This window comes from Streptomyces sp. NPDC087859, from assembly GCF_044742595.1.
Classification (GTDB): Bacteria; Actinomycetota; Actinomycetes; order Streptomycetales; family Streptomycetaceae; genus Streptomyces; species Streptomyces canus_F.
In genome coordinates this window covers 230,687-459,138 of the sequence record NZ_JBIUUU010000005.1, presented here as the reverse complement: position 1 = coordinate 459,138, position 228,452 = coordinate 230,687, and the positions used below count along the sequence as shown (strand labels likewise).

Genomic DNA, 228,452 nt, shown 5'->3' with positions numbered 1-228,452 from the left:
CCGAACGTAACAGACCTCAACGCGGTGAACGCGTCCCCGTTCAGCTCCGGGCATCTCCTCGGGGCGGACTCCACGGGGCGGGACATCCTGTCCCGGCTGATGTGGGGCACCCGCCAGACGCTGCTCGCCTGTGTGGTGGTGCTCGTCGTCTCCATGGTGCTCGGAGTGACCAGCGGCCTCGCCGCCGGCTTCTACCGTGGCAGGGGTGACGCGGTGCTGAACTGGGTCTCCGACGTGGTCATGTCGACGCCCGGCGTCATCCTGCTCATCGCCCTGTACGCACGGACCGGGTCGAACGTCGTCGCCGCCATGGCCGTGTTCGGGCTCATCGTCGCACCGTCGTACTTCCGCCTGGTCAGGTCCGTCGTCATCGGGGTCCGCGGCGAGCTCTACGTGGACGCGGCCAAGGTGGTCGGGCTCTCCGACCTGCGGATCGTCGGCCGTCACGTGCTGTGGGCCGTCCGCGCGCCGGTCGTCATCCAGAGTTCGTTCGTCCTCGCCGCGGGTATCGCCATGGAAGCCGGCCTGGGCTTCCTCGGTCTGAGCAACCCCGCCAAGGCATCCTGGGGCGGCGTCCTGCAAGAAGCCTTCGGCAACATCTACAACAACAAGGCCGGGGTCCTGTGGCCGGCCCTCCTCATCAGTCTGACCGTCCTCGCGCTCGTCCTGCTCGGCAACGCCCTGCGCGATGTCCTCCAGTCGTCGGCCCACAGCAGGACACTGTCCCCGCGCCGACGCCGCGAACTGACCCGGCAGGCGCAGGAGCAACGCCCGTCGACCACCGCGGACCCCGCTGCCACACCGGCCGACACGGTCCTGTCGATCCGCGGCCTGCGCATCGGCTACCCGGACGGCGAGAACACCGTCCGCGAGGTCGTGCACGGCGTCGACCTGGACGTACGGCGCGGCGAAATCCACGGCCTGGTGGGCGAGTCAGGCTCCGGCAAGTCCCAGATCGCCTTCTCCACCCTGGGCATCCTGCCCCGCGAGGCGGTCGTCCTCGGCGGCAGCATCGTGCTGGACGGCAAGGACCTGCTGGCCGACGACCAGCAGCTGCGCGCGGCACGCGGCCGGCGCATCGCCTACGTGCCGCAGGAACCCATGTCGAACCTCGACCCCTGCTTCACGGTCGGCGCGCAACTCACCCACGGCCTGCGCGCGGTGAAGAGGATGTCCAAGCAGGAAGCGGAAAGGGAGCTGCTGAGACTGCTCGCACGGGTCGGCATCAAGGATCCCGAACGGGTCTTCCGCCAGTATCCGCACGAGATCTCCGGCGGCATGGCACAGCGCGTGCTCATCTGCGGCGCGGTGGCCTCGAACCCCGACCTGATCGTGGCCGACGAGCCCACCACGGCCCTGGATGTGACCGTGCAAGCCGAGGTACTGGAGCTGCTGCGCGAACTGCGCGACGAACGCGGACTCGCCGTGATCCTCGTGACCCACAACCTCGGCGTCGTCGCGGACATCTGCGACACGGTCAGCGTCATGCGCGACGGCCGCATCGTGGAACGCAGCGACGTGGACGCGCTCTTCGAGTCCCCCGCCGAGGACTACACCCGGGAACTGCTCTCGTCGGCACGCCGTGTCGAGATCGCGGAGGTATGAGGTGCCAGAGCCGGTACTGAAGGTCCACAACCTCGTCGTCCGCTACGGCGGCCGGAAGGGCGCCGGGACCACAGTGATCGACGACATCTCCTTCGACCTGCACGCCGGGGAGACACTGAGCCTGGTCGGCGAGTCCGGTTCGGGCAAGACCACCATCGGCCGCGCCGTCCTCGGGCTCGCACCGGTCACAGCAGGCTCGATCACCTTCCGCGGCGAGACCATCAGCAACATCTCCCGAGCCCGCCGACGCAAGGTCGCCCGCGACATCCAGGTCATCTTCCAGGACCCCTACTCATCGCTCAACCCGTCGATGCAAGTCGAAGACATCCTCGTCGAACCACTCGTCGCCACCGGATCCGGGAGCGGCCGGACACGGGTACGGGAGCTGCTGGACGCCGTCGGTCTCCCGGCCGACTCCGGCGGGAGGTACCCACGGGAGTTCTCCGGCGGTCAGCGGCAACGGATCGCGATCGCTCGCGCCCTCGCCCTCGATCCCTCGGTCATCATCTGCGACGAACCCACCAGCGCTCTGGACGTGACCACCCAAGCCCGCGTCCTCACACTCCTGCAGGACATCCAGCGCCAGACGGGCGTGGCCTACCTGTTCATCAGCCACGACCTGGGCGTCGTGAACGAGGTGAGCGACCGGATCGCCGTCCTCCACCAGGGTCGCATCGCGGAGATCGGCAAGGCACACGACGTCGCGACGAACCCGCAGCACCCTTACACCCGCAGGTTGCAGATGGCGGCTCCCGTCGCGGATCCCAAGAAGCAACGCATCCGGCGCGCCAAGCGGCTGCAACTCGACACCGCGGAGCTTTCCGACGTGAAGGGGAACCCATGAAGACACACGGAACGGCCGGTGACGATGTGTCGCACGGCTCCCCGACGGGGACATGGACAAGACGTCACTTCGTCCGCAACGCGACAGTCGGCGCCGTGGTGGTGCTGGGCACGTCGTCGATTCACGTGCCCCGCGCCGCGGCCGCATCCCGGCCGCAGTGCGCGGCGCGCGTGAGCGGCGGGCCGGTATGGGTCACACCCGACTGCGACGACCCCCTGTACAACCAACCTGTGATCGACAGCGAAACGGACCTCACCACACCGGTACCGCACCGCAAGGTAGTGGGCCACTTCGCGGGCACCGACAAGAAGTTCACCCTCTGCCTCCCCTTGAAGCGACAGTGGCAGGGCCGCTTCTTCCACAAGGTGTATCCGCTGCAGGACGAGAACCCAGCCGCCGAGGACATCGCCTTCGGAGTGGACAGCGGCGCCTACGTCGTGCAGACGAACGGCGGCACCGGCTACCGCGGGGACGCGGCCACGGCCACGTTCTCCCGGACGTACGCGGCGCGGTACTACGGCTCGAAGCGACGTATCTACGGCTACGTCTACGGCGGCAGCGGCGGCTCCTACCAGACCATCGGCGCCATCGAGAACACCTCGGGCGTCTGGGACGGCGCGGTGCCCTTCATCCCCGGCACGCCGGCCGCCGTCCCCAACAGTTTCACCGTCCGCGCCCTGGCCCGGCTCGTCCTGCGCGACAAGGCACCCCTGATCGCCGCCGCGGTGGCACCCGGAGGCAGCGGCGACCCGTACGCACACCTCAATCAGGTTGAGCGGGCCATGCTGCGAGAAGCCACGCGGATGGGGGTTCCGCTCCGGGCCTGGGAGGACTATCGATACGTGCTGGGGCTGACCGCCCCCGACGGCCTCCTCGGGTTCACGGCCCTCGTGCGCAGTATGGACCCCACCTACGCGGACGATTTCTGGGGCAAGCCGGGCTACCTCGGCACCGAGCAGTCGCCCCTCGGCGATCTGATCCGTGCCGCGCGGATCGACCATCAGGCCACGGTCGAGCAGATCAACCTGGACAGCCAGAACGAACCCAAGAGCCTTGTCCTCGACACCGCGCCGTCCCAGCCGGACACGACGGGGCTGGATTTCACCGCCTACGAAAGCGACGGCACGACGGTCATCGGAACGCTGTCGGGCTCGCTCGACCCGACCACACGGGTCCTCACCCTCGACAGCGGAAACAACGCCGGGGTGCTGGCCGCCCTCGGTAAAGGCGACAAACTGCGCATGGGCAACCGGTGGTCCCTCGCTTTCCGCGCCTACCACCGCTACCAGGTGCCGACCCGTCCCGGCTTCTACGCCTGGGACCAGTACCGGGTCCCCGACGGGCAGCCTCTGTACCCGCAGCGCAAGGTCCAGGTGGGCCCCGCCATCTCCGCGTCCACCAGCGGCGGCGGCACGCACACGGGCAGGATCAACGGCAAGGTCATCGTGGTCGCCAACCTCCTCGACACCGACGCCTACGTCTGGCCCGCCGACTGGTACCGCGCGCGGGTCAAGGAAGCCCTCGGCGAGGGATACGACGACAGCTTCCGCCTCTGGTTCAACGACAACGCCGACCACCTCGAAGGCCCCGTCACCGGTGCTCGCGCGGCGCGGCTCGTCGAGTTCACCGGCATCCTGCAGCAAGCGCTGCGCGACCTGAGTGCCTGGGTGGAGAAGGGTGTGGCACCAGCGCGCTCGACTCCCTACAGCGTGGACGACAGCCAGGTCGAGGTGCCGGAGAGCGCCACGGCCCGCCGGGGAATCCAGCCCGTCGTCGATCTGACCGTCGACGGCACCGACAGGATCGATGTGGCCGTCGGCCGGTCCGTCACCTTCAAGGCCAGGATCGAGGTCCCGCCCGCCGCCGGCCGCATTGTGACGACGGAATGGGACTTCGCCGGCACCGGCACCTTCACACCCAAGTCCTTCGGGCCACCTCGCCGAACCGTCGAGCTGAGCCAGACGTTCACCTACACCAAGCCAGGCACGTACTTCCCGGTGCTGAGAGTGACGGCGCAACGGCAAAGCGACACCGCAACCCCCTTCGCCCAGGTGGCGAACCTCGGCCGGGTGCGCGTCGTCGTCCACTAGACATCCCCTTGCGCCTCCACCCGGTCCCGCGCACAAGAAGCGTCCGGTTGCGGCACGTCAGTCTGAGGCCAGCTGGGACACCGCCGCGCAGTGCAGGCCAACGCCGGCGCGGGACGTCCTCTACTCCGCGCCGGGAACCGTTGAGGGGGCGGCTCCCGACAGGCCTTCCTGCCCGAGCCTACGAGGGTGCTGACGAGCGACTCTCGGGGGCGCACCGTGTAGGCCGGCACCGCCGCACGATCAACGCGGTCACCGCCGGCAACGCTCTCGGGACCGAGCTCAGCAGTTTCCTGATCACCGAGTTCGGCGCGCGTGCCTCGCTGGCGAGGGCATGTGCGGCCGCTCTTCTCGCCGCTCGTCTGCGAGCCGTGGCCCGCTTGTACCCGAATGTCCGATCGATCAATGGAGTCTGTCATGCCTTACGGCCCCTCGTCCGTTCTAGGTGAGGTACTGCGCAACAAGCAGGCCCAGGCGGTGGTCCGCAAGTACGCGCCGCATCTCGACAAGGAGATCGAGAGTGCCCAAATGTGGTACGGCACGCTCGCGCAGGTGACCACGATGCTGGAGGGGATCAGGATCGACCCCGCGGCCCGCGACGCCCTCTACGCCGAACTGGCCACTCTCGAAGAACCGGACGATGAGGCGGCTTCGCCCCGCGACGAGGAGATCATCCCGGTCGCGGACTACGAGTCTGAAGACGTACCTTCCGGCAGCGCCCAACTGGTTGCCGCGCCGCACGGCACCCTGTGGCAGACCTTCGAGCTGGAACTGCACGGCCCGGCGCACGGCAACCCCTTCACCGACGTCACGCTGCGGGCCGAATTCCGCAACGGCGACCGCTCGGTGACGGCGCACGGCTTCTACGACGGCGAAGGCGTGTACCGCGTCCGGTTCCTCCCGGACGCGGAGGGTGAGTGGTCGTTCCGGACGACCAGCAACGCCCGTTCCCTGGACTCGGTCACCGGCACCTTCCACTGCGGCCCGGCCGGCCCCGGCGACCACGGCCCGGTCCGCGTCCATGCGGGCGCCCACTTCCAGCACGCCGACGGCACGCGCTTCCTCCCGCTGGGCACCACCCTGTACGCCTGGACCCACCAGGGTGCGGAGCTGGAGAAGCAGACCCTCGCCACGCTCGCGGGCAGCCCGTTCAACAAGGTCAGGATGTGCGTCTTCCCGAAGTGGTTCGTCCACAACGAGACCGAGCCGCCCCTCTACCCCTTCGCAGGTTCCGTCGAGGAGGGCTGGGACTTCCAGCGGCCCAACCCCGCGTACTTCCAGCACCTGGAGCAGCAGATCGCCCGGCTCGGCGCCCTCGGTATCCAGGCCGACCTCATCCTCTTCCATCCGTACGACCGCTGGGGCTTCTCCACCATGTCCCCGGCCGCGGACGACCGCTACCTGCGCTACGTGGTCGCCCGGCTCGCCGCCTACCCCAACGTGTGGTGGTCCCTGGCCAATGAATACGACCTGGTGTGGTCCAAGTCGACCGACGACTGGCACCGGATCGCCGCGGTGATCAGCGGCCACGACCCGCACGGCCACCTGATGAGCGTGCACAACTGGGTGGAGCTGTGGGACAACGACGTCGACTGGGTCACGCACGCCAGCATCCAGCGCACGCCCGAGGGCACCCGCGAATGGCGCGAGCGCTGGGGCAAACCCGTCGCCGTCGACGAGCTGGGCTACGAGGGGGACATCGAGTGGGGCTGGGGCAACCTCGCCCCTCAGGAGATGGTGCGCCGCTGCTGGGAGGGCGCCGTCCGCGGCGGATATGTCACCCACGGCGAGTGCTTCCTGGCGGACGACGACGTGCTGTGGTGGGCGAAGGGCGGAGTCCTCAAGGGCGAGAGCACGCCCCGGCTGGAGTTCCTGCGGACCATCATGGAGGACATCCCGTCGGACGCGGCGGGCATCGATCCGCTGCCGTCCGACTTCGACGTCCCGGTGGGTGGCGTAGAGGGGCGCTACTACCTGGCCTACTGCGGCATCATGCAGCCGCGCCTGCGCACCTTCCATCTTCCCCAGGGAAGCCGCTTCCGGGCCGACATCATCGACACCTGGAACATGACCATCACCGAACTCCCCGACCTCTACGAGGGCACCTGCACCGTGCCCCTGCCCGGTCGGCCGTACCTCGCTGTCCGCCTGCGTGCAGTGGAGGGCCGATGACACCCGGGCCGGGAATCGCGTCGGCACGCGTGCTGTTCGGCGCGGCCTACTACCCCGAATACCACCCCGCCGAGCTGAGGAAGACGGATCTCGACCTGATGGCCGAGGCACGCTTCTCCGTCATCCGGGTCCTGGCTGCAGCCGACGCTCGACGGTGCCCACGAGCGCGGAATCGGCGTCATCCTCGGCACCCCCACGTACGCGGCACCGCCGTGGCTCGTCCGCCTCTATCCGGAGATCGCCGGTACCGAGCACTCCATCGGCACCATGGCGGAGCTGCACGCCGAGCTGGCACGCATCCGCGAGCAGGGGTACGCCACCGACGACCAGGAGAACGAACCCGGCGTCAACTGTGTCGCCGTCCCCGCCTACCTGAACTCCCCCACCGCGCCGAGTGGAGCGATCAACATCAGCGGCCTGACTTACCGCACGCCTCTGGCAAGGCTCGTCGCCGACCTGCCGGCCATTCGCTCCATCGTTCTGGTAACACAGCCGTGTAATCCGCCAGTCCACTGGCCCGACTGCTCTACAACCGCCCACCCCACAGCACAGCCGGCGCATCCCACGTTGCTTCCGCGCGCGCGATCGCGCCCGTTCAGGACCGACCGCGTCGGCGACCGGGCGGCCCTCGGCATGCCTCCGACCAGGCGCACGTCCCCGATCCCCCGCAACCACACCGCGAACCCTCAGCAGCCACAAGGGATTGACGAGCTCGAACCTCGCTCATACGTTGGCTGCATGTCGAATCAGCAACGCATAGACATTCAAGCACCGGGAGAGCCGGTCTACGGCGCCGGTGTCTGGCACTTCGCCACCTACGTCGACCGCTACGCCACGGACGGATACGGCGAACCGCGCACCATCCTCGATGCGATCAAGCTCGCCGGAGCCGTCGGTGACCTGTCCGTCCTCGACCTCAACTGGCCGTTCCCGCCCGGCGACATCAGCACCGCCGAGGTCCGCGCCGCCCTCGCCGAGCAGAACCTGCGGGCCATTGCCGTGACGCCGGAGTTCTACACCGGGAAGTTCGCCAAGGGCGGCTTCACCAACCCCGACCCGGCCGTGCGCCGCCAGGCCGTCGACCTGGTCGCCGCCTCCGCGGAGGTCGGGCGCGAGCTCGGCGTGGACTATGTCAAGGTGTGGCCCGGGCAGGACGGCTACGACTATCCGTTCCAGGCCGACTACACCGACCTGTGGGCCAAGTCGGTCGATGCTCTGCGCGAACTCGCCCAAGACTTCCCCGATCTGAAGTTCGCGATCGAGTACAAGCCGCGCGAGCCGCGCAACCGGATGGTCTTCTCCTCGGTCGCCCGCACCCTGCTGGCGATCCAGGACATGGGGGTGGACAACGTCGGCGTGCTGCTGGACTTCGGGCACTCCCTGTACGGCGGTGAGACCCCGGCCGAGGCGGCGCGGATGGCGATCTCCCGCGACAAGCTGTTCGCGATCGACGTCAACGACAACTTCCGTGGCTGGGACGACGACATGGTCGTCGGCTCGGTGCATCTGCTGGAGACCTTCGAGTTCTTCTTCGCACTCGACGACGCCGGCTGGCAGGGCGTCTGGCAACTGGACCAGTTCCCCTTCCGCGAGGACCCGGTCGAGGCCGCCCGCACCGGGATCAGGACCATGCGCGCCTTCCATCAGGCGCTCGGCTACCTCGACCGGAGTGAGCTGCGCGCCGCCCAGACGGCGCAGGACGCCCTGGGGGCGCAGCGCATCGCCAAGCGGGCACTGTTCCGTGCCCTCGCAGAGAGTGAGTCCGCGTGACCACCGCCCTCGTGGAGACTCCCGCTCCCCTGCAAGCCGACGAGGCCACCGTCCGGGAGTACGAACAGCGCAGCGCCCGCCTGCGCAGCGCCTCACCGGCCGAGGCCGCCGCGGAACTCGCCGAGCTCTCCACCGCCGTCCGACGCGACATCCTCACCACCATCCAGTCAGCCGGCATGGGTCACGTGGGCGGTGACCTGTCGGTCACCGACCTGATGGTCACCGCGCTGTGGGGCGCCTTGCGGCTGCATCCGGACGAGCCGGACCATCCGCAGCGCGACCGCTTCGTGCTCAGCAAAGGGCACTGCGCCGCGGCCCTGTACTCGACGCTGGCCTCCTGCGGCTTCTTCCCGCGCCAGCGGCTTCGCGAGTTCATGGCGCCGCTGTCCCCGCTCAACGGCCACCCCGCCCGGCTGAAGGTGCCCGGCGTGGAGACCAACACGGGCCCGCTCGGGCATGGCTTCCCCGTCGCCACCGGCTGCGCACTCGGGGCGAAACTGCGTGATGAGCCGTGGCGCACCATCGTCGTGCTGGGCGACGGGGAGATGCAGGAGGGCAGCAACTGGGAAGCCGCCATGACCGCAGCCCACTACGAGCTGGCCAACATCACGGCTGTGGTCGACCGCAACCGGCTGCAGCAGGGCGCCCGTACCGAGGACACCACGGCCGTTGAGCCGCTGGACGCCAAGTGGGCGAGCTTCGGGTGGGAGGTCCGCGTGATCGACGGCCACGACCATCGGGCGATCAAGGAGGCGTACGCGCCATCGACCACGGGACGCCCGGTCGCGGTGATCGCCGACACCGTCAAGGGCAGGGGCGTGTCGTTCATGGAAGACCGCGTCGAATGGCACCACAAGGTGCCCACCGACGAACAGGTCCGTCTCGCGCTCGAGGAGCTGAACCGATGAGCACCCTGGCCACCCAGGCCCCCACCTTCGACTGCCGGGCAGACTTCGCCGACGAACTCATCGCGCTGGCCCGCGCCGACGAGCGGATCGTCGCGGTGTGCAACGACTCGGTGGGCTCCAGCAATCTGGTGAAGTTCCGCGAGGAGTTCCCCGACCGGCTCATCAACGTCGGCATCGCCGAGCAGGACATGGTCGGCGTGTCGGCCGGCCTGGCCAACGCCGGGTTCATCCCGTTCGTCTCCGCCGCGGCGCCCTTCCTGACCGGCCGTGCCCTGGAGCAGATCAAGGCCGACATCGCCTACACCCACCGCCACGTCGTGCTGTGCGGCCAGAGCCCCGGCATGGCGTACGGAGAACTCGGGCCCACCCACCACTCCATCGAGGATCTGTCCTGGATGCGCGCGGTGCCCGGCCTGAAGATCATCGTGCCCGCGGACCCGGCCCAGACCCGCGCCGCCGTACGCTGGGCCGCGGCCTCGGCCGAACCAACCTATCTGCGTGTGCCACGGTTCAAGGTGCCCGCCGTCACCCCCGACGACGCGCCCTTCGAGATGGGCCGTGCCGTCCGTCTGGCCGATGGCACCGACGTCACCCTCATCGCGGTGGGCACGCTGGTCTCCCGCGCCCTGAACGCCGCCGACCTCCTCGCGCAGGACGGCATCTCCGCCCGCGTGCTGAACATGATGTTCGTCGAACCGCTTGACGTGTCCGCAGTTGTGTCCGCCGCCCGGCAGACCCGCGCCATCGTCACCGCCGAGGAGGGACTGGTGTCGGGCGGACTGGGCGCCGCCGTGGCCAAGGTGGTGGCCGAGCATCATCCCGTCCCCGTGCGCATGCTGGGCGTACCCTCCTTCGCCCCGACCGGCAGCACGTCCTTCCTGCTGGACCACTTCGGTCTGAACGCCCAGGGTGTCGCCGCCGCCGCCCGCAAAGCCCTGGGCCGGCCGTGAAGAAGCCGCACGTGCTCGCGATCGACCAGGGCACCAGCTCCACCAAGGCCCTGCTGATGGACACCTCCGGTGAGGTGGTCGCCCGGGCTCAGGTTCCCCTGGCCCAATCCCATCCCGGCCCCGGCCTGGTGGAACAGGACGCCGAGGCGCTGCTGGACAGCGTGCGCACGGCGGCCGCTCACTGCGTCCAGGACACCGACCCGCGCACAGTGGCCGGCGTGGCCCTGAGCACCCAACGTGAGTCTGTTGTGCTGTGGGACGCGGCGACCGGTCGGCCCGTCGCGCCCCTGGTCAGCTGGCAGGACCAGCGCGGATCGGAGCGGGCCGCGCTCCTGGTCCGCGCGGGGAAGAGCAAGGAGATCCGCCGCCGTACGGGGCTCCCGCTCGACCCGATGTTCTCCGCCCTGAAGATGGCCGCCCTCCTCGACGAGCACGACCCCTCCCGTACCCGCAGCCGCTCGGGAGCCCTGCGCCTGGGCACCGTGGACGCCTACCTGCTGCAAGCGTTGACGGGCGAGCCGGTCACCGAGATCGGCAACGCGTCGCGCACCCAGCTGGTCAACCTCACGGCCGGCGACTGGGACGACGACCTGCTCCGGCTGTTCGACGTCCCGCGGCCCGCCCTGAGCCGGATCGTCCCGTCCACCGGGCCCTTCGGGACGCTGTGCGGACCGGCACCCCTGCTCAACGGCACCCCGGTGTCGGCGGTGATGGGTGACTCGCACGCCGCACTGTTCGCCCACGCCGGATGGCGACCGGGCACGGTGAAGGTCACCTACGGCACCGGGTCCTCCGTCATGGTGGTGACACAGGACCCGGAACCGACGGAGCAGGTGTGCAGCACCATCGCCTGGTCTATGGGCCTGCCGGCGTACGCACGCGAAGCGAACATCCGCTCCACCGGGCGTTCGCTGACCTGGCTGGCCGACCTGCTCGGCACCACGCCGGTCGAGCTCATCCGCCTCGCGGCCGACGCCGACGCCGGTGACGTCACCCTCGTACCGGCCTTCGGCGGTATCGGAGCGCCCTGGTGGGACGCGAACGCCGTCCCCGTACTCGCCGGATTCGACCTGGGCACGGGCCGCGCCCAACTCGCCCGCGCGGCACTGGAATCGGTCGCGCTCCAAGTGGCCGACGTTCTCGCCGCACTACCCGGCCTGCGCCACATCGTCGCCGACGGCGGCCTCAGCCGCAGCGACGCACTCATGCAGCTGCAGGCCGACGTCTCCGGCATCACCGTCACCCGCAGCGGGCATCACGAGCTGTCCGCCGCGGGAGCCGCACACCTCGCGGGCCTCCGCCTCGGCCTGTGGACCACCTATGAGCTGGAGGAACGTGCCGACAGCGACCTCCGGACCTTCACGCCCGCCTGGGACAGCACACGCCGCGGCAGCGCTGTAGCACGTTGGCACCGGCGTCTCGCAGCCGCCCGCGAGCTAGGGACAGGTGGCGTGCCACGGACGTCGTGACCACATGGGCGGTGGCCGCAGGCCCGACCGATAGGGTGATGCGCAACCCCTGGCGATCGGCCTGAGGACCGGTGCGGACGAGGACGGAGGATCGGATCGGTGACGGCAGCGTCGTCCACTCCCAGCCCGGACCACATGCGGCTGCTGGTGAAGGTGGCCCGGATGTACCACGAGCGCGGAGTCAGACAGCCCGAGATCGCGGCGCACCTCCACATGTCCCAGCCGCGCGTCTCCCGGCTCCTGAAGGAAGCGGCCGATCGTGGTGTGGTCCGCACCGTCGTCGTATCCCCCGAGGGAGTGCACGCCGAACTCGAAGAAGCCCTCGTCGAGCGGTACAGCCTGCGCGACGCCGTGGTGGTCGAGGTGGAAGGAGCAGGGATCGACGTCATCCCAGCGCTCGCGGCAGCGACGGCCACCTATCTCGACGCCACACTCAAGGGCGGCGACGTCATCGGCGTCTCCTCCTGGAGCGCCACCCTGCTGGAAGCGGTCAAGGTGATGCGGGCGAAGACCCCGTCCGTAGCGCACGAAGTCGTGCAGCTCGTCGGCGGTTCCGGCAGCCCCGAGGTCCAGCTCCACGCCACCCGCCTGACCAGCCGGCTGGCCGAGCTCACCGGGGCGCGGCCGGTCTTCGCACCCTCCGCCGCACTGGTGGGCAGCCGTGAACTCCGGGACCTGCTCGCGCGGGAGCCGGAGATGGCCGAGGCCATGCGGGCGTGGTCAAGGCTCACGCTCGCTCTCCTCGGCATCGGGAGCCTGGAGCCCTCACCCCTCCTGCGCCGCTCGGGCAACGCCGTCACCCCCGAGGACCAGCGGCAGCTCAAGGAACTCGGAGCGGTGGGCGACGTGTGCGCCCGCTACTTCGACATCGAAGGGAACCCCGTCGACGCATCGTTCAACGACCGGCTCATCGGCATCGACCCGGACCAACTGCGGGCCGTGGAACGACGCATCGGCGTGGCGGGCGGCATAGACAAAGTGGCCGCGATCCGCGGCGCGGCACGCGGCGCCTGGATCAACGTCCTGATCACGGATGCCGACGTGGCACGACAACTGCTCAACAACTGATCGTCACCGAACGCTCGTCGGCCTGGGCCCGATGACCGCCTGACGCTGGGTGCCGAGGCCCTGGATGCCGAGCTCCATCACGTCACCCGGCTGAAGCCACACCGGCGGGACGAGGCCCATCCCAACGCCCGGAGGCGTCCCGGTGTTGATCAGATCGCCCGATTCGAGCACGAGGAACTGGCTGAGGTCGGCTGTGATGAGCCAGGACCCCGCCGGGTTGAAGGTCTCTGCGGACTTCCCTTGGCCCATCGCCCGCCCCGTTCCAACTGGCAGGCACGCTCGCTCACATCATGGAGGGGACGCGGGGGAAACTGAAACGGCTGGTGGAACGGGGCTGGCTGATCGAGGACCAGCCCGGCCGGTTCGCCCCCGCTCAGGCGGGGAATCGGCGAACTCGCGGAACGATGAAGGCTCTTCTCTCCAACTTCGGAGGTACCACACCAAACCGAAGCCGCAGAAAGAAGAGCCGGTGGAACCCTACGACGCCTGCGATGCCATCGATCCGTTCACTGCCGCGACAAGGGCCCTCGACCGCCTGAAAGGCGCGTTGGCCGGCCCGGAGTCGGCCGCGTTGTCCCATCACGAACTCGAAGACCTTGTCGGGCTTCAAGGCCGTGAACTGCTGCGGCTGCTCTTCCAGGGCCATCTCGATCTGCGGGAGAAGCGGGAGCGGGAACAGATTCGGCAGGCAGAAGACCTGCCCGTCCGTGGTGCGGACGGGCAGGTCCGCCCGTATCGCGAGGTGGGTCACTCCCGTCTGCTGGCCTGTGTGTTCGGCACGGTCACCGTGACGCGGTGCGTCTGGCGGGGCAAGGGACTGACCAGTGTGCACCCGGCCGACGGGGAACTCTCGCTGCCCGCGCACCTGCACTCCCACGGCCTGCGCCGCCTCGCCGTCCTCGAAGGCGTCCGCGGCTCCTACGACCAGGCCAAAGAGGCGGTCGACCGCAACTGCGGGAAGATCCTGGGCAAATGACAGGCCGAGCAGCTCGTCGTCGACGGAGCCCGCCACCAGTTCGAGTTGATCCAGGCCGGAGCCGGCCGGCGCCACCTCAAGGTGCACGTCCTGCTCGACTTCGTCCACGTGCTCGAGTACCTCTGGGGCGCGGCACACTGCTTCCGCAAGGCGGGCACGCCCGAAGCCGAAGCCTGGGTCGCCGGCCACCTCACCACGATCCTCCACGGCCAGGCCGTCCGCGCCGCGACTGAGATCACCGCTCAGGCCGATCGGACAGGGCTGCGTGGAACCCGGCGTGAGGGAGTCGACGTCTGCGCCGCTACTCACCGGCCACCTCCACCACCTCGGCTACGACACCGCGCTCACCGCGGGCTGGGCCCATCGCCACCGGCCCGATCGAAGGAGCCTGCCGCCACTTGATCGGCGACCGCCTCGACATCACCGGCAGCCACTGAGGCCTGACCGGCGCCGAAGCCGTACTCAGGCTCCGCGCCCTCATCGACAACCGCGACTTCGACGCCTACGGGGTGTTGCACTTCGCCCGAGAGCACACTCTGTCCCGCCGCACGATGACGTTGGTGCCCCGCCCCTGACCGGACCGTGGCTGGCCTTCGACTACGCCGGTCCAGGCGAACCGATAGCGGCACACCGCCACACCGGTGGTGAGCACGGGCCACTCCAGGTCCCGGACCTCATACACCTCGTCGAGGATGGTCGAGAATGTCTTCTCGATCGCGGACCGGATCTCCTCGATACCTCGATACGAGCCGTCTGAGAACCAGTAGTTGGCGTCCTCGGCAATGAACGGCACGACACGCTCGATGTCGTGGCTGTTGTTCGCCGACTCGTACTCGCGCATGAACGACACAAGTTCAGATTCCAGAGGCATCCGATCCATCACGGCGCCCATCATCTCGACACACACGCGCGAGCGTCACCACTTTTCCCCATCTCGACCAGGCAGGTGGCAGCCCCGAGCCATCCTCCCTCAAGACGACGAGCTACACCCATCTGCGATTCTTCGGTCGGCCAAACGTGCTCAACGGCCGGCGATGGTTCCCGGCGTGTCGGGTGTTGCCTGCGAGCGCTTCTCGACCTATTGTATTATGGTCGTAAGATAAATGGTGGGGAACGAGCGGTGGCTCGCCATCGGCTCGGACGAACGGAGCCCACACCATGCCGCTCAGGTGCAGGCGGGCCAGCCCAGCCGATGCAGCCCGAGTGACACGTCGGCGACACCCGCGCCCCACCAGGCGCAACAGCCCTGTGGTCGCCGGACGCGATCACGGCCACGCAAGCCCAACGCCTCAGGAAATGGAAACCACGCCATGAGCCAGCCCAGCACGATCCGCCTCGAGCGGACGACTCCGCGGACCGCCAGGATCACGTTCTCGAATCCTCCCGTGAACCTGGTGGTTCCCGAGTCGATCGTGACGTTGCACAAGATCGTCTCGGAGCTGGAGAACGACCCGGACATCCAGGTCGTCGTCTTCGCCAGCGAACTTCCCGACTTCTTCATCAACCACTTCGACGCCGCCGCGGCCGCCGACCTTCCTTTGCCCGAGCACGAGGACGACAACCCGCTCTGGACCGACATGGTCCTGCGACTGAGCAAGGCTCCGTTCGTCAGCATCGCGGCCATCCGGGGCCGTACCCGGGGCGCCGGCAACGAACTGGCCCTCGCCTGCGACCTGCGCTACGCCAGCCGCGAGAAGGCGTTCTTCGGCCAGCCCGAGGTCGGCCTCGGCCTCGTCCCCGGCGGAGGCGGCGGCGAGCGGCTTCCGCGCTCCATCGGCCGCGACCGCGCGCTGGAGGCGATCCTGACCAGTGCCGACTACGACGCCGACCTGGCCGAGCGCTGGGGATGGGTCACCCGGACCCTGCCCGACGCGGAACTCGACGCCTTCGTCGACGCGACCGTCGCCCGTCTCGCCTCCTTCGACCGGCAGGCACTGGCGACCGCGAAGTCCCAGGTCAACCGGGCGACACTGCCGCCGGACGCCCACCTGGTCGCCGCCTTCGGCGAGTTCGCGAGCACCCTGACGCAGCCAGGATTCGCCGCGCGGGCGGTCGGGCTCGGCGCCCTGGCCGCCGAAAAGGGCCTCGACGTCGAGTACCAGCTGGGCGAGTACATCGGCCGGGTCAGCGAAGCCCTCTGATCGCCCACGATCGCGCCCACGACTGACCGCAGCGCCCGACAGGGCGCCCGTAGGCGCCGCGATCCCCCAGAGGGGGTTCCATCCCCCACCCACCAGGGTTCCCATAGCGGCCGGGCACGCTTCAACGGCAGCCCGGCCGCCGGCTCCCGACCGGAGGGCCCCGCCGCACCCGCCGTGGTCCGAACACGAAAAACGCGATGGACGATGCCCCACCGCACACGGTCGTGACGTGCGAGTCGACCGTTCTCGCGTCCGGTGCCGTGACTTCGTCGACGGCACATGAACAGCTCTCGGCAGCGGTGCCAGACCCTCCTTTGAGCGGGATTCTGCTGTAATGCCGCTCCAGCGGCTTAAAATCGCAGGCTTTTGCGTCAGCGTCTGGCCCTCGGGTGGTCGGCCCTGCGCCGGTCGGCTGCGGTCAGGCTTCCGGGCTGCGTGCCGCCGGCTGGCCGCTGTTGTCGTGCGCCAGCGAGGCGAGAATCTCCTTGCGGCAGACATCGAGGGTTTCGTCCGCCAGCGGAGAACCGTCCGGGCATGCCCGCGACGGCATGACCGCGCCGACCGAATGAGCGAGCATGTCGCTCAGCGTGGTGCGGGCCGCCCGCTGGTCCGCATCCCCCGGCTTGTCGCCTGGGGCCTGAAGGGCCGTCAGCAACTGCTCGATCCCGGCCGCGAACTCCGTCTTGATGCCTGTCGGCTGACGTGCGGCATCGCCGCTGAGGGCCGCGATGGTGCAGCCGTCGCCGCGCCCGTCGCGATGCTCCCAAAAGACGTAGCTCTCGACGAACTCGGCGAGGCCCAGGCGCCCTAATCCGCTGCCGACCATAATATTACGTACGTCAGACCATAGATGAGGATGGGACACGAGGCAATGGTCCGGCAAAGTTAGGGAGGAACCCTGTGGCGCGCTACACCAAGGAGCACAAGCAGGTGACGCGGCAGCGGATCATCGAGTCGGCTGGGCGTCGGTTCAAGAGCGACGGGATCGACGGTTCGGGGATCGCCGCGCTGCTGGCCTGATGCCGGTCGCTCTTGTGGGGGCTGGACACGATTCGCCCCGCCCCCGGCGGCTGTCAGAACATCGTGTTGTCGTTGGCGGCGGTCTCGGGCACGGCCTGTTCGGAGTTCCAGTGCTCGACGATCCTGGCATCGCGGACCCGGAAGAGGTCGATGACCGACCGGCCACGCTCGCCCGGCGTGTCGACGTAGTGGCTGTGCACGGCGACCAGGTCGCCTTCGGCGATGACGCGTTTCGGTGTGACACTCGACTGCGGGAACTTGTCGAAGTAGCTGCCCAGGTCGGCCTTGAGGCCGGCCGCGCCGTCGGAGATGCTCGGGCTGTGTTCGTGGTAGTCGGCGCCGACGTAGGCGTCGATGGCGGTCAGGTCCTTGCGGACCAGCAGTTGGTCGACGAACGCGGTGACCAGTTCCTTGTGGTAGGCGGTGAACCAGCGCTGCCCGACCGCGTCGGTCCGCGGCTCGCTGAGCGTGGCGAACATGTCGTTGCCGTTGGCAGTGCTGGCCGGCACTTCCTGAATGACGTCCCAGTGCTCGGCGATCTTGCCGTCCTGGAAGCGGAACAGGTCGAACACGGCCAGACCCTCGGTGCCCGGCACCATGACGTAGCGGGAGTGCAGCAGCACCAGATCACCTTCGGTGATGATCCGTCGTGGCTCGAAGGCGGCCTGCGGGAACTGCTGTCGCATGGCGCCGCTGAAGTACTTGAGGGCGTCGGCTCCGTCGGGCGCCAGGGGGTTGTGCTGGATGTAAAAATCGGGCCGCACGACCCGATCGACGATGGCCGTGTCGCCGAGGACGAACACGTCATGCAGCAGTTGCTTGGCAAGTTGTGCCTTGCTGTCTCGGACAGTCAGCACGATCTTGCCGGTGGTGCGGCCGGTCTCGCCGAGCGTGTGCGCCTTCGCGGCCTCGGCGAGCGGGAAGGTGGCGTCGACGTGGGCGCGCAGTGCGCCGGTCTCGACGAGGGCGGCGATGGCCTGCATGCCGGCGTGGTCGGCCTCGACCAGCAGCGACTCGTAGCGGATCCCCCGCTCGGCGATCGCCGCCAGTTCGCCGGCGTCGACGGGTACCGGAAGGATCGAGACGAGGGTGCCGCCCGGGCGCAGCACGGCCACGGATCGGGCGCGGGCGGCGGAGTCACGGGAGATCGGGTCGAGGACCACGTCGATGTCGCTGAGCACCTCGGTGAAGTCGACGCTGTGGTAGTCGATGACCTCGTCGGCACCGAGGGATCGCAGGAAGTCGTGTTTGGCGGCGCTGGCGGTTCCGATCACGTACGCGCCGCGGTCCTTGGCGATCTGGACGGCGAGGTGACCGACGCCGCCGGCCGCCGCGTGGATCAGGACTCGCTGCCCGGCCCGGACGCCGGCGGTGTCGACCAGTGCCTGGTAGGCGGTCAGCGCGGCCAGCGGCAGCGCACCCGCCTGGACGTGGTCGATGCCGGCGGGCTTGTGCGTGAAGACGCGGGCCGGCCCGGTCACGTACTCGGCGTGCGAGCCGACTCCGCCCGGGTAGGGCAGCATGCCGAAGACCTCGTCGCCGGGCTTGAACAGCGTGACGCCCACGCCGACGGCCTCGACGACGCCGGAGACGTCCCAGCCGAGCACCAGCGGCATCCGGGCGATGGTCGCGGACTGGGCACGGTTCCCCCAGTCGGTCGGGTTGACCCCGGCCGCGTGGACGGCGACCAGGATCTCGCTTACCCCTGGCGCCGGTTTGGGCAGCAGGGATTCCTGCAGCACGTCGGGGGCGCCGTAGGTGTCCTGGCTGATGGCTCGCATGGTTTCGGTGTCCGTCATGGGCCCAGCCTGGCCGCCGTCACAGGCCCCTACAATGGCGTGATCGCCAATTTTCGACGGGATCCTGCCGTGATCAAGGTGCACCGCGTCGTTGTCCTCGCCTCGCACGGGGTGTACCCGTTCGACCTGGGCATTCCCCACCGCGTCTTCGGCGCCGCGGACGGCCGCTACGAGGTCGTGACCTGCACCATCGACGGTCACCCGGTGCGCACCAACGCGGACTTCTCCATCAGCGTCGATCATGGCCCGGAGGCGTTGCGCACCGCCGACACCGTCATCATCGCGCCGTTCCACACCGGCAACCCCCGCCGTCAGACGTCGGTCGACCTGGCGCAAGTCCTCGCGTACGTGGCCCCCGGCACCCGGATCGTGTCGACCTGCACCGGCGCCTTCGTGCTGGCCGCGGCGGGGCTCCTCGACGGGCACCGGGCCACCACGCACTGGCACGCCACGGGCCTCTTCCGGGAGTGGTACCCGCAGGTGGAACTCGACCCGAACGTCCTGTTCGTCGACGAAGGCGACGTGCTGACCTCGGCCGGTGCCGCTGCCGGCATCGATGTCTGCCTGCACCTTGTCCGCAAGGACCACGGCAGCGAGATCGCCAACCGTGTGGCCCGCACCTGCGTCGTCCCCCCGTGGCGCGACGGAGGCCAGGCGCAGTACATCGAACACCCGGTCCCCGACGCAACGGCGAACGACACGTCCGCCGCCCGGCAGTGGGCGCTGCAGAACCTGCACAAGCCGCTGACGCTGAGCGACCTTGCAGAGCAGTCGAACATGAGCCAGCGCACCTTCGCCCGCCGCTTCAAAGAAGAAGTCGGCTTGAGCCCCGGACGCTGGCTCATCCAGCAACGCGTCGACCGGGCCCGGCAGTTGCTGGAATCCACCGACCTGCCGGTCGACGAGATCGCCGGCCAGGTCGGCTTCGCCGGCGGCACCTCGCTGCGCGAACACCTGCACGCCGCTATCGGCGTCACACCACTGGCCTATCGGCGCACCTTCCGAGGCCCACTGGCAACGAGCCATGCCGCCGCGGCGGATGCTCGGCGGGACGAGCAAGCATGTCGCCCTGGAACATAAAATTATGCACGTCATACCATCGGCTGTGTTGGGGACCGGTATCGGTCGCGGGTATGACAGCAAACGCACCCGCGAGTTGCTCGACGAGATCGGCTTCGACGCCCAGATCGCCTGCAAGGACATGCCCGCCCCGATCCAGATCGGCAAGAGGTGGGTGGTGGAGCGGACCAACTCGTGGATGAACGGCTTCGCAAAATCCGCCGGTGCACCCGACCGTAACGCCCAGGTCATCGACTTCTACGGGTGGGCTCGATGGCACTCGCCAACCCCGACCTGGTCGAGCACATACGCGCGGGCGCACCCCTGAACACCCCCGACCCCGCGACCTTCTGCGGCGGCGGCGCGGCCGGCTACCCCGACTACCCCACCCACACCGCCTGACCGACACCCAGCGCCCGGGGGAGTCGCCTCCCTCGGGCGCTTCGGCGTACACACGGCACCGCCAGGCAGCCGTGAGCAGGCGCTCGCGACGCCGGCCGTGTGCCGGTGATGACGATGAGGTCCCGCCCCACGGCCCGGAATCCGGACTCGCCGCACCGGACGTGGACTCGGCCCACTCCCCATGACGACTCTGCGACGAGGGCCCCTCACAAGATCATCTATCGACCGTAATATTACGCACGTCAGACCATAGATTAGGATGAGAGGCAATGGTCCGGCAAAGATGAGGGAGGAACCCTGTGGCGCGCTACACCAAGGAGCACAAGCAGGTGACGCGGCAGCGGATCATCGAGACCGCCGGCCACCGGTTCAAGCAGGACGGCATCGACGGCTCCGGCATCTCCACGCTGATGTCGGATGCCGGGCTCACCAACGGAGCCTTCTACGCCCACTTCGAGTCCAAGGACGACCTCGTCGCCCACGTCGTCGCCGATCAGCTGCGCGCGCAGGTGGAGCAGTACGGCACGCTGCGGCCCGGCCGCGAGGGACTCGAGGATTTCCTTCGCTGGTATCTGTCGCCCGAACACCGGGACAACCCCGGCGACGGCTGCCCGTCCGCAGCCCTGCTCGACGAGATCGGCCGCTGCGGGGAGGCGACCAAGGGCGCCTACACGGACGGCGCCAAAGCCATCGTGGACGAGCTCGCCGCCCGCCTGAATCCGCAGGATCCGCAGTCCGCCCGCGGTCAGGCCATCGGGCTCTACGCCATGGCGGTGGGGACTTTGCAGCTGTCCCGGGCGCTGTCCGACCGGAAGTTCTCCGACGAGGTCCTCGAGCAGGGAGTCGAGAACGTCCTCGCCTTGGCGCGTTGCCGGCCGGTACCGGCTGGGTGACCACCCGGCAAGGGCCAGGATGCTGGTGCCGTGCACCCGCGTCTCCGTCGTCAGCGTGAAGGGGTGGCCCCGGGGGCACCTGCGATCTCGGATGCGACACCGACGCGGCGCTCCTGCGCCCGTACGCGGATGGCGCTCCGCACATTCGACACGCCGGGGCGGCAGCTCAGGTCCCGGACCTGGTCCTGGCGCCCGGACGGGGCGTCGACCACACCGTTCTCCGCATCGCCGTCCGCGCGACAACCGCCTCGGGACCGTATAGCCGGGAAATGAGCAGGCCGGTTACGTCGAACAGGTGACGAGAGCCGTGACGCCCGCCGGGCGTCACGGCTCTAAGTCAGCGTCCTCGGCCCGAGCACCGATCACCCCGCGCCCCTACGGCCGGCCGAAGAACTCGAGAGCCGTCGGCACGAACTGCTCGTGGTACTGGAAGATGCCGCCGTGGCCGCCGTCGGGGTAGATCACCAGCTCGGCGTTGGGCAGTCGCCGGGCCAGGTCGTGCGAGTTCGGCGTCGGCACCATGCGGTCGTCGTCACCGTTGGCGACGAGTACGGGCTGCTTGATGACGGACAGATCCTGCGGCTGTGCCAGCCCCCAGCGGTGGATGGCCTTGAGCTGGGAGAAGTAGGACTTGAGGCGGATCGCCTTGTCCCGGTCCGCGGTGCGCTCCTTCAGGCGGGCCAGGAACTCCTTGCCGGCCCGGATCCCGTTCGGGGTGCGGGTGAAGAAGAGGAACTGCTTCACGTCCTGAAAGGTGAGCAGCGCCCGGAGGGTGTCGTAGTGCGAGATCCGGGTCACGTTCTTGATGCCCTCGCCTCCGGCCGGGCCGGTGCCCGCGAGGATCAGCCTGCGGATGAGCTGCGGGTCGGTCTGTGCGATCACCTGGGCGATCATGGCGCCCATCGAGAAGCTGAGGACGTCCACCTTCTCGAACCCCAGCGCCCGGATGAAAGTGACGGAGTCCCTGGCCATCTCCTCGATGGTCTTCGGTGTCTCGCCGCTGGACGCGCCCACGCCCCTGAGGTCGAACGTGATCACCCGGTGCTTGGCGGCGATGCCGTCGACGACCCGGGGGTCCCAGTTGTCCAGGACCGCCGCGAGGTGGGTGATGAAGATGACCGGCATGCCGGTCCGGGGGCCGAGGTCGCGGTAGGCGAAGGTCACTCCGTCAGCGGTGACGGTGCGGGTCTGCGCGTTCTTGTACGACGTCACCACGTCGCCGTCGTTGCGTGTTTCGCGTGCGTTCACGGTCGTGCCCTTCGATGTGTGGGTTACCGCCACGGTGCGCCCATTTCTGCTTCCTCGCAGGTGGGCGCAGAGCGGTTCCCGGTCTCCCGGCTGCGACTGCAGTCCGGAGTCGGCGGTCAGAGGAGGCCCGGAAGTGGGAAGCCCCTTGGATCAGGTCCCTGAACAACCCGTCGACTATTGAAGTATGACCGTACTTTCATCAGGGTGCAAGTGGTGGGCCAAACGAGATACGTAACGGTGGAATCACGGGTTCCGCCGAGCGTCGCTGCGCACAGCACAGCGCACCCCCAGGGCAGGAGCGGCTCACGTGCGCCGACGGCCACGAGCTGCTGCTCGTGACCGACAAGTCATGGACGCACGACCCCGGACCGGTGACAGCCGACGATCTCTACAGCAGTCAGGACATCGATGCCGACATGAGGACGACGCCTGGCTGCGCCCCGGATTCCAGGACGAGGGCCGCGTCCACACCATCCACCTACGACAACGCCCGCCTCACCCCCGATCCCGCGCCGCCGGTACAGCGCATCGCCCACCTGTACCCGCAGTGGCCTTGACGTGGCGCTTACGGCGCCCCTCTCCTCGACTTCGGACAGAACATCGTGGACTGGCTCACGCTCCGTGCGCGCGGGAGCGGCCGGGACGGCATCACGGCGCGGCACCCGTGGTCCTTGAGGACAGCGAGCTGTGTGTGCGGCCGCTGCGTTCGGCCCTGGCGACCGACCACTTCACCTCGAGCGGCGGCGACGACACCTTCGTACCAGCCGTGACCATCCACGGCTTCCGCTGTGCCGAGCTCACGGGCCGGCCCAGAGGCTTCCCGGCCGGTGACGCGGTGAGCGCCGTCGTCATCGACGTCCGGTCCGCCCTGTCCTCGAACTGAGGTGGTGTTCACTCGTGCTTCTGCGCAGCACCGTCATGGTGCGCAGATCGGCCGTCTGATCCCCGATCCGGTCGACCCTGCCCGCCAAGGTCGGCGAGGCCGAACTGGCTGAGGCGGTGGCGGTCGCGTCCCAGGCGGACTACGTCGTCGCGGTCGTCGGCGACACCGTCGGTCTGACCGGGGAAGGCCGCTCCACGGTGACGCTGGAGCTCATCGGGAGTCAGATCGCGCTCCTCGACGCCCTCCAGAAGCCCGACCGGCCCCTCGTCGTCGTCCTGATCCAGGGCAATCCCTCGACACTGCCCGCCTCGGCACTCGGCGCGGACGCCATCATCCAGACCTCCAACCCGGGGATGCGGGGCGGTCGGGCGATCGCCGAGTTCCTGCTCAGGCGCATCGAGCCGAGCGGGCGGCTGCCGCTCAGCATTCCCCGCCCTGCCGGACAGCCGCCGGTCTACTGCGGCCAAGTCCGGGGGCATCACAGCCGCTTCGGCAAGGGCCGCAGCTACACGACGGTGCACTACTCGGAACCGACAATCCAGAATCCCGTCATGTCACCGGTACGCACCGAGTGCCCAGACTCGATGGTGATGACAGCCGGCAGTCGTGCCAGTGCCGCCTCACAACTGTGAGGCGGCACTGGCACGATGGTTGACCGGTCGCCGCCCGGGGTTCGGGAGCGGCGGCGCGGTCGGCGTGGTCAGGCGGCGAGGAAGTCGGCCACCTGCTTGGTGAAGGCCCTGGCGTGCTGGAAGAGGAAGGCGTGGCCGGCGTCGCCGTAGAGGAGGAGGGTGGCGTCGGCCAGGTGCTGGACGGCGACGTAGGACGCATGGGCGGGGACCATCACGTCGTGCAGGCCGTTGGCATACAGGACGGGGTGCTTGATGGACTCCAGTTCCGCCTTGACCTCGTCGAAGGGAGCTGCCAGGAGCTGGCCGATCGCGGCGAGCATGCCCTGCGCCGTCGCCTCGGTGACCGCGGAGCCGCCGGCGGCGAGCCGGGTCGCGACGTGGGCGAAGTGCTCGTGACCTGAGGCGCGGGCCGCGTCCGTCTCCGGGTAGAACAGGAACAGCATGTCGTCCTGGTCGGCGTCGGGCTTGGCCATGATGCCCAGGACCTTTTCGCTCGCCTCCGGCGCACCGGGCACCCAGCCCGTCGGGCCGCTGCCCGCCACGATGATCTTCCGCACCAGCTCCGGGCGACGCGTGGCCAGGCGCTGGGCCACGAAACCGCCCAGGGACCAGCCGAGCACGTCGGCCTGCGCGAGGCCGAGGGCCTCGATGAACTCGGCGGCGCCGTCGGCGAATCCATCGAGGGAGTCGCGCGGCTCGCCGGTGGTGTAGCCGACACCGACGTTGTCGAACACGATCACGTCATGGTCGGCGGCCAGGTAATCCAGGAACTCCGGGTCCCACCAGTCGATGGTCGCGCGGAAACGCTGCAGCAGGACCAGCGGGACGCCGCCCTGCGGTCCCATGCGCCGGTAGGTGAAGGTAGCGGAGGGCCCCTCCACGGTGAGGTTCTCGGCTGTGTCGGCCAGATATGTGCTCATGACGTCCTTCTCTTGTTGGCGGGTGCCCGTCAGTTCTGGCGGGTCTGCTCACGCAGCACACGGGGAGACGTGCTGGACCCGTGGGGCCGCTGCCCTTGGCCGGCGCGCGACGAGGCGAGCCGGGGGATCGTGGATCAGGCCGACGATCCGCTCGGATCGCTCGACACCTCCTCGACCCCTGAGGTGGCCCAGACGGCTTCCGGCACGCTCCGATCGCCTCGGAATCCACCGCGCCGAGCCGCCGAACCAATTGCATTATGGCCATAATACTAAGCATGCGCGACCCCCGCTCGCAAGGAGGTCCCCGTGGCGGGCGGAGTCCGCGGCCGACCATGGGACCGCAAGTGGACCGAAGTACAGGCAGTCCAGCGCGGCGGGGACGGAAGGGGTGGCAACCGGGCCCGGCCGTGAAGGTGCGGGAATCCAGGGCTATTAAATTACGTTCACAATACAATACATTGGAGGAGCCGACGGAGGGCGAGTAGCCCTCCCGGCGCGCAGAGGAGTGTGCGGTGCGATACAGGAGAGAGCACAAGCAGGCCACCAGGCAGAGGATCATTGAGACGGCGGGCCGCCGCTTCAAGGAGGACGGCATCGACGGCTCGGGCATCACGGCGCTCATGAAGGACGCCGGGCTGACCAACGGCGCCTTCTACACCCACTTCACGTCCAAGGACGACCTGGTGGCCACCACGATCGCCGACCAGCTGCAGGCCCAGAACGCGACGATCGTCGCGCACGCGGAACCGGGCCGCGCCGGCCTCGAACAGATCGTGCGCTGGTACCTGTCCCCCTGGCACCGTGACAGCCGTGACGTCGGCTGCCCCTCCGCCGCCCTGCTCGACGAGATAGGGCGCTGCACACACCCGACCAAACAGGCCTACACCGAGGGCGTACTGGTGGTCGCCGACGGCATCGCCGCCCGCCTGGCGCCCCATGACCCGCTCTCGGTCCGCCCCATAGCACTCAGCTCCTACGCCATGATGGCCGGCACACTCCAGCTCGCACGAGCCCTCGCCGACCCGCAGCTCGCCGACCAAGTCCTCGAACAGGGCATCCACAACGCCCTCGCCCTCCTAGGCATCGAGCCCGAAGGGGACACCAGGACGGCGAACTGACCGGCGTGCAAGCGGACACTGCGGAGCGGGCGCCGCGCCCTCGACACCGCGCCAACACCTCACCTGCGGCGCGACACCCGTACGGGAAGAGGTACCCCCTCGACACCCGGAGCCTGCACGCAACCTTGTCCACCCCCTACGTACGGACGCGACGTCCCGGGCCTCGCCTGCCGCGTCGGACCCGCGGTGCACGGGTTCAAGGCGGGCGACCAGGTCCACGCCGACCTCGCCCTACAACACCACCCTGCTCGTGGCGGGCACACCAACCCCGAACTCGCTGAGGAGCTCATCGAGGTCTTGACTTCCTCCCCCGCCTAAAGGCGGGGATTCCAGCGGTCGCCCGCTGGGGTTCCTGCTTCACCGACGACCGCCCCGTCCGGGAGGACTCCCGTTGAGGTCTTACACCGTCTCCACAGGCAGACGCCGCCAGCCCGGCGGCCAGGATGTTGCATGCCGCATTGATGTCGCGGTCATGTACCGCGCCACAGGCGCACGTCCACGTACGGAAGTTCAGCGGCGGCTGTGGCACGCTGCGGATTCAGCGTTACGGGCGCGGCCGAACAGCAGCCGATCGGCGGCGAGCGGGCATGGAGTTATTCACGCTGCATCACTCCACGGCGTCAGGCGCTTCGACCGTAAACGTCACAAATTCGATTTCGGCATCAGAGGGCAGGCCGGGATAGTGGCCCTGGAGGCCCTTCTTGAGCTGGTCGATGCTCGTGAAGCCATCGAGCCGAGCCTGTTCGACGGTGAGGCGATCGAGCCGGTGGCGTTCGACGCCGGTGACGGTGCCCTCCAACGTGCGGGGGGCTTCGTCGTCCTCGAAGAGGAAGATTGCCGGACCCGGCGCGATCGGATCTTCATAGCGGATGGTGGAGGTCTTCCGTGCGGTAGCAATGTCTTCGTAGTAGCGCTTGTTGAACCGAACAATTCGACGCGCATCCGCGTCGGGGTAGAAGTAGGTATCCGGCAGAAGCCTCCGGATCGGGCGCAGTGCCGGTCCCTCGTCGGTCGGTACGGCGACGAAGACGTCGGGATGGAGGTCGAGGAGCGCTTGGCGGCAGCGGCCGCATGGCGGGATCAGGCCGCGACCCCGATCTCCCGCGGCAGCGATGGTGACGAGCGGGCCGGCTCCCGCTGCTGCGGCGGCGCCGAGCACGACGAGCTCGGCGCACGGTCCGCCGGTGAAGTGGTAGACGTTGACCGCCTCATGGATCCTGCCGGCCGTGTCCATCGCCGCTGCGGCCACGGTGTGGTTCGGATCGCTTCCGAGGGAAGCTGCGAGCCGTTCCGCGGCCTCGATGACGCGGCGCTCGGAGTCGAAGAGGTTGATGGGGACCATGGCGCCGACCCTAGATCGACCCAGCCGGACTCCTCGACACAATTGTTCTCATGCCCTCAGTGTGGTCGGCGGCTTGACATCCCGCAGTCTGGACATGCCGCATCGGCAGCCCGGCCTCTCGCCACCACATCGGCGGTGCTGGAAGCCGCGGTCACTGCCTCGACGTCCACGTCGCCAATCCCTTCGAACACCAGCGAGTCCCACAACGATACGTCGGCCTGCATGACCAGCGTCATGAGGAACTGGTGGACTCGCTGCTCGACACACATCCACCACGGGGCCGCAGACGAGTGGAACCTCTCAAAGGACCCGCTCAGAGCGTGGTGTGCCATATCCCGCAGGCGAGTCGGGTGCGACCGTCGGGCATGATCCGCACGCGGGCGTCGCGCACCGGCAGTTCGCCGTGCTGGAGCCAGTAAGCGCAGATCTCTCTCGTCCAGCACGTCGCACATCGGCCCTGATCGCCATGTCGATGTCTGGGCCCGTAGTTGAGCGTTCGGTCCTGTGTGGGGACGTCGCCGTCTCCACGGTCCTATGAAATGGTCACGGCATGCTGCAGTTCACACCTGTCGTGCTGGAGGTGCAACCGACGGAGGTCTTGCAGTGCAGCAATGGGAAAGGCGTGCTGAACCCACCTCGCCAGATAGCCGTCCTCGCCGTGGACCTCCAGTACTGACTGAGTGGCCTCCAGGACGACGTGTCCGAGCAGGCCTCGCGGCTGCGTGGAGCCCCAGACGAGTGTGCCTTCCTGGTCGGGCGCATCGAAGCTCGCGGACATGTCAGGGAAGCGGTAGATGGACAGATCAACTTCCGAACCCCTGCCTCGCAGAACCCACCTCACTTCAGCCGGTTCCAGGTCAAAGGAGAAGCGCTGGACAGGTGTAGGGCCGTACAGACCCGCCACCCCGTGAAGCAAGTCGGCAAGAGCATCCGTGCAGTAGCTGACGATGTCCTCCCGCTCCGAAGCGCCGTCCTTGATGCGGCACGTCGCCCAGCCGCTGCCGCTCAGTTCCCAACTGAACCGGAGCCCATTGGTCATCCCGCCCCTCCCGGTGATCGCCTCCGAAGACGGTACAGCGCACAGGCAGGCGGATCCCCTCGCGTCCAACACAACCAACGACGACGGCGCACGACAACGCCCCCGATCGAAGGACCGGGAGCGCCCCGCCCCTGCCCTGCCTCATCCGCCTGGCAGCAGGAATTGGGGAGGGCCGTCTCGGGTGTGTCCGCGTCCGACGGACTGTCAATGGATCCGGTTTCGACCATCTCGTCTTCTGCGTAGAGCCCTGCAGACGCCTGGCCTGATGCCCCGCGGAGCGTCACCACACTCACATAGGTAAACGCTAGTGAGGTAGTGGACAAACTTCATCATTTTAGAAAACTCCGATGTCAAGCGGCTAGCTACTGCCTTGTGCATGCTTAAGTCAGCCTCTACGCTGCGTTCAGTCGACCCCCTCACCGACCGGGTTGATCATTCGAATGGAGCAGGAATGGCCAAGACACGAGCGGGCGGCCCCGGTGGCCTGGTGTGCCCAGTGATCACACCGGTGACGCCGCACAACGGGTTGAACGGCGACGCGCTGTCCCGCCACATCGACGCGCTGGTTGCGCACGTCGACGGCGTCTTCGTACTGGGCTCCTCCGGTGAGCACCCGTGGCTTCCCGCGGATGTCGAGCGCGAGGTGGTCGCGGTCGCAGGGAAGCAGTTGGACGGGCGAGCCGCGCTCTACGTCGGCGCCGGGCAGTCAAGCGTCGATGCGACTCTGCGTACGTTCGATCAGTACGCCGACTCGGCGGCCGACTACCTGGTGGTCACTCCGCCGACCTTCTTCCCGCTCTCCGACGCCGAGACCATCGGCGCGTTCGTGACCCTCGCCGATCATGCACCCCGCCCTGTAGTCCTCTACAACATTCCCCAGTTCGCCGGGAACGGCATCTCCGCCGGAGTCCTGCGTGAGGTCGCGCAGCACCCGAGGATCGTGGGCGTGAAGGACAGCAGCGGGGACCTGTCCTTGGTGGCGGCCTTCCTCAAAGCCCGTCCGTCCGACTTCGCCGTGCTGCAGGGCCGCGACCATCTGATCGCGGCCACCCTCCGGCTCGGCGGGGACGGCGCCGTTGCCGCACTGTCCAACATCGCCGCACCGCTCCTGGCCGAGCTGGTCAACGCCGGGCAGGACACCGCCGGACACCACCGCCTCGACAATCTGCAGGACGAGGTGGACCACCTCGGCGAGCTACTCGCTTACGGCCTCGTGGGCGCGCTCAAGGCGAGCCTCGAACTGCTCGGGTTCCCAGTCGGCGCACCCCAGCGCCCCGCGCGCACGGTGTCCGCCGCCGAGCGGGACCAGATCGCGAAGATCCTCCACACCTTCGACGGACGCCTGCTCACAGCGTTCTGACCCACCCACCAGCGGACCCCACCGAGAGGAATTCCGGATGAGCGCCCACACCGAACTCGACGCCACCATTGATCACGAGGAGGTGGTCATCCGCCGCGGCGAGCGCACCGGCCAGCCCGTCATCGTCGCCGTCCACAACACCAAGCTCGGACCGGCGCTGGGCGGCGTCCGACTGACGAAGTACGACTCCCCCGTCTCCGCGGTCGTCGACGCCCTGCGGCTGAGCCGCGCCATGACGTTCAAGGCCGCCGCCTCGAACAACGGCACCGGCGGCGGGAAGTCGGTCGTCCCGCTGCTGCCCGGCGGCCCGCACCGCGTCGACGGCCAGTTCCGCACCAGCCTGCTGCTCGACGTCGCCGACGTCGTCCACTCGCTGGGTGGCCGCTACATCGTCGCCCCTGATGTGGGCACCGGACCGACCGAGATGCGCACCATGCGCATGCGGACGCCCTACGTCGGCGGCTACACCATCACCCCCGAGGGCATCCCCGCCACCACCCACGGCACCGCCGGCGGCGTGGAGCGGGCCCTCCTGGCCACCGCCCGGTGCCTGTGGGGCACCACCAACCTCGACGGACGCACCGTCGCCGTGATCGGGTTCGGTGCCGTCGGCCGCTCCCTCACGGAGAAGCTCATCAAGCGGGGTGCCGCGGTCTCGACCACCGACATCGACGAATCCCTGCGTGAGCAGGCCGAGGCAGTCGGCGCCACCTGGATCCCCCTCGACACCGCCCATGAAGCCGAGGTCGACATCCTCGCCCCCTGTGCGCTCGGCGGCACCCTCACCCCCGCGCTCGTCCCGCGACTGCGCTGCAAGGCCATCGTGGGCTCCGCCAACAACCAGCTCAGCACCGACTCCGTCGCCGAATCACTGCGCGAGCGCAACATCATCTGGACCCCGGACTTCATCGCCAACGCCGGCGGCATCCTCTACGCCAGCGGCATCGAGCTCCAGCACCTTACCCCCGAGCAGGCCGACCACCGCCTCGACGAGATCGCGGAGACAACCACCCGGGCCCTGGAGCGCAGCCACCGGGACGGCGTCACCACTCTGGCCGCCGCCTACGACCTCGCGCGCGAGCGGCTCGCCGCCGCCGAGCCCAACAGGCCGTAATAGGCGGGTCCCGCTGACGGGACCCCTGCCTGCCGACGCCAACGGGACCGGCTGGTGCTCCCATGCACGACTATGGACGCCACGCCGGTCCCCCGACGCACTGACTACCGATGCGGTTGCCAGCCTATGGACCACCATCAGAGAGCACCACGATTGCCGACCGGCACCCTCGCCGCCGCCAATAGGGGTTGGCTCTCAAGAACGCCAGAAGCCCCCCTGCACGTCTGGTCGTTGGGGGCTCAGTCAAAACGCATGATGCCCGTCGAACGTCGATATCGCGTTGGGCCAGGGCGCGACGATCCGAGGACGCCACGGCGCAGCCGACGTCAGGCCTCAGACAGACAGCGATCGCCTGCTCACCGGCCGCGCACTCCTTGCGTGGAATCGGTTGCCCGCCCGCAGTCGGCAGGGAGGATGCCCCCGCTCGGTTCTTCATCCGTCCATCAGGATCTGTCCCTCGGACGCATGGCATCACGGTGGCCTCTCAGTATCCGGGCAAGCCAGATACATCCAGGCGCTCAGACGGCTCCAGGCTCTTGGAGCGGTTCGGTGCTGACGATGGCTGGGCCAGGCACCAACTCGAGGTCGTCCGGCGTGACGGTGTGTCCGACATTGCAGTGCAGTTCCGCCCGCACGCCCGCGCCGCAATCCGTGTGGCGCAGGCGTACGGCGCCCCCGTCCGGGGCCAGGTGCCGGTCGCCCCACTGCATCAGGGCGAAGAACACCGTCATGAGCTGGTTGCCGCGGTCGGTGAGTACATAGCGTTCACGGGAGCGCTGGCCGCGCTCTTGGTAGGACACCTTGTTGAGAAGACCGGCGTCGACCATTTCCGCCAGACGCGCGGATGCCGTGGGCTGACTTACCTTCGCCTGACGTGCAAGATCCATGAAATGCGTCGTGCCGTAGTAGACCTCTCGCAGGAGAATCCACGTGGACTGGTTGGAGACGAGTTCCAGGGCGAGGCGCCCTGAACAGGGAACGTCGTACCAGCTGTCGCGGTCGGTGAGGGAGTCGCGAAGTGGAGTCGGCATGATCTCACTATACGCTTGTGCACCTCGATCGAGAATCCGGTGCGTTTCTGACTTAAGGCAGAGCACTACAGGTCGCAGCGTCGATCACGCCGAGCGTATCGACGGCCAGAGTGAGAACTCTGACGAACTCATCCTCGGCGAATGCTGCGGGCCGAGGAGCCGTCCTCCTCCCTGCCGAAAGAGAACGCGACGAGGCGGCCGCCCAGATCGGCACGAAGGTCGCCAAGGGCGAAATGAAATGGGGCTCACCTTGCTCTCCCGCGGCCGGTGCCAACATGCGCCGACAGCCCGGCACCGGCCGCCCACCACCCCCGGCAGCCTGCAGTCCCGCAGTGCCCTGAGCACCCTCGGAAAGGCCGACAACCCATGAGTGAAACAACCGACTTCCGCACCTCCACGGCCCCCGCCGATGTGGTCCGGCGTCAGTATCTGGCCTCCGCGGCAGCGGGCCTGGAGGCTCTGCGGGCCACACTGGCCCCGGATGTGGAGTGGACGGAGATGGCCGGTTTCCCGCTGGCCGGCACCTACCGCACCCCCGAGGGCGTGACATCGAGCGTGATGGAGCGACTGGGCAAGGAGTGGGAGGGCTGGACCGCCCACGACGACGCCTACGTCGTAGACGGCGAGAATGTCGTTGTCCTCGCCCGCTACACCGCCGTCAACAAGGCCACGGGCAAGCCGATCGATGTCCGCGTCGCGCACCACTTCGTCGTACGCGGCGGGCTGATCGTGCGTTTCGAGCAGTTCGTCGACACCGCCCTCGTCCGCGACGCCATGAACGTCTGAACCGCCCCACCCGGCACCACCGCCCGTACCTGAAGGATGCTCCTGATGAATCCGACCGTCGTACTCGTGCACGGCGCGATGCACACACCGTGGATCTTCGAGCCGCTGCGTGAGCGTCTCACCGCCCGCGGTATCGCCTCCCGTGCCGTGCAACTGCCCAGCAGCAACTCCGACAGCGCCGCCGCCGAGGGCCTGACCGAGGACGTCGCCGTCGTCCGCACCGCGATCCAGGCCGTCGACGGCCCCGTCGTGCTCGCCGCGCACTCCTACGGCGGGGTCCCCGCCACCTGGGCCGCCGCCGACGAGGACCGGGTCGCCGAACTCGTCTACATCGCCGCCTTCGCGCTGGAGCCCGGCACCTCAATGATGGAGTGGATGGGCGGGGACTTCCCACCCACGTGGATCCACTCCCCCGACCGTCTCGCCGTCAAGGCCGGAGACGCGGAGCAGTCCATCTTCAGCGGGGTCGACCCCGCCCTGACCGCCGAGGCCGTCAAGCGCCTCAACTGGCAGGGCCTGCGCGCCTTCACCGAGAAACTCGGCGCCGCGCCCACCCGAGTCCCCCTGACCTATGTCGTGGCCACCGAGGACCCGGCACTGCCGCCCGCCGTCCAGGAGCAGTGGGCCGCGCACGCCGCCCACAACCTGCGCATCCCCTCCGGACACTCCCCACACCTCTCCCACACCGACGAGATCGCCACCCTCCTCGCCCAAGCGGTCGCACGCGCTCAGCAATGAAGCACGGCCGGGCGCAGCGGCCGGCTCCCGGCACCCACGCGGCGCCGGGAGCCGGCGTGCGTGTCAGAACATGGAGCCGGTCACCGGCAGCTTCACCGTGGCTCGCTGCTCTCCGGCGGCAGCCGTCCCGACTGAGTGAGGGTCGCCACCCCGTGCAGGGACGCCCAGACACCTCGGAAAACGTCGTCACTCCGACAGCTGTCGTGCTGCTGGACGTACGGGCGGTCGCGCTGCACGTGGGTTGACGGCGAGCTGTGACGGAAGTAGCCAGCGACACCCTGCTGTCACTGATGGAGTCCGGAGCCCTCTCACGACTTTTGACTTTTACTCCCGGGGTCGCTCTTGCTGTTGCCCCTGGTGAGTTTGCCTAAAAGCACCAGGAGTTTCGCCGGCGAGGCGGGTGAAGAACTTGCCGAAGTTGGTGGGTTCGGGAAAGCCCAGGCGGCGGGCGATGGTCGCCACCGGTTCGTCGGTGTGGGCGAGCAGCCGCTGCCCTTCCAGGGCGACGCGGCCGTCGATGACGTGTTTGACGGGCTGCCCGGTGGCGGCCATGCAGGCCCGGGTGAGGGTCTTGACGGTGTAGCCGAGGCGGTGGGCGTAGTCGGCGGCGCGGCGGGTGGTGGCGTAGGAGCGTTCCAGTTCGGCGCGGAAGCGGGCGTACACCTCGCCGCCCGCGTGCGGGTCTCCCCCGCTGTCGGGGTGGGGCAGTCGGTCGATCTGCAACAGCACGGTGGCCAGCAGGAGTTGGAGGATCTCCGCCGAGACGGTGGGTTCCGGGCGGTCGTACTCGGCCCGCAGTTGGCCCAGCAGGGTCGACAGTCCCGCGTACGCGGGGCTCGCGCCGAGCTGCCAGCACGCTGAGCCGTACCACTCGTTCACCAGCCGGTCGGCGCTGCTGGAGTGCGGGGGAAAGGCCGGCGTGAACAGCAGATGTGTGCCGTTCGCGGTGCCGGGCCGGACGAAGCGCTGGACCTGGCCCGGCCGGACCCACAACAGGGTGCCGGGACGGACGGGGTAGGTCACGAAGTCGATCGCATGCTCCCCGGTGCCCTCCGTGATCAGGGTGAGGGTGTGGAAGTCCACCCGGTGCACCAGGTCGGGCCGCCTGCCCCGCCGCCGCCGTCGCTCGTGCAGGGTGGCGAGATCGATGATCTCGAAACCCGGGACCCGTTCCTCGGGCGGGTTGAAGTCGAGGCGAAGGATGGCCCCGTCCGGAGCAGGGTCTGCGCCGCCAGGATCCCCGTAAAGCACCACGATCTCCAGATGTCCTCGATTTACCATGCCGCGTCTTCAGCGTATCTCGCCTGCCTGCGCTTTCGCGACGAAAGTAGAGGTCGTCAAGGCGGCGCAGGGCCGCCTCCACCTCCAGGAGTCCCTCATGAACGGCACGGTCACGGTCCTCGACAAGGGCGCGGTGCGCATCCACAGCTACATGTCCCCGGCAGACACCTTCCACACCACCACCCAGCTGATCGAGACCACGGCCCGCGTCATCGCGATCGACGCCCAGCTGCTCCCCGCCTACGCCGACGAGGCCGTCGCCTACGCCAAGGGCCTCGGCAAGCCGATCGACCGGCTCATCGTCACCCACGCCCACCCGGACCACTACAACGGCGCCGCCCGCTTCGGTGTCCCCATCCACGCGCTGGCCGAAGTGCGCGAGCAGATCATCGCCCGCGGCGACAGCAACCTGCCCACCGGGCAGGTCATTCCACTGAGCGACTTCACCCCGAGCGTGGCCATCGTCCCGGGCACCGAGTTCATCGACGGCGTCCCGTTCGACTTCGAGGCCGTCTCGGGTGGCGAGGCCGCCGACGAGCTACTCATCAAGCTGCCCGAGCAGGGCGTCCTGATCGCCCAGGACCTCGTCTACAACGACGTCCACCTCTACCTCGGCAACAACGACATCACCGGCTGGCAGCAGGCCGTCGACGCCCTCGCCTCCGAGGTCGGCTACGACACGATCCTCGCCGGCCACGGCGCCCCCACCGGCCCGGAGGTCTATCAGGACATCCGCCGCTACCTCGACGACGCGCGCGAACTGCTCGGCGACGACGGCGACGCGTACAAGAAGGCGATCGTCGACAAGTACCCGGCCCACGTCGGCCCGTTCATCATCGACATCGCCAACCGCTCTCTCTTCCCGGCCGGCAACTGAGCGCCGCCGGCGTGTACCGCCCACGCCGCGCGGATCCGGGGCACTCCGCGCGGACCGCGTCCTCTGCGCTCATTGCCCCACATTGTTGATCACCCCCTTGGTCTGCTCACTTACTCACGCCCGGAGATCCGTCATGCCCCACAACCGCCTCTTCCGTCCCCGCGCCGCCGCCGTAGCCGTGGCCTCCCTCCTCGTCCTGGGTGGTACCGCCCCGGCTCTGGCCGCCTCCGGCGGCGATGCGCCCCACGCCGCCGCCTGGCATCACCGGGAACCCCTGCCCGCCAGCTACTCCATCCCCGGCGACAAGACCTACCCCGAGGGCATCGCACGCCAGCAGGGCACGCCCTTCTTCTACGTCGGCAGCACCAGCGACGGCACCATCTACCGCGGTGACGTCCACCAGAGCGCGACCAAGGTGTTCCTGCCGGGCGGAAAGGACGGACGGACCTCCGTTGCGGGCATGAAGACCGACCGCGCGGGACGGCTCATCGTCGCCGGCGGCGCCACCGGCAAGGTCTTCGTCTACGACACCCGCACCCGCGCCCTGTTGCACGTGTTCGACACCGGCCGTACCGACACCTTCCTCAACGACGTGGCCCTCGCTCCCAACGGCGACGCCTACATCTCCGACTCGATCCACCCCGCGCTGTGGCACATCACCGCCGCCGAGCTGAAGAGCAAGCAGGTCCAGCAACCACTGCACGTGGGCGTGGACCTCACCAACTCCCCGATGGTCTACGACGTCGGTTTCAACGGCAACGGCCTGGTGGTCACCGGCGACGGCCGCTACGTCCTGCTCGCCGACTACAACGACTACGCCTTCTACCGCGTCGACGTCCGCACCCGCCAGGTCGTCCCGATCGACCTCGGCGGCGCCAAGGGCGTCTCCGGCGACGGTCTGCTGCTGAGGGGCGACACCCTGACCGCCGTCACCGAACTCGATCACCCCGAGGGTCAGATCAGCGTCCTGAAGCTGAGTCACGACTATGCCAAGGCCGAACTCGTGCGCACGGTCCACGGCCACGGCATGCACAGCCCCTCCACGGCCGCCGTCGACGGCCACGACCTGCTGATCGTCAACTTCCAGTTCCAGATCGCCGACCCCAAGCTCCCGTTCAACGTGGTGCGGGTCCACGTCTGACAGCAACCAGGCACAGGACAGGACACGAGTGCAGCGCAGTACAGGAGGAAGGACACCACTCTCATGAAGATCACCATCGTCGGTGCCGGCAACATGGCCCGCGGCATCGCCACCCGGGCTCTGGCGGGCGGACACACGGTCACCGTCACCGCCAAGGACCCCGGCAAGGCCGTACGACTCGTCGACGAACTGCGCGGGCAGGCAACCGGCGAAGGCGGGATCGCCGCCGCCGACGCATCTGCCGTGGATAGCGCGGACATCGTGGTCCTCGCCGTCCCCTTCGACGCCGCCAAGCAGCTCGCCGCCGCATATGGAGAGCGGCTGAGCGGCAAGGTGCTGGTCGACATCAGCAACCCCGTCGACGCCTCCCTCGACGCACTCGTCGTCGCCCTGGGCACTTCGGCCGCCGAAGAGATCGCCGAGGTCGTCGCACCGGGCACCCGTGTCGTGAAGGCGTTCAACACCACGTTCGCCACGACCCTGATCGCCGGGGAGGTGAACGGCACTGTGCTCGACGTCTTCATCGCCGGTGACGACGAGGCCGCCCGTAAGCAGGTCGCCGACCTGGTCACCTCCGGCGGGCTGAACCCGGTCGACGTCGGCGCGCTCAGGCACGCCCGCGAGCTGGAGGGCTTCCAGCTGCTGCACATGGCCCTGCAGATCCGCGAGGCGGGCCACGGCTGGGCGAGCACGATCAAGATCGTCGCCCCCTGAGGCGTAGCAGTACCACCCCATCGAGCCCCGCTGCCGGCCTGCAACCCCCACGGGCCCGGCAGTGGACCGTCAGCAGAACCCCACCAGGAGAACCACCCCATGCGCGTCCGTACCTCCCTGACCACCCTCGCCGCGACCGCGGTCCTGCTGGCCTCCGCGGCCACCGCAACCGCGGCGACCCAGCCCCTCTCGGCGCCGCACATCACCAACCACTTCCAGCTGGCGGCCTCGCAGCAGCCCGAGAACATCACCGTCGACCGCACCGGGGCTGCGTACCTGACCTTCTCCTTCGCCCGGCAGATCGTCCGCGTCACTCCGGGCAGCCGGCCGCACGTCCTGGCCACGCTGCCCGCCCCGGCCAAGGCGAACACCCCCAACCTGGGCAAGGCGTTCGTCGGCGGCATCGCCCGCGCCGACGACGGCACCCTGTACGTCACCTACGCCACCGGTACCGCGGACCTCACCGGCGTCTGGGTCGTACGTCCCGGTGGCCGCCCGCACCGTATCGCCGCCCTGCCCGCCGACGGGTTGCCCAACGGCCTCGCCCTCGACCAGCACACCAACAAGCTCTACGTCACGGACTCCGTGCACGGCGTCATCTACCGCCTCCCCGCGTGCGGCGGACAGGCCACCGTCTGGGCCAAGGGCACGCAGCTGGAGCCCACCACGTTCGCCGGCGCCAACGGCCTGAAGCTGCACAACGGTTCCGTCTGGGCCACCAACCTCGACCGAGGCACCGTCCTGCGTATCCCGGTCACCGCCAAGGGCACCGCCGGAAAGATCCAGATCCGGGCCACCGGCATGCCGTCCATCGACGACTTCGCGTTCACCGGCCACGGCGACACCCTGCTCGCCGCCCGGGACGACAACCAGGTCGACCTCGTCCGCCCCGACGGCACCCACACCACCGTCCTCACCCCGGCCGACGGTCTTCAGACCCCCACATCCATCGCGGTCCACGACAGCAAGGTGTATGTCCCCAGCGCCGCCTACATGACCGGCAAGGACCCCAACCTGCTCATCGCCCGCCTCGGCCGCTGACACGGCCGGCAGGACGCATCCCACCGGCGCCGGTGCCACGCCGACCGCGTGACACCGGCCCGTGCAGAACCGGCAGCACCGTGGTCCGCACGACCCGCTCTCCCGACAGCCCTGGAACCGACATGTCCAAACCCTCCCCGACCAGCAGCGCCGGGACAGCAGACACCCTCCACGCGCCGTCCCCGGACCGCCATCCGCGCCGTCTGCCCCTCGTCCTGATCCTGGGCTCCCTGACCGCGCTCGGCCCGCTCACCATCGACCTGTATCTCCCTGCCCTCCCTCAGGTCAGCGGAGATCTCCACGTCTCACAGGCCGTCACCCAGCTCACCCTCACTGCCTTCATGACCGGGATCGCCCTGGGCCAGCTGGTCATCGGGCCCCTCAGCGACACCCTCGGCAGGCGCCGCCCTCTCCTGACCGGCCTGACCGTGTACGTCGCGGCGAGCCTCCTGTGCGCCGTCGCCCCCAATCCCACGGTCCTCATCGCCATGCGCCTGGTCCAGGGCCTGGCCGGCGCCGCCGGGATCGTCATCGCCCGGGCCGTCGTCCGTGACCTGTACGACGGACTCGGCGCCGCCCGCCTGCTGTCCTCGCTGATGCTCGTCTCCGGCACCGCGCCGATCCTCGCCCCCGTGCTCGGCGCCCAACTGCTGCGCCTGACGTCCTGGCGCGGCGTGTTCGTCACCCTCACCGTGCTGGGCCTGGTCATCCTCGCCGCCACCGCGACCTTGCTGACCGAGACCCTGCCGGCCCATCAGCGCCGGCGCGGCGGGCTCCCCGACACCCTGCGCACCATGCGCGACCTCCTCAAAGACGGCCGCTTCTCGGGCTATCTGCTCACCGGCAGCCTCGGCTTCGCCGCCCTGTTCGCCTACATCGCCGGCTCCTCCTTCACCCTGCAAGAGGTCTACGGCGCCTCCCCGCAGACCTACAGCCTGCTCTTCGCCCTCAACTCGGTCGGCATGGTGGCCACCGGGCAACTCAACGGCAAACTGCTCCTGGGCCGATTCCCCTCGCATCGCATCCTGGGTGCGGGCCTGGCCGTACTCGCCACCGCGGGCGCCGCCCTGGTCGTCCTGGCCACCCTCACGCACGTGGGCCTGCCCTGGATCGCCGGCGCGCTGTTCTTCACGGCCTGCCCGGTCGGCATGATCCTGCCCACCACCACTGCCCTTTCCCTTCAGCGTGCCCCGCACGCGGCGGGCAGCGCCTCAGCGCTCCTGGGCACCACACAGTTCCTCATGGGAGCCCTCGCGCCCGCCCTCGCCGGTCTCGGCGACCAGGGCACCGCCCTGCCCATGGCCCTGTCGGTGCTCGGCCTCGCGCTGGCCGCGACGGTCTGCTTCCTGGCCCTGTGCCGCCCATGGCGTCGCACTTCGGACCCGCTAGCCCAGTAGGCGCGCGAACCAGGCCAATGCGGTGCTCGGATGTCCGTCGCGGTGGGGATTTCTTGCATGGGGGCAGGCTCGTTTCCTCAAGGTGTCCGTATGCGCGAACGCGTGCGACTCGACGCCCTCACCCGACACGTCCGATCCTTCGCTCACTCAGCGCCAAGGCGAACATCTGCCAGCCTGGCTCGACGCTGTCCGGCAGGACGACCTGCCCAGCCTCCACACCCTCGCCGCCGGCATCGACCGCGATCTGAACGCCGCCACCGCTGGACTCACCCTGCCCTGGAGCTCGGGCGCGGTCGAAGGGCATGCCAACCGGATCAAGATGCTCAAGCGCCAGATGTTCGCGCGTGCTGGCTTCGCCCTTCTACGGAAGCGCGTGCTGCTCGCGCATTGATCGCAGTGTCAGCGGCGGATGCGAAGATCCCGGCGGAACTAGACGAGGAGATCAATATGGGCACCTGGGACACTGGCCCCTTCGACAACGACACGGCCGCCGACTTCGCCGGTGATCTCGACGACGCCAAACCCGAGGAACGCGAGGCACTGATCCGTGGCGTCCTCACGCGCACCGTCGACGCCACCGGCTGGCTCATCGAAGGAGAAGAAGCGGTGGCCGCAGCCGCACTGATTGCGGCGCAATGCCCTGGTGGCGGCCCAATCGACACACCTTACGGTCCTGAAGAACCCATGCCCGCCTTCCCTGACGATCTCCGGACGCTCGCGGACAAGGCCCTCGCTCGCATCATCAGTGACGAGGCCGGACCATCCTCGAACTGGGTCGATCCGGAAGACTGGAAGCAGTGGCAAGCCGACCTCAACCGCCTTCGCGCAGTGCTTGCTCCGCCACCACCAACCATCCAGCTGTTCGATGTCGAGCATTGACAGAGCGTCACCCGCCACAAAACCGATGCTGTTGATCAAAGATCCACGTCCGGTTGAAAACTACGAGATGCTCGATGGCACCGACATCGGCGAAGGTCGCGGCACCGTCGATCGCAGCGACGACGACCCGGCGAACCTCCAGGGGCAGCCGGTCCAGGTCGGCGGTGACGGCCTGCTCCGTCGGACCGTCCACGGTGAGCCTCACTGTGCCATCGGGGTGCTCGGGCGCGCCGTAGAAGACCAAGTCCTCGTCTCCTGCCACCTGTTCCCGCGCGTCGACCGCGAAAGCGACGACATCCTGGAGTTGATGGATCGACGCCCTGCCCGGATCCCTGTCGGATGGGAGCACCTCGGCACACACCGGACTTGCTTCAAGTGTCTCCTTGAGCTCCGGCCAGGCCGGATCCTCGACGTCGATCAGCCGGCTCAACTCACGCAGCCGGCATCGTCGGCCTGCGCTGTGCCTCCCGGTCGGCGGTGCGCTTTCTGCAGGGCGACAGAGACCGGATGCCTGGGAGATGCGGTCACTGCTTTTCGCGGCGGCTGCGGATGGTCAGGGCGACGGCGGAGACGAGGAACCAGAAGGCACCGAAGGCCGAGTATCCGGCGACGGAGGAGAGGCTGCTTGTCGCCGAGGCGGACATCGCGGCGAAGGAGATGCCGGCGAGGACGGACAGTCCGCCGCTGATGACCATGGGCCACTGGGCGCCGACGGTGTGTCGGCGCCGGATCGCCACGAGGAGCTGGATCGCTCCGGAAAGCAGGGCCCAGATGCCGAACACGAGCAGTGTCGTCCCGATGGTGGAGAACACAGCGATGATCATCCCGGCGGTGGCGGCGAGGCCGAGAGCCATGTTGGCAGTGCGGGCACGATCCTCGGAGGCAGTGCCGGCCAGGCGACGCTCGAGGAACGTGGCGATGACGTCCCACAGGGGGTAGGCGACGAGCAGCACGGCCGCGATCGCAGTGGGCTTGTCCGTGGACACGAGGGAGGCGGAAGTCGTGACGACGAGTGCCACCCAGATCAGGGAGAAGGCGACTCGGATCAGGTAGAGCGATCGAAGCCCGGAGGACGTCGTCGTGGTCGTGGTCGTACGCGAAGGCACGGTGGTCTGAGTCATCGGGTGTCCCGTTGGTGATCGTGATGGTGTGAGACGGTCGTCTCGATGAGGAGTCTCAGGGGCCTCGGGAGCGGGTGCGTACTTCGAACGAAGTAGGTCTGCCCTCCACGTCGAATGGAAGGGGTTCCAGCGCTCCCCCGTCGCCCTGATCGGGCTCGCCGGCTACATCGTTCGAAGTACATGGCCGCAGCACATCTGCACGAGAATCAGGCCATGGGCAAGGCACAGAACAATCACGACGGTCCCGCGGCACCCCTGTGGGTGCGACGGCCCGAGGCCCTGCACCTCGTGGCCTATGCGGTGGCCGCGCTGGTGTTCACCGGCCAGATCGTTGCGGTGATCCTACGAGGATCGGACTGGCCGACAGCCCTCTCCGTGCTCCTCGCCGGTGGCGGGGTCGCCCTGTCCTGGTGGCGTCCATGGGCAGGAGTGACCGTGGCGAGCGCCGCGTCCTTCGCCGTCACGGCAGTGGGCCACGACCCGCTGTCGGTGTGGATGATGGCAGTGCTCGTACTGTTCTCGATCACTCTCAGGGGAAAGCAGCCGCTGGCCGGAACCGCCATCGTGGCGGCGTTCTTCCTGGGGGCGTTCATGACGGTGGGAGGATTCCGTGGCGGCGCGATCGTGGGAGCCGCCGCCCTCTTCTCGGCCGTGGCCGGAGGTGCGACGGGGGCCGCGCTGCGCATCCATCGAGCGCACTGGCGGACGCTGGAGGAGCGGGCCGAGAGCGCCATCGCCACCCGCGAGATCGAAGCCACCCGGCGGGTGACCGAGGAACGGCTGCGTATCGCCCGGGACCTCCACGACGTCATCGGCCACCAGGTCGCGATGCTGAGCATGCATCTCGGTGCCGCGGAGATCGCGCTGCCGCAAGACGCCGAGCCCGCCCGGCAGGCCCTCGTATCGGCCAGGTCGAGCGCCCGCACCGTGGTCGTGGAGACGCAGCGGATCCTCGCGCTCCTCCGCATCGGAGACGACGTCCCGCCGAACGAGGCGCTCCGGCCGACCCCGGCACTCAGCGGCCTGGAGGGCCTCGTCGCCTCTTTCAAGAGCATCGGCCTCGACGTCCGGTCCTCCCTCGTCATCCCCGCCGGTTTCGTGGAGCCCAGCGTCGGCGTGACGGTCTACCGGGTCGTTCAGGAAGCACTCACGAATGCCTACCGACATGGTGAGGGGCCGGCCACGGTGGAGGTACGCGAGCGCGACGGCAGGATCTGCGTCACCGTCGAGAACCGAGTCAGTGATGCGCCGGACGGTTCCGGTTCAGGTGGCGGACTCGGTCTCGTGGGGATGCGCGAACGCGTCGAGTCCTCCAGTGGGAGACTGACGATCGACAGTGACGACGGCCGATTCCGGGTCCATGCGGAGTTCAGCCCCCTGGGAGCCGCCGTATGACGACGCGGATTCTGATCGTCGACGACCAGGACGAGATCAGGGCCGGGATCCGGGCGATGCTCCGACTCGACCCCCGCCGGCCTCGTGGTCGTGGGTGACCTCTCCGACGGGCTGCAGGTCGCCCCCTACCTCCGGGACCACCCCGTCGACCTGGTCCTGATGGACATCCGGATGCCCGGCATCGACGGTGTCGAAGCCACTCGCCGGATCCGCAAGGAGCATCCACCCGAAGAGCTGTGGGTGATCGTGCTGACCACCTTCGACCAGGACGACATCGTTCTCGCCGCGCTTCGCGCGGGCGCCAACGGATTCCTGAGCAAGACCGTGAGCCCCGCCGAACTCGTCGCCGGAATCACCGAGGTCGTCGGCGGTGGCGGTGCGCTGTCCGCCGCCGCGACGGCCGCGCTCATCGGCCACATGACCGACAACCCGCCCCCGGTGATCGACAAGGAACTGCTGCGGCGCTTCGACGCTCTCACACCGCGGGAGCGAGACGTGGTCCTTCTCGTCGCCAGCGGTCTCGGGAACGATGAGATCGCGGCCCAGATGTCTGTGTCGCCGTTCACCGTGAAGACTCATGCGGTACGGGCCATGACGAAGGTCGGTGCACGCGATCGAGCACAACTCGTGTCGTTCACCTTCCGGGCCGGTCTCTGTCCCTGAGGCTGCAGAGCCGAACGCCGAGGACACGGGCCGCCGAGAACAGGGCGCCGCAGGTGGCGGACGGGGGCGAAGTAGACCGGGTTTCCGCTGGTGAGCGACTCTGTCGGGGATCTTGGGTGAGGGATTACTTTCCTTGGCGCCACCACAAGGAGTGGGGGAAGCCGTGCGACACAAGGCATTGCTGAAACGCTGTCAGTCGGCGAGGAAGCGGTGGGTGGCGTTCTGGGAATCTTGTTCGGTGAGGCATTCGATGTTCACGGAGCGCACGGCGTAGAGCCGGCGCCAGGCGGGGTCCTGCTGGTCGGCGCGGTTACGCGCCTGGAGTTCATCACCATCTTCCGTCAAAGGCCCGTCCTCGAAGGAAGTTGGACCGTTCGGCACTTGTGCGGACGCTGAACGACGCAGGTCACCATCGGCACATTGAGCATCTGCACGGGTCTCTCTGAGTACGTGGGCTCAGGAGGCGGCGGCCCCTACGCGGCGAGAGTGGAGGCACATCGAACGACAGGAGAGACACGATGATCACGCCCCGCGACAACCGCCGCGCCGCATCCGGTTCGTGGCCCGGCAAGGCCCGCATCGCCGCCGTGTTGGCGAGCGCGGTCGCAGCTCTGGCGCTCACTGGATGCGCGGGCTGGGAGTACCAGGAGAACATCTGCAGCAGCGGCGAGTACCCCGTCCTGTCCGTGGGCTCGACCGGCTCCGCCTGCGTCTCGGACGAGGAGCAACCCTCTGCGGGATACGCCAGATATCCCGAGGGGAAGGTGCCGCAGGAGGTCGGCGACAAGTGGGACGTGTACTGGGAGACCCACACCCTCGACGAGGACGGCAAGATAGTTGACGTCCCGTAGGCACGCTGCTTTAGCCGGCCCGAGCTTCGGTACGGCACGCCCCCCGCGGTGATGCCGCGGACGTGCTCACTCCGGTTTGGCCGTGATCACCGTTGTCGGTTCCGGCGCCATGACGCCTGCGGACCACAGTCCCGTCTGAGCGCCGGCCGGGGCGAGTCACGCGGATGGTGGTCCCGGCGGCCGCCGAGCCCAGGAAGGTCAGGCCGTTCACCACCAGCGCCGCCTGCAGAGAACCGAGGACGAGCAGCGGCGCGAGCTCGAGCGGGACGACGAAGAAGGCGGCCCGGAAAGCGACTTGCAGCAGTCCGTTGGCCTGCTGGAGGCGGTCGTCCGGCACGATCTGCGGGACGATGGCGTTGCGGGCCGGGGCGAACGTGGCGCCGATCAGCGCCAGCAGTGCCGTGGTCGCCACGAGCAGGGGCAGGTTCAGCAGGTCGAGGGCGAGCAGGACCGAAGCGGCGGCCACCACGGTGACCCGCGCCAGGTCGGTGGCGATCATCAGCTTCCGGCGGTCACTGTGGTCTGCGTACGACGCGACGCCGAAGGTGGCCACGAACGCGGGCGCGATCGCGGAGACGCTCACCACCGTGACCGCCGTGGGGTCCTTCGTCGGCGACCACGCCGGCCAGGCGGTCGCGGCGGTGTACAGGCCGTCGCCGAAGCGTGAGATGCCCTGGCCGGCGAAGAGAAGCAAGAAGTCACGGTCCTTCAGCAGTGACATGCGGCCACTGTCGGGTCCTGTCGGGCGCCCACTGATGAGGCAGATGGCCGATCAGTCGTTCTCCGTCGCCGTGTGCAGGACACTCTCCAAGCTGGGGGTCAGGCCCGCCACCTGTCCCCGCGCGAGCAGGTACAGGACGTAATGGCCCTCGCGGCGGCGCTCCTGGAGCGTTGTATTCCCTAAGCTCACGGCCTGCGCCCTGGCGGCCAGGGGTAGCCAAGCTGACGGGCGAACTCCTTTGAACCACCGCAGACATCTGCAGCCGCGCGTGGGTCGAACGCCGTGAGCTCCGCCATCAACTCATCAGCCTGGGTCGCCGGGTCGTCACCGGAAACGCCCAAGATCATCTGGAACTGGAGCCAAGGACGGCCATTCTTGATGGCATCTCGGCCCGGGTGGAATAGGAAGAGATTGATCTGATCCGGCTCCCAGAGCCAGGCAGACACGCTGCCAAGTTCACACTCCCAGCGCGCGAGCCAGGCGGTGCACTGCCGAAGCCTTTCTTCAAGGAGACGGGCAACGGTCCTGGCTGGCCATTCCCAGGAGCGGTCCAGCGTTGCGCGCTCAACTTCTGCTTGGTATTGCTGAGCGTCGAATCTGAACTCTGGCAGGCCAACCTCGTCTTCATCGGGGTTGCGCCATGCATCCCAAACTACCTGGTCGCCATCACGACGGATCGTGACATACAGAGCACCACAGCACCCTTCAGTGCATGCTGCCTCCGCCAAGCGAACCTCGCGCGGGGAGACGTGAGCATGAAGTGGCCCATCGGGGAAGAGGAGGTAGCTAGGGTCTTCGCCCGGTCCCTCGTCGAATACCTCAGCTACTACGTCTCGCCCACCAATCTGGGCGCGTACTTCCACAGCGCTTCCACTGGACACCTGGTCGGGGACAACAACACTGAGGGCGAAGCTCTGCAGGTCAGGGGTCACGGAACAATGGTCGGCCAGGGCCCGGGCGTTGTCATCTGCTTTCCCGCGAGCCATCCAGCCTGGATGCCCTAGCCTCGATGAAGGCAGCCCAATCACGCTTCACGAACCGGACCGAGTCGACTGCCGTGTTGATGTGCACGCCAAGGATCTCGCTGAGGATGGAAGAGGACCGGTCCGAAGCGAGAGCCAGTACCGCACTGTTCCTTGCCCTCCGGACAGCAATTCCGTAGGAGATGAGTCGATTTGCCAGCGGCGTCGCGCTCGTCGGGCGATCAGCCAGGTTGCCTGGAAATAGCCAACTGTTCGTTGGGTGCGGTCTCTCGACCAAGGGTCGAGGTTCCCTGCCGGCGTGCGCGACGACCAGTTGGGCGACAGCGGGCGGCATGAGTACCGGATGCGTACCTAGGGCGATATACGTGCCGCGGGGCCACTCTTCGACGTGCTCCCGGGTCAGTTGGACAATCCGGCTGACAGGATCTTCGTAGGGGAGAACGAGCGCTTCGCCAGCACGAACGTCCGGAAAAAGTTCTGCGTCTTGGACGCAACGCCCGGCGTCACGGCATGCCCGCACCGTGACGCCCCGACTGCACACTGCGGACGGGCTACGTCATCAACTCGATGTGCGGATGCTCGGGCTCCGCCGGGCAGACGAACAGGTGCTGCCGGTAGCCGCTGCCTATCTGGACACCGGTCGCGTTGTAACCGCGGTGGCCGGGGTACGGTCCAGCACCTGGGTGGGGGTGCGGAGACCAGCTGTTGCCGCCGTCATCCCCTTCCTCGAACGTGGCAATGGTCATCAGGACCTCCATGCGTATGCCGCACTCGGAGCAGGCCTGCGAGCTGGGGTCGGTGGAGTTCCAAGCGGGCCAGCCGCCGACCTTCCAGCCGGGTGCGTTGGACAGCACACAGTCGTAGTACGTGTCCGGGTCCATGTCTTCCTCTGCTGCCTGCGGCACACTCCACTGCTTGAGCTGCTCCCGCAGTTCTTCGCTCAGCTCCAGATGGTCGGGGTACTCGCTGATCTGCTCCGGTTCGAGCCCGCACGGTTCCGGCAGATAGCCGTCGAACTGCACTGCGGGCGGCCCGGGGGGCATGTCGAGAATGTCGGTGACGGCGGCTGCCGAACGCCAGAAGAGCAGGGTCCTGGGCATGATCGGATGATCGAAGGGGCACCACAGCACCTGCAGCAGGTCCTTGCCCTCCGGCGGGCTCAGATCGGGCACATCCCTTACGTACAGCTGCGCGACGGGCAGCATCGCTATGGAGCCGTCGTACGCCTGGACCGCCAGCCTCACCGGATAGGCCTGAGGGGGTCGGATCCGCTCGATGTGGTCGGCATCTTCCCCGACCGCACCGCCCTGATCCGCCTGGTCGGCTCGGTGCTGGCCGAGCAGAACGACGAATGGACCGAAGCCCGCCGATACATGGGACTCGACCTGCTGGCCAAGGCCCGCCTCCACCCGATCGAGCCAGAAACCGACGAGACAGCCCTGCCCACCGAACTGACCGCATAGCCTCAAAACGTGATCACCGAGTGGCCGTCAATACACCACTTCGGCGGACGTGACCTCGGTCAGGTCGCCCGAGTAGGCCGCTTGAGCAGGTCACCTGAGCGGTGCGCTCGAGTAGGTCAGCAACTGCCCTATAGGGCCTCTAGTCTGCGGTTTATGCAGAAATACGAGGACGGCGTCGAGATCCTTGTCCCCGCGAGCCCGGCCGAACTTGAGGCCTGGCTCGACGCGCATCACAGGCAACGGACCGCGCTCTGGGTGAAGATCGCCAAGAAGCACACCGGCATCCCGTCGCTCACCTGGGAAGAGATGGTCGACACGGTGCTCTGCTTCGGCTGGATCGACGGCCTGCGGCGCGGCTTTGACGACACGCACTTCCTGCAGCGCACGACACCCCGCCGCCCCCGCTCCGCCTGGTCGCAGGTGAACGTCGACAAGGCCGAGGCCCTGATAGCGGCAGGCCGGATGCGCCCCCGCGGCCTCGCCGAGATCGAGGCGGCGCGGGCGGACGGCCGCTGGGAGATGGCTTACGCCTCGCAGAAGAATGCCACCGCACCGCCGGATCTCGTCGAGGCGCTTGACGCGAACCCGACCGCACGGGCGTTCTACGAGACGCTCAGCAAGTCCGACCAGTTCGCCCTGTATCTCCGCCTGGTCACCGCCCGCACCGAGAAGACCCGGCTGGCCCGCCTGGAGCGGATGGTGGCGACGATGGCGAGGTCCGAGCGGCCATCATGATCAAACGCCCGACAAACGCGCAGATCAAGGACATCAAGGCCCGCGGAGGCTTTACGCGCGGTCGTCACGAGGGAACCCCGGCGGCGGCGAGATGACTTCCGGGGCGGCGAGTGTGGTTCCGCCCCGGAGGCTGGTGCGGCAGCGTCACTTCCGGCCGGTTGAATGATCAGAGCCGGCCGTACCGCTCACACTTGATGGGGTACGCGTTGTGATCGTCAATACAGACGATGACATACGTGGCGCCCCCGGGCACATCCGCAGGGATTCCGGTCTTGAGCGGATACGTAGTGCTGCACTTTGAACCGTTCCGGGTTCTGGTATGCCCCGGTTCTGATGGAGTCGGGTTGCTGGACAATGGCCCGTCCAGCAGCCTTCGGAGGCTCTGATGCCCCGCAGCTATCCGCCCGAGTTCCGCCGCAAGGTCCTCGATCTCGTCGCATCCGGAAGGAAGGTCGCCGAGGTCGCAAGGCTCTTCGGCATCAGCGACCAGACGATCTGCCTGGAGCCGCCAACACCTCATTGATACGGGGCAGTTGCCCGGAACGAACAGCAGCGACCTGTCCGAGCTCGCTGCGGCCCGCAAGCGCATCGCCGAGCCGAGGCCGAGTTGGCCATCCACCGCCGCGCAGCCGAGCTGCTGGGTGAGGTGACGTCCCCCCAAAGGCGGTTCGAAGCCATCCGCGTGATGGCTGGTGAGCAGCTGCCGGTGCAGCTGGCCTGCCGGGTGGTGCACGTCGCTGAATCCGGTACTACGCCTGGCACAACCGTCCGCCCTCGAACCGCCTGGTCAAGCACGCCTGACCTCGATCGCGGAAAGCGCGTTCGCCTTGCTGCCTCGCCCGCGCCACCGCTGAGATGGGCGCGCCCGGCCTCATTGCACAGGCATCTGCTGCGGTCGGCCCACTTCGACGCCGCGGAGACATGGCCCGTCGGCTTACGCGCCGCCGTGACCTCGCGTGTCGGCGCGTGCTGTGGTGTTCCGGGGGTATGCGGGGTGGGCACTGCTCGGCGCTTCGGACATGAGGTGGTTCCATGGATGCTGCTGCCCAAAATGAGCCGGCCGGTCAGCTTCTGGAGGGTGTGCGAGTGAAGAGGGCTTTGAGCAGGCCCGGCGGCTGGCGGGCGAGGTGGGTGCGGCAGTCGGGACAGCGCCGGCCGTCCTCGGGCGGGGCGTACGGGTAGCTCAGGGCGGGTGAGCCGGTGATGGGCCGGCCGCATCGCTCGCAGGGGGCGGGCGGCGGCTCGGGAGGAGTGGCCGCGGCGGTCGCGTCCCACTTCTCGCATTCCTGCACCGGCCATGGCACCTGCTGCCGGCGCTCTCGTTCCCCTTCCTCGTCACGCCGGCGGCGCTGTTCCTGGTCGCGCAAGTGCCAGGCGTCCTGATCGTCGGGGTTGGCCAGGGCGGTGGTGAGGGTTTCCCACTGGCGGCGTCCGCAGCGCCATCACACCGCCTCCAACGGCCCCTACTCCTGCAGGCGCGACAGGGTGGTGAGCAGGGCGTGGGGAAGCCCCCGGCGGGACAGGGGGGTGTTGCCCTCGCCGGGGGCCGCTGTGGGAGCCGGGTGGGTTAGCTCCAGGCGTTGAAGCTGATGCCGGACGGCTTGGACTTGTTCAGGGTGTTGCGGAAGTGGTCGTCCTTGTCCTGGAGCGGGAAGTTGGCCTTGTCCCAGCCGGAGCCCTCCAGAGCGTTCCAGGCCTTGCGGTTCTGGTTCCACAGGGCGTCGTAGGGGACCAGCGCCGGACGGTCCCAGCCTCCGTCGCTGTGCGCCTCGGCCCGCTCGCCCACCTTGGCGAAGCGGAAGGAGTGCGTACCGAGGTACGTGGCTATGGTGCTGTTGTCCTTGTGGTAGACGACCTTGAAGCGCTTGCCCACCCGCTCCACGTCGTTGAACCGCTTGGTGGAGTAGTTGCCGTGGGCAGAGACGGACACGTAGCTGGGCCACTGGTCCCCGCCGTGGTACCAGACCACGGCGGCCTCGAAGTCGTGCCGGTGCCCGGTGATTGCGGAGCCCCCGGAGCCCTGGTCCTTCTCGAAGTACAGGGTGTAGACGACGCCGCACCAGCCGCTGCCCTTGTCGCACTTGGCCCGGGAGTAGGTGTTGGCGTGGGTGAGGTGGTTGCTCTTGCAGCCGCCGCCGACGGATCCGGAGGGGTTGAGACCGCCGTTGAGTCTGCCGCTCGCGTCGACGGCGGGCGCGGGGTAGCAGCCGTCCGCGTCGTAGTCGAAGAGCGGCTGGAACATCTCCTGCATCGTGGAACCCGCGCCCATGTAGGGGAGGGGCGTCAGATTGGCGGCGTTCGCGCTGCCGGTCAGGCCGGCGGACAGCGCGGCGACGCTGCCCGCGACGACCGCTGCCTTGCCCAGGCGGGACGTCCTCTTGGTCTTGCCCGTGGTCTTGAACTTGGTCCTGAGTGCCAGGGACATGAGGGTCTCCTCCAGTAGCTCGGTGTGCCGGGAATCCGGCGTGGCGAGATCGAGACTGGAGAGTGGAGAAGTTGTACGGCAGTGCTTCTGATCAGGGAAAACAATTCCTCGCGTTGATTTGCGGGGCTGTTCGCCCGGGCGTCACGCCCTGCCCCGGACGCGTTGCCTGCCGTTCACCTCGCGTTTTTACGGTCGTGGGGCGGCGGTCGACCTGCGCAACCTATTCCTGGAACCGGAACGTTGATTGCCGCATCTCCTTTGTCAGGACAATCAAAATTTCATGATCAGTGGTGATTTGGTTCGTCAGCTGTACGGAGGTACGTGCGCATGGGTCGTCCCGAAAGACCCCTGGACCCCGCGTCCGGTCCCATAGCCCGGCTCGCCCATGAGCTCCGCGAGGCGCGCAAGGCCGCAGGCACCCCCTCGTACCGGCGTATGGCCGAAGCTGCCGGATTCTCCGCGACAACGCTGTCACTGGCCGCGTCCGGCGAACGGCTGCCGTCGCTCGCCGTCGTCCAGGGGTACGTCAAGGCCTGCGGCGGCGACCCCCTGGAGTGGGAACCCCGCTGGAAGGAGGCGGAAGCAGAGGCCGCCGAGGCGATGCGCGAGCGAGCGGACACCGAACCGCCGTACCGGGGACTCGCCCGCTTCGAGCCCGCCGACCGGCACCTCTTCTTCGGCCGGGAACGGATGGTCGAACAGCTGCGCCAGCTGGTGCGCGACCACCGGTTCGCGGTGCTGTTCGGGCCGTCCGGCAGCGGCAAGTCCTCACTGCTGCGGGCCGGGCTCATCCCCGCCCTGCGCGACGAGATCACCCGCCACGGCAGCCCGGCAGTACTACGGGTGCTCACCCCGGGCCCACGGCCCGCGCAGACGTACGGCCATCTGCTGGCACCCGCCGAGGACGAGCCGGAGAGCTGGGTCGTGGTCGACCAGTTCGAGGAAGCTTTCACCCTGTGCCGGGACCGCGAGGAGCGAGCCCGCTTCATCGACCTGCTGCTCGCCGCCCGGGACCCAGCCAGTCGGCTACGGGTGCTGGTCACCGTGCGGGCCGATTTCTACGCCCGATGCTCTGAGCACCGGGGCCTGGCCGACGCGCTGTGCGGTGCCGGGCTGCTGCTCGGGCCGATGACGGCCGACGAACTGCGCGAGGCGGTGACCAGGCCGGCGCAAGCCACCGGACTGCTGGTGGAGCGGGAGCTGACCACGAGGATCATCGAGGAGATCGTCGACCAGCCCGGCGGACTGCCGATGCTCTCACACGCACTGCTGGAGACCTGGCGGCGGCGCAAGGGCCGGGTGCTCACCCTGGGCACGTACCAGGCGGCCGGCGGGGTGCGCGGCGCGATCGCGGCAACAGCGGAGGAGGTGTACGAGCAGCTGACCGAGGCTCAGGCGGGCACCGCCCGGCGACTGCTGCTGCGGCTGGTCGAGCCGGGCCAGAAAACCCCCGACACTCGGCGCCCGCTGACCCGCGCCGACTTGACGGACTGGGCCGACCCGGAGGTGCCGCGGGTGGTCGACCGGCTGGCCCGCGCCCGCCTGCTCACCACCGACGAGGACGGTGTCCAGCTCGCCCACGAGGCCCTGATCACCTGCTGGCCACGCTTGTCCGGCTGGCTGGAGCAGGACCGCGAACGGCTGCGCCACCACCGCCGCCTGACCGAGGCCGCCCGCGCCTGGCTGGAGCACGACCGTGACCCCGGTGGGCTGTACCGGGGCAGCAGGCTGGCGCGGGCCGAGGAGCTGTTCGGGGACGACGACGGCACCCTCACCGTGTCGGAGCGGTCGTTCCTCGTCGCCGCGCTGGAGGCCCGCGAGGCGGAGCGGCGGGCCGCCGCGCGGGCGGCCCGCAGGTCCCGGATGCTGGTCACCGCCCTGTCCGCCGTCCTGGCGGTGGCCCTGGTGGTGGGCCTGGCCGCGTGGAGCCAGCACCGTGACAACGAGCGGCAACGCATCGACACCGCCGCCCGCCGCATCGCCGCCGTCGCCGACTCGTTGCGCACCACCGACCCGCGCGCCGCGATGTTGCTGGGCGTCGCCGCCTGGCGGGTCTCCCCTCTCCCCGAGTCCCGACGGGCCCTGGTCGGTGCCCTCGCCCAGCCCGAACGGGACACCTTCTCCGACCCCTCCCCCGGCGACAGCGCCCACCGTTTCCTCGCCGCCTCCGGCCGCGTCCTGCTGAGCATCGAGGGCCGCACATGGCGGACGTACGACGTGGCCACGCATCGCCGCACCGGCTCAGGCCGACTGCCGGCCGGCGGCGATCAGGTGGTCGGGTCCTCCCCCGACGCGAAGGTGATCGCGCTGTCCGGCGAGAACGGCGTCAGGCTGTGGGACACGGCGACGGGACGCTGGACCGGTGGTGGGCCGTGGCCGGCGTCCTCCGACGTCGTCGTCGGGAACCACGCCTACCTCGTGACCGGCACCGAGGACGAACGGGCGCGCGTGCGCTCCCGCACCGACGGAACGCCTCTGTTCGAGGGCCCGGAGGCCAGCAGCGCGGACATGGCCCCCGACGCCCGCACGGTCGCCGTCTGCCCCACAGGCGGCCAGGGCGCCACGCCCCTGGTGTCCGTCGCGGCCGGCGACCACGCCCCGTCCGTCGAGGGGCGCGCGCCCCAGGTGTGGGACGTCGCCGGCCACCGAGAGCTGCCTGGCGAGTGGACGCAGGACAAGGACGTCTGCGCCGACAACGACTCCACCCTGGTCATGGGCGGCGGACAGCGGATGGCCGCCCTCTCCCCGGCCGGAATCCGCGTCTGGGACACCGGCTCGGGGCGGCTGCTGGCCGACCTGAGCGCCCCGAACGCCACGTACTGCGCATTCAGCGGGGACGGGAAGTTCCTGGCGGCGGCCGACAGCACGGAGATCAAGGTGTGGCGGCTGTCATCACCCGACGCCCCGGTCTTCCGGCACTCCCTCAACAACCAGTACCTGTACCCCGGCCTCGCCTGGGACCCCCAGCACCCGGTCCTGCGCTATCTGGAGGCCGGTACGGTCCACTCCCTGGACGTGTCGGCGGCGACGACGTCGGCCTGGCACAACGACGGCCTGTCGGGCGTGCGGCTCGCACCGGACGGCCGCACTCTCGCCACCGCCGAACTCACCGACACCGGCTACCGCTTCCGCTTGCACGACACCCGGGGCGGCCAGCCGGCACGAACCCTGCCGTCGCCGCCGATCCCCGTCGCCGACGCGGGCACGGACCCGGTCGTCCCCGCCGACACCGCGGCGCTGACGGCGTTCAGCCCGGACGGCGGACTGTTCGCGTACGGCATCTCGGCATCAGGCCGGGAAGCGACCCCGCAACGGATCACGATCTGGGACGTACGCCACAACAAGGTCCGGGACACCCTGGACCTGGCCACCGCCGACTCGACGCCAGTGATCGACGTCTCCCTCAGCTCCGGCGGCGGCACCCTGTACGCCGTGCGCACGCCCACGGTGGGTGAACTCACCGACGAAGTGTGGGACACGGCGAGCCACCGCCGCCGCTCCGTGGTGAACGGCCTGGACAGCGGCCACATCGGCGTCCGCCCCGACGGCGGCCTGCTGGTCGGCGACAACCGCGTCGCCCGTCTCCCGAAGGGGACGGTGGCCGGGAAAGACCTCGTCCAGGGCGACCAGATCGGCGCCATCGCCTTCAGCGGGGACGGCACACGGCTCGCGGTGGGCGACGGAACCGGCCGGGTCGCACTGTGGGACGGAGAGCTGCAGCGCAGGGCCGGGGTACTGCGCAACGTCTTCCCCGCCCGGCTCGGCGACACCCCGGAGGGCGTCGGCGCACTCGCGTTGAGCCCCGACGGCCGCACGCTCGCCGTGGGCGGCAGCTCGGGAACGCTCCAGCTGTGGGACGTCGCCACCCAGCAGCCGCTCGGCGGGCCGCTGCCGACTGCGGGCGAGGAGATCGTCTCGGTGGCGTTCAGCGCGGACAGCAGCACGGTGTACGCGGCCGGGACCCATGTGCCGCTCCAGCGGTACCTCGTCGATCCGGAGCAGGTGGCCGAGCAGGTGTGCGCCAGGGTGGGCGGCAGGTGGCTGACGCGGGCGCAGTGGCGGACGTATGTGCCGGATGCTCCGTACCGCGACGTGTGCGGGGACCGAGGGGACTCCTGAACTGGTTGATTGCCATGATCAGCTCACCTGCCGGTCAAGGACCGCCGAATGGATACCGGCGGACACCTCACGCATCTAGACCCCGCGCATTTCGTGTGCCGCTGGTACTGCGGTGTCGCGAGCGCCTCGCGCATCGTGGACCGCGAGTCGAAGCTGATCCGCACGAACCGACAAGCTCGCGATCGCCTACCAGCCCGCGCTCCACCTCACGGGCATCCTCCTCTGGACCCGACGCTGACCAAAGAGACAGAACCTAGCCATGTCAGGGAGCGGGAGGGCGGAGGGGACGACGTTGTTGGGTCCCGTGGAAAGATCTATTGCTGCGCTGCTGGGTGAGAACCGCGCCGGCAAGAGCAGAAGCGGGCGGCGGCTCAGAGGGAGTTGCCGCGGCGATCGCGGCCAGCCGCTCGCGTTCCTGCGCCAGCCATTGGGCCTGCTCCGTGCGCTCTCGTTCCAGTCGCTCGTCACGCTGGCGGCGCTGTTCCTTGTCCCGCTGATGCCAGGCGTCCTGATCGTCGGGGTTGGCGAGGGCGTCTATGAGCCTTTCCCGCTGGCGATGACCGCAGCGCCACCACACCTCGCAGGGTACGGTCCTACGCTCCGGCCGTTGTGGGGCAAGGCCATGGGCCGCACCCGGAACGTCGCTACGATCACCGGTCATGGACTGGCTCGAGCGGATTGCGCAGTTGCGGCAATGGAGCAAGGGTGGCGCGCGGGCACCGCACAAGCCGCTGCTCCTTCTCTACGCACTGGGCCGGTTCCAGGAGGACGCCGACGACGAGCTGCACTACGGCGCAGTGGAGGAGGACCTGGCGCGACTACTGGCCGAGTACGGGCCGCCCCACAGGACGACCCCCGCCTACCCGTTCCACCACCTCGTCAGCGACGGGGTATGGGAAGTGCGGACCGGCCGAGGGCCGGGCAGCCCGGGCAGCGGTGTGCGGGATCTGCGGGAGACCGACGCGGCGGGCAGACTCGCGCCCGAGCTGCGGGCGGCACTGCGGCGCGAACCGTCGCTGCTCGCCCGTATCGCCCGGGTGCTTCTCGATCTGCATTTCCCGCCCTCCCTCCACGGCGACCTGTGCGAGGCCGTCGGGCTCACACTGGAACCGGCGGAGACCGCCCGGCCCTCAGACAAACGTCGGCAGCGCAGTCGGCGGATGCGCGATCTGGTGCTGACCGCCTACGAGTACCGGTGCGCTTTTTGCGGCTACGACGGCAGGATCGGCGCGGTCCCGGTCGGGCTGGAGGCGGCGCACGTCCGCTGGTGGGCTTTCAACGGTCCGGACGAGGTCGACAACGGGCTGTGCCTGTGCTCGTTGCACCACAAACTCTTCGACAAGGGTGTGCTCGGGGTCGGCGACGGCCAACGCATCCTGGTCTCGCAGCGCTTCGTCGGTCACAGTCCCGCTGCCCGGGAACACGTCATAGCGCTCGCGGGGCGTCCGCTCCTCGGCCCGCAGCCGGGCACCCACCCGGTCGCGGACGCCCACCGCGTCTGGCACACCAGTCAGGTCTTCCACGGCACACCTCGCCCCGCCGGCACCGCGTGACGCATCCGCCCGGGGCGCCCACGGGCCAAGTGCCGCCCCTGTCCCCTGTCCCCTGCCATCGGCAGAAGGGAACAGCCGGTATCGCGGTTGCGGTACCGGGCGGATCGAGGTCGTGGCTCAGGCCGTCAGCCCTGGCGGGACTTGAAGCGCGGGTCCTTCTTGTTGAGCACGAAGGTGACGCCCCGTCGGCGTACCACCTGGGCGCCGGGCTTGGCTTTCAACGAGCGCAGAGACTTGCGGACCTTCACCGGGTCTCCTTGCGCTCCGAGTGGAGGGTGGAGTGGGGTGTCAGCGTTCCTCTCGGAACAAGACGTGCGTGCCGACCTGCAAGTCGTACTTGCGCAGGGCCATGCGCTCGGGATCGTTGAGGCGGTTCTTGCGGGTCACGTAGGCGACTCCGGTACCGGCCGTCGACTTCAGCCGGACGACGGGCCGTGTGGTGGTGCGTGCCATGAGGTGCTCCTCCCGCCACCACCTGAGCTGCTTGCCCCAGACCTGTCAGGCCATTTCTTCGACAGCGTCGACCGGTTTCGCATTCCCGACGCTCACCGCTCTCGGCGAAGAATCATGGGCGTGAAGGACGGTCGCCTGCGCGGCGAAAGGCTTTGCGGGGCTTCAGCCGGATGAGCGTCCCCGCAGGCGATGGATGAGGCCCGGGGACACCGCGCCCTTCACTCCCACGTCGGCTTCAACACACCCGCCCCGGCCGGCATCCCCGACGCTGAGCCCTCAGGCCACCGCCCCGAATGACACCCGGCGCGGCACACCAGGCATGTGGAGGAGCCCCATTGGCTCCTCCACAACGGTGGCCCGGCCTCCGGCGGCCGGGGATACAACCTCCGTGCCGCGTCGACGACCTCCCGGCTCAGCGGAGCGTGCGTTCCAGCCGTTCCGCCACCAACTTCACGAACCGCGCGGGCTCCTTGGGCTGTCCGCCTTCAGCGAGGACGGCAAGTCCGTGCAGGAGCTGGGCGGTCTCGGCGAGCTCGGCCCGGTCCTCCTGCTCCGCGTAGGCCTGCCGCAGGCCACGGACGAGCGCGTGAGCGGGGTTGAGTTCGAGAATCCGCTTGGTGACCGGCACCTCCTGGCCCATCGCCCGGTACATGTTCTCCAGCGCCGGAGTGAGGTCATGGGCGTCGGAGACGACGCATGCCGGTGACACGGTCAGGCGGGTCGACAGCCGGACGTCCTTGACCTCCTCCCCCAGTTGCTCCTTCATCCACTCCAGCAGACCGGCGTAGCCCTCGTCCTGCTCATCCCCTGCGCTGTCTTCCTGCTCGCCGCCCTGGACGTCGAGGTCGATCTCGCCCTTGGCGACGGATCGCAGTTGCTTGCCCTCGAACTCGCCCACGGCGTCGACCCACACCTCGTCGACGGGGTCGGTCAGCAGCAGGACCTCGACGCCTCGGGCCTTGAACACCTCCATGTGCGGGGAGTTCTCGATGCTCTGCCGGGACTCACCGGTCAGGTAGTAGATGTGCTCCTGGCCGTCCTTCATCCGCTCCACATACTGCTGGAGCGTCGTCGGCTCATCTGCCTCATGGGTGCTGACGAAGGACGCGACCGCGAGGATGGCGTCGCGGTTGTCCGGGTCACCGAGCAGTCCCTCCTTCAGCACGGCGCCGAACTCACGCCAGAACGTGGCGTACTTCTCGGGGTCTCGGGCCTTCATCTCCTTGACCGACGACAGGACCTTCTTGGTCAGCCGTCGCTGGATCATCCTGATATGGCGGTCTTGCTGGAGGATCTCCCGGGAGACGTTGAGCGACAGGTCCTGCGCATCGACGACGCCCTTGACAAAGCGCAGGTACGGCGGCAGCAGCGCCTCGCAGTCGTCCATGATCAGCACGCGTCGGACGTAAAGCTGGAGACCGCGCCGGAAGTCCCGGGTGAACAGGTCGTGCGGGGCGTGGGCCGGGAGGAACAGCAGCGACTGGTACTCGAAGGTGCCCTCGGCCTGGAGCCGGATCGTCTCCAGAGGGTCGCGCCAGTCGTGGCTGACGTGCTTGTACAACTCGTGGTACTCGTCCGCCGAGACCTCCTCGCGAGAGCGTGCCCACAGGGCCTTACGCGAGTTCAGCGTCTCCGGCTCGGCGGTCTCCGCGTCATCGCCGGTCTGGGGGACGAGGCGGATCGGCCAGGTGATGAAGTCCGAGTACCGCTTGACGATCTCCCTGATTTTCCAGGTGGAGGTGTAGTCGTGCAGCTGGTTCTCGGCGTCGGCGGGCTTGAGATGGAGGGTCACGGATGTGCCCTGGGGTGCTTCCTCGACCTTCTCGAGCGAGTAGGTACCCTCGCCGCGGGACGACCAGCGCGTGCCGCTGCTCTCGCCGAGGCGCCTGGTCACCAAAGTCATCTCGTCAGCCACCATGAATCCGGCGTAGAACCCGATGCCGAACCTGCCGATCAGCCCCTCCGCGCCGGCCTCGTCCTGGGCGTCCTCCAGTTCCTTGAGGAGGGCGGCCGTGCCGGAGTTGGCAATGGTGCCGATCAATGTGCCGACCTCGTCGTACGACATCCCGATGCCGTTGTCCCGCACGGTGAGCGTACGGGCCTTCGGGTCCACATCGATCTGGACGTGCAGGTCGGACAGGTCCACGTCGAGACCGTCGTCGCGCAGGGCGGCCAGGCGCAGCTTGTCGAGAGCGTCCGAGGCATTGGAGACGAGCTCCCGCAAGAAGACGTCCTTGTTCGAGTAGACCGAATGGATCATCAGCTGGAGGAGCTGACGGGCCTCTACCTGAAACTCAAACGTTTCGGTGGACATGGTTCGCGTGTCCCTCACAGGTTCCTGAGTCGCGGAAAACGGTCGACAGTCACTTTAAAACACCACGTCAGGGCGTTTCACGTAAACTGACAGCTCGTCACACCTCAGTCCCGGTGAGCCGTGACGTCACCATTGACCGTGGTCAGGGTCATCAGGCGTTTTCGGTCGGCATCCTGAGCGTGGGCATCGGTCGTGGTGCGCCCGTTGTCGGTGCTCATGGTGACGCGGTAGGCCGGGGCATCGTGGGGGACGGTGACATCGACCGAGCCGTTGACGGTCCTCGCGGTCACATTCGCGGGCGCAGCAGCGCACTGCATCACGACATCGCCGTTGACGGTGCTCGCGTGCAGCCGGCCGGCCTCGATCGATGCCGCGCGCACCGATCCGTTGCGGGTGGACAGCCGCAACGGAGCGTGCTCCTGGCCGGAGTGGGTCACCGTCACATCGCCGTTGACGGTCGTGACGTCCAGCGCGGCGGCGACGTCCACCACGTCGACACCGGCATTACGGGCGGTGACAGTGACCTTCGCATCATCGGGGATCTCGACGTACGGCATCCGTGGACAGCCATGGTCGTCGTGGTCGGCGCAGTCCAGGTCCAGGGTCCAGCGGTCGCCGTGGTGGGACCAGTGCCCGTCGACCCGGTCGTCCACGCTGATGTGGTCGCCGCTGGCCGGGCGCAGCCGCAGTCCGTTGTCGGTACGGATCAGCACTTCGCCCCCGGACGCCGCCGCACGCAGTGCGTTGTCGGCTCGGGACGCGTCAGTGCCACCGCCGCCGCAGGAGCCCGCGAACGGCAGCGCCAGCAGCAGCAACAACGTCGGAGGCACGAGGTGCCGTGGGGGCATCACTTTCATGCCCCTACGGTTTCCCCGCATCGACGCGGCCATGGCGGCGTGCACAGTGCCGGCTGGACGGACAGGCAGAACCGTCGCTTCACCGCTGGGTCTGGATTCCCGTAGGCACTGTCCGGGCAGGGGTCACTGCGGTCGTCCTTGCGGCCCCCGGCGGAGGTCGAGGATCGTGCTGCGGTGCGCGGAAGGCATGACGAATAGGCAGGTGGCGGCCGAACTCGGGGTGCGCAAGCAGTCGGTGAGCCGCTGGGGGCCCGGTTCGTCGAGCGGCGGCTGGAGGGCTGAGTGATGAGCCGCGGCCCGGCCGGCCGGCCTCGATCCTGCTCGACCAGGTCGAGGATGTTGTCGTGGCGACGCTGGAATCGACCCCGCGTAAGGACACCTTGGTCGCGGGCTTCCATGGCCGAGCGCACCGGGCTGTCGAAGTCGACGATCGGGCGGATCTGGAAGAAGTTCGACCTCAAGCCGCACCTGCAGGATGCCTTCAGGCTTGGTCTCGACATGACCCACGGGCGGGGCGGACTCGAGACCGGCTGCGTGATGCACAGCAATCGCGGCAGTGAATACACATCGACCCAGTTCCGGTACCGGATAGAACAGTTGGGGCTGCGGCAAAGCTGCGGACGTACCGGATCGTGCTTCGACAACGCTGCCGCGGAAAGCTTCTGGGCTCTGCTCAATGAGGAGATCGACACCCATACCTGGCCCGACCGGGCCACCCCTCGCGCCGAGGTCTTCTCCTTCATCGAGACCTTCTACAACCGCCGCCGCCGCCTGCGCAAGCACCGGACCTTCGGCTACCTCACCCCAGCGGAGACCAGGCAACGGCATCAGCACGCCCTCGCGGCATAACGATCACGTGTCCGAGATCATGGGGAAACTTCAATCCCTGATCATCACCAGTAACCAGGCACCCAGCGACTGGTATCCCCTGCTCCCGAACCCCGTCGTCGCCGAATCGCTCCTGGACCGGCTGATCAACACCAGCCACCAGGTCATCATGAACGGCGACCTCGAAGGACACCTGACTGCAGGAGGCTTCCGCTCGGCTCTCCAGCGCTAGTCGATATTGATGTTGAAGTTGGAGACGCTGCCGTCAGCGGCGGTCAGAGTGACCGGACCGAACGTGATGATCACGGCGGAGTTGCCTCCCGGGCCCCGGTAATAGCCGGTCGCCTCGGTGACCCGAACAGCCAAGGCCACAAGCGTCGCAGCGGCCTTCTCATCGGCCTCGATCTTCGGCTGGGCGAGAGCGGGATGCCCGTTGTCTTCTGCCCAGTCCCGGAAGTTGCGGGCGTCACGGGTCATGTCGGGGAGGATGCTCTTGTTGGCCCAGGCCCACAGCCACGAGCCCGAGCCGGGGCTGAAACTGCCGAGGATCTGCGCGGGTGCTGTCGCCGTCTTGTCAGGGAAGGTCCAGGTGATGATGCCGGCCGTCTGATCCAGATCCCAGCGATCCGCTGAACCCAGCCCCCAGGACATGTGGGCACGACCCAACTGTTCGATCATGTCTTCGCCCTGCAGCAGCAGGAGGCTCAAGTCGGCTCGCTCCCCGGCCTGACCAGCACTCTCCGCCTCCTTGGCCCGCTTGAACATTCCCATGTCGCAGAGTCTGCCAGAGGCCACTGACCAGCCGACGATGACCCCTCACACCTGACACCTCGCCACCGACGGGGTGGGGAATTACGTGACCCTCCACACGGGGTGTGTCAATTCAACGGCCCTGTCTCAGCTTGGCGTTTATCCTCGCTGAGCTCGGTGCTCCTGGATCGATTCGGCGCGTTTGGCTGTCTGGGCGACGTCGTGGTGCCTGGCCTGGTGCTTGTTCTTCAAGCCGGCAGGCCGTCCCGGCCCTGGCCGGGGCGGTTTCGGTGCGGCTGCCGGGCGGGCCGTGGTCATGCGGACGTTGCGAAACCCGCGCCGCACCCGGGCTGGGGTGAGGCGGCGGGGTTCAGTGCGGCGTTCCCAGGGGCGGCGCAGGTCCTCGGCGAGGGGGCGGGCGAGACGGAGCTGGGTGTGGGCGGCGATGACGAGCCAGGTCCACAGGTCGGCGGTGTCCACGTGGCGGATCTTCGGTGCGGTCCAGCCGAGGGTCTGCTGCATCAACCGAAAGGTGTGCTCAAGGAGCGAGCCGCAGTGCACACATAGACGACTCTGGATCGGGGAATGTGCCGGTCATAGGCATTGACGGCCTGCTCCAAGCTGCTGCGGTGGTGCAGCAGTTGCGGGAGCGACAGGCCGAGGGCGAGGGGGGTGGGTCGCGGTGTCCGAGGACGTCGCCGCTGAGCTCCCCAGATGCCGTGGGAGACGGTTCCCGAGCTGAGCCGTCAGCAGGTGGTGCGGCTGCTGGCCGAGCTGGCGGCTCGCATGGTGATCGCGGCGGGACGGGACGGGGGTGAGTTCCGTGACGGCGACGGCTCCGTGGGAACGGCTTGACGGCAAGATCCAGCCTTGGCATCTGGACCGGCTTGCGGTCGTCTATGTCCGTCAGTCGACCCCGCAACAGGTCCTCGACCACGCGGAGTCGACCCGGCTGCAGTACGGACTCACGCAACGGGCCGTCGATCTGGGCTGGCCGGCCTCCAGGGTCTTGGTGATCGACGAGGACTTGGGGCAGTCGGCGTCCGGCCTGGTGGACCGGCCCGGCTTCCAACGGCTGGTTTCCGAGGTTGGTCTCGACCACGTCGGCCTGGTCCTGGGCGTGGAGATGTCCCGGCTGGCCCGCAGTGGCCGCGAATGGCACCAACTGCTGGAACTATGTGCGCTGGCCGGTGCCCTGCTCGCCGACCCGGACGGCGTCTATGACCCGGCCGAGCACAACGACCGTATGCTGCTCGGTCTCAAGGGCACGATCAGCGAGGCCGAACTCCATCTGATCAAGCAGCGGATGTGGAACGGACGGATCGGCAAGGCCCGCCGCGGCGAGTTGGCCGTGCCGCTGCCGGTGGGCTATCTGAGGCTCGACGACGGCCAGGTCGTCAAGGACCCCGACGAGCAGGTGCAGGCCGTGGTCCGTCTGGTCTTCGACCTGTTCGACGAACTTGGCCTGATCAACGGGGTGTTGAGGTTTCTGGTCGACCACGGCATTCAGATGGGCATCCGGGCCCGCGAAGGGCCGGAGAAGGGCCGACTGGTGTGGCGGCGCCCCAGCCGGATCATGATCCAGAACATGCTCCGGCACCCGGCCTATGCCGGAATCTATGTCTATGGCCGCAGCCGCACCGATCCCCGTCGGCGCATCCCGGGGCGTCCCTGCACCGGCCGCGTCCGTAAACCGCGCGAGGACTGGCTGGTGTACTTGCCCGGGACGCTGCCCGCGTATATCGGCACCGAGCAGCATGAACGCAACCTGGCCCGGATCGAGGCGAACCGGTCGCGGGCGCTGAGTCTGGGCGCTCTGCGGGACGGTCCGGCCCTGCTGGTCGGACTCGTCCACTGCGGCCGGTGCGACACTCGGATGACCGTGCACTACCAGCGTGGCGCGGGCGGCAAGCTGTGGCCGAAGTACGAGTGCAGCCGCGCCAAAGCCGACTACGGCGGCGTCTTGTGCCAGCAGCTGTCCGGAGCCTGCCTCGACCGGTATGTCACCGCCCTGCTGCTGACCGCCCTCGCCCCGGCCGCTCTCGAAGTCTCCCTGGCCGCGGCCGAGCACGCCCAGCAGCGGCGCCACGAGGTGGACCGGATCTGGCTCCAGCGTCTGGAGCGGGCCGACTTCGCCGTCGACCGGGCCCGCCGCCAATATCAGCTGTCTGAACCGGAAAACCGCTTGGTCGTGCGCGAGTTGGAGCGCGCCTGGGAAGCCGCGCTGGCCGATCGGCAGCACCTGGGCGAGGAGTACGACCGCTTCCTCGCCGCCCGCCCGCGCGTCCTCACGGCCACCGAACGCGAGCAGATCCGGGCCCTGGCCGGCGACCTGCCGGCCGTGTGGCAGGCGCCCACCACGACGGACACCGACCGCAAACAGCTGATGCGGCACCTGATCGAGAAGATCCGCGTGAGCGTCATCGACGACAGCGAACGCGTCACCGTCCAGATCACCTGGGTCGGCGGCCACCGCACCGACGGCGAGACCATCCGCCCCGTCGGCCGCCTGGACCAGCTCAGCTACTTCCCCCAACTCGCCGCCCGCGCACGGGAACTGGCCGCCGCCGGACAAACCGCCCCCGCCATCGCGGAGATCCTCAACGCCGAGGGCTTCCGACCGCCCAAACGCCGCGACCACTTCGGCACTCAAGGCGTCCGCCAGCTCCTGCGCGAACTGGGCTGCATCAGCCCGCAGGAACAGAGCCTGCGCCGAAACGCCTCACCCCTCGGCCCCGACGAATGGTGGCCCAGCGACCTCGCCCGCGAGATCGGCATGCCCCGCGTCACCCTGTTCGGCTGGATCAAGAACGGCTGGGTCACCGCCCACCAGCAAGATGACCGGCGCCGGTCCTGGGTGATTCACGCCGATCGTGCCGAAGCCGAACGGCTCCGCCGCCTGCACGAACTGCCCCGCGGACACGGAGCACGCCAACCCTGGCTGTACCACCAGCGGATGACGATAATCCAGAACGAGACAGGAGCCCACGGCGATGACGACAAACCGCAGCTATGACAGCACTGCGGCTTGCTCATCTCCAGGTCGAAACGGCGCAGGAACGACTGCCACCAGTGGTCGATGTCCGCAGGTGTGGCACTGTCTGCCGAGGACCACAGCCAGACGGGTTTCGGGTCGCGGTCGCCCGGCAGGTGCTCGACCTTCAGGCGGATCAACGTGCCGTGGAGGATGGGTAGTTCCTCGTGGGCGTGCTCCAGCCAGGGGCCGCGGTGGGTGAGTCTGGGGTGCATCCGGTCCCAGGAGGTTGCCTCGGCGGTGCCGTAGCGGGTGGTTGCGGTGGAGGTGGTGAGGTCGGGGGTGTGCCAGGTGTCGGGCTTGGCGAGGGTGAGGACGCTGCCGTGGCGGCGCGGCCGCCCGCTGCGGGGCCCGGAGCAGGCGGGGCCGGCGTCACGGAGCATGACGCGGTCCGAGCGCAGACGTCCGACCAGCACCACTGGGAGATCGGCCAAGATGTGGGAAAGGTAGGCGGTGTCGTAACCGGAGTCCATGACGATCAGGATTTCGGGATCGCCCGGCTGCCAGTGCCCGGCCGTGACCAACCGGACCACCACGTCCCGGAGTTGGCGGGCGGTGACCTGGGGGGCGTCGTCCGCCCGGCCCAGGCGGACCGCGTCCAGGAGAGCGACACAGGAGGTGCGGCCCGTTTCCAGGGCGGCGACGAAAGAGTACGGCCAGCTCGACACGAACTGGTCACTGCGGCGGTCCCCGCGTCCGTAGACGTGGCAGAACAGCCGCTCGTCGCTGGTCGGCGCGTCGGGCCGCAGCCAGTGCGACACATCCACCGCGAGCACGATCCGCCCGTCGGCCGCCCTGGGCACCGGCAGGCCGGCGAGCACGCGGCGCAGCCGAGCCGGCTCCAGCCAGCCCCGGTCCAGCGCGGCGTACAGGGCTCCGTGCCCGCGTCGGTGTTCGGCCGCCAAAGACAGCTCGACCAGCGTCTTCACCGGCCCGTCCGCACACAGCACCGCGTCGGTGAGCTCGAAGAGCGCATCCGCCCGTTTGTAGAGACAATCGTAGAAATCGACCCGAAAGCGGGACAACGGACCCAACGCCTCGCTTCCGGGCACATCGACAGGCAGGCTCATGCGCAGCGGCCGTTCTCTCGCACTTCGTTACTCGACATCTCGAAGCGTGGAGAACGGCCGCCCCGGCTGTCCCCGGAAGAACCGCAGGTCAGCAGGACGAGTGACCCTCGATGTTAAACGCCAAGCTCAGCCACCAAGACTGGAACCCCCAGCGGTGGGGCAGGTCCACTGTCACCCGAACCTGCCTCAGACCCGATGTGCGGCGATGTCCGACGAGCGACAGGGCGGAGCCCTCGGTCATCGGACCGTGCGGGCCGCCTGCTCAACGATGCGGGTGACGGCCTCGGGGCGGGACACGGATACCGCGTGTGACGCGTCGATGGTCGTCGTGCGGGCGTTGGCGCGGGCTGACATGAACCGCTGGGCAGCCACTGGGATGTTGCGGTCCTCCGTGGTCACCAGCGACCAGGAGGGGATCGTCTTCCAGGCGGCCTGGGTGGACTTCTCCTCCAGAGCGGCGGCAGCGATCGGACGCTGGCCCGCAGCCATGAGCCTGGCCTTGTCTTTCGGCACGTCTGCGGCGAACTGACTGCGAAACTTCTCCGGCTTGATGTACACATCCGCGCCCTGATCACCGTCGGGCAGGACGTAGTTGACGGACTCGACGGCTTGGCCGAGGGTGCTGCCGGGGAACTTGTCCGTCAGTCCGATCGAGCTTTCGCCCTCGTCCGGCAGGAACGCCGCGATGTAGACCAGTGCCTTCACTTTGTCCTCGAGGCCCGCGGCGGCCTGGCTGATGACGGTGCCGCCGTAGGAGTGACCGACCAAGACCACGGGCCCGTCAATGTGGTCGAGGACGCTGCGCAGGTAAGCGGCATCGCTCGCCGGACCACGCAGCGGGTTGGCGGCGGACACCACCGGGTAGCCCGCACGCTGCAGCCGGGCGACGACACCGTCCCAGCTCGCGGCGTCGGCGAACGCTCCGTGTTCCAGCACGATCGTCGGACGTACGGGGTGGTGCGGCGTAGCGTCGGCTGCAGCGGGCAGGGTGACGGCGGCGACGGACAGTCCGACGGCCGCGGTGACACCGAGCAGCGCGGATCTGCTGCCCGGACGGACGAGGCGGGTGTTGCGCATGGGTGAAATCCCTCTGTTCGATAAATGGTGCTCGGCGGACCGAAAGTCGATGCAGCTGGGTACGTCGAGAAACGGGGCCCGGGTTGCTTCGCCGGTACCTGGTTGACGTGCTCCGTCTGCGCCACGTGAGCAGCGCGGATCGGAACGCTGGTGGGCAGCAGCCGACAGCGGCATGGAGAGCGGCTGCCGGGCTGCGGCCCGAGGGTGATCCTGAGGCTTCGGCCTCGCCCGTCCACCGGGCGAGGAGCGCCGTCGTCCTGTCCTACGAGGGGGCGACCGGACCGGTTCGGCCGCCGGCGGACTGATCGTTCGCGGCCATGGATGGCGGTGCGACGTGCCGCGGACAGCGGCTTCCCGACGTGATCGAGCCTATGGCCGAGGTGGTGCCGTAGCCCTCACTCTTCGTGACGATTGCTGCGTCGCACCGTGGGTGCGGAAGCGGCAACCCGGATGAGGGAGCGAGCTCCTCTCCAGCCGGATGACGGCCGCTCACTCGCGTTCCTGGGCAATGCTTTCCCGGAACATGGTCCATGTGCGGCGCCAGATCGTGAGTGCTGCGAGTGCGACGGTGTCGAGATACAGAGCCGTTTCTCGGAGCGTGTGGCGACGGCGCGAAAGTTCTTGAGACGGTTGACGGCACGTTCGACGGTGTGCCACAGGTCTGCGCGCGGAGCCTACGGCTACACCTCAGCCGGTACGCTCCAGGATTTCGTAGACATGCCTGAGGTAGATGTGCGTGCGCTCCGAGCCGAGGATCCCGTCGCCCACCCGGTTCATCGTGTACGAGAACGTGACGCGCCGGTCGAGGTCCATCATGACGATCGAACCGCCCCGACCGACCCAGAAGCAGATTCTCCCGGTGGGCATGTGCGGCATCGTCCTCGGATCGGCGAGTGCGTAGCCCATGCCCCAGCGGACGGGAACGCCCAGGAACAGGTCGACTCCGTCGGCCTGTACGTCGAACACCTTGTCCACCGTCTCCTCGGACAGAAGCCGGCGGCCGTTGACCTGGCCGCGCCGCGAGATGACGGAGAGCGCTCGGGCCAGGCCACGTGCATTGCCGTGTCCGTTGACGGCTCCGAGTTCGGCGGAGCGCCACTGCGGGGTGTCGACGTGCTCGTCACGTGCGGGGCTTCCGAGCAGCGTCCTGGTGAAGATCCCCTCGGGATCAAGACCCGCGGGTATACCGACTGGCTGCGAGGGGGCCACCAGGTCGGCGATACGCGGCCAGTCGGCTCGTCGCGCGCCGATCTGGACATCGGCTTGCGTCGGTTCGGCGATCTCGGTGGCGACGAACTCCGTCAGGGTACGACCACTGGCCCGCCGGACAAGTTCTCCCACCAGTTGCCCTTGGGTCTGCACGTGGTAGCCCGAAGCGGAGCCCGGCTCCCACCAGGGTGCCTGCGCGGCCAGCCGGGCACTCGCGGTAGGCCGATCGTAGAGATCCTCCATACAGACGGGCTGCTCCCAGCCCGAGAGTCCCGAGGTGTGCGCCAGGACGTGACGCACCTCGATGTGCTCCTTTCCCTGGGCGGCGAACTCGGGCCAGTAGTGCGCGACCGGGCGGTGCAGATCCAGCGCGCCCCGGTCGACGAGCATGAGAGCCGCGAGATTGGTGAGGGTTTTCGTGGTCGACCACATACTCACCAACGTGTCCCGCTGCCACGGAACGGTCCGCGCTTCGTCCGCGTGGCCACCCCACAGATCGACTTCCATGACCCCGTCCACATCGACGGCGATCGACGCCCCCAACTCCTCGCCGGCTTCGAGGTGCGCCCCCAGCACCGCTCGTACCGGTTCGAATCGGTCTGTGTTCGTTCCCTCGACACCCATGCTGTTCTCCACTTCGGACGACAACTGTGAGGCTCTGGCCCCCTGATCAGACCCGGTTCTCGGCCTGGAACATCCAGCTCTGCTTCTCGAGATCGGCCGTCAGTCCGACGAGGAGATCCTCGGTGACGACATCCACCGGGCCCATCGCGACGATGCGCTCACGCAGCCTTTCGGTCACGGCAGAGAGCGCGTACACCAAGGCCTCAACGGCGTCACTGTCTTTGGTCCAGCCCGGCGGAAAGGCGGGCACGCCACTGGCTCCCGCAACGGTCCCGGCCCGTCCGTCGGGACTGACTCCCAGGGCGGCCGCGCGCTCGGCCACCATGTCGGCGTGGTTCCGGGCGACGGTGGCGGCCTCGTCGAGCTGGACGTGAACCGAACGGAAGCGCGGGCCGTACACGTTCCAGTGGGCCTGCTTGGCTACCAGGGACAGGTCGAGAAGGTCGGCCAGGGTCGCCTGCAGCGCTGCACCCGCGGTCTCGCGGTCGCGCTCGGGCAGAGGGTTGTTGACAACCGGCACAGGGGTGCGGTCCTTTCGTGACAGGCGTCGGTTCTCAGGCGGCGAGGAAGTCGAGCAGGGCGGCGTTGACCTCGGCCGCGTGGGTGAGCAGCAGCCCGTGCGGGGCGCCGTCGATCTCGACGTACCGCGCGTCGGGCAGGTGGCGGCGGAACTCGCGGGCCGTGGCGTCGATCGGCAGGATGCGGTCGGCGGTCCCGTGCAGGATCAGCGAAGGCACGTCGATGCGCTCCACGTCGGCCCGGAAGTCCGTCAGCCACGCCGGGACGCACGCGTACGCCGCTGTGGGCGCCGAGTCGATGGCGGTGGCCCAGTTCGCCCGCAGCGCGGCCTCGCTGAGCCGCGACCCGAGCGTCTCGTCGGTGTTGAAGAAGTCAACGAAGAAGCTTTCGTACCAGGCGTAGCGGTCGGCCTCCGCCTGCTCCGCGATGCCGTCGAAGACGCTTTGCGGCACACCGGTGGGGTTGTCCGGCGTCTGCAACAGGAACGGCTGGAGCGAACCGAGGAACGCCGCCTTCGCCACCCGCTCCGAGCCGTGGACGCCGAGGTAGCGGGCGACCTCGCCCGAGCCCATCGAGAACCCGACGAGCACCACGTCACGCAGGTCCAGCTGCGTCAGTACGGTGTCCAGGTCGGCGGCGAAGGTGTCGTAGTCGTAGCCCGTCATGGTCTTGCTCGACCGGCCGAAGCCACGGCGGTCGTAGGTGATGACGCGGTAGCCGGCCTTGACCAGCGCATCGGTCTGCTTCTCCCACGACTGCCCGTCCAGCGGGTAACCGTGGATCAGGACGACCGGCTGCCCCGACCCGTGGTCCTCGTAGTAGAGATCGATGCCGGTCGAGCCCTCGGTGCCGACGGTGATGGTTCCCATGGTGTGCCTTCCCGCCCGTCCGCCGTGTGCGCACCGGGCATGGCACAAACCTAGGAATCAAGCAGGTCGGACCGCGTCCGTCGGACTACGGCTTCGACGTACGTCATGGTGCTGCGTCGTCCGCGTACGTCACGACGCTGCGCTTTCGGCGTACGTCGTCGTGCCGCCGAGCACCGCGGCGAGTTCGCCGCGGGACGTGACCCCCAGTTTCGGGAACATCCGCTGGAGATGGGTGCTCACCGTCCGGGGCGAGACATACAACCGCTCGCCGATCTCCCGGTTCGTCAGACCCTGCGCGGCGAGCTGGGCGACATGCAGCTCGGTCGAGGTCAGCCGATCGATCGCGGCGGGATCCTGGCGCGGGGACGACGCGCCCGCGGCGCGCAGCTCCTGCCGTGCCCGCTCCGCCCATGCCGACGCGCCGAGGGCGTCGAAGATCTCGCGTGCGGCCTGCAGGGCGACGCGGGACTCCGCGGGCCGCCGGTGACGCCGCAGCCACTCGCCCAGGGCGAGGCGCGCCCGCGCCCCCTCGAACGGCCAGTCCGTGGGGACGGCGTCGAGGGCCGCCCTGTACAGCGGCTCGGCGGCATCCTGCGGGCTCAGCAGGGCCCGGCCCAGCCGCAACCCGCAGAGCAGGGCGGGCGAAGACGTCGATTCCCCGAGCGGGGTCAGCTCCCGCACGATGTCGCGTGCCACCCCCGCGGATTCGCTGCGCACCGCCGCCTCGACCAGCTCCGCGACCGCGTAGAAGCGCAGCCAGGAGTGGAAGGCGGGGTCGGCCGGGTCGAAGACGCGGTGCAGATGGGCAAACGCGTCGCCGTAGCGGCCCTGGCAGAGTGCCGCCTGCCCGCGGGCCATCTGCATGATGGCCAGCACCGGGCGCCCTCCGCTGGGAAGGGCCTCGCGTTCGGCTTCCGCCGCCCATGCCTCTGCCGCCGGGTCGCCGCTGACGGCGGCCAGCTGCGCCCGGATGGCATTCACCATCGCGTGCACAAGAGGCTGACCGGTCTCGCGGGCAAGCGACGCGGCCTCCTCCGCGGCGAGGGAACCAGTGCGCACGTCACCCAGCCGTGCGGCGCTCCCCGCCTGGACGCAGAGCGCGCGGGCCAGCATCGACAGCCTGCCCTGCGCTCGCAGGGCGTCCAGCGACCTCGCCGTCAACCGGCTCGCCAGGGCGGGAGCACCCACCGTGACGGCGGCGGCACCGAGGAGCTGGTCCCCCTCCGCGTTCTCCGACGAGCGCTCCAGCTGACCCGCCAGGCCCTCCATGACCCCTTCCCCACGCTCGACCGGCGCCGAGTACGCCCGCAGAGCGACCAGGTCGGCGTTGTCGGCAGGCACGGGCATCCGGTCGGCAGCGGCGGCGACCCGCTCGCGGGCGGCCGGGCCCGGCTCTGCCCAGAAGCACTGCAGGACCGCGCTCCACAGCATGCGCAGCCCCAGTGTCGACTCGCCGTCGGCGGCGATCTCGACCGCCAGCTCGGCCAGCTCGGCGGTCGCGGCGCCCTCGCCCCGCGTCCCCTCGGCCAGAGCGATGCTGACCCAGGCCGCGCGGCCTTGGTCCCGGACCGAAAGGTCCAGTGAGCGCGCCTGGGTCAGCAGATGCGTCGCGACGTCTCCTTGGCCCGACTCCAGTGCGAGCTCCGCCGCCCGGAGCAGCCGGTCCGCCCGCGCGGAGGGGTCCTTCGTCAGCTCCGCCGCCCGCCTCAGCGCGGCAAGAGCTGCGGCGACACCGCCTCGCCGCAGGGCTCTGCCGGCAGTGGAGTCCAGATCCCGTGCCACTCGTTCGTCGAGACCGGCGGTGGCGGCGGCACGGTGCCATGCCTGCCGATCGGGCTGCCCCTGGAGCGCCGCGGCCAGCGCGGCGTGCGCGGCCTGGAGTTCGACGGCGGTGGCGGCGTGGTGCATCGCCGAGCGGACGAGGGGGTGCCTGAAGGCCGGCCCCTGGGCCTCCACCAGGCCCGCGTCGATCGCTGCCTCGAAAGCACCGACGTCGACCGCCGTCCCGAGCATCCGGCTCGCCGCGGTGAGGCATTCGTCCATCGTCCCGTCACCGTTGAGGGCCGAGAGGAGCAGGACCGCACGGGTGTCGGCCGGCAGGCGGGAGACCCGTGCCGTGAACGTCCGCTCCAGCCGCGCGGTCAGCGGCAGCGGACCCGGATTGAGCGCGTACGCCCCGCCGACCGACTGCAGCGCTACCGGCAGCTCGGTCAGCGCCAGCGGGTTCCCGGCGGCCTCCTCCAACAGCCGCCGTCTGACCTGCTGTCCCAGCCCGGGGGCCACCGCGTCCAGCACCTCACCCGACACCTCGTCCGTCAGCGGGCCCAGGTGCAGCACAGGCAGGCCGGCACTGCTGAGGCGGTCGTCGAGGCGCCGGGTGACGGCGACCAGAACAAGGGGGTCGGATTCGACCCGCCGCGCCACGAACCCGAGCACATCGAGGCTGGCACGGTCCATCCAGTGGGCGTCCTCGACGACCACCAGCAGTGGCGCCTTCGCCGCCGCGTCCGTCAGCAGGGTCAGCGCGGCCAAGCCGACGAGGTACAGATCGGGTACGGCCTCGTCGACGAGCCCGACGGCCGCGAGCAGCGCGGTGCGCTGACGTCCCGGCAAATCGTCGATTCCGTCCCGCAGTTGGTGAACCAACTGGTGCAGGCCAGCGCAGGGTAGGTCTTCCTCCGACTGGACCCCCACAGCAGTGATCACACGGGTCCCGCCGCGTGCTGCCGCGCCCGCGGCCTCCGCGACCAGCGCCGACTTGCCGATCCCCGGCGCGCCGGTAATCACCGTCGCGCCGCCCGAACCAGCGGCCCCCTGCTCGACCAGCGCAGCCAGCGTGCGACGCTCCGAATCGCGACCCAGTAGCGCCCGCCGATGCATGCCGCACCCCCCGTTTCTCTGTACCTCCCCAGCACCCGACGGCTCCGCGTCCTCGCGGAACCAGGCGACCCGGCGGCATCTCCACTGGCGGGCGACATGGAAGCCTGACCTGGATGCCGTTCATGCAATGGTATGCATGCTGCCGAGCGGGAACGACCACTGTCCGACCGACGCCGGCGGGCTGCGCACGGGCGAAACGTGGGCGGGGTAGCCCGAGAGCTGCCCCTGTCTGATGATCAGCAAATGCGCCCGCTGAACTGGCCGCGAGCGAAAGCTGACTGGCCGCTGACACACCGCTGGAAAACTCGTCGAAATAGTTTCCCCGGCACGGCCGAGGATGGTCCCGTCCTGCTCCCTGATGGGTGCTTGGGCGCATGCCGGGTGGGGGTCTGGACTGGATTCCTTCTCTCCCTGCTACGAGGGCCGCGGCAGTCCACTTCACCCCATCGCCCTATCCGGTCTGACCTGGCCTCGATCCCTCGCCGTTCCTACCATCGATCCCGGTCGAAAGGGGGACCGGATGGGCCGGACCGTACGCACCGTCGAGGACCTTCTCGCACTCCTGGACGGACTCTTCACCTCCCCATCCGAGGCCGCCCATTCGACGACCGGCGACGGCAACGACTTCTGGGACCGCTTCTACGCCGACCGGTCAAGGCCCGTCCCGTTCTTCGCGGCGAAGCCGGACGAGAACCTGGCCGCCTACCTCGACCAGGGCCTGATCCCTCCCGGCCGAGCACTGGACCTGGGGTGCGGGCCGGGCCGCAATGCTCTGTACCTCGCCGCGCGCGGCTTCGCGGTGGACGCTGTCGACCTCTCTCCCATGGCCGTGGCCTGGGGCGAGGAGCGGGCCCACGCGGCTGGCGTCGATGTCCGCTTCCTGCGCGGTGACGCGTTCGCGCTCCCCGCCCGCGAGTTGAGCGGCCCGTACGACTTGGTCGTCGACTCAGGATGCTTCCATCACCTACCGCCTCACCGCCGGATCAGTTATCTGGCCCTGCTCGACCGCGTCCTCGCTCCTGGCGGCCACTTCGCCCTCACCTGCTTTGCCGCCGGCGAGGCGGGCATGGGGTCGGAACTCACCGACGCTGACCTCTACCGTGGACGCGAGCTGCAAGGCGGCCTCGCCTACACACCCGCATCACTGCGCTGGATCTTCTCTGAGCTGGCAGAAGTCGAACTGCGCCGCATGCGCGAACAACCCCCTGAGTCAGCGCTGTTCGGCGTGACGTTCCTGTGGACCGCGTTGTTCCGCCGGGGTGCGGCCGCGGCAGGCCACATCGGGCCTGTCCACAACGGCACGTAGACGCCGGGCGCGAGGTGGTGGGGTCGCCAGATTCAGCCGCAGCACGGTCGAGCTGCGGATCCGCGCTGTCGGGTACGGGGTCACTGGGAGGGTGTGAGCGGGGATCGGAGGCCGAGCCACTGCTCGGCGTCCCAGGCATGAAACCGCTCCACCACGCTCCCGAGCCAGGGCCCGGTAGGTCAAGGCTTCGCTCACCGTGCGCGATGCCACCGAACTCGTCGCCCGCGGCGGCGGGCCCTCCCACGCGGGTGCGGCGTGGTGGGCCGCGGAGGCGGGCCGGGGGGTAGGCCTGGGCGGCTCGCAGGCGGGCGGCGATGATCGCGCCGACGGAGGTGCGCACCGGCTGCGGCAAGGGCCGTCATCGACCCCGAGAAGCCGACGGAGTGTTGCTCTCCGCACTGATCTTCTCCTGCGGCGAGACGGGGGTCGCGACCTGACGGTCCACCCACCGACTGGCGTCCACCGGCTCTTCCCCGCAGGCGAGCGATCCATTCGCTCGTGCAGGACGACGAGGTCGTGGCCCCGGTGACCGGTGAGAGGGCCCGGGGGCGAGGAGTTCACCCGGGATGAGTCGATCGCCCCAGGCAGCTTGACCAGGACCGCGCTACCGATCACCACAGCTGCCCGTCGACGCTCACCCCAGGCTCCCAGCCCCGAGCTATGACGGAACTCTGTGAGGCCAGCTGGAGCCGCAGCCGCTTCAGCTTCCCCGCGTCCCCTCGATCTTCACTGTCACCGCGGGCAGCCCGATCCGGACACGATCTGCTTGGCCTGCATCGGCCCCGACGCGTCCGCGATCACCTCCACGATGTCCTGGTACACGTCCGGCAGCACGTCCGTCGTGAGACCTTGCCGCCAGTGCGGCACCATGATCGCCCCCACCACCCGCACTTCGGGCTCCACCTGCGTCTGTGGCGCCACCGGCTCCCGCATGGGCGCAGTCTCGGCCACGTCCTGCCCGGACAGCTCGGCGAGCACCGCGGCCACCGTCTCGCGCGCCGCCCGCAGCCGCGACGCCTCCCGCTCGCCCTCAAGACGCGCGGTCAACTCGGCGATATCTGCCTCGAGTTACTCCACCCGCGCACGGGCCGCCACCTCCCGCGCCCCCCAACTCCTCGATCAACGACACCGTCGACCCCCTACTTCATCCGCCACAGCAGAAGGACGCCTACCCCACCCACACCGTCAACCGGCGTTCTCCCAGCTCAGAGCTAACCTTAAAGAGAGTCAACACCCAACGCAGTTCGGCGCCGCCCCGGTAAGCCGCAGCCCCGCAGGCGGCCGGTAGTGTTGGCCGGTGATCACCAACCCGAAACTCCAGTTGACCATCGACTGTGCCGAGCCGGAGCGACTCGCGGCGTTCTGGTCCGCAGCGCTGGGCTACGAAGTGGAGCCGCCACCAGCGCCCTTCGCCAGCTGGCGCGCGTACTGGTTGGACCAGGGCTTGCCAGAGGAGGAGCTGGGCACGGGTGACTGCAGTGACTCCGTCGTCGATCCACAGGGCGTCGGACCGCGGATTTGGTTCCAGCAGGTGCCCGAGCCGAAGGCCACCAAGAACCGGCTCCACCTCGACCTCGGCGTGAGCGGTGGGCGCGGCGTCCCGTTCGCAACCCGTAAGGAGCGTGTCCTTGCCAAGGTGGCGCGGCTGGAGAGCGCTGGTGCGTCCCGGCTACGCGTCGAGGAATCGGAGGAATCGGGCTCCTGCTTCGTCGTCATGCAGGATCCGGAGGGCAACGAATTCTGCGTTCACTGAGCTCAGCGCCGGCGGTCTCCTTCGCAGCGCGTTCAGCATCGCCCCTTCTGGACCAGCCGACGACTTTGTGGCTGAAGCAGTCCAGCACAGTTGCGAGATGGAGGAACTTGCCGCCTGCGAGCGGGAGATACGTGATGTCGCCCATGTACTTCCGTCCCGGCCCGGAGCCCGTGAAATCCCGCTGGAACAGGTCCGGGACCCAAGAGGTCCCTCTCAGCGTGAAGACCGTGACTGCCGGGGAAGCCGGACGTCATGGCGGAGAAGCGACGGAAGTTTGATCCGGCCTTCCGTGAGGGTGCGGTATGGATCGTGGCGGAGACCTGGAAGCCGGATCGCCGAGGTCACCAATGACCTGGGCACCAACGAGTGCACGCTGACCAGCCGTCCGGTGCGGGTGGCGGATCTGGGGAGCGTGGAGTGCGACGTCGTTGTGCGGCTCCTGGTGAGGGGAAGGACTGGGCTCCGTACGGCCTCGGGGCTGTACGGAGCCGGCCGGTCAGCTGCCGTCTCGGCGTGCGTATGCCTGTGCGAGAAGGAGGTAGCTGCTGGCGGTCCAGGTGTAGGCGCGGTCGCGCAGGCCCGTGCCGGTGAGGGCGTCGAAGTTCTCGGCGAAGCCGTGGGTCTCGCACAGGGCGCGGAAGCGGGCGCTGATGTCGTCGGCCAGTCGGTCGTGGCCGGCGCGGCGCAGGCCGTCCTCGACGAGGACGGTGGCGGGGGCCCAGATCGGGCCGCGCCAGTAGCCGTCGGCCAGGTAGTGCGGTGAGGTGGGCTGTTCGGTGGCCAGGCCGTACGGCGTGAGGTGGGCCTTGATGCGGTCGGCGAGCGTACTGGCGATGTCGGCGGGCAGGTGCTCGCCCAGCGCGATGGGCATCAGGTCGAGGAGGCTGGCGCTGCTCCAGGTCTCCGCGGAGCCGGCCGAGCGGGCGACGAACCTGTCTTCGGTCCAGAGCTGGTCGAGTAGCGCGGTCTGCATCTTCTCGGCCGCGGCGTGCCACCGGCTCGCTTCGTCCGGTCTGTTCAACTCCGTCGCCACTGCGGCGAGTTCGTGCATCTGGAGGGTGAGGAAGGCGGCCAGGTCGGCGGTGACGACCACGCGTGCGGGGTCGAAGGTGGTGGCGTTGTCCCAGCCGCTGTCGTTGCCGTGCTGGTAGTGGGGCAGGTCGGCGCCGGGGGCGCGGCGGGCGGTGAGCCAGAAGCCGGTCCAGCGTTCCAACCGTTCGTACGCCGCGGTCAGTTCGGCCCGGTCGAGAGGTGTGGGCAGCATGCGGCGCAGGTGGCCGAAGGCCCAGCCGTGGATGGGCGGCTTGACGAAGTTGTAGAGGACCTCGGAGTGGGTGACCGAGTCCGGCAGGGCGCCGCTCTCGTCCTGGTGGTCGAAGGGCAGGTGGAACTGGTCGCGGGCCAGTTCGGGGCAACCGGAAGCGAGGGCAAGGGCGTTGAAGCAGTGGTCCCAGCTCCAGACCTTGTCCATCCAGTGCTTGGACATCAGCACGCCGGGCCGGGTGACCAGGCCCTTGGCCGCCACAGTCGCCGACCATACGACGTAGGCGGCGAGTTCGGCGGCCGGGGTGGCGGCCGACCGCCAGGGTGCCACCGCGTCGACGAAGGCGGCGAAGACGCTCCGCGCGGCCGCCACGACCTCGTCGAAGGACGCCGAGGAATCGTAGGGCGGGCGGGCGGTGTCGAGTTCCTCGATCGCGATCTCCCAGACGCCGTCCGCCTGCGCGGTCATGACGACCCCGCGCTCGGCACCGCCCAGGGCCTGGGTTCCGGCCGTGCGGGCGATCGTGCCGGACAGCACGGTGACGCGGTAACGTCGTCCGGTCTCGTAGGAGGTGAACACGTGCGCGTTCGCCGCCGGGTCGTGGAAGAAGTACGTCCCGCTGAACGGGGTCAGGACGTGCGCGGCGGCGAAGACGCCGAGGTCCAGGCCGCTCCCCCGCAGCCGTACGGTGTCCGGCGTCTCATAGGCGAGGTCGACGCGTCCGCTCTGGGCTGTCCAGCTCAGGAGGCCCGGTGTCGCCTCGACGCGGGTCTCCGCGCGGGCGGCCGAAGTCGTGTGCAGGGGGGCCAGTCGCAGGACGGCGTGCATGCCGTTCTGGTGCGAGACGAGGTGGAGGTCCTCGGCGTAGGTCTTCTCCGCGATCACGGGCGAGATGTCGAACCAGGATCCGTAGGTGCTGAACGGGATGTCGTGGACGCAGAAGGCCGGGCCGGCAGGGGCGGCGGTCATGGGGCGTGACTCGTTTCTCGAGCAGGGGGTGGGGTCTCAGTCCTTCACGGCACCGGCGGTCACGCCGGCGGCGACGTAGCGCTGGGCGAGGACGAGGATGACCACGGCCGGCAGGGAGGCCATCACCGCGGTGGCCATGATGGCGTTCCACTCCTGGTTGTTGTTGCCGATGTAGTGGTAGATGCCGAGCGTGATCGGCTCGTGGGTGCCGCCGTTGACCAGGGTGCTGGCGAAGATGAAGTCGGACCAGGACCACAGGAAGGCGAACAGGGACACCGTGACGACGGCGTTGCGGCTGATCGGCAGGACGATGGACCAGAAGGTGCGCAGGGTCTGGGCCCCGTCCACCTGCGCGGCCTGGAGCAGCTCGCCCGGAATGCCGGACATGAAGGCGGTGAAGATCAGGACCGCGAAGGGGACGGCCAGGGTGGAGTCGGCGACGATCAGGCCGGGGACGGACTGGAGGAGGCCGAGTTGGAGGTAGATGGCGTAGAAGCCCATCGCCATGATGATGCCGGGGATCATCTGGGCGGCCAGCAGGACGAAGCTCAGGATGCCGCCGCCCCGTGGGCGGAGCTTGGCCAGGGCGTAGCCGGCGGGGGCGGACAGGGCCACGGTCAGGACGACGGTGCCCAGGCCGATGACGAGACTGGTGCCGAGGTAGGGCAGTTGCTCGTCGAGGACGGTGCGGTAGCCGGCGAGGGTGCCGTGGGTGGGGAACAGGTCCGGCGGGCTCTTGCGCATGTCCTGGTCACGGGTGAAGGACACGTTGATCATCCAGTAGACCGGGAAGAGCATGATCGCGGTCAGCAGGACGCCGATCGTGGTCTTCGCCCACGTACGGCTGCGGGTTCGGCTCATGAAAGCGCCTGCTTTCTCTGCGCCCGGACATAGACCAGGCCGAAGACCAGGGCGGCGACGACGAGCAGGTTGCCTACTGCCGCTCCGGGGCCGAAGGCGGGCAGAAGGTTGCCGAAGCCGAGCTGGTAGGACCAGGTGGCGAAGGTGGTGGAGGAGTCGGCCGGGCCGCCTTTGGTCATGATCCAGATGATGTCGAAGACCTTGAGGGTGTAGATCAGCCCCAGCAGCAGGGTGATCGCGGACACCGGGCGCAACAACGGGAAGGTGATCCGCCAGAACCGCTGCCAGGCGTTCGCGCCGTCGATGGCCGCCGCCTCGTACAGCGAGGTCGGGATGGACTGGAGGCCGCTGTAGAGCACGACCAGGTTGAAGGGGACGCCGATCCAGATGTTCGCGATGATCACCGAGGTCAGTGACCAGGACGGGGAGGTCAGCCAGTTCACCGGGTCGAACCCGAGGCCGCTCAACAGGGCGTTGACGATGCCGGAGTCGCTGTTGAGCATCCACGACCAGGTGGACGCCGAGACGATCAGCGGCAGCAGCCACGGGACCAGGAACAGGGCGCGGAGTGTGGCCGAGAGCCGGAAGTTCTGGTGGAAGAAGACCGCGAGGGCGAGCCCGATGGCGTACTGGAAGATCAGGCATACGGCGGTGAACACCACGGTGTGCAGCAGGGCCGGTGCGAAGGTCGCATCGTCGAGGATCTTGCGGTAGTTGTCCAGGCCCGTGAACGGCGCGTTGCCCTGGACGAAGGAGCGGACGGTGTAGTTGCGCAGGCTCAGGTCGAGGTTGCGGTAGAGGGGATAGGCGTAGAAGAGGGCGAGGTAGAGGGTCACCGGGGCGAGGAAGCCCCAGGCGGCCCACTGGGTGGAGGCGGGACGGCGGCGTGTGCCGTTGCCGTCCGGGGGCGGGGCGGCGGCCGCCCCGCCCTTTCGGACGCCGTCGGACCGGTGGTCCGGCAGCTGTGTCGTGTGATTCATCAACGGCCCTTGTGGTCGGGCTACTTGGCGGCGGACTGGGCCTCGGACAGGGCGTCCTTGGGCGACTTGGAGCCGCTGAGGGTGGACTGGACGGCCTTCCACAGCTGCTCGGAGATCTTGGGGTACTTGGTGCCCAGGTCGTCGCTGGTGCGTCCCTTGGCGGCCTTGACCGCGTCGACCCACGGCTTCAGGTCGGCGTTCGCGGCCACCTGCTTGTCCTGGACCTCGCTGGTGGGGGCCACGTAGGACAGGGTGGTGTCGGTGTTGTAGAGGTTGTCGCCGCTGGTCAGGCAGGTGACCAGCTTCTGGGAGGTGGCGTAGCGGCCGCTGTCGTCCTGGACCGGGATGGTGACGAACTCGCCGCCGGTGGGGGCCGCCGCGCTGCCGCCCGCGGCGGCGGGGATGGGCAGCACGCCGAAGTCGAATCCGGCCTTCTTGGCGCCGGCGAGCTGCCAGGTGCCGTTCTCGGCGAAGGCGTAGTCGCCGGTCGCGAACTCCTGCCAGCTGGTGGTCTGGGTGTTGTTGAGGACGGAGTTGGGGGCGTAGCCGTCCGACAGCCAGTCCTTCCAGAGCGTCAGTGCCGACACGGCCTGCGCGGAGTCGAGTTCGGTGAGCTTGGCGTCCGCGCCCCAGAACCAGGGCAGGAACTGGAAGCTGCCCTCCTCGGTGCCGATGGCGGAGAAGGTGATGCCCTTCTTGCCGGCCTTCTTCACCTTCGCCAGGGCGGCCGTCAGCGACGGCCAGTCCTTGATCGAGGCGACGTCGACGCCGGCCGCCTTCAGGACGTCCTTGTTGTAGTAGAGGGCGAGGGTGTTGGCGCCGATCGGGGTGCCGTAGGTCTTGCCGCCGGACTGGCCGGCCGCGAGCAGGTTGGGGTCGACCTTGGAGGTGTCCAGCTTGTTGTCGTCGGTCGTGGTGAGCACGCCTGCCTCGGCCATGGTCGACACCACCGGGTTGTCGACGATGAGGACATCCGGGGAGTTGCCCTGCTGCGCCGCCAGCAGGGTCTTGTTGCCCAAGTCGCTCGTGTCGAAGGCGGTCCGCTTGACCTTCACGCCGGCCTCGGTGCCGCACTGGTCCAGCAGCTTCGCCCAAGCCGAGGTCTTGTCGAACTGCGGGTAGGGGTCCCAGAGGGTGTACGTGCCGCTGCCGGCGTCCTTGCTGTCGCTGCTTCCGGAGCCGGAGGAGCAGGCGGTGGCGGTGACGGCCACGGCGAGGGCGGTCACGGCCGCGGCGGTCAGACGGCGCTGTCTGGAGAAGCTGTTCATCGCGAGGATTCCTTTGTTCTGGGCATGCGGGTGCCGAGGACATGGGGTGTCGAGGGCAAGGGGGTGCTCAGGGCACGGGGTGGTGGGCAAGAGCGGCCACGGCGAATGGCCCGGTGAGCGGTCCGGACGCCCGGTGAGTGAGGTGAAGTGGGGTGAGGTGAACTATGCGGGTGTGGTCAGGAGGCGGTGCCCGGCCCGGTGCTGGCCCGTAGGGAAATGGGCGGTGTCAGGAGATGGTGCCGGGGCGGCGCGTCGGGATGGTCGAGCCGCTCCACCAGTAGGTCGACGGCGAGCCTGCCCATCTCCTCCGCCGGTACGTCCGCCGCGGTGAGCTGCGGGGTCACCGTCTCCGCCCACCGGCCGGCGACGACTCCGGTGACGGAGAAGTCGCGCGGCACATGGCGGCCCGCCCGCGCGAGCCCCCGGTACAGCCCGCCGAGGGCGGCTTCGTTCAGGGTGACCAGCGCCGTGGTGGCGGGGTCGTCGTGCAGGATACGTTCCACGCAGGTCTGACCGGAGGCGGCGTCGTCCCCGCAGCAGTACGTCCGGACGGTGAGCCCGCGTTCGGCGGCGGCCTTGGTGAAGCCGTCCAAGCCGCGGTGCGCGGACTCGTACCCGGCCCGCAGCAGCTGCTCGGGCCGGTTGACGAAGGCGATCCGGCGATGGCCGAGGTCCGCCAGGTGGTGCACACATGCCGCCGTCAGTGCGGTGTGGTCCAGGCCGACCCACCAGCTGCCCTCCGGGTGGGCGGTGCGGCCGATGGCGACAGAGGGGAAGTCCAGCTGGGCCAGGTGGTCGGCCCGGTCGTCCTCGAGCCTGATCTCCATCAGGATCGCGCCGTCGACCCGTCGCTCCCCCAGCAGCCGCTGGAACGAGCGGTCACTGTCCACACCGCTCGGGGAGAGCAGCACGTCGTAGTCGTAGGCTGCCGCGGCCTCCACCACGCTGCCGATGAAGTCCAGCTGCATCCCCGTGTAGTGGTTCCCGGCCGGGGGGAACACCAGGCCGATGGTGCTGGTCCGCCCGTTGGCCAGGGCACGCGCACTGGCGTTGGGCCGGTAGCCCAGTTCGTCGATGACCTCCTGGATCTTCCGGCGGGTGTCGTCCGAGACCGGGCGCTTGCCGCTCAGCGCGTACGAAACGGTGCTCCGCGAGACACCGGCCCGCCGGGCGATCTCACCGATGTTCACGGGTGGCTCCTTGCTCGAACCGGTTCGGCTCCTCGGTGGAGACCGTACCCGCCGGTCGTGAGAGTAGAGGGTGGAACGTCTAGCGAAAGCCGATCGTCGAACCGGTTCGCGTGAAGTGAACGTAGGAACAAGCCGAACCCCTGTCAACACCCCCGACAGCACTTTCCTGCCCGCCAGAAAGCCGGATTTCTTCGGGCCCGGGGGATTGCTGGCCAGGAATCCCGGTGCTAGCTTCCCCGAACCGGTTCGATGAAGTGATCCTTCCGACGACCCCACGCCGGTTCCCCGCCTTCCTTTGCAAGCACAGAGGCCGCCACCCCCTGCCCGCCGAGCGAGTCCCCCACTGCCCCCCACCCCATGATCGAACCGGTTCGACGCACCCGACACTCCAGGATTGAGGACGCAATCCATGCCACCCGCTGACAGATCAGCCCGGCGCCGGGCTCCGGCCGCCGTGGCACTGGCCCTCGGCGCCGGCCTGCTGGCCGCGCCCGCCGCACCCGCGCAGGCGGCCGAGACGCCGCAACCCATCGCCCACTACACCTTCGACGTGGACGATCTCGCCTCCGGGAAGATCACCGACACCTCCGGGAACGGCCTGACGGCAACCCTGGTGAACGGCTCCACCGCCCAGTCCGTCGACGGCGCGACCGGCGGCAAGGCGCTCGCCCTGCCCGGCGGCACACCCGACTCCAACGGCGCCTACGTCCGCCTCCCCCGCGAAGTGCTCGGCGACGCGGCCGACTTGACGGTCTCCGCCCGCGTGAAGTGGAGCGGCGACAAGTCGTCCTGGCAGCGGATCTTCGATCTGGGCACCAACACCACCAAGTACCTCTTCGCCACCCCGTACAACGGCAACGGACTGCTCCAGACCTCCGTGACCACCGGCGGAGGGGGCGCGGAGGCACAGGTGCGCGGCTACGCGCCACTCCCCGCCGACCAGTGGCGGACCGTCACCGTCACCCTCGACACCACCGCCAAGCGGCTCACCACCTACCTCGACGGCGTGGCGGTCTCCTCCACCGCCACCAGCATCAAGTCCAAGGACGTACTGGACGCTTCGGCCACCGCCGCCGGGTACATCGGCAAGTCATTCTGGCCGGACCCGCTGCTCAAGGGCGCGGTCGACGACTTCACCGTCTGGCACACCGCGCTCAGCCCGGAGCAGGTGGCCGGCACCGTCGGAACCGTACCGACCCTCCAGGAGCTGTCGAAGACGTCCTTCGAGGTCCGCACGACGACCGGAACCGCCCCAGCCCTGCCCGCCGCCGTCCGCGCCTCCTTCTCCGACGGTTACGACCGCGACGCGCCGGTCACCTGGGACGCCGTACCGTCCGACGAGTACGCCCGGCCGGGCACGTTCACCGTGGCCGGAACCGCGGCCGGGCGCGCGGTGAAGGCCACCGTCACCGTGGTCCGCGAGGGAGCCCTGACCGTCGACCTCGCCTCGGACACCGGCGCGTTCCACGGCGGCGCCTCCGGCACGCTCTACGGCGTGTACGGACCGGACGTCCCCACCAACAACCTCATCGAGGGCATGGGCCTGCGCACCGTCTCCACGAAGGCCCAGGACGGCCCGCAGCACCCGGGCGCCGACGCACTGGAGGTGGTGAAGCCGCTGGCCGACTCCACCGACGGGGACGTCTACATCTACATGACCGACATCCACCGCGGCTTCCCCTACGAGTGGCCCGGCGACACCCCCGCGCAGAAGCTGAAGCTGTACGAGGAGAAGATCGCCAAACAGGTCGACCAGGTGCTGAAACTGCCCGAGCAGTACCAGGACAACATCGTCTTCGTGCCGTTCAACGAGCCCGAGGGCAACATGTTCGGCACCGGCGACTGGAGCTACAACAAGGTCAGTTGGCTCAACGACCCCGACGACTTCTTCGCCGCCTGGGACTCCGCGTACAAGCTCATCAAGGGCAAGATGCCCAACGCCCGCATCGCCGGCCCCAACACCAGCGTCCTGTACGACCAGGTGAAGGGCTTCCTCACCCACTCCCTGGCCGCCGGCACCCTCCCGGACGTCATCACCTGGCACGAGCTGAGCCACCCGGAGGCGGTGCGCCAGAGCGTCGCCAAGTACCGGACGTGGGAGAAGGACCTGTTCAAGGGGACCTCCCGCGAGGGCACCCAACTCCCCATCAACATCAACGAGTACGCCTTCAACTACCACACCTCCGTCCCCGGCCAGATGATCCAGTGGGTGTCCGCGATCGAGGAGTCCAAGGTGGACGCCGACATCGCGTACTGGAACATCGACGGCAACCTCTCCGACTCCGCGGTGCAGTCCAACCGCGGCAACGGCCAGTGGTGGCTGCTGAATTCCTACGCCTCGATGAGCGGGCACACGGTCGCGGTGAACCCGCCGTTCCCCGGCCAGAACTACACCATGCAGGGTGTCGCCACCCTCGACGAGAAGAAGAAGCAGGCACGCCTGATCTTCGGCGGCTCCACCGGCAAGGGCCACATCACCTTCGCCGACGTCCCGAAGAAGGTCTTCGGCAAGAGCGTGCACGCCTGGGTCCGCGAGATCGACTGGAGCGGCCAGATCGGCGACAACTCCGGCCCGAAACTGCTCACGGAGACAAACCTCAAGGTCGGCGCCGACGGTACGGTCAACGTCGACTTCGGCGACGGCACACTGCCGACACTGAAGGAGTCGTCGGCGTACGAGATAGTCCTGACCCCGGACGGGGAGGCGAAGGGCACGCAGACCGCGCCCGTGCGCTGGCAGGGTTCGTACGAGGCCGAGGACGCGGCACACACCGGGTCCGGCTACTCCAAGAACGGTCCGGAAGGCTCGACGAGTGACGTGTCGAAGTTCTACACCTCCGGCGGATACGACGTGGGCGGCCTGCGCACCGGCTCCGACGTCACGCTCGACTTCACCGTGGACGCCCCCGAGGACGGCACCTACGACCTGAGCGTCTTCGCCAACTCCCTCAACACCTTCGACAAGGTGAAGGAACAGGGCCCCACCAACGTCTTCCTCCGGGTCGACGGCTCCACCGACACCGAGCAGGAGTTGTCCATGCCGCTCGGCTACAAGTGGGTGGTGTGGGACCACACCGACACCAAGGTGAAGCTGACCAAGGGCAAGCACACCCTGACGCTCGCCGCCAAGAGTCTGGACGGCAAGCGGGTCACCAAGGGCGACGCCATCGTGGACCGGCTCACGCTGTCCCTGCCGAGCGCGGCTGCCAACACCCAGGTGTACGAGGGTGAGTTGGCCTGGGTCGGCGGCGGCGCCCGGCCCGTGTACGACCTGCCGAAGCGGGCGGCCACCGGATCGGGCGCGGCCCGGCTCACGAAGGGCCAGACGGCAACGTTCTGGGTCTACTCCCCCGCCGACCGCGAGGCCACCCTCACCATCGACACCCTCAACGGGGCGAACGGCCGCGTCTCGGTCAACGGACACGAGGTGCTACGCCTGTCCAAGGACCGGCGTGCCGTGGCGGTCTCCCTCTCGGGCGGCGTCAACAAGGTGACAGTGACCGGTGGTTCGGCCCCGACGCTCGTCGACCGGCTCACGGTCACACCCACCGAGGGCGCGCTGCCGGTGCGCACATACGAGGCACAGGACGCGGCGCTCGCCGGTACGGCGAAACTCGCGCCACTGTCGCTCGCCACCGACGGTACGGCGATCACCGGCATCGGCGGCGACCCGGGCAACGGCAACACGGCGACGTTCACGGTCACCGCGGACAAGCCCGGTCTGTACGCGCTGCGCATCCGCTACTCCAACCCCGAGCAGTCCGAGGCCACCCACTACAACCCGGACCCGCTCGCCCGGCACGCGGACATCTCCGTCAACGGCGGCGCGATCCAGCGGGTCGGCTTCCCGCACACCTTCCACCAGAACGACTTCTGGCAACTGACCGTCCCCGTCCAGCTGAAGAAGGGACAGAACACGATCTCCTTCCGGTCCGAGGAACTGCCGAACTTCGACGGCACGACATACGCCTCGGACACCTTCCCCGGCGTGCTGCTGCGCTCGCGCTACGCCCCGCTGATCGACCGGATCACCGTGGCGCCGTACGCACGGGAGGTGCGCTGAGGAAATGACCACCGGCGGCGACGCGAGGCACACAACGCCCAGGTAGCGGGGCGCCCTCTCCCCACGCCCCGCTCCACAGGTACGCGCGCTTCGCCGCCGGTGCGCACACCAGACGCCCGGTTCGGCCTTCGTCGGCGGAACCGGGCGTCCGCCATGGCCGGACCGGACGCGGCCCGTCGTCCCCCGATCAGCACACCGGAGCCAAGGCTCCGGCGTGCCCGCGCATCTGCTCTGCATACCCGGATGCCGCACCGCACTTGGCCTCCGTCCACCGGGTTCGTTGACGCATCAACACCTTCATCGTGCGCTATGCGGTGACGCGTCGCCGCCCCAGGGAGGGGGCGGCATTCGCACGCCCTCGGCGCTGCGGCGATGGCGGTTGTCACAATCGCGAGCCCGGCGGTGTCTCATGCCCGACAAGCAAACGTCCAAGGAGGACACCATGGCACCACGCGTTCCGAAGGCGAAGCTCCCCACCGCGCTCAGCGACAACATGATCAAGCAGCTCGGTGCTGTGGCCGAGCCCGTCGAGGGGCACCGCGCCAACCCCCGGGCCGCCTCTCACCTGGTCCCCGGCCCGCCCTCTCGCGCCCCCGCCTCGTCCACCGGGGGCGTGTCTCCCCAGCCCAACCGGATCACCGCGTATGTCTCGCCGCTCTTCGGCGGACGCGTCCAGGAACGGGTGGTGAACGTGTGCAGCCGCCCGTTCACGATGGCGTGCCGTGGCAGTGACGCGCCGAACTCCTCGGCAACGGCCTCCAGCAGCGACCGCTCCGCCCCGGGCCCGTCGGCCTCCGCGGCTCCGACGAACCGGGCCGGCTCCAGGAGGCGAGGTATCTCCCCGCTCCGCCGTAGCTCGCCGTCCGCGTAGGTGAACGCGTACTCCTCGGCACCGTCCCGGGCGACGGACAGGTGGAAGAACGGCTCCCGGTGCGGTTCCCTGAGACCGCTCCACACCACCACCGCGCGGGTGCCCGAACTGGCGCTCTCGGCAGGGGAGGTGAACCTCTGCGGGTGGAACGGCGCGGGTTGGCCGTCGAAGGCGAAGCTCCAGCCGACGCCGGCCCGGCCGACCGCCATGAGGGCCTTGTCGTCGAAGGAGGAGAACTCCCTCTGATCGCGGACCGACCTGCGGCGGGCTTCCCAGAGGGTCATGGGTGACTCCAGCACGGTCGCGTGCTCGTCTTTATTGCCGTGGTTGTGCTCGTGCCCGTCCGCCAGGCGTTGGGCCAGTTCCTGTGGCTCCACCCCCTCCACCAGGACGAACCGGTAGGAGGTGCGGTTGTTGCCCGGGTCCGGCACGGCGAGCCAGGCCATGCCGCTCGCGTCGAGGCCGTCTGTCGGACTCGGCGGGTCACCGACCTGTCCCGCTCTCGGTGTGGACAGCAGCTGGCGCCCCCGCTCCGGGGTCAGCAACGGTCCGAGCACGGGGTCGGCCACCCATCCCAGCGGTGCCAGGTGGTCGGGTCCCAGTGGCTCCCACAGGGGAAGTGCCGCCGTCAGTTTCCACCAGGCTCCGTCGGTGTCGCCCCACCGCGCCAGCTCCCGTGCCTGCTCGACCGCCTCGCCGAACGGTCCTGTCGCCGTGTACCGGTACGTGCCGGCGCGCACCTGCTCCAGAGTCGCGTACGCCTGTGCCACCAAGGCCTCGTCGGCGCCGCGGAGAGAGAACATCAACGTGGAGTCGTCCCGGTACGAGTGCGCCGCGTGCTCCGCGACCAGCGACGGCAACAGCTCGGCCGCGTACCGCGGGTCCGTCACCAGGCCGTCGAAGGACACCCCGGAGGCCTGGCCGAGCAGACGTCGGATCTGGTCGCCCAGCCCGACGGCCCGCGGCCGGCCGTACGCCGTGGCCTCGTCCAACTGCTGCACGGCCCCTTCCCAGTTGCCGCGCAGCGCCTCCAGCCGGGCCGAGTCCACCAGGTCGTCCAGCTCGCGCGTGGTGTCGTTGACGAACTCCGGCTGCTCCTTGCCGCGATGGGACCGCAGGCTGTGGAACTCGCGGTACATCGCCCGCATGAACTCCAGGAAGTTCCCCAGCCGTTCCGGTGGGGCGGCCCGCCAGCTCGCCCAGGTGTAGACGGCCCACTCACCGTCCTCGTCCACCTCGTCGGGATCCAGGAGAACATAGGTGGCGTCGGACTCGACGTCCAGCTGGAGCCCGCGCCGCCACAGCTCCGCCTCCTGCCGCTCCTCGGGGTCCGCGTCCTCGTCCAGGTACTCCTCGAAAAGATCGGCGAGACCCGACTCGTTCTCGTGCCAGTGCACACTCTCGGTGCCCGCCAGCAGCCACACGAACCCGCCCGCGTGCCCCCATCCGTCGGTGACCTTGAGGAACTCCCGGTACGACGGGGGCATCCGTCGGCCCAGGCGTTCCTCCATGGCCGCGATGTGCTCCTCGGAAGCGGGCGGGAACCCCAGCCACCGCGCCTCCCGCGCGGCCTCGTCGTCCCGGCCGCGCGTCTCGTCGTCCGATAGGGAGTCGGCCCACTCCTGGCTCCACCGGAGCAGGAAGGAGCGCCAGTCGAAGGCTGTGGTGTCCGTCATGGCTCCGATGCTGTCACCCGCCGCTGACAACCGGGCGTGCCCGCAAGCCCGTTCAGGCCGGCGCGTGGTGGGACGAGGTGAGCAGGGCGCGCAGGGGTGCGGTGTCGGGTGTGTCGGCGACGGCTGCGTCGATGGCGTCGTCCATGGCTTTCTCCCACGACTCGGGGAGCAGTAGTCCGGGCTGCCCCGACCAGCCGATGTCCGGCTTGGCCTGCCCGGACTCGGCGAGGCGCAGGTGGACCAGGCCCGCGAGGCCGTCGAAGATCCTCGGCCGGATGAAGTTGCGCGCGGACTGCCCGACCAGTCGTGTCGCCTGGTGCGGCTTGGGCATCCGGTCGGCGACCTCCGGCCAGAGCAGGCCGCGGTCGAACGCGTCGAGAATTTCCTCCAGGCCGGGCAGGAGGTCGTCGGTCGCCTCGCCGGTGGCGCCGTCCCGGCGTACGGAATCCGTCACCGCGCCGCCCGCTTCCTGCACCGAGGACCGAAGCGTCCTGGCCACGGCGAGCCGCAGCGGTTGGGACCAGCCCTCTGCGTCGGCGAGCGCGCGGGACATGACCAGTTCGTCCCAGCTCTCGCGCCGCAACAGTGCCGACTCCTGGGGCAGCGTGCGCGCCTCCAGTGCGGTGAACAGGCGGTCGGCGTCGCGCAGGAGGGCGAGGCCTGTGGGCTCATCGGCCGGTTCATCGGGCCGGTCGTCCGCCGGGAGCTGTTCGAGCCGGGCGATGCGTTCGGCTGTCGGGGGGTGTGAGTCGTACGGGTGCGGTCGCGGCGAGCGCTGTCCGGCGGAGAGGGCGACGAGCTGTTCGCCGGTGCGCGCGGCGAGCAATCGGCGGAACCCGCCGTGCACTTCGCCCGCAGGCGGGAGCGCACCCAGCGAGGTGCCCATCGCGAGGTATGTCTCCAGGTAGTGGGTGTGAGCGCCGGTGAGCACCGGAAGGGCGCGTAGCGCGGCGACCGTCGTGTCTCGACCGGCGTGCCTGGCCGCCATCCGGTCCGCCGCGAGCTCCTGGTGGCGAGCCACGGACTGGGTGGTCCGCAGATACATCCGGGCGTAGCCGACGTACAGGGCACCGATCGCCTGATGCAGCGTGGTGCTGCCTTCCTGGAACGACTCCACCGTCTGCAGGAGTGCCGCGCGGCCGCGCATGGTGACGCCTCCGAGCCGGGTGTCGAGGTTGCCGTAGTGCCCGAACTCGTGGGCGAGGACGGCGCGCAGCTGCGGGACGGTCAGTCCGGCGAGCAACGGTAGCCCCAGATACATCCGGCGTCGTCCGTGCAGCAGTCCGAGCATGCGGCTGTGTTCGGAAACGCCCGCGTTGACCTCGGCGACGAGGTAGAGCTCGTCCGGCGGCCGCTGTCGCGTGACCTCGGCTGCCGCCCGTACCTGTTCCCACAGCCCGGGCTGGTCCTCGGGGGTGACCGCCACTCCCTCCGGGACCGGCCCCAGCCGCCCGGCCCGCAGGAACGTGAACAAGCCACGCACAATCGCCGCGGACAGCAGCACGGTGACGATCAGCACCGTACCCCCGATCCACGCCGCCCTCTCGGCGACCGGGTGGGTCAGCACCAGCCAGTCGAGCACGGCCATGGCCGACAGCAGTGCCAGGCCCATGAGGAAGAAGCCGAGCAGCAACGCGAATGCGCGGACGGCACGCAACCGAAACGTCATCGAGAATTCCCCACCCACCTGGTTCACCTGCCCGAATGGGCCGGGAGCGCTCGGGATACTACCTGCGGCCTGCCGACCCGCGTTCACCGCGGTTGTCGCGTGGGCCGGGAAATCACCGTCCGGCCAGGGGGTGCGGTGACAGCGACCACCGCCACGGCGGACAACTCGGCGCCGAGCAGCGGGCCGCCGTCCTCGCCGACGAGGCGCTCAACGCCCACAACGCGGGCAGTGCCACCCAGCGGGTACGTGGCAAGCCTCTACGCCCCAGCAGCCGCCTTCCGCTCCTCCACGACGTGGGCCGCCATCGACGGCCGGCGCTACGACGTCGCCACGGTGCGCATGCGCGAGGCCCAGGCCCTCGCCGGGATGTCCGGCGACCAGGCGATCAAGTTCGGCATCTGGAGCCACGCCAGCACCATGTACCGCCACATGGGCCGACCCGCCGACGCATTCGCCGCCAACGACGTCGCCCGCAACCACCTCACCCGCCGCGACCCCCTCTTCGCCCCCCTCGGCCTGGCCCGCCAGGGCGCCATCCACGGCGCGGCCCAAGACCGCACCGGCACCCGCCGCGCCTTCGAACAGGCCCAGGACGCCATGCTGCGCGCCGACGTGGACGCTGCTCTTTGAGAGTCGATCTCTTGTCGGTGCCTCTCCTCAGCCGTATGGGTTCGGTCGGTGGGCCTGTCCCTGGTCAGCATCGACGCCACCACCGCCCGAGCCCACCACGAACAAGGCGGACTCGTCCCGCGGAACCCGCACCCGGTTTCGCCTGCGCGCCTCGATGATCTGGATCAAGGGCCTCATCAGGACCACCCGATGATCACGACTCGATATGCCCCTAGTGACGCGCTGAGGTGCCGGACCCCAAGGGCGGCCAGGAGTCGAGTCAACGGTCAACCAGCCGTGGACGCGGGGCCTCACCCATGGATTCCGCGTCGGTGTCGTCGGTGCCGACCGGGCCGCGGGGAAGCATCCGGTCCAGCCACTTCGGCAGCCACCAGTTGGTCCGGCCGAGGAGTGTCATGGTCGCCGGTACCAGCACCATGCGTACGACCGTGGCGTCGATGAAGATCGCGGTGGCCAGGCCGAGCCCGAACATTTTGGTGGAGGGGTCCTCGGCGACGGCGAAGGACAGGAAGACCGCCACCATGATGAGGGCGGCCGAGGTGATGATCCGGGCGGTGCGCGAGATGCCCTCGACGATCGCCGTGCCGTTGTCGCCGGTGCGCAGGTACTCCTCACGTACGCGGGAGAGGAGGAACACCTCGTAGTCCATCGACAGGCCGAACAGGATGGCGAAGAGGAACATCGGGATGAACGACACGATCGGAACCGTCGCTTCCAGCCCGATGAGTGCGCCTCCCCAGCCCCACTGGAAGACCGCCACCATGATGCCGTAGGACGCGCCGATGCTCAGCAGATTCAGCAGTACCGCCTTGAGCGGTACGAGGATCGAGCGGAAGACCAGCATCAGCAGCAGGAACGACATCGCCAGCACGGCGGCAACGAACGCCGGCAGCCGTTGGCTGGTGCGCTGTCCCACATCGGACAGGCTCGCGGCGGCGCCGCCGACGTGGGCCCTGGCCGGGCCGTGCCCGATCGCCGCGGGCAGCACGTCGGTGCGCAGCCGGGCGATGGTGTCGGCCGTGGCCTTGTCCTGAGGGCTGGTGGTCGGGAACACCACGAGGGTCGCGATGCCGGTGGCCCGATCGATGTGCGTCGGCGCGACGGATGCGACGCCCGGATCCGCCGCGACCGTTGCGACGAGACGGTCCACCACTCCCGGATCACCGGCGGGGTCCGCGGCGATGACGAGGGGACCGTTGGTGCCCGGGCCGAACCCCTCGGCGACGAGGTCGTAGGCCCGGCGCTCGGTACGGCTGTCGGGCAGTGAGCCGTCGTCGGGCAGGCCGACGCGCAGGCCGAGCACGGGCAGCGTCGCCGTCAGCAGCAGCCCCGCCGCGCCGACCGCGTACGGCACCGGGTGCCGACTGACGTGCCCGATCCAGCGACGCCACCCGGCTGCGCGGCCGGCGCCTGCCGCCTCGTCCCGGCGCCGTGCGAGTCGGCCCAGCTTCCTGGTCTGCAAAGCCCGGCCGATCCGGCCGGCCCGGGCCAGGCGCGGGCCCGCCGCGCCGAGGAAGGCCGGCAGCAGCGTCACCGACGCGAGCACCATCGTCAGGACGACGACCGAGACGGCAACCCCGCCCACCGTCATGAACGGCACGTTCGCGACCGCCAGGCCGAGGATCGACACAACGACGGTTCCGCCCGCGAAGACCACCGGCCGCCCCGCCGTTGCCACCGCTCGTCCGGCCGCCGCCTGCGGATCGAGCCCGCACGCGAGGTACTCCCGGTGCCTGGCGAGCACGAACAGCGCGTAGTCGATGCCCACTCCGAGCCCGACCATGCTGCCCAGGACCGGTGCGAAGGTGGGGACCTCTGTCACCCCCGCCAATACCGTCATCGTGGCGACCCCGACGGTCAGTCCGAAGACCGCCATGCCGATCGGCAGCGCGGCGGCGACGAGCGAACCGAACGCCAGGAACAGGATCGCGGCCGCGGCGAGGAGACCGATCAACTCGCTGACGCCGCCGCCGGGTTCGGAGAAGGCGAAGAAGAGGCTCCCGCCCATCTCGATGCGCAGCGGCAGTTCGGCGCGCAGCCGGTCGCCGAGATCGACGAGGGCGTCGAGGTCTTCGGCCGACAGCCGGCTCTGGTCGGGATACTGCACCCGGACGACCGCGATCCGCCCGTCGGCCGAGACAAGGCCGCCGCGCACGGTGGTGTCCCCGCGTGCGTCGAGTGCCCCCGCCGGGTCGCTCGTGCCGAGCACGTGCGGCAGCCCCTTCACCTCGGTCTGCAGCCGCGTGAGAGCGGTGCGCGCGCCGTCGTCGTCGAAGAACGTCGCACCGTCGTCGAGGGGGGTGACGACCACTTGGGCGGTCATCCCCTCCTGGCCGGTGCCGGCCCGCTCGATCAGTTCCGCGGCCCGTTGGGAGTCCAGTCCCGGAGCGGTCATCGAGTCCGCGGTCCGCCCGCCGAAGGCGACGGCGGCGAGGACGGCGAGCGTGGCGGCGACCAGCCATGCCGCGATCACCCGCCAGGGATGGCGGGCGGCGCCTGCGCCCAGGCGCAACAGGGCTTTCGAGAGCATCGGGTCCTCCAACCACCGTGTCGGCCGTCCTTGTACGGCCGCCGATGCCGAGGCTCGTCGCCACGGCGTTCCGCGGCATCGGCCCGCGGGCCGCGGATCCGTCGGCCCCAAGGCGGAGTGACAACCCGTCCTTTCGGCTGATGCGCGGCACGCCGCGATCCCTAGGCTGAGAACCGTGCTCCGAGACGACCTGCGAACCCTGTGGACCGAACCCCGGCCGCCCGCCGCGCCCGCCCGGGTGCGGCGGGACTGGGCGCTGCTCGCCGCGGGCCTTGCCGGTGTGGCCCTGGAGGCCGCCCTGCGCGAGAACGTCGTGTGGCGGCCGGTGGCGGTGGTGTTCGCCGTATGGCTGTGCCTGCTGCTCCTGTGGCGCCGGACCCGCCCGCTGGCGATGGTGACGCTGGCATTCGGCTCGGTGGTCCTGCTTCAGGTGGCCTCGCTCGTCGCCGTACCGCGCGAGCCCGTCGGCCTGTACACCGGCGTGGTCGTGCTCGTGCTGGTGTACGCGCTGCCCCGGTGGGGATCGGGACGCGAGATCGTGCTGGGCGGCACGGTGATCCTCGCGGCCGGCGCGCTGTGTTCCGTCACGGACGAGACCCCGGTCCTCGAAAACGTCGTGGGCCTCGTCTTCCTGCTGCTGCCCGGCGTGGTCGGGGCTGCGGTGCGGTTCCGGGTGACCGCTCGCGACCGGCAGTTGGAGCAGGTGCGCTCCCGCGAGCGCGAGCAGCTCGCCCGGGAACTGCACGACACGGTGGCCCACCACGTGTCGGCCATGGTGATCATCGCCCAGGCGGGCCGGGTGCTCGCGGGCCCCGACCCGTCCGCCGCCGTCCAGGCGCTGGAAGGGGTCGAGGAGGAAGGGGCACGCACGCTGGAGGAAATGCGCGCCATGGTCGCCGCGCTACGCGACCGCGGGGTCGGCGCCGAGCTGGCGCCCCCTGCCGGAGTCGCGGATCTGGAGCGCCTGGTGCGCACCCCGAGTGCTCGCCTCCGAGTCGACCTGGGGATCGACGACGAACTGGACGCGCTGCCCCCGGCCGTGGACGCGGCCGTCTACCGCATCGTGCAGGAGTCGGTGACCAACGCGCTGCGCCACGCGGTCGACGCGACCGAGCTCGTCGTTCGGATCGCCGCGCAACGGCACACCGTACGGGTGAGCGTGCACGACAACGGCCGGCGCACCGGCCGGGGTCGCGACGGATACGGACTTACCGGACTGCGCGAGCGCGCGACCCTGCTCGGCGGCACACTACGAGCCGGCCCGGGTACCGACCGGGGCTGGCATGTCGAAGCCGAACTGCCGAGAGCGAGGAGCGAGAGCGGTGTCCATTCGCGTCCTCGTCGCTGACGACCAGACCATCATCCGCACCGGGTTGCGGATCATACTGAACGCCCAACCCGGCATCGAGGTGGTCGGCGAGGCCGCCGACGGGCGCGAAGCGGTACGTCTGGCCCGCGAACTACGCCCCGACGTCTGCCTGTTCGACATCCGCATGCCCGTACTCGACGGACTCGAGGCCACCCGGCTGGTCGCCGGCCCGGGCGTCGCCGACCCACTGGCCGTGGTCGTCATCACCACGTTCGACCTCGACGAGTACGTCTACGGCTCACTGCGCGCCGGCGCCCGCGGATTCCTCCTCAAAGACACGGGACCAGACCTCCTGGCGCAGGCCGTACGGTCGGCGTCCGACGGGGAGGCGCTCATCGCACCCAGCGTCACCGTCCGTCTGCTCCAGACATTCGCGGACCTGCCCGCCGGCCGGCCCGCGGCCCAGCCGGTCGCCCCCGTCACCGCCCGCGAGGAGCAGGTACTCCTCGCCGTCGCCCGCGGGCTGACCAACACCGAGATCGCCGATGCACTGCACATCAGCCTCAGCACAGTGAAGACACACCTGGCCAGCCTGATGGCCAAACTCGGCGCCCGCAACCGCGTCGAGATCGCGATGTGGGCCTATGAAACGCGCCGTATCCTCCCCGGAACCTGACCCGGTAGCCCAGTGCTGCCAGCGCCTTCATCGGATCTGTCGTTCCCACGGGCTCACGTACCGCCCTTCCGAGCAAAGTGTGCCGGGCAGCGCTGTTGAAGTGGGACAGCCACCGTCCCCTGGCCGGCCGCTGGGCCGACGGCCATGTCGCCGTGCGAAGTCGTCACAGCAGCGACTTGAGTGGGGCGTTCCCGGAGACCGGGGAGGCACTCTGCCGGCTGCCGGACGATACGGCGCTCAACTGCGAGCTCAGCGTGTGGGAGGCAGGCCGGCTCGCGTTCGAGCGCCCCCCAGCAGCGCCTGCACCACCACGGTGCGGGCGCGCCTGCGCGGCCGTCGAATTCGTCAGGCTCATCGGCTGGTGCACCGGAGGCGTCCCGTCCACCGCATAGCCGCCACCAAGCCCCGCCGCGGCACCTGAAGTTCCGCCCGCGTGAACCGTCAGGAAGGCGACGAGGTTGGATGGCTTCATGGTGGGACGCAAGCGGCAGAAGAAGAGGCGACTTCCCTCCGGCATGCCCAAGGGCATCGTCCTGCTCGCGACGCCGGAAGGCTGGCGCCACAGTGTCCTCACCGAGGAAGGCGAGATGCTCTGCGGGCGCCTCGCCGAGGTTCCCCTCGACGCCGGACCAGCCGCGGCACGGGCCGCCGCGGAGGCCATGGTGGCAGGACTCGCACACGACTTCCACCAAGAACGCGTCACCGTGACCTGGGATCCGCCCCGGGAACCCGGGTCCTGGACCGCCCAAGTCACCCTTGCTTCGCCCCCGCCGAACACCTGTGACTAAACGACGAGTTCAGAAGCTGCGCACCGCTGGTATTGGCGATGGGCGTGGATCTCTATTGAAGAGATCACGGGGTGAGGGCTGACGACGAGTCGCGGGTGGACGAGGCCTCTGGCGCCAGCATCGGAAGTGATGCCAGGTGCTCCTCCGGAACGTCGAACGCCTCTGTCAGGGCGGCCAGGTGCGGCGCGAGCCTTGCCGTCAGGTCGCGCAGGGTGTCGGGAAGCGCGTGGACCTGTTCGGCGGTGAGAGCTCCTTCGGCCAGCAGGAGTCCGCCGAGCGGGGCCAGCCGGTCCAGCAGGAACAGCGCGCGCAGATCGTCCAGGACCGCGCGGGTGGCCGGGTCGGTGACCTCGGCGCAAGCCGCGGCGAAGGCGTCGGCGGCCTGACCGACCGTGTAGGCCTCGACCAGGGCAAGGGCCGCGGCACTGGCGTGGTTCCAGCGACCGAGTGGGTCGCGCCCGCCGGCGCGCACGTCCCTGCGTGCGGCCAGGTGCCAGTGGCGCTCGGCCACAGCGAGGGCGCGGCGCAGGAAGACGAAGTCGGTCAGCCGCTCTTGGCCGGTCGCCGCTGCCTCCGGCTCCGCGGCGGCCTCCTGGCCGAAGATCATCTCGGCTCCGGCTTTGCACCAGACGGCCAGGTTGTCGCCCTCGGCGGTGATGGCTCCGTCGGCATTGGCGGTGAACTCGGCGAGGCCGTTCACCGGGAACAGTGCGCGGGCACCGCAGCGTTCGCGGCTCTCGATGGTGATGTCGCGGGCCTGCCAGGTGATCCAGCCTTTGGCCATCGCCACCAGCCGTTCCGTGGTGGCCGCATCCGTGGCGGTGTGGCTGATGAAGCGTTCGGTGACCACCCGGTGCAGGAAGGTCATGGCGTACGCGGTGGCCGTGCAGGAGAGCAGCCGGGCGTGGTGGCTGCGGTGCGCGGCCAGCGGGACGCGCTGCCCGGCCACCGGCCCCGAGATATGCCGCAGGCCGGCGTAGCGGACCGCGATCGCAAGCGCTGCGCGGCTGCCTCCCAGGGTGCTCGCGCTCATGCACAGCTTGCCGACCGTCACCCGGCGGATCGCGTGCAGGAACCGTTTGCGCGGGCTGCCCACGGCGCTGGTGAACGTGCCGTCCGCGGCCAGCCGTCCGTGCTCGCCCTGGATCAGGGCCGTGCGTGGCAGACGTACGTGGTCGAAGCTGGTGACGCAGTGGTCCACCGGGCTGCCGATCCGCTCCGGCAGCGTCGTCACGGTGATGCCCGCCAAGGTGCCGCGCCGGTCGCTGAGCGGGGTGAGGAACAAAAAGACGCCCTCGTCCCGGTCGCCGACAAGGAGCCGGGCCGCGACCACCGCAGTCTTCGGCCCGCCCGCGGGGCTGGTGTTGGGCATGTACTTCCGGGCGCCCTCGTGCGGGGTGTGCAGCACGAACTCGTCCCGCTCCCGGTCGTAGCGTGCGACGGTCTCCAGTGCCGCGGCGTCGTTGCCGTGAGCCTGCTCGGTGCACAGGAAGGTGCCGGTGGCCGCCAGGGCGGTGAACTCGGCCAGGTCACGCGCGGGCGACACCTCGTCATCGAGGAGGCTGCCGAGAAAGAGGTTGTAGTGGATGCCGGCCACGGTGGCCGTGGCCCCGTCCACCACCGACGTCCACTCGTGCAGCACGGCCAGCGCCCGCGGGTCCCGGACCAGGTCCTGCACACACAGGACCTCTTCGTTCAGAGCCCGCAGCCGGTCGTAGGACTGCTGCCACCGCTGCTCGACAGACAGGTCGGTGCGGTGACGGAACAGGTCGGTCGAGACCGCCTTGCGCCAGAAGGCATGGAGGTCGGGCCCCGCGTCGCCGTCCCGGAAGAGGATCCCGGTCAACTCATCGAAACGGGGAGCAGGATGCGGACTGCACTGGGGGTACGCGCCGTTATTGATCAACATGCATCGCCCAACGACGCGATCCCCTGTACAGAAACCAGCACAACGTAAACAGCCGGTTAAAGATCACTTACGACGGCAGAAGAGAAGTCCGGGCCGATCCCGCCGGCCCGGCCCGATCAGCCGGCTCGGAAGGCCTTCTACCCGTTCGACGGTTCCCGCTGCCGCGCTCCTCACTCCGGCCCTTGTTCTTGAGGTCGGCGGGACGGGCGATCTCCTCCGCTACGAGCTCACCGCCTGAGCTCCGCACAGGTCAGGAGCGGCAGGCGGTGGCCGGGTCGTCGTGGACGAGCGCGCAGATCATCTGTGCGCCGCGCCCGTGATCGGGGTACTCCGCGAGCAGCTCGGCCTTGAAGTCGTTCCACTGGCGGGTGACCTCGGCGGTGGCCCCGGCCGTCGCGCGGCGGAAGTTGTCGCCGGTCTTCGAGCGGGCGGAGGCGGGGGTGTCCTTGTTCAGGGCACGGTTGTGGGAGACACGACCCTCGCAGTCGGCCGGTTTGACGCCGGTGGAATCGACGTCGGGGTAGCAGCCGGTGGCGAGATCCGAGGGGATACGAGCCCGCGCGTCCCGGGTCCAGTCGGCGTCGTCCATGGCGCTGTAGCGGCGGATGTCGAGGAACGGCGCGAGGCCCGTACGCCCCAGGCCGGGCGGGTTGTCGAGGCCGATCGGGCCGGGGGCCGGCCGGTCGCTCCAGTTGGAGTGCGAGTAGAAGTCCTCGATCTGGTGCCAGCCGCGGCCCAGCTGTTCGAGGACGGCGCATTTGGCTCGCCCGGCCTTCCCGTCCCACGAGCAGGGCGAGGAAAAGTCGCTCTGGTCGGCACGCACCGTGCCGTCGGCGCCGACGAGGCCATCGGCGGCCAGAACGGCGCCGCGGAACCGGGCGACCGAGGTACGGATGCACGCAAGGAGCTCGGTGGTGGCCTCATCCCGGGTGCGCGGGTACCCGGGGGCATAGCGGGGGGCGAGGTAGTCGGCGTTGTCGCAGTGCAGAGGACCGACGTCGAAGTAGGGGCGGCGGTCGTTGGCATTGACCGCCCCGTCGCGGGCGTCGGCCATCGCGGTCAGCGTGACGGGCTCCCAGGGCAGTGCGGCCCGAGTGATGTCCTCGTGGTTGCCACCAGTGAAGGCGTGGGCGGGCCCGCCCGGCACGGCGCTCAGGGCCGCTGCCAGCAGGACCGCGACAGCCGCTGAACGGATCCGTGACAGCGGGATGACAGCCATGCCTCCATGCTGGACGCCCCAACCGGCTCCCGCATGCGCAAGCAGCGGCTACTGCCCCTTCGAGCGCGGCTGGGCCGACGGGATCCGCTGGGTGAAGAAGAGGGCGAGCAGCGCGGCAAAGGCCAGGATGGCCAGCGCCGCGCTCAGGCCGTCGAGCCTGGCGGCGGCGTTCGCGTCCAGTGCCGCCTGGGACACCTGCGGGCTCACGTTGGCTTCATCGAGGGCGGTCTCCAGCTGGGTGTCGGACAGGAACGGTGCACCGCTCTGGAGCTGGACAGTCGCCTGGCTCGTCACGCTGTCGGGGACCGCCGGATTCGCCCCGATGCTGGTCAGGAAAGAGGACGTGAGCGCGGCGATCATGATCGATCCGGCGACTGCCGTACCGATCGAGGCGCCGAGGTTGGTGACGGCGTTCTGTACGCCGCCGACTTCCGCACTCTGTGCCTGCGGCACCGCGGACACGGTGACCGACCCGAGCTGGGACGCCAGCGCGCCCATGCCGAGCCCGATCAGCAGGAGAGGGATGGTGACGACCTCCGCACCGGCGTCCAGGTCGAGCGCGGCCATCAGGACCACCGCCCCCGCGAGCAGCGCGAGGATCCCCAACCGCACCACGCGCCGCGGCGAGACGTCCGGGAGAAGCCGCGGGATCAGGATCGCGGCCGCGAGCAAACTCACCGAGAGCGGCAGGAGGCGGGCGCCGGTCTGCAGAGCCGACAGGCCCAGGGCGACGGACAGGTAGAGCGGGACGACGAAGAACACTCCCATCTGTACGAGGTACTGGAAGAAGAACATCGTCAGGCCGCCGGTGAGCTGCCGGTTGTGCAGCATGCCGGGATCGATGAGGGGATCCCCGCCCCGCTCGACGACCTTGGCCTCCCAGCGGAGGAAGAGCCAGATCAGCGCCAGACCCGCCATCATCAGCCACGTCGTCAGAGAAACCCCGAGCCACGAGGGGGCGCCGGGCTTCGGCTGGAACCAGCCCCACTCGTCGGACCGGAGCACGCCGTAGACGAAGATCCCGAGCCCGAGCGCGGAGAGAACTGCGCCCACGAAATCGATCCTCCGGCGTTCACCGGGCGGGGCGTCCGCGATGCGGCGCGCGAGCACGAGGATGCCGAGCACCACCAGGACCTCCCCGGCGAAGACCCACCGCCAGGAGAAGTACGTCGTCGCGATGCCGCCGATGAGCGGCCCGACCGCGATCGCCACGGCTCCCGCCGCCACGACGAGTCCGTAGGCGGCGGGACGGCGTTCGACAGCAAAGTTGCCGGCGACCAGGGCCACGATCGCGGGCAGGATGAGCGACGCACCGATACCCTCCAGGAACGCCCAGCCCAACAGCAGCACGCCAAGGTTCGGTGCGAGCGCCGTGGTGAGGGATCCGGCCCCGTAGATGCAGCAGCCGATCATGAAGGAGCGTTTGCGGCCGATCAGCGCCCCGACCTTGCCGCCCGGGATCATGAACATCGCCATCACGAGGGTGTAGGCGGTGATCGCACCCTGGATGCCCGTCACTGTCGTGCCCACGTCCTCGGCCACCGTGGCGATGGAGACGTTCATGACGGAGCTGTCGAGCGCCATCAGGAACTGCCCGGACGCGAGCGCCAACAGGACGAGTCGTGCCCTCGCCGAAGTCTGGGTCTTGCCTGCCCGGGATGCCATGGCCGCATGGTCCCAGCGGTGCACGGGACCAGAGGGCCGACCCGCCGTGCAATCGGCCGGACGGGCGTGCGTCCGTCAGTAGGGTTTTGTCGTTCACACGTCACTGCCGGCGAGGCGGACCGCAACAGCGGCGCACACGGCGCCTGGCCGCACTCCGTCTCGTCGACCGGCCTGAACGTCCTCCACGGGCGGGATGTGACGCCAGGCCCCTGGGAACGCGCCCGTCAGACGTGGTCCTCCATCTCTGCGAACCTCGCTTGCAGGTCGGTGAGGAAGGTCTCACCGTCGGGGACCATCCCCGCGATCGCCCGCACGGTGGTGCCGGCCGGAGCGCCCGTCCCGCTGTCGATGAAGGCGGCGGCCTCCGGGATGTACTCGATCAGCAGGTCCTTGAAGGCGCGGGCGGCGTCCTCGCGGTCCAGCAGGGCGTCGATGGTCATGTCCACGGACAGCGGGGTCGATTCGGCGCCTGCGGACGCGTACGGCACCGTCCAGCTGTACCGGCCCGATCCGACCTCGACGGAGTCGCCGCCGCCGTCCGGGAGGACTACCTCGGCGGTCGTGTTCGGCGGCACGAGCACGTCGACGGTCAGCTCTGTGCCGGCCAACGACCAGGACACTTCCGCGTATCCGTACGGCGTACGCAGCTTCGCCCGCGCGTGGGTGAGGCCGCCGCCCGGTCGCGGTGCCACGCGCAGGCGGCGGTAGCCGGGCTCGGCGGGGGCGAGCCCGGCCACCGTGCGGTGCAGCCAGTCGGCGACGGATCCCAGAGCGTAGTGGTTGAAGGAGGTCATTCCACTCGGGTTGACCGTGCCGTCGGGCAGCAAGCTGTCCCAGCGCTCCCAGACGGTGGTCGCGCCCATGGTGACCGGGTAGAGCCAGGACGGGCACTCCTGCTGGAGGAGTAGCCGGTACGCGGTGTCGGCGTGGCCGGTGCGGGTCAGTGCGTCGCAGATCAGCGGGGTGCCGACGAAGCCGGTGGCGATCTTGTGGCCGCCCGCGCGGACGAGCTGGGCGAGCCGGTTCCCGGCATGGGTGCGCTGGGCGTCGGAGGCCAGCAGGTCGAAGCAGAGGGCGAGGGCGTACCCGGTCGGCGCGTCGGCCATCATCCGGCCGGCGCCGGTGACGTACTCCGCCCGGAACGCGACGCGGATCTCCTCGGCCAGGGCGCGGTAGCGCTCGGCGTCCCCGTCCCGGCCCAGGATCTCGGCGGTGCGGGCGAGGAGTTCGGTGGAGCGGGCGAAGTAGGCGGTGGCGACGAGTTCGGCCGGGGTCGCGGCGGCGTCGGGCCGGCCGGCCGGGGCCGTCGGGTCGAGCCAGTCCCCGAACTGGAAGCCGCTGTCCCACAGTCGGCTCGGGCCCGCGATCGAGGCGACGTGCTCCACCCAACCGCGCATCGAGTCGTACTGGTCGGTCAGGACGCCGGTGTCGCCGTAGCGCTCGTGGAGCACCCATGGCACGACCACGGCGGCGTCGCCCCAGGCCGCGGTCGGGGTGTCGGCGCCGGCCACCCCCACCTTGGGCACCACGAACGGCACCACGCCGTCGGCACCCTGTTCGACGGCGAGATCGGCGAGCCAGGAGCCCAGGAAGCCGGCGCTGTCGTAGAGGTAGGAGGCGGTGGGCGAGAAGACCTGGATGTCGCCGGTCCAGCCAAGGCGCTCGTCGCGCTGCGGGCAGTCGGTGGGAACGTCGAGGAAGTTGCCGCGCATGCCCCACACCACGTTCTCGTGCAGGCGGTTGACGAGGTCGTCGGAGCACTCGAAGGAGCCCGTGCGCTCCAGGTCGGAGTGGAGGACGACGGCGCGTACGGTCGTCGGGTCGAAGCCGTCGGGCGCTCCCGTGATCTCTGCGTAGCGGAAGCCGTGGAAGGTGAAGCGGGGCTCGAAGACCTCGGCGCCCTCCCCGCGCAGGGTGTAGGTGTCCGTGGCGGCGGCCGTGCGCAGTGGCCTGGTGCACAGCTCACCGTCCTCCAGGACCTCGGCGTGCCGCAGGACGACGACCCGGCCCGCCTGGCCGGAGACGGTCAGGCGGAGCCGGCCCACGAGGTTCTGGCCGAAGTCCAGAAGCGTCCGGCCGGACGGAGTGGTGGTTACGGAGACCGGGGCGATCTCCTCGATGCGGCGCACCGGCGGGCCGTCGGGCGCCACGAGGGTGGAGAGGTCGCGTTCGACGACACGCACCCCGCGCCAGCCGGATTCGTCGTGGCCGGCCTCCGACCAGCCGGAGCGTTCTAGCCGGGCGTCGTAGGCCTCGCCGTCGTAGAGGCTGGAGAAGACAATCGGGCCGGTGGCGGCCCGCCACGAACCGTCGGTCGTGACGCGCTCGGTGGTGCCGTCCGCGTACTCCACCTCCAGCTGGGCGAGCAGGGCGAGCCGGTCTCCGTAGACGGCACGCGTCTTGCCGTCGAACCCGATGCGACCGCGGAACCAGCCGTCGCCGAGGATCGCGCCGAGGGCGTTTCGGCCGGGGCGCAGCAGACCGGTGACGTCGTAGGTCTGGTGGCGCAGGCGCTTGTCGTACGCCGTCCAGCCCGGGGCGAGCACGTCGTCGCCGACGCGGGTGCCGTTGATCTCCGCCTCGTACACGCCGAACGCGGTGGCGTACAGGCGGGCCGAGCGTACCGGGCCGCGCAGGTCGAACTCGCGGCGCAGGAACGGGCAGGGCTGGTCGGTCTGCGGGTCCTCGTCCCAGTCCGGGGTGACGAAGTGGGCCGACCAGTCGTCCGGGGCGAGCAGGCCGGCCTCGGCCGTTGCCGGTTCGCTCCACGGCGATACCTCGCCGTCGGAGCCGGTGACACGGACGCGGACGACGGCCCTGCCGCGTGCCGGGAGCGGCTCGAACGGCCACGCCACGAGGACGGAATCGGCCGACTCGACCCGTGCCCGCACGGTCGGAGCGCCGCTGTCCGGGACGGTCAGCTCCACCTCGTACGCCGCCTGGGTCCAGTCCCGGGCCTGCGTGAGCGTGATCCACGACAGCCGAGGGCGGCCGGTGCCGAGGCCGAGCGCAGCGCGCACGTGCTCGAAGCGGACGTCGGTCACGACACCCGTCCGGGCAAGGGTTTCCTGACTCACCTGAGGTCCTCACTCTCGCGCCAGGCACAGCGACGTGCCCGTGTACATCATGAGCCACCCTGGAGTGAATCGATTCAAACTCCGAGTGCGACAAGGCGTGCACACGGAGAGGGGTACCGGAGATCCAGTTGGCGGCTCAAAAAAAGTTGTGGCTGAAACTCTAGCCACGAATCCCGAACGTAGCTAGGTTTCTGCCGTGTGAACTTCCCGTTCGCTCTGGATCAAACCGGTTCAGGGGTCTGCGGGAGTCATGCTCCCCACTCTTCGGCCCGCTCTCGCGGAACGGCACAACAGCCGCAACGAGACGGGTCGACATACGGGAGCCAGGCTCCGGCCATGGCCTCCACGGAATTGAAAGGTTCCAACTTCAGGGCACAGCTGCGATGTTGCCCGTCTCCCCCTCGGATGCGCTGTTCGTCCCGTACGAACCTCCCCCACCGCCCCGACGAGGTCACCCTCCGCAGAACCACCGCTCACTCCTTCTCTCCGAAGAGAGGCCACACCGCCGTGTCTTCTTCCACCACGCCCTCACCGCCGCCCGCGACCGCACCCGCCCCGGCGGCGAAAGCCCCCAGAGCCGGCATGGGAGCGCGTTTCGCCCTCATCGCTCTCGCCCTGATGTGGCCCACCCAGCTGCTGTCGCTGGCCGGCCTGCTCGGCGGCAACGCGCAGGCCTCCGTCGCACTGCACTTCCGTACGACGGAGATCGGCTGGTTCATCCTCGTCAACGCGCTGGTCGCCACCCTGATCACGCCGTTCGTCGTGAAGGCCGCCGACTTCTACGGCAAGCGCAACGTCATGATCGTCATCACCCTGCTCGGTCTCGTCGGTGACATCGTCGCCGCGCTGGCCACCAACTACGGGATGCTGCTGGTCGGCCGGGGCATCGCGGGCTTCTACGGCCCCATCGCGGCCCTCGCCTACGCATCCGTCCGGGAGCTCTTCCCGCCCAAGCACGTCGGCGCGGCCAGCGGCCTGATCGGCAGCGGCATCGCCTTCGTGGCCCTCGGCGGTCCCTTCCTCACCGGCTGGGTGATCGACAGCTTCGGCTTCCGGGGCGTGATGTGGTCGCTGGCCACCGCCACGGCGATCGGTCTGCTGCTCCTGCTCACCGTGGTGCCGGAGACCCCGCACCGGGCGCCGCGCACGAAGGTGAACTGGCTCGGCGGATCGCTCCTCGGCGGAGGCGCCGCCGCCATCACCTACGGCATCGGCAAGGGCGGGGAGTGGGGCTGGACCGACGCCGGCACCCTGGCCTTCGTGCTCGGCGGTATCGCGGCCGTCCTGCTCTACGTGGTGAGCGACGTCAAGGCCGCCCATCCGCTCTTCGACCTGACCATGATGTCCCGCCGCTCCGTCTGGACCGTCGTACTGGCCACGGCGCTGATCTCGGCGACCGTCTTCGGCACCGGCGTGATCGGCCAGCTGCTGGTGCTCTTCCCGAAGATCCCCGGTGTCTCCGACGGCCTCGGCATGACCGCCACGCACTACGCGATCATCGGCATCCCCGCCAGCGTCCTCATCCTGGCCGTCGGCTTCGGCACCGGCGTCGCCCTGCGCAAGGTCGACGCCCGGCTGCCACTGGCCCTCGGCGCGGCACTCGCCGCCGTCGGCTTCCTGCTTCAGCGGCAATGGCACTACACCGACACCCAGCTCATGCTGCTGGGCACCGTCTCCGCCATCGCCCTGGGCATGATCGTGTCCTCGGTCCCGGTCCTGATCATCGAAGCGGTGACACCCGACGAGCAAGCCACCGCCAACGGGCTGCAGGGCATGGTCCAGGGCGTACTCACGACCGTCATCACCCAGCTCGTCTACGTCATCCTCGCCAAGGACAGCACGGTGCTCCAGGGCACCCGCTTCTACCACGACGGCGCCTTCAAGAACGCGATGCTGTTGGGCGCCGGCCTCGCCCTGCTCGGGCTGCTCGCCGCCGCACTGATCCCCCGGCTCAGGCGGGCCCAGGACATCGAAACGGAGCCTGCCGCCATAGCCGTCTCCTGATCAACCCCCAACTCCGGGGTTGCCGCCCGACCACCGCCCCGCCGCGGCAGCCCCGGATCCCGGATCCCACTCCTTGTACGAAAGGCAGGAACGGCCCATGACCCGTCGACAGACGGTGGACGAAGCGGACCTCACCCGGCGCCTCGACGCCATGTCTCTGAAGGAGAAGGTGACCCTGCTCACCGGCGGCGACGCCTGGACCCTGACACCGGTCGCCGCCGCCGGCCTCGCTTCCCTCGCCCTGTCCGACGGGCCCGTGGGCCCGCGCGGCACCACCTTCGGTGACGAGGCGCCCCCGGCGCTCCTCTTCCCCAGCCCCAGCTCCCTCTCCGCGGCCTGGGACGAGGACACCGCGTACGAGGCCGGCCGCCTCATGGGACTCAAGGCCCGGGAAATGGGCATCCACGTCCTGCTCGCACCCACCGTCAACCTGCACCGATCCCCCCTGGGCGGACGGCACTTCGAGTGCTACTCCGAAGACCCGCACCTCACCGCCCGCACCACGGTCGGCTTCGTCAAGGGCGTGCAGTCGACCGGTGTTGCCGCCACCGTCAAGCACTTCGTCGCCAACGACTCCGAGACCGAGCGGATGACGTACGACGCCCGGATCGACGAGAAGACCCTGCGCGAGACGTATCTACCGCCTTTCGAGGCCGCCGTGCGGGAGGCCGGCGCCTGGGTCGTGATGGCCGCCTACAACTCGGTCAACGGCACATCGATGACCGAGAACGGCGAGCTGCTGAACGGCCTGCTGAAGGAGGAGTGGGGATTCGACGGCGTCGTCGTCTCCGACTGGCAGGCCACCAAGTCCACCGAGGCCTCGGCCCTGGCCGGTCTCGACCTGGTCATGCCGGGCCCCGACGGGCCGTGGGGCGACACCCTGCTGGCCGCCGTCGAGGAGGGCCGGGTTCCCGAAAGTGTGATCGACGACAAGGTTCGCCGCATCCTGCGGCTGGCCGCCCGGGTCGGGGCGCTGAACAGCGTGGAAGCCACGCACGGCACGGACAGCGCTGTCGGCACGGTCGGCACTGTCAGCACGGACGACGCGGACAGCACTCCGGTGCCGGAGGACGTGCGAGCCCGCATCAGGGATCTGGCGGTCCGCGGTTCCGTACTCCTGCGCAACGACGGCCTGCTGCCCCTGCGTACCGACACCCTGCGCAAGGTGGCCCTGATCGGCCCCAACGCAGTCCGCTTCACCGCGCAGGGCGGCGGCAGCGCCCACGTCACCCCCGAGCACGTCGTCACCCCGCTCGAAGGACTGCGCCGGGCACTCGGCGACGACGTCGAGATCACCGTCCACCAGGGCGTCTTCCCGCACGCCACGCTCCTTCCGCTGGACGGGAACACGGCCACCGACCCGGTGACCGGCGAACCGGGTGTGCGGCTGGAATACCGGGCGGCCGACGGCACCGTGATCTCCGAGGAGCACAGGGATCCCGCGACCACATGGTTCCCGATCCTCCTCGCCGACGAGGTGGCGGAACTGGTCGTACGGACCCGTCTCACGCTCCGGGAATCCGGCATCCACCGGCTGTCGGTCCTCGGCCCCGGTCACTTCACCCTCCGCGTCCCCGGCAACGAACCGCAGACCCACGAACAGCTCCAGGACAACGACGACATCGCCTCACTGGCGCTCTACCCTCCCTCGCACACCTTCGCCTTTCCCGCCGACCGGGGCGAGACCGAGATCCTGGTGAGCTTCCGGCCGCAGCGTCATCTGCCCTACCCCATCACCCTGTTGGGCCTCGGGTACGACACCCCGCACGGCACCGACGACGAGGAACTGGAGACGGCGGTCGCCGCGGCCTCGGAGGCCGACGCCGTCATCCTGATGGTCGGCAGCGACGCCCACACCGAGGCCGAGAGCGTCGACCGCACCACCCTCGCCCTGCGCGGACGGCAGGACGAACTCGTCGAACGGGTCTGCACCGCCAACTCGCGTACGGCCGTCGTCGTCAACGCCGGCTCCCCCTTCCTCCTCCCCTGGGCGGACCGGCCGGCCGCCCTGCTCTGGTCGTGGTTCCCCGGACAGGAAGGCGGGGACGCCATCGCCGACATCCTCACCGGGACCGAGCCGGGCGGCCGTCTGCCCACCACCTTCCCCACCACCGAGACCGACGTCCCGGTCCTGTCCACCCAACCGGCCGACGGAACGCTGGACTACGCGGAGGGCGACCTGATCGGCCACCGCGCCTACATCGCTTCCGGCACCGCTCCTCTCTTCCCCTTCGGCCACGGACTGTCGTACACGACCTGGGACTACCAGGACTTCGTCGTCACCGGCGACATGGGACGCGGACTCACGATCCGGGTCACGATCCGCAACACCGGGGAGCGCTCGGGCCGAGAGGTCGTCCAGGCGTACCTGGAACCGGTCGGCAGCGACGAGCCGCGGCGTCTCGTCGGCTTCGCCGCAGTCGAAGCCGACGCGAGTGAGTCGGTGACCGCCACGATCACCGTGCCCGCGGAGGTCCTCACCGTCTGGACCCCGGCCGGCTGGGCCGCGCGATCCGGGCCGCACCGGCTCCGGGTGGGGCGTTCGGCGGCCGATCTCCGGCTGACCAGCTCCGTGCCCCGGTCCTCGTGATCGCGACCCGCGGCCCCGCGGCCCTCCCCGTCCATGAGTGAAGTACGGTCACACCGTGAGCAGCACACCACGCAAGCCCAGGGGCCCCTACCGCAAGGGCCTCGAGCGCCGCGAGCAGATCCTGCGGGCGGCTCTGGAGGTCTTCAGCGAGCACGGCGAGCGCGGCTCGTCGCTCAAGGAGATCGCCGACCGCGTGGGCATGTCCCAGGCGGGGGTGCTGCACTACTTCGACTCCCGGGAGGACCTGCTGCTGGCCGTGCTGGCCGAGCGGGACGCCCTGGACACCGAAGCGGCCGCCGATGCGATGTCGCCGGGCGAGGCGGTGGCCCGGACGGTCGGCCACAACGCCGGCCAGCCGGGCCTGGTCGATCTGTTCGTGACTCTGTCGGCCGCCGCCTCGGATCCGGCCCATCCCGCCCACGCGTTCTTCAAGCGGCGGTACACGGACCTGGGCGCCCGGATCCAGGAAGGCCTGGACGAGGGCCGACGGCAGAAGCAGATCCGCGAGGACGTCGACTCCGACCTCATGGCGCGACTGCTGCTCGCGGTGTCCGACGGCATCCAGTTGCAGTGGCTGCTGGATCCCAGCGTCGACATGACCGCCCTGGTCGAGGCGTTCAACCGGATGTGCGCCGCCCCAGTGGGCGAGAGCGACGCCCCGTCGTCCACCGGCGAAGACAACTGACACACAGCCGGTCATCCCGGAGAGATCGCCACGCCGGCAGTGCCGTGGGCACTGCCGTCAGCGCACACGTCGCCCTGCCCTGAGGGCACTTTGCGCCGACACTCTGCTCGGTGTCCCCTCCTGAGCGCACCCTCCCCCTCGTCAGGCGTGGTCACGCCACACCCCGCACCCGAACACGCACGCCCAACCGCAGAGCCAAGGGAGAACTCACATGGAACGGCTGACCGACCGACGGATCCTCGTCACCGGAGCCGCCTCCGGCATAGGCCGGGCGACGGCACTCAGGCTGCTCGCCGAAGGCGCCCGCGTCGTCGCCACCGACATCACCGCCGACGCCCTGGCGGAGACCCTGGCCCTCGCCGCCAAGGCCGGCACCGCCGACCGGCTCGTCACCGTGTTGATGGACGTCTCCGACGAGAACGCGGTCAACGCGGGCGTGGCCCGGGCCGTCGCCACGCTCGGCGGGCTCGACGCACTGGTCAACGTGGCCGGCATGCTGCGCGGGGCCCACACGCACGAGTGTTCCCTTGACCTGTGGAACCGCATCATCGCCGTGAACCTCACGGGCACCTTCCTGGTCACCCGGGCCGCTCTCCCGGCGCTGCTGGAGACCGGCAGGAGCGTCGTGGTCAACTTCAGCTCCACTTCCGCCCAGTTCGCGCACCCGATGATGGCGGCGTACTCCGCGAGCAAGGGCGGCATCCTGTCGTTCACCCACAGCATCGCCCAGGAGTACGGCAAGCGGGGACTGCGTGCGGTGAACGTCAATCCGGGCAGCATCTCCAGCGGCATCACCGAGAACATCTTCTCGCTGATGCCCGAGGACACGGACTGGACCCTGCTCTCCAAACTCACCGCATGCGTCGGTGAGGGCTTCGGCTCGCCCGAGGACGTGGCCGGGGTCGTGGCGATGCTCGTCTCGGACGACGGCGCCTTCATCACCGGTACTGAGATCCGCATCGACGGCGGAACCCACCAGTAAGGCGCACCGGGTCGACACCGCGTCCGGTCCGGGGCCGGGCCCCCGAGCGCCCGTCAGCACCCGCGCACCCCTCACCCCGAACGACCGGAGAGTGACATGGCACACCCCTCCACCGAACTCCCCACTCACGCCCGCGAGGAGCAGGACACCGGCGGCCCCGCCGCGTTCGGGCGCCGGTCCATCACGCTCTATGTGATCGCCTACTCGGGGCTGTATCTCGCAGTCATGACCCCGCTGCTGGTATCGCTCGCGATCCGCTCGAGGACATCGACCCGGACGGCAAGACCCGCAGCCTCGGCCTGGTGGTCGGTCTGGGAACGCCGGCGAGCATCGTGGCCAGTCTGGATCGTCGGCGTGCGGAGCCACAAGACCTCCTCCCCATCGGGCGGGCGCAAGCCCTGGATGCTGGGCGGCGTGCCGGTCGTGCTGCTGGGAGCGGTCGTGACGGGCACCGACTCCTCCGTCGCCGTCGTCATGGCAGGGTCCGTCATCAGCCACCTCAGGCTCAGCGCGAGCATGACACCGTTGCATGCCTTCCTCCCGGACCGTTCCGTAGCCTCGCCTTCGGCCCCCGATGTCACCCGGATCTGGGGTGGACCCGGACCGGCCGCTTCCTGATCCAGCTCAGCCTGACGTTCCTGTCCACCTACCAGATGTACTTCCTCACCGGCGGCATCGGACTACTGATGACCTCCGCCGGAGCCGTCGTCAGCGGCGTCCTCTCCGACCGGCTCCGACGCAGAAAGCCCTTCATCTACGCCGCGTCGCCCTCGTCCGCCATCGGCCTCGTCACGGTAGCCACCGCACCCTCGTTCCCCCCAGGTCCTCATCGGCTCCCAGGCCATCCTGCTGGGCGCGGGCGTCTTCGGCGCGGTCGACATCGCACTGGTCATCGACGCCATCCCGAACCGGGAGACGGAGGAGGCGAAGTACATGAGCATCTACGGCATCACCAGTTCTCTCCCCTCCTCAGTCGCTCCCCCGATCGCCCCGTTCGCCCTGGCGATCGGCGGCGGCGACATCTACACGCTGCTCTTGCTGACGGCGGCAGGTGTCGCGGTGGTCGGCGGGCCGGCCGTACGGCCGATCCGGGGCGTCCGCTGACCGCACGGGGCGCGTCCCGGATCATCAGAACACGTGCATCACGGACGAATCTCAGAGACGGAGAACGATGAGTGCACACTTCCGCCACATCGCGGCTCTCGGCAGCTCGTTCGCCGCAGGACCCGGAATCGAACCGCTCGCGGACCGAGCGGCGGGGCGCTCCGCACGCAACTACCCCCACCTGCTCGCCGAGAGGCTGGATGCCGAGTTGACCGACCTGACGGTGTCCGGAGCGACAACCGAGACGGTCCTCGACGTTCCCCAACGCCGCATGAAGAGAGAGTTCCCGCCGCAGTTGCGGGGACTGCCGGCGCACGCCGACCTAGTGACGATCACTGTCGGCGGCAACGACCTCAACTACGCGGGCAGCATGTTCGCGCTCGGCATCGCCGGGCGGATATCGTCGTACGCCTGGGTTCGGCCGCTGAGCAGGGTGCTGCCCGGCCCCCAGGTGCCGAACCCGACGCCTGACAGCGTCGAGGGTGCCGCCGCCAACCTCACACGCGTGGTCGACGCCGCCCACGGCCGGGCTCCCCGCGCCCGCATCCTCCTTGTCGACTACCTCACCGTCATCGGACCCGACACCCGGCAGAGCCGAGAGGCACCACTCGACGAGGCATCCGTCGACGGGCTGCGCCGCCTGGGCGATCAGGTCTCCCGGGTGTTCGAGATCGCCGCGTCCCGGTCAGGCGCGGAACTCGTCCGGATGGGAGAACGCAGCCGAGGTCATGCACTGGGATCGGCGGACCCCTGGGTGACCGGACTACCTGACCGGCTCCGCCGGCTCAGAACACTGGCCCCGTTCCATCCGAACGCCGCCGGAATGCGCGCCGTCGCCGATGCCGTCGCCGAGCACCTGGAAGCCTGAGAACTCTCCCCCGGAGTAGTCACGGTCAGCGAGTGCTCAACCGTAGTGGGGGCGTGGCCGAACACCGGTCAGCGCTCTGTAAAACACGCGCCCGACCGACACCCCGCTCGGACCGGAACAGGCAGCTGAGCGCCTGGGGTCCGCAGGGTCGTTCGAGCAGGGCCGTCACTGCCACGCTGGTCGCCGCGTGCGTCGTCCGGCGCCTTCTCTTCTCCAAGATCCGGGTTTACGCAAAGCATCTCCTGCGCCGAGTCCACCTCCATCAGCCTGCCGATCGTCGTCGCAGTCGGCATCCTCGCCTCGGCGAGGCAACCACCGCGTTCACTCCAAGGAGGCTTCCGTATCGGGTCCCGGCTGGCCGTGCCGCCGGAGCCTTACGGGCCATGCCTTGTGGTTTCGACCGCCTGCGGAGCGGTGTTGGCCTCCCCGAGGCCTTCACGCTCCGCTCCTTCGTGGGTACGCTCCGTGCGTCATGGTCGGGGTCAAGTGGAGCCCGGCCCAGGGGGGATGCTTCGTGATCGAGCAGGCGTACGTGCAGGCCGGCGACAAGCCCACGCCGGCGCTCAAGGACATTAGGGACCGGATCGCGAAGGCGGTGGACGCGACGGAGGGCAGCACCGGCCTCGATCGCCTCACGTGCTGGCTGCAGATGCCGGTCGATTCCGCGTTCGGGAAGATGATGGACAGCAACTGCCAGGGGCGCGCCAAGAAGGTCGGCGCTCTGCTGAGCGGGAAGGACGGGCTCTTCACGCCCTCCGACCTCGGGTCGGTGATGAGTGCCTCGGCTGCGTGGACCGGCATCGACACGGCCCTCAAGTCCGAGCGCGCCGTGTACGTCAACGGTCCAGCCGAGCACGTGGGCGGGGCCAAGAGCAAGTTCACCAGCGGATTCCACGTGATCGTCTTCCTGGCCGTCGGGAAGGACACCGACGACCGCGTCTACTACCTGGGCCTCGACCCGGACGTCAGCGCCACAACGGAGTCCAGGGAAGCCTGGAAGGCACTGGTCATGGGAGAGCCCGAGACGAAACCGGAGGAGTTCACCGCGGCGAAGAGCCTGGGGGTCCTCAAGTCGATGATCCTCGGCGACGAGGAAGGCGGCTTCGGCCCGCTGGTCCGCAAGTACTACGTCGACACCACCGCGAAGTTCCCCAAGATCAACCGCTTCGGCTGAGCTCGTCCGGCGCCGTCGAACACGACCTGACCGGGACGGGGTGCGAGCGCGGCGGAATCCGCACCCCGAGGCCGCTTCGGCATCGTCGGTGAAGCGGGCATCGTCGGTGCCGCGGGCGTGGCGCAGCGCCTGGTCGAGCACGGCCGTGGAGCCATCGTCGAGGGTGTGCCGCCGGTCCGACGATGTTCCAAAACGCCGCCTTGAGGGCTGCCTGCGCCGACATGCGGCCACCTTGCCAGATCGCGGTGATCACAATCACGAGCGAGCGATCGCCAGCCGAAAGAGAAGGGACTTAACGCCCTCTGAGTGCGCAGCAACGCCAAGGGGTCCCCCTATCCCTTTGGTCAAGCTGTTTGGGTGCCCGCGGCGCTCTCGGTGGGTGCGTCAGACGTCGGCCTGCGCAGGGACTCGCCGCAGCGTGTTCCACCTTGGCGGGCGAGAAAGCCTCACAACTCTGTGGCCGTGCGGATCAACCCGGCGAGGGCGACGGAACGGCTGTGCGCGGGCCAGGCGATGTGGGTGACGACGGGGGGTGCGTCGGTCAGGGGGACGGCGGCGTGCTCGGCCCACAGCCAGGCGCGGGAGGAGTCGGGGAAGACGGCCATGGTGCGGCCGAGGGCGATCAGCTGGGCCAGCTGAGTCTGGTCGCGGACCTCGGGGCCCGGGCCGGGTGGGTAGGTGCCGTGGCGAGGCCAGCGGGCGAGCGGAAGATCGGGGAGGTCGCTGACGTCGGCCAGGGACAGAGTTCCGCGACCGGCGAGGGGGTGCCCGGCCGGCAGGACGGCGATCTGCCCCTCGCTCAGCAGCTCCTCGCTGTCGAACCCCGCGAGGGAGTTGTACGGCGCGTGCATGAGCGCCACATCGGCGCGGCCGTCGCGCAGCATCTCCTCCTGCTCACACGTGCCGGTCGGCAGCACCTCGACCTCGACGGCGTCGGGCTCGGCCGCGTAGGCGTCGAGGAGCTTGAGCAGCAGTTCGTGAGAGGCGGCGGCCTTGACCGCCAGGACCAGGCGGTTGCGGGTGCCGCTCGGACTGCCGGCGCCACCGGCGCGACGGGTGCGGCGTGCGGCGGCGGTGGTCGCGTCGAGGGCCGCGCGGCCCTCGTGCAGCAGTACCTCTCCGGCGCCGGTGAGGGAGACGCCGCGGCGGTTGCGTTCCAGAAGGCACACGCCGAGGCGCCGCTCCAGCTGCTGGATCGCCCGGGACAGCGGTGGCTGGGCCATGCCGAGGCGCTCGGCGGCGCGGCCGAAGTGCAGTTCCTCGGCAACGGCCAGAAAGTACCTCAGCTCGCGGGTCTCCAAGGTGTCCATGGCCGCAACCTACCTCGGTGATACCTGCCGGGTATGACAGAGCACCGGATCGGTGTTGGATGCGCCGCTGGTCCGCGAGCGAGCATCAACGGCATGAGCGAAACGAAGATCGCGCTGGTGACCGGCGCGAACAAGGGAATCGGGTACGAGATCGCGGCGGGTCTCGGCGCCCTCGGCTACCGCGTGGGCGTAGGAGCCCGCGACGAGGCGCGGCGCGGGAGCGCCGTCGAGAAGCTGCGCGCCGCCGGGGTGGACGCGTTCGGGGTACCGCTGGATGTGACCGGCGACCAGAGCGTCACCGAGGCCGCGGAACTGATCGAGCGGCAGGCCGGGCACCTGGACGTCCTGGTCAACAACGCCGGCATTTCGGGACCGCCCACGGGCCCGGGGTGGGGGCAGGACCCGACCCTGCTCGATCTCGACGTGGTGCGCACGGTCGTGGAGACCAACGTCCTCGGTGTCATCCGGGTGACCAACACGATGCTGCCGCTGCTGCGGCGCTCGACGTCGCCCCGCATCGTCAACGTCTCCAGCTCCGTCGGCTCCCTGACCCGGCAGGCGGACCCGGACATCGAGATCGGGCCCGTCATGGCGGCCTACGCGCCGTCGAAGTCGTTCCTCAACGCCGTCACCGTGCAGTACGCCCGACAGCTCGCCGATACGGACATCCTGATCAACGCCGTCTGCCCGGGCCTGGTCGCGACCGACTTCAACGGCTTCTTCGGACCCCGCACTCCTGAACAGGGTGCGGCCACGGCGATCCGGCTCGCCACGCTGCCCGACGGCGGCCCGACCGGCTCCTTCTTCGAGGACGACGGAATCATCCCCTGGTGACCCCGGAACGTGTTGTGAACGAGGACCACACGGCGAACCGTGTGTAAGTCGCTGCTCTGGCCAGTGAGGTGCTACGGGCCGTACAGCGTGGCGGACTTGCGCGGATTGTCCGCCAGGGTGCGCGTCAGGAAGCGCCGAGCCTGGTCCTCGGCGGTCTCGTCCCCGGTGACGGTGAATCCCAGACCGTAGTAGGTACTTCGGGAATCGATGGGGCTGAAGAGCACGCTGACCGAGGGCGACTTCCTGTCTGCCGGGAACTCCCTGCGATAGGGCCGAACCAGCGCCAGCCGGTAGCCCCAGCCCGTGAACCACTCACCGTTGCCCAGGGCTTGTGCCACCAGACGGGCGGCAGTGTGCACGGGGTCCTCCCAGCTGACGTCGTCCGCGGCGGCAGCCAGTGCGGCGTCGTACTGGGCGGCGTCGAAGCGGAACTCGGGCGGGGACGGCACCCGGATGTCGTTGGTGTTCTTCCATCCTGTCCACAGCACGAAGGGTCCCTCACGCCGCACGGTGACGAAGACGCCACCGCAGCAGCCCGTGTCACAGTCGTTGTTGGACAACTCGACCTGCCGGGCTTCCTTGGTCGCCGCGAGCGGACAGTCCTCCACGGCGCCGAGCCAGCCGTCGTAGGAACAGCTGGAGATTCCGTCGGGATGTACGGCCGCGAGCAGATCTCGGCCATCGATCACCGGCCGGATCTCCGCCCACTGCTCCAATGCCAGCGGCTCCGGCAGGACGTGCCTCAGGGAGAGCGCGCTGATGTGCGGCTTCGTCTGCTGAAGGGCCATGCGCTTCAGGATTGCTCGCACTGCGCTCGCTCGGCAAACGAGTATGTGGTCGCTGCCTCAACGGTCCAGCTCTATCCGCGCTATGCCGAGGTTGTGCCGGTCAGGACGGGCTACGAGATCTTCCTGCAGAACCGGCTTGCCCGGCACGGGGCCGGGCTGTCCGGACGGCACAGGAGTCGCCGGGCCGACTTCGTCGCGTTCGACCTGCTGCGCCTGTCCGGGACGGCCACCAGCTCTTGGCCGTCCCGGCGGCGCAGGAGTGAGAAGGTCATCGTTCGGCGGCCATCCAGTAGATCGCCCAGCTTCTGGCGGTACCGCCCGTGCGCGGCAACGTGAAGCCGGTCATCGCCCGCCGGGGCACCGAGCACGGATCTGGCCTGGGAACCCAACGCTGGGCCGTGGAACGCGCGTTCGCTCACCCGTACCGGTTTCGCCGCCTGCGGATCCGCTGGGAGATACGCGACGACATCCACGATGTATTCCTCACCCTCGGATGCGCACGAAGGCACCCACTGATGCGCATCGATGTCGATGATCCAGAGCTGGACATGGAGCCCGACCAGTCACTGACGTACCAGGGACGCCTCTTTACCGGTGACACCGTCGCGACCAATCCCCGAACCGGACAGACGGTCCCACGGACGACCTACAAGGACGCCATGGAGGACGGACCGAGCCAAGAATGGCACTCGGACGGCACCTGGCACCTACCGCGCCGGGGGCCAGTCCAAGCGGGGGATCCCGGTCGGGGTCTGGCGCGAGTGGCACTCCAACGGTCAACTCGCCCTGGAAGAAAAGGACTTCCATTCGAGCGGACTGCTGAAATCCGCCCGGAAGTGGTCGGAGAACAGCAATCTCATCGACGATCGCACCTTCGGACCCTGAACGTCCCCGACTCCTGGTGGGAGTTCGTCGTCCGCCGCAAGGGACGGTAATTGCGTGTCGGAGACGGTCAGGACCCGGCGGGCGCTATCTGCGCCATGCGGCCCCATTTGCGAGCGGGGCGTCTCCGCGCCACCTTCCGGGGCTCGATGGTGCTCGGGTCGACGGCTTCTCCGGGCGCGCCGACCTGGTAGTCGCCGGTGGAGTCGCTGTCGCGGTCGTGCGGCAGGAATCGCTCGGCTGAGTCAACTAGCCTGTCCGGCTGCGGTACATACGAGCGGGGTTTCATGCCGTAAGGCAGAGGAGCCGACGTCGGGGTGACGCTCGGTGTGGGTGCCGAAGGCCGGGAGGGTGTACCGCCGTGTCAGCGCGGCACTTCCACCTCGATGCCGCCGAGCCTGTAGTTCCAGCGCCGGTCGGACCGGGAGCCGCTCTTCCGGGCGTCCTTCAGGTTCTTCACAAAGGCCCTGCGCTGGGTCGGTGTCGCCGAGCGCCAACGCAGTTCGAGGACCGGGCGGACCGGAGGGATGAGTTCGCGCATCGGCTGGTCGAACCTGGCGAGACTCGCCTCGTAGTCGAACGGCCGGTAGACCAGATCGAGATCGATCGACGGCGCCGTACCGCCCGCCTCGTGGTGACAGGAACCCAGCCAGTTGGCGAGGTAGTCCAGCCCGATCCGTACGTCGGAGGAGATCTGGTCCTGCCACTTGCCGAGATAGGGCGCGTTCACCGCCTCCGCGGTCACCTCTTCCGGCATCACGATCAGACCGCGGACGGAGGTGCCCGACAGGGCGATGTGGATACGCGGCCAGTTTCCGCCGGCCTCGATCCGGAAGGAGGGGAAGTAGCCCGCCATGCCCATCCCCGTCCGCAGCTGGGCCCAGCCCATCGCGTCGGACGGAAGCCGCTCCGGCGAGTAGGGCCCGCTGGTGCGATGCCCGAGGTCGCCCTCCCGCATCATGAACACGGCCTCGAACACATCACCGCGCAAGGCCATGCTCACTGGGAAGTACGCCCCGACCTCCGCCATGAACGCCTTGCCGGTGATCAGGGCGCCGATGCTGGACCGGTCCGCAATCATGGCCGTCTCCTCCATCCCCTCCGTGTGGGCCTGGGTGGTACCGGCCCGGGCAGACTGTCCAGTTCGGCCTGGACGGCGAGGGTGTCCGTGTGGTGCTCGCCCAGACGCAGCCGCCGTTTCGCCAGCACTTCGCGCAGGGCCTGCGCCGCGTCACTGTGCCGTCCGCGCTGACGGTGCACGCGGGCCAGTCCCACCCGGGCCTCCAGGGTCTGGAGGTCGTCGGGGCCGCGGCGCCTGACGAGTTGGGGCACCAGCATGTCGTACATCCGCTCGGCCTCGTCCAGTTCGCCCTTGTCGGTGAGCAGGGACGCGAGTGCCGCGATCGCCTCCAGGGTGGCCGGATGGTCCGGTCCCAGGTCCCGTTCGCGTTCCGCGGTCACTGCCCGGATCAGGGCCAGGGCTTCGGTCTGCCGGCGCAGATCGATCAGTACCGCGGCCCAGCCGAGCATCGCGCGCTGGGTCTCGACGTGCCCGGCGTCCCACAGGTGGGAGCGCACGTCGACGACGAGCTGCCAGGTCCGCTCGGCCGCGACCGGATCGCCCTCGCTGTGCAGGAGGGGGGCGGCCTCGGCGAGCGTGACGAGGTCGTCCTGGAGCTGGTGGGCGAAGTGGTTGGCCCAGAAGGTCTCGGACCGGTTGAGTTCTTCCTCCGGTCTCAGCAGCAGTGTGAGCGCCTCGGCCGTGCCTGGTGTCTTGTCGGGTTCCCGGCTCGCCAGGTCCTCGGCCACGGAGTGCATGTAGAGGCGGTAGCCCGTGTCGTTGCGGGAGGGGACCTTGTCCAGTTCGGCGGCGAGTTCCAGGGTGCGGGTGACAGCGTGCCGCTGCCGCTCGCCGATGCGGGCCATCGCCTCGATGAGCGCCGGGCGGCTGTCGTCACGGGACGGCAGCTCGACGGCGACCTCGGCCCGCAGTTCCTCGATCACGGGCTCGGACTCCGCGCGCAGCACCCCGGTAGCCGAACCGAAGTCGTACTCCCAGTCCAGGGCCCAGGTCAGCAGCCGGCCGCGTTCGTCGCCGGCCAGGAGCAGGGCCCCGTCGGGGGCCAGCGCGATGTCGGTGACCGCGTCCGAGAAGCCGGTGAAGGCCCGCAGTTCCCGGCCGCTGGTCAGGTCCCACAGGCGTGCCTGGCGGTCCTCGCCGCCGGACGCCGCGAGGAGGAAGTCCGGCGTGGCGGCGAGGCTGAGCACGGCGCCGGTGTGTCCGGTGAGCACATGGACGCAGCGGGCGCCGGCGACGTCCCACAGCCGGACGGTGCCGTCGGCGGAGCAGGACAGCAGGTGCCGGCCGTCCGCGCCGGGCAGGACGTCGACCACGGCATCGGTGTGTCCGGTGAGCACTGCCTCGCACTGTCCGTCGGCGGTCCGCCAGACGCGTACGGTCGCGTCGGCGCCGCCGGTGACGACGTAGCGGCCGTCCTCGCTCAGCCGTGCGGCGCCGATCCACTCCTCGTGCCCGCCCAGTACCCACCGCAGTTCGCCTGTGCGCAGGTCCCAGATCTTCACGGTGACGTCCTGCCCGCGGGAGAGCCCGTAACGGTGGTCGGCGCTGACGGCCACGTCCAGCACGGCTTCGGGGTGGGCTTCCCAGCGTCCGAGGGACCGGCCGCTGGGGATGTCCCAGGCGGCGACGACACCGTTGGCGGTCCCGGAGAGGGCCACGTGGCCGTCCTCGCTGACCGCGACGTAGTACACGTGGTCGCGGGGGCTGGTGAACAGCTGGACGATGCGCCGGTCGCGGGGCTGCCAGGCGACGACCCGGCCGTCCTCGCCCCCGGACACCGCGAGCCGGCCGTCGGCGGTCATCGCCAGGGCACTGAGGTGGCCGGTGTGCAGGCTGAGCGTGTGCAGCAGCTGCCCGGTCTCCACGTCGAAGACCCAGGCTTCGGAGTTCCCTGCGCGGGCGAGCGCGGTGGGGCTGCGCCCGCTGAGTTCCAGGGTCCAGGACCGGTCGTCGTCGGGGGCGATCCGGCCCGCGGACCAGGCGTCGACGAGTGCGGTGCGGCGGCCGAGGGCGCCGAGTCGGCGCCACAGGCGTACGGGTTCGGTGTGGCGCCGGTGGCCGGGCAGTGCGCGGGCGGCGCGGATCAGTTCGGCGGCCTCCTCCAGCCGTCCGGCTGCGCCGTGCGTGGCCGCGTGGTCCAGCAGTTCGGCTGCTCGGGTGGCAGCGGTGGTGACGTCTCTGGCCTGGTGGGGGCGGACGTAGCTCCAGGGGGCCGGTGGTCCGGCGGGCGGCAGGTGCCATGTGCGCACGGTCTTGCCCTCGGCGGTGAGGGCGCGGTGCCCGGTCGCGCTCAGCGCGACCTCCTTGGTGTCGGGTGTGGCCTCCAGGGAGAGGCGGCAGCGGCCCGTGGTGAGGTCCCACACCCGTGAGGGTTCGCCGCGTCCGCCGCTGGAGAAGGCGACCGTGCCGTCCGTGTTCAGGGCTGTCCGGCCGTATCCGGTCTTGAGTACCCGTGGGGCATCACCGGAGCCGAGGTCGGCCAGTCGGACATGGATGCTTCCGCCGGTGACCGCGGCGAGTCGGCCGTCGTCGGTGAACTGCACGCTCAGGCAGGCATGGTCGAACCGGCGGACCAGTGCGCCGGTGCGGACGTCGTGCACCGAGCTGGTCCGGCGTGTGTGGTCGACGGCGCAGCACAGGGTGCCCCGGGCGCCCAGGAAGTCGGCCTTGCTCTCGAACTGCCGGACCTCCACGGGTTCGCCGGTCTCCAGATCCCAGGTGACGACCTCTCCCTCGTACCCGCTGGTGACCGCGTGCCGCTGATCCTGCGTCAGCGCGACCGCGAGCACCCAGCTGGGGTGGCCGGGGAGTTCGAACCCGGTGGCGGCCTCGAGGTCAAGCACCAGCGCGCGCCCGGTGCCGCCGCCGACGACCAGGACGCGTCCGTCGTCGCGGACCGCGAGTGTCGAGGCGCGGTAGTTCTCCAGCCGCAGTTCCTGGCGGCACTCCCCCGTGGCCAGGTCCCAGATCCGCAGCCCGCCGGAACCGTCCGCCGAGATTCCGGTCGTGCCGTCCGGAGTCAGGGCGAGGGCGGTGATCCAGTCGTCGTGCTCCCCGGGCAGTACGGACTGGGCCGGGGCGGGCGCGTCCTGCACCGAGGCGAGGGCGGCGGCGATCTGCGAGTCGTCGGGCATCCGTGCGGACGCGTCGCGCAGCAGTTCGGCCGCGGCAGGCGCGTCGCCCCGCTCGCGGTGCACCAGCGCAAGCAGATACGTGCCGTCGTCGGGGTCGCCGAACCGCACGGATTCCAGCTCATCCACCAGTTCGGCGTCGGTGATCACGCCCGTCCGCCAGCGGTGCAGTCCGCGGTTGTAGCGGGCGTGCGGGTGGTGGGGATCCGCCCGCATCGCGCGGGTCCACAGCTCCTCGGCGCTGTCGCGGCGCCCGAGGTCCAGCATCGACAACGCGTGGTTGGAGAGGCTGTCGGCGAGCAGGGTGGCCGCGGACGGGGCGCGGCGGGGATAGGGGCCGACCTCGCGCCGGTGCACCTCGACCAGACGCTCGGCGAGCGGGCCGAGCCGGGAGGGGCGTGCGGCAGGGTCCTCCGAGAAGCACTCGCGCAGTACGTCCAGCATCTCGGCCGGCACCCGCTGAATCGCTCCCGGCGTCTGGGACCGGGTGTAGTCCTCGAAGGCGTCGCCCGCGGTGGTCCCGTCCCGCACCGGCGGCCTGCCCAGGAGCATTTCGAACACGGTGACCGCCCAGGACCAGACGTCCGTGGCCGGAGTGAGCCCGGACGGTGACCGTGCCTGCTCGGGCGAGCAGTAGGCGGGGTCCAGGCCGCCCCGGCTGACGAACGGCTCCGCGTCCCCGGCCGTGCGGGCCCGTGCCAGGCCGAAGTCGGTGACCTTGACCGTGCCGTCCCGGGTCAGCATCACGTTGGCGGGCTTGACGTCCTGGTGCACGACCTCGTTCTCGTGCGCGTGGTCCAGGCCCCAGGCGGACTGGATCGCCACGTCCAGCAGCGTCGCGAGGGGATCGTCGCCGTACAAGGTCCGGTTACGGACGGCTTCCGCGAGGCTGCCGCCGTCGGCCCACTCGGCGAAAACCCTGGGCACGTCCTCCAGGGTGCGCACGTAGACGCAGTTGGCGATGTGCGGGTGCAGGCCCAGCCCCACCCACACCTCCGCCTCCCGCTCGAAGTCCCCGATTCCGTCCGGCGAGCGGACGACGGCCGGGCGCGGGGTCTTCACCGCCAGGTCGATGTCCCAGCCACGGTGGTGAACCCGGTGCACCAGTCCGAGGCCGCCGGTGCGCACCACGTCCAGGACCTCGTACAGATCCAGGATCACGTCGCCGCGGCGCCAGGTGGCCATCGGCGTCAGTCCACCACGGCGGCGTACAGAGGTGTTCCGAGCAGCACCGACGTGCCGGTGCCGTCCGGGCTTTCGCCGTGCAGCAGCCGCTTCGCCACGAACTCGACGTTCTGCGCCGGCCAGCGCAGTCGCGCAACGGCCCGCTCGACGCGGCCCAGCGCCGCACGATCGACGCGGTCAAGGTCGCCGTCCACCGCGTCGGCGACGTACTCGTCCTCCAGATCGGAGGTGATCCCGAGACCGTCGAGCATGGAGGACATCACCGAGCGCCCCACGCCGTGAGACTCGGCGTCCGGCACGTAGTCGTACACGTGCCGGTACGAGCCGCCCAGGGCGACGACGGTGTCCTCGCTGCGCCCGCCGAAGAACACCAGGGAGGACGCGGGGTCGTCGCGGAACGCGCCCCAGCGCATCCGCAGCGAGCCCCAGAAGTACTGCCCCGGTTCCTCCACTGTGCCGAGGTCACCGTGGTCGCGCAGGTACCGGACGACCGCCTCGAGACGGGTGATCCGGTCGTTCGGCGGGCCCTCGCTGGTGCGCTTCGCCGACAGCACGGAGAGGTTCACGCCCACCTCCGTCTGCCGCTTGGCCCCGAACCCGGGGTCGATCTGCGGCAACAGCATGTCGACCTTGCTGTCGGAGATATACACGTAGTAACTCAGCGACACTGCCGGATCCTCCCAGGCCTCGACCTTCCCAGCCTATCGATCACGGCCCGTTATGAGCCATGGGATGCGCGGGCGAAGGGAGTTGAGCGGAGCGGCCACGGCGGCCACGTCACCCAGGCAGTTGCAGTGCGACGGGGTCTGGATTCAAGACCGGAAGTGGGGGCACGCCCGGCACGCCAGAAACTGCGCGAACCAACGGCCGCGGTGCCCACGAAACGTGGTTACAGATCGGCGTCAACCGCCGAGACCAGCCACGGGAGCGGATCCTGGCGCTCGTGCGCCAGGCGGTGGCGAGCTGCGTCCGGGCTCAACCGGCTCGACTCTTTACACCACTTGCCGGGGCACCAGGGATCGGGCTAATGGGTGTGGTTTGCGGGAGTTGTTTTTTCGTGATTTCAAGCGGCGGGATTGGCTCTCGACACCTCGCACCCGGTCATGTCCCGCGAGGGGCACGGTTGGCGAATTCGGTGGCGTTCGCCAAGTGACCTTCACGGGACGCGATCAAACCAAGACGGTGGACCGTCATTCAGGCCTCGCGATCTGGGCGATGCCGGGCCCGTCAAGTTCGTCGAGCGCCACTCGACGCCCGGAGACGGCCAGCAGCAGGGAAAGCGCAGTGCCTCTGACTTCCGGGCCGGATCCGATCGACAGGTCGGCGTCCACCGCTGTCAGCCGGACTCGAGCTGTCAGCTCCTTTGCCCCGCCGAAAGACGCCGGCGTACGGGCCTGCAGGCGCAGCGATCGGGAGACCGCCTCCTGTGGGTAGGAGTGGGCAAGCCCCAACGACCGACGGATGTCCTCCCCGTGGACGACCTCCTCCACGATCCGGCTGTCCAGGGGCGCCGGAGGCGTCGTCCTCCGCGATGCCACGTGACGAAGCCGATCCGATGTCTCCTGCGGTGAGGCACCACGCTCGCGCTCCACACCGCGTGCGTTCTGCCGGTCAAAGTCGAACCGCTCCCGCGCGAGTCCGACCACGAAACCAAGGCGTGTCGTGCGGGCTGTGTCGACCAGATGGGCAACCACGTCGTGCACGGTCCACCGTGTGCACAGGGGTGACTCCTCCCCCGGCTGAAGCCGGGGGCTTCTCGTTACGCCAGGTTGGCGTCGCGACGGACCAGCCCGGCCCGTAGAACGTTGATCGCCCCGACCGTGTCGGCGTGCGCGGTGTGGCCGCACGAGACGCAGTGGAACTTTTCCTGTGTGGGCCGGTTCTCCTTGGCGGTGTGCCCGCATTCGGGGCAGGTGCGGGAGGTGTTGCGGGGGTCCACGGCGATCACTTCCCGTCCGGCGCTTTCAGCCTTGGCGTGCAGGATCGTCAGGAACACCCCCCATCCGGCATCGTTGATCGACTTATTGAGCCCGGCCTTCGCGGCGGCCCCGTTAGGCAGGAAGGTATCCGGCCGGTCGGGGTCGGGCTTCGGTGCGGGGGCCTTGCTCATGTTGCGGATCTTGAGTTCTTCGTGCGCGATGACGTCGTGTGCGCGGACCAGGCCGAGCGCTGTCTTGTGTGCGTGGTCGAGCCGCTGACGACGCACCTTGCCGTGCAGTTCGGCGACCTTCTCCACCGCGCGCTGGTGGTTGGCGGTGCGGTCCTTGGCCTTGCGGCGCGGGAACCGGGACAGAGCCTGCTGCGCTGCCTGGAGCTTGTCGGCCGCGCGGCGGCCGTGGCGCGGGTTGGGGACGAAATCGCCGCCCGAGTCGGCCAGGAAGTTCGCGATGCCCAGATCGATGCCGACCACGCTGCCGGTCGCCGGCAGCGGCTGCGGCTGGTCCTGCTCGGCGGTCAGCACGACGAACCACCGACGGCCCTCACGCTTGACCGACACGGTCTTGACCCGGCCGGCCACCGGGCGGTGCTGGTTGACCTTCACATGCCCGACGCCCTGAAGGCGGACGCGGGTGGTCGGGTCGTGCGGGGTGGAGTCCCACCGGCAACCGTCCCCGTCCTTCGGGAAGTCCACCGTGTCGAACCAGGTCCCCCCGCGAAAGCGCGGGTAGCCGGGCGCCTGACCGGACTTGACGCGACGGAAGAACGCGGCGAACGCCTTGTCGAGACGGCGAAGCGTCGCCTGCTGCGAGGAGAACGACCAGCGGCCCTGACGCTCCGGGTCGAACGCCCGGATCTCCTTGAGCTGCGCCGACTGCATCCCGTACTTCACGGTGGTCTTCGAGGCGTGCCGCCAGGCGTCGCGCCGTTCCTGCAAGGCCCCGTTGTAGAGGGAGCAGTGGTCCCGCAGCATCTGGCCCAGCGCCTGCTCCTGGCGGACGGTGGGCCGCAGGAGGAACTTGTACGCACGGATCAACTCAGCCCACCCCCTCCGGTCGAGTTCGCTCGATTTTACTACACTTGGTGTATGTCACCACGCTGGGAACCAGATCCTGACGTCAGACGGGGAAACCACGTCATCTACAACCTCCACGCACACTTGGTGTTTGTCACCAAGTATCGGCGGGAGGTCTTCGACGACGACATGCTGACCCGCTGCGAGGCGATCATGCGCGACGTGTGCGAGAGCTTCGGCGCGGAACTGCGCGAGTTCAACGGTGAAGGCGACCACGTCCACCTGCTCGTGCACTACCCGCCGAAAATCGCCCTGTCCAAGCTCGTCAACAGCCTCAAGGGCGTCAGCTCCCGCTACCTGCGCGCGGAGTACGCCGGCCGGATCAACCGGATCGGCACGGGCTCGGTGTTCTGGTCCCCGTCGTATTTCGCGGGGTCTTGCGGCGGCGCACCACTAAGTCTCGTCAAGGACTACATCGACCACCAGAGGCGGCCTGTCTGACCGTCAGAACGAAAGCGCAGAGAACTCCGGCGCTTCGCGCCTCCGGGGCGAAGATCGCATTCCCGCTCGGCCTGAAGGCCGGGATTCCCTTCGAAGATCAAGGGATGGGACTCGCGACAAGGTGGGAACTCATCGCTCGGCCGGCGTGGACTGGATCACCCTGACCTTGCGCTGTCGGGCTATCTGCATCAGCTGCTGTGCGTGATCTCCGGGACGTTCGGGCTGGGCGCGGGGGCTTCGGTGAGGCCAGACGCCGTCCCATCCGTGATCGTCGACCATCGGAGCATCGCTTCGCTGGTGGCGGGCGGGGTTCGGCCCGAACAAGGCAGATGTCGCGACGCAGGCGGCGCAGCCGGGTCAGCAGGCCCGCCGCAGTGGCCCGGTCGCTGACGTTCGCGGCGGTGACGCAGGCGACCGGCGGCAGACCGAGCGTGTCGGTCACGATGTGCCGTGTGCGGCCGGCATCGGTCACGATGTGCCGTGTGCGGCCGGCACCTTCTTCCCGCCGTCGTAGCCGCGTGAGGCGGCCCGCACTGTCGCGGCGGCCCGCACCGACTGCGCGTCGATGATCCCGGCCGTGGGCTCGGCCTCGCGGCCCTCGCGCTCACGCGCCTGTCCGCGCAGCCGGTCGTGGAACTCGGCGATCAGCCCGTGCTCGCGCCGGCGGCGGAGGAAGGCGTGAACCCGGCCCCAATCGAGGAAGTCCGCAGGCATCGCCCGCCAGGAGATCCCGCCCGCGACCAGGTAACGGATCGCGTCCACCATCTGGCGGTGGCGGTGGTCCTCCGGCCGCCCGCCCCGTCCCTGAAGCCAGGACGGCACCGGCAGCAACGACCGGATGGCCGCCCACTCCGCGTCCGTCATGTCCGACGGGTACCGCCGCACCCGATCAGGATGATCGACCGCATTCTCGTACGCGTGCGCGTGGCAATCACACGGTCGAGAGCCCGAGTTGAGGACTACGGGCGTGAGCGCGTAGTCCTCAACTCGGACCACCGGCGAAGCGGCCTGATCTCGGGCATGCGACACCCGGCTGATGGAGCGCGCGGCCGATCAGCCTCTACCGCCGGGCGTCAACGTCATGGCCCTCCCCAACCGAACCCTCGAACCGCCGCCGTGGGAAGAATCGATGCTCTCCTCCACACCGGTGCGGGCGGCGCGGCGGGACGGCGGCTCAGGTGCCGGATCACGATGCGCGGACCGCGTCGGCGGGTGAGGTGCGCAGGGCCTGACGGGTGGGCAGTTCGATGGTGAGGAACGCTGTGACGGTGACCGTGGCCACCAGGGCGGGGAGCAGCCACATCGGGCCCGCGGGCCAGGGGCGGCCGAGAAAGGCCTGGCCCAGGAGGGCGAGGGGGATCGCGGACAGCAGCAGGGCCGTGGTGAGGGCGGTGGCGGCGGTGACCGCGGCCTCCCGGCGCATCATCGCGCGGATCTGACGAGGGGTCGTGCCGTTGAGGCGCAGCGCGGCCATCTCGACCCGGCGCTGGGCTGTCGCGGCGACCAGCTTGTTGGCGATGCTCAGCAGGAGGTAGACGAGCAGCACCACGATGGTGGCCAGGTTGATCCATACCTCGGGCGGGGCGTCCTCCAGGCCGCCGGTCGCGGCCGGGGCCGCCTTCTGCAGGGTCAGGCCGGGGCGGGACGCGGCCAGGGCGGCGAGGTTCCTGGTGGCCGCGGCCGTGCCGTCGGTGCGAACGAGGACGGACTGGTCGAGCTCCGTGGTGGTGTGTCCGGCCGTCAGGTCGTGGGAGAGGACGACGGAGCCGAAACCGAGACCGCGGTCGTAGACGGCGACGACCTTGGCGTCGACCGGTGTGCCGTCGCCGAGGACCAGCCGCACCCGCCGGCCCACGCCCGCCGAGCGTGAGCGGGCGACGTCGCCGCTGACGGCGACCGTGGCGCCGGAGAGACGGCCGATGTCACCGTCCCGTACGTCGAGGTCGAGGACGCCCGCGGCGTCCTGGGGGAGGATCGTCGCGGAGCCGGCCTCGGACACCGTGTCGTCGAGCATCTTGTAGGTCCAGATCACCGTCGTGGTGCTGACCGGAGCCGCGGCCCGGACCCCGGGCGTCTTCCGTACGGCGGCCAGGGTGTCCTTGGGCAGTCCGCCCAGGCCCGGTGCGCTCAGCCGCTGCTGGGCGAGGGTGCCGGTGCGGGTGTCCTGGGTGGTGGCGGCCATCAGGGTGGTCTGGGCGTAGGTGTACGTCAGCACGAACACGACCGCCATGGCCAGGGTGCTGACGATCCCCGCGTTGCGCAGGGCGTAGGCACGGAGGTTGGACATCGCCAGCCAGGTCGGCGCGGAGGCGCCGGAATGGGTGCGCCTGCTGGCGGCGGCGCCGACGCCCCGGACGAGGGCCGGCCCGGCCAGCGCCAGGCCGATCGCGCCGAGGATGCCCGCGATGGAGGTGGCGGTGGCGCCGAGGGCGGTGCGGGAGAAGAGCGGGAGGCCGGACAGGGCGGTCGCGGCGAGGATGACCACCAGACCGGAGCGCGTACGGGTCCTGGAGGGGTCGCGGGGTTCGCTGCGCGACTCGGCGACCGCCTCCGTCGCCGGCATGCGGGAGGTGCGCCATGCCGCGCCCCGCGCCGAGAGCTGTACGGCGAGGGCCGTCAGGAGGATCGTCGCGACCGCGGGCAACGGACTGTAGGTGAGGGGGAGTTCGGCGGGGATGACGCCCCGGTCCGCCAGCAGGGCGCGGAACTGTCCGGCCAGGAGGTAGCCCACCGCCACTCCGGGAAGGAGCGCGCCGGCCGCGATGAGGGTGGCCTGGGATGCGGCGAGCCGTCGTATCTGCCGGGGTGTCGCGCCGACGGCCCGCATCAGCGCCAGGTCGCGGCGCTGCCCGCCGAGCGACACGGCCAGCGCGCTCGCCATGACGAACCCGGTGATCAGCACGATGATTCCGGAGAGGGACCCGGCGAGCAGGATGAGCAGGGAGCGGCTCGCACCCGCGCCGGGCGACACGAGGTCCCCGCGGTCCGTGCCGGTGACCGCCTGAAGCCCGGTGTCCTTCAGCTTCGTACGGACGTCGGCGGCGACCCGCTCCTCGGCCCCCGGCGCGGTGCGCAGACCGATCAGGTCGACGGTCCGGGCGAGCGCTCCGTCCTCGCGGCCCGACAGCCGTACGGCCGTCCGGTCGGCGAACAGCACACCGGCGTCCGGAGCGTCGACGACCGCCGAGACGCGGTAGCCGGCGGCGGGGCGGCCGTTAACGACGACCCGCACCCGGTCGCCCGCCTTGACTCCCGCGGCGGCGGCGGTCGCGCTGTCCACGGCGACCTCGCCGGAACCGGCCGGCGCGTCACCGTCCACCGCCCGGTCCTTCAGGAGCTCGGTGGACGACCAGCCGTGACCCGCCGACGCGGGATCCTTCGTCGGTACGACCCGGCCGCGGGAGTCGACGAGCGCGGCGGGGAAGGCGATGTCACCGACCGTCGCCTCCACCCCCGCCAGCCCGGACAGGTCGGCGACCAATGAGGCCGGGACCCTACGGCGCTCCGGGAGGGCGATCGGCAGGTCCCCGGCCGGCCGGAACTCCTGGTCGGCCGCGACCACGACGTCCGCGCCGGCGAGGCGGCCGGGCGGCAGGTGGGAGCGGACACCTGACTCGGCCAGGACGCCGGTGCCGGTGATCAGAGCGGCCCCGCCGAGGACCGCACACGCCACAGCGATCAGGGCGGTGATCCGGTGGGCGGCCATGTGCAGCGCGAGACGGAACACGGTTCACACCTTTCCCAACGCGACGAGGCGATCGGCCAGTTGAACGGCGGTGGGGGCCTCCAGGGACTCGACCACGCGGCCGTCGGCCATCACCAGCACCCGGTGTGCGCGGGCCGCGGCGGCCGGATCATGGGTGACCATCACGACCGTCTGGTGCAACTCGTCGACCAGGTCCCGCAGCAGGTCCAGCACCTCGTGGGCGCTGCGCAGGTCCAGCGCGCCCGTCGGCTCGTCGGCGAACACGACGGCAGGTCTGGCCACCAATGCCCGTACGACGGCGGCGCGTTGCTGCTGGCCGCCGGAGAGCTCGGCCGGCCGGTGGCTCAGCCGGTCGGCCAGACCGACCCGTCCCACCAGTGTGCTCAGCCAGCCGTGGTCCGGGGCCCGTCCCGCGAGGCGCAGCGGCAGGGTGATGTTGTCCTCGATACTGAGCGAGGGGATGAGGTTGTACGCCTGGAACACGAACCCGATGCGCTCCCGGCGCAGTTCGGTCCGGCGGGTCTCGTTCAGCCCGCCGATCTCGTGGCCGTCGATGCGGATGCTCCCGGACGTCGGGGAGTCCAGCCCGGCGGCGCAGTGCATCAGCGTGCTCTTGCCGGACCCCGAAGGCCCCATCACGGCGACGAACGCACCGCGCTCCACGGTCAGCGACACGTCGTCGAGGGCGCGTACACCTGCCGCGTACTCCTTGCTGACCTGGGTCAGAGCGATGGCGGCGGTCATCGACGGCCTCGCAGACTGCGCACGGCGAGAGCGCCGCCGCAGAGCACCGTGACGATGCCGCAGAGGAAGTGGACCCAGGTGTCGGCGCCACCGAGGGAGGCCGCCGTGTTGCCGACCGCGCTGATCACCACCACGGACCAGAGCAGCGCGCGGGCGACCTCCCCTCGGGTGAGGCTGTCGGCGTCGGTGGTCGTGTTCGCCATGGCGACTCTCCTGTGATTCGTGCGTGTCCGCACTCGTGCGCTGTCGTCACCGACGCTATGGATCAGCACCCTGCGCGGCCGATCCCGCAGCCCGCCCGCTCCAGGTACAGCAGGCTGTACTTCCGGTCCCCGGCGCCCTCCGCGAACCGGCGGTCGGCATAAGGTCGTCCGCGACCGAGGGAGGCTGGATGGCATCACACGACGACCGCGCTGTCAGCACCGGCAGCACGGCCGACACCGGCAGCACGGCCGACACCGTCAGCACGGCGGGCACTGTCACCGATGCCGCCGACCGGAGCATGGAGGTGAAGGACACCGTCGTACGCACCCTGAGCGCCGCCGGCACCGCGCTCGGAGAGCTGGCGTCCGGGCTCAACACAGCCCTGCTCGCCCTGCTGATGCTGCTCTGGACGGCCGTCACCGCCGTGACGAGCCTGGTCGGGGTGGGGCTGCTCATGGCGCCCGCCCTGCTGCGCGCGCTGCACGCCCTGGCCGGACACGAACGCGCGCGGCTCGCCCGCCGCGGCCCCGAGGTCGTCGCCCCAAAACCCCCGCCGACCCGGCTGCGGCTCGCACTGGTCGACCCCACCACCCGACGGGAGCTGCGCTGGCTGGTCCGGCACGCGACCCTGGGCCTGCTCCTGGGAGTGCTCGGAGTCCTCCTGCCGGTCCTCGCCGTGCGGGACAGCGCCTTTCCGCTGTACTGGCGGCTCCTGCCCGAGGAAGCGACCGCGACCTCCCTGGGCGTCGGCCTGGCGCGGTCCTGGCCCGAAGCCCTCGCCGTGTGCCTGCTGGGCCTGGGCTGGGTCATCATCATCCTCGGGCTCGCCCCCGGCATGGCCCGTCTGCAGGCCCGGCCCGGACGGGAGCTCCTCGCGGCCGGACCCGACGTCGATCTCTCCCTGCGCGTCGCGGAACTGACCGCCACCCGCGCCGCCGCGCTGGACGCGCACGCCGTCGAACTGCGCCGTATCGAGCGCTCGTTGCACGACGGCACGCAGAACCGCATCGTCAGCGTCACCGTCCTGCTCGGCGCGGCCCGCCGGATGGTCGCCCGCGACCCGGCCGGCGCCGACGAACTCCTCGAACGCGCCCAGTCCGCCGCCGAACAGGCCCTCGCCGAGCTGCGTACGGTCTCCCGCAGCATCCTGCCGCCGGTACTCGACGACCGCGGCCTGACCGGGGCACTCTCGGGACTGGCGGCGCAGAGCGGTGTGCCCTGCCACATCGACGTCGACGTCCCCGACCGCTGCGCGGCCTCTGTGGAGGCGACCGCCTACTTCGTCGTCGCCGAGGCGCTGACCAACATCGCCAAGCACAGCGGCGCCCGCAGCGCCACCGTGACGGCCCACAGCCGTGGCGGCCGGCTGCGGCTGCGCATCGAGGACGACGGCCGGGGCGGAGCCGACGAGCACGGCGGCTCCGGACTCACCGGTATCCGCCGCCGGATCGCGGCACTGGACGGTAGCCTCACCCTGGCCAGCCCGCCCGGCGGGCCCACGACCCTCGAGGTGGATCTCCCCTGCGGATCGTGACCCGCCGACGGGCCCCGTGCTGCCGATGGCCCCGACCTGCGGATGGACCGTGAACTGCGGATGGACCGTGAACTGCGCATCGTCATAGCCGAGGACGACCCGTTGCTGCGCGAGGGCCTGGCCCTGCTGCTGCGCGCGGAGGGCCTCGACGTGGTGGCCACCGCGGGCACCCCCGACGGGGTCCTGGAGGCCATCGACGAACACAAACCGGACGTGGCGATCCTCGACGTACGGATGCCTCCGACCCACACCGACGAGGGCATCGTCGCGGCGGTCGAGGCACGGCGCCGACGGCCGGACCTGGCGGTCCTCGTGCTGTCCGCCTATGTCGAGCAGAGCTTCGCCACCGAACTGCTGAGCGGCGGTGTCACCGGCCTCGGGTATCTGCTCAAGGAGCGCGTCGGGCGGGTCCAGGAGTTCCTCGACGCCCTGCACCGGGTGGCGGACGGCGGTACCGCCATCGACCCCGAAGTCGTCGCCCAGCTCTTCACCCGCTCCCGCCAGGACCCCCGCCTGGAGCGGCTCAGCCCCCGCGAACGGGACGTACTCGCCCTGATGGCCGAGGGGTTGGGCAACTCCGCCATCGCCGGACGCCTCGTCGTCACCGAGGGCGCCGTCCACAAGCACATCCGCAGCATCTTCGCCAAGCTCGACCTGTCCCCCGCGGACCAGGTGGACCGGCGGGTCGCCGCCGTCCTGCGCTATCTGGAGGACGTACGCCGACTGGCGTGAGTTTCGGACGCACGTCGCCCGGCGTGCGGTGTGCGTACGGAGGCACCTCGCCCGGCGTGTGTACAGCAGGCTGTACCGCGGACCGGCCCGCGGGCTGGATCGTCCGGCGCGCGCCCTCCTTCTACGTTGGTGATCACACCCGGAACCCCTGGTGATCGACCAACTGCCAAGGAGCCAGCTCATGATGATGCTGCGTCACCTCGTGTCGACGGCCACGCTGACCGCACTCGGCCTCGGCCTCACGGTGCCCGTCGCAAGCGCCTCAGAGCCGCCGCCGACCACGGTCCGGAGCAGGCTCCAGGACAACGTGGACGCCATCCACAGGACCGGGACCGTGGGTGTCGTCGCCCAGTCGACGGGCCCGCGCGGCAAGCGGCACGCCACCGCCGGGGTGGCCGACACCAGCACCGGCAGGACGGCCGACGTCCGTGACCGGTTCCGGATCGCCAGCACCACCAAGGCGTTCGTCGCCACCGTGATGCTGCAACTGGTCGCAGAGGGGCGCGTGTCGCTGGACGACTCAGTGGAACGGTGGCTGCCGGGCGTGGTGTCGGGGAACGGCAACGACGGCGGCGCCGTCACCCTGCGCCAGTTGCTGAACCACACGAGCGGGCTGTTCAACTACACCGCGGACTTCCCGGCGATCACCAGTCGCGAGGGCTTCGAGGCCGACCGGTACACCACCTGGACCGACGAGCAACTGATCAAGATCGCGATGCGGCACGCGCCGGACTTCGAGCCCGGCGCGAAGTGGGCGTACTCCAACACCAACTACATCGTCGCCGGAATGATCATCGAGCAAGCCACGGGCCGGACCTGGCAGCAGGAGGTGACCCGGCGCATCATCCGGCCGCTGGGGCTGCGCGACACCCTCACCCCCGACGCCCAATCCCGCATACCCGGCCCGCATCTGCGCGGCTACTCCGGCTTCGGCGAGCCCGGCCCGGCAATCGACGTCACCGACTTCAACCCGACCGCGGCGGGCGCGGCCGGCGCCATGATCAGCACGACCGCCGATGTGAGCCGCTTCTTTTCGGCACTGCTGGGCGGCCGGCTGCTGCCCCCGGCCCAGCTGGCCGAGATGAAGACGACCATACGCGCCCCCGAACTGGACCCCGTGTGGCCCGGTGCGCGCTACGGCCTGGGCCTGATGGAGATCCCGCTGTCCTGCGGCGGGGTCTACTACAGCCACGCCGGTGACCTGGCCGGCTACACCACCCGGGACGGGGCGAGCGCCGACGGCCACCGGGTCGTGGTCGTCGAGGCGACGGGCGACGGAGCGCCCGACCTGTCCACGGACAAGGCGCAGAACCAGCTGATCGATCAGGAACTGTGCGCCTACGGTGAGAAGTAGCAACGGGAAACGGGAGAGGCGGCGGGCGAAGCACGGGGACCGAACGGCAGTGAGGAAGGGCCCCGCCGCCCGGGCCGCCCCCCGGCTGGGCGCCGCTCTGTCGTTCTGTCCGCTCGGACAGCTGGAGACAGCGGCGGAATCCGAACCCGCATCACTCGCTGTGCAGGCTTGTCGGTGCTGGTCAGGGCGTAATCCGGATGCGGTCCGTCTCGTTCATCGGCTCTGTCCTTCGTGGATACCCCGGCCTTTAGGCCGGGGAGGGAGCGAAGCTCCTGTGGCTCCAACAACCGGGAGAAGGCCCGACGCAGGGTCGCCCGGGTGCATGCGCGGATCGTCGACCGGCGCCGTGACGTCCTGCACAAGCTGTCGACTCGACTCGTCCGCGAGAACCAAACGGCCGTGATCGAAGACCTCACCGTCCGCAACCTGCTGAAGAACGGCACACTCGCACGCGCCATTTCCGATGCGTCGTGGACACAACTGCGCTCCATGCTGGAGTACAAGTGCGCCTGGTACGGGCGTGAACTCGTCGTGATCGACCGCGTCTTCCCCAGCAGCAAACTGTGCGGGAACTGCGGCACGGTCGCGGCGAAGCTGCCGCTGAACGTCCGCGAATGGACGTGCGCCTGCGGCACCGTGCATGACCGCGACCTCAACGCGGCACGCAACATCCTGGCCGCCGGGCTGGCGGCGTCTGCCTGTGGAGACGGTGTAAGACCTCAACGGGATTCCTCCCGGACGGGGCAGTCGTCGCTGAAGCAGAAACCCCAGCGGGCGACCGCTGGAATCCCCCGCCTTTAGGCGGGAGAGGAAGTCAACCTTCGAAGCGGTAGCCCATGCCGGGCTCGGTGATGAGGTAGCGAGGGTGGGCGGGGTCCGCTTCCAGCTTGCGCCGCAGCTGGGCCATGTAGACCCGCAGGTAGTTGGTCTTGTTGCCCTGGGTGACGCCCCAGACCTCCTGGAGCAGGTGCTTCTGCGTGATCAGCCGTCCCGGGTTGGTGATCAGGATCTCCAGCAGGTGCCACTCGGTGGGCGTGAGGCGTATGTCGCGGCTGTCCTTGCGCACCTTCCTGGCCAGCAGGTCGATGCTGAAGTCCGCCGTCTCGACCCGCGTCGTCCCGGTGGCGAGCGGCACGTCCTCGGTGCGCCGTACGGCGGCCCGTAGCCGGGCGAGGAGCTCGTCCATGCTGAACGGCTTGGTCACGTAGTCGTCGGCGCCCGCGTCGAGCGCGGCGACCTTCTCCTCGGACGCCTGCCGGGCGGACAGCACCAGGATCGGCACCCGGGTCCAGCTACGCAGGCCCTTGATGACCTCGACGCCGTCCATGTCGGGCAGGCCCAGGTCGAGCATCACGACATCGGGTTGCCGGGCGGCCGCGAGCCGCAGCGCGGTGGCGCCGTCGGGGGCCGCGTCGACCCCGTACCGGCGTGCCTGGAGATTGATGATGAGGGCCCGTACGAGCTGTGGGTCGTCCTCCACCACCAGCACCCGTGTCATGGGCGTGCGCCTTCCTGTCGTACCTCGTGGCGGCGTATCTGTTTCAAGACCGCGGGAGTCGGCGCACCCGGTCGTCCGGGCCGCCGACTCCCCTGTGGGTCGTGTAACGCCATCAGCTCTTGGCCACGAGTGCCTTGAGCGCGATGTTGAGCTCCAGGACGTTCACCCGGGGCTCCCCGATGAAGCCGAGGGTGCGGCCCGTGGTGTGGTCGTCGACCAGTTTCTGCACCTGGGCGACGGGCAGTCCGTTCTTCTCGGCGATCCGGTGGACCTGGAGGTCGGCGTAGGCCGGGGAGATGTCCGGGTCCAGGCCGGAGCCGGAGGACGTCACCGCGTCGGCGGGCACTTCGGACGCCTCGACCTTGTAGTCGGCGGTCGAGTTGTCCTTGATGACGGCGGCCTTGGCGGCCTTGACCCACGCGATCAGGTCGGCGTTGTCACCGGAACGGTTGGTGGCGCCGGACAGGATCAGCGAGTACTGCGTGTTGACGCTGTTCGTGCCGAGGCCGTTCTGCGGGCGGCCCTGGAACCACTTCAGGTCGGGCGACGCGGTCTCCTCGCCCTTCTTCAGCGGCAGGTTGTACGACTGCCCGATCAGGGACGAGCCGACGACCTTGCCGTCCGCCTTGACCTCCGAGCCGTTCGCCTTGTCGTTGAAGAGTGCCTGGGCGATGCCGGTGACGACCAGCGGGTAGATGACGCCCGTCACCAGGGTCAGCACGAGCAGGGCCCGCAGGCCCGCCCCGAGCAGCCGGGCGGTGTTCGTAACCGAGTTGTTCATGACGGGTCAGCCGATCCCGGGGATGAGGGAGATGAGCAGGTCGATGATCTTGATGCCGACGAAGGGCGCGATCAGGCCGCCGATGCCGTAGATCGTGAGGTTGCGCCGCAGCATCTTGTCGGCGCTGACCGGCCGGTACTGCACACCCCGCAGGGACAGCGGCACCAGCGCGATGATGATCAGCGCGTTGAAGATGACCGCGGACAGGATCGCGGAGTTGGGCGAGGACAGGCCCATGATGTTGAGCTTGTCCAGGCCCGGGTAGACCGCCGCGAACAGCGCCGGGATGATCGCGAAGTACTTCGCGACGTCGTTGGCGATGGAGAACGTCGTCAACGCGCCCCGGGTGATGAGGAGTTGCTTGCCGATCTCGACGATCTCGATGAGCTTGGTCGGGTTGGAGTCCAGGTCCACCATGTTCCCGGCCTCCTTGGCGGCCGAGGTACCGGTGTTCATCGCCACGCCCACGTCCGCCTGGGCCAGCGCGGGCGCGTCGTTGGTGCCGTCACCGGTCATCGCGACGAGCTTGCCGCCGGCCTGCTCCCGCTTGATGAGGGCCATCTTGTCCTCGGGGGTGGCCTCCGCGAGGAAGTCGTCGACGCCCGCCTCCTCGGCGATCGCCTTGGCCGTCAGCGGGTTGTCACCCGTGATCATGACGGTCTTGATACCCATGCGGCGCAGCTCCTCGAACCGCTCCCGCATGCCCTCCTTGACCACGTCCTTGAGGTGGATGACGCCCAACACCCGGGCACCTTCCGTGTCTTCGACGGCCACAAGGAGCGGAGTACCGCCCGCCTCGGAGATGCGGTTGGAGAGGGTGTCGGCGTCGTCGGAGACCGTGCCGCCCTGCTCCTTGACCCAGGTGATGACCGAACCGGCCGCACCCTTGCGGATCTTCTTGCCGTCGACGTCCACGCCCGACATGCGGGTCTGGGCGGTGAAGGCGATCCACTCGGCACCGGCCAGCTCGCCCTGCTGGCGCTCGCGCAGGCCGTACTTCTCCTTCGCCAGGACGACGATGGAACGGCCCTCGGGCGTCTCGTCGGCCAGCGAGGAGAGCTGGGCGGCGTCGGCCACCTCGGCCTCCGTCACCCCGCTCACCGGCACGAACTCGGACGCCTGACGGTTGCCGAGGGTGATGGTGCCCGTCTTGTCGAGCAGCAGCGTCGACACGTCACCGGCGGCCTCGACCGCCCGGCCGGACATGGCCAGTACGTTGCGCTGCACCAGCCGGTCCATGCCCGCGATGCCGATCGCGGAGAGCAGCGCGCCGATGGTGGTCGGGATGAGGCAGACGAGCAGCGCCACCAGGACGACCATCGTCAGGTGGGTGCCCGCGTAGTCCGCGAACGGGGGCAGGGTCGCCACCGCGAGCAGGAAGACGATCGTCAGCGAGGCGAGCAGGATGTTGAGCGCGATCTCGTTCGGCGTCTTCTGCCGGGCCGCGCCCTCGACGAGGTTGATCATGCGGTCGATGAAGGTCTCGCCGGGCTTCGTCGTGATTTTGATGACGATGCGGTCGGACAGCACCTTCGTACCGCCGGTGACGGCTGAGCGGTCGCCGCCGGACTCCCGGATGACCGGGGCCGACTCACCCGTGATCGCCGACTCGTCGACCGACGCGACGCCCTCGACGACGTCACCGTCGCCGGGGATGATGTCGCCGGCCTCGCAGACGACCAGGTCGCCGATCCTCAACTCCGTACCCGGGACCTGCTCCTCACGGTCCCCGACGAGTCGCCGCGCCACCGTGTCCGTCTTGGCCTTGCGCAGGGTGTCCGCCTGCGCCTTGCCACGGCCCTCGGCGACGGCTTCCGCCAGGTTGGCGAAGACGACCGTCAGCCACAGCCAGGCGCTGATCGTCCAGCCGAACCAGTCGCCCGGGTCCTTGAAGGAGAAGACGGTGGTCAGCAGCGAACCGATCCACACCACGAACATCACGGGCGACTTGACCATCACCCGGGGGTCGAGCTTGCGGAAGGCGTCCGGCAGTGACTTCAGCAGCTGCTTGGGGTCGAAGAGGCCCGCGCCGACACGGCCCTCGGGGGACTTGTGCCCGGTGGGTACGTCGCTGTGCGGCGCCCGGGTCGGGGTGGCTGTGGACATGGAGTCCTCTGACTTCTCTATACGGGTGGTCATGACGCCAGCCCCTCGGCCAGCGGACCCAGCGCCAGGGCCGGGAAGTACGTCAGACCGGTGATGATGAGGATCGCGCCCACCAACAGGCCGGTGAACAGCGGCTTCTCGGTGCGCAGGGTGCCCGCGGTCGCCGGCACCGGCTTCTGCTCGGCGAGCGAACCGGCCAGCGCCAGGACGAACACCATCGGCAGGAAGCGGCCCAGCGCCATGGCCAGACCCAGCGTGGTGTTGAACCACTGGGTGTCGGCGTTCAGACCGGCGAAGGCCGAACCGTTGTTGTTCGCAGCCGAGGAGTAGGCGTAGAGGATCTCGGAGAAGCCGTGGGCCCCCGAGTTCGTCATCGAGTTGCCCGGCGTGGGCAGTGCCATCGCCGCCGCGGTGAAGATGAGCACCAGCGCCGGGGTGACGAGGATGTAGCAGGCCGCGAACTTGATCTCGCGGGTGCCGATCTTCTTGCCCAGGTACTCGGGCGTACGGCCCACCATCAGACCGGCGATGAACACCGCGATGATCGCCATGATCAGCATGCCGTAGAGGCCGGATCCGGTACCGCCGGGCGCGATCTCACCGAGCTGCATGCCCAGCATGGTGATGCCGCCGCCCAGACCCGTGAACGAGGAGTGGAAGGAGTCCACCGCGCCGGTCGAGGTCAGGGTGGTCGACACCGCGAAGATCGACGAGGCGCCGACCCCGATACGGGTCTCCTTGCCCTCCATCGCCCCGCCCGCGATCTCGAACGCCGGGCCGTGGTGGGCGAACTCGGTCCACATCATCAGCGCGATGAAGCCGACCCAGATAGTGCCCATGGCCGCGAGGATCGCGTAACCCTGCTTGATCGAGCCGACCATGATGCCAAAGGTGCGGGTCAGCGCGAACGGGATCACCAGCAGCAGGAAGATCTCGAAAAGGTTCGTGAACGGGGTCGGGTTCTCGAACGGGTGAGCGGAGTTGGCGTTGAAGTAACCGCCGCCGTTGGTCCCGATCTCCTTGATGGCCTCCTGCGAGGCGACCGCGCCACCGTTCCACTGCTGCTGCCCGCCCATGAACTGGCCGACCTCGTGGATGCCGGAGAAGTTCTGGATCGCACCGCACGCCACCAGGACGATCGCGGCGACCACGGACAGCGGCACCAGGATGCGCACGACGCCACGCACCAGGTCGGCCCAGAAATTGCCGAGCTCACCGGTCCGCGAGCGCGCGAACCCGCGCACCAGCGCCACCGCGACGGCGATACCGACGGCCGCGGAGACGAAGTTCTGCACGGCCAGACCGGCGGTCTGCACGACGTGACCCATGGCCTGCTCGCCGTAGTACGACTGCCAGTTGGTGTTCGTCACGAACGAGACCGCCGTGTTGAACGCCTGGTCCGGGTCGATCGCGGAGAAGCCCAGCGAACCGGGCAGCACACCCTGGAGCCGCTGGAGCGTGTAGAGGAAGAGCACACCCACCGCGGAGAAGGCGAGGACACCGCGCAGGTACGCGGGCCAGCGCATCTCGGTGTCCGGGTTGGCACCGATGCCCTTGTAGATCCACTTCTCCACGCGCCAGTGCTTGTCGGAGGAGTAGACCTTGGCCATGTAGTTGCCGAGGGGGATGTAGGCGAGTGCCAGTGCCCCTATGAGAGCGAGCAGCTGGAGCACGCCTGCGAGTACGGGACCCATGTCAGAGCTCAGAACCTCTCCGGGAAGATCAGGGCGAGGACGAGATAGCCCAGCAGGGCGACGGCCACGACGAGGCCGACGATGTTCTCGGCGGTCACAGCTTCGTCACCCCCTTGGCGACAAGAGCCACCAGCGCGAACACCGCGATCGTGGTGACGACGAAGGCCAGATCGGCCATCGCGAACTCCTAGAACTAGAAGAGGTTCGGAAGAGATACGGACAGATAGAGGAAACCCCGCCCCTGACCGGAATCGGCCGCCCGTTGACGAGTCCCTTACGGCGGCCCTCACACCTTTGACGGGACTCTTACGGCCCCGCCCCCACGACCCTCACAGCAGGCGGAAACGGAGCCGGCAGATCACGGCGTCCGTCTCCCGCCGCACGGCGTGGGCGACGACCGCGCCCCGCTGATTCTGGAGGAGCCGCTGCCACAGCCGCTCCGGCTCGGCCTCCGGGATCAGCACCGTCACCCGGGTGGCCGGTTCCGAGGCCATGACCTCCTGGACGTAGGCGGCGATGGGGCGGCCCAGGGAGCGCCGCTCACACGACAGCCGGACCAGCGGCACACCCGGGTCCCACTCGGCCCAGGAGCGCTCCAGGGCGTGCAGGGCGGCCTGGTCCTCGGGGTCCGGGTAGCAAACGGTCACCGCACGGACCTCGTCGCCGAGAGAGGAGGCCGCCGTAAGAGCCTCCGAGGTCAGCCGGGACAGGGACGAGACGGGCACGATCACCAGCGAACGCTCACGGTGCGGGGGCTCGGGGACACGGCCCAGACCGAGCCGCTCACCGATCCGGCCGTACGCGCGGTGGACGGCGCCGAAGGCCGCGACCAGCAGCGGCAGCGCGATCACGATCAGCCAGGCGCCCTCCTGGAACTTCTCCAGCGTGACGACGACCGTCGCCACACCGGTGAGCGCGGCCCCGAAGCCGTTCAGCAGCGCCTTGCCCCGCCACCCCGCGCCGCGTTCGAGGCGCCAGTGCCGGACCATGCCGACCTGGGCGATGGTGAACCCGACGAAGACGCCGATGGCGAACAGCGGCACGAGGGTGTTGGTGTTGCCGCCAGCAGCCGCAGAACTTCGACGCGGCCATCCACCAGGAACACGCCGCACTGTTCCGGGAGGGCCTGGCCCTCCTCTCCGACGCTCCGCCGGAACGCCGTGCGCCGCTCGAGGAAATGATCGCGCTGGCCGAGTTCCTCGCGGAACGCCTGCCCAGGCTGGTGGACGAGTGGCAAGCGCACCGCGACGACCTGCGCGCCTCGGGGCGACTTGCCCGACCCCGGCGAGCAGCCGGGCCGGCCGGCCCATGACCACCAACGGGGAAAGGTTGCCCACCATGTCCGAACCCGACTTGTCCGAACTGCGGGAACGCGCCGAGAACGGTGACACCGACGCCGCCGACGAACTCGTCCAACTCGCCTCGGAGCAGAGCGACCTCGAAGAACTCCGGCGACTCTCCGACGGCGGCAACGCCACGGCCACCGACGAGCTGATCCAACTCGCCACCGAGCAGGACAACCTGGAGGAGCTTCGGCGGCTGGCGGATCGCGGCAACACCACGGCTGCCGAACAGCTCGCGGAAATCGTCGGCGACTGACCTCACCGGAACCACACAGGGACCGCGAGGCCACGCCGGACGAACCGACGTCCCGCCCGTTCACTTCCTTCCGCTGCCGGCGCACCTCGGCGTCCATGGCTGAGCGGTCCGGTTCGGCCGCCCTGGAGTGTGACTGTCCGGTTCACCGGTTCGGACACGCCGCCGACAACGGGATGCGGCAGCCACGCTGCTGCCTGCTCACCTCCCGGAACTGCCCGGCGGCCAGCGTCCAGTGCACCTCGGGGAGCATCTGCCCAAGGGCAAGGAACCGCCCGACGCCCTCGGGGCATTGGCAAATGAACAGGTTCGACGCCGACGCCGCGATCGTCGGACGCCGCTGTGCGGCAAGTTTCCGGACCGCAGCCAAGTTCTTGACTTCAGGCCGCGGATGGCATCGTCGACAGCCAAGCTGCGACCGTCTGGGCTCAGTCGACGCGCTCCTCATCGGCCCGCGGTCGCGTCGCGCGTCCACTCGCCTCGATGATCCCCGGTCGGCGCCCTTCGGTGTCGCGGTGGGCCATGGAGTCCCAGCTCAGACACCAGCCGCGTACTAGCCGGGTGATCACGCGCCCGCGGCGGCTTGTTCGTCGTGTTCCCACAACATCCGCATCACGGCATCGGGCGAGGGGCGCTGGCCCTTCTTCACGCCCGTGGTGATGACGCGTTCGCGGATGTATTCGCGCTCCATGCCGGATATCGCGGCGAGCACCGTGAACACGATCCCGAAGGGGTCGTGCAAGCCCTTGAACTCCCCGGTGAGGAACTCCAGGCCGACGTCGCTCACCCTCAGCTCCTCAGCGAGCATGGCAAGTTCGATGCCACGGATCTCCCCGGCGAGTGTCACGGCGAGCTCGGGGCGCATGGTGGCGCGAGCGCCGTGTTCGCGCGGACTGGTGCTCGTGTGCAGAGCGGTCGGCGTCGCCTGCGCTCAGGTCGTGGTCTCGCCGGGGCGGCAGAAGTCGGGGCTCTCCAATGGACGGTGGCCCGGAGCAGGTCAGTGGCCAGGTCGGCTCGAGCGCATCTGCCACTGGGTCATCGCGCCGAAGGCGAGAACGTTGGCTCGGCGGGTGGTGAAGCGCGAGGTGAGGGTCATCACCCAGTTGAAGGAGCCGGAGACGACGCTGGGCGGAGGGTTGCGCCGGTCCAGCGTGCGCAGCGCGGTCGTGACCACCTGACTCGGCGTCTGCAGCCGGACACCGCGGGCCATGTCGTCGGAGCCGGCCGCGTCGAAGAACTCGGTGCGGGTCGGACCCGGGGAGAGAGCGAGCACGCGCAGCCCTGTCCCTCGCGATTCCTGCCACAGCGCCTCGGTGAAACTCAGCACGAAGGCCTTGGTCGCCCCGTAGACGGCGGCGTTCGGCCACGGCTGGTACCCGAGGGAGCTGGCAACGTTGACCAGGACACCGGTCAGCTGGCCGATGAACGCCCTGGTGACGTCGACCAGGCTGGCCACGTTCAGGCCGATCTCCTGCTGGACCCGTGCCGCATCCTCCTGGCGGAACGGGCTGTGGGTGCCGAAGCCGGCGTTGTTGACGAGGCTGGTGACGGTGATCCCGCGCCGGGCCACCTCCTTGGCTAGCGCTTCGCCCGCGGCCGGCACGGTGAGGTCGAAGGGCACCACCGTGACGGTGATCCGGTGCTTCGAGGACAGTTCGTCGGCCAGGGCCTGAAGTCGGTCCGCCCGGCGGGCGACCAGCACGAGGTCCGAGCCGCGCTCGGCGAACTGGCGGGCGAACTCCGCGCCAAGGCCGGCACTCGCCCCGGTGATCAAGGTGGTCTGGGTGCGGTAGTCGATCTTGTTCATGGCGGTCGGGGAGGCGGCGCCCTCGCGGGTGCCTCTTCCCCTGCTCCTTTCAATCCTTGCGACGGTCGGCGACCGTCATCTGGTGCTCATCTGTTGCCGAGGCGGGCTCGGAACTCGCCTGGGCGATGGTCGTGACGTTTGAGGTGTCCGTGTCCCCGGTGACGAGAACGAGGTCGTGATCAGCCATCGGGGGCCTCCTTGCGGAGGTGTGCGCCTCGGTGGATTGGTCTCGCCGAACGGGCAGCCGCACTTGTGCGAGGGGTGCTGGGGGGCGGCGGCGCCGGTGCTGCTTCCTTTACCGGAGCAGGAAGTTGAGAAGGGTTTCGGTGCGCTTGTTGAAGGGGGCGCGCAGCATGCGGGTGGCGTTCCAGCGGCCCTGTACGTGGATGCCCTTGGGGTGGCTGAGCGTGCGGAATCCTTCGATGCCGTGGTACTTGCCCATCCCGCTGGCGCCGACGCCGCCGAAGGGGAGGTCGTCCTGCGCGACGTGCATGATGGTGCCGTTGACGGTGACGTTGCCGGAGGTCGTGCGGTTGAGGACCTTGCGCCGGTCGGGGCCGTTGTCGCCGAAGTAGTAGAGGGCGAGCGGCCGCGGCCGTGCGTTGACGTAGTCGATGGCGTCGTCGATGTCGCGGTAACCGAAGATCGGCAGGATGGGACCGAAGATCTCCTCGTGGGCGATGCGCATGTCGTCGGTGACGCCGAGCACGACGGTCGGTGCGAGGGTGTGCGGACGGCGGGCCGCGTCGCCCGGCCGGTGACCGACCTCGATGATCCGCGCCCCGTGAGCGCGGGCGTCCTCTATCAGGCCGGTGAGGATCCTGTACTGCTTGTCGTCGATGATCGAGGTGTAGTCGTCGCTGGTCGGGCCGTCGGGGTAGGCGGTCTTCACCAGCCGGTCGTAGGCGGCGATGAAGGCATCGATCTCGGATTCGTGCACCAGGGCGTAGTCGGGGGCGATGCAGGTCTGCCCGCCGCTGAGAAGTTTGCCGAAGACGATGTCGGACACGGCCTGGTCCCGGACGTGTCCCTTGGCCACGATGGTCGGGGACTTGCCGCCGAGTTCCAGCGTGACGGGGACGAGGTGGTCGCCGGCCGCCTTCATCACGGCCCGCCCGACCTCGGTGCTGCCGGTGAAGACGAGATGGTCGAACGGCAGGGAGGAGAACGCGGAACCGTCGCCGCTGACCATCGTGACCTGCTCCGGCGGGAAGAGCTCGCTGAGCATCGACGCGAGCACCGCGTTCGTCGCCGGGGTCAGCTTCGACGGCTTGAGCATGACGCGGTTGCCGGCCGCGATCGCGGTAACGACGGGCATCAGCGACAGATTGACCGGATAGTTCCACGGCGAGATGACGCCGACCACGCCGAGCGGCTGGTATTCGATGCGGTTGCTGCCGAAGCGCAGCAGCAGCTCGATGTGGCGGTGGGTCGGGCGCATGAACCGGCGAAGGTTGCGGTGCAGGTAGTCGATGCCCTGCACGACGCCCACGACTTCCATCAGCGCGCTCTCGTGTCGCGAGCGATGCCCGAAGTCGGCGTCGATCGCCTCCTCGATGTCGCCACGCCGGGCGATCAGCGCCTTCTTGAACCTGGTCAGATCGCTGCGCCGGGCCTCCAGGGAGGGCGCTCCGTCGCGGAGGTAGGCGGCGCGCTGGGTTTGGAGAATGTGGTGGAAGCGCTCCGCGTCGGTGGGCTGTGCGGTGACGTCGGTGATGGTCATGATCGTGTTCCTTAGCTGATGGTGAGGGAACTGTTGGTGAGGGCGACGGGGTGCTGCGGGCGCTGGCGGCGGTCCATCCAGCCCATGAGCCGGACCATCGAGCGGCGCGGCAGGAGCCTCCCGAGGAGAGCGACTGACCGGCCGTTGGTGACCACCGACGGGGGCGCGGACCGGCGGTCGAGCGTGTCGAGGGCGATCCTCACGACCTGCTCGGGGGTTGCCCGCTTCGTGCCGTAGTCGGCGGAGCTGCCGGCGACGTCGTAGAACTCGGTCCGGGTGGCACCGGGGCACACGGCCAGAACGCGCAGACCGGTACCGCGGGTCTCCTCCCACAGCGATTCGGTGAAGTTGAGAACGAAGGCCTTGGTGGCGCCGTAGACACCCATGTACGGGGTCGGCTGGAAGCCCAGCAGGCTCGCGACGTTGATCAGGACGCCGGTGTCGGCGGAGGACAGCGGGCCGATGTAGGCGCGGCTGAGGTCGACCAGCGCGCTGACGTTCAGCGCGATCATGCTCTGCAGGCGGTCGGGATCCTCGTCGCTGAACGCGTCGTGGGTGCCGAAGCCGGCGTTGTTGACCAGTCCGGTGGCGTGGATGCCGCGGGACTCGAGTTCGGCGCGCAGCGTGCGGCCGGCGTCGGGCCGGCCGAGGTCGCGGGCGACGGCGGTCACCGTGACGCCGTGGGCGCGAGTGAGTTCGGCGGCCAGGCTCTCGAGCCGGTCCGCCCGACGGGCCACGAGCACGAGGTTCGCGCCGCGGCGGGCCAGCTGGCGGGCGAATTCGGCGCCGAGGCCGGAGCTGGCGCCGGTGACGATGACGGTCTGGCGGCGGTAGTCGATGTCGCTCATGGCATTCACTCTACGCACGCTTTTACACTGAGTGCAAATAGATGCATCGTGTGAGGCGAAGTACCATGGGTGCATGACTCGGAAACCGGCCCCTATCCGGGAGCAGACCCGCTCCGTGGTTCGATCACTGCTGGCCCGGACCGCCATCGAGCTGTTCGGCGCCAAGGGCTTCGACAACACGACTCTCGATGAGGTCGCCGCGGCTGCGGGCGTCTCCCGGCGGACCCTGTTCAACTACTTCCGCAACAAGGAAGACCTCGCGCTCAGCGGCCTGGACGAACAGGGCGAACTGATCGCCGCGCGCCTCGCCGAGCGCCCGGCCGGCGAGGACGCCTGGACGGCGCTGCGTGCGGCGTTCCAGGTGCTCGAGGAGATCGACATAACAGCCGAAGGGCGCCTGGAGTTCATCACGCTGCTGTTCGGCAACGACTCCCTACGCGCCGGACACGCCGAGAAACAGGCCCGCTGGCAAGACCTGTTCGCTCCGCTGATCGAGCCGCGACTGCCCGACTCCGACCGCCGCACCCTGCAAGCCCGCGCGATCGCGGCCGCAGCGATCGTCTGCATGCAGGCAGCCAACGAGGAATGGGTACACCTGGGCGGACAGGTCGACATGTTCGACCTCTACGACACCGCCGTACAGGCCATCCGCCGCCCCACCTGAAACCCGCCGCATCCAGCTCCACCACGCTCGCCGGCGTAGGGACCACGGCCCGAACCGCCTGACCGCTCAGCAGGACCGAACAATCCGGCCTGGGTGCCGTACAAGGTGACGTTGGCGCGGCGCCTGGGCCAGATGTGCGGCAGCAGGTCGTCATCAACGGGTCGGCCGGCCCGGCGCAGCGCGGTGACTGCGAGGCCGTAGTACTCCGTGGTCCAGGTGACGATCGCGGTGGTGGCCAGCGTCAGGCACCACATCCGCTCGGTTACTGCTCGCAGTGCCGGCGCCGGATCCGCACCCTCGCCGACGTAGGCGAATTCCCGGCGCAGGGCGTGCAGGTTCTCGCCCTTGTTCAGCCGCCGGGCGATTCGCCGCCGGCACGACTCGCGCGGCCAGATACCGAGCCGCGCCCACGGCAAGACTCCCGCCGCCGCTCAAGAAGACCGCCCAGCCTGCCACGGGCAGCCCTTCATCGTGTTCTCGTGCTCGGTCGATCGGTGGCGTCCGCCAGGATGCGGGGTCGAGGCAGCGTGAGCCCCAGGTCGAGGCGCTTGTCCATGTCCAACCTCGCGGCGTCGAGGGTGGCCTGACGGCGGGCGGCGCGCGCTACGTAGGCGTTGAGACTCATCCCGGCCGCCTCGGCGCCGACCCAGATCGAGGGCGCGAGTCCATCCGGGATTCGCAGGGTCATGTCTACGGTCATGAACTCGGGCTAGCTACCGTGAAGTGGTGGCTGCCAAGGGCCATGCCGTCCCCCGCGTGCTGGCGTCCACCAAGCTGATCGAAGCCCGCGCACACGCCCGCGAGAACGATCCCCGGGCGCGGCACACCGGGGGTCCGACGATGACTCGGGGCCCCGCTCATGGGCCTGTCAGCCGGACGCGATGCTTTCGGGGTCGTCCGCCGGGGTGCCGACGCGGAGCCACCGATAGCCGTACGGGGGCAGGTCGACGGGGAACATGCCGTCCTCGCCTGCATTGAGACCGGTGTGTCCCTCGTCGAGCAGGTCCGTCAACCGTCCGCCGGATCCGGCCTCGGCCAGTTCCAGCCGTACGGTGTGCGGCCGGTCCGCGAAGTTGTGTACGGCCAGCACGGTGCCGTCACCGGCGCGGCAGACATGCGCCAGCACGGCGTCCTCCCCCGTCGTGAGCAAACGGTAGTCACCCCAGGCCAGTTCGGGGGCCTCCCGGTAGCGTTCGATGAACAGACGCATGCGGCTCAGCAGGGAAGCAGGATCGCGGCTCTGCTCATACACGTTGATCTTCTGGGGACCGAACGCGCCGTCCACCAGCGGGTTGGGGAAGGCGTCCGGCTCGGCGGTGGAGAACCCGGCGCCCTGCTGCGGGGTCCACTGCATCGGGGTGCGTACGGCCTGGCGTCCCTCCGCGGCCAGGTTCTCGCCCATGCCGAGTTCCTCGCCGTAGAAGAGCACGGGGGTGCCCGGCAGGGTGAACAGCAGGCTGTAGGCCAGTTCGACGCGACGTCGGTCGCCGTCGACCATGGGCGGGAGCCTGCGCCGCAGCCCTCGGTCGTACAGCTGCATGTCCTTCTCCGGGCCGAAGGACGCGAACACCTCGGCCCGTTCGTCGTCGCTGAGTTTGTCGAGGGTGAGTTCGTCGTGGTTGCGCACGAACACGGCCCAGTGGGCGTCGCGCGGCGCCGCGGGACGGTCGCGCAGTGCGGCGGCCAGCGGCCTGGCGTCGTGGCGTGCCATCGACAGGTACATCTGCTGCATCGCGACGAAGTCGAAGCACATGGTGAGTTCGTCGCCACGGTCCGAGGAGGGGTCGCCGAAGAAGCGGGTGGTGCCGTCGTAGGGCAGGTTGACCTCTCCGAGCAGGACCGACTCGCCGTTGCGGCGGCCGAGGAAGGCACGCAGGTCGGCGAGGTACTCGTGCGGGTCGGGCAGTCCCCCCGCGTCGCTCTGTCCGTCGGTCTCCAGCAGGAAGGGCACGGCGTCGACCCGGAAGCCGGACAGGCCGAGCTGGGTCCAGAAGCCCATGATGCGGGCTATCTCGTCACGGACCTCCGGGTGGGCGACGTTGAGGTCGGGCTGCTGCTTGTAGAAGCGATGCAGGTAGTACTGGCCGGTGCCCTCGTCGTACTCCCACAGGCTGTCCTCCGCGTCGGGGAAGACCACGCCCTGAGGGCCGTCCTTGGGGGGCTCGTCCTTCCAGACATACCAGTCGCGATGGGCGGAGTCCCGGCCGGAGCGGGCGTCCTTGAACCAGGGGTGGTCCTCGGAGGTGTGGTTGACGACGAGATCGGCGATCACGCGGATGCCGCGGTCGCGCGCGGTACGGACGAACTCGGCGAAGTCGCCGAGGGTGCCCAGGCGCGGGTCCACGCCGTAGAAGTCCGTGATGTCGTAGCCGTCGTCGCGCTCCCGCGTGGGATAGAAGGGCATCAGCCACACACAGGTCACGCCGAGGCGCACCAGGTGGTCGATACGCTGGGTGAGCCCCGCGAAGTCTCCGATGCCGTCGCCGTTGCCGTCCTGGTACGTCTCGACGTCCAGGCAGTACACCACCGCGTTCTTCCACCACAGGTCGGACGTGCGTGTCAGACGCATCGGTATTCCTTGGCCGTGGCAGGGATCGGGCGGGTCACGTCGAGTCGCGGCAGTACCTCGGTGCCGAACGCGTCGATGAACGCGGCCTGTTCTCGGCCCACATGGTGCAGCATCACCGCGTCGAACCCCAGGTCTGCGTACTCCTGGAGCCGGGCGGCGTGTCGGCCGAGGTCGGAGGAGACGTCGACCGTGCGCGCCACCTGCTCGGGGGTGACGTGCTCGCTGACGACGTCGAACAGTTCTGCGGAGTCGAGGTCCCAACTGACGGGCGGGGCGTGCACGTTGGTCCGCCACTGGTCGTGCGCGAGGGCGAGTGCCTCGGCCTCGTCGGGCGCCCAGCTCAGGTGCACCTGGAGGTGGAGGGGTCCACAGCCGCCTGCGTCACGGTACGCGCCGATGATCTCGCGCAGACGTTCGCGCGGGGCGTTGACCGTGATCAGTCCGTCCGCCCACTCGGCGCACCAGGCCGCGGTGGCAGTGCTGCACGCGGCTCCTACCAGCGGCGGTTCCTCGGGCGGCAGCGTCCACAGCCGGGCCCGGTCCACCCTCACCAGCCCGTCGTGGCTGACCTCCTCGCCCCGCAGCAGCGCCCGGATGACGTCGACGCACTCCCGCAGGCGCGCGGAACGGGTGTCCTTGCGGGGCCAGCCCGCGCCGGTGATGTGTTCGTTGGAGGCCTCTCCGGTGCCGAGCGCGGTCCAGAACCGCCCCGGGTTCATGGACGCGAGCGTGGCGATCGCCTGGGCGACGACGGCGGGGTGGTAGCGCTGGCCGGGCGCGTTCACCACACCGAACGGCACCTGGTCGGTGGCCTGGAGGGCGGCTCCGAGCCATGACCAGGCGAAGCCGGACTCCCCCTGACGCACGCTCCACGGCGAGAAGTGGTCCGAGCACATGGCGGCGGTGAAGCCCGCCTGCTCCGCGCGTACCACGGCGTCGAGCAGATCCGCGGGTGGAGTCTGCTCGTGCGAGGCGTGTAATCCGTAGACAGTCATGGCATGCGACTACCCCCCGGACGGCCCCTCAGCGGGCGCCGGCCCCGTGGGTGTCGGCGTCGTCGGAACTCCCGCGCCGCACGATGCGCGTGGTGGGGTTGCAGGGCGCGGGAGCTTCCAGAGGGGCCTCGGAGGACGTCCACGAGGGAGCGACCTCCGGCGACCTCAAGAGGCCCGCTCCGGCGAGAGCTGTCTGCGCCATGCGTCGGCGACTGCGTCGTCCTCGGCGCCGACGGCTTCGTGTCCGGCCGAGCGCCACCGCGGGCCCTCAGGCCCCGGGCTCGCATGTCCGCGTGTCAGGTGCTCGCGTGGCGACGGACGGCCGGCCTCCGTGGAGCCGCGTGGTGGGCGGGCCGGTCGGCGTCCGGGGACCGGTGCTGCCACAGCCACAGGGTCGTCGCGGACAGCAGCCCGGCGAAGACGACCAGAAGGAGTACGGGCACCCACATCTGCCGACTGCCGGGGTTCTGCCAGCCTCCCCAGGCTGCCGTGGCCGCCCACAGAAGAGCGCCCAGCGCGTAGAAGGCTCGGATGCGGCGCATCTGCCGTACCGCCCGCAGGAGCTTGGAGTGATCGTTCTTCGGTGCCATGCGCAGCCGTGTACCCCCTATCTCTCCTCTCGATCAGCCTGAGGAGGACTTGTCACAGCGGGCATATGCCGGACTCACCCCGCCCACGAAGTCCTCGAGGGCCTCGATCCACGGCGAACACGCCCCACGCGGCGGTAACCGCCACCTCAAAGGCGCGATGTTCCTGTCCGCGTCAGCCGCCCGGACGGGGCACTCTCGACAGGTTCCACGGTCTCCAACTCCACGGCAGTGTCAGTCACTTGACGCCTCTCCCATGATCGTCGGATCCGCCGCTAGATTTACAATCCCGATCGACGAACGACAGGCCGCCGACCGCGAGGAAGCAGCCCGCCTGCGCGAACATCGCCCAGTTCAGTGAGCTACCACGGCCTATGGATCACGGTCATCTGCGAAGTCCTGGGCACCGGCACGGAGAACCGTCACCCCGAAGGCGCCCGTGCCAAGCTCAAACACCTCGCGAGCCGCAGCATCCTCACCGAACCCGAATCCGGCCTGTTCACCATGCCCCGCTTCGCGGGCGGTCGAGGGTCCGCCCCGGCCAGACCAAGCGCCGCCGCAACGACCGGGGATGCTGGCCCAGGTGAGCGGCAGCGGGCCGCGGCTGCCTCCGACAAAGTGAACCCGCGCGAAGGCTCACAGAACACCCGGGACGGCCAGTCCGGCCGCCGTGTTCAGTGTGTGCGGATGCTCCGCCCTCGACACTCGACAGGGCGTCTCCAGCGTCCTCTCGTCCTGGTCTTCGCCCAGCCGCCGTTCGGCGTCGGCGGCCAGGTGCTCGAAGGTAACCGGCCGCAGCGGTGTACAGGCCTGCGTGTCACAGAGCCGCTCAGATCGTCGTACGGCCGAGGGGGCGGGGGATCGTGACGCTGGGGAGGCGGCACAGGGCGCCGCGGATGGCTACCGGCCGTGGCATCCGACGCCGTACTGCACGCCACCTCCCGCCGCCGGGCTGCATCATGCCCGTACGTCAGCTGCGTGCCGATCGACGGACCGGCCCGCCGCGACCTCCGGAGCTGCGAGTCCTTCGGCGGTGAACCGCTTACGCCAGCGGCGCACGGTGTCAAGGTGCAGCCGGAGCGTGCGGGCCGTGACGGCATTCGCGGTGCCCTGTGCGCAGGCCAGGGCGACATGCGCCGCTGCACCCGCCGCAGCGGCGCCGTTCGCGAGCTCGCCAGTTCTCGTACCAGCGGGCTGGTCACTGTTCCAGAGCACCGCAAACGGACTGGACGACGTCATCCTCCGCCTTCCCGAGCCTCTTGATACCAGGGAGGGTAGCGCCGTTGACCTGCGCCGGAGCGGGCGATGCCGGATCGGGCCGGCAGGGGGTACCGGTGTCCATCGATGCGGAAGCGCTGGCGATGACCAAGTCGAGCCGGTCTCGGGTATGTGTGAGGTCGGCGATGTGCTGGTCGATGTGACCGCGCTCCACAGTCAGGCGGTCCAGGAGTTCAGGTGTGGCCTTGCCGTCGATGACGCATGGCGTGAGCTCGGCGATGGTCTTGCTCGACAGGCCGGCGGTGAACAGCTCTCGGATCAGGAGGATCCGGGCGACCGCGGTTTCCGGGTAGTGGCGCTGGCCGGTGTGGCTGCGCTCGGAGGTGAGCAGGTTCTGCTCCTCGTAGTACCGCAGGGCCCGGGTGCTGACGCCTGTGCGGCGGGCGAGTTCCCCAATGCGCATTCTGAGCTCCATGTGAACTACGCCATAACGACTTGCCTTTGACGTCGACGTCAAGTTTTAGCGTAGCTGACATGACCCCAGGGATTTCGCCCGATACGTCATGGATCAACGCCGGACGCATCCTCAACCTCAAGATCACCTGACCCGCCACTCGCAGCGCACCGGAAAGAAGCACGCACGTGACTACCCATCAGACAACCGGCCTCACCGGCCCCGCTCCCACCCCGACCGTGACGGTCAAGCCGATCGTGCTGCCTGCCCCCCAGCGCGGCCAGGACCTGCACGTACGCGTTTCCGCACCGCTCACCGGCACACGCCTGCCGATCGTGCTCTTCGCACACGGATTCGGGTCCGACCTGGACGGCTACGCACCGCTGGTCGACCACTGGGCCTCTCATGGCTTCGTGGTGATTCAAGCCACGCATCTCGACTCCAAGCGGGTCGCCATCGCCGCGGACGACTCCCGCAGGCCCCACCTATGGCGTCACCGCGTGCAGGACATGAAGCGCATCCTGGATGAGCTCAAGCCGCTGGAGGCATCCGTGCCCGGCCTGTCCGGCCGGGTCGACCACAGCCGCATCGTCGCAGCGGGCCACTCCTTCGGAGGCCAGACCGCCGGCATCCTGGTAGGTCTGCGCGTCACCGACCCCCAGACCGGCACCGCCGACGACCTGTCCGACTCCCGGGTCATGGCCAGCATCCAGCTGGCCACGGCCGGCAAGGGCGGCGACGAACTGACCCCTTTCGCCCACGAGAACCTTCCCTGGCTCCGCGACCAGGACTTCTCCCACATCACCGCCCCGGGACTGGTCGTCGCCGGCGACAAAGACGATCTCCCGCTCACCACCCGAGGCCCCGCCTGGACAAGCGACCCCTACACCCTCAGCCGCGGCAACAAGAGCCTGCTCACCGTCTACGGCGGCGAGCACTTCCTCGGCGGCATCTCCGGCTACCGGGCAGCAGAGACCACCGACGAGGACCCCAACCGCGTCGCCCTCGTCCAGCAGGTCACCCTCGCCTACCTACGCCACATCACCGGCATCAACCACACCGACTGGCAGATGGCCCGATCCGCCCTCGCCGAAGCCCACGCGCTGGGGCGGCTGGACAGCATGTGACCCTCGGCGGTTGAAGTACACGCCTTCGTCCGCCCAGCACCAGCAACACCCGCTCGGCCAACGGCAACCGCCACGGCCACCCCCATCCGCAGTCGACACCGCCGCGTTCCCGCACTGCCTTCGGCAGCCGTCCGAACTGCTCGACCCGCAGCCCGGTGAACGCTTCCGTTTTTAGCCCGTGGGCAGTTCTCAAGAACGAGAGGAGAAGATCCGTCACCGTGCTTACGTGCTGGAGAAGCGGGGCTGGCTGCTGCGGGCGAAGGACGGGCGGTTCACGCCCGCACCCGGAACAGTCGGCCGGACGCGAGCCGGCGCGGAGCGTCTTCGGCCAGGCGCCGGGACAGCCTGATCACGGCGGCCCACCACACCATCTGGGCGTGATGGTCGAGGCGGTGATCGTGGTCGCGGTTGAGGCGGCGTGAGCGGGACAGCCGGCTCAGCGTGCGCTCCACCACCCACCTGCGGGGCAGTACGACACATTCACGTTGCCCGTCGGAGCGGCGCACGACCTCGATCCGGACTTCGTGGCGGGCGAACGCCTTCGCCGGCGCCGGACCCTGGTGGGCACTGTCGACCCACACCAGCTTCAACAGCCGGCCCCGCTGGTCCATGAACGTCTCCAGCAGCGCGGGGCGGCCTTGGAGTCGTGCGTCATGACATCGGCCGTGGTCACGAAATCCGGTTTGCCACAACGCACTCAGCCCGTCTGGGCGGACCTCAGCGCTGCCAGCAGCGAACGAGCGTCCCGGACCGTGGGGTGGCCGTCACCGAGACGTACGGCGACCTCGTCCACGACGCGTTCGGCGTAAGCCGTGCCGCTTGTCCCGTCGCAGCCGAGCATGGCGTGGGAGACCTTGAGGCGCAGGGCCAGGGGGTGGTCCTCGCCGAGCCGGGAGCGCGCCTCCGCTGCGAAGGCGCCACATTCCCGGCGTACCTGGTCGGTCGGCTTCGAGCCGCCTTCGCGTTCCCAGGCGAGGACTTGGGCTTCGAGGTCCCGGGCCGCGGTGTCGGGGGTGCGGGCCTCGGGTGGTGTGTCACTGGTGTCGCCGCCCGTCGCCGGCCGTGCGGCGACCGTGGTGTCGTCCAGCCCCTCGAGCCGAGTGTGGACGAGCGTCTCGAAGCGGCGGGTGGCCGGGAGAGCCGCGTGCTCGCGGATGAGGGTCGTTGCCTCGGCCGGCAGGGACGGCGGGGCGCAGCGTTCCGCCTCCGGTCCGAGGGGTGCGCCCGCAGGACCGGCCCCGAGGGCCGCGGCGACCTCGGCGGGGGTCGGCCGCCGGGCCGGATCGGCCTGCAGACACGACCGCACCACCTGCTCCAGTTCGGCGGGCAGACCCTCCAGGTCGGGCGTGCCGTCGCAGATGTTGCTCATCACGGCGAGAACCTTCCTGCCCCAGGGAAGGCGCCCCAGGGCGAGGCGGGCGAGGAGCGTGCCGAGGGAGAACACGTCGCTGGCCGGGGTGAACTGCTGGTGCTCCCGGATCTGTTCCGGCGAGGCGTAGGCGTACGTTCCGGCGAACCCGCTCCGGGGCTCGGTCAGCTGTTCGATCTGCGCGATACCAAAGTCGATGACGCGGGGGCCGTCCTCGGTCAGCAGCACGTTCGCGGGTTTGAGGTCGAGATGCACGATGCCCTCGGCGTGAATGGCGCTGAGCGCGGAGGCGATGCCCGCACCGATGCCGCGGACGGTGGCGGTATCCAGGGCGCCGCACCGCTCGGCCACCTCCTGCAGCGAGGGCGCGGCCACGAACGGCACGGCCATCCAGGGGGTCTCGCCGCTGGTGTCGGCGGCGATCACGGGCACGGTGAACCGGCCGCTGACCCGCCGGGCCGCCTGCACCTCGTGCGTGAACCCGTCCCGGATCGAAGAGTCGGCCGCGTACTCCGCGTGCAGGGTCTTGACCGCCACCATGACACCGTCCGCATCCTGGCAGAGGTAGACGCGACCGAACCCGCCCTCCCCGACACGCTCCAGGACCTCGTAGGGACCGAAGGCCGCCGGATCCTCCATCGTCCGCGCGGACGTGGCCCGCGCCACCTGCCGCCACTCCCCCAGGGCCTCGGCTTCGGCATGGACGTCCGTGGGACCACCCTGGGCACGCGCGGGGGCGGGTTCCGGCTGCGCCGGCTCGTCGTCCACCACGACGAGCGACACCGAATGCGCCGTGCCGTCCCGGAAGGAGTAAGCCTGCACGTTGACATTGCCGGCGCCCTCACTGGAGACGTAGACGCCGAGCAGTCCCAGTCGCTCGCACAGAGCGATCTCCTCGGGTATCGGCCGGCGGTCCGCACGGGCGAAATAGAAGGCACGGGCCTCGCACCCCTGGTCGGCCACGTGCTGGATCACAGTGCGCCACTGCGCGACGCTGACCCGGTGCGGTCGTGTGTCATCGGCATCACCGCTGACCGGGAAGACCTGGGCGATATGCCGGGCGCGGGGTTCGCGTGCCAGCAACCCGAAGGCCGTGGCGGGTGCCGCCTCCACCTGCCTGGCGAGCAGGGTTCCCGCCGTGTCGCCGATGTGCAATTCCGTCGTCCCGGCTGCCCGAGCGAGTCCATCGCGTTGCCGGGACAGCGTGTCGTACTCGGGAGAACCCGGGCCCTCCCCCCGTAGCTCCATGCACGCGAGCACTTTCCCGAAACAGGCAACGGCTTCGGCCAGGCCTTCTGGGTCATCCGTCTGCATGGCCACCTTCGCCTGCGAGACCAGCGCGCCGAGCGTCCGATCACTGCCCGCGCCGTACAACTCCTCACATTTCTCTGCTATTTGACCGTACATTCGGGCGGCCCTTCGCAGGTCACCGCTCCGCTCGATCTCCGCGGCCGCCGCGACGAGTCCCTCCAGGCTGTCGTGTCCCCGCTCATGACCGAAGGGCAGCCCGCCGGCGAGTTCGGCATAACGCTGTCGGGCGATACCAGTGAGCCGGTGCTGCGAACCGAGCTCGCCCTCGGCGGTCTTCAGCATCCGGGTGAAGGTGCGCAGCGCGGCCGCGTTGTCGCCGGCCTGCTGCTGCCAGTGGCCCATGTCGCAGAGCAGGTTGAGCGCGGCCTCGGTACGGTCCTCCTGCTCGGCCCAGCGGTGCATCTCCTCGTAACGGAGTACGGCTTCCTCGGCCCGCCCTGCCCGGCCATGCCAGTGGGCGAGCTGGTGGCGGGCCAGGCCGGTGTCCTGATGCCGCGGTCCCTGGAGCCGCTCACGGTCGGAGAGGAGCTGCGCGAACAACTGCACCGCGCCCTCCGGATCGCCCGACTCCCCTGTCCAGTGGGCGAGTTGATGCCGCAGGGCCAGGGTGTCGGGGTCGTCGGGCCCGGGCGCGGCCGTCGCACGAACGACCAGTTCGCGGTACCGCTTCACCGCCTTGCCGGGCCTGCCCTGCCGACCGTCCTGCTCGGCCGAGGCACTGCCCTCCCGCAACCGCGCGATCACCTCGGCCGCCGACTCACCGGACTCCGGAGTGCCGTTCCGTCGCTTGCCGATCCAACGCATACAGACCCCCGGAGCTGTCGATCGGCCGACATCCCGCCCTGCAGGCAGACCGGATGAAGGGCCCGTACACGGCAAAGTACCGTTCCCGCATAAGTGAGCGGGAGTGGGTCGTAGATCCATTCCTGTTCACTGCGCCTGCCTCGAACGGTGTTGGGCGGGCCGGGGTGCCGCGGACGTGACCCAGCGTCGATTCCACGACCTGCCGGGCTCATCAGCACGCGGCTGGTGCCTCCACCCGTTGCCCGAAGATCCCGGGTCGGCGCAGGAGCCCGGCGCGTCACCGTCCCGATGAGGCCCCGGGACGCTCGCGAGGCGGGCTCACGAGCAAGATCCACCTTGCCGGGGAAGGTGGGTGTCGCCCGCTCGGGTTTGTCATCACGCCCGGCCATGTCGGAGGAGATAAGGCGTACTCAACACCCCGTAATTAGGCGCGCGTCGGCAACCCTGACGTCCCAAGATGAGCTGTCGAACTCGGTCTACCAGGGTGAGCGGGGGCCGCGGCGTGCTTCCGGGGTCTGCTCGGGCAGAGCCGTGTTGTGGTCGGTGCGCAGCAGCATGCCCGGGTCGGGTTCGAAGTCCTCATTGGGCGGTGCCGGCTGGTGGAAACGCTCGGTGCGCGGAATGGCGACTTCCACCAGCCGGCCCTCCTGGAACATCCACAGCCCGAAGCAGTCATCGTCCTGGTCGCGAAGCAGAACTTGCACCGTATGCGGATTCGGCCACGGCAGCGACTCCAGGTGCCTGAGCAGACCCTTGCGGGCACGCACTTTCTCGAACTCCAGGGCCCACCCGAACTCGTAGCCCCAGTGCCCCGCTATCGGGACGAAGCGACCTTGCCACGTGCGTTCCGGGTCGTCCTGGGTCAGCGGTTCCATCACCTCGCCCGACCAGCGGGCCAGCACGATGACCTCGGCGTCTCTACTCATGCCGGAGTATCACCGCATCCGCCTGATCCACCGCAACCAATTTCCTCAACCGACCGACGCAGGCAAGGTGGGCGGATCGGCGACGAGTTCTCAGTACACCCGCGACTCCGAACTGCGGTGCAGATGCTCGTAGTAGGTTCCATTTCCCAGGTATCCGTAAGAGCGCGGGCCCCGGCGACGCTCTAAGAGGTCCTAACAGAAGCTGTTGATCATGTGACTGTCGGTCTGGTCGGTCGTTGGTGTTGTCGTGGGAAAGAGAGAGTCGCGTCCGTGGATCGTCTCGGACGAACTGTGGTCGCTGATCGAGCCGTTGCTGCCCCAGCCGGGTCCGAAGCTGGTGGAGGGCCGGCCGCGGATACCGGACCGGCAGGCGTTGTGCGGGATCCTGTTCGTGCTGCACACCGGCATCCAGTGGGAGTACCTGCCCCAGGAGCTGGGCTTCGGCTCCGGCATGACGTGCTGGCGGCGCCTGGCCGCGTGGAACGAGGCCGGTGTGTGGGACGAGTTGCACCTGGTGCTGCTGAAGAAGCTGCGGGTGGCGAAGAAGCTGGACTGGTCGCGGGCGGTGATCGACTCCTCCCACGTGCGGGCCGCTCGGCGCGGCCCAAAAGCGGACCCAGCCCGGTCGACCGCGCACGGCCGGGCAGCAAGCACCACGTCCTCACCGACGCCCAGGGCATCCCGCTCGCGGTGTCACTGACCGGCGGAAACCGCAACGACGTCACGCAGTTGCTGCCCCTGCTGGACAAGGTTCCGGCCGTGGCCGGCGTCGTCGGCCGGCCCAGACACCGGCCCGACGCACTCCTGGCCGACCGCGGCTACGACCACGACAAGTACCGCCGCCTGCTCTGGGCCCGCGGCATCCGCCCGGTCATCGCCGAGCGAGGCGTGCCCCACGGCTCTGGTCTGGGCATCTTCCGCTATGTCGTCGAGAGAACGATCGCCTGGCTGCACGGCTTCCGCCGCCTGCGCATCCGCTGGGAACGACGCGACGACATCCACGAAGCCTTCCTCGGCCTCGCCACCTGCCTCATCACCCACCGGCACGTCAAGCGCCTTTGTTAGGACCTCTAAGCCTGGCCTCAGGTTGATCGTCGACAATGAGAGGCAAAAACATCGACTGGAAGGGGGGCGGGCCGGCGTGCGGATCATGATCGCGGATGATGACGTGGCCATCCGTGAGTCGCTGGAGCGGGTGCTCCAGGTCGAGGGGTACGACACCAGCACCGTCACCAACGGTCTCGCCGTGCTCGACGGCGTCGGTGGCGCCGACGGTGACACGCTGGATCTGCTGATCCTCGACGTGATGATGCCCCGCCTCGGCGGGTTGGAGACCTGCCGACGGTTGCGGGCCGCGGGTCGGGATCTGCCAGTGCTGATGCTGACCGCCCGTGACCAGGTCTCCGACCGGGTCACGGGGCTGGACGCGGGCGCCGACGACTACCTGCCCAAGCCGTTCGCCACCGAGGAGTTGCTGGCCCGGGTGCGGGCCCTGCTGCGACGGCGCACGCCGACCGACGAGGAGTCGCAGATCCTGTCATTCGCCGACGTCCGCCTCGATCCCGACCGGTTCGAGGCGTGGCGGGGCGAACGGCCGCTGCGCCTGACCCGGACCGAGTTCTCCCTCCTACAGGTCCTCATGCGCAACGCGACCCGGGTCTTGACCCGCGACGCGCTGTTCGAGGCGATCTGGGGCTTCGACATGAGCGCCACCGCCAACAACCTCCAGGTATACGTGAGCTACCTGCGCCGCAAGATGGAAGCCGAGGGTGAGCCGAGATTGATCTACACGCTGCGCGGCCTGGGCTACACGTTGCGGGAGACTCCTCCGTGAGCAGGCCCGCCGGCCGGGAACCGCGCCGGCTGACCCGATGGTGGCGCCGGCGGTCCCTGCGGACCAGGCTGACGGTGATCGCGGCGACGGCCATCGCGGTCAGCGTGTTCGTGGCCTTCCAGGTGGCCAGCGAGCTACTGGACTGGGAGCTGCGGGACACCGCCGAGAATCAGCTGCGCGCCGACTCCCGCGTCCTGGCGACGAACGCGGAGCGCGCCGGTCTGGCTCAGGTCCAGCTCCCGCCGTATCCCGGATCCGGTCGGCTGGTGCGGGTCATCCTGCCCGACGGCTCGATCCGGACGCCGGCCGGCCAACCCGCGCTGCCCCCGGTCAGCGAGGACGCCGGGCGCGTGGCGCAGGGCGCGTCGGCCGATTTGATGGAGTCGAACGACAGCGACGAGGACGGCTACATCATCTACACGCTGCGGGCGGGAGACGGCGCGGTCCAGGTGGCCCGCGCCGTCGACGACAGCCCGATCAACCAGTTCGGGTTCGGCATGCTGCTGATCGGGCTGCTCTGCGTAGTCGGCGGCGCCCTTGTCGGGCGGACCGTGGCGCGGACCGGACTGGCACCGATCGACCGGCTGACGGCCGCCGCGGTACGTGTCGCGCACACCCGGGAACTCGACGCCGACATCCCGGATGAGGGCGGCGGGGAGATCCGGCGGCTGATCCAGTCGATCAACGACATGCTCGCCGCGCTCCGGGACTCCCGGCGGGCCCAGCGGCTGCTCGCCGAGGACGCCGCCCACGAGCTCAAGACCCCGCTCACCAGCCTGCGCCTCAACGTCGAGCTGCTGATCCGGCTCGATCGGCGCGGCACCCTGGACAGCGCGCTGCCGGCGGAGAGCCGCACCCGGCTGCTCAACGATCTCGGCGCCCAGGTCGCCGAGTTGAGCACCCTTGCCGCCGAGCTGACCGACCTGGCGCGCGGCGACGTCAGCGACGAGAACACCGAGGTCCTCGACCTCGCCGACGTGGTGGTGGCCGCCGCGACCCGGGCGCGTTCCCGCGTGCCCGACATCGAGGTCGCGCTCGACGTGACCTCCGTGTGGGTGAGCGGGCGTCCCGCTGCGCTCGAGCGGGCGGTGCTCAACCTCATCGACAACGCCGGCAAGTGGTCCCCCGCGGACCAGCCGATCCAGGTCCGGCTCCGTGCCGAGGGCGCGTCGGCGGTGCTAGAGGTCGACGACGCCGGGCCGGGCATCGACGCCGCCGACATACCGCGGGTGTTCGACCGGTTCTACCGTGCCGACAGCGCCCGGGCGTTGCCGGGATCCGGTCTGGGGCTGTCGATCGTGCAGCGAGTCGTCGACGCCCACGGCGGCCGGGCCACCGTCGCCCGCTCCGCACGCGGTGGCGCGCTGCTTCGGGTCGACCTTCCGGCCTCGGCCCCGCCCGCCCCGATCGCGCGGCTCACCGCCGGGGAGGACACCGCGGGGCGCTGACCCGCCCCGGCGGCGCGGCGCAGGACAAGGGACGGGTGGCCCTCGGGCATGGCCCCGCGCGGCTCACCGTCGGGGCAGGACACCGCGGTGCGCCGACCCCGGCCCCGGCGCGTGGCGCAGGACCAAAGGGCGGCGACCGTCGGACCCATGAACAGATCCGGGACGGGGCTGGGTCCCCGTCCCGGATCTCGTCCGTGCCGCCGCGCTCACCGTTGCAGCGCGGGCTCCTCGTCGTCGGCGAGCGGCTGTTGACTGTCCGGCAGTTCCGCCGCTGAATGGGACAGCCGGCTCGGCCACCACATCCGCCGGCCGATCAGCAAGGTGAGGGCGGGCACCAGGACCGACCGCACCAGCAGGGCGTCGAGCAGCACGCCGAAGGCGACCAGGAACCCGACCTCGATCAGCATCACCAGCGGAAGTGTGGCGAGGACCGCGAACGTGGCCGCCAGGACCAGGCCTGCCGAGGTGATGACGCCACCGGTGGCGGAGAGGGCTTTGAGCATGCCCTCTCTGGTGCCGAGGCGCACGGTCTCCTCCCGGGCCCGGCTGGCCAGGAAGATGTTGTAGTCGACGCCGAGCGCCACCAGGAACAGGAATGCCAGCAGCGGTACCGAATAGTCGATCCCCTTGAACCCGAGGATCGTGTCGAAGACGAACACGCTGCCGCCGAAGGCTGCGGCGAACGAGACGATCACGGTGGACATCAGGACCAGCGGGGCCAGGATCGCGCGCAGCAACAGTCCGAGGACGATCAGGACGACGACGAGCACCAGCGGGATCACCAGCTTCTCGTCGCGCTTGGTGGTCACCTCGGTGTCGAGGTTCTCCGCACTCGGCCCGCCGACGATCGCCTCCGCCCCGCTCACCGCGTGCACGGCGGTGCGCACCCGCTTGATCGTGTCGTACTCCGCGGCGGTGTCCGGCGCGTCCTTCGGGAACACGGAGATGTTGGCCCAGCCACCGCTGGTCTGCTCCGGGATGGCCAGGGCCACACCGCGCGTGTCCTTGACGACGTCGAGCACCCGCTCCTGGTGCGCCGGCCGCGTGAAGATCTCCATCGGCTGGCCGCCGAGCTCCGGGAAGTGCTGGCGGAGAACGGCGAAGCCGGTGACCGACTCCGGCGCGGACAGGAACTGGTCCTGCTCCCGCAGGGCGCCGGTGTTGCCCGCCAGCCCGAGGGCGAGCACGCCGAGGACTCCGAGCGAGCCGAGCGTCGCCACCCACCGGCGGCGGCTGATGGCGGTGCCGAGCCGTCCCCACAGCCCCGGCTTCTCCTCCACGGCCGTGCTGAACCGCGGGATGGCCGGCCAGAAGATCCGCCTGCCGAGCACCACGAGCACCGCCGGGAACAGCGTCAGCATGGCCACCAGCGCGCACAGGATGCCGGCCGCACCGATCGGGCCCAACCCGCTGGTGCTGTTCAGGTCCGCGACGAGGAGGCAGAGCAGGCCGGCGACCACGGTGGCCGCGGACGCGACGATGGCCGGCGCCGCGCCGCGTAGCGCGTGGACCATCGCGACCCGGACGTTCTCATGGTGGTGCAGTGCCTCCCGATATCGAGCGATGAGCAACAGCGCGTAGTCCGTGCCGACGCCGAACACCAGGATCGTGAGCAGCGCCGAGTTCTGGTCGTTGACCACGATGCCGAAGCCCTTGACGAGCAGGTAGACGGTCCCCATCGAGGTCAGTGCGGCCGCGCCGACGGCCACCAGCGGGATGATCCACAACACCGGGCTGCGGTAGGTGAGGATGAGCAGGAGCGTGACGACGACGATGGTGGTGAGGAGGACCTGCACGTCGATGCCGTCGAAGACGGCATCCATGTCGCCGTCGATCGCGCCCGGGCCGGTCACGTCGAGTTCCAGGCCGGAGGGGCGGTCCTTCGCGGCGTCACGCAATGGGCCGACGATGTCCTCCGGTGCGCCGTAGGCCGTGCTCACCTCGAGGGTGAACATCATCGCCTTACGGTCGGTGGAGGGGCTCGTCGGTGAGCCCTCGTCGTCCTCGCCGGCCGCCGCCGTCGCCTTCGGCGGGTACCGCTTGGCAAGAGTGTTGTAGTGGCGCTCGACCGCCGCACGGTCGGCGTCCGTCATGCCGTCGGCACGGTGGTACACGAAGACGAACGTGTTGTTGTCACCGCCGGGGAGACTGTCGTCCAGCACCGCCACCTTGGTGGACTCGGCACTGGCCGGCAGAGTGTCTACGGCGCTGTCGGTGGTGACCGAGCTCAACTTTCCGCTCAGTGGCACCATGCCCGCCGCCAGCACCAGCCACAGACCAATCACCAACCATGGCACCCACCGGCCTGCCAACCGACCGGCCGGCGCTTCCCCGGACGGCACTGCGTTGACTGCCATCACTAGCCTCCTACATACGGGTTGCATCGCTTATCTGGATGCCAACTTCATACGGAGCGAACCTGAGACGACTGTTAATGCGGTGCTCAGACCGGTTGGCCGAACCATGTGCCCAGCGCACGCACCAGCGTGGTGGCGGCGAGGTGCTGCCCGGTGGGCAAGACCCAGGCGACACAGCCATCAGGCCGGATAAGCAACGCCTCGACGCCCACCCGGTCCGTGCGGGCGGTGGTTACCCGGGCTCGACCGACCCAATCGCCTGATGGCTGCCATGGCCCATCATGTTCCGGCTGTCCGTCGCCATTGACGCGCCTCGTGTGTCCGCCACGAACACATCGCTCGGTCCAGCCCTACGAGCGGGCCGACGCGCAGGTTCGTCAGCACGGTCCGAGATTCTTCGAACCCGCGCGCTTCCAACTTCGACGGGTGCGGCTCTTGCGGAGGCAAGGGAGAGCCGACGGTCTGCCGAGTCGATGGCCCGTCCTCCCGAGTCGCGGCAGTGGAGGCTCTGGTACGGCGGATCGCTGCGGCCGACCACAGTCCCCGCCTCGTTCAGGTCGTCGGCTCTTGTCGAGGCTTCCCGGTTGCGGAAGGATGCTTCAGTCCGCCCGACGTGACCTGATCCACGACTGTCAGCACGCGCGAGTCGGCATCAACGGGGGTCGATGGCATGCTGGTTGAGGCACCTGCGGAGGCCTGGTGAACGTCACGCTGGCGCTCGCCAACAACGACGCCATGCTCGCGATCCGCTTCCTGCTCGAGCTGGTCTCGCTGCTCTGCCTGGCCATCTGGTCCTGGCGCAAGGCCCCCTCTCCGTGGCGCTGGCTGCTGGTCGTCGCACTGCCCGTGGCTGTGGGCTGGGCGTGGGGTTCCTTCGCCGTGCCGGATGACCCGTCCCGTTCTGGCGAGAGCGATATCCACACCCCCGGACCAATACGCCTGCTCCTCGAACTCACTGTGTTCTTCGGCGCGGTGGCCGCGCTCAACTTCTCCGGCCTGCGCCGCGCGGCCCGCTGGCTCCTTGTGATCATGGTCGGCTACCAGGTCCTCGCCTACGACCGAATCGGCTGGCTGCTCAGCCACTGATCCGCCCCCGATACGTTCGCGCCGCTGGCCGGATGTGCGCCGACGGAGCCATCCCCCAACAGAGCCACACCCAACTTCGATTTCCTCAAGTGCGCCCGGGAGGCGGACAAAGGTGAGGGAGGGCATCGCCCGCACGATCACCGACCTGGCGACGGTCAGCGCTCCCGCGACCTGGGCCCTCTCCAACCACGACGAAACCCGCCACGCCCCCACTACGGCCGCACCCACACCGGCATCACGACCCCGGCCGGCTCGTACGTCGCCACCGTCCAGGACGTGCCGCTCGACAGCGCACCGGACCGTCGCGGGCAGGGTACGGGGGACGACCCGGTGCAGATCGCGAACCGGGTCGGGGGGCTGGGTCTGGGTCGTCATGACAGCCCATCGAAAGCCTCGATCCGCCCAGCATGATCGGGAGTGGCGGTTGTGGAGCGTAGGCCGGGCGCGTCACCAGGCTGTCCTCGAGCAGTCGCCGCAGGGCCAGACGAGCCTTCGATGCATGCCGGAATCCGGTTGGGGTACTCGATGCGATTCGGGCTTGAACAGAGGAGAGTCATGGACGACGTCGCCGTTCCGGGCAGGGAGGGTGTTCCCCTGTCCGGGCATCAGGCGCGTTCTGGCGCCCTGCTCGACGGAACGCTGGAAAACCTGCGGGCGTCCGCCATCGCGGTCGATGACGATGGTCTCATCGTCGCGGTCAACAGTGCGGCCGAAAGCCTGCTGGGCAGGGAAGCCTCAGAACTCGTCGGTCAGGACTTCCACGACCTGCTGCACCGGGACAGATACGGGCACGCGGTGCCGCGCACACGCTGCCAGATCAGGAAGGCGCTCCTCACGGGCGACACCAGGCATGGCGAGGCCGAGTGGTTCGCCCGCGGGGACGGCACTCTCGTCCGGTTGTCCTGGCTGGTCACGCCCTACACACCCGATCCGGGCGGGACAGGTGCGCTGGCGATGCTGTACGAGCCGAAGCCAGGGAAGGTACGCCACGGCGACGGCGGACACTCCGCGCCGCTGACGGAACTGGACCGCCTGGCTCTGCTGGCGGAGACGACCACGCAGCTCACATCCACCCTGGACGCGGACGAGGCGCTGCACCGGCTGGCAGCCCTGACCGTGCCCCGGCTCGCAGACTGGGCCGTGTTCGACCTGCTCACCGAACGTGACGAAGTACGACGCGTTCTCGTGATGGAGCACAAAGACGGCATTCTCGTCGAGCGAGACGACTTGCAGGGCCCGATGCCTCCCGTGCCGGCGGAGTCGCCGATGCCCCTGTCACGGGCCCTGCGTGGCGCCGCCTCCTCCCTCGCCGGCCCCGCCACCTATCAAGGTCCGCCCGACTCCGGTATAGCGGTCGAGCAGCAGCGCCTGTTCACCGCGACTGGTATGCACTCCGCCGTCATCGCACCCATTCGCGGACTGCGCGACGTACTCGGCGCCCTGACCCTGGGCCGCGCCCAGCGTCATGACGCCTTCACCCCTGCCGACCTGCCGCTGCTGGAGGACCTCACCCGCCGGGCGGGCCTGGCGCTGGACAACGCGCGCCTGTACCAGCGCCAACGCAAAGTCGCCGAAACCATGCAACGCCACCTGCTGCCCCAGCTGCCCGTCCTGCCCGGGCTGGAGATGACCGCGCGCTACGTACCCGCTCCGGACGCCTCATCCGTGGGCGGCGACTGGTACGACGCCTTCGCTCTGGCCACCCACGCCCACGCACTGGCCATCGGCGACGTCGTCGGTCACGATCTCGACGCCGCAGCCGGCATGGCACAGGTGCGCAACATGCTGCGCGCCTTCGCCTGGTCCCACCCCGAGGCCGCACCCAGCACCGTCGTCACACGGCTCGACGAGGCAGTAATGCACATAGCCGAGGTACCCATGGCCACCATGATCTTCGCCAGGCTCACCCTCGGGAATGACGCACTGTGGCGCCTACGCTGGACGAACGCCGGCCACCCGCCGCCCCTGCTCATCACCCACGACGGTCAGACCCGCTACCTCGACGAGGCCCACGGCATACTCCTCGGCACCGGCGTCACCAGACCTCGCCCCGACGCCGTCACCCTCCTGCCACCCCAGGCCACGCTCCTGCTCTACACCGACGGACTGATCGAATCCCCGCGCCACTCCATCGACCAAGGGCTTGACCGGCTGCGCCGACACGCGGCCTCCCTCGCCCACCGCCCGCTCGACTCCTTCTGCGACCTGCTGCTGGACCAGGTCCGCCCCAGCGACAACGATGACGACGTTGCCATGATCGCGCTGCGCACACCCCTCCCCTAGGACCCGCCTGACCCGCGCATGGGCAGGCCGAGTGGGCGGAGCGGAAGACCGTCGAAGCTTTTGAGCCGGTGAGCTGAGGCTTCGAACGTCTCTCTTCGCCACGCGAGAACATCGCGCGTTGCGGGCCCCGCGCTGCCCCGCCCGTGAGCGGGCACCGGAGTCGGTCAACGCCGACCTCTCCCCGAGATCAAGGCGATCACCACGGAGCCGACCCCGGCCCGAACCTTCTCCGGTGCCAGGCAGTACACCGTGGCGGGGTCCAGGCCGCGTGTGCGCTGCCGACCCGCCCGCGGCGGATGGGGGCGCCGACGCGGGCGGTGACCGGCCCGAAAGGGGGAAATGGGCCGGTTGACGTCCGCGCGGCGGACGGAAGAGGCGGACGCGCGAACGCCAGGAATCCTAGGGCGTGATGGCCGCCGCGCACGATCCACTGAGCGCGGCCGTTGTCCGTACAGCGCGGGGCAGTGGCGTGGGCGGTGGTCACCCGGAACGCAGGGTCTGCGAGGGCAGCTCGCCGAAGCGCGCCCGGTAGCGGGACGCGAAGCGGCCCAGGTGGCCGAAGCTCCAACGATGGGCGACCTCGCTCACGTTCACTTCGCCCGGTGTGCCGCGGCGCAGCTCGTCGCGGGCGCGGGTGAGGCGGACATCGGTGAGGTAGGCCAGCGGGGTCATGCCGACATACTGCTGAAAGGCTTCTTGGAGACGCCGCACGCTCACCCCGGCAAGCCCGGCCAACTCTCCTACGGTGAAGGGGTGTTGCGGCATGCTATGCATGGCCTCGACAGCACGCTTGACGGGGGCCGGGCGCAGGGCGGGGGTTGGTCGGTCGAGCTCGTCGCGGTAACGGTGGCCGGTGGCGAGGAGGATCCCGGTCAGCAGAGCCTCTTGGAGCGGGCGGGCGACCGTCGGCCGGGTGAGCAGCCCGCCGGCCTGTATTTCGTCGAACACCGCGCGGATCATCCGTACCCAGCTCAGGCCCGCGCCGTGCGCGACGTCGAGTTCGGGAGCGAGGGCGACAGGGGCGCGCAGCGGTCGGCCGAGAAGGCATTCGAGTTGATCGTTGAGGGCCTTGGGGTCGATCTTCACGGCCAGCACGGAGCAGTCGGAGCTCACTCGATCCAGGACTGTGTCGCCGTACGGCTGGAAGACGGCGGCGTTCGCGGTCGTCGCCACCGCATGGGTGTGCGTTCCTTGACGCCAGGCCAGGTGGCCGCCCAGGGGGATGTCCACGTGGTAGGCGCCGAGTTCGCCGAACCGTATGCGCACCTCCGCGCCGAAAGCGAGACGTCCGAGTGTGAGCGGACCGAACGCGGCGATGTCGTACCGGGCCATGAACTCAGCGCTGCCGTCGGGCACGTCGATGAAGTTGGCGTAGAAGCGTTCGTGGATGACTTGCCGAGCCTCGTCCACGTCCGTCGTCCGGAACTTCAGCAAATCCTGGCCCTGGTTGGGCGAGTGGAGCATGCCGCAGCCTCCTGCACCTTTGGGCCGCTCGGGGATGGTGCGCACTATGGTCACCCACTGCCTGCTACCCCGCTCCCATTTCGTCCCTCGCAATCGGACAGGAGGAGCGCCCAAGTGGCTGCCAAGGCGGACTCCTCCGTGGACGCGTGATTCACGCCCCGCGTCCCACACGTTCTCGCCGCGGGTGGCCATGCTGTGGGAAGCATTGCAGTCTGCGTGGTCGACGACCTCGCACCCCCGGCAGATGAAGAGCCCCTGGTCGATACGGTTGCGCTGGTCGACGTGGCCGCTCTGGGGGCACGTCTGCGGGGTGCAGGCTGGGCGCAGGCCCAGGAGCAGAGCGCGACCCGTACGGGCTTGCGGAGCCGTACCCGGTTGCAGATGCCCCTGAGTTCTTCGCAGGACAAGCCACGCCCGGTGCGTTCAGCCTCGGTCACGATCGTCGTGGAGATGATGTGGTTGCTGTTGGCGGCCTGCCGCGCCTCTTTCCGGGCACGAGGCTTGAGCCGCCGCTTGACGCTCTTCTTCTGGAGCTTGGCCCGCAGGGCCAGCTGTCCCGCGCGGTACCGGCCCAGCCCCCGCCCGGCCGCGAGGCAGCCGGTGGAAGCGGTGGCGATGTTCTCGATACCCAGGTCCACACCGATGAAGCCGTCCGGCTCGTACTGCTCGGCCTCGGGCACGTCGCAGGTGGCGACGAGACAGAACACGCCGCCGCACGCCATCAGGCAGGTCGGATTCGACCTGCCAGGGTGCCGCGCCGGCTTGCCGGGCGATGACCTGGCCGTGCTGGAGCACCAGCAGGATGGGCACCACCTCTACCTCGAATCGCCGGGGCAGCTGGGGGCCGGTCGACATCACCTCTGCCTGGTTTGGTGTGTCCGGCGAGTGCCGGGCTGACCCCCATCGCGCTGGACCTCCGAGTATCAGCGGTCAGCGCCGCCCACCCAGGATGATCCTCCAGACACGGGTTGCCACCTGCAGATTGAGCCGGGTGTCCACATCCGTCAGATCGCGGTCGCTGATCTCGCGGATGCGCTGCAGCCGGTAGCGCAGGGTGCTGCGGTGGACCGTCAGCGCGGCGGCCGCATCGTCATAGTTGCCTCCGCAGTCGAAGTAGCGCGAGAGCGTCTCCACCAACTCCGTGTCGTGCCCTGCGTCGTAGTCGATCAACTGGCCGAGCCACTCTCGCACGAAGTCTTCGAGCTCCCGGAGATCGTTCCCGGGCCCCAGGATCCGGTACAGCCCGAGGTCGTCGAAGAACGTCGTCCCGCTGCGCTGGCGGGAGTTCTGCCGCACCTCCAGGGCCCGCAGTGCCTCCTCATAACAGCGGGGAATGCTGTCCGGGGAGTCGCAGCGGGTGCTCACCCCGATCGCTCCGTCGGGCGTCCCCAGCTCAGTGGCCAACGCCGTGTACACCGCGTCGGCGTCGGGCCTCGCTTCAGTCAACAGGACCATCCGGTCGCCGCGACGGGTGATCAGCGGACGCGCCGCCGAAGAGGCCGTCGCCTGCTCCACGGCCCGAGTGAAGGAGCTGTTCGCGGCGTTGCCCGGCCAGTGCACCACGACCACGTAGTGGATACGTTGCAGGTCGTGACCGACAGCTTCGGCCCGGGCATAGGCGCTCGTCTCGTCAGTGCCCTCCAACAGGTCATCGATCAGCTGACGGCGCAGCCGCAGTTCGACCTCCGTGAGTTCACGCATATGCATGAGCTCCTGGGAGAGCGACCGCTGAGCGTGATCCAACGCGAACAGGGTGTGCTCGTCGGCCGTCGCCTCAGGGTCCTCGAGGGCGAGTACGCCGAGGATGTCGCCGCGCGGTCGGACCAAGGCGATCAGCCGGTCCTTGACTCTGGCCGGGCCCGCCTCGCGCGCGACCTGCTGCACCATCTCTTCCTGGTGGACCGAGGACCGCACCGGATAGGGGTCGGGCCGGTCGGGACCGGCCCAGGACCTCAGATTGCCGAACCGGTCCTCGATGAGCGCCGACAGCCCGGTGAGCTCGTACAGCGCTTGGGTGATGGCGCCCTCGCCCCCTCCCCGGGCAGCGACACGGGCGAGGGTCTCGTGCACGGTCTTCTGCAGGTGCAGCTCGGAGCGCATGGTGTCCAGCTGCCGCAGTGCGATGTCCCGCTCGGTGCGGAGTCGGCTCAGTTCCCCGGCGCTCTCATGCTGCGCGCGGCGCGCGACCGTCAGTGACAGGGCCGCCGATGTGAGTCCCACGAGGGTCGAGAGGAGGAAGTGCCCCTGCTCGTCGGGCCTGGAGTGGGAGGAGACAAGGATGTAGCCGAGCAGACCGCCGGTCCCGCGCAGGCCGAACGCCCAGGTCCAGGACCGCTCCGGAAGGGATACGGAGCCGTCGGCCTCGCCCAACTCCGTCATCTGTACGTCGTCGGCCGTCGGCGCTCCCGCGTCGTGGCCCGGGACGCGGGACAAACCGTCGCCCGTCGCGAGGTATCCGGCCTCGGCGCGGTAGGGGCCCAGGGCACTGACCTGCCGCATGGCCAACCGCACGACCTCACTCTGCTCCGCGCAGGTGAACAGGGCGCGGGACAGCACCAGCAGCCCGTTGGGGTCCAGCGCCGCGAGCGGACGGGGGTCGCGCCGTTCGGTGCCCGCGGTGTTGCCCGGGTGGCGGGTCACTTCTTGGCCGGAGACGTCAGGGGACAGCCTCCGTGACGGATGGCGGGCCATTGGTCACTCCGTTCTCCCCCGGTGAGCGGAGGCGATCGAGCGAGTCGTGGGATTCACGCCTGGGCGAGCTCTGAGCACCCAGCCTAGGCATGTGCATACGGCTCGTCTGGATTTGGCCTTGTTCTCGTGGGCCGACCGAGTGCGTTGTTTTCTGACCTGCCGGATGCAGGCGGGGCACGCTGCTCTGGTGCCACGCTGGGCCTGTCAGGGATCGTCGGGCGCACCGGTGGCCGTGGCAGGAAGGACTGGCTGATGAACGAGCAGGCCCGCAGGATCATCGCCTCTTACACGACCCACTAGGCGGAGAGCGCCGTCGATCACCTGTCCGGTCAGGGTTTTCCTGTCGAGAGGGTGGCCATCATCGGGCAGGACATGCGCCTGGTCGAGCAGGTGACCGGCCGCGTGGGACTGGCGGGGCCGCTCTGCAGGGCGCGGCGCGCGGCGCACTGATCGGATGGTTCTTCGGGCTGCTGAACTGGCTGGACCCGGTCGTGCCAGGGCTGCTCCTCGCCTTGTCGTGCTGATTCTCGGAGCACTTGTCGGCGCGCTGTCGGCCTGCTGGTGCACGCGGCCCAGCGTGGCCGCCGGAATTTCGCCTCGGTGAGCTACATGCAGCCCGGCCGGTACGACGTCGTCGCCGACGACGCGCTCGCCGACGAGGCGGTGCGGCTGCTGGCCGAGCTGCCCCGCGGGACCAGTACCGGCACAAAGCAGCGGGGCATGGCGGGGCAGCCGCCCGCAGAGCGGTCCCGCCGTCACCTGAGCGATTGCGGAAGACGGGCGGGGCTCCGAGGGGGAACGGGGGCGTCCGTCGCGGAAGGAGTTCCTCATGGCCAAGGCAGTAGGCATCGACCTGGGCACCACGAATTCGGTGATCGCCGTCTGGGAGGGCGGCGAGCCGACGGTCGTGCCCAACAGCGAAGGCAACCGCACGACGCCGTCCGTGGTGGCCTTCACCGACACCGGCGAGCGCCTGGTGGGCCAGCTGGCCCGCCGCCAGTCGATTCTCAACCCCAAGGGCACCATCTACTCGGCCAAACGGTTCATCGGCCGGCACTTCGACGAGATCTCCGACGAGGCCAAGGCCGTCGCGTACGACGTGGTTGAGGGAGACGGCGGGGCGGCCCGCTTCAAGGTGCGCGACAAGCTCTACGCGCCGGAGGAGATCAGCGCACAGGTGCTGCGCAAGCTCGCCGACGACGCTTCCAAGCAGCTGGGCGAACGGGTCACGGAGGCGGTCATCACGGTGCCCGCCTACTTCAACGACGCCCAGCGCACCGCCACCAAGGACGCCGGACGGATCGCAGGCCTGGAGGTGCTGCGGATCATCAACGAGCCGACCGCGGCGGCCCTCGCCTACGGCATGGACAAGAAGCAGCACGAGACGGTGCTCGTCTTCGACCTGGGCGGCGGGACCTTCGACGTCAGCATCCTCGACGTCGGCGACGGCGTGGTGGAGGTACGGTCCACGGCGGGCGACAGCCACCTGGGCGGCGACGACTTCGACCGCCGGCTGGTCGACCAGCTCGCCGACGGCTTCCAGCAGGACAACGGCATCGACCTGCGCCAGGACCCGCAAGCGCTGCAGCGCCTGTTCGAGGCAGCCGAGAAGGCCAAGACCGAGCTCAGCTCGGTGACCCAGACACAGGTCAGCCTGCCGTTCATCACCGCCGACGCCTCCGGGCCCAAGCATCTGACCACGACGATCATGCGGTCCACGTTCGAGCAGATCACCGGCGACCTGGTGGAGCGCTGCCTGGGCCCGGTGCGGCAGGCCATGGACGACGCCAAGGTCAGTGACAACGACATCGACGAGGTCATCCTCGTCGGCGGCTCCACCCGCATCCCCGCCGTCCAGGCCCTGGTGCGGAGGCTGACCGGCGGCAAGGACCCCAACATGAGCGTCAACCCCGACGAGGTCGTGGCGATGGGCGCCGCGATCCAGGCCGGGGTCCTCAAGGGCGAGGTCAAGGACGTCCTGCTGCTCGATGTCACCCCGCTGTCGCTGGGCGTGGAGACACGCGGCGGCGTGATGACGAAGATCATCGAGCGGAACACCACGATCCCGGTGCGCCGCTCCGAGACCTTCTCCACCGCCGAGGACAACCAGCCCGCCGTCGACGTCGTCGTTCTGCAGGGCGAGCGTGAGAGGGCCGCCGACAATCGGGTCCTGGGTCGCTTCCAGCTCACCGACATCCGCCCCGCGCCGCGCGGCGAGCCGCAGGTCGAGGTCATCTTCGACATCGACGCCAACGGCATCCTCAACGTCACCGCGCGGGACAAGGACACCGGCAAGGAGCAGGGCATCACCATCAGCGAGAGCTCCAACCTCGACCGCACCGAGGTCGAGCGGATGGTCCAGGAGGCCGAGCGCAACCAAGGCGAGGACCAGGCCCTGCGCGAGGCGGTCGACGCCCGCAACGAACTGGACGCCATCGCCTACCAGGTCGAAAAGCGCCTCGGCGAGCTCGGCGACGCCGCACCGGCACACGAGAAGGCCCGCGCCGAGATGCTGGTGTCCGAGGCCCGCGAGGCGGTCAAGAACGAGGTCGGGGCGGACAAGGCCCGGCCGCTGACGTCCGAACTCCAGCAGGTCTTCGCCGGGCTCGCGGCCCACCAGGCGGGAACCGCCGCGGGCGGTCCGGCGGGCACCGGCTCGCCGGACGGATCCGGTCCCGGCGGAGCCGCGCCAGGCGGCGCCGGGGGCGACGACGATGTGATCGACGCCGAGTTCGACAAGGGCTGAGGTGCCCACCATGTCCATCCCACCCCGGGGCCGAGAGTCCGACCCGCCGCCGGAAGGCGCCGTACAGCCGCCGCGCGAGGACCGTACGCAGCCCGGGCAGCCGGCCGAACAGGCCGAGCCGGGGCCCGACGCCGCACCCGACGACGAGTACGCGGCCGCGCTGCGCGAGGCCGAGGACCGCTGGCGCCGTGCCCTGGCCGACCTCGACAACCTGCGCAAACGCCATGCCAGGGAGCTGAAGGGACAGGCCGCGGCCGAACGCGCCCGTACGGCTGCGGCCTTCCTGCCCGTCATCGACAACCTGGAACTCGCCCTGAGCCACGCGGCCGCCGACCCCGGTGCGATCGTCGAAGGTGTCCGGGCCGTGCGTGACCAGGCCGTGAACGTCCTGGAGCGGCTGGGCTACCCCCGCCATGAGGAGATTGGCGTGCCGTTCGACCCGGCACGGCACGAGGTGGTCGGAGTGATCCAGGAACCCGACGCCGATCCGAACACCGTGGTCCAGGTGCTGCGACCCGGCTACGGCGACGCCGAGCGGCAGCTGCGGCCTGCCGCCGTGACCGTCGCCAAACGGGAGTGAGCGGCCATGGCACGCGACTTCTACGAGGTGCTCGGAGTTCCGCGCACCGCCGACCGGGACGAGATCCAGCGGGCCTATCGCACCCTGGCCCGCAAGCACCACCCCGACGTCAACAAGGATCCCCAGGCCGAGGAGCGGTTCAAGGAGGTCAACGAGGCCTTCAGCGTCCTGTCCGATCCCGAGCAGCGAGCCCGCTACGACCGCTTCGGCGAGGACTTCCGGAAGGTCCCGGAGGACTGGGAGGAACGGGTCGCCGCCGGTGCCGGCGCGGGAGCCGGCAGCGGTTCCCGGTGGTCCACCGGGAGCGGCCCCCACGTCCGGTGGACCACCAGCGGCTTCGGCACGGAGGGCGTCGACGTCGACGACCTGTTCGGCTCGCTTTTCGGGGGCTCCGGGCGCATGCGTGTCCCCGGAGCCGACCAGGAGGCCGAACTGCCGCTCACCGTCGAGGAGGCCTACCGCGGAGGCCGGCGCACCGTCACCCTCGCCGGGCCCGACGGGCAGCGGCGCTACGAGGTGGACGTACCGCCCGGCGTCACCGACGGCCGGCGCATCCGGCTGGCAGGCGAGGGCGGCCGCGGCAGCGGCGACGCTTCCGCGGGGGATCTGTATCTGCGGGTGCGGATCCAGCCGCACCCCCAGTTCCGCCTCGAGGGCCGGGACGTGTACGTGAACCTTCCGGTCACCCCCTGGGAGGCCGCGCTGGGCGCGACAGTTCCGGTGCCCACGCCGAGCGGTGCCACGGCGAAGGTGACCGTGCCCGCCGGGTCCTCCAGCGGACGGCGCCTGCGGCTGCGCGGCGAGGGCATGCCGGGCCAGCGCGACGCGAACGGAGACCTGTACGCGGAGCTGCGGATCATGGTGCCGCCTCAGCTGAACGACCGGGAGCGCGAGCTGCTGGAGGAACTAGCCGCTGTCTCCTCGTTCGACCCCAGGAGGACGTGATGAGCAACCGACCGGCCGAGGCCCGCCGCTCCCCCACACACACGACCGAGGTGGGCGCGCGGTACGCGATCGTGCCCGTGCCCAAGCTCTCGCTGGAGACCGTGGCCCGCCGCTCAGGCCTCCATCCCGACCTGATCCGTCGGTTCGTGGCCCTCGGACTGGTGGACGCCGGCCCGGACGCCTCGGGACGGCTGGTGTTCGCCCCCACGGCCCCGGCCGCCCTGGCCCGCGTCCAGCGGTTGCGCACCGGGCTGTGCCTGAACTACGCATCCCTCGGTCTGGTGCTCGACCTGCTCGACCGCATCAGCCTGCTCGAAGCCGCACTGCGGCGTGCAGGCATGAGGAGTGATCTACCACCATGGACATGAACCGCCTGACCCAGAAGTCACAGGAAACCCTGCAGGAGGCGCAGAGCGCCGCCGGCAGCCTGGGCCACACCGAGGTCGACGGCGAGCATCTGCTGCTCGCCCTCCTCGACCAGGAGGAGGGCCTGATCCCTCGGCTGCTGCAGCAGGCGGGCACCGAGCCCGAGAAGTTGCGCGCGGCCGTACGCGAGGAACTCTCCCGTCGGCCCAAGGTGACCGGCCCGGGCGCGGCGCCGGGCCAGGTCTTCGTCACCCAGCGCCTGGCCCGGCTGCTGGACACGGCCGAGCGGGAGGCCAAACGACTCAAGGACGAGTACGTGTCCGTGGAGCACCTGCTGCTGGCCCTGGCGGAGGAGGGCTCGGCGACCGCCGCCGGGCGGCTACTGAAGGAGCACGGCGTGACCCGGGATTCGTTCCTGAGCGCGCTCACCAAGGTCCGCGGCAACCAGCGGGTGACCTCCGCCAACCCCGAGGTGGCCTACGAGGCCCTGGAGAAGTACGGCCGCGACCTCGTCGTCGAGGCTCGGTCCGGACGGCTGGACCCCGTCATCGGCCGGGACGCCGAGATCCGCCGCGTCACCCAGATCCTCAGCCGCAAGTCCAAGAACAACCCCGTCCTCATCGGCGACCCCGGCGTCGGCAAGACCGCCATCGTCGAGGGTCTCGCCCAGCGCATCGTCCGCGGCGACGTGCCCGAGGGCCTGCGCGACAAGGTCGTCTTCGCCCTCGACATGGGCTCCCTGGTCGCCGGCGCCAAGTACCGCGGCGAGTTCGAGGAACGCCTCAAGGCCGTGCTGTCCGAGGTCAAGGCCGCCCAGGGACGCATCCTGCTCTTCGTCGACGAACTGCACACCGTCGTCGGCGCGGGCGCCGCCGAAGGGGCCATGGACGCGGGCAACATGCTCAAGCCGATGCTCGCCCGCGGCGAACTCCACATGATCGGCGCGACCACCCTCGACGAGTACCGCAAGCACATCGAGAAGGACGCCGCCCTCGAACGCCGCTTCCAGCAGGTCCTGGTCGACGAACCCAGTGTGGAGGACACCATCTCCATCCTGCGCGGCCTGCGCGAACGCCTCGAGGTCTTCCACGGCGTCAAGATCCAGGACACCTCGCTGGTCGCGGCGGCGACGCTCTCCCACCGCTACATCACCGACCGCTTCCTGCCCGACAAGGCCATCGACCTCGTCGACGAGGCCTGCGCCCGGCTGCGTACCGAGATCGACTCCATGCCCGCCGAACTCGACGAGATCACCCGCCGCGTCACCCGCCTGGAGATCGAGGAAGCCGCCCTGTCCAAGGAGACCGACCCCGCCAGCAAGTCCCGCCTGGAGGAACTGCGCAGGGAACTGGCCGACCTGCGCGGCGAGGCCGACGCCAAACACGCCCAGTGGGAGGCCGAACGGCAGGCGATCCGCCGCGTGCAGGAACTGCGCCAGGAACTGGAACAGGTCCGCCTCGAGGCGGAGGAGGCCGAACGCGCCTACGACCTGAACCGCGCCGCCGAACTCCGCTACGGCCGCCTCCAGGACCTGGAACGCCGGCTCACCGCCGAGGAGGAACAACTGGCCGCCAAACAAGGCCAGAACCGGCTGCTGCGCGAGGTCGTCACCGAGGAGGAGATCGCCGAGATCGTCGCCGCCTGGACCGGCATCCCCGTCGCCCGCCTCCAGGAGGGCGAACGCGAGAAGCTGCTGCGCCTCGACGAGATCCTGCGCGAGCGCGTCATCGGCCAGGACGAGGCCGTCAAGCTCGTCGCCGACGCCATCATCCGCGCCCGCTCGGGCATCCGCGACCCGCGCCGCCCCATCGGCTCGTTCATCTTCCTCGGCCCCACCGGCGTCGGAAAGACCGAGCTGGCCAAGACCCTCGCGGCGGCCCTGTTCGACTCCGAGGAGAACATGGTCCGCCTCGACATGAGCGAGTACCAGGAGCGGCACACCGTCAGCCGGCTCATGGGCGCACCACCCGGATACGTCGGCTACGAGGAAGGCGGCCAGCTCACCGAGGCCGTACGCCGCAAGCCGTACTCGGTCGTGCTGTTCGACGAGATCGAGAAGGCGCACACCGACGTCTTCAACACCCTGCTGCAAGTCCTGGACGACGGTCGTATCACCGACTCCCAGGGGCGCACCGTCGACTTCCGCAACACCGTGATCATCATGACGTCCAACATCGGCTCCGAGCACCTCCTCGACGGCGCCACCGCCGAGGGCGAGATCAAGCCGGACGCCCGCGCCCTGGTGATGGGCGAGCTGCGCGGGCACTTCCGCCCGGAGTTCCTCAACCGCGTCGACGACATCGTGCTCTTCAAGCCGCTCGGCGAGCGGCAGATCGAGCGGATCGTGGAGCTGCAGTTCGACGAACTGCGCCGCCGCCTCGCCGAACGCCGCATCACCGTCGAACTCACCGACTCGGCCCGCGAGTTGATCGCCCACCAGGGCTACGACCCGGTGTACGGGGCACGGCCGCTGCGACGTTACATCTCCCACGAGGTCGAGACACTCGTCGGACGCGCCCTGCTGCGCGGCGACGTCCAGGACGGCGCACGAGTCCGCGTCGACGCCGAGCACGGAGAACTGGTGGTCACCTACGACCAGCCCGAGGACGCGCAGGGAGCGAGGGCGGCATGAGTACCGTGCAAGCCACCACCGTCACCTGCCCTCACTGCGGGCGCACCAACCGCGTGCCGGTGGCCGCCGAGGGCCGCCCCACCTGCGGCAACTGCAAGCAGCCGCTGCCGTGGATCGCCGACGCGGGCGACGACGACTTCACCAACGTCGTCGAGCAGGCCACCGTCCCCGTCGTCGTCGACCTGTGGGCCACCTGGTGCGGCCCCTGCCGCATGGTCAGCCCCGCGCTCGAGAAGGTCGCCACCGATCTGGCAGGAACGATCAAGCTCGTCAAGGTCGACATCGACAAGAACCCGCGCCTGGCCCAGCGGTTCGAGGTCCAGGCGGTACCGACGCTGCTGGTCCTCGACAAGGGACAGACCATCGCCCGGCAGGCGGGTGCCGCACCCGCCCCTGCCCTGCGGCGGTGGGTGGAGCAGTCGATCGCGGCCCGGGAAGGGTGATCCACATGACCCTGCACGCAGACCCCCACCTCGCGCTGGTCCGGCCGGTCCAGCCACTGACCCCAGAAGGGTGCCAGGAGTGTCTGCTGCTCGGCTCCCCGTGGGTCCACCTCAGGCTCTGCCTGACCTGTGGCCACGTCGGCTGCTGCGACTCCTCACCGAACAAGCACGCCCGTAAGCACGCAGCTGCCGACGCCCATCCGATCGTGCAGTCGTTCGAGCCCGGCGAGGACTGGCGGTGGTGCTACATCCATGAGGCGTTCGCGTGATGCCCGGCGACGAGACGCGGCCCGGCGCAGCGCCGGTGCCCGACGAGGAGGAGGAGAGCGTCCCCTTCGAGACGCCTGACATCTACGGCGCCTATCCCCGCCTGTCGGACGACCAGATCGCCCGCCTGGCGCAGCATGGCCGGCGGCGCGCTGTCGACGCCGGTGACGTGCTGATCCGGGAGGACGAGCGGTGCGAGGTGTTCTACGTGGTCCTCAGTGGTTCGCTCGCCGTCGTCGAGGGTTACGGCACGCCCGGTGAACGCCTGCTGCGGGTGCACGGCCCTGGCCGCTTCATCGGCGAACTCGGCCTCCTCAACGGACAGGTGGCCTTCTACACCGCAGTAGTCAGGGACCCCGGCGAGATCCTCGCCCTGTCCATGGACCAGCTGCGTGACCTGGTGACCCGTGACTCCGCCCTTGGTGATGCGGTGCTGCGCGCCTGCCTGGGCCGCCGTGCTCTGCTCGTCGGGCAGGGCGCCGGGTTCCGCATCATCGGCTCGCGCTACTCGCCCGACACCCGGCGGCTGCGCGAATTCGCCGCCCGCAACCGGCTGCCGCACCGCTGGATCGATCTGGAGGCGGACGAGGAGGCCGAGGCGCTGCTGCGTCGCTTCGGGGTCGGCCCGGAGCAGACGCCGCTGGTGATCTGGCGGGACACGACCCTGCTGCGCAATCCGAGCAACGCCGAACTGGCCCGGTTCATCGGCCTGCCGGCCCTGGAAGCGGGCAACGGCCGCGGCGATCTCCTCATTGTCGGCTCCGGCCCGGCCGGTCTCGCCGCCGCGGTGAACGCCGCCTCGGAAGGCCTCGGCACGACCGTGGTCGAGGCGCTGGCCACCGGCGGCCAGGCCGGGACGTCGTCCCGCATCGAGAATCTGCTCGGCTTCCCTTCCGGCATCTCCGGCGCCGAACTCACCGAGCGCGCCGTGCTCCAGGCGGAAAAGTTCGGCGCTCGGATCAGCATCCCGGCGGAGGCGGCCCGGCTCGAACGGCGGGACGGCCACTACGCCGTCGGGTTCGCCGACGGCAGCGAGGTCACCGCCCGTACCGTCGTCCTGGCCACCGGTGCCCGCTACCGCCGCCTCGATGTGCCCGGCATCGAGCCGTTGGAGGGCGCGAGCGTGCACTACTCGGCGACCGTCTACGAGGCCCAGCAGTGCCGTACCGACCCGGTGGCGGTGGTCGGCGGCGGCAACTCCGCAGGCCAGGCGGTGCTCTTCCTGGCCGGGTACGCACCGCAGGTGTTGCTGCTCGTCCGTGGGCCGAGCCTCGAGGCGCACATGTCCCGCTACCTGATCGATCAGATCGAGCGGCACCCCCGAGTGCGAGTGCTGCTGCACACCGAGGTGACCGAGGCACTCGGCGACAAGACGCTGGAGGCGGTCACCGTGGTCGACCACCGTACGGGCGAGCACCGCCACCTCGAGGTGCGGGCCCTGTTCGTCTTCACCGGCGCCGATCCGCACACCGGTTGGCTGTCCGGTGTGCTCGCCCTCGACGCGCGCGGCTTCGTGCTCACCGGCGCGGAGGCACAGGCCTGCTCCGTTCCTGAACTCTGGCAGAGCCAGGGCCGCGACTGCCTGACGTTGGAGACCAGCCTGCCCGGTGTCTTCGCCGCCGGCGACCTCCGCAGCGGCTCGGTGAAGCGCGTGGCCTCCGCGGTCGGCGAAGGCGCGATGAGCATCCACTTCGTGCACCGCTACCTGGGGCACACGGCCACGCCCGGCGGCACCGACACCTCCCCGCACACCCGTCCGAAACAGTCCGCTTGGCTCGCATGAAGCCCTGCGGGCGACGAGAGCACAAGAAGGAGAAGGAGTCGATGGCCATGGCCACGCCCGTCCGACGCCACCGTGGTGGCGCGCTGCAGGACAGGCCAGTTGGCTGGGCACGTAATCCACTGACGGAGTTCGAGGCCGAGGCGGAGCGGGTGTTCGCGTGACGCACGCGGTCGTGTCCCGGTGGTGGCCGCGGCCCCCGTGCTGGGAAGCCGAGGAGATCCGCGGTACCGCCTGCGCCTGCCGGCGGAAGCCAGCGTGTCACACAGCGTCGCCGTTACCCCGGGGGCATCCTGGGCACTTCGATCGCGGGGCAGTCGGCGAGGAGGGTCCAGTCATGCGGGTGTCGTCTCAGGACGTTACGGTCGTGGCTCTCCTTGCCGATCCGGACGCGCCGACGGAGGTCGCGCGACGCTTGGCCCGGACACTTTCTGCTCGGCTCTCCGACAAGTCGGGCCAGGGGCGACGGTTCGATGTCGAGGTGGTCAGTGAGCCCTTCACCTCCGGGACGGAGGACCCGCCCACCTTGATGCGCCGGATCATGGACCGTGGGAGTGCGGAGAACTGGGACATCGTTGTGGCCCTCACCGACCTTCCGCTGCACTCACACGGCCGCAGGCTCGCCGTGAATCTGGATCACGAACACGGCTTGGCACTGCTCTCTCTTCCTTCGCTGGGGGGCTTGCGGCTGCAGACGAGGGCCCGGCGGGCCGTCGAAGAAGCCGTGCTTGGTTTGGCGGGTCCGCAAACCACGGGATCTGAAGGACCTCCGCGAAGTCAGCCGCGTGAGAAGGGGACAGACGATCTTCGATACGTCGTCGGCGGGCCGCGCGGTTACCTGCGGGTGCTCGTCGGTATGGTCCGCGCCAACCGGCCGTGGCGGTTGGTGCCGGGCTTGTCGAAAGCCCTGGCGGCCGCGCTCGCCACGGGAGCGGTCGCCACCGTGAACTCCACCGTCTGGAGCCTGGCCGCGTCCCTGAGCACGCCACGCCTCGTGATCGCCATGGCAGGGTCTGTTGCGATCATGATCGGCTGGCTGATCGTGGACGCGGAGCTGTGGCATCGGTCAGCGGATAGGTCGCGGGAGGCGAAGCAGAGGGCGCGGCTCTACAACGCCTCGACGGTCGTGACCGTGGGTATCGGGGTGCTCGTCTGCTACGTGGGTTTGATGGTCATCAACTGGGTGTGGGCGCTGTTCATCCTCAACGACCAAGTCTTTGCTTCCGCGACACGAAACCCGCTGCACGCCGAGGAGTACTTGACGTTGTCCTGGTTCGTCGCTTCGGTCGCCACCGTGGGCGGCGCGCTGGGTTCAGGCTTGGAGAGCGACGAGGCGATCCGGGCAGCCGCCTACTCCAAACGCGAACAGGAACGTCGTCGCACGCTCGAGGACGACCATGGTGACCAGTCGTCGAAGTGAACCGGTACCGGCGAAAACGGCTTCCGGGCGCGCGGGGTATGGCCGCTCACCGCTGGCCGGCGTACCGGTCATCACACGCGGCGGGCGACGCACAGCGGAAGGCCGAGCATGACAGCGACAGCGACGCGATGTGCCTCGGCGGGCTGATCATGGCGAGGACGGGGTGGGTGTTGCCCCGGTAGGGCAGGTCCTCGCCGCTTCCTGGCTCGCTTCGCGACCGTCGTCGGCTGTCCGTACCGGCAGAAGACTCGTTCGAAGCCAGCGGCCGCTGGGCCGACCGTGCGGCGCCGGGGTGTGGTCATCGATCGCCCTGTACGTGAGGGTGCCAGGTCGGCCGGCGGGTGCAGGTGGCGGCCCGGGGGCGCGCGTCCGCAGAGCGCGGCACCGTCAGGAGGCGGCGGCTCGGCCGGCGCGACCCGGCGGGGCGTTCCGGCTAGGCTCACAGCGTGAGGTGGCTGCGGACCTTCGGGGAGGTCGTGCGATCAGGGCTCACGATCGAGGAGACGCGGCTGGAGCCCCTGCTCGCGCTGCGCACGGCCGCTGGGGTGGCGATCGTCATCGGCTCGGCGCTGTGGCTGGTCTCCCCTGCGTATGCCGCGTCCGCCGCCCTCGGTGCCTTCTCTGCGGGTGGGGCCACCTTCCAGCGCACCTGGCGTCCGCGCAAGGTGATCGCGCTCGGTGCGGGTGCCGGTCTGGCGCTCAGTACCTTCGTGGGCTACCTGGCGGCGGGGCGACTCGTGACGTTCCTCCCTCTGCTGGCCGTATGGGCCTTTGCCGCGGGGATGGCGTGGGCCCTCGGATCGACCGCTGGGATCGTCGCGGCGACGACGGTCGGCAGCATGCTGGTGACCATCACCCTGCCCACGAGTGTCGGACGAGCCCTGGAGCACGCCGGGGTCATCGCGCTCGGGGGCGTGGTGCAGGCCGTGCTGATCCTGCTGTTCCCGATCCGCCGTTGGGGGGCGCATCGTGACGCGCTCGCCGACGCCCTGGCCGCCGTGGCGGACTACGCCCGCCGTCTGCGGCACGACCCCACCGCCCCGTTCGAACCGGAGCCGTTGATGACGGCCCGGGACGCGGCTGCCGTGACGCCCTCACAGGCCCGCACCCGTCCCCCCGTCCTTCACGGCCCCCGGGGCCTCGCCGAGCGCATTCTGCCGGTCGTCGCCGCGCTCGCCGACCCCGACGTCGGCGCCCCGGTGGAGGGGCCCGGGCGGGACCGCGCACGGGAGTTGCTCGACGCGGCTGCCAGTGTCCTGGATGCGGCCGCCCGTACGGTCCGACGTGGTATTCCCGCCGAGGTGCCGGCCGGGACCACGGAAGTCCTGCACATCGACGAGGAGCACGAGGTGCTGGAGGGGCCCGCGCGGCAGGCCGCCGAACGGCTCGTGGAACTGCTCGCCGAGACGTTGGAGATCGCCGGGAGCGGCGGCGCGCGCGACAAAGTGCCTACGCTGCGCGGACCCGATAGCGCCCAGTTCCTGGTGCGTCCGACCATGTTCCGTCTGCTCCCGGTCGTCATCCGGGCGGTCCGCCGTGAGCTCCGCCGGGACTCACCCGTGTTCCGGCACGCCGTCCGCCTGGCGGCGGTGGCCACGCTCGGCTATCTGATCGCTTCCCGGCTACCCGTGGACCACGGCTACTGGGCGCCCATCGCCTCGGTGATGGTGATGCGGCCGGACTTCCACCGGACGTACGCGCGTGCGGTGGCCCGTCTCGCCGGGACCCTGGCGGGAGTCGCGATCGCCACCGGGATGGTGCAGGCTCTGGGGCCGGACGCCCAGGTGTTCGGCGCGCTGGCGGTGGTCTCGGCGGGCCTGTCGTACACGCTGCTTCGTACCGGCTACGCCTACTCCCAGTGCTTCACCGCCGCGTATGTCGTCTTCCTGCTCGGCATGGGCGGGCAGGCATGGGAGCAGACAGTCCCGGAGCGGGTGGTGCTCACCCTGCTCGGCGGGGCTCTGGCAATGCTGGCGTACGTGATGTTCCCCGCATGGGAGACCCTCCGGCTGTCGGGCCGGCTTGCGGACTGGCTCGCCGCCAATGGCCGCTACGCGGCCGCCGTGCTCCGCAGCTACGCCGAACCGACTCGGGAGCATCGCGCCGACATGCGCAGGGCTCTGTTGGCGAGCAGGGAGGCACGTGCCGCCTGGCAGGACGCCTACGACCAGGCGAGGCAGGAACCGGTCCGCCCCAGGGGGCTGACGGCGCGCGAGGCGGAGGAGGCGCAGGAGGCTCTCAAGGGGTTCGACCGGGCGGCGATGGTCATGGAGAGCCACGTCCCGCGGGCCGACAGCCGCTTCGCCCCCGAGGCGGAGCGGCTCGCCGACGCTCTGGAGACGGACATCGCACAGGCGGCGGTCGACGTGCGCGAGCACAGGAATCCGGACTGGGAGCGTGTGGAGGAGGCGCTCCGCGCGTGGGAGGACGCCGGGGACCGGAGCCCGGTGCTACGGCGCGGGGCGGAACTGCAGAAGCAGGCCCTGGAGGACCTCGCGGCAGCTGTATACCGCACGCCCCTGGAACGGGACGTCGGCTCAGCTCGCGAGGAACAACGGGTGCGGGCGGCCGTGGCCGCGGAAGATGACGGATCAGGGCCCGCGCACCGAGGTGGGTGAGGGCTCCGGCGGCGAACAAGCTGATCGACGTGGCCCACCTGGCCGAAACGTCGGCACCCGCCCGGAGGACGACGACTGGCGTATGGGCGTCTCCCTCACCGACCTGCCAAGCCAGGAGGAACACAACCCGGCCCGCACCGAGGCCGATTCTGAGCACAGGGCTCGCTCTGTGCCGCGCTGGCCTGGGCTCCCGGCGTCCGCGGCGCTGGCTGCGGCAGACGGCGGCCGGCGTCGTCAGGCACAGGCCACGCAGGACGAAGACCTCTGGTTCCCCGTTGCCGGCCGACGGGCGCTTGGGAAGGAATCCAGACACGAGCGCTACGCGATGCCAGGGCTGAGCACGTCCACCGGATCCTGGGCATGGTGCGCGCCGTGGCGGACGTCTTCGCCATCGCGGCCGTCGGGTTCGTCAACGGCACGGCCTGGCAGGTCGTCACTGCTGGGTCCCGGGACGTCCGCGACCTGCCGAGTTCTTACCGTTCCGCGAGCAGAGGCGGAGACTCTGCGCTGCCGGAGTGGCGCGAAGCGATGCGGGGAACCCGGGCTGAGCCCGCTGCTCCATGACGGGCGCACCGTGCCGGAGGACGCGAGTGCCCTGGAGGTGTGTGATGAGTCCTGACCGCTCCCCCGCGAGCCGTGATGGTTACGTATTGGTCCTCGATGCCGGATCTTCGAGTCTTCACATCGCTCTGTTCGCGGCGGACGGTGAACGGGTGGCGGATCGAGACGCCTCGGAGCCCCCTGGGCCCGCAGCGGCGGCGGAACTGCGGGACTTCCTCACCGAGGTCCCCGCTCCTGCGGCGGTTGGTCACCGCATCGTCCACAGCGGTCCGCACCTGACTGGGCACACGCTGATCGACGCACGCGTACGGGCTCTGCTGGCGGATGTCGCGGATCTCGCGCCGCTGCACGTGACCCCCGCTCTGCCTGTGGTCGATGCCGCACAAGAACTCCTGCCCGACGTTCCTCATGTCGCCTGCTTCGACACTGTCTTTCACAGGGATCTGCCGGCACCGGCGCGCACGTACGCCGTGCCGGAACGTTGGCGAGCCGAACACGGGCTGCGCCGGTACGGCTTCCACGGGCTTTCCTACGCGTGGGCATTGGAGAGGACGGCTCAGGCCCTGGGACGACCCGTCGGCATCCTCCAGGTCGTACTCGTGCACCTGGGCGGAGGCTGCTCGGCGTGCGCCGTCCGGAACGGACGCAGCGTGGACACCACGATGGGCCTTACGCCGCTGGAGGGCCTGGTGATGAGTCGGCGCAGTGGCAGCCTCGACCCCGGCGCGCTGCTGTGGCTGCAGCGGCGACACGGTCTGAGCACGGACGAATTGGATGACGCACTGCACCGGCATTCCGGTCTGCTCGGCCTCTCCGGTACCTCGGGTGACACCCGGGACCTGGTGCGCGCCCGCGCGGAGGGTGATGCCGCGGCCGCATTGGCGCTGGCGACGTTCACACTCAGCTGCCGCAGGGGCATCGCCTCGATGGCCGCCTCGCTGGACCGGCTGGACGCGCTGGTCTTCACCGGGGAGATCGGCGAAGACCAGCCCGAGGTACGCGAGGAGATCTGCTCGGCCCTGACTGTTCTCGGTGTACGAGGCGGGCTGCTCGTCCCCGACCTGGAAGATCTGATGCGGGAAGGCATTCGACGCATCGATCATCCGGGGAGCAGTGTCCCGGTCCTCGTGGTCGCGACCGGCGAAACCCAGCAGATCGCCGCCGAGACCCGACGGGTGCTCGACATGTGATCACAGCGGGCCTCAGCCGGCACGACCGCGCGGTCCCGACTGCGAGCTGAAGCCGACTACGACCAGCACCGGAGTGGATGGGCGCCGCGCCGGGGGCGCGTTCATGGAACGGGCCCCCGGCGAACGCCCTTCCCGCGACCAGACGTAATACGGCCGGATGCCGAACGGCATGTGCTGTAGCGGCGGGCGTACCCGCCGCTACAGCACGTTGACCGGGGTTTCCGGGGGCCTCAGTGGGTCAGGGGAGGGTCCATTTCTGGTTGGGGCCGGTGTGGCAGGTCCACAGATGGACCGGGGTGCCGTCGTTCCAGGTACCGCCGGAGGCATCAAGACACTTGCCGGACTGCGGATTACGGACCGTCCCGTCCGACTGCGGCGCCCACCGCTGCGCTCCCGTGCCGTTGCACGTCCACAACTGGATCTTCGTGCCGTCGGCACTGGCCCCACCGGACACGTCCAGGCACTTGCCCAACGCCCGCACCGAACCGTCCGAAGCGACCGTCCAGCTCTGGGCACCGCTGCCGTTGCACGTCCACAACTGCACCTGCGTACCGTCCGCCGTCCCCGCATTGTTCACGTCGAGACACTTGCCGTTGACGCCCTTCACCGGGCCCGACACGGGGCCGGGAGGGGTGTCGTTCTCCGCGTCGATCCGGATGTTGCGGAACGCGACGTCGTCGCCGTCGCCGTGGTTCTGGAGGCCGATGTAGCCCTGCTGGAGGCTGCGGGCGGGGTCGGTGTTGGTGAAGTCGTTGATCTTGTCTCCGTTGAGGAAGATCTCCAGTCGTTCGCCGGTGACGCGGAGTTCGTACGTGTTCCACTCCCCCGGCGGGTTCAGTGCCGCGTCGCGTGCCGCGAGGTCGGCGGACCGGAACCCGTACACGGCGCCGGTGGTCCGGTCGGACGCGTCGGTGGCGTCGATCTGGATCTCGTACCCGTTGTTCACTGCGGACCAGGGGTCGTCGGAGGCGGGGAAGCCGAGGAAGACGCCGGAGTTGTCGTCGCCCGCGGCTTTCCAGTCGAGCTTGAGCGAGTAGTCGCCGGTGAACTCCTTGGCCGCGTACCAGAGCATGCCCAGGCCGCCGTAGGAGCTGAGGCTGCCGTCGGCGGTGAGGGTGAAGCCTCCGGGACCCGCCTGCCGCCAGCCGTTGGTGGAGGAGCCGTCGAACAGTTTGGTGTAGCCGTTCTCCGGGCGGCAGTCCGCCTGGGTCATACCCGCGGCCCAGCGAATGCCCCCCAGGAGGTGTCGCCGGAAGGCGGGGTCGCTGTACGACTCTTCGGTGTGACCGCCGCCGGTGTAGAACGAGCGGCCTCCTCGGTAGTCCTTGCACCATGCGATCGGGTGGTCGCCGGACATGTTCCCGCCGGTGTAGCTGGACTCGTCGAGGGAGGCGAGCACGTGTGCGGTGGTGCGGGGGTTGGTGCGGTAGTTGTACCACTCGTCGGTGCGCTGCCAGGTGGTGCCGAGGTGGGCGGTGGCGTCGTGGGCCCGGTCCTCGATCTTGACGGTGGCCGGCTGAATGGCGGGGTGGGAGTGGAACAGGGCGCCGGCCAGGCCTTCGTAGAAGGGCCAGTCGTACTCGGTGTCGGCGGCGGCGTGGATGCCGACGTATCCGCCGCCGGCGTTGATGTACTGCTCGAAGGCGGTCTCCTGGGCGCTGCCGAGGACGTCTCCGGTCGTGGAGAGGAAGACGACCGCCTTGTACTGGCCGAGGTTGGCGGAGGTGAAGGCCTGGGGGTCCTCCGTGGCGTCCACGGTGAAGTTGTTGGCCGCGCCGAGGGCTCGCAGTGCCGCGACGCCCTCGTCGATGGAGGAGTGCCGGAAGCCCGCGGTGCGGGAGAACACGAGGATCTTGTACGCCGGGTCGGCCGCCGCGGCGGTCGCGGCGAGGGCGGCCGGTTCCGCCTGGCGGGTGGTGCCGGCGGGCTGGTCCGTCCGTTCGGGTACGGCGGTGGCTTGCGGGGTCAGGCAGAGCAGGAGGCCGGTGAACAGGCCGATGGCCGCTGTGAGTCGCGTACGCATGTCAGGTCGCCTCCTTTCTAGGGAAGGGTCCATTTCTGGTTGGGGCCGGTGTGGCAGGTCCACAGATGGACCGGGGTGCCGTCGTTCCAGGTACCGCCGGAGGCATCAAGACACTTGCCGGACTGCGGATTACGGACCGTCCCGTCCGACTGCGGCGCCCACCGCTGCGCTCCCGTGCCGTTGCACGTCCACAACTGGATCTTCGTGCCGTCGGCACTGGCCCCACCGGACACGTCCAGGCACTTGCCCAACGCCCGCACCGAACCGTCCGAAGCGACCGTCCAGCTCTGGGCACCGCTGCCGTTGCACGTCCACAACTGCACCTGCGTACCGTCCGCCGTCCCCGCATTGTTCACGTCGAGACACTTGCCGTTGACGCCCTTCACCGCGCCGGTGCGCGTTCCTGCGCCGGAGGTGGTGAAGGAGAACTCGTCCACGTCGAACAGGGCGCCGCTGCCGCCCTTGAAGACGAGGTACAGCTGGGTGGTGCCGCTGGGCTGGTTGGCCAGAGTGGCGGTCACGTCCTGGAAGGTCTCCCAGCCCCCCGTGACGGGTACGGTCGCTGTTCCGAGGAGGGTTCCGGTCGGTGATCCGGAGCGGACCTCGAGGGTGCCACCCGCGCCCGCCGAGGAGACTCGGGCGGTGAATGCGGTGGTGTTGGCGAGGGCGTACGGCGTGAAGGAGATCCAGTCGCCGTTCTCGATGTTTCCGACGGTCTTGCCGCCGTGAGCGCCGGCGTGGGTGATGACGTCCACGCCGGAGGAGTTGCCGTAGTGCTCGGCCTGCCGGTGGGAGGGCTGGATGACGTGCTGGTCGCGTGTGGTCAGCGCGGGCTGGCCGCCTGCGCCCTTGTCGGTGTACTCGGCGTCGATGACGCCGAAGATGTTGGCGTTGGGGTCGTGTTCGCCGTCGGCCAGGGTCTGGAGTGTTCCGGTGCAGCCGGTGGCCGAGGTCTGCGGATGGCCGTGGCTGTCGTGTCCGACGATGAACGACACCTTCACCTTGGAGCAGTCGATGGTGCCGTCCTCCGGGTCGGTCACCGTGACCTTGAACGGAATCGCCGCCCCGAAGTCGTAGATGCTGCCGTTCGCGGGCAGGTCGAGCCGTACGGTGGGCGCGGTGTTGCCGACCGTGATCTGCACGGACGCGGTCGCGGTCTTTCCGGTCGGGTCCGTGACCTTCAGCGTGGCCGTGTACTGGCCGTTGGTGGTGTAGGTGTGGGAGGGGCCGGCGGCCGTGGAGGTGGCCCCGTCCCCGAAGGTCCAGGCGTAGCTGAGAGCGCCACCGTCCGGATCCGAGCTGCCAGTCGAGGAGAAGGAGACGGTCAGGGGCGCCACGCCGGAGGTGGTGTCGGCCTTGGCCTGCGCGGTCGGCGCGAGTCCGTCGGTGGCGTACTCGATGCGGTACAGGGCGGAGTTCTCGTCGCCGTTGAAGTAGCCGGTGCCGTAGTCCAGGACGTACAGGGCGCCGTCCGGTCCGAAGGCCATGTCCATCACCTGGGTGCCGCTCCAGGTGACGGGGTTGATGGACTGCACGGTGCCGTCGGTTCCCGCCTCGATGCGCTTGATCCAGCGGCGTCCGAACTCGCCCGCGAAGAAGTCGCCGTCGTACTCCTGCGGGAACTTGACCTCCGAGGTCGACGCGGCGTCGTAGCGGTAGACGGGGCCACCCATCGGGGACTCCGAACCGCCGCCGAACTCCGGTACGGAGGACCCGTTGTAGGGGATCCAGGCCGGCTGTGCCGCGGGCAGGTCCGTGAGACCGGTGTTGTTCGGTGAGGTGTTCCTGGGCGCCGAGCAGTTGAACGTGGCTCCCGAGGTGTTGGCGGCGAAGTCGTAGTCGACGTAGGCGTCGTTGCGGCCCGTGCAGTACGGCCAGCCGTAGTTGCCCGCCTTGGTGATGCGGTTGAACTCGACCTGGCCCTCGGGGCCCCGCCCGGCCGAGGCGGTACCGGAGTCAGGACCGTAGTCACCGAGGTAGACGATGCCGGTGGCCTTGTCGACGCTCATGCGGAAGGGGTTGCGGAATCCCATCGCGTAGATCTCGGGGCGGGTCTTGGCAGTGCCGGGCGCGAAGAGGTTGCCGCTCGGGATCGTGTACGTCCCGTCGGCGTTGACCTTGATGCGCAGCACCTTTCCGCGCAGGTCGTTGGTGTTGCCCGCGGAACGCTGGGCGTCGTAGGCGGGGTTGCGGGAGGCGCGCTCGTCGATCGGGGTGAAACCGTCCGAGGCGAACGGGTTGCTGTCGTCGCCCGTCGACAGGTACAGGTTGCCGGCCGCGTCGAAGTCGATGTCCCCGCCGACGTGGCAGCAGATGCCGCGGGAAGCGGGAACGTCGAGGATCTTCTTCTCACTGGCCAGGTCGAGGGTGTTGTCGGCCTTCAGCACGAACCGGGAGAGCCGGTTGACGCCGTCGAACGGCGTGAAGTCGGAGGCGGCGCCGTCGGACGGGGCGTCCCCGCCGGGTGTGCTCAACTGAGGTGCGTAGTACAGGTAGACGAAGCGGTTGGCCGCGAAGCCCGGGTCCGCCGCGATGCCTTGCAGGCCTTCCTCGTCGTGGCTGTATACGGTGAGCTTGCCCGCCACGGCGGTGTTGCCGTTGGCGTCGGTCCGCCGGACGGTGCCGTCGCGCGAGGTGTGCAGTACCGACCGGTCCGGCAGGACGGTCAGGGTCATGGGTTCGCCTGTCTCGGCCACGCCTTTGGCGAGCGTGACCTGCTGGAACGCCGGGGCCGCCGCGCTCGCGCCGGCCGCCGGGTCCGGCGGCGCGGCACTCGCGGTGCCTGGGGCCAGGACGCCGACGGCACACACCACCGCCAGTGCCAACGTGCGGACGAACCTGGGTCTGAGCAGTCTTGTGCGCACAGAGTCTCCCGAGGGGGTGGGGGTGACAGCGGGACACGATCGGTCCCGTCGAGGGGAGAACAGGCGCGCGCCGTCGCGCCGTTGAACCGGCCACCTGTGTATGACCGGTTCATTTCAAGGAAGTTAGCGGCCTTCGTGCGGACGCGTAACCCCTTTCGCATCCGATCTTTCGACTTTTTCCATGACTAGGACAAAGTCTCGATGTCGGGCACCGGCTCTCGACAGAGCGCTCGGCACGCAGAGACCCAACAGGCAACCGAAGCGCGGGAATTTGACACCTGCCGGACGTCGGCCTCGTCACCCGACGCACTGGACAAGCGAGCACCCCATCCCGAAACGATCATCGGACAGGTCGGGAGTGACCGGCTGGGGATTCACTCGTTTGAACGGGAGCACCGCCAGCGTGTCTCCCTCCGGAAGGCCTGCCACCCATGCGTTTTGGCTCACTTCGACAGCGCACCGAGCGTCTCGACACGCCCGTCTCGGAAGCCGAAAACGCTCTCGTCCACCAATACGCCGATCTGGTACGTCTGGCGTACATCACGCTTCCCGCGTCGCTGGGCAGGCACCAGAAGGTGACCGTGGCCCATTGGGTGGTGCAGCGCGCGCTGCCCAGCGCCCGCCTGGCACGGGCACGGTCCGTGCCCTCGCCCCGCCGCTCCGACAACCATCACGCCCGTCCGGAAGAGTCGTATCTCGTGACGGTGCTGCGCGGCGTCTTCGCCTACGACCGGCGTCCCGCGCTGTGGCCGGCACGGCTCGCTCCCCCACGGGCTCTGCTGCCACGTCTTCCGATCGTGCTGGGACTCAGGCTGTTCCCCCGACCGGGCGGAGCGGAAGCGCTGTCCCTGACGCGTGCCCTGGCCGGTCTGTCCGCCGAGGCGCGGGCCGCGTTCGTGCTGTGCTCGGTCCACGGCCTGCCGCACGACGCTGCTGTCGACGTGCTCGAGGCGGCCGGGGCCGAAGACGCCGACGGCGCTGTGCGGGACTGCCGTGCCTTCGCGGCGGACGAAGTCGGCGCGGCCCGGACCCTGGCGGTCTCGGAGGAGTTCGACGCCTGCGTCCTGCAGGCGACTCCGACCGACCTGCTGCGGCGCAGGCATCGGACCCGGCTGGCTCTGGTGGCGTGTCTGGCCGGTCTGCTGACCGGCGCGCTGCTGCTGGCCCAGCTCGCCCCCGACCCGGCCCCGGTACCCACGACAGCGCTGCCCGCGGCCGCTTCCGGCCTGCGAGCAGCGGATCTCACCCGCGCTCCGGCCGGCCGGTGGGACAACACCGCGCGCATCGACTTCACCGCCTGGCCGCCCCGCGGTTCCCGGGTGGAGGATGAACAACTCCTGAGCCGCGCGCTGTCCACGTGGTCGCGACCGGGCTCCGGTACACGGGTCGTCACCGCGGCCGCCACCTCCGCGGCCCCGCCTCTGTCCGCACCCCAGCTGCTCTACGCGGGCGAGGTCGACGCACACGCCGTGGTCCTGCTGTACGACGGACAGCGCCTGGCCCGCTACCAGGAGGACCTGCGGTCACAGGCCCGTACCCGGCTCGATGTGGCCCGGGTGGACGACGCGGACGTGACGACCGCGGCGGCCGTCAGGCTCAGCTCCAAGAGCAGCGGTGCCCGCTACCTGATCGCCCCCTGGGTGGCCGAGGTGCAGTCCCGGGACCTGTTGCGCCCCGATGTCCTCGCAACCGCGCTGGACACGACCGAGGACGGCGTGAGCGAGCCGGTCCCGTTCACCGCAGGAAGCGAGGGCGGCTGCGACAGCCGCCCGGTACTGCAACTGCGTTCTTCGGCGCGGATCGCCGAGCGCCACGCCTTTCTGCTCGCCGGACTGGGTGACCTGTCCCCCGTGCACCTGACCTTCACGCCGCTGCCGGGACACGGAACGCCACCGCCCCGCCAGCCGAGGGAGGCCACGGGGCCGGCCGCCCTGGTGGCCTGGTCCCACCAGGCGTGCGCCCTCTCCGACCTGCGTGACACGGACACCCGCGCGGTCAACGCATGGGACTTCGCCGAACAGGATCTTCCCGACGGCGGCGGCCGGGCGGTGTGGACGTGCATGCGTGAGTCGTCCTGGCGCGGCCCCGGTCATGTGGCGGTGACCCTACGGGTGGCCGCCGAGGGGGCGAAAGCACCGGCCCGTCCCGTGTCGCGGGTCCGGTCGACCGCGCTCTGCAGCCGCTTCGGCCAACACATCGTGGCCGGCACGGTGTGGCGCTCCCCCAGAGGCAACTGGTACGCCCTGGCGGCCGGGAGCCGCGCCGTCACGAGCCTGACGGTCAGCGGGGACGTCACGGCGAAGACATCCGGCCGAACCGTCGCCGTCCGTGCACCGAAACGCCCGCGGTTCGAGGTGAGCGCCCAGTTGGCCACCGGGGACCGGATGCAGGGGGTCATGGACGAAAAGTGATCATCGAATCACACGCATCGATTGCGCATCGATATCACGCGGCGCATGCGATGAGGTTCTCCTCGCGGAGACGGCAGGCGAGGCGGCGCAGGCCGCGGCGGGTGTGGCTCTTGACCGTGCCCAGGGGCCAGCCGGTGAGTTCGGCGATCTGGGTCTGGGTGAGGTCGTCGTAGAAGGTCAGGTTGAGCACCCGGCGTTGCGGTGCCGGAAGCTGCGACATCTCGTCCGCGAGCAGGACGCGGTCGACGGCGGCCTCCGGCCGCACGGCCTCGTCGGTGGCCCTCAGCAACAGCTGGGCGCCCGCGGCGGCGACGAGTTCGGTGCGGCGAGTGCGGGCCGCCAGCGCGTCGGCGACCTTGCGCCGGGTGATGCCCGTGAGCCACCCGGGCAGGGCCCCGCGGTCCGGACTGTACCCTGCCCGCCCTCGCCACGCGGCGAGGAAGACCACCTGGGTGACGTCCTCGGCTTCCCTGACGTCCCCCAGCGAACGCCGGGCGAGGTTGAACACGAGGGAACCCCACCGCTCGTACATGGTCGCCAGGCAGGCCTCGTCCCCCCTGAGGAATGCGTCGGCCAACGCGCTGTCGTCGATGTCCGCGCTGGTTCGCTGTGCGGTCGTCATGACTCCTCCTCCACCGGGCATCGTGGTCGCCGAGAGCGACGACTGTTCCTCTACAGTGCGCATTCGATGCAAGCTGAACAACTCGCATCGTCTCTGCATCGAATTTGCGGTGCGGGGCGCCGCAGACGGCGTACATCGGCAGGAGACAGCGGACAGCACCGCGTCACCGACGTACCAGCAGCAGCCGGTCGCACAGGCCCTGCCCGAACAGCACGCGTCGCAGGGCCCAGAGCCTCGGACCACGGCTCCTGGGCGTGGTGGTCCTACCGGACCACTTCGAGCGGGGCGACGGTTCCCGGGCGCACCAGGCGGGCGCCGTCGGACAGAGCCGCCACGACGGCGTCCACGGCGTCCTCGACGGGCAGTCCCTGCGGCAGGCGCGGCGCCTGGCCGTGCACGGCTCGCTGGGCGAAGCCCGTGTCCATGTGCGGGAGGTTGATCTCCAGCACACTCACACCTCTGCGCCGCTGTTCCCGCCGCACCGCCGTGAGCCAGGTGGCCAGCGCCGCTTTGGCTGCGGCGTAGTCCGCCATCCCGGCCGGAGCCACCTCGGCGACGACCCCGGTGACAGCGGCCAGGACGCCTCCCTCGCCGATCCGGGGCGCGGCGGCACGCAGGAACGCCATCGGGGCCAGTGCGTTGACCGCGATGAGGTGTTCGGCGACGGCGTCACTGATCTCGGGGGCAGGGCCGAACGCGGCGACACCCAGGCATACGACGACGCCGTCCAGGCCGCCCAGCTCGGTCTCCGCCCAGTGCACGGTCAGCGCGCAGCGGTCGAGGTCCCACGCGTCGAACGTCCGGGCGGGGGCTCCTCCACAGAGCGCCGAGACGCGGGCGAGCGCGTCGGGGCTGCGACCTGCGAGGGCGGGGCGTGCTCCGAGGGCGTGCAGACGGGTGACCAGAGCAGCGCCGAGCCGTCCGGTGGCGCCGGGGACCAGGATCCGTGCGCCGCACATGTCCATGCCGCACCTCCTGCAACGACGACGATCGCTTTCTCGTCTGCTTCGGCGGCGGGCCACCGCTCGGATGCGGGTCACGGCCCGTTGGTGCATCCGTCAAGCATCCGAAGGAGGAACAGATCATGCCGGGGAAGGCGAGTGCAGGACCGAACGGGAGGCCATCGTGATCGGAATTCAGCGTGCCGAGTGACGTCGGGACTTCCTCATGGACGTGAACGAACCGGGGGCAGGGATTCCCGCTGAGGCCGGGGTGACGACCGGTTCGCTCGCCAGACGTCTGGGCGTGTCGCCCACGACACTGCGCTCCTGGGACCGCAGGTACGGTCTCGGCCCGGCAGCCCGGACCGAGGGACGCCACCGCAGGTGGACACCCGACGACGTCGCCATGGTCCTCGAGATGTGCCGGCTGGCCGCCGCCGGCATTCCGCCGGGGGAAGCCGCTCGGGCCGCCAAGAACCTCATCCCCGGGCACCCCGCACACCAGACGCCCGCCGCACTCCCCCGCGCTGCGGACGACGAGTCCGGCTCCCCCTACGCCTCACGCTCAGGCAGCGGCCTGCCGCTCGGAACCGTGCGCCAGGAATGCAAGGGTCTCGCGCGCGCCGCCGTGCGGCTGGACGCCGCAGCGGTACAGCAGCAACTCACGACATCCGTGCGCACCCACGGGCTGGTCGTGGCGTGGGAGGAGATCCTGGCTCCGGCCCTGCAGGCCGTCGGACGCAAGTGGCAGTCGGCCGGCCAACGCTATGTCGAGGTCGAGCACCTCCTGTCATGGCACATCTCAGCGACCATCCGGCACGTCTACGTGAGTGCCGCGGCCACCAGGACGTCGTCGTCCTCGGCTCCCGTGATCCTCGCCTGCGTGCCCGGAGAACAGCACACGTTGCCGCTGGAGGCGCTCAACGCCGCGCTCGCCGAACGGGGCGTCGCCACCCTCATGCTGGGCGGCGCGGTCCCGGCGCAGGCACTGCTGGCCGCGGTGCAACGCGTCGGGCCGAGTGCGGTCGTGCTGTGGTCCCAGTCCGCGGCGACGGCAGCCATCGAGCTGGCCCAGCACATCGCCTCCACCCACTGGGGCGTCCGCGGCGCCCGCACCCGCAGCAAAGTCATGCTCACCGGCCCCGGCTGGGGCCGCGCACCGCGCCCCGGGCAGTTGCGCCCGCGCGGCCTGCACGAGGCCCTGGTCATGCTCGACGCACTGGAGAGCAGCGGATCCCCAGGCGCGTGAAGCACAGGTGGCCGACGCCGTTCTTCAAGGCAAGGGCGGCACCTACGGTTTCTGCGTGCGGCAGGCGATCCACGCTGCGGACCGTCAGGACCGCAGCAGACTCACGGCACCGGTCGCCACCACGCGCCCGGCCGCGGTCACCACGAAACGGGCCCTTCCTTGGTCGAACGCCACCTCCACCACGGCGCCCCGGTCCGGAACCGGCGACCTGACGTCGGCGTGGAGCCCCACCACCGCAGAGGCCGTCAGCCCGCAGGAGAGCAACACCGCTTGCCGGCCCGCCTCCAGTACGGCCGCTGTGGTCAGCCGGCTGGGCCGGCCGGGCAGCAGGACCGGGTGGGCGGGGTCGCGCGGGACGATCACCAGGCGGCCCTGGGGGCCACGGGCCAGCAATACGTCCGCGTCGGCCGCCGCGCCCACCGCTGCCGCGGGCGGGTGCAGCAGCCCGGGGCCGGGTGCCATCGCACCGGCCGTCTCCGGATCGTCTCCCCCGGATGACGCACATCCCAGCACGCAGGTCGCGAACACCTGCCCGGCGTGCAGGTACTCCGCCGTGATGCGGAACGAGGCGGCGCTGCCGGCCCGTACCACGACGTCGCTCAAGGTCAGCCGCACCGCCACGTCCGTGGCACTGCCGCTCTCCCTGGGCACGAAGCCCGCAAGCAGGCCCAGGCTCACGGACAGCACCTCGCAGTCGGCTTGCGACGCCATGGGGAGGTGACGCCGCTGCACGGCCACCGCGAGCTGCCGCGTGGACTCGACGACGATCAGCGGATGGTGCGCCACCGTGGTGGTGCGTTCGTTGAGGGGATGCGTGCGCGGCCACTGGCATCGGCCCTCGAAAAAGCGGTCCCCCAGCCGATGCAGGGAAAGCACCAGCAGGGAGGCCATCGTCTCCAGGCCCAAGGCGTGCCAGGTCAGCGTTCCGTCCACATCGTGCGGATGCGTACCGCGCGATGGCCGGGAAGCGGTGACGAAGGGCTGCGAGGTCAGGACCGCCTCATCGACTGCGCTGTTCATGCAGCACATTCGGGTCGTGCTCCGCTGCCGGATGCACAGCGGTGACAAGCCGCCCCGCCCACGAGGTCAGGCAAGCCGGGCAAGCCGTCGCAGCAACGCGCTGCGGCCGCCGTCCGGGACCGTCCACAGGGTCTGACCCTTTACGCCCCACCGCTCCAGTAGAGCGTTCGCCGCGAGGAAACCGCTGGTGGCCGCACGTTCCATGAGTGCCACCGGCAGTTCCGTGCGGACCAGATCACCGGCGACGACCAGGCCGGGATCACTGGTGCGCACGGTCGGCCGGTCGGCGTAGCCACCGACCGGGAACAGGGGACAGTCGGCCCGCCACTCGTGCCGTGCGTCGACGACCGTGGCCGTACGGGTCTCCGGATACACCCGGTGCAACTGCTCCACCAGATGCTTCTGTTCCACGTCCCGGGCGGCGCCTTCGGGCAGGGCGTAGGCGTGCAGTTCCACCACGGAGCCCCCGGTGCGCGAGGCCCATTGCGCCGCCTCGCCCTCCCAGCGGTCGAGGACGCTGACGTTGTCAAGTGTGCCGTAGCCGCTGGTGCCGAGGAAGCCGGGCCGGTCCGCGGCCACCGGGCGGTCCAGCCACAGCCGGGACACCAAGAAGGCCGGCGCGGTGCGCAGCCCGGCCATCCGCTCGCGCCACGCCGCGTCGGCCAGCCCCGGGGAGCGTTCCACGAGTGCGCGCAGTCCTGCCGCGTCCAGGGCCAGGACCACCGTGTCGTGGTGGCGTTCGTCCGGTCCTGCGGTGACGAGGAAGCCGCCGTCCGGCCGGGACTCCACCGAATCCACGCAGGTGGCGGTGCGCAGGTCGACACCGTGACCGGCGAGATATCCGGCGAGGGGGTCCCACAGGGCGCTGGGGAACGGTTCGTTCGGCACGTCGAACAGGAGGCCTTCGGCCGAGCCGAGGAAGTAGATGTGGAACATCAACACCATCTCCGCCGCCGACAGTTCGCGTGGATCGGCGAAGAAGCTGCGGGAGAACACCTCGAACGCCAGATGGTGTGCGGCCGACGGGAAGCGGATCGACTCCAGGAAGTCCTGGGCGCTCACGTCGTCCAGGCGGGTGTAGACGCCGGGGACGCGGACATCCAGCAGGGGCAGGGCCGCCCTGGGGCTCATCCGGGCCAGGTCGCGCAGGCCGAAGGTGGGGCTCAGGGCAACGAACCCGAGGGCGCTCCAGGGCGGGGTGCGCGGGACGTGCCGGAAGCTGTCCTGCATCCCGTCGGCGTGCCGCAGCGGGTAGTCGGGCAGTGCGCGCAGGCGCTCCAGCCCGGGATCGGTGCGGCGCAGCAGGCCGCGCAGGTTGTAGTACTGACGGAAGAAGGCGTGGAAGCCACGGCTCATGGTCACGCGGCTGCCGTCCGTCAGCACCGTCGGCCAGCCCGCGAGCCGGCCGCCCAGGGTGCGCTCGCGTTCGTAGAGGGTGACCCGAACGCCCCGCTCGGCCAGGGCCGTTGCGGCTGACAGCCCTGCGATGCCGCCGCCCACGACCGCCGTCGACACCGTGCGGTCGCTGCTGACGCGGTCCGTGCCGGGCACGGGCAGCACGACGCGGGCACGCCGGTCCCGGCCGCGCCGGATCGCCGCCTGGCGTCGGTGCGCGCTCATCGGGCGGCCTCGGTGTCGACGACCGGACGGCGAGCCAGAACGGTGTGCGTGATGCCGGTCTGCCATCCCGGCAAGGGCAGCACCCGCACGTCGGTGAAACGGGCGTCGCGCACCCGCGCGGCGAAGTCCGGCGCCGTGTCGAAGTCCACGACGCTGCGCCACAGATGGCGGTAGAGGTCACCGTCGCCGAGCACGGTCGCCACGGGCAGGACCAGCCCCCGGCACACACCGGTCCACACCGCGCGGTCGACGGCCCGGCCGCTGAGGGTGTACTCGTGTACCGCCAGCCGGCCGCCGGCGGCGAGGACGGCATGCACCGAGGCCAGCACCGCGTCGGGATCGGCGACGTTGCGAAAGAGGTAAGCGGCGAAGACGGCGTCGAACGGTCCCCGCACGCCCGCCTGTGCCAGCCCTTCCGCGGGGGACTGCACGAATCTCACGCCCGCCGGCCAGCGTTTGGCACCAGCGCGTTCCAGCATGCCCGCGGAGGCGTCCACCGCGATGATCTCCGCGTCGGGCAGTACCTCGGTGAGCGCCGCCGTCGAGGCGCCGGTACCGCACCCCAGGTCCAGCACCCGCAGCCCGCCGCCATGGCGCGGCAGCCCGAGGCGGCGCACGGAGCGGCGCAGATGGGCGTGGTAGCCGGGGTTCGCGGCCACCAGCATGTCGTAGCTGCGAGATGCGTGGTCGAACGCTGCGGCCAGGTCCTCGTCGCGCAGCACGCTCATGTGATCTCCTCGATCGGGGTGCACAGAACTCCTTCGTGCGGTCGTCACGGTCAGGGAAAAGGCCTGCGGGGAAGCCAGAACAGTTCCGCTGCCGAGCGGAGCATCGGCAGCACCGGTGCACGACTGCCCAGGGCGAGGTCCTCACCCCACCCGGTCCGGCCGTCGAGGAACCGCAGCAGCCGCTCCGCCGGCACGTGCGCGAACAGGCGTGAGAAGAACACCGCTCCGTCGACCCGCCCGCTGTCCAGGGCTCTGAGCAGGACGGCGTCCATGGCGAGCGAGCGCGCCGAGTGGGCGGGCGGTGGCTCCGGACGGCGGCCCGCGTACAGGGCCTCGGCGATCGCCCGCGTCTGACGCTGGACGGCGGAGAAGGTGTAGCCGGTCGCCGGCCGGGTGGCGCCTCCCGCGGCCCCGATACGGAAAATGGAGGGCGCCGAGCGGCGGGCGAAGCGCGCGTCGGTCATGGGGATCACGCCGGTCTCGGTCGACACGACCTCGAAGGGCCCCAGGCGCAGGACGTCCTCGGTGTAGCTGCGCAGTTCGGCCTCGTAGGCCTGACGCGACAGCACGGCGCGGGAGAACCCGGTGTACTCCACCAGTGCCTCGCGCGGGCTGGTGGGCAACACGTAGCCAAAGGCCAGGCCCCGGGCCGGCTGAGGGACCCGGAAGTCCATGAACTCCACCGTGCCGGGGTCGAACACGGGCCGCTCGGTACGCACGAACCAGCCGTGGAAGTGCTGCAACAGGGTGGTCCGGGCCGCCGGGACACTCCCCAGCGGCCGGGAGTCGAAGACCCAGCGCGCACGCACCACGAGTGGGCGCCCTCGGTCGTCCCGGGCGCGGATCTCGGCTCCGTCGGCGCGGGCGTCCACCGTCTCGACGGCCGCTTCCAGCCAGGAGATGTCCCGGTGGGAGGCCACCTCGCGCTCGACGAGGCGCTCGAAATCGGCGGAGCGGATCATCTTGTAGGACAGTGGGGCGATGTCGTCCTCCAGCGGACGACCCGCGGGAGAGTGCACGCGCAGACGCCGCCAGGTCGCGGTGACCGCGGCATCGTAGGGTCCGGGACCGTCCTCCCAGAAACACCATGTCCGCTCCGGCGGCCGAAGCGGACCCGGCGGGGCGTCCAGCACGACGACGTTCACGCGCCGGGCGCCGGGCACCGGTCGTGCGAGGCGGTGCGCGAGAGACAGTCCCGCGGCTCCCGCCCCCACGATGGCCACCTCAGCCTTCCACATGTCCCCTCGTCCCTCCCTGCGCGCGTCGCCGCGCTCCCGCGGCCGACGAGCCGGGCAGCAGCTCGCCGCAATCCTTCCGCCCGAACGGCGGACGCGGATGCAGGCAGGCCGGGGAAACCTCCGGACGGCGTGCACAAGGTCGAGAAAGCAGGCCATGGGTGGGCCGGGCGCTGAGCCGCGGAACGGGTGACGCGAGGGCCGTGCGGGCCCGACCCGCCGCGGCGCCGTGCGGTCTTCGGGTCGCGTGCCGTCCCGGTTCGGGTTCGACTGCCGTGACAGATCACGGCTTTCGGCCGCGAGGGCGCATCCGGGCGGGCCGCTTGTGAGGAAGGCCTTTGGTCAGGCAGATGCGCGAGCGACATGAGAGGAACCGGGATGCGCCCCAGCGAGGCGAAGGATCACCCTGTGGCCGGGAGGCCGCCAGGCCCCTGTCCCGCCCCGGCCCACCTGGCCCCGGACGGCAGGGACCCGCGCGTCGTCGACGCGGATGTGCCCGCCGCGGTGGGCCGCGTACTGCAGTCCGTGCTGGCGGAGCGGACGGAGCGGGCCGCCGCCATGGACCCGGACTTCGGCCGTGATCTCGCCGAGCGCCTGGCGCGCTTCACCCTGGACGGGGGCAAGCGCATCCGGTCCCAGTTCACGTGGTGGGCGATGCGCGCCTGCGGGGGCGGAGCCGCCGAGGCCGACGCGGCCCTGCACGTCGGTGCCGCACTGGAACTCATCCAGAGCTGCGCCCTGATCCACGACGACGTGATGGACGGCTCCCGACTGCGCCGCGGGCGGCTCTCGCTGCACGCGGACGTCACCGCTCAGTACGCCGACACCGCGCCCGGGGCCACGGGCTCACGCTTCGGCGAGGCCGCGGCGATCCTCGCCGGGGACCTGGCCCTGGCCTGGGCGGACGACCTGGTCGCGGACGTCGAGGCGCCCCGGCCGCGGGCCCGCGCCGTACGCGATCTGTGGAGCCTCATGCGCACGGAGATGGTGGCCGGGCAGTATCTCGACCTCCAGGGGCAGGCCATGTCCTCGCGGTCCCTGACGCGGGCCATCCGCGCCGCCTGTCTCAAGAGCGCCCTGTATTCGGTGGAACGTCCCCTCGCGCTGGGCGCCGCCCTGGCCGGAGCGGATGCCGCGCGCACCCAGGCCCTGTGCTCGGCGGGCCGCTGCGTCGGGATCGCCTTCCAGCTCCGCGACGACCTCAGCGACGTCTTCGGCGACCCCCGGCACACCGGCAAACCCGTCGGCGGTGACATCCGGGCGGGCAAGCCGACGTACCTGGTGGCCGTGGCACAGGCACGGGCCGAGGCGGCCGGCGACCGCCGGGGCCTTGCCGTACTGCGACGCTCCCTCGGTCGCGCCGACCTGCCCGAGAGCCGGCTCACCGAGGTCCTCGACGTCCTCGTCGCCACGGGCGCGCGCGACATCGTCGAGGCGAAGATCGACCGTCTGGCGGGCCATGCGATGCGCCATCTGGAGTCCGCCCGGCTGGAACCGGAGGGACACCAGCCGCTGCGCGACCTGCTCCTCGCCACGGCAGGTTCCTGCGCCTGTCCCCCGCCACCACCGGGCCACCCGAACGCCGAGGACGGACTGCCCGTCTCCCTGCTGCTGACCGCAGCCGTCGAAGCTGCCACCCGATGAGCCCCCGAGGAGGCCGCTCGATGACCAGAACCGTTCCGGGGCCCACCGATCACGTCGTGGTGGTCGGCGCCGGGCTCTCCGGTCTGTCCGCGACCCTGCACCTGCTGGGCGCGGGCCGCCGGGTGACGCTCGTTGAACGCGATCCGCTGCCCGGCGGCCGGGCCGGACGGCTCGAACACCACGGATACCGCATCGACACCGGCCCCACAGTCCTGACCATGCCCGACCTGGCGGACGAGGCCTTCGCCGCAGTCGGCGACAGCCTGCGCGCCCGGGTGGACCTCATCCCCCTGCACCCGGCCTACCGCGCGCAGTTCGCCGACGGCACCAGCCTCGACGTACACACCGACGCGCAGGCGATGGAGTCCGAGCTGGAGCGGTTCGCCGGCCCCCAGGAGGCCGCCGGGTACCGACGGCTGCGCCGGTGGCTGGAGGATCTGTACCAGGCCCAGATGCGGCACTTCATCGATGCCAACTTCGACTCGCCGTTCGCCCTGCTGACGCCCGATCTGGCACGCCTGGCCGCGCTCGGCGGGTTCGGCCGACTCGACGCGCGGATCGGCCGTCACCTGCGCGACGAGCGCGTGCGCCGGGTGTTCTCGTTCCAGGCGCTGTACGCCGGCGTCCCACCGGAACGGGCCCTCGCCGCATACGCCGTGATCGCCTACATGGACACCGTCGCGGGCGTGTACTTCCCCCGCGGCGGCATGCACGCGCTGCCCCAGGCCATGGCGGACGCCGCCGCCGACGCGGGCGCGGACCTGCGCTTCGGAAGGCAGGTGACCCGGCTGGAACGAAGCGGTGACCGCGTCACCGCCGTCGTCACCGACCAGGAGCGCATCACCTGCGACGCCGTCGTCCTCACCCCCGACCTGCCGGTCGCCTACCGCCTCCTGGGACACACACCCCGTCGCCCCCTGTCACTCAGGTTCGCACCGTCGGCCGTCGTCCTGCATGCCGGCACCGACCGGACCTGGCCCGCCCTCGCCCATCACACCCTGTCCTTCGGGGCCCAGTGGCGGCGCACGTTCGACGAACTGACCCGCACCGGGCAGCTGATGAGCGACCCGTCCCTGCTGATCACCCAGCCCACCGCCACCGACCCCTCCCTGGCCCCGCCCGGCTGCCATCTGCACTACATCCTCGCCCCCTGCCCGAACACCGCCATCGGCCCCGACGCCACCGCCTGGGCCGAGCTCGCGCCGCGCTACCGCGACAGCCTCCTGCGAGAACTGGAGCGGCGCGGCTTCGAGGGCATCGCAGACGCCGTACAGGAGGAATCCCTCGTCACCCCCGCCGACTGGCACCAGCAAGGCCATGCGGCAGGCACCCCCTTCTCAGCGGCCCACACCTTCCCCCAGACCGGCCCGTTCCGGCCTCGCAACCTCGTGCGCGGTACCGAGAACGCCGTCCTCGCCGGCTGCGGCACCACCCCAGGCGTCGGGGTCCCCACCGTGCTGGTGTCCGGCAAGCTCGCCGCGGCCCGGATCACCGGAGGCCACCAGGCCACCTCACCCAGGCGCCGACGGCCCGTCCCCACCACCTCGATCACCCCCAAGGCACCCGCCCCGTCCGGGACCCGCGCCCCGTCCAACACCTCGAAGGGATCTCCCGCATGACCGCCCGTGAACTCGACGCGGCGGGCATCGCCGACCCGTCGCTGCGCGAGGCCTACACCCGCTGCCGTCGGCTCAACGCCCGCTACGGCCGGACCTACTTCCTCGCCACCCGGTTGCTGCCCCTCGAACGCCGCCCCGCCGTGCACGCCCTGTACGGCTTCGCCCGCTGGGCCGACGACATCGTCGACTCCCTGGACGCCGACGTTCCGCCCCACGCCCGCGCCACCGAACTGGCCCGCTTGCAGCGACAACTGGAAAAGGGACTGCGGGACGGCACCGGCCTCGAACCCGTGGTGGTGGCCCTCGCCGACACCGCCCGGCGCTACGACATCGACCACCGTCACTTCAGCGACTTCATGGCCGCCATGCGCAGCGACCTGGAAGTGACCGACTACCAGACCTACGAGGACCTGCGGGCGTACATGCACGGTTCCGCCGCGGTCATCGGCCTCCAGATGCTCCCCGTCCTGGGCACCGTGGTCCCTCGCGACGAAGCCGCCCCCTACGCCGCCGCCCTGGGCGTTGCCTTCCAGCTGACCAACTTCCTGCGCGACGTGGGCGAAGACCTCGACCGCGGCCGTGTCTACGTCCCCGCCGACCTCCTGCACGCCCACGGCGTCCACCGTGACCTGCTGGCCTGGAGCCGAGCCACCGGCAAGCGCGACCCGCGCATCACCGAGGCGTTCCAGTCCTTCGAGGACCTCACCCGCGGCGTCTACCGCGAAGCCGCACCCGGCCTTGCGATGCTCGACCCGGTCGCGCGCCCCTGTATCCGCACGGCGTTCGTCCTGTACGGCGCCATCCTGGACGCCGTCGCCGACGACGGGTACGCGGTCCTTCACCGCCGGTCCGTGGTGTCCCGGCGGCGGCGCGCCGCGGTCGCCGCCGACGGGGCGCTGCGGCTGGCGGCGGCGAGGATCGCGGCGCGCGGCCGGCGCCGGACCCAGCCGCCCGCAACGCCACCATCACCTGTCCTGGCTCCCAGCCCGTCCGACTTGGTCGACGGGCCGCTGCACAAGGAGGCCGTGTGAGCCCCGACCCCGTCGACGGCCACTTCGAGGACCGCGCGGATCAGCCGGATCAGCCAGGTCAGCAGGATCAGCTGCCGGATCGACCGGGTCGACCCGTCCGCCGCATCCGCGCTGTCCGTTCCGTCGGCCCCGCCCGGCCTGTCCGGCGCGCGCGGTATCCCTTGTCGCTGCGCCGGAACTCCGTGGCCTGGGAGCGCCAGCGCCCGACCTGGCGTGAGGCGCGCCCCGCCGTCATCGCCGACGCCCTGAAGCGCGCCCAAGCGCAGCCGTCCGGCAACTGGTACGTCGTAGGGGCCACCAGCGACGTACGCGACGACCGACCGCTGGCCCGGACGATCGCCGGACAGGAGGTCGTCGTCTGGCGCGACGCCACGGGACAGCTGGTCGCCGGACCAGGCATCTGCCCTCACCTGGGCGCACCGCTGCGCGACAGCCCGGTGCGCTGCGGCACCCTTGTCTGCCACTGGCACGGGCTCGGTCTGCGGGGCACCGCGTTCGCGGGCTGGGAGCCCCTGCCGGTGCACGACGACGGGGTCCTGGTGTGGGTGCGCCTGGACGACGTCGGTGGCGAGCCGCCGCTGGACGCACCCGTGGTGCCCGCGCGGCCCGCACTGGCGGGAGCGGTGTCGGCGGTGTACGTCGGCTTCGGTACCTGCGAACCCGAGGACGTCGTGGCCAACCGTCTCGACCCCTGGCACGGCGCCTGGTTCCACCCGTACTCCTTCGTCGACCTGACCGTCGTGTCCTCAGCCCCCACGAAGCAGGGGCACGCGGAGCCCTCGAAGCGTGAGCCCGGCGCCTCGGACGAAACCGGTCCGGCGGACGAGGACGGTTTCACCGTCGACGTGTCCTTCAAGGTCGCCGGGCGACTCGTCGTACCGGTGCGCGCCGTGTTCACCGCTCCCGAACCTCGCACGGTCCTCATGCGGATCACCCAGGGCGAAGGCGCGGGATCAGTGGTCGAGACACACGCCACCCCACTGGGCCCCGACGAGCACGGCAGGCCCCGGACAGCGGTGGTGGAAGCCGTGGTGGCGGCGTCCGACCGCCCCGGATTCGCCATGGCCCGCCGGATGACACCGCTGCTGCGCCCCCTGATGAGAGCCGCCGCCGGGCGACTGTGGCGCGACGATCTCGCGTACGCGGAACGACGCTGGCTACTGCGCTCCACCGGCCGCTTCCCCGGTTGAGGAGTGGCAGCGGGGCCGCCGCCCGGATGGTGGCGTCCGTGTAAAGCGTGCCGGGGCCGGGAGCCGTACGACGCTCAGCCCTATGGGCACTCGGAGGTCAGGAGGCTGACGACATGGCCAAGAACGACAGCCAGGGCAAGAGCCTGCGCAAAGGCGACAAGGTCACCTGGCGCAGTCACGGGAGCGAAGCGACCGGCAAGGTCGAGAAGAAGATCACCGGTCGCATCAAGGCCGCCGGACGGACGGTGGACGCCTCGCCCGACGAGCCGCAGTACAAGGTGCGCAGCAACAAGTCCGGACGATCCGCCGTCCACAAGCCGTCGGCTCTCAAAAAGCGGGGAAAGTGACCCGAGCGTGAACGCAGAACGGACCGGGCGCGGGTTCCGCGAGCCGCTCGGTTCACGAACCTCGTGGCCGGTGCAACCGTTGACACCGAATCCCAAGAAAGGAGGACATACCCTCCCCCCAGAGAGAGGATCACCTGCCATGCAGCTTCGCGACGAACTGCCGGTCGATCACAAGCTCGCCACCGTCTACCGTTACGGCGCCGCGTTCTGCGGCGTGGTCCTGCTGATCTTCGGCATCCTCGGCTTCGCCGACCAGCTCAGCCCGTTCGGCACCGACGGCGACACCATCGCCGGCATGACGACCAATGGCGTCCTCAGCCTCATCTCCATCGTCGTCGGCCTCGCGCTGATCGCAGGCGCCGTCATCGGCGGCAACTTCGCGTCGACGCTCAACATGACGGTCGGAACCCTCTTCCTGCTCAGCGGTTTCTGGCACATCTTCGTCCTGGACAAGGCCGCGAACTTCCTCGACTTCGGTCTGACCAACGTCATGTTCAGCTTCGTCATGGGCCTGATGATCCTGACCTTCGGCATGTACGGCCGGGTCACCAGCAGGCTGCCCCACGACAACCCGTACTGGCGCCGCCGCCACCCGCGCCAGGCCGCCGAGGAGTCCCTGGCACGCCGGCGCCGGGCCGCAGCAGCGATCGGCTCCGCCGACATCCCGGCCGCAGCACTCCCCGGCACGGCTAGCGACGGCACGGGCCGCTGAAATGTGCCGGCCAGGCTGATGCGGCGACGGTTGACCGCCGTACAAAAGACACGCACCAGCCCGCCAAGCGGTGCAGAACCAGGACGCAGAGCCCCTGACCCCGCTGCTGGCCGACGGGGTGACGCGCACAGGGGCAACCACCACTTCCACCGCAGCCCGGATACCCCTCGCCTCCGTCGCCCTTGACATCGTGTCGATCAGGGCGATTTGCAAGAGCGAGCCGCAGGTGATCCGGCCTACGCCGACGAGGCGGCGGAAACGCTCGAGGTCGTGCTGGACAAACGCGCGAGGCACTGGGTGCTCGGCTGCGCGGCTTCCGTAAGCATGCCGGATTCACCAGCGGCCGGACTCTGGCGGGCACCCTCGGCTGGCAAGAATCGCCCCTCTCCCGCCTTGAACACGGCAAACAAAACGCCAGCGCGGTGGCGGCGTGCGTGGGTGGGGCACCTGCGCGGGTGCGACCTCAGGAAGGATGGGGTCATGGATCCAGTGCTGCACCAACTACCGGCCGTCTACTGGACCGTTCCGTACGTGAGCTCCCGCTTTCCGGGGTCGCCTGAGGTGGCCGACCTTCCCGGTCTGGAGGAGGGTGCCAACTGCCAACTGTTCGCCTACGCGGTGCTTCGGCACTTCGGCCTGGCTCCGCCTGATCTGCGTTCGAGTGAACTATGGGCCGATACTCAGGCCACCGTCCGTGTATCGGCTGCCCAGCCGCTTGACCTGGTGCTGTTCAACGCCACGGGCGATGCTTACGGCGCCCACGTAGGCGTGTGGGTGAACGAGGAGGGGCACGTGCTGCATCTGTGCGCAGAGATAGGGCGCCCGGTCGTCTGGGAGATGACAGAGTTCCTGAAGCGGCGGCGCTACCGGGTATTGATCGGCATCAAGCGTGTGGTCGATCGACCCCAGGACACTGTCGGCTGAGCTCGGGACCGCATCGCGTCCCGGACCCCGGGGCAGGCGGAGAGCAGTCTCGCAGTAGCTGGCCCCGGCTTGAGGTGATCTTGCTCTGGCTGGTGTGATCACGGCATCGGAGCCGTCAGGGACAGCCCGGTTCACTGGGGTGAGTCCGCGTCAGTCCGGCAGCCAGTGCAGCTCCTGCGCCAGGGTTTGGGCGACGCCACGGATGCGGCGGTGCAGCGGGGACTGCTCGCGTGGCAGTACCAGGTGGATCGTCAGGCTGGACGCGCCTTTGAGCGGACGCCAGGTGAGACCGGCCGGTTGTGCCGTGGCCGCGGCTTCTCCCGCCGGCGCGAGCGTGAGCCCGTCGTGCAGGTCGCGCTGAGACATGTCGAAAGCGACTGCGGGCGTGTGGAATCGAGGCTGTGGTCGGGTGTCTTTGAACAGTGCGGACAGCTGGTCATGGATGACGGGGTTGGCCGCACGGTCCGGCAGGCGCAGCGGATACGCGGCCGCGTCGGCGATCTCGATCTGCGGGTCATCGGCCAGCGGATGGTGCTGCGCCAGCTGGACCCCGGTGCGCGCACGCCGCAGCAGGAACCGGCGCACGCCACGGCCCGGCTGTTCACCGCGGGTGATCCCGGCATCGATACGGCCCTCGGCGACCGCGGGGATGATCTGTGGTGTGGCCATCGGGACCGCGGCGACCTCGAGTCCGCTGGTGCCGCGAAGCAGCCTGTCCACCAGGGCCGGGACCGTCTCGGCTCCGGTGCTGAGGCTGTATCCGATGCGCAGCGTGCCCAGTTCACCGGCCGCCGCGCTCCGGGCGGTGTCCCACGCCCGGTCCAGCGCCGCCAGCGCGGGCGGCGCGGATTCCGCCAACGCCGCACCGGCCGTGGTCAATTGGACGCTGCGCGTGTTGCGGACCAGCAGGGCCGTACCCAGTTCCGCCTCCAACCGGCGCATCCGGGCACTGAGGGCGGGCTGTGCGATACCGATCCGCGTGGCCGCGCGGGTGAAGTTCAACTCCTGCGCCAGTACCAGGAAGTACCGCAGGCTCACCGTGTCCGGCGCCACATGTCCTCCCTGCCGATTGATAACGATCCGTTCTGACTCTATCCCGTACCGGTCTTTCCCTCGCCCGCACATCAAGCCCTAACCTGCGCATATGACGGTTCAACCGGTCGCAGCACCCGTCGCCGCAATCGATCGAGCTGCGTGCCCATTCGGGGTCGCACGTGTCCGGCCCACCACAGGAGGTTTCCATGGCTAAGGGCTACTGGGTCAGTGTCTACCCCGCCATGTCCGACCCTGACAGACTGACTGCCTACGACAAGCTGGCCGGTCCGGCTGTCCAGGGCGGGGGCGGGCGCCTCCTGTCGCGGATACCGTCCCGTGGCGGTCGAGTCGTCGCCCACGAGGCCGGCGTCACGCAACGCGTCGTTCTGATCGAGTTCGACAGCTTTGAACAGGCCGTCGCCGCATACGAGAGCGAGGCATACCAGAAGGCGCTGGTGGCTCTCCCCGACAGCGTCCAGCGCGACTTCCGCATCATCGAAGGCCTCGACTGACCGGCGGGCCCAGCCACCGTTGAGCATCCGTCACTTGATACGCACACCGTGCTGAACGACGTCTCACGAGACGAGTTCCAAGTCATGGCCCCGTGTCCCAGTTCGTCGTCGACGTCCTCGAGGGCCTGATCCCTGTCGGGCGGATCGACGAAGCGGGCCTCACCGAGCCGAGGGCCACTCCCCCACGTAGAAGAGCTCCAACTGGCCGTAGGGCTCGTCGATGTCCGACAGCTCGAGCGACAGGTTCTCGAGGATCGAGACCGCACGCACGAATCCGTGGACGTCGGCGCGGAGGAAGACGGGAGCAGACGAGAAGACCATGGCCATGGCCCAGGGGGTGCTCGCGCCGCGCTCCTTGAGAAGGTCACGGAGCGCGTCCCAGTTGTCGTCGTACTCGTCGGGTTTTGCCAGGGCTCGTCCGAGTGCGGCCTGCAGATCATGCTCCCGCCGCACGTCCGCCAGATCGATCTCCAGTACGGACAAGCCGGACCCCGCCAACGCCTCCAGCAGAGAACTGTGTTGCTCCTCGGCGACAAAGTACGGAGCCGCCGGCAGCCAGGGCAGCGCCTCCTCCACATCCACCCAGGCATCCAGGAACTCGTCTTCCATATCATCCCCGACCACGGGAGCTCGGCGCCGCCGGGCACGGGTGGCCACGCCATACGGGAGAAGGTCGACAGCTAGCAGCTCCGGTCACTCCCGATCAACCTTCGGTGGTGCAGGGGCCACTGCTCCCCTCCTCGGCCGGGGGATGGCAGACCATCCGCACCTCGGTCAGGCCGGTGGCCTACGCCAACAGTCTTTACCACGGGGCGACCGTCCCGCCGCATTAGGGGACAACCTTCGGCGGCGCCTGGTCCAATAGCACCTCGGGCAAGCTCGACACCGGCCTCACCCTTACCACCGTCTCCTGTCTGGCCGATCCGCACGGCTACTCCCTGCGGGCTTCCGACGGCGGTACGTGCGCCACTACGCTGCCCCGGGTGCGGCTGGACGCAAATAACGGCACCGCCGCCTTCGTCCGAGACGCCCCGTTCACCGCCCCATCCGGGGGCCACCTTCGGATCGGTGGCCCAGGAGTCGTACAGCCTTTCAGGCCGCTGCTTGCGCCACCGCGACCACCAGGTGTGGCTGAACTTCCACCAGAGCGCTCACCCCTACGCGGCCGACCGGTCCTTCCGCCTCGACTGAGCCTTCCCCGTACGAGCAGAGGAACCGTCATGTCCAACCCCCTCAGGAAAAGAAGCGTTCTGCGGTTCCCCAGGGCGGCCCTCGACGAGGCTCACGCGACGCCTGTTGTCGGCCAGTTCACCCGGCGCCCAGGGAATCGGCCCGGCCCTTCCCGATGTCGGAGCCCTCGCCTTCCCCTGCGGCCTCGCCCAGTCAGGCGGACGGCGAGCCGATGGCTGGACAACCAGCAACGCACCACCGCCCAACTGCAATGCCGTGACGCTGTTGGCGACGCTCAACTGCTTCTTGCCGCCCGGACGGCCTGGCGCAGCATGCCCTTGAACCAGACCCCTGCAGCATCATCACCGAAGGCAACATGCATCGACCCGGCTTCGGACCCGCTCGACCACCGGGTGCACACCGATACACCACTATCAATGGCCAGTTGCCGATCAACCTCGGTGACAGTCATATCGGCCAGCCGCCCGGAATGTGCCGTGGTCGTCCTCGTGCGGACGTCGGCCACCGCGACCAGCAGATGCCGCGGCAGCAGCACGGCAGCGGTCAGCGTTTCGCGCAGCGGGGCACCGCCGAACAAGCGCGCGGAGAAGCTGGGACGGCGCCGAGGCACGCTGCGGGTTTCTACGCAGCCCAACGCGATTGCCGCAACATTACCGAGCAGTTCGGTCTCGGCTGCGGCCAGAATCGTGGCACACAACCGGGGATCCAGATCATCGATTGCGCAAGCGCGGCTTGCACGGTCGTACAAGTGCTCAGGCATAGCCGAGATCGTAGCTCCACCAGACATTTCCAGGCCCACGTCAGGGCCAAGAACAAGGGGGCCGACGCACGGGGTCCGAGCGCCGCGACGTTCCGCCCCAGAGCAAGCTGCTCGACCAGCAGGCGCGCGGGGTTGCGGTGCCGGACATGGAGTGCGCAACACCTCCCGCCACTCCCTGGCACGGACTGCGTCACGGTTGAGCGCGCCTGCGCCCTTCAATCCCGCTGGATGGTGCTGCGACCACCACCGGCCGCAGCCGATAGCAGAGGCCAGGCCGGTGAGCACGCTCCCCGCTGCCGACCTCTCCCCTACGTCCCGCTCCTGCCCTCCTGGTGGACGTGCCGTGGCGGATGCGGGATTTCGCGGTCACCGCAGGCCAGTCGGCTTCCATCATCTGCTGAGTGCCGTAGCCCAGCGCAATCGTTGAGCTAGACGTCACCCGGCCGACCGCAGGAAGCGGGCCAGTTGCGGCACGCGGTGTTGCAGGGACGGGTGTTACTCGTCGTTGATGGCTTCCTTCTCCACTCGCACTGGGCCACTCGACTTCGCCACTCGTGTCGCCATCGTGTGGACGGAGATCAGCATCTTGGCGCCGTCAGCAGCGGCCCCGATCGAGATCGGCTTTTGTCCCTGCTCGGGAGTCAGGAAGGCGTGAACACCAGTGTGCGTGCTCCACTTGGCGGTAGTCGTGAGGCATCCGGGGCGGGCCTTGCCGGCGTGGCTGGTCCCTGACGGTGCGTCGTGCGGTGGTGAACACGTGACCAGCGCCGGGCGCACCTTCAGTCGCAGGCAGTCGAGGATGCCGATACTTCTGTCCACGAATTCGAACAGAGAGATGTCCGAACCGTATGCCTTCTGTTTAGGCTGAGAACCAACGCGTCGGCAGCCGCGGACCGATGGCTGGGTGACCTCCAGCAGGCCCGCGGACGGGGTACCACGCGATGGGGGACCACGTGAACGAGAACGAGATGTCGGTGTTCGGCGTGTCCGCGACCGAAGAGGATATCTACCGTCATTTCCTCAGAAATCCAGACACACCTGTAGATGGCATCCATCTGCGTCTGCACATAGAGCCGGACACCGCACGGCGCTGTCTCGGCCGGCTCTGCGAACTGGGCCTGCTGCAGTCCACCGGCACCGACGAGCTGATCTCTCCGACGGATCCCGAAGTGGCGCTGGCCCGGCTGGTGGACGTACGACTGCACGAGCTCCACCAGGAGCTTCAGCGCGTCACCCGGTCACGGCACGTGGTGGACGGTCTCCGTGCGGAGCTCGGTGCGCGCAGCCCCTCACCGCAGGGCATCGAGCAGTTGGAAGGCCTCGCCGTGATCCGTGACCGCATCGACGACCTGGCGTTCTTCGCCCGCGACGAGATCCTGTCCGTGGAGCCGTACACCAGCATGTCACCGGAGAACATCGAGCGGTCACGGCCACTGGACCTGCGCTGTCTGCGCCGCGGCGTACGGATCCGCAGTGTCGTGCTGCGCAAGGTCCTGGAGGACGGCCCGAGCGCCGGCTACCTTCGGGAGCTGCTCTCCCACGGCGCCATGATCCGGGTCGTCGAGGACACCACGGAGCGCATCCTCGTCTACGACCGCACGGCGGCACTGGTGCCGTTGGATCCCCAGGACACCTCGCGCGGCGCGCTGCTGGCGAACAACAACGGGATCGTCGCCAACATCATCGCCCTCTTCGAGAAGATCTGGGACGAGGCCGAGGATCTGGCGAAGGTGGACCTGACCGACGGCGAGAACAAGACTTCCGGCCTGTCCGGGACGGAGCAGCAGGTGCTCGTCCTGATGTGCTCGGTCGGCAAGGACGAGGAAGGCGCACGCGAGTTGGGGGTCTCGGTCCGCACGTACCGGCGGTACGTCGCCGACCTCATGGAGATGCTCGGTGCCGCCAGCAGGGCGCAGGCCGCGCTGCTGGCGCGCGAGCGTGGCTGGATCTGACCAGGCCCCTCCGAGTCCGATCCGACCGGGGTCCCTACCGGGTCCGCTCAGTTCTCCTGGTACCAGCCGTACAGGGCCGTGTCCGCCAGTACCTCCCGCAGGGCGTGGCGCACCGTGCTCCGGTCGGTGCCGTCGACCAGATCGATCCGCAGCCGGACCCGGTCGGGGCTGACCTCGCAGGTGCAGGACCAGGCCGCCGGGAGCAGCCCCAGCAGGCGCACCACCGTGGTCTCGCCGGAGGGGGCCGATCTGTCGCGGCGAACGGTGACGACCTCCTCCGTGTCCAAGGCGGGATCCGGTGTCAGCATGTCCGCCCTCCGGACGGTTCGGTGCGCGACGGGTTCAGGACATGCAGGGCGGCGGCGGCCATCGCCGCGATGCCGGTCGGCAGGGCGGTACGTATGTCGGGGGCGAATCCCGGCGAGTGGTTCGACTCCACCGGCGGGCCTCCGGCCAGGGCCGCCCGCCACTGCTTGAGGCCGGTCACGCCGAGCATCCAGTACGCCGTGCGCACTTCGTCGGTCCCGGCGGCGAAGTGCGGGAAGTCCTCGGTGGCGGTCGTGGCCGGCCAGTCGGCCACCCGGTGTGTGCCGAACAGATCCTCGTGCACCCGGCGTACGGCCGCCGTGGTGGCCTCGTCGGGTATCAGTACGGGCGAGCGGGCGGTGACGATGATCTCGGGGTCCTTCGGGCAGCCGGAGGCCGCGCACTCGGCCCGTACGATCCGCTCGACGGCCGCCGTCACCCGGTCCAGCGCGGCCTCGGAGAAGGCCCTTACACACAGGCTCAGTTCGGCGTCGTCCGGGATCACGTTGCCGCGCCGTCCCGCGTGGAGCGAGCCGACCGACAGCACGACCTGTTCCGCCGGCGCGGTCTCCCGGGAGACGACCGTCTGCAGGCGCAGCACGGTGGAAGCGGCGGTTGGCACCGGGTCGACCGTCAGGTGTGGGGTACCGGCGTGGCCGCCGCGTCCATGGATGACGACGTCCATCGCGGTACTGCCGGCCATCAGCGGTCCCCGGCCGTGGGCGACCGTGCCCGCGGGCAGTGGAGCGGTGTGCTGCGCCAGGACCACCTCAGGCGTGCCGAAGCGCTCGAACAGACCGTCCGCGAGCATGGCGCGGGCACCGCCGAGCGTTTCCTCGGCGGGCTGGCCGATGACCAGGAGCGTGCCGCTCCAGGAGTCACGGGCGCGGGACAGCTGCATCAGCGCCCCCGCGGCCGCGGCCATGTGCAAGTCGTGACCGCAGGCGTGCATGACACCGGGCACAGTGCTCTCGTACGGCAGGCCGGTGCGTTCCGCGACGGGCAGCGCGTCGAGTTCGGTGCGCAGCATCACCGTGGGGCCGGGGCCGTTGCGCAGTACGCCCACGACACCGTGGCCGCCGACGTCGCGGCTGACCACGCAGCCGTGTTGCTCCAGCCGCGCGGCGAAGCGTGCGGCCGTGCGGCTCTCGGCGCCCGAGAGTTCCGGGTGGGCGTGCAGATCGAGGTAGAGCTCGATCGCGGAGCGCAGTACGTCCCGCGGGATTCCCGATGTTCCGGTCACTGTCCTCACCTCCTCCTTCCCTCACGGGTCCGTTGCTCGCGAGCGTGCGGTCCCGGTGCTCCAGATCTCTGTCGGATCACTGTCAGGAGGTGTCAGCCACCTGAGAGCGGGAGCCGGGCCGATCTGACAGTGGCCGCCGCTGGAATGGGGTCATCGAAGGGGAACACCGCCGCAACAGCCGGCGGGGCCCGCCGGACAAAGGAGAACCCCATGGCCCACAAGACGGAGCTCGCCACCCTCGCCGACGAGATCCTGGAGCTGGAGTCGGAGACCTTCGAAATCTCGGACTACTCGGACGCGGTCGAGGTCGTCCTCGCCGGTTCGACGTCCTCCTCCTCCACATCGACCTGCTCCAGCACCACCAGCACCACCTCCTGCAGCGCCTGATCCGGCGACTGTCTCCGATCGGCAGCCCCTTCCTCGACGGGAACCCGTCCTGGAGGGGGCTGCCGGGCGTTGCGGCACCGCAAGCCCGCCGCGCCCGCGGCACGGTGGGCCCCACGCACGACGGTGGTGCGGGAGACCCCGCGTGGCCAGGCCCAGGTGCACGCGGGGCCGCGGGAACGGACGTCAGGGAAACGGATGGGGCACGACTTTGATGCGCGACTCCGGCAGATCGTCCGTACGCCGGCCCGCCGCCCTCAGGGCGGTCCTCAGCCTGGGCATCAGCAGAGCTCTCTGCCTGGTCCAACCGAAGTCGAGCGGGAGCAGGCCCGGAACGATCGTACTGACCGTGTGCAGCCCCATCCGGTGCTGCTCGGGGGTCGTCTGGTCGACGGCGATGACGTCGTGTCCGGTGCGGACCAGGTCGTCCCGCAACAGCGCCAAGTCGTCGAACAGATCGCCGGTGCGGGGCCGCACACGCTCCCAGTCGCCGTACACCTCACCGAGCGGCAGCACGGCCTCGGGCTCCAGGTACTCACGGGCATGCTCGGCCATCTGCGGCAGGCCGTAGAGCTGGGCGTGGTCCTTGAGGTGCAGCACCTTGGTGAAGTCCCGTGCCATGTCCGTCAGTTCGCTGTGTCGCTCGGCGACCTGGTAGGGAAGGTGGGGAATGTACGTCAGCACCTCGGAGAGCGCGGAATCGACGGTTCCCTCCGGGTCGAAGCCGGCCGCCGCGCTGAAGGAGAGCGTGCCGTAACCGCCGTCACGGCGGACGGCGAGGGCGGTGACGACCGGGACGGCGAGATCCATCCGGGTGTCGAACGCGTGCACGTCGTAGCCATGCAGAGCGGCCCGGTCGAGCATGGAGCCGACCGTGCCCCGACAGGAGCCGAGGTCGATCTCGGTGAGACGGGCCCGGCCGTACCAGGCCAGCAGGAACGCGTCGCGCTCGATGAGTTCCAGCAGTCCGAAGAAGATCGCCTCCTCCAGACTGCCGCCGGTGGCACAGCCGTTGGAGCACTCGAAAACGAAGTTGTCGGCGTCCACGCCGGCGCTGTAGTGCGCCAGCCGGGACGGAACGAGGATCGGACGGTCGTCACGCAACGAGTGCCCCCACACCCACGGGATCGGCCGGTCCGGGTCGAAAGGACTGACGAGGTGATCCCTCGCGTAGGTCTCCGGGGCGTAGAAGCCGCACGCCGCCGGATTCAGCGCGCGGTCCGCGAGGCGGTGATACGAGTCGACGACCGGCTCGGTGCCCCGGCGTCGGTGCGTACCGGCGTACCGCTCAAGACCCTCGAGGTAGGCAAGGGTGCGGCTGGTGCGGTAGCTGTTGGCCTGGCCGCTCCAGGTGACGTCGTTGAGTCCGGCGTATCCGCGCACGAAGTGCGTCCCGGCGACCGGAGCGGTGGTGGTCGAGGCCGGGTTGATCCAGGTGTCCGAGCCGAGGGCGCCGCACACCGGGTTCGCCAAGGCTGTCGTCGGCAGCGGATAGGAGTCCAGGGCCCGCAGCCGGTATCCGACCGGGTCCGGCTTGGGCGCGGACCCCAGTCGCATCCGCGCCGACTCGGCGGTGTCGGGACGCGTCGCCACGCAGGAAGGACACAGCGGTTCCGGCAGTATCGGAAAACTGGCGGTCGCAAGGGTGACGAGATCAACCCGGGTGACCTGCGGCAGGATACGGTCGGCGACAGGACGTTGGGCCGCGGCAACCGCACTGTGCGGTACGGCGGCCGGCGCGACGGCACCCATGGGAGCGGGCACCGTGCGGCGTTCGCCCCCGGCGACAGCCGCCCCAGAACGGCCCCCTTCCGCAACAGCGGCTGCCGACACGGCAGTTGCGGTACCCGCCCCGGTCCCCGCGACGACAGCCGACCCCGCCGGAGCAGCAACTCCGCGCCCCGCACCGCCGAGCACCGCTCGACAGGCCGCCCAGACCGCGTCGACGGCGTAGTCCGTGAGGACCGGCCACTGCACCGCCCCCCTCGGCTCGTGGCCGAGTTCGAGGGCCTCGCGCTCGGAACGGCTGCGCAGTCGCTGCCAGCGCATGGCGAGGCACTGGCCGCAAGCCATGGTGCCCGCTTCGCCTCCCCACGGACCGATCAGCGCGGCCCGAGAGGTGAGGTGGACGGTGGCCGCCGGCCGGATCGCGGCGTAGGGGTCGCGATGGCCAAAGCCCAGAGTGTCGGCGGCACCGAGCGGCACGACCAGTGGAGCGGGCAGAGCATGCGCCCCGCCGGTCGCACCGTACTGCGCCGCGTGGCGCGCGCTCAGCGCCCGCTGGAGCACGGCGCGCCCGCCCTCCAGCGGGGTGTTCGCGGCCAACTCCGCCAAGGCTGCCAGGGCGGGGACGGCCCCGGTGGTCATGGTCGTCGGTGTCATGACTTGTCGCTCCAGCGGAAGGTCTTCAGCGCGACGGCGCACAGGACGAGGGCGAACGCGGCAAGCACCGCGCAGGCGACGGCGATGTCACTCGTCCCGTCGGTCCCGGTGAGGGCGGCGGAGACGCCGTCGTTGAAATAGCGCAACGGCAGCACCCGGGACAGGGTCTGCATCCACTGCGGCATGGCATCCAGCGGGAAGAACGATCCGGACAGGAACGCCATGGGAAGCATCAGGCAGTTCGCGACCGCCGCGACGGCCTCCGGAGTCCTGGCGTACGAGCCGACGACCACGCCGATGGCGAGGAACGCGGTAACACCGAGCACGAGCACGGGCAGCGCCAGCGGCCAGCGGGCCGACAGGCTCAGCCCGAACGACGGCAGCATGGCGACGGCGACGAACAGCACCGCCTGGACCACCCCGATGGCGAGGGCCAGTACATAGCGGGAGCCGAGCACGCTCGAAGGCCGGGTCGGCGTCATCCGCACCAGCCGCAGGATGTCGTCGCGGCGCCATTGCATGAGGGTGAAGCCGACGCCGAACACCGCGGCGTTGGCGACGCCCCAGGACAGCACGCCGGGGGCGATGTAGTTGATGTAGGGCTTCCCGCTCTCCTCGACCTCCTGGCCCTGGAAGATCAACCCGAAGACGATCAGGAACAGCAGCGGGAAGGCGAAGGTGAAGAAGAGGGTGGTCTTGTCCCGGGTGTAGGCCCGGTACCCGGCCTGGCTCAGCGCCGCGTATGCGCTCATCGCGTGTCTCCGTATCCGGTGGTGGCTGTCGGGGTGCCGAGGTGCCCGGCCGGTGAGGGCGGCCGGGGCGCCGGGTCTACGACTGGGAGGTGCCGGTGAGTTCGAGGTAGACGTCCTCGAGGCTCGTCGTGCGGGTCTGTACGCCCTGGAGACCGACCAGTTCGTCGATGGCGGCCAGCACGGGGCCGGACTGCAGGGTCTCCAGCACGATGTCGTCGGCCTCCTGGATGACCCGGTCAACCCCGGGAATCGCTCGCGCGGCCTCCAGGGTCAGCCGCTCGGCGGGAACCAGCAGCCGTGTCGTGGGACTGCCCGCCGCCACCAGTCGCCTGGGGGTGTCCAGGGCGGCGATCCGGCCGTGGATCATGATGGCGACGCGGTCGCAGAGCGCCTCGGCCTCGTCCAGGTGGTGGGTCGTGTAGACGATGGTGCGGCCCGCGCGCTTGAGGTCGCGCAGCACCTCCCACAAGGCGCGGCGCGCCTGCGGGTCGAGGGCGGCGGTGGGCTCGTCGAGGAAGATCAGCTCCGGTCCGTGGACCAGCGCGGAGGCGATGGCAAGCCGCTGGCGCTGGCCTCCGGACAGGTCGTCCACCCGGTGGTCGCCCTGTTCGGTCAGCGCGACGCTCTCCAGGGCGCGTTCGGCCGCCTCCCGGTCGGTCCGGTAGAGCGCGGCCACGGTCTGCAGGTGCTCTCGCGCGGTCAGCCGCACGAAGAACGCCGAGGACTGCGTCTGCACGCCCAGCCGGGGCAACAGCGCGACGTTGCGCGGCCAGGGCTGCTCGCCGAGGACCGCCACCGTGCCGGAGTCCGCCTGCCGCTGCCCCTCCATGATCTCGACCAGAGTGGTCTTGCCCGCGCCGTTCGGACCGAGCAGTCCGAAGAACTCGCCGCGTGCCACCGTCAGCGAGATGCCGTCGACGGCGTGGATGCTTCCGTAGTGCTTGTGGACGCCGTCGAGGACGACGGCCGGCCCGTCCGCGGCGGACCGGGCGGAGGCGACGGTCATTGAACTCTCCCTGGAATTGGTACGCGCGTCGGTCGGGGTGCTGGGCTCACGGTGTTCAAGGCGTCGTGAGCAGGAAGTAGGTGAGGGACACCGCGCCCGCGGCGAGCGCGCCGAGGACGAGCAGGCAGAGGAGCGGGTAGGCGGTGTACGCGATCCGGGCGCGGCGCGGGTAGCCGGCTGCGAGGGTGTCGCGGCGTACGGCCAGGCGCAGATACGCGCTGCTGGACGCCGCCAGTTCGGTCGCGCCCAGCATCTGGCCGACGATCTTGTATCCGTCGAGCGGTGGAAGGGGAACCAGCATGGCGTACGCCTGGATGCTGCCGAGGAACAGCAGTCCCGCCAGGGCGTCTTGGGTGGCGTCGTCCACGGGTGCCAGCAGCCAGAGTGCACAGAACGGCAGCAGGAACAGCAGGTTCATCACGGCGCCGGCCAGGGCTGTGGCGACGCGCGCCCAACGGGTGGGCAGGTAGAGGTAGTTGTCGACGGTGCAGTACATGATCACCGAGGGGAGCCGCCAGCGCAGGCCTATCTCGGAGACGCGGCCTCCGTAGTGTTTGGCCACCACGCCGTGGGCCAGCTCGTGCAGGGCGGTGCTCAGCCACAGCAGGGCGCCTGTTGCGGTGAGCAGGACGGGGTTGGTGAACGTCTCCCGGGTGGCCAGTGCCAGTTCGTCCGCCCGCATAACCAAGGTGGCTTCCATGACGGCGACCAGGGTGAGCAGCGGCACCATCCACCAGCGGGACAGCAGGAACCCGGCCGCGTGGTGCAGTCGGCCCGCGGTCGCGTCCGCGTCGGCGACGAGCGGCAACGTGCCGCGCAGCAGCGTCCGTTCGGCCTTCGGCACGTTGGCGGTCTCCGGTGCCTTTGGTGCCGCCTCCCGTGCCGGGGCCGTCGCGGGTGCCCCGGCCAGCAGCCCGCGGGTGCCCAGCATGCCCAGTAGTTGCTGCCAGTTGGCGTCGGACAGTCGCCGCCCGTACCGCCCCGCGTACTCCGCGCCGATCTCGTCCAGGCTCCGCGAGCCGTCCATTCGCGAGATCAGGAAGTGCTCCCTGGTCCCGACCTTGAAGGACTGCCCGTTCTCGGTGTTCTTGATCAGATGCACGGTCCCGTTGCCCAGCAGCAGTTCGTCGCTGACCCGTACCTCCGGCCGCAGTTCGGGGCGGTAGCGCTCCGCGGAAGCGACCGATGCGTCCGGGGGGAGCCGGGTGCTCATGATGCGGCCTCCGTAGGCCTCTCGCGCAGGCAGCGGCCCAACACGTGGGAGAGGTACGCCTCGTCCCGGATGGTGACGTGCAGCCGGTTGTTCGTCATGTGCATGTACGGGGACAGCAGGAGCGGCAGGGCCACCGCCGGATCAGTGACGGTCTCGTCCCGTTCGCCGTCCCAGGACCGGAACACCAGGTCACCGTCGGCCGCCAGCACACGGGCCCGGTCCCGCAGTTCGGCGCAGTGTTCGGCCCAGCCGGCCAGGAAAGCGGGCAGGGCGCCGGGCTCGCCCCGGCCGACGGCCGCGCGGATCCCGGCGAAGCGGGCGGCCAGGTCGGGTGCCATCGCCGCGTAGTTGCTGTCGTACTCGGTAGTGCCGATGAAGCCGGTGCCGGGAAAGGCTTTGTGCCAGAACTCGTAGTAGCTGTCGAGGTAGTCGGCCAGCTCCTGGTCACCTGGCAGGAAGGAGGCGGACATCACCATCATCAGCTGGGCCGCGGTACCCAGCAGGACTGTCCGCAGATGGAGGTTCTTCGTTCGCAAGGCATCGATGACCAGGTCACTGGAGTGCCGGAAGTGCCACTCGGCCAGCTCGATACCGGCCGGGCCGCCGTACTTGCCGTACTCCGGCTCGTACGCCTCGGCGCTGCGCGAGTTGTTGCGGCGCAGCTTCATGCGCCCCTGGTCGTCCATGTAGTGGCCGCGCTCGGTGCCCGGGAACTCGATCTCGAAGAGCGTGTTGTAGAAGTCGTTGAGGAAGCCCGAGTCCACCTCGTACAGCGCGGGGCGCGCGGCGAGGAAGGCGTCGATGGCCTGCTCGGTGCGGCGGCGTACCTCCGGCCCCGCCTCGGGTGTGGCGGGCCTGAGGCGGAGCCGGACGTGCGGGCCTTCCAGCCAGTAGTTGATGAAGAAGTAGCTCGCGATCAGTCCTTCTGCCTCCAGTTCGTCCACCAGAGGGCGGACGCACTCGATGAGCAGGGGGCGCGGGTTGGCGGCGTAGAAGACGTGCGTGGCCTGCCACGCACCGGCTTCCGAGGCCATGGTGCTGCTGGTCATGATGTGGTCCTCCGTCGGCTGGAGACGGCAGTGGCGATGTCGGTGGCAGCGGTGGACGTGCCGGTGAAGGCGGCGGTCTCCACCGCCAGTTCGGCGACATGGCGACCGCGGTGGGAGACGGCGTGCAGGCCGTCCTCGTCGGGGAGCATTTCGCGGAACACCACGCGAGCCTCCGGGCTCTTGAGCAGCGCCTCGAACGCGGTGAGCGACAGCGGGCTGTCGAAGTCGAGGTACTGCGGCTTGGCACCGGTGGCGCCGCGCGCCCCGCTGTCGGAGACCGTCACGAAGACCCGGTCGGGCAGCCGGTGTGCCCGTCGGAAGCGGTGCCAGCCGAGGAACCACTCCTCGTCCGGCACGCCCGGCGTGTGCAGCGGCAGGACGGAGGCGAACGCGCTCCAGCTGCGCCGGCTCAGTACGACGCTGCCGTGCCGCACGCGCGGACGCCGGGTCACTCCGTTCACGGGTTCGCTCTCCGGGACGCCGCCCCAGACGTTGAGCGGAGCCATCGAGGTCGGGGAGAGCAGCAGAAGGGTGCGCGGCAGCTCCGGCAGGGCCAGGGGCACCAGGTAGCCGAGATAGACGGGGATCACTTCACGGCCGAGCCGCAGTGAGCGCAGCACCAGCCGGTCCTCGGCCTCGTCGTGCTCGATGGAGAGGTCGTCCAGTCGGAGGCGGAACTCCTCGGGCAGCGTGCCCGTCTCTCCGGGGCAGACGATCTCGTACTCGGTCAGCCGGCCGTGCAGATTCAGGTTGCTGGTGACCGGGCCCCCTGTGACCTCGGCGAACACCGCGCCCGGCGGGCACAGGCCGTCCGCGTCCTCGCGCAGCCGGTCGTCGAGTCCTTCGAAGCAGTGCGTGAACCGGCTGAAGGGGAACGACAGCCCGCCGTAGGAGCGGTTGAGGACGACCAGGGGTTCGCCGGCGCCGTGGGCGAGCTGGAGGTGGTGGCTCATGGGCGCGAACTTCGGTGCCACGCCGTCCAGTTCGCCTGCCACGTCAGCGAGGAATGCGTCGTCGAGGACCAGTTCGTCGACACCGACCGTGCCGTCCGCCGCTACCTCCCCCGCCGCCCCGTCCCACAAGGCCCGCATCCGATCCACGAAAGACTGGCGCGCGGTGTCGAGCGCCTTCAGCCGGGCCAGGCCCAGCCAGTTCTCCTCGGGCACGTACCGCCCCTGCGCGTCGAACGAGGTACGCCCGGCGGTGAACGACATGTACTGATCGAAGAAGTCCTCGTGGAAGTCGTGCACGAGCTTGAGCAGGTCGTCGCAGCGGCCACCCCGCCCGTAGCGGGCGAGGAAGAAGCCCTGGAAGGTGATCCGCTGCGGCAGGGTCAGGTCGAAGGCGGGCAGGATCCCCTCCACCGCGTTCAGCGGTTTGGCGGCCAGCTCCGTCCAGGCGTCCAGGCCTAGCGTGACGTCCCGGCCCGCGGCGGCGTCCTCGTACAGCACGGTCTGCGGGACCCTGGCGCGTTCGGCGCCCAGCTCCTCCTGGACGGTCCGCAGCCCCTCGCGCAGCCGACGCAGCAGCTCCCCGCGTTCGGCGGGGCCGGCCGCGGCGAAGCTGTCGACGCAGGCGATCGGTGCCTCGAGGCGGTCCGCCAGCTGCCCGGCCCAGGGGCGGCCAAGGGCCCGCAGTGACTGCTGGAAAGCCCGCAGCGGATCGGTGTCGTGCACCTCCGTGCGCAGGCACGGCACCTGGACCATGCCCAGATCGAGGAGTGCGTCCAGGTACTGCTCCACTTCGTCCGCCGGGGCGTTACGGTCGGCCGCGAGCCAGGCGGACAACTCGCCGTAGCGCAGGGTCCCGCGCTCCTCGAAGAGGCCGAGCAGCCGCTCCAGGGTGCCGCTGCGGCGCAGGAAGAACAGCCGGTCCTTGACGGCGTCGAAGGTGACGGCGGTGTCGTCGTCGCCTGCGGTCACCCAGCGCCGCACATAGCGCACCCGGTCGTCGTCGCGGCCCCAGCCGGAGGCCGGTGTCACCGGGAGGTCGGCGCGGCGGACGGGGTCGGCGACCACGGCCTCGGCGAGCCGCGCCACGGCGACCACGCTGAGCCTGGGGTGGCTGGTCCACTCGTCGTCGATCCGTGCCTCCAGGCCGCCGTGGCCGAACTCGCCCAGGGTGACGCCGGTGAAGGTACTGAACGGGCTGGTCTTGCACACCGTCCGGTACAGGTATGCCAGCAGGGAGCGCTCGATCTTGCGCTGCTTCTTGCCGGGACGGTCCGGTGCCGTCCTTGCGAAGGCATCGAGCTGGGCGTCCAGCGAGGGGGAGGCCAGCAGCAGACCGCCGCGCAGTCGCTCCTCCCCCACCAGGCGGCGCAGTTCGGCGCGGCTGCGTCCGGTCTCGGCGGCGAGCAGTGCGGCGCCGGCGGCCTCCAGGCCCGCCAGCGTGTGCCGGCCGGCCAGCCATTCGGCGAGGTGTTCACCCGCCTTCTGGTCGAGGGCGCGGACCAGGGCAAGTGCGCTGTCGCCGTTGAGCGGCAGCCGGTTGTTGAACACCTCGCGGCGCAGCTTCAGCAGCCTGCGGCGCACCGCATCGTCCTCGTTCGCGCCGACCAGGGCATGCAGCTGATCGCCCACGCGCTCGCCGACGGCACGCAACTCCTCGGTCTGGGCCAGCACTTCGTCGGCCCAGCGGCGGCTGTCGGGGCAGCGCAGGCCGTGCACGGTCTCGATGGGCAGTCCGGCGGCCCGGATCAGGAACGGCATCGAGGATTCCCCCCTTCCGGTACTCATTCCGGTACTCATCGGTTAGGCGATCTCGTACCGGAAGTCGGCCGGAGCGGGCCGCTCGTTACCGATCATCATGATCAGCAGCGGCGCCTCACCCGTGTGCTCCAGGCCGAGTTCCTCGATGTACGAGATGTTGTCGAAACCCAGCGCGACACCGCAGCCGAGCTCCAGAGCGGAGGCCGCCGTGTAGACGGCCTGGGACACGGCGCCGACGGTGGCGTTGACCAGCCGGTAGCCGCGGTCGCCCACGGCGTCGAGGACGGCGGTGGTACGGACCGTGGGCACGAGGACCGCTCCGGCCTGTTCCAGGTTGTAGTTGGACAGGAAGTAGTTCTTCTGCAGGAACGTCCCCGGCCTTCCCTCCCGGACCACCCGCAGACCACGGCTGTCGGGGTCGTACTCGTAGGCGCCGGGGGCGAGCCCCTCGACGTGGTTGACGAAGGCGTACAGCTTCGCCAGCCGGGCATCTCCCGTGTCGCCGCCGAGCCGCGCCCCGCACGTCGCGGCGGCCAGGCAGGCGGCGAGCTGATCGCCGGTGACCGGGCGCTGTGCGTCGAATCGTCCGAAGCTGCTGCGCCGTCGGCGCAGCGCGCTGCGGACGTCGGTGTCCAGCGGCCGGGCGTCGGGCAGCGCGACGTGCGGCAGGGCCGGGTCCGCGGGCAGAGCGGCGGCCGGGGCGAGCGCGCCGGGAGCGGGCCGCCGACTCGCGTGCCGGGCGGTGGCGGCCTGCATCTTGCGCAGGGCGTCGAAGGTGAGGACAGTCCTGGAACGCTCGACGTCCTGGTGCCGCACGGCGGCGGGAGCGGGCGATGTGTTCCGCGAACTCGCCCGTGCCGCCTGCCAGTTCAGCGGGACGACCGCGAAGATGCCCTCCTGTTCGGTGCGCACCCCGAGCAGCCGGGCGAGCCGCTCCTCGTCGAACCACAGTGCCGGTTCGATGTCCAGGCCCCGCGCTCGCGCCCACATGCGCCAGGTCCCCACGACGGTGCCGACGTCCATGCTCACGGCGTGGAAGGAGAAGCTGTTGTACTTGAAGGCGTTCTGCCAGTACTTGATGCCGAGCACCAGGTACTGGTCGGTGTCCGCGCCGGGAGCGTCCTCGCCGAGGGCCGCGCGCACCTCGCCGCAGACGTCGCCGGTGAGCAGCCGCCGCATGGCGTGGTGCCGGGTCGAGTAGTGGTGCACTCCGGGCGGCAGCGGTCCGCCCGGCCCGGAGACCCAGTAGACGCTGACGGGGTACAGGCCGCCTCCGGAGGCGGTGCCGCGCGACCAGTTGGCGAGCGGGTAGGACGGCAGTGCGCTCAGGTCGGTGTTGGATTGCACGCCGAGGCGGCGGCCGACGAGCCCGTAGGAGTCGCGCAGCATGCCGGAGAGCGAGTCGAGGTCGAACGGCACCTGTCCGTACGGGACTTCGGCCAGTCCACGGTCCAGGGTCGCCTCGGCCTCACAACCGCCGTCGGGCAGCGGCACGATGTCCGTGCCGGGGTAGAACTTGGTCTTGCGCGGGCTGTCGGTCCAGTTCGGTACGAAGTCGGCCGGTGGCATCGGGACCCGGCCGCGCTGCAGGATGGCAGCGGCGTAGTCATGGGCGTACCCCATGGTGAACTCCTTGGTCACGTTCGAGGTCTGAGCTCGGTCGCACGCCCGGCCCCTCCCACGAGGGACCGGCGTCCGGGTCACGGAAAGGGATGAGGCGCAGGGTTGAAGTCGGCCGGCACCAGATCGCGG

186 protein-coding genes and 25 pseudogenes (2 of these 211 running past the window's edge) are annotated in these 228,452 nt (G+C 69.8%); 103 read left to right on the top strand and 108 right to left on the bottom strand.

The annotated features are described in order from the left end of the window. The 10 genes and pseudogenes from ACIOHP_RS14755 to ACIOHP_RS14710 all read left to right on the top strand — a co-directional run. On the top strand, window positions 1-1,605 hold the 3' portion of the coding sequence (locus ACIOHP_RS14755) for a dipeptide/oligopeptide/nickel ABC transporter permease/ATP-binding protein (protein WP_401887300.1). Its footprint begins 168 nt before the window's first position; 1,605 of the gene's 1,773 nt are visible here — the last part of the coding sequence; the start codon falls outside the window, past its left edge; the stop codon is at window positions 1,603-1,605. Window position 1,606: 1 nt separating this feature from the next. Next, window positions 1,607-2,449, top strand: coding sequence for an ABC transporter ATP-binding protein (locus ACIOHP_RS14750; RefSeq protein ID WP_401887297.1), 843 nt, complete (start codon window positions 1,607-1,609; stop codon window positions 2,447-2,449). Window positions 2,450-2,679: 230 nt separating this feature from the next. Next, a complete protein-coding gene (locus ACIOHP_RS14745; RefSeq protein WP_401887294.1) occupies window positions 2,680-4,539 on the top strand; it encodes a PKD domain-containing protein in 1,860 nt (619 codons plus the stop codon). A gap of 414 nt (window positions 4,540-4,953) precedes the next feature. Then, entirely contained in the window at window positions 4,954-6,708 is a 1,755-nt protein-coding gene (locus ACIOHP_RS14740) for a DUF5605 domain-containing protein (protein ID WP_401887292.1), read from the top strand. Continuing rightward, window positions 6,705-7,095: pseudogene (locus ACIOHP_RS14735) on the top strand (beta-galactosidase); the annotation flags it as partial. The gene ACIOHP_RS14740 and the pseudogene ACIOHP_RS14735, both read left to right, overlap by 4 nt. 351 nt (window positions 7,096-7,446) lie before the next feature. Beyond that, entirely contained in the window at window positions 7,447-8,478 is a 1,032-nt protein-coding gene (locus ACIOHP_RS14730) for a TIM barrel protein (RefSeq protein WP_401887571.1), read from the top strand. Beyond that, window positions 8,475-9,386, top strand: a complete 912-nt coding sequence (locus tag ACIOHP_RS14725; protein WP_401887289.1) for a transketolase — start codon at window positions 8,475-8,477, stop codon at window positions 9,384-9,386. The genes ACIOHP_RS14730 and ACIOHP_RS14725 overlap by 4 nt, the downstream gene beginning before the upstream one ends. Beyond that, a complete protein-coding gene (locus ACIOHP_RS14720) occupies window positions 9,383-10,336 on the top strand; it encodes a transketolase family protein (RefSeq protein WP_401887286.1) in 954 nt (317 codons plus the stop codon). Before ACIOHP_RS14725 ends, ACIOHP_RS14720 begins: the two co-directional genes overlap by 4 nt. An 11-nt stretch (window positions 10,337-10,347) precedes the next feature. Continuing rightward, complete coding sequence (locus ACIOHP_RS14715; protein ID WP_401887284.1) at window positions 10,348-11,805, top strand: FGGY family carbohydrate kinase; 1,458 nt, start codon at window positions 10,348-10,350, stop codon at window positions 11,803-11,805. Window positions 11,806-11,904: 99 nt separating this feature from the next. Continuing rightward, the gene (locus ACIOHP_RS14710; protein WP_401887281.1) at window positions 11,905-12,873 is read left to right on the top strand and encodes a sugar-binding transcriptional regulator; all 969 of its coding nucleotides are present in this window, start codon (window positions 11,905-11,907) and stop codon (window positions 12,871-12,873) included. Between the two features lie 3 nt (window positions 12,874-12,876). Here ACIOHP_RS14710 and ACIOHP_RS14705 read toward each other — a convergent pair whose 3' ends face one another. Then, window positions 12,877-13,122: a fumarylacetoacetate hydrolase family protein gene (locus tag ACIOHP_RS14705; RefSeq protein ID WP_401887278.1), complete on the bottom strand. Its 246-nt coding sequence runs from the start codon at window positions 13,120-13,122 to the stop codon at window positions 12,877-12,879. Window positions 13,123-13,342: 220 nt separating this feature from the next. Here ACIOHP_RS14705 and ACIOHP_RS14700 point away from each other — a divergent pair. Further along, window positions 13,343-14,424: pseudogene (locus ACIOHP_RS14700) on the top strand (hypothetical protein). Here ACIOHP_RS14700 and ACIOHP_RS14695 read toward each other — a convergent pair. Then, window positions 14,352-14,690, bottom strand: coding sequence for a YybH family protein (locus ACIOHP_RS14695; RefSeq protein ID WP_401887568.1), 339 nt, complete (start codon window positions 14,688-14,690; stop codon window positions 14,352-14,354). The pseudogene ACIOHP_RS14700 and the gene ACIOHP_RS14695 overlap by 73 nt on opposite strands. Window positions 14,691-15,159: 469 nt before the next feature. Between ACIOHP_RS14695 and ACIOHP_RS14690 the strand changes: the two genes are divergently transcribed. Next, window positions 15,160-15,990, top strand: coding sequence for an enoyl-CoA hydratase/isomerase family protein (locus ACIOHP_RS14690; RefSeq protein WP_401887275.1), 831 nt, complete (start codon window positions 15,160-15,162; stop codon window positions 15,988-15,990). A gap of 418 nt (window positions 15,991-16,408) precedes the next feature. Here the strand turns inward: ACIOHP_RS14690 and ACIOHP_RS14685 are convergent, their stop codons facing one another. Then, window positions 16,409-16,816 carry a hypothetical protein gene (locus ACIOHP_RS14685; protein WP_401887272.1) on the bottom strand — a complete coding sequence of 136 codons (408 nt, stop codon included), beginning with the start codon at window positions 16,814-16,816 and terminating at the stop codon, window positions 16,409-16,411. A gap of 74 nt (window positions 16,817-16,890) precedes the next feature. On the opposite strand from ACIOHP_RS14685, the pseudogene ACIOHP_RS14680 reads away from it, so the two are divergent. Next, a pseudogene (locus tag ACIOHP_RS14680) lies at window positions 16,891-17,007 on the top strand (TetR/AcrR family transcriptional regulator); the annotation flags it as partial. A gap of 56 nt (window positions 17,008-17,063) precedes the next feature. Here ACIOHP_RS14680 and ACIOHP_RS14675 read toward each other — a convergent pair. After that, window positions 17,064-17,822: pseudogene (locus tag ACIOHP_RS14675) on the bottom strand (nuclear transport factor 2 family protein); the annotation flags it as partial. Window positions 17,823-17,855: 33 nt separating this feature from the next. After that, window positions 17,856-18,791: pseudogene (locus tag ACIOHP_RS14670) on the bottom strand (NADP-dependent oxidoreductase); the annotation flags it as partial. Between the two features lie 90 nt (window positions 18,792-18,881). On the opposite strand from ACIOHP_RS14670, the gene ACIOHP_RS14665 reads away from it, so the two are divergent. From ACIOHP_RS14665 to ACIOHP_RS14650, 4 genes and pseudogenes are all read left to right on the top strand, one after another. After that, complete coding sequence (locus ACIOHP_RS14665) at window positions 18,882-19,889, top strand: GlxA family transcriptional regulator (protein ID WP_401887565.1); 1,008 nt, start codon at window positions 18,882-18,884, stop codon at window positions 19,887-19,889. Window positions 19,890-19,938: 49 nt separating this feature from the next. Further along, window positions 19,939-20,055, top strand: a pseudogene (locus ACIOHP_RS14660) (IS5/IS1182 family transposase); the annotation flags it as partial. Between the two features lie 86 nt (window positions 20,056-20,141). Next, entirely contained in the window at window positions 20,142-20,270 is a 129-nt protein-coding gene (locus ACIOHP_RS14655; RefSeq protein WP_401887585.1) for a hypothetical protein, read from the top strand. Window positions 20,271-20,569: 299 nt separating this feature from the next. Then, window positions 20,570-21,163, top strand: a complete 594-nt coding sequence (locus tag ACIOHP_RS14650; protein WP_401887270.1) for a TetR/AcrR family transcriptional regulator — start codon at window positions 20,570-20,572, stop codon at window positions 21,161-21,163. Between the two features lie 375 nt (window positions 21,164-21,538). On the opposite strand, the gene ACIOHP_RS14645 is transcribed toward ACIOHP_RS14650, so the two are convergent. Then, on the bottom strand, window positions 21,539-22,411 hold the full coding sequence (locus ACIOHP_RS14645; RefSeq protein WP_401887267.1) for an alpha/beta fold hydrolase: 873 nt from the start codon (window positions 22,409-22,411) through the stop codon (window positions 21,539-21,541). A 227-nt stretch (window positions 22,412-22,638) separates the two neighbouring features. On the opposite strand from ACIOHP_RS14645, the gene ACIOHP_RS14640 reads away from it, so the two are divergent. The 3 genes from ACIOHP_RS14640 (at window position 22,639) to ACIOHP_RS14630 (ending at window position 23,926) form a co-directional block, all read left to right on the top strand. Continuing rightward, window positions 22,639-22,968 carry an alpha-L-rhamnosidase N-terminal domain-containing protein gene (locus ACIOHP_RS14640; RefSeq protein ID WP_401887562.1) on the top strand — a complete coding sequence of 110 codons (330 nt, stop codon included), beginning with the start codon at window positions 22,639-22,641 and terminating at the stop codon, window positions 22,966-22,968. Window positions 22,969-23,075: 107 nt separating this feature from the next. Beyond that, window positions 23,076-23,294, top strand: a complete 219-nt coding sequence (locus tag ACIOHP_RS14635; protein ID WP_401887264.1) for a family 78 glycoside hydrolase catalytic domain — start codon at window positions 23,076-23,078, stop codon at window positions 23,292-23,294. Window positions 23,295-23,410: 116 nt separating this feature from the next. Beyond that, window positions 23,411-23,926: a glycoside hydrolase family 3 protein gene (locus ACIOHP_RS14630; RefSeq protein WP_401887262.1), complete on the top strand. Its 516-nt coding sequence runs from the start codon at window positions 23,411-23,413 to the stop codon at window positions 23,924-23,926. A 68-nt stretch (window positions 23,927-23,994) separates the two neighbouring features. On the opposite strand, the gene ACIOHP_RS14625 is transcribed toward ACIOHP_RS14630, so the two are convergent. Continuing rightward, complete coding sequence (locus ACIOHP_RS14625) at window positions 23,995-24,846, bottom strand: alpha/beta fold hydrolase (protein WP_401887260.1); 852 nt, start codon at window positions 24,844-24,846, stop codon at window positions 23,995-23,997. Window positions 24,847-25,358: 512 nt separating this feature from the next. Between ACIOHP_RS14625 and ACIOHP_RS14620 the strand changes: the two genes are divergently transcribed. Then, on the top strand, window positions 25,359-25,964 hold the full coding sequence (locus ACIOHP_RS14620) for a TetR/AcrR family transcriptional regulator (RefSeq protein ID WP_401887258.1): 606 nt from the start codon (window positions 25,359-25,361) through the stop codon (window positions 25,962-25,964). Window positions 25,965-26,250: 286 nt separating this feature from the next. On the opposite strand, the pseudogene ACIOHP_RS14615 reads toward ACIOHP_RS14620, so the two are convergent. The 3 genes and pseudogenes from ACIOHP_RS14615 to ACIOHP_RS14605 all read right to left on the bottom strand — a co-directional run. Continuing rightward, window positions 26,251-26,481 (bottom strand): annotated as a pseudogene (locus ACIOHP_RS14615) (zinc ribbon domain-containing protein); the annotation flags it as partial. A gap of 90 nt (window positions 26,482-26,571) precedes the next feature. Beyond that, window positions 26,572-27,306, bottom strand: a complete 735-nt coding sequence (locus ACIOHP_RS14610) for an ASCH domain-containing protein (RefSeq protein WP_401887255.1) — start codon at window positions 27,304-27,306, stop codon at window positions 26,572-26,574. A gap of 532 nt (window positions 27,307-27,838) precedes the next feature. Then, window positions 27,839-28,345 carry a hypothetical protein gene (locus ACIOHP_RS14605; protein WP_401887252.1) on the bottom strand — a complete coding sequence of 169 codons (507 nt, stop codon included), beginning with the start codon at window positions 28,343-28,345 and terminating at the stop codon, window positions 27,839-27,841. Window positions 28,346-28,796: 451 nt separating this feature from the next. Here ACIOHP_RS14605 and ACIOHP_RS14600 point away from each other — a divergent pair, with 451 nt between their 5' ends. Together ACIOHP_RS14600 and ACIOHP_RS14595 are read left to right on the top strand one after the other, a co-directional pair. Then, window positions 28,797-29,705, top strand: a complete 909-nt coding sequence (locus ACIOHP_RS14600) for a dihydrodipicolinate synthase family protein (protein ID WP_401887249.1) — start codon at window positions 28,797-28,799, stop codon at window positions 29,703-29,705. A 37-nt stretch (window positions 29,706-29,742) separates the two neighbouring features. Then, entirely contained in the window at window positions 29,743-30,819 is a 1,077-nt protein-coding gene (locus tag ACIOHP_RS14595) for a Glu/Leu/Phe/Val dehydrogenase dimerization domain-containing protein (protein ID WP_401887246.1), read from the top strand. A gap of 518 nt (window positions 30,820-31,337) precedes the next feature. Here ACIOHP_RS14595 and ACIOHP_RS14590 read toward each other — a convergent pair. Further along, on the bottom strand, window positions 31,338-31,850 hold the full coding sequence (locus ACIOHP_RS14590) for a winged helix-turn-helix transcriptional regulator (protein WP_401887243.1): 513 nt from the start codon (window positions 31,848-31,850) through the stop codon (window positions 31,338-31,340). Window positions 31,851-32,216: 366 nt separating this feature from the next. Between ACIOHP_RS14590 and ACIOHP_RS14585 the strand changes: the two genes are divergently transcribed. Beyond that, entirely contained in the window at window positions 32,217-32,636 is a 420-nt protein-coding gene (locus tag ACIOHP_RS14585) for a nuclear transport factor 2 family protein (RefSeq protein ID WP_401887240.1), read from the top strand. Between the two features lie 45 nt (window positions 32,637-32,681). Beyond that, on the top strand, window positions 32,682-33,374 hold the full coding sequence (locus ACIOHP_RS14580; RefSeq protein WP_401887237.1) for an alpha/beta fold hydrolase: 693 nt from the start codon (window positions 32,682-32,684) through the stop codon (window positions 33,372-33,374). A 324-nt stretch (window positions 33,375-33,698) separates the two neighbouring features. On the opposite strand, the gene ACIOHP_RS14575 is transcribed toward ACIOHP_RS14580, so the two are convergent. Beyond that, the gene (locus tag ACIOHP_RS14575) at window positions 33,699-34,655 is read right to left on the bottom strand and encodes an AraC family transcriptional regulator (protein WP_401887234.1); all 957 of its coding nucleotides are present in this window, start codon (window positions 34,653-34,655) and stop codon (window positions 33,699-33,701) included. A gap of 97 nt (window positions 34,656-34,752) precedes the next feature. On the opposite strand from ACIOHP_RS14575, the gene ACIOHP_RS14570 reads away from it, so the two are divergent. From ACIOHP_RS14570 to ACIOHP_RS14540, 7 genes and pseudogenes are all read left to right on the top strand, one after another. Then, window positions 34,753-35,532: an MBL fold metallo-hydrolase gene (locus ACIOHP_RS14570; RefSeq protein WP_401887232.1), complete on the top strand. Its 780-nt coding sequence runs from the start codon at window positions 34,753-34,755 to the stop codon at window positions 35,530-35,532. A 133-nt stretch (window positions 35,533-35,665) separates the two neighbouring features. After that, window positions 35,666-36,673 carry an SMP-30/gluconolactonase/LRE family protein gene (locus ACIOHP_RS14565; RefSeq protein WP_401887229.1) on the top strand — a complete coding sequence of 336 codons (1,008 nt, stop codon included), beginning with the start codon at window positions 35,666-35,668 and terminating at the stop codon, window positions 36,671-36,673. A 54-nt stretch (window positions 36,674-36,727) separates the two neighbouring features. Next, window positions 36,728-37,387 (top strand): annotated as a pseudogene (locus ACIOHP_RS14560) (NADPH-dependent F420 reductase); the annotation flags it as partial. A 99-nt stretch (window positions 37,388-37,486) separates the two neighbouring features. Continuing rightward, window positions 37,487-38,428 (top strand): SMP-30/gluconolactonase/LRE family protein, encoded by a 942-nt coding sequence (locus ACIOHP_RS14555; protein ID WP_401887226.1) that lies wholly within the window; start codon window positions 37,487-37,489, stop codon window positions 38,426-38,428. Window positions 38,429-38,550: 122 nt separating this feature from the next. Then, window positions 38,551-39,825, top strand: coding sequence for a multidrug effflux MFS transporter (locus ACIOHP_RS14550; RefSeq protein ID WP_401887223.1), 1,275 nt, complete (start codon window positions 38,551-38,553; stop codon window positions 39,823-39,825). 82 nt (window positions 39,826-39,907) lie between these two features. Then, complete coding sequence (locus tag ACIOHP_RS14545; protein WP_401887221.1) at window positions 39,908-40,216, top strand: hypothetical protein; 309 nt, start codon at window positions 39,908-39,910, stop codon at window positions 40,214-40,216. A 56-nt stretch (window positions 40,217-40,272) separates the two neighbouring features. Then, window positions 40,273-40,704, top strand: a complete 432-nt coding sequence (locus ACIOHP_RS14540; RefSeq protein ID WP_401887218.1) for a DUF4259 domain-containing protein — start codon at window positions 40,273-40,275, stop codon at window positions 40,702-40,704. 70 nt (window positions 40,705-40,774) lie between these two features. Here the strand turns inward: ACIOHP_RS14540 and ACIOHP_RS14535 are convergent. Together ACIOHP_RS14535 and ACIOHP_RS14530 are read right to left on the bottom strand one after the other, a co-directional pair. After that, a pseudogene (locus ACIOHP_RS14535) lies at window positions 40,775-41,002 on the bottom strand (TerD family protein); the annotation flags it as partial. Between the two features lie 226 nt (window positions 41,003-41,228). After that, window positions 41,229-41,825 carry a DUF308 domain-containing protein gene (locus ACIOHP_RS14530; protein WP_401887216.1) on the bottom strand — a complete coding sequence of 199 codons (597 nt, stop codon included), beginning with the start codon at window positions 41,823-41,825 and terminating at the stop codon, window positions 41,229-41,231. 213 nt (window positions 41,826-42,038) lie between these two features. Between ACIOHP_RS14530 and ACIOHP_RS14525 the strand changes: the two genes are divergently transcribed. Both ACIOHP_RS14525 and ACIOHP_RS14520 read left to right on the top strand, forming a co-directional pair. Continuing rightward, window positions 42,039-43,220: a sensor histidine kinase gene (locus ACIOHP_RS14525; protein ID WP_401887213.1), complete on the top strand. Its 1,182-nt coding sequence runs from the start codon at window positions 42,039-42,041 to the stop codon at window positions 43,218-43,220. A 90-nt stretch (window positions 43,221-43,310) separates the two neighbouring features. Next, the gene (locus tag ACIOHP_RS14520; RefSeq protein WP_401887210.1) at window positions 43,311-43,883 is read left to right on the top strand and encodes a response regulator; all 573 of its coding nucleotides are present in this window, start codon (window positions 43,311-43,313) and stop codon (window positions 43,881-43,883) included. 192 nt (window positions 43,884-44,075) lie between these two features. Here the strand turns inward: ACIOHP_RS14520 and ACIOHP_RS14515 are convergent, their stop codons facing one another. Beyond that, on the bottom strand, window positions 44,076-44,228 hold the full coding sequence (locus ACIOHP_RS14515) for a hypothetical protein (protein ID WP_401887208.1): 153 nt from the start codon (window positions 44,226-44,228) through the stop codon (window positions 44,076-44,078). Window positions 44,229-44,401: 173 nt separating this feature from the next. On the opposite strand from ACIOHP_RS14515, the gene ACIOHP_RS14510 reads away from it, so the two are divergent. Next, window positions 44,402-44,734, top strand: a complete 333-nt coding sequence (locus ACIOHP_RS14510; protein WP_401887205.1) for an SCO0607 family lipoprotein — start codon at window positions 44,402-44,404, stop codon at window positions 44,732-44,734. A 10-nt stretch (window positions 44,735-44,744) separates the two neighbouring features. Here the strand turns inward: ACIOHP_RS14510 and ACIOHP_RS14505 are convergent, their stop codons facing one another. The 4 genes from ACIOHP_RS14505 to ACIOHP_RS14490 form a co-directional block, all read right to left on the bottom strand. Next, window positions 44,745-45,455 (bottom strand): MFS transporter, encoded by a 711-nt coding sequence (locus ACIOHP_RS14505; protein WP_401887203.1) that lies wholly within the window; start codon window positions 45,453-45,455, stop codon window positions 44,745-44,747. A 51-nt stretch (window positions 45,456-45,506) separates the two neighbouring features. Then, on the bottom strand, window positions 45,507-45,644 hold the full coding sequence (locus ACIOHP_RS14500; RefSeq protein WP_401887200.1) for a hypothetical protein: 138 nt from the start codon (window positions 45,642-45,644) through the stop codon (window positions 45,507-45,509). Beyond that, window positions 45,641-46,387, bottom strand: coding sequence for a hypothetical protein (locus ACIOHP_RS14495; RefSeq protein ID WP_401887197.1), 747 nt, complete (start codon window positions 46,385-46,387; stop codon window positions 45,641-45,643). The genes ACIOHP_RS14500 and ACIOHP_RS14495 overlap by 4 nt, the downstream gene beginning before the upstream one ends. Window positions 46,388-46,989: 602 nt before the next feature. After that, window positions 46,990-47,682: a hypothetical protein gene (locus tag ACIOHP_RS14490; protein WP_401887582.1), complete on the bottom strand. Its 693-nt coding sequence runs from the start codon at window positions 47,680-47,682 to the stop codon at window positions 46,990-46,992. A 30-nt stretch (window positions 47,683-47,712) separates the two neighbouring features. On the opposite strand from ACIOHP_RS14490, the pseudogene ACIOHP_RS14485 reads away from it, so the two are divergent. The 3 genes and pseudogenes from ACIOHP_RS14485 to ACIOHP_RS14475 form a co-directional block, all read left to right on the top strand. Further along, window positions 47,713-47,901 (top strand): annotated as a pseudogene (locus ACIOHP_RS14485) (transposase); the annotation flags it as partial. A 153-nt stretch (window positions 47,902-48,054) separates the two neighbouring features. Next, entirely contained in the window at window positions 48,055-48,636 is a 582-nt protein-coding gene (locus tag ACIOHP_RS14480) for a YdeI family protein (RefSeq protein ID WP_401887195.1), read from the top strand. A 385-nt stretch (window positions 48,637-49,021) separates the two neighbouring features. Next, window positions 49,022-49,159 carry a transposase gene (locus ACIOHP_RS14475; RefSeq protein WP_401887193.1) on the top strand — a complete coding sequence of 46 codons (138 nt, stop codon included), beginning with the start codon at window positions 49,022-49,024 and terminating at the stop codon, window positions 49,157-49,159. 541 nt (window positions 49,160-49,700) lie between these two features. On the opposite strand, the gene ACIOHP_RS14470 is transcribed toward ACIOHP_RS14475, so the two are convergent. Beyond that, complete coding sequence (locus ACIOHP_RS14470) at window positions 49,701-50,003, bottom strand: hypothetical protein (RefSeq protein ID WP_401887190.1); 303 nt, start codon at window positions 50,001-50,003, stop codon at window positions 49,701-49,703. 200 nt (window positions 50,004-50,203) lie between these two features. Then, window positions 50,204-51,061: an NPP1 family protein gene (locus tag ACIOHP_RS14465; protein ID WP_401887187.1), complete on the bottom strand. Its 858-nt coding sequence runs from the start codon at window positions 51,059-51,061 to the stop codon at window positions 50,204-50,206. A gap of 327 nt (window positions 51,062-51,388) precedes the next feature. Here ACIOHP_RS14465 and ACIOHP_RS14460 point away from each other — a divergent pair, with 327 nt between their 5' ends. Together ACIOHP_RS14460 and ACIOHP_RS14455 are read left to right on the top strand one after the other, a co-directional pair. Beyond that, complete coding sequence (locus tag ACIOHP_RS14460; RefSeq protein ID WP_401887185.1) at window positions 51,389-55,180, top strand: hypothetical protein; 3,792 nt, start codon at window positions 51,389-51,391, stop codon at window positions 55,178-55,180. A gap of 659 nt (window positions 55,181-55,839) precedes the next feature. Further along, window positions 55,840-56,733 carry a phosphorothioated DNA-binding restriction endonuclease gene (locus tag ACIOHP_RS14455; protein WP_401887182.1) on the top strand — a complete coding sequence of 298 codons (894 nt, stop codon included), beginning with the start codon at window positions 55,840-55,842 and terminating at the stop codon, window positions 56,731-56,733. Window positions 56,734-56,858: 125 nt separating this feature from the next. On the opposite strand, the gene ACIOHP_RS14450 is transcribed toward ACIOHP_RS14455, so the two are convergent. From ACIOHP_RS14450 to ACIOHP_RS14435, 4 genes are all read right to left on the bottom strand, one after another. Further along, complete coding sequence (locus ACIOHP_RS14450) at window positions 56,859-56,981, bottom strand: ribosomal protein bL36 (protein ID WP_401887180.1); 123 nt, start codon at window positions 56,979-56,981, stop codon at window positions 56,859-56,861. A 40-nt stretch (window positions 56,982-57,021) separates the two neighbouring features. After that, on the bottom strand, window positions 57,022-57,186 hold the full coding sequence (rpmG, locus tag ACIOHP_RS14445; protein WP_401887178.1) for a 50S ribosomal protein L33: 165 nt from the start codon (window positions 57,184-57,186) through the stop codon (window positions 57,022-57,024). Window positions 57,187-57,598: 412 nt separating this feature from the next. Continuing rightward, complete coding sequence (gene htpG, locus ACIOHP_RS14440) at window positions 57,599-59,500, bottom strand: molecular chaperone HtpG (protein WP_401887174.1); 1,902 nt, start codon at window positions 59,498-59,500, stop codon at window positions 57,599-57,601. Between the two features lie 104 nt (window positions 59,501-59,604). Further along, window positions 59,605-60,357 carry a DUF4097 family beta strand repeat-containing protein gene (locus ACIOHP_RS14435; protein WP_401887172.1) on the bottom strand — a complete coding sequence of 251 codons (753 nt, stop codon included), beginning with the start codon at window positions 60,355-60,357 and terminating at the stop codon, window positions 59,605-59,607. A gap of 187 nt (window positions 60,358-60,544) precedes the next feature. Between ACIOHP_RS14435 and ACIOHP_RS14430 the strand changes: the two genes are divergently transcribed. From ACIOHP_RS14430 to ACIOHP_RS14420, 3 genes are all read left to right on the top strand, one after another. Next, window positions 60,545-60,643 (top strand): hypothetical protein, encoded by a 99-nt coding sequence (locus ACIOHP_RS14430; protein ID WP_401887169.1) that lies wholly within the window; start codon window positions 60,545-60,547, stop codon window positions 60,641-60,643. Between the two features lie 110 nt (window positions 60,644-60,753). Next, a complete protein-coding gene (locus ACIOHP_RS14425; protein WP_401887167.1) occupies window positions 60,754-61,206 on the top strand; it encodes a hypothetical protein in 453 nt (150 codons plus the stop codon). 7 nt (window positions 61,207-61,213) lie between these two features. Next, window positions 61,214-61,417, top strand: a complete 204-nt coding sequence (locus ACIOHP_RS14420) for an ATP-binding protein (RefSeq protein ID WP_401887164.1) — start codon at window positions 61,214-61,216, stop codon at window positions 61,415-61,417. On the opposite strand, the gene ACIOHP_RS14415 is transcribed toward ACIOHP_RS14420, so the two are convergent. Continuing rightward, a complete protein-coding gene (locus ACIOHP_RS14415; RefSeq protein WP_401887162.1) occupies window positions 61,414-61,956 on the bottom strand; it encodes a DUF6882 domain-containing protein in 543 nt (180 codons plus the stop codon). The genes ACIOHP_RS14420 and ACIOHP_RS14415 overlap by 4 nt on opposite strands. A 138-nt stretch (window positions 61,957-62,094) precedes the next feature. Continuing rightward, window positions 62,095-62,478: pseudogene (locus ACIOHP_RS14410) on the bottom strand (transposase); the annotation flags it as partial. 171 nt (window positions 62,479-62,649) lie between these two features. Here ACIOHP_RS14410 and ACIOHP_RS14405 point away from each other — a divergent pair. Together ACIOHP_RS14405 and ACIOHP_RS14400 are read left to right on the top strand one after the other, a co-directional pair. Next, window positions 62,650-62,790 (top strand): hypothetical protein, encoded by a 141-nt coding sequence (locus ACIOHP_RS14405; RefSeq protein ID WP_369243597.1) that lies wholly within the window; start codon window positions 62,650-62,652, stop codon window positions 62,788-62,790. Continuing rightward, window positions 62,759-64,951 carry a recombinase family protein gene (locus ACIOHP_RS14400; RefSeq protein ID WP_401887159.1) on the top strand — a complete coding sequence of 731 codons (2,193 nt, stop codon included), beginning with the start codon at window positions 62,759-62,761 and terminating at the stop codon, window positions 64,949-64,951. Before ACIOHP_RS14405 ends, ACIOHP_RS14400 begins: the two co-directional genes overlap by 32 nt. Before the next feature lie 20 nt (window positions 64,952-64,971). On the opposite strand, the pseudogene ACIOHP_RS14395 reads toward ACIOHP_RS14400, so the two are convergent. The 6 genes and pseudogenes from ACIOHP_RS14395 to ACIOHP_RS14370 all read right to left on the bottom strand — a co-directional run. Continuing rightward, window positions 64,972-66,039: pseudogene (locus ACIOHP_RS14395) on the bottom strand (transposase); the annotation flags it as partial. Window positions 66,040-66,276: 237 nt separating this feature from the next. Further along, window positions 66,277-67,116 (bottom strand): alpha/beta fold hydrolase, encoded by an 840-nt coding sequence (locus ACIOHP_RS14390; RefSeq protein WP_401887156.1) that lies wholly within the window; start codon window positions 67,114-67,116, stop codon window positions 66,277-66,279. 687 nt (window positions 67,117-67,803) lie between these two features. After that, window positions 67,804-68,949, bottom strand: coding sequence for a serine hydrolase domain-containing protein (locus ACIOHP_RS14385; protein ID WP_401887153.1), 1,146 nt, complete (start codon window positions 68,947-68,949; stop codon window positions 67,804-67,806). A gap of 46 nt (window positions 68,950-68,995) precedes the next feature. Next, window positions 68,996-69,469: a Dps family protein gene (locus ACIOHP_RS14380; RefSeq protein ID WP_401887150.1), complete on the bottom strand. Its 474-nt coding sequence runs from the start codon at window positions 69,467-69,469 to the stop codon at window positions 68,996-68,998. A gap of 34 nt (window positions 69,470-69,503) precedes the next feature. Continuing rightward, window positions 69,504-70,337: an alpha/beta fold hydrolase gene (locus ACIOHP_RS14375; protein WP_401887147.1), complete on the bottom strand. Its 834-nt coding sequence runs from the start codon at window positions 70,335-70,337 to the stop codon at window positions 69,504-69,506. A gap of 129 nt (window positions 70,338-70,466) precedes the next feature. Beyond that, complete coding sequence (locus ACIOHP_RS14370) at window positions 70,467-73,217, bottom strand: AAA family ATPase (RefSeq protein WP_401887144.1); 2,751 nt, start codon at window positions 73,215-73,217, stop codon at window positions 70,467-70,469. A gap of 520 nt (window positions 73,218-73,737) precedes the next feature. On the opposite strand from ACIOHP_RS14370, the gene ACIOHP_RS14365 reads away from it, so the two are divergent. Both ACIOHP_RS14365 and ACIOHP_RS14360 read left to right on the top strand, forming a co-directional pair. Next, window positions 73,738-74,523, top strand: a complete 786-nt coding sequence (locus tag ACIOHP_RS14365; RefSeq protein WP_401887141.1) for a class I SAM-dependent methyltransferase — start codon at window positions 73,738-73,740, stop codon at window positions 74,521-74,523. A gap of 314 nt (window positions 74,524-74,837) precedes the next feature. After that, entirely contained in the window at window positions 74,838-74,960 is a 123-nt protein-coding gene (locus ACIOHP_RS14360; RefSeq protein WP_401887138.1) for a hypothetical protein, read from the top strand. Window positions 74,961-75,255: 295 nt separating this feature from the next. Here the strand turns inward: ACIOHP_RS14360 and ACIOHP_RS14355 are convergent, their stop codons facing one another. Further along, window positions 75,256-75,570, bottom strand: a complete 315-nt coding sequence (locus ACIOHP_RS14355; protein ID WP_401887135.1) for a hypothetical protein — start codon at window positions 75,568-75,570, stop codon at window positions 75,256-75,258. Window positions 75,571-75,820: 250 nt separating this feature from the next. Between ACIOHP_RS14355 and ACIOHP_RS14350 the strand changes: the two genes are divergently transcribed. Then, window positions 75,821-76,276, top strand: coding sequence for a VOC family protein (locus ACIOHP_RS14350; protein WP_401887133.1), 456 nt, complete (start codon window positions 75,821-75,823; stop codon window positions 76,274-76,276). A 49-nt stretch (window positions 76,277-76,325) separates the two neighbouring features. Here ACIOHP_RS14350 and ACIOHP_RS14345 read toward each other — a convergent pair. The 6 genes and pseudogenes from ACIOHP_RS14345 to ACIOHP_RS14320 all read right to left on the bottom strand — a co-directional run. Next, a pseudogene (locus ACIOHP_RS14345) lies at window positions 76,326-76,472 on the bottom strand (IS3 family transposase); the annotation flags it as partial. A gap of 300 nt (window positions 76,473-76,772) precedes the next feature. Beyond that, the gene (locus ACIOHP_RS14340) at window positions 76,773-78,509 is read right to left on the bottom strand and encodes an amylo-alpha-1,6-glucosidase (protein ID WP_401887130.1); all 1,737 of its coding nucleotides are present in this window, start codon (window positions 78,507-78,509) and stop codon (window positions 76,773-76,775) included. 36 nt (window positions 78,510-78,545) lie between these two features. Then, window positions 78,546-79,370 carry a carbohydrate ABC transporter permease gene (locus ACIOHP_RS14335; RefSeq protein WP_401887127.1) on the bottom strand — a complete coding sequence of 275 codons (825 nt, stop codon included), beginning with the start codon at window positions 79,368-79,370 and terminating at the stop codon, window positions 78,546-78,548. Further along, a complete protein-coding gene (locus ACIOHP_RS14330) occupies window positions 79,367-80,350 on the bottom strand; it encodes a carbohydrate ABC transporter permease (RefSeq protein ID WP_401887123.1) in 984 nt (327 codons plus the stop codon). The genes ACIOHP_RS14335 and ACIOHP_RS14330 overlap by 4 nt, the downstream gene beginning before the upstream one ends. Before the next feature lie 20 nt (window positions 80,351-80,370). Continuing rightward, window positions 80,371-81,618 carry an extracellular solute-binding protein gene (locus ACIOHP_RS14325; protein ID WP_401887121.1) on the bottom strand — a complete coding sequence of 416 codons (1,248 nt, stop codon included), beginning with the start codon at window positions 81,616-81,618 and terminating at the stop codon, window positions 80,371-80,373. A gap of 176 nt (window positions 81,619-81,794) precedes the next feature. After that, the gene (locus ACIOHP_RS14320) at window positions 81,795-82,808 is read right to left on the bottom strand and encodes a LacI family DNA-binding transcriptional regulator (RefSeq protein WP_401887118.1); all 1,014 of its coding nucleotides are present in this window, start codon (window positions 82,806-82,808) and stop codon (window positions 81,795-81,797) included. A gap of 409 nt (window positions 82,809-83,217) precedes the next feature. Here ACIOHP_RS14320 and ACIOHP_RS14315 point away from each other — a divergent pair, with 409 nt between their 5' ends. Continuing rightward, a complete protein-coding gene (locus ACIOHP_RS14315) occupies window positions 83,218-86,871 on the top strand; it encodes a LamG-like jellyroll fold domain-containing protein (protein ID WP_401887115.1) in 3,654 nt (1,217 codons plus the stop codon). 561 nt (window positions 86,872-87,432) lie between these two features. Here the strand turns inward: ACIOHP_RS14315 and ACIOHP_RS14310 are convergent. After that, the gene (locus ACIOHP_RS14310; protein WP_401887112.1) at window positions 87,433-89,418 is read right to left on the bottom strand and encodes an SMI1/KNR4 family protein; all 1,986 of its coding nucleotides are present in this window, start codon (window positions 89,416-89,418) and stop codon (window positions 87,433-87,435) included. Window positions 89,419-89,470: 52 nt separating this feature from the next. Next, window positions 89,471-91,087, bottom strand: coding sequence for a M48 family metalloprotease (locus ACIOHP_RS14305; protein WP_401887110.1), 1,617 nt, complete (start codon window positions 91,085-91,087; stop codon window positions 89,471-89,473). Window positions 91,088-91,227: 140 nt separating this feature from the next. Here ACIOHP_RS14305 and ACIOHP_RS14300 point away from each other — a divergent pair. Next, window positions 91,228-91,699: pseudogene (locus ACIOHP_RS14300) on the top strand (XRE family transcriptional regulator); the annotation flags it as partial. A 277-nt stretch (window positions 91,700-91,976) separates the two neighbouring features. On the opposite strand, the gene ACIOHP_RS14295 reads toward ACIOHP_RS14300, so the two are convergent. After that, entirely contained in the window at window positions 91,977-94,247 is a 2,271-nt protein-coding gene (locus tag ACIOHP_RS14295) for an MMPL family transporter (protein ID WP_401887108.1), read from the bottom strand. 175 nt (window positions 94,248-94,422) lie between these two features. Here ACIOHP_RS14295 and ACIOHP_RS14290 point away from each other — a divergent pair, with 175 nt between their 5' ends. The 3 genes from ACIOHP_RS14290 to ACIOHP_RS14280 all read left to right on the top strand — a co-directional run bounded on the left by ACIOHP_RS14290 (window position 94,423) and on the right by ACIOHP_RS14280 (window position 97,020). After that, a complete protein-coding gene (locus tag ACIOHP_RS14290) occupies window positions 94,423-95,595 on the top strand; it encodes a sensor histidine kinase (RefSeq protein ID WP_401887105.1) in 1,173 nt (390 codons plus the stop codon). After that, window positions 95,570-96,232 (top strand): response regulator, encoded by a 663-nt coding sequence (locus ACIOHP_RS14285; protein ID WP_401887103.1) that lies wholly within the window; start codon window positions 95,570-95,572, stop codon window positions 96,230-96,232. Before ACIOHP_RS14290 ends, ACIOHP_RS14285 begins: the two co-directional genes overlap by 26 nt. 470 nt (window positions 96,233-96,702) lie before the next feature. Next, on the top strand, window positions 96,703-97,020 hold the full coding sequence (locus ACIOHP_RS14280; protein WP_401887100.1) for a hypothetical protein: 318 nt from the start codon (window positions 96,703-96,705) through the stop codon (window positions 97,018-97,020). Window positions 97,021-97,084: 64 nt separating this feature from the next. On the opposite strand, the gene ACIOHP_RS14275 is transcribed toward ACIOHP_RS14280, so the two are convergent. From ACIOHP_RS14275 to ACIOHP_RS14260, 4 genes are all read right to left on the bottom strand, one after another. Then, window positions 97,085-98,866 (bottom strand): acyl-CoA dehydrogenase, encoded by a 1,782-nt coding sequence (locus ACIOHP_RS14275; protein ID WP_401887097.1) that lies wholly within the window; start codon window positions 98,864-98,866, stop codon window positions 97,085-97,087. Window positions 98,867-99,179: 313 nt separating this feature from the next. Further along, window positions 99,180-100,148, bottom strand: coding sequence for a hypothetical protein (locus tag ACIOHP_RS14270; RefSeq protein WP_401887095.1), 969 nt, complete (start codon window positions 100,146-100,148; stop codon window positions 99,180-99,182). A 48-nt stretch (window positions 100,149-100,196) separates the two neighbouring features. After that, window positions 100,197-101,813 (bottom strand): MFS transporter, encoded by a 1,617-nt coding sequence (locus tag ACIOHP_RS14265; RefSeq protein WP_401887092.1) that lies wholly within the window; start codon window positions 101,811-101,813, stop codon window positions 100,197-100,199. 224 nt (window positions 101,814-102,037) lie between these two features. After that, window positions 102,038-104,890 (bottom strand): glycoside hydrolase family 78 protein, encoded by a 2,853-nt coding sequence (locus ACIOHP_RS14260; RefSeq protein ID WP_401887090.1) that lies wholly within the window; start codon window positions 104,888-104,890, stop codon window positions 102,038-102,040. A 582-nt stretch (window positions 104,891-105,472) separates the two neighbouring features. Here ACIOHP_RS14260 and ACIOHP_RS14255 point away from each other — a divergent pair. The 8 genes from ACIOHP_RS14255 to ACIOHP_RS14220 all read left to right on the top strand — a co-directional run bounded on the left by ACIOHP_RS14255 (window position 105,473) and on the right by ACIOHP_RS14220 (window position 114,297). After that, on the top strand, window positions 105,473-106,894 hold the full coding sequence (locus ACIOHP_RS14255) for an MFS transporter (RefSeq protein ID WP_401887087.1): 1,422 nt from the start codon (window positions 105,473-105,475) through the stop codon (window positions 106,892-106,894). 97 nt (window positions 106,895-106,991) lie between these two features. Further along, entirely contained in the window at window positions 106,992-109,484 is a 2,493-nt protein-coding gene (locus ACIOHP_RS14250) for a beta-glucosidase (protein WP_401887085.1), read from the top strand. Between the two features lie 55 nt (window positions 109,485-109,539). After that, window positions 109,540-110,169 (top strand): TetR/AcrR family transcriptional regulator, encoded by a 630-nt coding sequence (locus ACIOHP_RS14245; RefSeq protein WP_401887083.1) that lies wholly within the window; start codon window positions 109,540-109,542, stop codon window positions 110,167-110,169. Between the two features lie 211 nt (window positions 110,170-110,380). Beyond that, window positions 110,381-111,151 carry an SDR family NAD(P)-dependent oxidoreductase gene (locus ACIOHP_RS14240; RefSeq protein ID WP_401887080.1) on the top strand — a complete coding sequence of 257 codons (771 nt, stop codon included), beginning with the start codon at window positions 110,381-110,383 and terminating at the stop codon, window positions 111,149-111,151. A 96-nt stretch (window positions 111,152-111,247) separates the two neighbouring features. Next, window positions 111,248-111,769: a hypothetical protein gene (locus ACIOHP_RS14235; protein WP_401887077.1), complete on the top strand. Its 522-nt coding sequence runs from the start codon at window positions 111,248-111,250 to the stop codon at window positions 111,767-111,769. A 315-nt stretch (window positions 111,770-112,084) separates the two neighbouring features. Continuing rightward, the gene (locus ACIOHP_RS14230) at window positions 112,085-112,255 is read left to right on the top strand and encodes a hypothetical protein (protein WP_401887075.1); all 171 of its coding nucleotides are present in this window, start codon (window positions 112,085-112,087) and stop codon (window positions 112,253-112,255) included. Window positions 112,256-112,322: 67 nt separating this feature from the next. Beyond that, entirely contained in the window at window positions 112,323-113,123 is an 801-nt protein-coding gene (locus ACIOHP_RS14225) for an SGNH/GDSL hydrolase family protein (RefSeq protein WP_401887072.1), read from the top strand. 514 nt (window positions 113,124-113,637) lie between these two features. Continuing rightward, window positions 113,638-114,297, top strand: a complete 660-nt coding sequence (locus ACIOHP_RS14220) for a hypothetical protein (protein ID WP_401887069.1) — start codon at window positions 113,638-113,640, stop codon at window positions 114,295-114,297. A gap of 446 nt (window positions 114,298-114,743) precedes the next feature. On the opposite strand, the gene ACIOHP_RS14215 is transcribed toward ACIOHP_RS14220, so the two are convergent. Continuing rightward, window positions 114,744-115,607, bottom strand: coding sequence for a LysR family transcriptional regulator (locus ACIOHP_RS14215; RefSeq protein ID WP_401887066.1), 864 nt, complete (start codon window positions 115,605-115,607; stop codon window positions 114,744-114,746). Between the two features lie 93 nt (window positions 115,608-115,700). Here ACIOHP_RS14215 and ACIOHP_RS14210 point away from each other — a divergent pair, with 93 nt between their 5' ends. Next, window positions 115,701-116,441 (top strand): SDR family oxidoreductase, encoded by a 741-nt coding sequence (locus tag ACIOHP_RS14210; RefSeq protein WP_361559440.1) that lies wholly within the window; start codon window positions 115,701-115,703, stop codon window positions 116,439-116,441. Between the two features lie 71 nt (window positions 116,442-116,512). On the opposite strand, the gene ACIOHP_RS14205 is transcribed toward ACIOHP_RS14210, so the two are convergent. Continuing rightward, on the bottom strand, window positions 116,513-117,229 hold the full coding sequence (locus ACIOHP_RS14205) for a hypothetical protein (protein WP_401887062.1): 717 nt from the start codon (window positions 117,227-117,229) through the stop codon (window positions 116,513-116,515). 332 nt (window positions 117,230-117,561) lie between these two features. Here ACIOHP_RS14205 and ACIOHP_RS14200 point away from each other — a divergent pair. Next, window positions 117,562-117,726, top strand: a pseudogene (locus ACIOHP_RS14200) (IS5/IS1182 family transposase); the annotation flags it as partial. A 455-nt stretch (window positions 117,727-118,181) separates the two neighbouring features. Here the strand turns inward: ACIOHP_RS14200 and ACIOHP_RS14195 are convergent. From ACIOHP_RS14195 to ACIOHP_RS14170, 6 genes and pseudogenes are all read right to left on the bottom strand, one after another. Next, entirely contained in the window at window positions 118,182-118,400 is a 219-nt protein-coding gene (locus tag ACIOHP_RS14195) for a DUF6009 family protein (protein WP_401887059.1), read from the bottom strand. Between the two features lie 75 nt (window positions 118,401-118,475). Beyond that, window positions 118,476-119,192 carry a hypothetical protein gene (locus tag ACIOHP_RS14190; RefSeq protein ID WP_401887056.1) on the bottom strand — a complete coding sequence of 239 codons (717 nt, stop codon included), beginning with the start codon at window positions 119,190-119,192 and terminating at the stop codon, window positions 118,476-118,478. Beyond that, complete coding sequence (locus tag ACIOHP_RS14185) at window positions 119,189-123,508, bottom strand: protein kinase (protein ID WP_401887053.1); 4,320 nt, start codon at window positions 123,506-123,508, stop codon at window positions 119,189-119,191. Before ACIOHP_RS14185 ends, ACIOHP_RS14190 begins: the two co-directional genes overlap by 4 nt. A gap of 5 nt (window positions 123,509-123,513) precedes the next feature. Then, window positions 123,514-124,176, bottom strand: a complete 663-nt coding sequence (locus tag ACIOHP_RS14180; protein WP_401887050.1) for a DUF7019 family protein — start codon at window positions 124,174-124,176, stop codon at window positions 123,514-123,516. 522 nt (window positions 124,177-124,698) lie between these two features. Then, a pseudogene (locus ACIOHP_RS14175) lies at window positions 124,699-125,238 on the bottom strand (maleylpyruvate isomerase family mycothiol-dependent enzyme); the annotation flags it as partial. Window positions 125,239-125,267: 29 nt separating this feature from the next. After that, window positions 125,268-126,482: an RNA-guided endonuclease InsQ/TnpB family protein gene (locus tag ACIOHP_RS14170; protein WP_401887047.1), complete on the bottom strand. Its 1,215-nt coding sequence runs from the start codon at window positions 126,480-126,482 to the stop codon at window positions 125,268-125,270. Between the two features lie 51 nt (window positions 126,483-126,533). Between ACIOHP_RS14170 and tnpA the strand changes: the two genes are divergently transcribed. Next, window positions 126,534-126,962, top strand: coding sequence for an IS200/IS605 family transposase (gene tnpA, locus ACIOHP_RS14165; protein ID WP_401887045.1), 429 nt, complete (start codon window positions 126,534-126,536; stop codon window positions 126,960-126,962). 468 nt (window positions 126,963-127,430) lie between these two features. On the opposite strand, the gene ACIOHP_RS14160 is transcribed toward tnpA, so the two are convergent. The 4 genes from ACIOHP_RS14160 to ACIOHP_RS14145 form a co-directional block, all read right to left on the bottom strand. Further along, the gene (locus ACIOHP_RS14160) at window positions 127,431-127,826 is read right to left on the bottom strand and encodes a transposase (protein ID WP_401887043.1); all 396 of its coding nucleotides are present in this window, start codon (window positions 127,824-127,826) and stop codon (window positions 127,431-127,433) included. Window positions 127,827-128,148: 322 nt separating this feature from the next. Further along, entirely contained in the window at window positions 128,149-130,689 is a 2,541-nt protein-coding gene (locus ACIOHP_RS14155; RefSeq protein ID WP_401887040.1) for an FtsX-like permease family protein, read from the bottom strand. Between the two features lie 3 nt (window positions 130,690-130,692). Continuing rightward, a complete protein-coding gene (locus ACIOHP_RS14150) occupies window positions 130,693-131,412 on the bottom strand; it encodes an ABC transporter ATP-binding protein (protein WP_361559467.1) in 720 nt (239 codons plus the stop codon). Continuing rightward, the gene (locus ACIOHP_RS14145) at window positions 131,409-131,615 is read right to left on the bottom strand and encodes a hypothetical protein (RefSeq protein ID WP_361559470.1); all 207 of its coding nucleotides are present in this window, start codon (window positions 131,613-131,615) and stop codon (window positions 131,409-131,411) included. The genes ACIOHP_RS14150 and ACIOHP_RS14145 overlap by 4 nt, the downstream gene beginning before the upstream one ends. Window positions 131,616-131,914: 299 nt before the next feature. On the opposite strand from ACIOHP_RS14145, the gene ACIOHP_RS14140 reads away from it, so the two are divergent. The 4 genes and pseudogenes from ACIOHP_RS14140 to ACIOHP_RS14125 form a co-directional block, all read left to right on the top strand. Continuing rightward, on the top strand, window positions 131,915-133,150 hold the full coding sequence (locus ACIOHP_RS14140; RefSeq protein ID WP_401887559.1) for a sensor histidine kinase: 1,236 nt from the start codon (window positions 131,915-131,917) through the stop codon (window positions 133,148-133,150). A gap of 42 nt (window positions 133,151-133,192) precedes the next feature. Beyond that, window positions 133,193-133,882, top strand: coding sequence for a response regulator (locus ACIOHP_RS14135; protein WP_401887036.1), 690 nt, complete (start codon window positions 133,193-133,195; stop codon window positions 133,880-133,882). A 181-nt stretch (window positions 133,883-134,063) separates the two neighbouring features. Further along, on the top strand, window positions 134,064-135,236 hold the full coding sequence (locus ACIOHP_RS14130; protein ID WP_401887033.1) for a serine hydrolase domain-containing protein: 1,173 nt from the start codon (window positions 134,064-134,066) through the stop codon (window positions 135,234-135,236). 264 nt (window positions 135,237-135,500) lie between these two features. Further along, window positions 135,501-136,037: pseudogene (locus ACIOHP_RS14125) on the top strand (RNA-guided endonuclease TnpB family protein); the annotation flags it as partial. Window positions 136,038-136,050: 13 nt separating this feature from the next. Here the strand turns inward: ACIOHP_RS14125 and ACIOHP_RS14120 are convergent. The 6 genes and pseudogenes from ACIOHP_RS14120 to ACIOHP_RS14095 all read right to left on the bottom strand — a co-directional run. After that, window positions 136,051-136,734, bottom strand: coding sequence for a response regulator (locus ACIOHP_RS14120; protein ID WP_401887031.1), 684 nt, complete (start codon window positions 136,732-136,734; stop codon window positions 136,051-136,053). A 112-nt stretch (window positions 136,735-136,846) separates the two neighbouring features. Beyond that, window positions 136,847-137,515 carry a potassium-transporting ATPase subunit C gene (locus ACIOHP_RS14115; RefSeq protein WP_401887028.1) on the bottom strand — a complete coding sequence of 223 codons (669 nt, stop codon included), beginning with the start codon at window positions 137,513-137,515 and terminating at the stop codon, window positions 136,847-136,849. A gap of 6 nt (window positions 137,516-137,521) precedes the next feature. Then, window positions 137,522-139,654, bottom strand: a complete 2,133-nt coding sequence (gene kdpB / locus ACIOHP_RS14110; RefSeq protein WP_401887025.1) for a potassium-transporting ATPase subunit KdpB — start codon at window positions 139,652-139,654, stop codon at window positions 137,522-137,524. Next, window positions 139,651-141,315 carry a potassium-transporting ATPase subunit KdpA gene (gene kdpA / locus ACIOHP_RS14105; RefSeq protein WP_401887022.1) on the bottom strand — a complete coding sequence of 555 codons (1,665 nt, stop codon included), beginning with the start codon at window positions 141,313-141,315 and terminating at the stop codon, window positions 139,651-139,653. The genes kdpB and kdpA overlap by 4 nt, the downstream gene beginning before the upstream one ends. A gap of 8 nt (window positions 141,316-141,323) precedes the next feature. Beyond that, window positions 141,324-141,413, bottom strand: coding sequence for a K(+)-transporting ATPase subunit F (kdpF, locus tag ACIOHP_RS14100; protein WP_016434100.1), 90 nt, complete (start codon window positions 141,411-141,413; stop codon window positions 141,324-141,326). Between the two features lie 231 nt (window positions 141,414-141,644). After that, window positions 141,645-142,382: pseudogene (locus ACIOHP_RS14095) on the bottom strand (amino acid permease); the annotation flags it as partial. Between the two features lie 271 nt (window positions 142,383-142,653). Between ACIOHP_RS14095 and ACIOHP_RS14090 the strand changes: the two are divergent. Further along, entirely contained in the window at window positions 142,654-142,914 is a 261-nt protein-coding gene (locus ACIOHP_RS14090; protein ID WP_401887019.1) for a hypothetical protein, read from the top strand. 562 nt (window positions 142,915-143,476) lie between these two features. On the opposite strand, the gene ACIOHP_RS14085 is transcribed toward ACIOHP_RS14090, so the two are convergent. The 5 genes from ACIOHP_RS14085 to ACIOHP_RS14065 all read right to left on the bottom strand — a co-directional run bounded on the left by ACIOHP_RS14085 (window position 143,477) and on the right by ACIOHP_RS14065 (window position 147,289). Next, window positions 143,477-143,776, bottom strand: a complete 300-nt coding sequence (locus ACIOHP_RS14085; protein WP_401887016.1) for a hypothetical protein — start codon at window positions 143,774-143,776, stop codon at window positions 143,477-143,479. Between the two features lie 132 nt (window positions 143,777-143,908). Next, window positions 143,909-144,718 (bottom strand): SDR family NAD(P)-dependent oxidoreductase, encoded by an 810-nt coding sequence (locus ACIOHP_RS14080; protein WP_401887013.1) that lies wholly within the window; start codon window positions 144,716-144,718, stop codon window positions 143,909-143,911. A gap of 49 nt (window positions 144,719-144,767) precedes the next feature. Beyond that, entirely contained in the window at window positions 144,768-144,905 is a 138-nt protein-coding gene (locus tag ACIOHP_RS14075; RefSeq protein WP_401887010.1) for a hypothetical protein, read from the bottom strand. 108 nt (window positions 144,906-145,013) lie between these two features. After that, window positions 145,014-146,441: a coniferyl aldehyde dehydrogenase gene (locus ACIOHP_RS14070; protein WP_401887007.1), complete on the bottom strand. Its 1,428-nt coding sequence runs from the start codon at window positions 146,439-146,441 to the stop codon at window positions 145,014-145,016. Window positions 146,442-146,452: 11 nt separating this feature from the next. Next, window positions 146,453-147,289 (bottom strand): SDR family NAD(P)-dependent oxidoreductase, encoded by an 837-nt coding sequence (locus tag ACIOHP_RS14065; RefSeq protein WP_401887004.1) that lies wholly within the window; start codon window positions 147,287-147,289, stop codon window positions 146,453-146,455. A 73-nt stretch (window positions 147,290-147,362) separates the two neighbouring features. Here ACIOHP_RS14065 and ACIOHP_RS14060 point away from each other — a divergent pair, with 73 nt between their 5' ends. Beyond that, complete coding sequence (locus ACIOHP_RS14060; RefSeq protein WP_401887002.1) at window positions 147,363-147,953, top strand: TetR/AcrR family transcriptional regulator; 591 nt, start codon at window positions 147,363-147,365, stop codon at window positions 147,951-147,953. Here the strand turns inward: ACIOHP_RS14060 and ACIOHP_RS14055 are convergent. The 5 genes from ACIOHP_RS14055 to ACIOHP_RS14035 form a co-directional block, all read right to left on the bottom strand. Beyond that, entirely contained in the window at window positions 147,914-148,369 is a 456-nt protein-coding gene (locus tag ACIOHP_RS14055; protein WP_401887000.1) for a Tn3 family transposase, read from the bottom strand. The genes ACIOHP_RS14060 and ACIOHP_RS14055 overlap by 40 nt on opposite strands. Before the next feature lie 50 nt (window positions 148,370-148,419). Continuing rightward, on the bottom strand, window positions 148,420-148,653 hold the full coding sequence (locus tag ACIOHP_RS14050) for a hypothetical protein (protein ID WP_401886997.1): 234 nt from the start codon (window positions 148,651-148,653) through the stop codon (window positions 148,420-148,422). A 168-nt stretch (window positions 148,654-148,821) separates the two neighbouring features. Then, complete coding sequence (locus ACIOHP_RS14045; RefSeq protein ID WP_401886995.1) at window positions 148,822-150,522, bottom strand: alpha-amylase family protein; 1,701 nt, start codon at window positions 150,520-150,522, stop codon at window positions 148,822-148,824. Continuing rightward, window positions 150,513-151,517, bottom strand: a complete 1,005-nt coding sequence (locus ACIOHP_RS14040) for a TIGR03885 family FMN-dependent LLM class oxidoreductase (protein WP_401886992.1) — start codon at window positions 151,515-151,517, stop codon at window positions 150,513-150,515. Before ACIOHP_RS14040 ends, ACIOHP_RS14045 begins: the two co-directional genes overlap by 10 nt. Window positions 151,518-151,813: 296 nt before the next feature. Beyond that, window positions 151,814-152,107 carry a hypothetical protein gene (locus tag ACIOHP_RS14035; RefSeq protein WP_401886989.1) on the bottom strand — a complete coding sequence of 98 codons (294 nt, stop codon included), beginning with the start codon at window positions 152,105-152,107 and terminating at the stop codon, window positions 151,814-151,816. Window positions 152,108-152,168: 61 nt separating this feature from the next. On the opposite strand from ACIOHP_RS14035, the pseudogene ACIOHP_RS14030 reads away from it, so the two are divergent. After that, window positions 152,169-152,336: pseudogene (locus tag ACIOHP_RS14030) on the top strand (IS110 family transposase); the annotation flags it as partial. A gap of 725 nt (window positions 152,337-153,061) precedes the next feature. On the opposite strand, the gene ACIOHP_RS14025 reads toward ACIOHP_RS14030, so the two are convergent. Next, window positions 153,062-153,343, bottom strand: coding sequence for a helix-turn-helix domain-containing protein (locus ACIOHP_RS14025; protein ID WP_401886986.1), 282 nt, complete (start codon window positions 153,341-153,343; stop codon window positions 153,062-153,064). A gap of 82 nt (window positions 153,344-153,425) precedes the next feature. Beyond that, window positions 153,426-153,785: pseudogene (locus ACIOHP_RS14020) on the bottom strand (MerR family transcriptional regulator); the annotation flags it as partial. Window positions 153,786-153,964: 179 nt separating this feature from the next. On the opposite strand from ACIOHP_RS14020, the gene ACIOHP_RS14015 reads away from it, so the two are divergent. Continuing rightward, a complete protein-coding gene (locus ACIOHP_RS14015; RefSeq protein WP_401886983.1) occupies window positions 153,965-154,903 on the top strand; it encodes an alpha/beta hydrolase family protein in 939 nt (312 codons plus the stop codon). 37 nt (window positions 154,904-154,940) lie between these two features. Here the strand turns inward: ACIOHP_RS14015 and ACIOHP_RS14010 are convergent. From ACIOHP_RS14010 to ACIOHP_RS14000, 3 genes and pseudogenes are all read right to left on the bottom strand, one after another. Next, window positions 154,941-155,096 (bottom strand): annotated as a pseudogene (locus tag ACIOHP_RS14010) (IS5/IS1182 family transposase); the annotation flags it as partial. A gap of 79 nt (window positions 155,097-155,175) precedes the next feature. Beyond that, a complete protein-coding gene (locus tag ACIOHP_RS14005; RefSeq protein ID WP_401886981.1) occupies window positions 155,176-155,514 on the bottom strand; it encodes a hypothetical protein in 339 nt (112 codons plus the stop codon). Between the two features lie 86 nt (window positions 155,515-155,600). Further along, a complete protein-coding gene (locus tag ACIOHP_RS14000; RefSeq protein WP_401886978.1) occupies window positions 155,601-158,387 on the bottom strand; it encodes a protein kinase in 2,787 nt (928 codons plus the stop codon). A gap of 185 nt (window positions 158,388-158,572) precedes the next feature. Between ACIOHP_RS14000 and ACIOHP_RS13995 the strand changes: the two are divergent. Next, window positions 158,573-158,782 (top strand): annotated as a pseudogene (locus ACIOHP_RS13995) (IS5/IS1182 family transposase); the annotation flags it as partial. 81 nt (window positions 158,783-158,863) lie between these two features. Here ACIOHP_RS13995 and ACIOHP_RS13990 read toward each other — a convergent pair. Next, complete coding sequence (locus ACIOHP_RS13990; RefSeq protein WP_401886975.1) at window positions 158,864-159,313, bottom strand: hypothetical protein; 450 nt, start codon at window positions 159,311-159,313, stop codon at window positions 158,864-158,866. 247 nt (window positions 159,314-159,560) lie between these two features. On the opposite strand from ACIOHP_RS13990, the pseudogene ACIOHP_RS13985 reads away from it, so the two are divergent. The 3 genes and pseudogenes from ACIOHP_RS13985 (at window position 159,561) to ACIOHP_RS13975 (ending at window position 162,595) form a co-directional block, all read left to right on the top strand. Continuing rightward, window positions 159,561-160,378: pseudogene (locus tag ACIOHP_RS13985) on the top strand (IS5 family transposase). A 76-nt stretch (window positions 160,379-160,454) separates the two neighbouring features. After that, window positions 160,455-161,147 carry a response regulator transcription factor gene (locus ACIOHP_RS13980; protein ID WP_401886972.1) on the top strand — a complete coding sequence of 231 codons (693 nt, stop codon included), beginning with the start codon at window positions 160,455-160,457 and terminating at the stop codon, window positions 161,145-161,147. Beyond that, complete coding sequence (locus tag ACIOHP_RS13975; protein ID WP_401886968.1) at window positions 161,144-162,595, top strand: ATP-binding protein; 1,452 nt, start codon at window positions 161,144-161,146, stop codon at window positions 162,593-162,595. Before ACIOHP_RS13980 ends, ACIOHP_RS13975 begins: the two co-directional genes overlap by 4 nt. 206 nt (window positions 162,596-162,801) lie before the next feature. Here the strand turns inward: ACIOHP_RS13975 and ACIOHP_RS13970 are convergent, their stop codons facing one another. Further along, complete coding sequence (locus ACIOHP_RS13970) at window positions 162,802-164,952, bottom strand: MMPL family transporter (protein WP_401886965.1); 2,151 nt, start codon at window positions 164,950-164,952, stop codon at window positions 162,802-162,804. Between the two features lie 86 nt (window positions 164,953-165,038). Next, window positions 165,039-165,197, bottom strand: a pseudogene (locus ACIOHP_RS13965) (hypothetical protein); the annotation flags it as partial. A gap of 454 nt (window positions 165,198-165,651) precedes the next feature. Between ACIOHP_RS13965 and ACIOHP_RS13960 the strand changes: the two are divergent. Beyond that, entirely contained in the window at window positions 165,652-166,038 is a 387-nt protein-coding gene (locus ACIOHP_RS13960) for a YrdB family protein (protein WP_401886963.1), read from the top strand. A gap of 555 nt (window positions 166,039-166,593) precedes the next feature. Continuing rightward, window positions 166,594-168,321 carry a SpoIIE family protein phosphatase gene (locus tag ACIOHP_RS13955; RefSeq protein ID WP_401886960.1) on the top strand — a complete coding sequence of 576 codons (1,728 nt, stop codon included), beginning with the start codon at window positions 166,594-166,596 and terminating at the stop codon, window positions 168,319-168,321. A gap of 480 nt (window positions 168,322-168,801) precedes the next feature. Here ACIOHP_RS13955 and ACIOHP_RS13950 read toward each other — a convergent pair whose 3' ends face one another. Together ACIOHP_RS13950 and ACIOHP_RS13945 are read right to left on the bottom strand one after the other, a co-directional pair. After that, a complete protein-coding gene (locus ACIOHP_RS13950; protein ID WP_401886958.1) occupies window positions 168,802-169,785 on the bottom strand; it encodes an AraC family transcriptional regulator in 984 nt (327 codons plus the stop codon). 930 nt (window positions 169,786-170,715) lie between these two features. Then, a complete protein-coding gene (locus ACIOHP_RS13945; protein WP_401886955.1) occupies window positions 170,716-172,476 on the bottom strand; it encodes a PucR family transcriptional regulator in 1,761 nt (586 codons plus the stop codon). A gap of 351 nt (window positions 172,477-172,827) precedes the next feature. Between ACIOHP_RS13945 and ACIOHP_RS13940 the strand changes: the two genes are divergently transcribed. The 12 genes from ACIOHP_RS13940 (at window position 172,828) to ACIOHP_RS13885 (ending at window position 188,024) form a co-directional block, all read left to right on the top strand. Further along, a complete protein-coding gene (locus tag ACIOHP_RS13940; RefSeq protein ID WP_401886952.1) occupies window positions 172,828-172,926 on the top strand; it encodes a hypothetical protein in 99 nt (32 codons plus the stop codon). Between the two features lie 379 nt (window positions 172,927-173,305). Further along, window positions 173,306-175,222 carry a molecular chaperone DnaK gene (gene dnaK / locus ACIOHP_RS13935; RefSeq protein ID WP_401886949.1) on the top strand — a complete coding sequence of 639 codons (1,917 nt, stop codon included), beginning with the start codon at window positions 173,306-173,308 and terminating at the stop codon, window positions 175,220-175,222. A gap of 10 nt (window positions 175,223-175,232) precedes the next feature. Then, on the top strand, window positions 175,233-175,802 hold the full coding sequence (gene grpE, locus ACIOHP_RS13930) for a nucleotide exchange factor GrpE (protein WP_401886945.1): 570 nt from the start codon (window positions 175,233-175,235) through the stop codon (window positions 175,800-175,802). Between the two features lie 6 nt (window positions 175,803-175,808). Beyond that, window positions 175,809-176,747 (top strand): DnaJ C-terminal domain-containing protein, encoded by a 939-nt coding sequence (locus ACIOHP_RS13925; RefSeq protein ID WP_401886943.1) that lies wholly within the window; start codon window positions 175,809-175,811, stop codon window positions 176,745-176,747. Further along, window positions 176,747-177,115: a chaperone modulator CbpM gene (locus ACIOHP_RS13920; protein WP_401886940.1), complete on the top strand. Its 369-nt coding sequence runs from the start codon at window positions 176,747-176,749 to the stop codon at window positions 177,113-177,115. Before ACIOHP_RS13925 ends, ACIOHP_RS13920 begins: the two co-directional genes overlap by 1 nt. Beyond that, window positions 177,106-179,745 (top strand): ATP-dependent chaperone ClpB, encoded by a 2,640-nt coding sequence (gene clpB / locus ACIOHP_RS13915; RefSeq protein WP_401886937.1) that lies wholly within the window; start codon window positions 177,106-177,108, stop codon window positions 179,743-179,745. The genes ACIOHP_RS13920 and clpB overlap by 10 nt, the downstream gene beginning before the upstream one ends. Continuing rightward, window positions 179,742-180,188 (top strand): thioredoxin, encoded by a 447-nt coding sequence (gene trxA, locus ACIOHP_RS13910; RefSeq protein WP_361554517.1) that lies wholly within the window; start codon window positions 179,742-179,744, stop codon window positions 180,186-180,188. Before clpB ends, trxA begins: the two co-directional genes overlap by 4 nt. A 5-nt stretch (window positions 180,189-180,193) precedes the next feature. Next, complete coding sequence (locus tag ACIOHP_RS13905; RefSeq protein WP_361554514.1) at window positions 180,194-180,457, top strand: UBP-type zinc finger domain-containing protein; 264 nt, start codon at window positions 180,194-180,196, stop codon at window positions 180,455-180,457. Beyond that, window positions 180,457-182,238, top strand: a complete 1,782-nt coding sequence (locus ACIOHP_RS13900) for an FAD-dependent oxidoreductase (protein ID WP_401886932.1) — start codon at window positions 180,457-180,459, stop codon at window positions 182,236-182,238. The genes ACIOHP_RS13905 and ACIOHP_RS13900 overlap by 1 nt, the downstream gene beginning before the upstream one ends. 364 nt (window positions 182,239-182,602) lie before the next feature. Continuing rightward, window positions 182,603-183,655 carry a hypothetical protein gene (locus ACIOHP_RS13895; protein WP_401886929.1) on the top strand — a complete coding sequence of 351 codons (1,053 nt, stop codon included), beginning with the start codon at window positions 182,603-182,605 and terminating at the stop codon, window positions 183,653-183,655. A gap of 446 nt (window positions 183,656-184,101) precedes the next feature. After that, window positions 184,102-186,273 carry an FUSC family protein gene (locus ACIOHP_RS13890; RefSeq protein ID WP_401886927.1) on the top strand — a complete coding sequence of 724 codons (2,172 nt, stop codon included), beginning with the start codon at window positions 184,102-184,104 and terminating at the stop codon, window positions 186,271-186,273. Window positions 186,274-186,986: 713 nt separating this feature from the next. Further along, window positions 186,987-188,024, top strand: a complete 1,038-nt coding sequence (locus tag ACIOHP_RS13885; protein ID WP_401886924.1) for an acetate/propionate family kinase — start codon at window positions 186,987-186,989, stop codon at window positions 188,022-188,024. Window positions 188,025-188,262: 238 nt separating this feature from the next. Here ACIOHP_RS13885 and ACIOHP_RS13880 read toward each other — a convergent pair whose 3' ends face one another. Further along, the gene (locus ACIOHP_RS13880) at window positions 188,263-190,047 is read right to left on the bottom strand and encodes a ThuA domain-containing protein (protein WP_401886921.1); all 1,785 of its coding nucleotides are present in this window, start codon (window positions 190,045-190,047) and stop codon (window positions 188,263-188,265) included. A 17-nt stretch (window positions 190,048-190,064) separates the two neighbouring features. Then, entirely contained in the window at window positions 190,065-192,911 is a 2,847-nt protein-coding gene (locus tag ACIOHP_RS13875) for a PQQ-dependent sugar dehydrogenase (RefSeq protein WP_401886919.1), read from the bottom strand. A 575-nt stretch (window positions 192,912-193,486) separates the two neighbouring features. Here ACIOHP_RS13875 and ACIOHP_RS13870 point away from each other — a divergent pair. Then, entirely contained in the window at window positions 193,487-195,322 is a 1,836-nt protein-coding gene (locus tag ACIOHP_RS13870) for a hypothetical protein (protein ID WP_401886916.1), read from the top strand. 34 nt (window positions 195,323-195,356) lie between these two features. Here ACIOHP_RS13870 and ACIOHP_RS13865 read toward each other — a convergent pair whose 3' ends face one another. Both ACIOHP_RS13865 and ACIOHP_RS13860 read right to left on the bottom strand, forming a co-directional pair. Beyond that, window positions 195,357-195,944, bottom strand: coding sequence for a sigma-70 family RNA polymerase sigma factor (locus ACIOHP_RS13865; RefSeq protein WP_361554490.1), 588 nt, complete (start codon window positions 195,942-195,944; stop codon window positions 195,357-195,359). Window positions 195,945-196,207: 263 nt separating this feature from the next. After that, window positions 196,208-196,909, bottom strand: a complete 702-nt coding sequence (locus ACIOHP_RS13860) for an SDR family NAD(P)-dependent oxidoreductase (RefSeq protein WP_401886913.1) — start codon at window positions 196,907-196,909, stop codon at window positions 196,208-196,210. Between the two features lie 202 nt (window positions 196,910-197,111). Here ACIOHP_RS13860 and ACIOHP_RS13855 point away from each other — a divergent pair, with 202 nt between their 5' ends. Next, a complete protein-coding gene (locus ACIOHP_RS13855; RefSeq protein WP_401886910.1) occupies window positions 197,112-198,134 on the top strand; it encodes a MerR family transcriptional regulator in 1,023 nt (340 codons plus the stop codon). Window positions 198,135-198,218: 84 nt separating this feature from the next. On the opposite strand, the gene ACIOHP_RS13850 is transcribed toward ACIOHP_RS13855, so the two are convergent. The 4 genes from ACIOHP_RS13850 to ACIOHP_RS13835 form a co-directional block, all read right to left on the bottom strand. Next, entirely contained in the window at window positions 198,219-199,154 is a 936-nt protein-coding gene (locus ACIOHP_RS13850) for a hypothetical protein (protein ID WP_401886908.1), read from the bottom strand. A 66-nt stretch (window positions 199,155-199,220) separates the two neighbouring features. Further along, window positions 199,221-200,774 (bottom strand): FAD-dependent oxidoreductase, encoded by a 1,554-nt coding sequence (locus ACIOHP_RS13845; protein WP_401886906.1) that lies wholly within the window; start codon window positions 200,772-200,774, stop codon window positions 199,221-199,223. After that, window positions 200,771-201,502 (bottom strand): class I SAM-dependent methyltransferase, encoded by a 732-nt coding sequence (locus ACIOHP_RS13840; RefSeq protein WP_401886904.1) that lies wholly within the window; start codon window positions 201,500-201,502, stop codon window positions 200,771-200,773. Before ACIOHP_RS13840 ends, ACIOHP_RS13845 begins: the two co-directional genes overlap by 4 nt. Before the next feature lie 50 nt (window positions 201,503-201,552). Then, complete coding sequence (locus tag ACIOHP_RS13835) at window positions 201,553-202,740, bottom strand: lycopene cyclase family protein (protein ID WP_401886901.1); 1,188 nt, start codon at window positions 202,738-202,740, stop codon at window positions 201,553-201,555. A gap of 375 nt (window positions 202,741-203,115) precedes the next feature. Between ACIOHP_RS13835 and ACIOHP_RS13830 the strand changes: the two genes are divergently transcribed. The 6 genes from ACIOHP_RS13830 (at window position 203,116) to ACIOHP_RS13805 (ending at window position 209,280) form a co-directional block, all read left to right on the top strand. After that, the gene (locus tag ACIOHP_RS13830; RefSeq protein ID WP_401886898.1) at window positions 203,116-204,381 is read left to right on the top strand and encodes a polyprenyl synthetase family protein; all 1,266 of its coding nucleotides are present in this window, start codon (window positions 203,116-203,118) and stop codon (window positions 204,379-204,381) included. A 20-nt stretch (window positions 204,382-204,401) separates the two neighbouring features. Next, window positions 204,402-206,000: a phytoene desaturase gene (locus ACIOHP_RS13825; protein ID WP_401886896.1), complete on the top strand. Its 1,599-nt coding sequence runs from the start codon at window positions 204,402-204,404 to the stop codon at window positions 205,998-206,000. Beyond that, a complete protein-coding gene (locus tag ACIOHP_RS13820; protein ID WP_401886893.1) occupies window positions 205,997-207,031 on the top strand; it encodes a phytoene/squalene synthase family protein in 1,035 nt (344 codons plus the stop codon). Before ACIOHP_RS13825 ends, ACIOHP_RS13820 begins: the two co-directional genes overlap by 4 nt. Window positions 207,032-207,135: 104 nt before the next feature. Further along, window positions 207,136-208,221: a DUF5914 domain-containing protein gene (locus ACIOHP_RS13815; RefSeq protein WP_401887556.1), complete on the top strand. Its 1,086-nt coding sequence runs from the start codon at window positions 207,136-207,138 to the stop codon at window positions 208,219-208,221. 113 nt (window positions 208,222-208,334) lie between these two features. Continuing rightward, window positions 208,335-208,568: a DUF2945 domain-containing protein gene (locus ACIOHP_RS13810; RefSeq protein WP_401886890.1), complete on the top strand. Its 234-nt coding sequence runs from the start codon at window positions 208,335-208,337 to the stop codon at window positions 208,566-208,568. 139 nt (window positions 208,569-208,707) lie between these two features. Continuing rightward, entirely contained in the window at window positions 208,708-209,280 is a 573-nt protein-coding gene (locus ACIOHP_RS13805) for a DUF4383 domain-containing protein (RefSeq protein WP_401886888.1), read from the top strand. Window positions 209,281-209,466: 186 nt separating this feature from the next. On the opposite strand, the pseudogene ACIOHP_RS13800 reads toward ACIOHP_RS13805, so the two are convergent. Next, window positions 209,467-209,559: pseudogene (locus ACIOHP_RS13800) on the bottom strand (isocitrate lyase/phosphoenolpyruvate mutase family protein); the annotation flags it as partial. Window positions 209,560-209,760: 201 nt separating this feature from the next. Between ACIOHP_RS13800 and ACIOHP_RS13795 the strand changes: the two are divergent. Beyond that, window positions 209,761-210,204 (top strand): hydrolase, encoded by a 444-nt coding sequence (locus tag ACIOHP_RS13795; RefSeq protein WP_401886886.1) that lies wholly within the window; start codon window positions 209,761-209,763, stop codon window positions 210,202-210,204. A 150-nt stretch (window positions 210,205-210,354) separates the two neighbouring features. Here the strand turns inward: ACIOHP_RS13795 and ACIOHP_RS13790 are convergent, their stop codons facing one another. Further along, complete coding sequence (locus ACIOHP_RS13790; protein WP_401886884.1) at window positions 210,355-211,257, bottom strand: LysR family transcriptional regulator; 903 nt, start codon at window positions 211,255-211,257, stop codon at window positions 210,355-210,357. Window positions 211,258-211,445: 188 nt separating this feature from the next. Here ACIOHP_RS13790 and ACIOHP_RS13785 point away from each other — a divergent pair, with 188 nt between their 5' ends. Further along, on the top strand, window positions 211,446-211,751 hold the full coding sequence (locus ACIOHP_RS13785; RefSeq protein WP_401886882.1) for a DUF1330 domain-containing protein: 306 nt from the start codon (window positions 211,446-211,448) through the stop codon (window positions 211,749-211,751). Window positions 211,752-211,910: 159 nt separating this feature from the next. Here the strand turns inward: ACIOHP_RS13785 and ACIOHP_RS13780 are convergent, their stop codons facing one another. Beyond that, window positions 211,911-212,360, bottom strand: coding sequence for a barstar family protein (locus ACIOHP_RS13780; protein WP_401886880.1), 450 nt, complete (start codon window positions 212,358-212,360; stop codon window positions 211,911-211,913). A 459-nt stretch (window positions 212,361-212,819) separates the two neighbouring features. On the opposite strand from ACIOHP_RS13780, the gene ACIOHP_RS13775 reads away from it, so the two are divergent. Further along, window positions 212,820-212,942, top strand: coding sequence for a hypothetical protein (locus ACIOHP_RS13775; RefSeq protein ID WP_401886878.1), 123 nt, complete (start codon window positions 212,820-212,822; stop codon window positions 212,940-212,942). 274 nt (window positions 212,943-213,216) lie between these two features. Here ACIOHP_RS13775 and ACIOHP_RS13770 read toward each other — a convergent pair whose 3' ends face one another. Together ACIOHP_RS13770 and ACIOHP_RS13765 are read right to left on the bottom strand one after the other, a co-directional pair. Further along, window positions 213,217-213,702, bottom strand: coding sequence for a hypothetical protein (locus ACIOHP_RS13770; RefSeq protein WP_401886877.1), 486 nt, complete (start codon window positions 213,700-213,702; stop codon window positions 213,217-213,219). Between the two features lie 495 nt (window positions 213,703-214,197). Then, window positions 214,198-214,521, bottom strand: a complete 324-nt coding sequence (locus ACIOHP_RS13765; RefSeq protein ID WP_401886875.1) for a hypothetical protein — start codon at window positions 214,519-214,521, stop codon at window positions 214,198-214,200. Between the two features lie 134 nt (window positions 214,522-214,655). Here ACIOHP_RS13765 and ACIOHP_RS13760 point away from each other — a divergent pair, with 134 nt between their 5' ends. Further along, window positions 214,656-215,654 (top strand): helix-turn-helix transcriptional regulator, encoded by a 999-nt coding sequence (locus tag ACIOHP_RS13760; protein WP_401886873.1) that lies wholly within the window; start codon window positions 214,656-214,658, stop codon window positions 215,652-215,654. A gap of 47 nt (window positions 215,655-215,701) precedes the next feature. Here ACIOHP_RS13760 and ACIOHP_RS13755 read toward each other — a convergent pair whose 3' ends face one another. Both ACIOHP_RS13755 and ACIOHP_RS13750 read right to left on the bottom strand, forming a co-directional pair. Further along, window positions 215,702-215,962: a hypothetical protein gene (locus ACIOHP_RS13755; protein ID WP_361554451.1), complete on the bottom strand. Its 261-nt coding sequence runs from the start codon at window positions 215,960-215,962 to the stop codon at window positions 215,702-215,704. Beyond that, window positions 215,956-217,203: an amidohydrolase gene (locus ACIOHP_RS13750; RefSeq protein WP_401886871.1), complete on the bottom strand. Its 1,248-nt coding sequence runs from the start codon at window positions 217,201-217,203 to the stop codon at window positions 215,956-215,958. Before ACIOHP_RS13750 ends, ACIOHP_RS13755 begins: the two co-directional genes overlap by 7 nt. A 210-nt stretch (window positions 217,204-217,413) precedes the next feature. Here ACIOHP_RS13750 and ACIOHP_RS13745 point away from each other — a divergent pair, with 210 nt between their 5' ends. Further along, window positions 217,414-217,590, top strand: a complete 177-nt coding sequence (locus ACIOHP_RS13745; protein WP_327714408.1) for a thiazolylpeptide-type bacteriocin — start codon at window positions 217,414-217,416, stop codon at window positions 217,588-217,590. Window positions 217,591-217,773: 183 nt separating this feature from the next. Here ACIOHP_RS13745 and ACIOHP_RS13740 read toward each other — a convergent pair whose 3' ends face one another. From ACIOHP_RS13740 to ACIOHP_RS13705, 8 genes are all read right to left on the bottom strand, one after another. Next, a complete protein-coding gene (locus tag ACIOHP_RS13740; protein WP_401886869.1) occupies window positions 217,774-219,969 on the bottom strand; it encodes a TOMM precursor leader peptide-binding protein in 2,196 nt (731 codons plus the stop codon). After that, the gene (locus ACIOHP_RS13735; protein WP_401886868.1) at window positions 219,966-220,721 is read right to left on the bottom strand and encodes an ABC transporter permease; all 756 of its coding nucleotides are present in this window, start codon (window positions 220,719-220,721) and stop codon (window positions 219,966-219,968) included. Before ACIOHP_RS13735 ends, ACIOHP_RS13740 begins: the two co-directional genes overlap by 4 nt. Before the next feature lie 76 nt (window positions 220,722-220,797). Next, complete coding sequence (locus tag ACIOHP_RS13730) at window positions 220,798-221,727, bottom strand: ABC transporter ATP-binding protein (RefSeq protein ID WP_401886866.1); 930 nt, start codon at window positions 221,725-221,727, stop codon at window positions 220,798-220,800. Between the two features lie 55 nt (window positions 221,728-221,782). After that, window positions 221,783-222,940, bottom strand: a complete 1,158-nt coding sequence (locus tag ACIOHP_RS13725) for a M50 family metallopeptidase (protein ID WP_401886864.1) — start codon at window positions 222,938-222,940, stop codon at window positions 221,783-221,785. Further along, window positions 222,937-223,989 (bottom strand): lantibiotic dehydratase C-terminal domain-containing protein, encoded by a 1,053-nt coding sequence (locus ACIOHP_RS13720; protein WP_401886862.1) that lies wholly within the window; start codon window positions 223,987-223,989, stop codon window positions 222,937-222,939. Before ACIOHP_RS13720 ends, ACIOHP_RS13725 begins: the two co-directional genes overlap by 4 nt. Next, the gene (locus tag ACIOHP_RS13715) at window positions 223,986-226,700 is read right to left on the bottom strand and encodes a lantibiotic dehydratase (RefSeq protein WP_401886860.1); all 2,715 of its coding nucleotides are present in this window, start codon (window positions 226,698-226,700) and stop codon (window positions 223,986-223,988) included. The genes ACIOHP_RS13720 and ACIOHP_RS13715 overlap by 4 nt, the downstream gene beginning before the upstream one ends. Before the next feature lie 42 nt (window positions 226,701-226,742). Beyond that, window positions 226,743-228,323: a nitroreductase family protein gene (locus ACIOHP_RS13710; protein WP_401886857.1), complete on the bottom strand. Its 1,581-nt coding sequence runs from the start codon at window positions 228,321-228,323 to the stop codon at window positions 226,743-226,745. A 77-nt stretch (window positions 228,324-228,400) separates the two neighbouring features. Continuing rightward, a protein-coding gene (locus ACIOHP_RS13705; RefSeq protein WP_401886856.1) for a TOMM precursor leader peptide-binding protein crosses the window boundary here: on the bottom strand, window positions 228,401-228,452 show its final stretch. It continues 1,922 nt past the right edge of the window; only the last 52 of its 1,974 coding nucleotides appear in the window; its start codon lies off the right edge, out of view; it ends in the stop codon at window positions 228,401-228,403.

Bases quoted from the DNA above. Each gene is read 5' to 3' on its own strand.
- ACIOHP_RS14740 (WP_401887292.1), top strand. From the start codon at position 4,954: ATGCCTTACGGCCCCTCGTCCGTTCTAGGTGAGGTACTGCGCAACAAG.
- ACIOHP_RS14730 (WP_401887571.1), top strand. From the start codon at position 7,447: ATGTCGAATCAGCAACGCATAGACATTCAAGCACCGGGAGAGCCGGTC.
- ACIOHP_RS14720 (WP_401887286.1), top strand. From the start codon at position 9,383: ATGAGCACCCTGGCCACCCAGGCCCCCACCTTCGACTGCCGGGCAGAC.
- ACIOHP_RS14705 (WP_401887278.1), bottom strand. From the start codon at position 13,122: ATGGGCCAAGGGAAGTCCGCAGAGACCTTCAACCCGGCGGGGTCCTGG.
- ACIOHP_RS14695 (WP_401887568.1), bottom strand. From the start codon at position 14,690: ATGCGCGAGTACGAGTCGGCGAACAACAGCCACGACATCGAGCGTGTC.
- ACIOHP_RS14690 (WP_401887275.1), top strand. From the start codon at position 15,160: ATGAGCCAGCCCAGCACGATCCGCCTCGAGCGGACGACTCCGCGGACC.
- ACIOHP_RS14685 (WP_401887272.1), bottom strand. From the start codon at position 16,816: ATGGTCGGCAGCGGATTAGGGCGCCTGGGCCTCGCCGAGTTCGTCGAG.
- ACIOHP_RS14655 (WP_401887585.1), top strand. From the start codon at position 20,142: ATGGCACTCGCCAACCCCGACCTGGTCGAGCACATACGCGCGGGCGCA.
- ACIOHP_RS14625 (WP_401887260.1), bottom strand. From the start codon at position 24,846: ATGAGCACATATCTGGCCGACACAGCCGAGAACCTCACCGTGGAGGGG.
- ACIOHP_RS14610 (WP_401887255.1), bottom strand. From the start codon at position 27,306: ATGGTCCCCATCAACCTCTTCGACTCCGAGCGCCGCGTCATCGAGGCC.
- ACIOHP_RS14605 (WP_401887252.1), bottom strand. From the start codon at position 28,345: ATGACCAATGGGCTCCGGTTCAGTTGGGAACTGAGCGGCAGCGGCTGG.
- ACIOHP_RS14600 (WP_401887249.1), top strand. From the start codon at position 28,797: ATGGCCAAGACACGAGCGGGCGGCCCCGGTGGCCTGGTGTGCCCAGTG.
- ACIOHP_RS14595 (WP_401887246.1), top strand. From the start codon at position 29,743: ATGAGCGCCCACACCGAACTCGACGCCACCATTGATCACGAGGAGGTG.
- ACIOHP_RS14590 (WP_401887243.1), bottom strand. From the start codon at position 31,850: ATGCCGACTCCACTTCGCGACTCCCTCACCGACCGCGACAGCTGGTAC.
- ACIOHP_RS14585 (WP_401887240.1), top strand. From the start codon at position 32,217: ATGAGTGAAACAACCGACTTCCGCACCTCCACGGCCCCCGCCGATGTG.
- ACIOHP_RS14580 (WP_401887237.1), top strand. From the start codon at position 32,682: ATGAATCCGACCGTCGTACTCGTGCACGGCGCGATGCACACACCGTGG.
- ACIOHP_RS14575 (WP_401887234.1), bottom strand. From the start codon at position 34,655: ATGGTAAATCGAGGACATCTGGAGATCGTGGTGCTTTACGGGGATCCT.
- ACIOHP_RS14570 (WP_401887232.1), top strand. From the start codon at position 34,753: ATGAACGGCACGGTCACGGTCCTCGACAAGGGCGCGGTGCGCATCCAC.
- ACIOHP_RS14565 (WP_401887229.1), top strand. From the start codon at position 35,666: ATGCCCCACAACCGCCTCTTCCGTCCCCGCGCCGCCGCCGTAGCCGTG.
- ACIOHP_RS14555 (WP_401887226.1), top strand. From the start codon at position 37,487: ATGCGCGTCCGTACCTCCCTGACCACCCTCGCCGCGACCGCGGTCCTG.
- ACIOHP_RS14550 (WP_401887223.1), top strand. From the start codon at position 38,551: ATGTCCAAACCCTCCCCGACCAGCAGCGCCGGGACAGCAGACACCCTC.
- ACIOHP_RS14540 (WP_401887218.1), top strand. From the start codon at position 40,273: ATGGGCACCTGGGACACTGGCCCCTTCGACAACGACACGGCCGCCGAC.
- ACIOHP_RS14530 (WP_401887216.1), bottom strand. From the start codon at position 41,825: ATGACTCAGACCACCGTGCCTTCGCGTACGACCACGACCACGACGACG.
- ACIOHP_RS14525 (WP_401887213.1), top strand. From the start codon at position 42,039: ATGGGCAAGGCACAGAACAATCACGACGGTCCCGCGGCACCCCTGTGG.
- ACIOHP_RS14510 (WP_401887205.1), top strand. From the start codon at position 44,402: ATGATCACGCCCCGCGACAACCGCCGCGCCGCATCCGGTTCGTGGCCC.
- ACIOHP_RS14505 (WP_401887203.1), bottom strand. From the start codon at position 45,455: ATGTCACTGCTGAAGGACCGTGACTTCTTGCTTCTCTTCGCCGGCCAG.
- ACIOHP_RS14480 (WP_401887195.1), top strand. From the start codon at position 48,055: ATGCAGAAATACGAGGACGGCGTCGAGATCCTTGTCCCCGCGAGCCCG.
- ACIOHP_RS14475 (WP_401887193.1), top strand. From the start codon at position 49,022: ATGCCCCGCAGCTATCCGCCCGAGTTCCGCCGCAAGGTCCTCGATCTC.
- ACIOHP_RS14465 (WP_401887187.1), bottom strand. From the start codon at position 51,061: ATGTCCCTGGCACTCAGGACCAAGTTCAAGACCACGGGCAAGACCAAG.
- ACIOHP_RS14460 (WP_401887185.1), top strand. From the start codon at position 51,389: ATGGGTCGTCCCGAAAGACCCCTGGACCCCGCGTCCGGTCCCATAGCC.
- ACIOHP_RS14455 (WP_401887182.1), top strand. From the start codon at position 55,840: ATGGACTGGCTCGAGCGGATTGCGCAGTTGCGGCAATGGAGCAAGGGT.
- rpmG (WP_401887178.1), bottom strand. From the start codon at position 57,186: ATGGCACGCACCACCACACGGCCCGTCGTCCGGCTGAAGTCGACGGCC.
- htpG (WP_401887174.1), bottom strand. From the start codon at position 59,500: ATGTCCACCGAAACGTTTGAGTTTCAGGTAGAGGCCCGTCAGCTCCTC.
- ACIOHP_RS14435 (WP_401887172.1), bottom strand. From the start codon at position 60,357: ATGAAAGTGATGCCCCCACGGCACCTCGTGCCTCCGACGTTGTTGCTG.
- ACIOHP_RS14430 (WP_401887169.1), top strand. From the start codon at position 60,545: ATGACGAATAGGCAGGTGGCGGCCGAACTCGGGGTGCGCAAGCAGTCG.
- ACIOHP_RS14425 (WP_401887167.1), top strand. From the start codon at position 60,754: ATGGCCGAGCGCACCGGGCTGTCGAAGTCGACGATCGGGCGGATCTGG.
- ACIOHP_RS14415 (WP_401887162.1), bottom strand. From the start codon at position 61,956: ATGGGAATGTTCAAGCGGGCCAAGGAGGCGGAGAGTGCTGGTCAGGCC.
- ACIOHP_RS14405 (WP_369243597.1), top strand. From the start codon at position 62,650: ATGCCGTGGGAGACGGTTCCCGAGCTGAGCCGTCAGCAGGTGGTGCGG.
- ACIOHP_RS14390 (WP_401887156.1), bottom strand. From the start codon at position 67,116: ATGCGCAACACCCGCCTCGTCCGTCCGGGCAGCAGATCCGCGCTGCTC.
- ACIOHP_RS14385 (WP_401887153.1), bottom strand. From the start codon at position 68,949: ATGGGTGTCGAGGGAACGAACACAGACCGATTCGAACCGGTACGAGCG.
- ACIOHP_RS14375 (WP_401887147.1), bottom strand. From the start codon at position 70,337: ATGGGAACCATCACCGTCGGCACCGAGGGCTCGACCGGCATCGATCTC.
- ACIOHP_RS14370 (WP_401887144.1), bottom strand. From the start codon at position 73,217: ATGCATCGGCGGGCGCTACTGGGTCGCGATTCGGAGCGTCGCACGCTG.
- ACIOHP_RS14365 (WP_401887141.1), top strand. From the start codon at position 73,738: ATGGGCCGGACCGTACGCACCGTCGAGGACCTTCTCGCACTCCTGGAC.
- ACIOHP_RS14360 (WP_401887138.1), top strand. From the start codon at position 74,838: ATGATCGCGCCGACGGAGGTGCGCACCGGCTGCGGCAAGGGCCGTCAT.
- ACIOHP_RS14340 (WP_401887130.1), bottom strand. From the start codon at position 78,509: ATGACCGCCGCCCCTGCCGGCCCGGCCTTCTGCGTCCACGACATCCCG.
- ACIOHP_RS14335 (WP_401887127.1), bottom strand. From the start codon at position 79,370: ATGAGCCGAACCCGCAGCCGTACGTGGGCGAAGACCACGATCGGCGTC.
- ACIOHP_RS14330 (WP_401887123.1), bottom strand. From the start codon at position 80,350: ATGAATCACACGACACAGCTGCCGGACCACCGGTCCGACGGCGTCCGA.
- ACIOHP_RS14325 (WP_401887121.1), bottom strand. From the start codon at position 81,618: ATGAACAGCTTCTCCAGACAGCGCCGTCTGACCGCCGCGGCCGTGACC.
- ACIOHP_RS14315 (WP_401887115.1), top strand. From the start codon at position 83,218: ATGCCACCCGCTGACAGATCAGCCCGGCGCCGGGCTCCGGCCGCCGTG.
- ACIOHP_RS14310 (WP_401887112.1), bottom strand. From the start codon at position 89,418: ATGACGGACACCACAGCCTTCGACTGGCGCTCCTTCCTGCTCCGGTGG.
- ACIOHP_RS14305 (WP_401887110.1), bottom strand. From the start codon at position 91,087: ATGACGTTTCGGTTGCGTGCCGTCCGCGCATTCGCGTTGCTGCTCGGC.
- ACIOHP_RS14295 (WP_401887108.1), bottom strand. From the start codon at position 94,247: ATGCTCTCGAAAGCCCTGTTGCGCCTGGGCGCAGGCGCCGCCCGCCAT.
- ACIOHP_RS14280 (WP_401887100.1), top strand. From the start codon at position 96,703: ATGGTGGGACGCAAGCGGCAGAAGAAGAGGCGACTTCCCTCCGGCATG.
- ACIOHP_RS14270 (WP_401887095.1), bottom strand. From the start codon at position 100,148: ATGGCTGTCATCCCGCTGTCACGGATCCGTTCAGCGGCTGTCGCGGTC.
- ACIOHP_RS14265 (WP_401887092.1), bottom strand. From the start codon at position 101,813: ATGGCATCCCGGGCAGGCAAGACCCAGACTTCGGCGAGGGCACGACTC.
- ACIOHP_RS14255 (WP_401887087.1), top strand. From the start codon at position 105,473: ATGGGAGCGCGTTTCGCCCTCATCGCTCTCGCCCTGATGTGGCCCACC.
- ACIOHP_RS14250 (WP_401887085.1), top strand. From the start codon at position 106,992: ATGACCCGTCGACAGACGGTGGACGAAGCGGACCTCACCCGGCGCCTC.
- ACIOHP_RS14240 (WP_401887080.1), top strand. From the start codon at position 110,381: ATGGAACGGCTGACCGACCGACGGATCCTCGTCACCGGAGCCGCCTCC.
- ACIOHP_RS14235 (WP_401887077.1), top strand. From the start codon at position 111,248: ATGGCACACCCCTCCACCGAACTCCCCACTCACGCCCGCGAGGAGCAG.
- ACIOHP_RS14230 (WP_401887075.1), top strand. From the start codon at position 112,085: ATGAGCATCTACGGCATCACCAGTTCTCTCCCCTCCTCAGTCGCTCCC.
- ACIOHP_RS14225 (WP_401887072.1), top strand. From the start codon at position 112,323: ATGAGTGCACACTTCCGCCACATCGCGGCTCTCGGCAGCTCGTTCGCC.
- ACIOHP_RS14215 (WP_401887066.1), bottom strand. From the start codon at position 115,607: ATGGACACCTTGGAGACCCGCGAGCTGAGGTACTTTCTGGCCGTTGCC.
- ACIOHP_RS14210 (WP_361559440.1), top strand. From the start codon at position 115,701: ATGAGCGAAACGAAGATCGCGCTGGTGACCGGCGCGAACAAGGGAATC.
- ACIOHP_RS14205 (WP_401887062.1), bottom strand. From the start codon at position 117,229: ATGGCCCTTCAGCAGACGAAGCCGCACATCAGCGCGCTCTCCCTGAGG.
- ACIOHP_RS14195 (WP_401887059.1), bottom strand. From the start codon at position 118,400: ATGAAACCCCGCTCGTATGTACCGCAGCCGGACAGGCTAGTTGACTCA.
- ACIOHP_RS14190 (WP_401887056.1), bottom strand. From the start codon at position 119,192: ATGATTGCGGACCGGTCCAGCATCGGCGCCCTGATCACCGGCAAGGCG.
- ACIOHP_RS14185 (WP_401887053.1), bottom strand. From the start codon at position 123,508: ATGGCCACCTGGCGCCGCGGCGACGTGATCCTGGATCTGTACGAGGTC.
- tnpA (WP_401887045.1), top strand. From the start codon at position 126,534: ATGTCACCACGCTGGGAACCAGATCCTGACGTCAGACGGGGAAACCAC.
- ACIOHP_RS14160 (WP_401887043.1), bottom strand. From the start codon at position 127,826: ATGACGGACGCGGAGTGGGCGGCCATCCGGTCGTTGCTGCCGGTGCCG.
- ACIOHP_RS14150 (WP_361559467.1), bottom strand. From the start codon at position 131,412: ATGACCGCCGCCATCGCTCTGACCCAGGTCAGCAAGGAGTACGCGGCA.
- ACIOHP_RS14145 (WP_361559470.1), bottom strand. From the start codon at position 131,615: ATGGCGAACACGACCACCGACGCCGACAGCCTCACCCGAGGGGAGGTC.
- ACIOHP_RS14140 (WP_401887559.1), top strand. From the start codon at position 131,915: ATGGAGGTGAAGGACACCGTCGTACGCACCCTGAGCGCCGCCGGCACC.
- ACIOHP_RS14135 (WP_401887036.1), top strand. From the start codon at position 133,193: ATGGACCGTGAACTGCGGATGGACCGTGAACTGCGCATCGTCATAGCC.
- ACIOHP_RS14130 (WP_401887033.1), top strand. From the start codon at position 134,064: ATGATGATGCTGCGTCACCTCGTGTCGACGGCCACGCTGACCGCACTC.
- ACIOHP_RS14120 (WP_401887031.1), bottom strand. From the start codon at position 136,734: ATGACACGGGTGCTGGTGGTGGAGGACGACCCACAGCTCGTACGGGCC.
- ACIOHP_RS14115 (WP_401887028.1), bottom strand. From the start codon at position 137,515: ATGAACAACTCGGTTACGAACACCGCCCGGCTGCTCGGGGCGGGCCTG.
- kdpB (WP_401887025.1), bottom strand. From the start codon at position 139,654: ATGACCACCCGTATAGAGAAGTCAGAGGACTCCATGTCCACAGCCACC.
- kdpA (WP_401887022.1), bottom strand. From the start codon at position 141,315: ATGGGTCCCGTACTCGCAGGCGTGCTCCAGCTGCTCGCTCTCATAGGG.
- ACIOHP_RS14090 (WP_401887019.1), top strand. From the start codon at position 142,654: ATGTCCGAACCCGACTTGTCCGAACTGCGGGAACGCGCCGAGAACGGT.
- ACIOHP_RS14085 (WP_401887016.1), bottom strand. From the start codon at position 143,776: ATGCGCCCCGAGCTCGCCGTGACACTCGCCGGGGAGATCCGTGGCATC.
- ACIOHP_RS14080 (WP_401887013.1), bottom strand. From the start codon at position 144,718: ATGAACAAGATCGACTACCGCACCCAGACCACCTTGATCACCGGGGCG.
- ACIOHP_RS14075 (WP_401887010.1), bottom strand. From the start codon at position 144,905: ATGGCTGATCACGACCTCGTTCTCGTCACCGGGGACACGGACACCTCA.
- ACIOHP_RS14070 (WP_401887007.1), bottom strand. From the start codon at position 146,441: ATGACCATCACCGACGTCACCGCACAGCCCACCGACGCGGAGCGCTTC.
- ACIOHP_RS14065 (WP_401887004.1), bottom strand. From the start codon at position 147,289: ATGAGCGACATCGACTACCGCCGCCAGACCGTCATCGTCACCGGCGCC.
- ACIOHP_RS14060 (WP_401887002.1), top strand. From the start codon at position 147,363: ATGACTCGGAAACCGGCCCCTATCCGGGAGCAGACCCGCTCCGTGGTT.
- ACIOHP_RS14050 (WP_401886997.1), bottom strand. From the start codon at position 148,653: ATGACCGTAGACATGACCCTGCGAATCCCGGATGGACTCGCGCCCTCG.
- ACIOHP_RS14045 (WP_401886995.1), bottom strand. From the start codon at position 150,522: ATGCGTCTGACACGCACGTCCGACCTGTGGTGGAAGAACGCGGTGGTG.
- ACIOHP_RS14040 (WP_401886992.1), bottom strand. From the start codon at position 151,517: ATGACTGTCTACGGATTACACGCCTCGCACGAGCAGACTCCACCCGCG.
- ACIOHP_RS14035 (WP_401886989.1), bottom strand. From the start codon at position 152,107: ATGGCACCGAAGAACGATCACTCCAAGCTCCTGCGGGCGGTACGGCAG.
- ACIOHP_RS14025 (WP_401886986.1), bottom strand. From the start codon at position 153,343: ATGACGTCGTCCAGTCCGTTTGCGGTGCTCTGGAACAGTGACCAGCCC.
- ACIOHP_RS14005 (WP_401886981.1), bottom strand. From the start codon at position 155,514: ATGGACCAGCGGGGCCGGCTGTTGAAGCTGGTGTGGGTCGACAGTGCC.
- ACIOHP_RS14000 (WP_401886978.1), bottom strand. From the start codon at position 158,387: ATGCGTTGGATCGGCAAGCGACGGAACGGCACTCCGGAGTCCGGTGAG.
- ACIOHP_RS13990 (WP_401886975.1), bottom strand. From the start codon at position 159,313: ATGAGTAGAGACGCCGAGGTCATCGTGCTGGCCCGCTGGTCGGGCGAG.
- ACIOHP_RS13970 (WP_401886965.1), bottom strand. From the start codon at position 164,952: ATGGCAGTCAACGCAGTGCCGTCCGGGGAAGCGCCGGCCGGTCGGTTG.
- ACIOHP_RS13955 (WP_401886960.1), top strand. From the start codon at position 166,594: ATGGACGACGTCGCCGTTCCGGGCAGGGAGGGTGTTCCCCTGTCCGGG.
- ACIOHP_RS13950 (WP_401886958.1), bottom strand. From the start codon at position 169,785: ATGCTCCACTCGCCCAACCAGGGCCAGGATTTGCTGAAGTTCCGGACG.
- ACIOHP_RS13945 (WP_401886955.1), bottom strand. From the start codon at position 172,476: ATGGCCCGCCATCCGTCACGGAGGCTGTCCCCTGACGTCTCCGGCCAA.
- dnaK (WP_401886949.1), top strand. From the start codon at position 173,306: ATGGCCAAGGCAGTAGGCATCGACCTGGGCACCACGAATTCGGTGATC.
- grpE (WP_401886945.1), top strand. From the start codon at position 175,233: ATGTCCATCCCACCCCGGGGCCGAGAGTCCGACCCGCCGCCGGAAGGC.
- ACIOHP_RS13925 (WP_401886943.1), top strand. From the start codon at position 175,809: ATGGCACGCGACTTCTACGAGGTGCTCGGAGTTCCGCGCACCGCCGAC.
- ACIOHP_RS13920 (WP_401886940.1), top strand. From the start codon at position 176,747: ATGAGCAACCGACCGGCCGAGGCCCGCCGCTCCCCCACACACACGACC.
- clpB (WP_401886937.1), top strand. From the start codon at position 177,106: ATGGACATGAACCGCCTGACCCAGAAGTCACAGGAAACCCTGCAGGAG.
- trxA (WP_361554517.1), top strand. From the start codon at position 179,742: ATGAGTACCGTGCAAGCCACCACCGTCACCTGCCCTCACTGCGGGCGC.
- ACIOHP_RS13905 (WP_361554514.1), top strand. From the start codon at position 180,194: ATGACCCTGCACGCAGACCCCCACCTCGCGCTGGTCCGGCCGGTCCAG.
- ACIOHP_RS13900 (WP_401886932.1), top strand. From the start codon at position 180,457: ATGCCCGGCGACGAGACGCGGCCCGGCGCAGCGCCGGTGCCCGACGAG.
- ACIOHP_RS13880 (WP_401886921.1), bottom strand. From the start codon at position 190,047: ATGCGTACGCGACTCACAGCGGCCATCGGCCTGTTCACCGGCCTCCTG.
- ACIOHP_RS13865 (WP_361554490.1), bottom strand. From the start codon at position 195,944: ATGACGACCGCACAGCGAACCAGCGCGGACATCGACGACAGCGCGTTG.
- ACIOHP_RS13860 (WP_401886913.1), bottom strand. From the start codon at position 196,909: ATGGACATGTGCGGCGCACGGATCCTGGTCCCCGGCGCCACCGGACGG.
- ACIOHP_RS13855 (WP_401886910.1), top strand. From the start codon at position 197,112: ATGGACGTGAACGAACCGGGGGCAGGGATTCCCGCTGAGGCCGGGGTG.
- ACIOHP_RS13850 (WP_401886908.1), bottom strand. From the start codon at position 199,154: ATGAACAGCGCAGTCGATGAGGCGGTCCTGACCTCGCAGCCCTTCGTC.
- ACIOHP_RS13845 (WP_401886906.1), bottom strand. From the start codon at position 200,774: ATGAGCGCGCACCGACGCCAGGCGGCGATCCGGCGCGGCCGGGACCGG.
- ACIOHP_RS13840 (WP_401886904.1), bottom strand. From the start codon at position 201,502: ATGAGCGTGCTGCGCGACGAGGACCTGGCCGCAGCGTTCGACCACGCA.
- ACIOHP_RS13835 (WP_401886901.1), bottom strand. From the start codon at position 202,740: ATGTGGAAGGCTGAGGTGGCCATCGTGGGGGCGGGAGCCGCGGGACTG.
- ACIOHP_RS13830 (WP_401886898.1), top strand. From the start codon at position 203,116: ATGCGCCCCAGCGAGGCGAAGGATCACCCTGTGGCCGGGAGGCCGCCA.
- ACIOHP_RS13825 (WP_401886896.1), top strand. From the start codon at position 204,402: ATGACCAGAACCGTTCCGGGGCCCACCGATCACGTCGTGGTGGTCGGC.
- ACIOHP_RS13820 (WP_401886893.1), top strand. From the start codon at position 205,997: ATGACCGCCCGTGAACTCGACGCGGCGGGCATCGCCGACCCGTCGCTG.
- ACIOHP_RS13810 (WP_401886890.1), top strand. From the start codon at position 208,335: ATGGCCAAGAACGACAGCCAGGGCAAGAGCCTGCGCAAAGGCGACAAG.
- ACIOHP_RS13805 (WP_401886888.1), top strand. From the start codon at position 208,708: ATGCAGCTTCGCGACGAACTGCCGGTCGATCACAAGCTCGCCACCGTC.
- ACIOHP_RS13795 (WP_401886886.1), top strand. From the start codon at position 209,761: ATGGATCCAGTGCTGCACCAACTACCGGCCGTCTACTGGACCGTTCCG.
- ACIOHP_RS13785 (WP_401886882.1), top strand. From the start codon at position 211,446: ATGGCTAAGGGCTACTGGGTCAGTGTCTACCCCGCCATGTCCGACCCT.
- ACIOHP_RS13780 (WP_401886880.1), bottom strand. From the start codon at position 212,360: ATGGAAGACGAGTTCCTGGATGCCTGGGTGGATGTGGAGGAGGCGCTG.
- ACIOHP_RS13770 (WP_401886877.1), bottom strand. From the start codon at position 213,702: ATGCCTGAGCACTTGTACGACCGTGCAAGCCGCGCTTGCGCAATCGAT.
- ACIOHP_RS13755 (WP_361554451.1), bottom strand. From the start codon at position 215,962: ATGCTGACACCGGATCCCGCCTTGGACACGGAGGAGGTCGTCACCGTT.
- ACIOHP_RS13745 (WP_327714408.1), top strand. From the start codon at position 217,414: ATGGCCCACAAGACGGAGCTCGCCACCCTCGCCGACGAGATCCTGGAG.
- ACIOHP_RS13740 (WP_401886869.1), bottom strand. From the start codon at position 219,969: ATGACACCGACGACCATGACCACCGGGGCCGTCCCCGCCCTGGCAGCC.
- ACIOHP_RS13735 (WP_401886868.1), bottom strand. From the start codon at position 220,721: ATGAGCGCATACGCGGCGCTGAGCCAGGCCGGGTACCGGGCCTACACC.
- ACIOHP_RS13730 (WP_401886866.1), bottom strand. From the start codon at position 221,727: ATGACCGTCGCCTCCGCCCGGTCCGCCGCGGACGGGCCGGCCGTCGTC.
- ACIOHP_RS13725 (WP_401886864.1), bottom strand. From the start codon at position 222,940: ATGAGCACCCGGCTCCCCCCGGACGCATCGGTCGCTTCCGCGGAGCGC.
- ACIOHP_RS13720 (WP_401886862.1), bottom strand. From the start codon at position 223,989: ATGACCAGCAGCACCATGGCCTCGGAAGCCGGTGCGTGGCAGGCCACG.
- ACIOHP_RS13715 (WP_401886860.1), bottom strand. From the start codon at position 226,700: ATGCCGTTCCTGATCCGGGCCGCCGGACTGCCCATCGAGACCGTGCAC.
- ACIOHP_RS13710 (WP_401886857.1), bottom strand. From the start codon at position 228,323: ATGGGGTACGCCCATGACTACGCCGCTGCCATCCTGCAGCGCGGCCGG.